We start from the raw sequence: 229,453 nt of genomic DNA on the forward strand, positions 1-229,453 counted from the left end.
GCAACAATCCTGAATAAACCCTTAAAGGAGAGGGATAAATCAGAATTTAATGATCATCTCCTGCCAATTACCCTCATTTTCATCCTGTTGCGCATCATAAATCCGCAGTTTCGCCTGATGCACCTGATGGGCCCGCAAAAAGCCCTCCGCCTGCTCGAGGGAGCCGAACGTCAGCCTGCCCTCCTCGCTGTCGGTGAGGCACTGCATCTCGCCGTCGACCTCGACACAGAGCTGGTAACCGCTGCCATCCAGGCAGGCGATCAGCAGGCCGGCATCCGGATAGTGACTCAACCAATTGCGAAACCGGCCATGCTCCATAACGTCTCCTTGAGCACTCCAGACTGTCGGCTCAACCGGGCAGATAGCCCAGCGACAGCAGCTGCTGACGACAGCTGGGCACATCAGTAAACACCAGCCCCCCGATCCCCAGCGCCTGCGCGGCAGCCACGTTGGCGGGGCTGTCATCGATGAACAAGCACTCGTCGGCCTTCAGGTCGAACGACACCAGCAGATAGCGATAAATATCCGGCTCCGGCTTCATCATACGTACCCGCGCCGACACCACCTTGCCGCTGAAGAAGCGCCAGAATGCGTGCTGCTCCAGCCAGTCGATGCTGGCATGACCCATGTTGGAGAGCGCATAGAGACGGTGGCCCGCCCCGTGCAGCGTCTCTATCAGGGTCAGCATAGCGGGATCCGGCAGGAGCGATGCGGGCACCGCCTGCAAAATGGCGAGATTCTGGGCCGCTGGCAAGCCGGTGCGCCCCTGCGCCTGGCGAGCCATGGTGTGCAGCGACAGGGTGCCGCGGTCCACCTCCAGCCAGTCCGGGTGGTTGAACAGCCGCTCCGCCAGCGCCTCGGCGTCGTCAGGCCCTCGCACCGAGCGCACTATGGCTACCGGATCCCAGCTCACCACCACCCGTCCCAGATCGAAAATAATCGCCATTGTGACCTCCTCCTGATGCCTCTGCCTCCGAGCCAACCGCCGCAACATGGCGCTTGAACAGCCCGTCGGCACACGCAAATACCCTGCCCCGTTCACCTCCCCCGGGCAAGTTTTACTTGCATCCCAGGCCCAAATCCCTTAATGGTTATGACGATATTTTAAGGACCAGACCCATGCACGCACCATTCCTCTTTGCTTTCTCGTTTATCCGGCCCACATGAGGGAAGGCCCTGTCGTCGCATGAACAGAAAGCAAAGACGAATCGAGCCTCCCCTAGCGGAGGCTTTTTTTTGCAGCTACCACACTCGATTATTTGGATAGGGAACCACCATGGCTACGCTCGACGAGATCAGACAAGACATCACCCGCTTGGATCAGGAGCTGCTTGCCCTGCTGGCCAAGCGCAAGACCCTCAGCATAGAGGTCGCCCGTGCCAAGCAGGCCAATCCCCGTCCCATCCGCGACACCCAGCGCGAGCAGGATCTGCTGGTCGCCCTGATCCAGAAAGGGCGTGTGCTGGGGCTGGATGCCCAGTACATCACCCGCATCTACCACACCATCATCGAAGACTCGGTGCTCTCCCAGCAGGCCTATCTGCAGAGCCTGCTCAACCCGGAGCAGCAGGAGCCGATGACCAGCGTCGCCTACCTGGGACCGCGCGGTTCCTACTCCAGCCTCGCCGCCCGCAAGTACCTGGCCCGCTACAAGGATCAGGTGATCGAGGTGAACTGCCAGAATTTCCGCGAGGTGCTGGATGCGGTGGAGTCGGGCCGTGCCGCCTTCGGGGTGCTGCCCATCGAAAACACCAGCTCGGGCTCCATCAACGAGGTGTACGACGTGATGCAGCACACCAGCCTCTCCATCGTCGGTGAGCTGACCTACCCCATCGAGCACTGCATCCTGACCGCCGTGCCGACCGAACTGGGCCGCATCAAGACCTTCTATGCCCACCCGCAGGTATTCCAGCAGTGCTCCCATTACCTCAGCAAGCTGGAAGGGGCACGCCACGAGATCTGCGACTCCTCCTCCAGCGCCATGATGAAGGTGAAAGAGCTGGCAAGTCCGGAGGCGGCGGCGATCGGCAGCGCGGCCGGCGGTGAGCTGTACGGACTGGACGTGCTGGCCGAGCAGCTCGCCAACCAGAAGGAGAACTACAGCCGCTTCATCGTAGTGGCGCGCAAGCCCATCGACGTGGCACCGCAAATTCCGGCCAAGACCACCCTCATCATGTCCACCTCCCAGAAGCCCGGCTCCCTGGTGGAGGCGCTGCTGGTGCTGCGCAACAACGAGATCAACATGACCAAGCTCGAATCCCGGCCGGTGCAGGGCAACCCCTGGGAAGAGATGTTCTATCTGGATGTGTCCGCCAACCTGCAGACCCCGGCCATGCAGGCCGCGCTGATGGAGCTGACCAAGATCACCCGCTACATCAAGGTGCTGGGCTGTTACCCGAGCGAAGACGTCAAGCCGACCACAGTGCCGCCGGTACTGATGGGCAACTGACCGTTGCCAACAAAAAAGGCGAACATCATGTTCGCCTTTTGTTTTTCTGCCTCGCCGTCAGAACTGACCGGCCATCAACTGGTTGATGTTGTAGAGGGCGCGGGTATCGAGCTCCATCTCGGTGGCATAGGTATTGCCACGGGGATAGGAGGCCACCACCCGGGCGCCACGCACCATGCCGGCCACGGACACGTCCAGCGAGTTGGAGGTCTGGGTCAAGTCCTTGTAGCTGCTCTGGCCCCGCACCTGCTGGCCATTGAGCTGCTCCGCCAGTTCGCGGTAGGCATCCATCTTGGAGGCGCGAATGGCCTGCAACATCTTCTCGGACTGGGAGGGCCCCGGCTGTATGTCGATCACCGCGTAACCCACTGCCTTGAGCACCGGAAAGTCATCGGGCTTGTTGTTGCCGCCGCCGTAGTTCACCACCCGATTGCCACCGCTGCACGCGGTCAGCAGCAGGACCAGCAGGCATCCGAACAGGATCTTCATTGCGCTCACTCCTTGTCAGGGGGTCAGATTGACCAGATGGCCGCCGGGACGAGCCTGGCTGTCGCGCATCAGGTAACCGCGATTGATGGATGCCCGGCCAAACGAATTGTTGGCGCCGAACAGGTATTGTTGCGGGATCAGGCTCTGGGCCGTGGTCTCCACCATCTTGGTCCGCAGATCTATGATGCGGGCATTGACCAGGATCCCCTTGCCATTGCGGCTGAAGGTGCCGGTCAGGATGCGGGAGATGGGCAGCCGGGGGGAGAGATCCCGGTAGTTGCGGCTCATCACGAAATCACCCTGCGGGGTCACCTTGATGCTGCCGGTCATCTTGAAATCCACCACAACTTCCCCGCGCCGGTTCAGCTCGTAGATAAAGCTCTCCTCGATCTGCTGCCCCATCCAGTTGGTGTCCTGCAGGGTATCGAGATCGACAAAGGAGGAGACGGCGATGGGCTCGGTCAGGGTGGTGAGCGACTTGCGCTCCATCAGCTGATCGGTCATGCGCGCCACCAGCCAGTTGAGCTCCATGCCAGCAGCGGCCTGGCGAGGATCACCCTGTTCCCGGTTGATGGGGTCGGAACCACAGCTGGTCAGAGCCAGCGCGAGGGCCAACGCCGTGAAGAGTTTGTTCATGGATACCTTTCCTGTATCTGCACCTGATTCGTTATCGGTTCGGCTGGCCAAAGCTTGAGTCGGGAATGAGGCATGGATCTTGCTAATTATTTGCGGTGTGCTGTGCAACGCACGGTTCTGTGGTCTGTATCGGCCGGTGCCATCACTTCAACAGGGGTGAGAGGGCCGACCCGCATATTCAAGGTGTTTGTCATGAAATTACCGCTGCTGTTAACCCTGCTGCTGGCCAGCCTGTCGGTCCGGGCAGAGCTTATCGAAGCCCAGGGCAGTGCCGCCATCCTGGGGGGCGACGAGGTCTATGCCCGCGAGCAGGCGACCCGCGACGCCCTGCGCCAGGCCCTGCTGGCGAGCGGCGCCGCCGTCTCCAGCATCCAGCGTCTGGAAAACGGCAGCCTGCGCTCCGAGCAGATCCAGATCCGCTCCGGCGGCGACATCCGCCAGTACCGGCTCAAGCGGGAAGAGGTGCGCAACGGCCGCATGTACATCACGGTACAGGCCGATATCCAGGCCGAACGCCAGATCTGCCAGACCCAGCATTACGCCAAGGATTTGACGCTGGTAAGGCTGCGACTGCGCTACCCGGATCAGGCGAGCTACGGCGCCCTCGACGACATGCCCGCCAACCTGTCCCGTCGCATGTTCGAGACCCTGGCCAACGCGCCGCAAGGGGTGGCCGTGCGCCAGTGGCTGGACGAAAACCTGCGCATAGACCCGCTCCACCTGCAACAGGGGGATCGCAGCGCCCTCGAGGAGATCAAGGCCCTCAGCCTGCGCACCGACAGCCAGTATCTGGTGCTCGGCAGCATAGATGACCTCTCCATCGAGCCCCAGGGCAACCAGCTGACCAGCTGGTACGAAGACCCCATCCGCAACTTTCGCATGCAGCTCTACCTGTTCGACGGCATCAACGGCAGCCTGCTCAGCCGCAAGGAGTATCAGGGCCGCGCCAACTGGACCTTCGGCAAGCGGGATCAGATAGGCAGCAGCAGCGGCCAGTTCTGGCAGTCCAGCTATGGCCAGGAGGTGAACTATCAGTTGCAGGAGGCGGTGCAGGATCTGGTAGCCCAGCTCAACTGCGCCCCGGTCACCGCCCGGGTGATAGGCCAGAACGAACGCGGCCCCCACATCAACCTGGGCCGGCGCAACGGCGTCAGGCTGGGGGATCAGTTCCGCATCCAGCACAGCGCCGACTTCATCGACCCCTATGGCAAGTCACGCATGATGCGCAACCCGGCCGACGGCCTGTTCGAAGTGGTACAGGTATTCGAGGACGGCGCCATCATCAGCAGTCAGAACAAATATTCGCCGTTTAACATCCAGATCGGGGATTTGGCAGTATTGGAATAAGAATCAAGGGTTTAAAAGGGAGCGGCTTCTTGTATAATGCCCGCCACAAGGCTCCCGTAGCTCAGTAGGATAGAGCGGTCCCCTCCTAAGGGACAGGCCACTGGTTCGACTCCAGTCGGGAGCACCATATAAAACAAGGGGTTGGCATCGTCATGGTGCCAACCCCTTGGTCGTTTTTGGCTTGGGGTACCACAGCGCGCATTCCATAGCTAGAAACCTAAAAAGGTAAATGAGTCTTATTTTAATTAAATTCGGATATATATTATCTCCATGAACCTACCCAAGGGACTGCTCTATGCAGTCCCTTTTTCATTGGAGATCTCCCATGGCTCACCTGATCGACACCATGGCCTACACTGGCCAAACCCCTTGGCATGGCCTTGGCAATGTCTTGCCCCCGCAACAATCCCTCGATATCTGGCTACAGGCAGCCGGGATGGATTGGACCATCGAGCAGAGCGACGTGATGTTTAACGTCGCCTCTGACGCGCTGCATATCCGCCCCTACAGCGACAGCAAGGTGCTTATCGCTCCGATACCCTCGCCCCTCTGTCAGTGGTCTCAAGCCGCTACAACGTTGTACAGCCTCACGAGGTGCTGCACTTCTATCAAGATCTGGTGGAAGCCGGTGGCTTTGAGCTGGAGACCGCAGGCTCGCTTAAAGGCGGCCGCAAGCTGTGGGCACTGGCCAAGACCGGTCAGGATCTCAAGCTATCAGGCGGTGACTTGGTTAAATCCTATCTGCTGCTGGCAACCAGCTGCGATGGCACGCTCTGCACCACGGCGCAGTTCACCTCGCTGCGAGTGGTCTGCAACAACACCCTGCAGATGGCACTGCGCGGTGCTACCGGTGCCATCAAGGTACCCCACTCCACTCAGTTCGATGCGGCTGCCGTCAAAGAGCCGCTCGGGCTGGGGCTTTCTCATTGGGATGAGTTCAAAGTCCAGACCAAGGCGCTGGCACAACGACCCGTCGCCCCCGAAGAGGCGCTACGCTTTTTCAGCGACTTGCTGGTGCAACCGCTGGATGGGGAGAACATCATCCTCACCAAGCCGGATTTGCAGATCAGAATGTTCATATTCTTGGCAAAGATCTCAGTGGTGTCCCAGAAGACCAATTAACTACCATTGAGCGATTTAAAAAAGAGTTCGATGAGTGCATCGACTTTGACGAAAAGCTCATTGCTATTACTGTTGCTGGCTGCCGCGCTGGGATTAATTTTGGTCAAGATATGAAACAGCGGCTCATTGCCACCTGGGACAGCACAGTAACCAGTGTCACAGCTGTGGTACAAGCTAACATTGGCAGAGCCTGTGGGTACCATGACAATCGAGAAGCACATCACTTCACAAGCCTTAATGCGGCACAAGCCTATGGGGCAATCCTGGATTACCTTGATAAGAATACCAGTGAACACGCCGCCTCTGATTTTGATGGTCTCAAAGAATTTTTTGAAGATGTATGTCAAGAGTTTAATGTTAATGGTTTGGATGTAGGATTAACCGTCAAAAACAAGCGGCGTCGCCCCATAGGTGATGTTGAAACCTACATGACAGACAGTTATGTTGCCGTGCCAGCCAAGCTGTTTGATTCTGATTACGACTTCACACAACACACCGAGGATAAATTAATCCTGCAGGCCATAGCACTGCTACGTGAAGAGCTACTCAGAGATTCTGGTCCATCGGTAAAGTCTTCTCGTGCAATACGTGGAGCCAAGAAGAACTGGGTGAAAGCACAATGGGTCAATGGCGATACTTATGATAATAAAGAAAAAGCCCTAAAAGAGGGTACGATGAAAGAAAGGACTATAAAGTTCACAAAGCAACTAGATGATAAATCACCACTAGAGTTCAATACCATTGTAATGCCTGGTTCTGGTGAATACACGGAGCAAAATCTCGTCACAGCAACCATATTCAGTATTTATAACATGTCTCGACGCAACAATGTCAGAAAATGGGTCATGACTGAAGATGATGTTCATGAAATGTGTGATCATTTTGATATAGAGCACGATGACACCATGTTCGTACTCTATAAGCGTGGGGAATATAATGCCGAGGCAAGCCGTATGAAAGCCGCCGCCAATGAACTGCCAGAAAATGAAACTATCATCCATGATGAGTCGCAATTTTCTGAGCAACAGCGCAACGCTTCAGTGAGTTAAATAATCACATGAACAATCAGGTAACACGGCATAGAGAAAAAGTTGCATCAGCACTATCTGGTAATACCTTCTCACATCAGATAAATGCGGCGCAGCGTGCTTTTCGTCATTTCGATAATGGATCAAGAGCAGTGGTCATCGCGGCAGAGATGCAATCAGGAAAGTCTGGTATTGCCTTAGCACTCAGTTGTCTGCAGCGGAATTCACTATCTGACAGTGATTTATGTGAGCGTCGCAAGTTAAAAGATACCTTGTACTTGGTCACGATGGCTGACCTTGCTCTGTTAGAGCAAGCCAAATCTGACTTCGCTGCATGCCCCAACATGGTCGTGAGTAATTTCACGAATTTCAGGCTTACCCTGGCATCCGAGTTTAAGCATCAACAACCACGATTGATCATCATTGATGAATGCCATTACGGCACTCATCAAGATGGCGTTCGCTACAGCGATGTATTCAATTACCTTGATAGTGAAAATAGCGATTGTAAGATTGCATTTATCTCTGCAACACCTTTTAGCGCTCTCTATGCCGCTGGCGCTGACTCAATTCTAAAACATCAGTACCACACTCAACTGGTATTTCACAAAACAAGCTCTGACTACCACGGTATTCGGAGTATGCACAAGCATCATCAGATCGTGAAGCTCGATCCGACACAGCGCGATTTTTGCCAAGACTCGCTATTACGAAGACGATTCGTCAGACAATTTCTTGAACATCAAGGCCCTGGTTGGAGCGTCGTTAGGGTACAAAGTGGTGCTGCAGCTTCAGTGAAAGCCATACTGATAAAGCAAGGCATTGCAGAGGACCAGATTTTTATTATTGGCCAAAAACTAGCTGGCGTCGAAGAACATGAAATTAGCTCGATTCAAGACTTCAAATACGCTTATGATGCGGCCAGCCTCTTTGATAGTAAACTCATTGCCATTACTGTGGCTGGCTTTCGAGCAGGAATAAACTTCGGTTCCAAAATGAAAGAGGAGCTAATTAACAGCTGGGATAGCACCATCTCAAATATAGCGGAAATCGTCCAAGCCAATATTGGTCGAGCATGTGCCTACCATAACAACATCAAGGCAATCCATTATACTAACCTTGATGCGATCGGTGCATACAGTGAATTACTGGATCATCTTTAGTCTCAATCTGAGCACTGTGACTTTTCAACCTTACACGCTCAGTTTGAACATATCTGCGAGCTTTATGATGTCGCAGGTTTTGACCGTGGTCTCACCATTAGCAGTAGTGTCGAACATTCCGTAAAAACCACTATCCAGCCAGACCAGTTTATCTATTTAACTGAGCGTTATCGCATAGTCCCAGCAAAACTGCATGAAATTGAGCCAGACTTTAGCGACTACAAACTCGATAACGATGAATTAGAAGCTATCAGACTTATTCGAGATGAGTATCTTAAAGACGGCGGACCGTTTATAAAAAGTGGCCGGGCTTTGCGAGGGGAACATCAAAACTGGATCAAGGCACAGTGGGTCAATGGCGCCACCTACAATGACTTTACCGATAGTTGTGCCAAAGCACGAACTTTATCATTTATTAGAACCCTTGCTCAGGGTGAGCCATTAGTATTTAACCAGGTTGTCAATCCTGGTGGTGGTGAGAGCACAGATAGCAAGCGATTGATGGCGACAATTTTCAGTGTATATAACTTATCACGGCAACAGAGTGCCTATAAGCGCACCATGGATGAAGATGACCTTATTGAGTTATCTGCGGTCCTAGAGATTGACTATAATGATACCATCATCGTTTTTTTTAAGCGCGGAGTAATTCAAGATGTAAGTGATGGAAACAAAGATAGGCATGTCACTGAGTCACAAATAGCTAATCAATCAATCTTTAGATAAGATTAGGCAGAGACCCTTCTCTGCCTTCTTAGAGGTTATATCTTACAGCATTTTTTATATTTTTTACCTGAACCACATGGACATTTATCATTTACACCAATCTTTCTCCCATCCTCAAAATCAACGAACCCACTACCAGTCAAAAATCTTTTATTAAAAATATCAAGAATATTACTAAACCCATCAGCCAATATTTTAGGGAGATCATTTTCTATAAGCATCTGGCTATATGTAGTTGCTTGTTTATCTCCCATATCTGCTGCTTTCTTTATCACCTCACTGCCTTTTATCTTATCTAGCCCTACATTATTTCCTTCGAATAAATCCCTACCATAGGCATACATCGTCTGAGTACATCCGAGTTCAATTGCTTTCTCTGCATACTCAGTTGCCAATAACATATCTTTATCACAGGCCTTGCCTTCACTATAATAAAAATATAGTTGTCTCAATGCCAACAAGTCACCATCTAGACTTGCTGGCCTTAGTAAATTGAAGGATTCAACATAAGCCCCAGAATTATATAAAAGAGCCCCAAGTAACGCTTGAGAAGGTTGATGATTTTTCCTTGCGGCAGACCTTAATGCGGTGAATGCTCTCTGCTTATAGGGGTCATCATCCGGCCTGTCGGCAACTAATAACGCAAATTCATAGTTGTATTCAGGCCTTGCTCTAGAATGAACCAGCTCTTCTCTTTCTTTTTTGTTACACCATAAATTGACTGACACTTTATCTAATTCAGCATCCAGTTCGATCGCAGCTAAATACAATTGCAAGGCAATTTCATCATGACTCGAAAGATGGATATTTTGACGTTCAGTTACAAATGTAGTGGGTAGCTTTTGAAAGTATGCATCATGAAGAGCACTGATTGCCTTACCGCCCAAAAACTTATCTTTTGCATTGTCGGAAAAGAACGCCTTGTATATCATTTCTTTTTCTTCAACAATTTTTAACTCACCATCAATAATTACCACGTTAGTGGTAGATGATAAGAGCGGCTCAGATAAGTCCGTTAACAATGAACTAAACAATGATCTTGCTTGAACAAATGACGATATTAGTTCATTACGCTGACTATCATGCGGCAACTCTTTATTGGCATGTACTGCATTATTTGCAAGTTGCCTTACCTTATGTAGATTATCTTTGACAGTCCGACTAAATATACGCTCACTGTACAGAAAGTCGATAAAGTCACGCAGTGTTAAATCGTCTGTTCCATAGAGATTGTTCTTCCTCGCCAGTTCTGTGCACCACAGTTCTAATATTTGTCTAAAACGCGTCAGAGATACGTCTGGCAGTACCTGTTGATACTCAATAGCCTCCTTATACAGGGTTGCAATTTTAGTACCAAAGACAGAGACAAAGTCCGTATCAAAAACAGTATTGCGCTCTTTGTTCATAAAATCCCTTTGCCTCCGTTCATTGTTATTTATTGTTGTTAGATACAATCAGCTCTGGCGTTAAACACTCCTGCAGACTCACACCACCGTGATTGTAGTAATCCCCCGCCTGGAACAAACTGATCCCGGGGGCCATCACTACTCGCACTGCAGGGTTCCAATGCCAGGGGCATTGCAGGTAATCACTTTGGCCATTACCTTTCAAAATGGCGCAGCGTGGCGTGCGCAGTTCCGTCATGTGTTTGGTCAGCTCTGCTTTAGGTAGCTTCCCTGGACTCCATAACCAGCCATGGTCGGTCACCACATGTACCCTGGTCCAACCGGCATCCAACAGACTCACAATCCGCTCAACCACTCCCTTTAAGGCATGATCGATGAATTTCGGCAGGCTCTGCTGACGCTCGTGTCCAAGATTATCCAGGTCACCACACTGTACCCAAGCCTTACCTTGTTCTGGCTCTCCACAGTCGTGCCCTTCCAGATATTGCCAACCCGCTTGGGCTAGCCCTTTCTTGAAATGATGGCTCGAGAAATCAGCCCCACTGTCGGCAAATTGCGGGACAAATTTGTCGCTTTCCAGACCCCCGCTTAACAAGGGGCTAAGGGGCGTCACTGCCGCTTTCGCTGTCGCCGTCAGACTAGGGAGGGCACTCCAGCGGGTTTTCAAGGTGGTATGAAGGTTAGCCTGCGCCAAGAGATCCATAAGACGATGGCCCATATCAAGACGCAGCCCATCGACAAAAAAGAGTACGGTACTGGCCCCCTGGTATGCTCCGATCGGTTCTTGCGCTCCCTGACCACCCGGATAACCCTGGCTCTTCACCAAGTGCTGGAAGTGCAGGGTCACCGCTTCCAACCAAGGGGTATAGAGTTTGCCAAGCAGCGCGGCGGCCACCTGCTCCATGGCGCTATCGCTCGCCAAGGCCATCACCTGCAGGGCAAGATCATCGGTCTGCCATACCTTCTCCTGGTAATAGCTGGCCATGGTCTCAATATCCGGCCCACCCAATGGTTGACGAGTCAGTTCACTTAACTGGCTTAATGGATCAAGCAACATTGCCCAAGGCGAGAGTCCGATCCCTGCCCACAACCACTCACGCCGGGCTGCATGCTCAGCGTTAAGCGACGCCAGGTGGTTACGAATGGTTGCTACCTCCTCGTTAACCAAGGTGGTGAGCATCTGCGCCAGCCGTTGCTCTTCATGCTGATTGCAAAAGGGATAACGGGCTGACTCAAAAAGCAATTCGCTGGGCGGCACCTGATGCAGTGACTTAATCAATGAAGAGTGGTGTGCGGCGGTCTCGTTAAAACGCTCCCACACCGCATGCCAAGGTCCCTGTGCATCACACAGCAGCGGTAACAACGAGGAGATCTCAATGTTGGCAGGATCAACGCCAAATGCATCTTGGCTCTGACCACAGAAGTGCTGCCAGCGGTTGCTCTGCTGCCACTCCTTTTGGATGGCCTCAGGCTCATTGAGCCAAGCCAGCACATTGCGGATTGGGTCGCCCCCCGCCAACGCATAGAGATCGCTGGTTTCTAACCGTTTGCCCTGCAAACTGGCGGCCTGGGCTTCCAGCAGATCAGGCAACACCTCAAGCAACGCTTGCTGGGTTTTACCATCTTTGGCGACATCGAGCTGCAACCCCACCTTGGGATTACTTAAAAAAGAGCCCACGCTCCAATCACGACCGGCGGTGTTATAGGCCCACCAGCAGCCGCGATATTGCAACTCGGCAAGAGGTTGCAAGGCAAGAGAGCATTGGTCGATGGCACGCAAATCTTTGCGACTGACGCCGGGCAGATAGAGGATCGGGATGGTATCAGTAGGCAGGGATTGCTCTGATGCAGTACCTGCAATCATGCATTTTAGCCAAATGGCAGGACCGGTGCGCTCGGCGGGTCGATAATCCCCCAGCTCGAGCAGCTCGGGTAAATAGCGCTTGATAATCGGCATGGCAGCTTGCCACTGCCGGGTTTCATCGGTCCAGAGCACCACTGCGGGCGGTACCTGCACCTGAGAGTTGTAACGCGCGCTGTCGCGCAATTGAGTAACCAGATAGTCGATAACTTGCATGGAATTCTCGATTCTGTTTCGCGCCTTAAGGCTTAAGCCAACCCCTGGCGGATCAGCTCGCCATGAACAAACGGAGAGTGGTGTTGTAAAAAAGCGAGCGAACAGTCATTTTTCAAGTAGTTGTCATAATGCCGGGCGCGCATCTGATTATGCTCCGGGCTATCGAGCTTGAGACGGGTAATGGTCTCGGCGGCGGCATCGGCATGCGGTGTTCCGGCAGGATAACGCGCATGATTGACCGCAATCTCGCCATTGGCAAAGTTGATGATAAAGGTCTCAGGGGCCAAACCGATGGGGTCTAGCACATCATCAAACTTATTCTTATTGCGGTTCGGACCAAGGGCGCTTAGACGGTAGTTATCCCACTCATAGGCATCCCCGGCATTCTGTGATTTGGCCACAAAGTGGTCGGTCGAGGCCGCGCCAATAACCCACTCAAAATAGATCGCCAAATAGGCGCAAACACCGCTGTAGGTATCCCACAACTGCTTGTTAGAGCGTGTCCAATAGTTGGGCAAATCCGATACCACTGGCGGTGGGGCATTGAGCGCTATGCCATGAGTGGCTAACCAATCGAGCCCCGGCTGGCGAACTCTGGCATCAAAATCGGCAGGCTCAGGTTGCAATGACACCGGGATCATAACGGCCAACCCTTCTTATCGCAGATGGCGCGCCAGCGAAACAGAAACTCATCGGTCGGCTTTAACGCGAGCAGCAATTTCTGATACATGGCAGCGAGCGCCTGGGGATCCGGAGCCGCTTGCCCCAAGAGCGTCGAAGCCTGCTTGATCAACTGTTCGTACTCTTTCGGTCTCCCACTGGGTAGGTCAAAGGCATCGCTAGTTAACCAACTGGTGACATCCCCCTGCTTTTCAAAATCGCGCCGGGTAAGCCTCACCTCGCCTTGGGCCAGATCCAGATCAAACCAGGCATCTTGGCTGGCATCAAACAGCGGCTCAACCGATGCCATTACCAAGGGAGAATGGGTCGCGGTAATCAGTTGCACCTTGGCCTGTTTATCAAGCAGTCCCATGACGCTGAGCAAGGTGGGCACTATACTGCACTGCCAACTGGGATGCAGGTGAGATTCAATCTCGTCGATCAAGAAGGTGATCTGGGGTGTCACCGGTTCACCCAGTTGCTTGGCCGCCTGCTGGTGCTCTTGCCAGGCCCACACCAACAGATAGGCCAGGGCTAAGATACGCCGCATCCCTGATGAGGCGTGCACCACAGGCACATCTTTATGGTACGGCATGCGGATGGTCGGGATATCCCGCGCATCATCCAGGCTGATCCGGGTCAGCTCTCCCAGGGTCAGGATCTCATCAGGAGAAGGGGAGAGCGCCTTAAGTACCGCTTTCAGGTGCTTAAATGCCGCCCCTTTCTCTTTTTGCCAGCTGGCCAGATCGCGAATAAGGCCATTACACAGCCAACTGCCATCGCTACTGGCTAGGCCATCCCATACCTCGCTAGGGCTAAGAACATAAGCGGGCAGACGTTCTTGAATATCGAGCTCTCCCTGGGTGCGCCAGTAGTTACGGTATGGATCCCACAGCGCGAAACTACCGTCAGCCATGGCATAGAGCACCAGGCCAGGGTTAGCAGGCCGCCCAGGGCGGCCGGTCCAGCTCTGTTCACGGCGGGCAAAGGTACTCTGGTACTCTTCGCGCTTGCTCTTGGCAGTAAATGAAAAGCTGATGCTCGCCTCCCCTTCCACACCAGGCTGTGCTTTACGCCCTGTGGTGAGCTTAGGGTTGATCTCAGCTGGCCAGCGGCGAGTTAATGCCCACCAGGCGATATCCAGCAAGAAGCTCTTACCCAAGCCATTATCGCCGGTCAGCAGATTGAGCCGCTGGCCAAAGGCCAACGACAAGGTAGGGGCAGGGCCAACATTGACCGTCTTGAGCGTATCGATCATAGGGCTTCCATCATTCCGGTTGGTTTGCTCTGGTGGCGCGTTTGTCTGCTAGCGACAAGTGGTGATCGTTAATACGCGCCCCCTCTTTTTCACCGTATTGCAAGCCCAGAGTGTACCAAGGGGCGGAGGCGACGTCGTTACCGCGATCCTTGTTCCAGTTGATATTGGGCTTAAAGCGCAAGATCCCGGCGCCTTTTTTGCCGACATCGGCCGCTTTGAGGAAGGGGCGGATATTCAGGCGCACACCATCATTGAGATCCGGCTCCCAACCGATGGGTTGTTCGGCCAGGGGCTTCCAGCGCACAAAGATATCGAGCCCCTTTTCACCTGCCAAGATGGCCTCGAGGCGCTGTTGCAGGTTTTTGGCTGCGGTGAGGCGCTCTTCGGCGCCATCGCGCGCTTCTTTTACCCCCTGCTCCTGAATGCGGATCCAGTCACCCAGGTAGGTGTAGATCAGTCGCTCTAAGCCGGAGCGGTCGAGCTTGTGGTAGTTGACCAGGGCGGAGAAGCCACCTTTTAGGCCATCCCAGATATGCCAGATAAAGGGTCTATGTTGGAACAGCTTGCAGTGCTGCTCGAAGAACTTGTCGCGAAGCCAAAGCTCCAGGCTCTTGCTGCCCACGGCGGCCAGCAACTTATCCAGGGCACCACTTTTCCAGTCATCCTCGTAGGCCGCCACCAGCAATTTTTCCAACCGGGTATGGGCTGGGGCTTCACCGCGCACAGCAGGCAAACAGACGATGCCATCTTCATCGGCAAACATGTTGAGCCTGGCAACCTCATCGACCAGTTGGCGCTGCTCATCGGCCAGCTCCATCTCTTTATCCAGCTCGGCTGGCCACTTATAACCTAGCAGGCGCGCTACCGCTACTTGCAGTACAGTCTCATCAAAGCGCACAGCCCCCCCTTTGGTCCATTTGCTCTCTTCGTCCCAAATAACGGAGGAACAAGGGTGACCGTGGAAGATCCATTGGGTTGGGTCATTTGTGTAGGGTTTTGGTAGGCCGTTGGGATATTTGAAAGACGCAACGCCCTTCCAATATGAGTGGTCAAATGGAACTTTCACTAATGTCTTATTGGTAACTGCAATCTTCTGATCTATCTCCCGTACTGCATTTCTATACTCAGCTGTTTCACAATACGACCAAATATCTGGCAAAATGTTCGGGTCATCAAATGAAACAACAGCCGCATTTTTTTCAAACAAAGAGCCATGATACAAGCATGCGCGAAGATTTTGCACTTGAGAAATAAGGACGCCAGGTTTGCCGTGAGCCATATTTCCAGCCAAAATGGCCATCCCATCTTTTGCTCTTTTATGTAACTCGCCTATTCCTTTTTGCCACCAAATTGCGCTTTCCATCCCCCCCCAAAAAGCATCACTTTTACTAGAAGACTGCATGAACTCCCAATCACCAATAATTGATGGATGCTCCCAATAAAACCTGATAAACATCAACGAATCTTTTGTTCCAAGACCATGCACACCAGCGGAAACATCCTCTAGATAATTGGCATGTATTTCATTGCTAAGCATTATTCGATAATCAGGGTTGCTGAGTTGAGATGATTGCACGACATCGCTTAGCCGTTTCACTATAAGCTCACGTGACTTATTTCTTGCATGTTTTTCATTAGAAATGTCGACACCAAACATTGAATGGTTGTTTTTATTCGGCGCGGTTGACATGACAAGTAAAATTGCTTGCACCACCTCACCAGAAATAGTTTCAAAAGCTCTTGGCCCAAGACGGGCAAGCAGATTCCAGGTCTGCTCGGTCAATAACTTCTCGCGGAATTTCTTATAGCTGGTCAAAAATAACCAGTTTTGCGGCAAGACGATAGTTGAGCTGCCGCCCTGGGGATTAAAATCGAGACAGCGCTCCAAAAATACGGTGGCCAGATCGGCTTTGGCTTCCGGGTAGTACTCGTCACAAAAATCTTGCAGCACGGCGCACTGCTTACCACGCCCCAAGTAGGGCACGTTGGTGGCCACTAGATGATAACTCCCCGCCAGCAACTTAGCTGCCAGGGCCAAGCCTTGGGCAGCGACGCTGGCATCTTTACTTTCATCATCACTTTGGGCTTGGGCATCGAGCAGTTGCTGCCAGGGGGTCGGAGCACCTTCACCCTTACCCTCATAGTGGGCACGCTTGATATCGATCAGGCTACCCAGCACAGGAGCATCGCTAAACTGGCGCATTAGCCAAGCGAGGGCAGGTTCGAGCTCTGGATTTTGTTTGGCAAGCTGTTGCCACTCATTGCTGGCGGCCAGCACATCTTGCCCGGAGCAAGCCAACTGCAAGGCAGGTAGTGGCCGATAACCACCGGCATTGGGGAATCGCCAAGCTTCGAGCGCCAGGGCAAAGGCGGCAATCTCGATGCAGCGGCCATCCAGCTCGAGACCATGCAGGTTTTGCGTGATCACCCGCTCGATGGCGGTATTGGCATCACACCCTTCCAGGTGCATGCGCATCGGCACCAGCATCAAAAAGAGCGCCACCAGGAAGTGGCCGGAGCCGCAGCAAGGGTCGAGGGTTTTTAGTTCGCTGATATTTTGAGGCCAGGTGTCGTACCAACCACCGGCCGGTTGCCAGCGCTCCCCTTGGGCATCCGTCACTTTAACAAAGCGCAGGTAAGAGAGGGGCAGGCCCGGGATCGCGGCGCGCTCGCGGAGCTCCTGCTCATCGCTGGCATGACGCAGGTGATCATCGGTGAGACGACGTTTGGCCCACCAGGCCCCCAGGGCGTTATCCAAGAGGAATGAGACCATATAAGGCTCGGTAAAGAGCTGGGTAACCGGGCTAAGTTCATCGGCCCCGATGGGCGCGCCGGATTTGTTGACTTCCTCTTTACGCTTGCTCTGCCAGAACTGATAGCACCAGCCCAGGCTGTCTTGCGCCTCGAACACCGCCGGTGACAGGGCTATGATCAATCCTTCGAGGGTGCGCTGATGGTTGATGGGCAGGCGCACCGCCAGCACGGGGGAATCAACCCTAAACACCTGGGGCAACATTTTGGCTGCCAGTCGCCCTGCCAGCTCCCAGGCGCTGGCGCAATCGGTCTCTTCTTCTAACAGCTCTGCGCACTCATCCAGGGTTACCGGGGTATAAGCGTCATACATCAACAGGTCGTTTTGCTCGAGAAAACGGGCAAACAACATGCGGTGCAACTGCTCGTAGGCCATCTCGGCCAGCAGGTGAGCGGTCTCTTGCTTGCCATTATCGTGAAGCGGGTCGCCCAGCTGGCGGGCATGGGCCCGCAGGCGGTTACGCAGCTTGCGCTGCCCGTCGTTAAGAAAGGCGGGCACAGTGGCATCACCCACCCCCAAGCGCTCAATCTCTTCCCGGCAGGCGGTTTCAACTACCTCACGGGCAGCAAGGACGGTGCTTTCCAGCTGACTTCTTAGGGGCTTATCCAGGGCTTGTCTCATGGTGTTGTCTTATACCTTTTGTCGCGGTATGGCTCGATAAGGGTGACTCGGCAGCCCTATGGGCCTTAAATTGAATGCGGATATTCGGTTAAAAAGCGCAGCGGCCAACGTGCCGCTGCGCTCTATATATTGGTTATCTTGGGTTTGCGTTGCTCACTAGCTGACGCGCACCGGGTTACCTTGGGCCAGTTCGCTGCGCACCTGCTCCTCCACCTGGGCCAGCCAGGCTTTCAGATCTTGTTCTGATTCAATCAGCGGCTTGGGCAGCGAGATATTACGCACCTTGGGTTTGAGCAGGGTGACTGCATCATTGAGAACTTTGGCAAAGTAAGAGGGCAAGGCGGCAATGCGATCGTTCCAACTCTGCCAGGAGCAGTTATCCAGGCTCTGTTGCACCTCTTGCAAGCTGCCCAGTTTCAGCTTGGGTAATTGGGCGATGCCGTGCTTGGCGAGTAGTTGGCTCTGCTGATCGCTGGTGAGCTTTGCCCAACTGGGGTCACTGTCGAGTTCGCGGTAGCAAGCCTGGTACTCCTGCTCATAGCGGTCACAGTGCGCCATGATGGCATTACGCAACGCGTCTATGGCTTTGTTGAGTAGCGGCTGCACCGGTGAGGGGCTTTGCAGCAGGGTACGACCGGCACGCAGCGCCTCACACTCTTGATTCAGCTCGCCAGAGACCGCCAGTTCACGGCAGTAGGGCAGCAGACCTTGCAGGTTGTCCCACTGCTCTTTGCGCTCGGCCACCAGCTCAAGCTGCGCTTTCCAGCTCTCGAATTCGGCTTGCAGTGCCTCTTTGCCTTCGAAAGCTGCGAGCAGTTGATCATTGCCCGAGAGCACCAATAGCTCATCGAGTTGCTGGGTTGAGGGGGGTAGTGGCAAGGGAGCCTCTCCCCCCAGACGGCGAGCCAGCGCCTTGGCCTGTTGTAATGCATCGGCAAGCTTGCTGCTCTCCTCTCCGGCATTACAACTCACCCCCAAGCTGTTGATCAAACTGCGCACCTTGATCAGTTGCACCTTGCCGATGGTGGCCGTTTCGGGGCGAAACTGGGTCGGGCCGACCTGGGCGCGCTCCAGGCTGCGCGCATCGGTGGCATTGAGTTTGGCATCGCTGGCTTTGAGTACGCCAGCTGCCAACATGGCAAAGAGTGCGCCATCAATGGCGTCACGGGACCAGCCGTAAGGGGCTTTACCAAAGTGTTCGCGCACTTCACTGCCGGTTTTCATCACTCCGATAAACTTTCTGATCTCACGACAAACCGGGTGGTTTTGCGCCTCACCCTGGTGGCCAATCACTTCTAGCGCATCGGCATCCCCCTGGCTGGCACGGGTGTAGACCTTGGCCCACTCCTTGTGATCGGCCATATCGAAGTTGCGATAGAGGCGCACGCAGGCCGTTTCTGCCCCAGCTTGCAGTTGCGCCACCAACGTATCGCCCCCCACTTCACTGCCACCGGAGAGGCGCAGCCACATCAATCCCTCCATTTCAGCAGTCAGGCGTTTGACCTCGGCTTCGGCATTACGCTGACTCGACATCATGGCGGCACGCGCCTCTTTGCCCGCTTCGGTCATCACCGCATTTTGTTTGACGTCCAGTGTCATGGTCGCCGCTTGTTTATCAACGATGGCAGCGTTTAGGGCACTCTTGCGATCAGAGGGGATGTAAAGGTAAAGGGTGCCATTATCTGCGCTATCGGCACGCGCCAGCTCTTGGAGCTGCCGCTCTGGTAATGCCGGTGCCCAGACATAGAGCTTCTCTTGTGCATCTTTAGGCAACTCATCATCGAACGCGACATTCAGGGTACGCCCCTCTGCCACTTGGCCTTGGGTAAGGCGCACTTGGCTTACCAACTTGCGCACTATGGTGTGCACCAGTTGATTACGCAGGCCATCGAGTCGCGCTGGATCGGCACGAAGCTCCGCTTGCTGCTGGCGATACATGTCATACCAAGCCTGGCTCTCGGCCGTTTGCAGGCGATACTCAACGCCACTTGCAGACTGCACCGCCATGATCAGCGAAGCCTTTTCCAACGCCTGCAGCGCCGCATTGACCCGTGGCCGCAGGTCATGTTTCTCGTTCTCCAAATCTTCGATCAGTAAGTCAGCCAGGGTTTCTGCACTGGCGTGAATGCCGTAGTCAATTTCGCTCGGCAATTTGCTGATCATCAAGATGAGGGAGAGGATCCGCCCCTGCAGGATCTCTTCGGGCGAGCCATCTTTGAGCTTGCCAATCTCGGCATAGATCTCTTGCCCCACCACCCCGCTATTGACCAGATCGTTGACGATTTGGTCGTAAATAAAATCGGCCGGGATCAGACAGCCAAGCGGCTTTTCTGCCCCATAACGGGTTGCCTCATGGGTGATTCGCAGTTGGTTACGCAGCTGTGAGCCGGTGCCGGTTTTATCCAGCGCTGGCAGCAACTTTTCCCAGAAACGGCGACGCACCGGCAACAACGGATAGTCGGCTACCATCCACTGTTCGTCATCCCGTTGATGTTCAAACTTAGAGCCCCGCAGATGGCGGCTGATCTCGCCCAGGTTTTTCTGGATCAGATCCTCGACTGCCCCCTTGGCACTCTCTTTTTTCTGCAGGATCACTTTGCGGATCACTGCATCCACATCGGTATCTGCCAATTGCACTGTGACCACGAAGCGGCCCATCAGGCGTTGCAAGTTGGGAGTGTCACTTAGCGCACTTTGCCCGGTGGCGACAAATAGCAGGCGTGATTTAAAGCGGCTCGCCTTGCAGCAGGTTTCAATCACCTCTTGCACATCAAAGGCGCGGTCTTCATCTCCCCCCACATACTGCTGCACCTCATCAAGCACGATCAGTGTGAGCGGCAGCTGACCATTGCGCTCCAGGGCATCTATGACCGCATCGACCATCTCGTCATTGGTGATGTCTTTGACCTCTGGGAACTGTGCACGCAGTACCTTGGACATGTCTGGGGCGTTGGTGGCCAAATCAGTGAAATGGGGCAACAGTGCCTGAGCCATCACAGGAGAGACGTAGAGATTACGCAGCTCTCTTTGCCAAGGGTCTTGATCTGCTGCTGCTTTGCCATGCAGCCTGACGTAATGTTGCACAGCATCGAGTACCCCTTGAGATTTCAACCACATCACAAAACGGGCCAGGTGGTATTGCTCTGGCAACCCTACCGACTTGAAGATGATAGAGAGAAACGCCAGGCGCACATTGCCACGCTTGCCCGCGCCCAAGGTACCCGAAGCGGCATGTAAGCCCTGATACTGGTGGGAAAACTGAGTAAGCTTGGCAAACTGCTCGCGAATGCCTGCCGGCAGATCGGCCAGGCTCAAGGGGTCGGCACCATCAGAGAAGCGTTGATTGGTCCAGAAGGTGCGTAGCATCTTGGCCAAGTGAGATTTACCCGATCCGTAGAAACCGCTGATCCAGACCCCTGACTGCTCAACCTTGGCGTCTAGCTTGCTCAGATAGGCCGCCAGAATTTTCTGCATGCCCGCCTCATAGGCGCCATCACAGACAAAGGTTTTAAGCTCATAACGCAGGGTTGCGAAGGACTCGGCACTCTGATCATCGTTGACCACAGCCACACCGTTGTTGGCCAACTCAGATTGCAGCGGATCGTTACTGTAAATCTCTCTATTTAGCATCCCGTAATTCCTTGTTGTTATTCGTTATGGTGACAGATGGCGGTGGCGTGATATCCCCACCCATCCTTGGCATCTAACAGACTGAAGTTGTTGTCGTGGTACTCGCCGGGGAAGAAGACCACCAGCTTACCTTTTACCGCTGGAGAGAGCGCCTTCACCAACCCAGAAACAGAGGCAAAACCAAACAGCGTGCCAGTACCCAGCAGGGCCACTACATCGTTGCTTCCCAGGGTTTTATCGACTTCCTCTTTCAGGCGCTCGGCCAGCTCCTCGGCAAAAAATTCATAACTGCCCACTAGCAGCTCAGGCTCGTCAAAATAGGCGTCTGCATAGTCGTGTTCCCCCATCCACTTGGGGAATGCATCTGTGATATCCAGTAACTGCCAGCGGTGACCATGTTGCTCAACGGCCAGTTGAAATTCAGTGACCCGAGCCCGCAGCTTTAGCTCATCCTCTTTGTGGTACACCACAAAGACAGCCCGCTCTTCGGCAGATAGCACCGAGCGCCAAGGCACCGATATATAAGTGGTAAAACGCTTAATCAGTTTTGAGAGGCGATCACCCATGCTCTCGTTCTCCTCAAGATGCTGGCGCTATTGACCAGAGGGGGAAGCGGATTTCGACAATGCCACTGGCCTGCTTGTAGCTAATTACGCCATGCAGCGATGCCATATAGGCCAACTCATATCCCTCTGCCGGACCCAGACTTAGCAATTGAAACCAGGGAGTCTGAAACAACCCTTGCCCGGCACGTCCTTCGCAGTGACCGAGAAAGAGTGCAAATGCCGCGTTGACATAGGTCACTACCGGACTGGTTCTGACCTTTTTGTATTTGCCTTGTAGGAACCCGGCGTGCGTCCAACTGCCGTTGATATTCTGGGCAAACGAGCGTAAGGAGGCCGGGCTGAAACGATTAGGATCCGGGGCGGCTAAAACGTGTTCCACCTGTTCACGTTCCAGCACGTCTCCCAACGGGGTCGCACTAATCAACGCCTGGGTCTGCCTTAACAACGGGTCCCTGGCCAGCGCAAGTTGCAGGGTCAACAGAGGTTGAGCCTCTTCACTTCGCCCCCATAGCTGACGAAACACGTGAAACAACGGGATTTCAGGAGAGATACCATAAAGATCGACCAGGTGGCGGAACGTCAACTTGCGGGCATTGTCGCTGCTTTTATGCAGCACATTGTAAAGCTCGATATCTTGCTGATAGTCATGCCGGGTTGCCTGCTCAGGGCGACCATCCAGCAGCGTTTTTAGCTCGTGATACATCAAGCTTCTAGCCGAGTGGGCCCCATTTTTACCAAATTTAAAGCCCAGCTTAACCAGGTGTTCTTCGCTACTCATAAATGCTCTATTGACCCTAACGGCGCTCAGTTCATGCTATCAAAGGAGCGTCATTCTACCCCTCAGAGGGCGATAGCTCTATGAAGCTAGGTCACCAAAACCCAAGATTTATTTCGATTGCACAAGATAAGTACCCGTTTGGCCGCCGTTTGAAGAGGCATGACCCTCTCCAGCAATAAAGCCCCGCATGTATCCAGCCCCTGAAGGAGTGCTCTTTCTACGCAGCTTTATCACAACCGATGACTGAGCCAATAGTGAAGAGGCAATGCCAACGTAGCTGGGATGATTAGACCACTACACTTGAGGTGTCTAGGAAAGTAGGGGCGCTTCATACCACCGGACTGACTGGCTCAAAATTGACCCATGATGGGTGCACCGTGTAGTGGTCAACTAAATCCGGACACACAGTTAAGCCGATTCTCGGCCTCTGCTGGCGGTATCCCATCATTGTGTTGATGTGGACGCCGCCAGTTATAGTAATCCATCAGGTAGGAACTGATATCCCGCTTCGCTTCCCGCAGGCTCATGTACCCCGTGGTCGGAAGCCATTCCGTCTTAAGGCTCCTGAACAGCCGCTCCATCGGCGCGTTATCCCAGCAGTTGCCACGCCGACTCATGCTCTGGGTCATGCGATAGCGCCACAGCCGTTGCCGAAATACCCGACTGCCGTATTGGCTCCCCTGGTCGGAGTGAAACCGCACACCGGACGGACAACCTCGTTGCTGATACGCCATCTCGAGCACTTTCACGGCCAAGTCAGCATCAGGTCTGTCAGACATTGACCAGCCCACGACCCGCCGGGTATGGAGGTCGAGCACCACCGCCAAGTATTGCCAGCGACCGCCGGCCCACACGTAAGTGATATCGCCACACCACACCTGATTGGGCTGCGGGACAGCAAATTCACGCGCCAGCAAATTCGGGATGTGCGGTCGTTCAGCCCAGCTTCCTTCATCAGACGACGCACCTTGAACCGGCCAATCTGATGCCCCAACTCCCGCATCATCGACATCAAGGCCCGGCTGCCAGCTGAGCCTCTGCTCTCGTTGAACAGGCGCCGCAACTCACTTCTTTGTTGCACCCGCTCACGGTCAATTGTGCGCCTGCGAGCCAGATAGTCGTAAAAGCAGGATGTTGGAACATCGAAAGCGCAGCAGACCAGCGTGGTGGGGGCTTGCTCCCTTAATCGGTCTATCAGCGCGTACGTTCGAGCTCGTCCGCCATCAAGAGAGCCGTAGCTTTTTTAAAATGGCCTTTTCACGTTCAAGCCGGTTGATGCGGGCTTCCAGCTCCTGGATTTTCTGCTGCTCTGGGGTCAGAGCCTTGCTGATAGGGGTTGTGCCAGTTCGTTCGGATTGAAGTTGCTGAATCCATCGGCGAAGCACGGTTTCGCCGACATCCAGTGAACGGCTGGCTTCGGGGACGGAATAGCCTTGGTCGAGCACCAGGGATGCGGCTTCCAGCTTGAACTCGGCAGTGAATGAGCGACGTAATCTTGTCATTGAACACCTCTGGTCATGGTGGCGACTGTACCACCTAAAATGGTGTCCGGGATGATTAGACCACTACACCGGCTCAGTTTGTGTCTGGTGATTTGCCAAGTGAATAAGAAGGAAGCGGCCATCGGGCCGCTTCCTTCTATATTCTTTTTTAGCTTTTCCTCGCCGTTGATGACATCTTGCCAAACCAGTGCTCCGACAGTTTCTGCGCTTGTTTGACTTCCGGCTTGGTCATCGCGACTTCCAGCTCGTCACGAGCCTGCACGGCTTCAGGCATCCCTTCTGTCGCAGCCAGTGAGAGCCAGGCATAGGCATGTACCCGGTTGCGCGGAGCCCCCAAGCCTTCCTCTCGCAGTGTTCCCATCTGGTATTGCGCCATGCGGTCGCCTTGTTGGGCCGCCAGGCGATATTGCTTAAGAGCTAGCGCGTAATCCTCTTTACCCCCTTGCCCCAGACGCAGCATTTCACCGTAGGTGTACTGCGCGGCAATGTGTCCTTGTTGGGCTGCCCTGGCATAACTGGCTCTGGCCTGCTCAAGAGCCCCTTGCTTATGCTGTAGCTCCGCCAGCTCAAACCACGCTTGGGTTACGCCGCCGTCAGAGGCCAGCGTCAGCCAGTGGAGCTGCTGCTCTCGGTCAACCTGCTGCAAGCTCAGTTGGTACTCGGCTTCGTGGGAACCGTGTCCGGCTGCCAGTTCTAGCCAATAGCGACCCAAGGCTGGGTCTGTGGGAACCTGTTTCCCTGCCAGATAAGCCATACCTAGCCAGAGTTCAGCCTCAGCAGAACCGGCACTAGCTGCTCGTTGATAAGCTGCGAAAGCGTTGGCAGGTGCCGACTGTTTGGCTTGCCGCAACAAGGCGTCCGGTTGCTGCTGGACGGCAGCCTTGTCATTCCAGCGTTGGGCGAGATCTGGTCGTTTAGCAACCCCTTTACCTTGCGCGTATCGCTCACCCAGCAAGAACTGGGCATCACGGTTACCAAGCTCCGCAGCCTTCTCGAACCACTTGATGGTGTCCGCATCTGCACCCGGTTGTTGGCTGTACCACTTGGCCAGGATCAACTGCGCCTCGGTATGATCCCGTTTGGCCGCCAGCTCAAACCAATCGAGGCATTCACTGACCAGTTTGCCTCGATGCTGCTCCTGACACATCAGCCCCAGCCGATAGCTGGCATTGGTATTGCCAAGGCGTGCCGAACGCTGCCACCACTGGGTGGCCAGCGCCGGATTTTTGGGCTCACCGAGCCCTGCCTGGTACCAGTCTCCTACTTGCCACGTAGCGTAAGCACGGATCTGCTGATCGGCGGCCAAGGGCCCTGACTGCTCAGCAGCCTGTTGCATCCAGTGCATGGCGTTGGGGTAATCGGGCTGACTAGCCAGACGTTTGGCCAGCTCGTACTGGGCTCGTCCATCCCCCTGCTTTGCGGCTTGGGATAACTCGGCGTCAGTGAGTGACGTAGTGGAAGTACAGGCGGCAAGCATGCTGGCTGTCAGTGCTAGCCATAAGGCTCGGTGTGTCATGGAGAAAATTCTTCTTAAAGTGAAAAAGTTACAGAAGAGGCACTGCTGTCTTGCTGGCTAATCCATTATGCTACGCAGCCACCTGATGGGCACAAAGCTGATGCGGCGCCTTCCCTGGCCATTAGCCTTGCCTGTCAGGTGGCCTGTTGCAGGTGATCCTGATAGACCTTCTGCCACTTGGCATACTCAGCCTGATCGCCTCTGGCCTGCCAGAAAACACAAATGCTCTGTGCCAATTCTGCGGCCATGGCATGATCGTTATCACGACGGCAAATCAGATACTGGGCCAACCAGTTTTGGTGCTGCTTCATTGATCCCCCTTAAACCGCTATCCAAATCAATTGACCGGATTGGTATCCGTCTTGGGCTGTGCGGCGCGATAAGCGTCCATGATCGGGGCCCAGGCCATGCCGCTGGGAGTGGGGTATTGGCGATATGCGTCACCATATGCCTTATCAAAATCATCAAACCACTCTTTGTAGACTTGAGTGACCGGTTTCATTTTGTCATATTGAGTCTCAACTTCTTGCGCCAATCCCCTGGTCAGCAAGATGTCCGGTTTGACCTTGGGGTTTCTTAAAAACACCTCGACATAGCCGCCGCTGGCCAGACCCAGCGCTATGTTGTTGCGCTGTTCTTCTCGCCATTTATCACCGACCTGTACTCGATAGCTGCGGGCCATCTGGGCAGCCATATCCTTGGGCAAGTCCAGAGTGATGCCATAGCGTTTCTTGTCATGGAAAGAAATCCACTCGATCACCACCTTGTCTGGCACGGGTTGCTCAACGCCACTGCGCCCTTTACCAACATCCCAACGATAATCCTGTTCTTTTAATGATTGAGCACTGAGCGCGGTCACTGAGCCGCTGGCCGAGCCATGCACCGGCTTGCCCTCGCGATAGAAATTGGCCTTGGTGTGCCAGATTTCGTCAGCATTGGAGCCGACAGTGTAGCGCCAATCCATGCTTGTGGGGCCGTTGTCCTGGCAGGCAATCAGCCCCAGCGCCACTAGCGGCAATATCAACCAGCGCATTATTTCCCCCCCTCCAGGTTGTTGATTATACGGCGAGCTTCTCGACCTCCAATCTGGTTTGGATAGTTCACCAAGCCGCTGTCTGCGCTATGGTGCAGGTACTCAAAACGCAGATAACGGTAGATGTCAGTTGGCAGCGCCTGGGCCAGATCCTCGACCACCCCTTTGCGTTTGCCCGCCGCCAGCCACAGGGCGTCCAGCTTGGTTAAATCGACCCTGGGGTGCGGCACGGCGGCGCTCTCCAGCATGAGGGAGGGGTCATCAGCCACCCACTTTCTAAAGGGAACTCCTGCCTCGCGGGCGGCTTCCACCATAATGTGCAGCGGAATGCGGGAATACTCCCCCTCGACCACCCGGTTGAGCAACACTGTGACACTGACTTCCAACGGTTTTTTCCGGCCAAACTCGGGGCGGTTTAACGTGTGAACTCGCAAATTGAGTTTCCCTTTGATTGGGTCGCTAGCTGGAGAAGGTAACACAGTCACCCCATTTCCCCAGCCCTGGCTCAGTTTGGCTTGGGCATAGTCCATCGCTTGCTGATAAGCGGAGCTCTGCTCTGGGCGAGTCCCTGCGGGTTCCATACTTTGAAACAGCTTAATCACCTTTTGCTCCGTCAGCGCCGGATCGCTATTGGGGTTGAGCAAGCTCCAGCGGCTATAGTAACCACCACCAATGTCAGAGTGGGCACCCGGCAGGGTTAGCTCAGTAAAGTGTGGAGGTATCTTGTTGCTGGCTGCATCGTCTCTGATGAGGGTCAGGGCGAAGTTCACGCGCCACTCATCATTGGCTATCAGGTGCACCACCCGCTCTGCGCAGTCGGGGGATAGCGTCACCTGGCGCTTTTCCAATTGCGAGGTGACGACGGTATCGAATAGACCGACAAATTGAATGCGTACATCGTCGCGGCTAGCCCAATCAAAGCCCGCTTTGAGAGTGATGCTGGGTTCATTGGCTATTGCCTCGACCAATAAGTGGTCGGCGTGTTGGTCAAGCTGGTTGACAAACTGGCGGGCCGCCGACGCCCCCCGGCTAAAGCCAAACACATCGAATTCGATTTTGTGAATGCAACCGATACCGGGCAATACATCCCCCAACTGCGTTTTGATCTCTTGCACTATGCTGCTGCGACAAGCCAGTTCCACCTTTGCCAAGCTGGAGGTTGCTCCATTATCGAAGCCCAGCCCTTGGCTGGTATCCCCCTCACCGGCTGCGGTGCCGATGCCGCTGATATAAACCGGAACAATGAGTCCACCCCGACTCTTGTGCTCGTATAGTTCATACCCCTTGCCAATATTGGTGACGTCGTTCTTCTCGCTGTTGTCGTCCAGCGGCAGAGCCCCGGCCTGACACTGCTGGCGCAACTTCTCTCGCTCAACGGGGTCATCGCACTGACTGAGAAAAGCCTCGATCATCTCCTGCCCATCCAGGTGTTTGAAGGTGTTGTTGGCCGTGCCGTCAAAGAACACCCCGATACGCAGGATATTCAGCTGATAGCCCTTCACCTCAATCACATAGGAGTGTTTAGTGATAAAGCGCGGCGGTTGGGCTTGCCCGGCTTTATGTCCTTCCGGTAGCGGCTGTTCGGGGTCAGTGAGGCAAAGGTCGCCGGAAGTCACCTTGACGTGTTCGCGCTTCACATCGCAGTGTCCGAAGAGCTTGTCGGTATAAGGGGGGACCTGGCTGGTCTCACCCTTCTTGAGGGCTTCACGGGACTGGGCGGCTTTGAGCCAGGGCTGGGTTTCCAGCTTGACCGTCACCGGCCCCACCGCAAAGCCTTGCACCAGGGTCGGACCATCTTTCAGTGTCACGGTTTTGCTGGTACCCGTGGCATCGGTCAAGGTGGCCTTTTGCCCCTTGAACGAGCGGTTCTGTTCATCACGGACGTCTATCTCAATCCAGCAGTTGTTCTTCTCACAGGGGATGCAGTGGGCACTGATAGCCATTACACGGCTCCTATCAAATCAGGGTGTTTGTCCAGCCAGTTATTCACCTGAGCCATTTCGTCGTCGGTCAGCATCAATGGCGCTCTGATGGCATCCAGCGCCATGCTCGCCTGTAGCGTGAGAGCTCCAGCTACAACGCCATCAAGGACGTCGCCTGCCAGCCCTGCTTGATTGGCCTGCTTGAGGACTGTGGTAATGACGGCTTCCGGATTGGGATGACGCGCCATCATATCCGCCATCCGTTGCCAGAAGTGGCGAGAAAGGATGTAGGCGTGACGGCTTTCGTCATACAGCGGTGTCAGGTGGTGAGGCTGAATGCGAAACCAGGGGGCTTGGCGAGGGGTAAATTCGGTATCAGGCGTGCGTTGCCATGCACTGTCGTTGGCCCACAGGCTTGAGCAGGGCCCTAGGACATCATCAATCTCCTGCAGGCTCATGGTGGCCAGCATCTTGGGAAAGACCCGATTATCGGCATAGCGCAACCACATCACTTCACCTTCGAAGGCCACCTCAATCAGGCTTTGCCAGTGCTGGTGGATTGCATCGACAGAGGCATCGCTTGTGACATATACGCCCCCCAATTGAGGGTGAGCAGCGATAAACTCGGGGGTAGGGTTGGGCAGCAGCCAGGGGCCTTGTTCGGCTTGGTCCGCAAACGCCGTACCGGCAAACAAGGGAATGGCATTGGCACCGCCCTGGTTGCAGTAGTTCGCCACGGCGGTGGTATCGAGCGCGGCATCGACGATAGCAAATAGTTGGCCGGGGTGTTGGCTATGCCACTCTTGAAAAGTCATGCCTTACCTCCCTGGGCAAAGGGGCAAGGTTTCACCAGCGGGGCCATGGACTCCATGCTTTTTTGAATGGCGCTTGCCGGGATAGTGGCTGGTGGTGCGGGTGGCACCTTGACCGCCCCCGGCAAGCCGGGCATTTGCCCCGCCCACCCAGAACCTGAGCCAGGGCTACCCCCTGAGTTCATCTTGATGGTGGGACCGACCAAGGTGACGCCGCTGGGGTCTACCTTCACAAAGCTGCCGCCGACCTTAAGCGTCAGCTCGGAGCCTGCTTCCAGCACAATCTTGTTACCCGCCTTGATGTGGACCTCTTGGCCAGCCTCAACCAGCAGCGACTGGGCCAGCTTCTGGTGGAGCGAGGCATCGACCGTAAGGGAGTAGTCCGCCTTGATGTGGTCTCGCTTCTCCCCCTCTACCGTCAGGTAGTCGTTGGCCTTGATGCGGGTTATCCGCTCGTTGTCGATATCCCGATACTCATCGTGTTTGATATGCCAGGCGGCATCGTTCTCTATCAGCACGTTCAGGTCTTTCTGACCGTGGATGTAAATCTCTTCCTGGCCCGCTTGGTCTTCGAAACGCAGCTCGTTGAAGCCTTCCCCCTGATGGGTCTCGGTCCGCAGAACGGTGCGGGTCTTGTTGGCGGGTAGCTCGTAAGGTGGCCGGTTAGTGGCATGGAAGGTACGACCAGTGACGATAGGCTGGTCGGGGTCTCCTTCCAGGAAACTCACAATGACCTCGTGCCCGATACGAGGGATAGCCATCATGCCGTATTGACCGCCGGCCCAGCCCTGGGATACCCGCACCCAGCAGGAGCTCTGGTCGTTGCTCGAGCCATAGCGGTCCCACGGGAATTGCAGCTTGACCCGGCCATGTTCGTCGCAGTAAATCTCCTCGCCTTCCGGCCCCACCACGCTGGCGATTTGCGGGCCATCCACCATGGGTTTGCGCTCGAGCCCCGGGCGCCAGGTCTGCTGGGCCTTCACTACCGAGAATGCATTGGTGATGGTGGTGGGGTCATCGCCCCCTTCCTCTTCCAGTGCCTGCGGCTGGGTGCCGGTGTGGGTGATGCTGACGATTTGCCAAGCGATGTTGAGAGCGGCGTTGCGGTGCTCAGAGAGCGTGAAGGTTTGGCCGGGCAGCAGGGCCGCGCAATTGGATTGTCCCGAGCTCATCATGGCGTCATTGCGCAGGGCATCGAGGCGGTGTTGGGTGAATGCCTTGCCGCTCGGGTCCTGCTTGAAGCGGCCCGGATAGTCGAAGTGCTGGTAGGTATCGCGCTGATGCTCGAGCTCGGTCCCCATTTTCTTCTGGGAGAGGCCGTAAGCCGGGGTCTTGAAGCTGTAGTCCTTGAGCTCGACCTCTGCGGGACGGACCGATTCGCGGTAGTGGAACTGACGGACATAAGCACCTTGTTCCAGCGAGCGATTGCCGAGGTTGAAGAACAGCTCTGGACCTGCGCTTAACGCTGCTGCATCGTCAGCAAAGACGATGCGATGCTTGCCTGCTTCGAATTCGTGGAAGTAGAACAGCCCCTCTTCAGCTGCGAGGCGGTTAACGAAATCGAGGTCGGTCTCGCGGTACTGCACACAATACTCTCGCTGGGCGTGCTCATTTTTGAGCGCAAAGGCGTAATCGGTGATGCCATGCTCTTGCAGCAGGATGGAGAGGATTTCGTCTGGTTTCTGTGCCTGAAAGATGCGGGAGTTTTGGCGCAATCCCAATCGCCACAGCGCCGGTTTGACCTCCAGGCTGTAACGGGTACGACGAAAGCCACTGTCCCCTTGAGCAAACTCGCTCACTACGCCGCATACCCGGCGTTGCAGCTCACCGTTGTACCACACCAGCAGCTCGCAGGGCTGGTCCAGCACTGCACCGAAGTCGATGTCCGGTTGATGGCTGGCAACCTCCAGCTTGAGGCTAAACGGGCTGTTTAGGCCCTCATCGAGTTTGAAGCTCGCGACCACAAAGGAGTTGTCAGCCAGTACGCCAACCTTGACGGTGAATTGTAATCCTGTGCTCTGTGCCATGACCTTGTTCCTTATCCTGCTTGCCCGCTGCCCGAACCAATCACCACGCCACCGCAATCAACTGCGGAACCTGTGACGGCGATGGGCTTGCCGTTCACCAATACCGACCCCACACCACCGGCAATGCTGCGTGGATGGGGAGGATTATTGGGCTTGTCGTGCGGTGCGAGCGGGTCACCTTGACGGGCCACTGGCTTGCCATCAAGGAACACATCAGGGCTGGCGCCTATCACCGGGGTCGGTGGGAAGCCATCGTGGTCGGTGCCAATGTCACCGAGCAATGCAATGGAGGGACACATAACGTAAAACCTCTTGTGTACTTTGCCATCCCCCCGCACTCGCTACCACGGTAATCCCCATTACATCAGCAGCCAGACAGGGGGATGGCAAAACATAAAAGCTCCGGCAGCCACAGACTGACCGGAGAAACACGGGATAAAGGCCGGAGCACACCGGCCACAAGATACGAAACTTAATACAAGGAATAGCGAAATCAGAAAGTAAGGCTTATGCCTCGATAGGAGCGCGCCAGTCGTCAGAACCAGAGGTACCGGCAACGGTGTGCTCCCAGTCAATCTTGCGGTAAGCAAGGGAGACCTGGATAAGCTGGGTGAAATCAGATTTCGCTGGGTCTTGGCAGTGCGGCATCTGGCAGTCGATATCGACGATGGTCGCATCTGTCAGCACAGTACTGAAGAAGTGCTCCTGCTTGCCTTCCACGGAAGTGCGGTACCACTTCAGGGTCACTTTCGGCAGCATTTCACCGGAAGCCAGGGAGTTGTACATCAGCGGCACGGCTTTGTTCAGGGCCACGGTGAACTTGAACGGCTTGTGGACACGCTGACCAGCAGGCTGGCCGGATTGCGGGTCAGTCGGTACGGTGACCTGGTGATTGAACTCTTGCACCAGCATCTCGTCTTCATGACCCTGCACGAAGATGTTACCAACGGAGTCGGAAGTGAAGGCACTCGCGGTGATGTTGCCCTGGGTTTTACCTTCTATGCTGATATAACATGGAGTTGGCATGGGTATGCTCCTAAATAGGTTGGTTAAATGAGCTAGCACTCGATCAAACTCTTAGCAGTGACCGTGCCATTTTTTTACCCGTTAATTATCAATACCTTAAGGGAAATCACCACGACACAGCCCCAGCCAACAGCAAGATGTTGCGCCAGATAGTCCATCAAGCCAGCAAAAGTTACACTTTCAGCATTAAATTCCACATGTTGAGAAACTTGTTGCACAAGACAGAACTATTGACCACCCTCATCCACATTCCCCACTAACGCTGCATCGATATTGAGCCACACCAGCCTCTGCTTGAGCGCCCAGGATATCGCCTGGCCCTTACCCCCAGCCTCTCGAGGATACGCTTTAGGTGAAAGGAAATTGCGCACTCAATTGTTACTCCCCCCGAAACACTGATACCCCTCCCCACGGCGCTTGGATTCCCTTTTGGCAAGGTAGGCTGCATGGAGCAGCACTTTTTTTATAGCCACGGGATCATCTGAGAAAACTTCGTGCTGTCCCTCCTCTGAAAGTTGAACCAACCCTCGCCTCCTGCAAAAATCAATTGATAAATCCGCTTCAAAGACGGCTCGATGCCAAGCCACTCTAAGCTTGTTTGCCAGATTCATATTCTCAGACTTAAATCTCCCCAGAGAGCAATAGGCATCCCCATTTAAGAAAAACATCAAGTGATAGTGAGGAACGACAGCCTCTGCTGTTTGCTCCCTCGCCCAAACATATCTGATTGCTGTTTTGCGAACCCTTTTCCCATTTGTAGCTTGGCGCATCTGATCCAGCACAAACAGTTTTTCAAGTTCTGCAAAGAATGCTTTCAGCACAGCGCCATGATAACGTGAACTGCCTTCTGATAGGATCCTGGTAAAAACATTATCAGGGAAGCGAAGGTCAACTCTAAAAGCAAAGACCCTAGAGTATTGAGTAAAAGCATCGTTCATCACAGCAACAATTTTACTGAGGTTATCCTTATCGAAAGTATACCCACTATTCTGGTAGTGGCGTTCAGCCGCCACTCGATATTCATTAAGAGTGTCAAACATATTAAACTCCATAGATAAAAGCATGGCTACATGCTGCGAATGTATGCCTGTATGAAAATTAAGGTAGCAGTTTGCAAGTGTGCACTAGCACACTTTCATTGAAGGTTTGAAACAGTGCTATCAACTTAGCGATATGATGGGTTATGGATTTCGGTATGCTGATGGTTATGAGATCCACATGTTTGTCCTGTCGATCTGCATACTGTGTATGCAGTTTTATTCGGTGTTTATTTTTACTCCTTATTTATATATTACTATTGCCGACACCAAAGCATTGAATGTCAAACCAACCAAATAACTCTGATCCCTGATAGGACAAGACTTCTAGCCTGAGCAACGAGCTAATTTATTTCAATTACCAGTCAGAAGTTAGTCCTAACGAAGATTTCTTTTCTCTTCAATCCATAACTCTATTTCAGAGCCAACCCAAGCAACAGATATTGGACCGATCTTAACTGATGCTGGAAATGTCCCGTCATTCATCTGACGGTAAACTGATGCCTTAGAGAGTGATGTCATTGCAATGACATCTTTTAATTTAAGTAGTTTCATGATGAGCTCCTTTGTCGTCCATAGAAGGAGTTCCTCATGTAAAAATGTAACGGAACAGCAAACACAAAACCCATACCTCTTGATCACCTTCCTTTACCCAAGTACGGATCCCATTATTTTTAATAGGCACAGGTCCACACCTCATTGGCAGATCAGAGACAACAACTCTGGAATCAGTCTTAGATAGCATCCACCAGCTGAAAACTGATCTTTAGGTTCCTCACAAAGGACCAAGCGCCGATTATTGGCACAGACTCTCGATTACCTGTGGCAGTTGTACTTTCGCAAACTTAGCCCGCCTATGATTAGGTAGCCAGATTCAAATAATAGATGACTACAGCAATTACCAAAGAGCGCCCATCAACCAGGCGTTGATAGATATTACATGCCATATCTTCCCCATACAGTGGGCCTCCTACCTTCAACGGAACCCAAGAAAGTAGACTAGTGAGGGACAGATTCACAGCAATACAGCACTAATTCATGAAATAATATAGGACATAAAAACATTGCAAATCACTCTAAAACAAGTTAAAAAATAGCCATAAAACATCAAAAAATCACACCAAAATTACTTAGTAACAATCAATTTTTCGGAGCTGATAATATTATACCAAGAGCCTGCGATGAAAATGGTCTGGAAATACCACCCCCTATCTCTTTATCTAAAAGGGAACGGGATTTCTCCCTCAGATTATTAAATGAAGACACATCCTTATCTGTAAGTAATGATGAAATAATCACTTACCTATCCAATAACAGCAGCATCCTTACAAAAAGAGTTAACTGTAAACTTGGCTCTCCCCTTAGCAGTTTTGATGGAAAAGTTGCCCCTCGAGAATTAATAATAGAAGGCATTAAATCTGAGTGTATAAGTGAAACAATTTTCAGCTGGATAGATATAAAAAATGATCGTTTATGCGATTTTGTATGGTCATACATACGCTCTTTAACCAAATACCCCGTTGTGTCACCTTCGACTATAGATGTAGGAGTCAGAATAGATGGTGCATTTGAAGCAACTGACCGTATATATGTATATAACATTTGGAATAATGACCCTTGCCCAACTGATAATGTCAGCAAAAAAAATGCATCATCTCTTTTTTTGATATCCTCGACGCTACTAATATTCAAAAAACGAGCGACCTTGAAATTTTGAAAGAAAAATGGCGCATCGTTAGTCAAAAGATGGACGTAAAAGCATGGATGGAAAAATGTGACCATGGTTGGGCATGGAGTTATTTATTTGAAAACATAAAAACAGGAAATAATAAACATCCGATATGGTTCATCAACAAAGATAATTCATCAGCAATCAAAGACTGCATTATTACACTCTTTGACCTACTAAATGAAATACCTCCGGCTAGAGAACTGATGCTTAGGAAAATGAAATCGGCTTGTTCACAAAAACATTTTCGAGACAAGAACAATGGGAAAAAATCGGTTAGTGTTGTCTTGCCAGAAAAAACGATTAGCATGCTAGACGACATTTGCATGAAAACTGACAGAAGAAAAAATGAAGTGATAATTAGACTGATGCAAGAAGAATATGAAAAAATAAAAAAGGCGGACACTAGTCCGCCTTTTCATTTTACTTTTTGATGAATTCAATAACATTTCCATGGCTATTATTTTTTTGCGGCTCATGTGCCACCTCTAGTTCAATTAACTCACCCCAGCGTTGCCATAGCATTTTTTTCTTATCATCATGTCGCGAACGATGATAGGTTCTGACCAATTTATTTAGTGGGAGATGATTCAGACATAATTCGATCACTCTCTCTTCTGCATCTAATCTCTCAGCCCAATTTGTTGCAGCACTACGCCGTAAATCATGTATGGTAAATAGTTCCATGTCAGATAAAGAGCGAGAAATAAATCGCCTTAAAGCTCTGGTTATAGAGTCAACTAAAATTGGTTCAATTACGTCATTTTTAGGTCTATCTGATTCAAAAATAAAGTCCCCGTTTACATATAGCGCCTGTTCATCAATCAACGCTTTCGCCTGTCGAGATAAGAATACCGAATGTGGCTTCCCATTCTTGGTATCAGGGATCGTCCAAACATCATCTCTAATATGTGAAAAACGCATATTAGCGACTTCGCCTCTACGACATCCGGTCAATATCAATAGCTTGATCGCATTCGCTGCGGGTAGAGAAATAGTGGCATGGCGAGAAACGCCACGTCCTCCAGCCGCAAAGCTACCACCACTTCCAAGATCCTCATCAATCGCCTTCCATAGCCTGCGCAATTCGGGGACTGTCAGCCATCTCTCTCTTGGCGAACCGGCACTGGCACCAAAATCCTTGGGTCGCAACAGTCTCGCAGGGTTGGCCTCGATCAGGCAGTGAACCACCGCATAATCCAACATCTGGTTCAGCGTTCCCAACCCTTTACGGGTTTCGTCTTTTGTTGCACGCCGAGTGATCTCTAACGCTTGCGCCAAGTGGGCACGAGTCAGATCGATTAAACGAATATTGCCCAGAGTTTTCTTGAGATGACGATTCCAACGATCCTGATGACATTGGAGGGTTTTGGGTTTGACAACCTCAGCAACACGCTGCGCATCAAGCCATCGTCCAAGCAACTCATCCATCGTCAGGGCGGTTTCATTTTTAGCCTTTTCACTAGCAACATGCTTGCGTGGATCTATCCCTTTCTTTACCAAAGCCGCCAGCTCTGCATGCTCAAGCCTGGCTCGCGCCAACGACAACGCAGGGTAATTACCCAGAACAACTGTCGCCTGAGTACCAGCAATCCGATAACGATAGACAAACCGCTTGCTCTTCCCTGCCCTAACCTCAATGGCTAATCCACCGCCATGGGGAGATTTCACCGCATAGCGGGTAATCGAAGCCTCCCCTTGCAAAATCAATGAGGGGATCTCTCGATCCTGAGTTACCGGTTTTCTTGCCATAGCATTCTCTCCCCCCTGTTTGGGGTACCACTTGGGGTACCACAGAAAACATGATATAGGGTGAGACCCTATGAAACTAGCCGAAACCAAAAACAAGAAAAAATAAACATTAAAAACAATATATTATAATCAATTACTCAACTTTATTAAACCTTCTGAAACACTACCTACCTTGGCTCCTAAGGGACAGGCCACTAGTTCAACTCCAGTCGGGAGCACCATATAAAACAAGGGGTTGGCATCGTCATGGTGCCAACCCCTTGGTCGTTTTGGCAAGACACCCGAGGGAAGATGCCAAGGACACTCGCCAGCACTGTGGCTGACAACAGATAGCCGACGATCCATACCACCGAGGTATGGCCATAAGGGAGGGCCGGTCTGCTAGACTGGCCCTCTTTTTATTCATCTTGCAAAGGAGTGTTGGATGTCTGCTTCTTCCTGGTGGGACAGGTCCACCGGTTTTGCACTGCTGACCATCTTGCTGTGGGCCTCGCTGGCGGCGCTCACCTCCCGGATCACCAGCGTGTCACCTCTGGTGCTGGTGGGGCTGGTGCTCTTCTTCTGTGGCGCCGGCGCCCTGCCGTTCTGGCGCCAGTGGCGGGCTCGCCCCATCACCTGGCTGGTCACGGTGGCGGCGCTGCTGTTCTACCATCTGCTGCTGTTCATGAGCTTTCGCCACGCCCCCGTGCTGGAGGCGAACCTTATCAATTACCTCTGGCCCCTGTGCATCATACTGTTCACCCCCCTGCTGCTGCCGGGCCATCCGCTCCATGCCCGCCACCTGCTGGCCGGCGCGCTCGGGCTGGCGGGTTCTGTGCTGGTGATGGTCAACGGCGAGTTGCGGTTGCAACAGGCCTATCTGCCCGGCTACCTGCTGGCGCTCGGCGCCGCCATCATCTGGGGCGCCTACTCTGTGCTCTCCCGCCGGCTGCCGCCGGCCCCGGCAGTGGTGACGGCGGCGGCCTGCCTGCCCGCCGGATTGCTGGCACTGCTGCTGGCACTCTGGCTGGAAGGGCCGCTGCCCCTCGAACAGATCCCCGCCGGCGACTGGTGGCTGATCCTGGGGCTGGCGCTCGGGCCCATGGGGGCGGCCTTCGTCACCTGGTATCTGGCGCTGCGAGACGGAGATCCCCGTCGCATCGGGGCGCTTGCCTACCTGACCCCGCTGCTGAGCACCCTGTTGCTGGTGCTGCTCAATGGCGAACAGCTGACGCCCCGTCACCTGCTGGCCGGGGCCTTCATCATGGGTGGCGCCCTGCTCGGCATGCTGGGCAAGTCGCCTGCCGCCCGCAAGCAGAAGGAGCCCGCCGCGCCTTCGTTGTCATGACCTCGCCACCATGCAGCGGCTGTCATAAAAACGCCATCTCTCCTGCTTAAGCTCACGCCGACTTCCATTCCCGTGGCTCAAGCAGGAATCCTGACGTGAAAATAGCCCATTACGCCTCCCTCTCCTCCCTGGTACTGCTGCTGGTCGCCGCCGTGCAAGCCGGCGCCCTGTTTCATGGCTGGCAGCAGTTGAACCGGGCCGAACAGGCCCAGCATCAACACGAACGGCTGCAGCAGCGGCTGACCGGCACACTGCAAGGCACCCTGCGCGACTACCTCGCCAGCGGCGATCCCCTGCGCCTGACTGAGGCCCAGGCGCTACGCAAGCAGGCGCTCGCCCAGCTGGCGCAGCAGGATGCTGCGCTCACCGCCCCGCTGCGCGCCCTGCTCGAACGGATGGGCACGCGCATCGACGGCGACTATCTGGCGGCGGGCAAGCTCTCCGGCAACAGCCAGTGGCTGCTGCAAAACGCCGAAAACGAGCTGACCGCCCAGGCCAGGGCGCTGCTGCGTTATGGCCAGCAGGGGGCTACGGGCGCAGATCCGGCCAGCGCGGATCGATACCGCCAAGGTGCCACCGACATACTGGCGGCCCTGCCCGGACTCGGCCACCTGCGCCAGAACTACATGGAACAGGCCAGCCCCAAGCTGCTGGAGGGACTGACGTTCGAGCTGGCTGCCATGCAAAAGCAGGCGCAGCAACTGGCCGCCCTGCCGCTGCTCGGCCTGTTTGCTGCGCCGCCTGCCGACGAGTTCACCCTGGGTGAGCCAGAGCGCAAGGAGCTGGGCGATCTGCCCAAAGCCGAACTGCTCTCCCTGCTCACGCGCTACCCGCAAGAGCTGGAAAACAGCCGCAAGGCGCTGCAACAGCAGCAGACTGCCCGCCAGGCGGTGCAGCAGGACATCAGCCAGATGCTGCAGGCCACCGGCCAGATGGGGGCCGAGCTTGCCGCCGGGCGGCAGGCGGTCAACCAGCGGCTGGCTGCCATACTCGGCAGCCTGGCGCTCTGTCTGGTGCTGGTCGCGCTGCTGTTTGCCCTGGTGCAGCGCCGCTGGCTGGTCACGCCGCTGCTGCGCCTGCGCGCCGCCTTCCTGCAACTCGACGAAACGGGTCAGGCCGAGACCCTGCCCCAGGGGCGCGAGCGCAACGAGCTCGGCGACATAGTCGCCAGTTACAACCGCCTCATCATGCGCCTGCAACAGGATCAACAGCAGAAGGAGGGGCAGCTGTCGGCGGTCTCACTGAGCCTGCAGGGCATGGTCAATCAGGTCGAAGAGATCCACCATAGCACGCGTACCACGGAGCAGGCGGTGGACGAGGGTGATCTGATGATGAACGAGCTGAACCAGCTGGCCGGCGAGGTGCATCAGGTGGCCGCCGAGATAGCACAGCACGCCCAGCACAACGAGCACTCCATGAGCCAGAGCGAGCAGCTGGTGGGGGGCATGTTGCAGGCCACCGCCCAGACCGGGCTTGCCATCGACGAGAGCAGTGGCGCCCTGACCCAGCTCAAGCGTTCGGTGGACGATGTCACCGCCATCGTCGACGTGATAGGTCACATAGCCCAGCAGACCAACCTGCTGGCGCTCAATGCGGCCATAGAAGCGGCCCGGGCGGGGGAGCAGGGGCGCGGGTTTGCGGTGGTGGCCGACGAGGTGCGCCACCTCTCCGCCGACACCCAGCGATCCCTTGGCCAGATCACCGAGATCCTGATGCGGCTCACCCAGGCGGGAGATCTGCTCGGCACCGTGCTGGCGCGGATCACCTCGGAGGCAGCCGCCCAGCGCCAGCAGGCGGAGCAGTTGCGCCAGACCACCCAGGCGGTGCGGGAGATGGCGCGCAGCACAGCCGTCATAGCGCTGCAGGGGGCCGACAACGCCAAGAGCCAGGAACACAAGCTGGCCAGTTTCGCCGATCTCATCGCGCGCATCAGCCAGCACGCCCGCCAGGGCAGCCGCCTCTCGGTGCAGGTGTCGGAGCACATCCATCACCAGGCCAGCCAGATCCCGCGCATCCTCGGCCATCAGGCCTGAATCTTCCGTCCAGCTCCCCTTCCGAGTCCCCTGCCCCCGCCCCCAACGCGGGGGCATATCTTTTTTTGTGCCACAAAATTATCTGTTGCATACAGGTTAACGAAAAAAGTTGCACCCCTTGTGAGAGATCCGCCCGCGTCGCTGGTCAATTTCACCTGAAAACGCTATCAGCGCCGATATGAGCGGGCTGGGAGTGTCCACAACAAGATCCATGATTATTTGCACTCGGTCATATTTTTGAAACTTGGTGGGAACTTTTCATTGATATTTCGCACCGCGAACGTACTCTTGGAATTGTCCGATAGCCAAGAATCGGAACACAAAAAATAAAATGATGTGATGAACAGAACTGCCCACCGCAGATGTGCCAAGACGTCGCGGCCGCAGACGAACTACCAGGAATTTTTTGCCCTACGGGGTTTTGATTGCAATGCCAATACCGAGCGGCGGGCCATCGCCTGACTGCCGGACAAAAAAGCTAAGTCCATAAAATCAGGAGCAATACAAAATGGAAAAAGTGATCTTCAAGCGTGCCGCATTGAGCGCAGCTGTTGTTGCCGCCTTGGTCGCCCCCGGTATGGCATTCGCTGCCGACGAAGCCGGTCCTGCCTATGCTGCCGCCGCCAGCAAATTCTATGAAGAAGGCAAACTCAACGGTGGCCTCTTCTACTTCCAGCGTGATCGTCAGCGTATCGATGGCGACCCGACTGCCGCCAAGAAAGAAGGCAAATACCAGTCCAACCTGAGCCACGCCACCACCCAGGCCTCCCTTAACTTCAACTCGGGTTATGCCTGGGACATCGTCGGTATCGACGTGGGTGGCTTCGGTGCCTATGACCTAGCCGTGACCGAGAACCATGCGGTCAACCAGGAGAACGAATTCTCCTTCGCCGGCAACAAGTGGGGCGAAAACTACAAGGATGGCTCCCCCGAAGGTGGCTTCAGCCTGGCCAACGCCTCGCTGAAACTGAAAGCACTGGACGGTGCCATCACCGCCAAGGGCGGTCTGACCCAGCTCTACGTACCGGGCGTGATCGGTGTGAACTGGTCCTATCAGCCGGGTACCTACCGTGGTGGCCAGATCGAGGGTAACTTCGGTGGCCTCTACCTGACCTACGCCATCGCCGACGAGTACAAGTCCCCCTGGTACAAGGAGACCCAGAAGTTCTCCCGCGCCAAGGCATGGATGGATCCGTTCGCCGATGAAAACGTCATCGATTACATCCAGGGTGTAGCCGCACGTTATACCTTCGAAAATGGCACCGCCATCACCGGCTCCTACGGTAACTCCGAAAAATACATGGACAGCTACCACTTCAAGCTGGCCCATAAATTCGACGTGCTGAACGGCCTCTCCACCAGCTATCAGTTCTACGGTTCCGAAACCGACACCTATCAGAAGGGTGGTGCCGACATCGAGACTTATGACGGCATGGCATGGCAACAAGCGCTGACCGCCGCCTGGGGCACAGGCCCGTACGGCTTCCGTCTGGAAGGTCTGTGGACCAAGGCCGAGGGTAACGAAGGCAACTACCTGCCCCGTCTGACCCGTGGCTACGGCAACTCCCAGGGCGCGAACGAAATCTGGTGGGATTCCCGCTCCGACTGGAACGCGAACAACGAGAAAGCACTGTTCTTCGGCGTGACCCGCTCCCTGGATGATCTGGTGGGTGCACCAGGCTGGTCCGTCGGTGTCTCCGGCGCCTACGGCTGGGATATCCAGAAAGGCGACGGCACCAAGGCCACCAACGGTGAAGATACCGAATGGGCAGCCAACTTCGACGTCATGTACACGGTGCAGGATGGCAAGCTGAAAGGCACCCTGTTCAAACTGCACTACACAGATTACAACAACGACATCAGCCAGGGCGGCGGTTGGACCGAATACCCGAACATCTTCGCCTCCGAGCATGACGTCAAGTTCCACATCATAATGCCGTTCACCATACTGTAAGCAGGTGGTAGAACCTCAGCAAACCGGGCCACGTGGCCCGGTTTTCTTTTTTGTCGCGCTCGGGCTACCATGCCCGCTTCGGCCAGGCTCTGGTCGCCAACAAGGATGACCTTTATGCCCCACCCCTTCGTGCTCATCACCGGCTGCTCCAGCGGCATCGGCCTCGCCGCCGCCAAGGCGCTCGGGGTTCACGGCTTCAGCGTGATCGCCTCCGCCCGCAAAGCCGACGATGTGGCACAGTTGCAACAGCAGGGTCTGCTGGCGGTTCAACTGGATCTCGCGGACACCGCCAGCATAGAGCAGGGGGCGGCAGAGGCGCTGGCGCTGGCGGGGGGCCGTCTCTATGGCCTGTTCAACAACGGCGCCTATGGTCAGCCCGGCGCGCTGGAGGACTTGCCCACGGAGGCACTGCGTGCCCAGTTCGACACCAACCTGTTTGGCTGGCACCACCTGATCCGCCAGATACTGCCAGCCATGCTGGCGGCAGGAGAGGGACGGATAGTGCAGAACAGCTCTGTGCTGGGGCTGGTGGCCATGAAGTATCGCGGCGCCTACAACGCCAGCAAGTTTGCGCTGGAAGGCTATACAGACACACTGCGCCTGGAACTCGAAGGCAGCGGCGTGCACATCAGCCTGATCGAGCCGGGCCCCATCGATACCCGCTTTCGCGCCAATGCCCGCGCCGCCTTCGTGCGCCATATAGATCCGGCCCAGAGCCGCCATCAGGGCGCCTATCGCCAGACCCTGACCCGGCTGGAAAAAGAGGGGGCCACCAGCGGTTTCACGCTGCCAAGCGAAGCCTGCATACCGCCGCTGCTGCATGCGTTGCAGAGCAAGCGGCCAAAGCATCGCTACCCGGTCACCTTTCCGACCCGGCTGTTTGCGGTATTGCGCCGCCTGCTGCCAAGCCGCTGGCTCGACAGGATCCTGGCCAAGTCGGCCTGATCCCGTTGGAGGCTATGGGCATCCAGCAACCCGGGTCGGGTTGGCCGCGTAACGGCGTAACCCGACGCATCAACCCTGTTTACCCTCGCCTCAATAGTGCTGACCGTCGCTGTAGTAGTGGCTTTTGACGATGGGCAGCACTTGCACCACCACATAGGTCTGCTCCCCCAGCGCCGCCTTCAGATGGCGGGTAATGAGCGCCGCGGCGGCGTCTTGCAGCTCCTGCGGTCGTTCGAACCAGACCAGCTCCACGAACGGAAAACCGGCTTCGATCACCCCGCCGCGTACCCAGTGGCTGTCTATGCACTCCATGGTGACGAACTCCGGTTTGCCGCCGGTCAGGGCGCACAGATCCGCCAGCAGGGGTGTACTTATCTGCTGCAGGGTATCGACGGAGACGGCCCGAAAACGAAGATGGGGCATGGGAAACCTCTTGGCTGTGACGAATGAGGACTTATCATAGGGCTTATTGTTATGAAGAGAAGCCATCCCGCCAACATAAGGTGCCTCATGAGATTTCATCGCACGCTGATTTCCTTCCTGCTCTGCCTGCTGCTGCCGCTGACCGCCTTTGCCGACCCCGCCTTCTATCGGGTGAACAAGGGTGACCAGCAACACTGGCTGCTGGGCTCCATTCATGCGGGCAAACCCTCACTCTATCCGCTGCCCGATCCCGTCGAGCGCGCCTGGCAACAGAGCCGCGCCCTGGTGATGGAGGCCGACCTGACCCACATCAGCCAGACGCAGTGGCAGGAGATGGGCGCCATCACCCGGCTGGTGGATGGCAAGACCCTCAAGGATCACGTGCCGCTCGATCTGTATCGGCGCACCATCATAGCCGCCGGCCAGAATGGCCTGACCGAAAACATGCTCTCCCCGCTGCGCCCCTGGTTTGCGGCCATCACCCTGACCCAGGCGGCGCTGGAACGTACCGGTTTCAGCAGCGCGCTCGGGGTGGATCAACACTTCGCCAAGCGCGCCACCGAGAGCGGCAAGCCCATCATCGGCTTCGAGACCCTGCTCGAACAGCTCGGCTACCTCGCCAGCGTCGGTGACAACCAGACCCTGATGCTGGAGAGCACCCTGGATGAGCTGCCCCAGCTTGAGACCGGCTTTCGCGACGTGATGAAGGCGTGGCAGGAGGGGGATCAGGCCGCCCTGGTCAAGCTGCTCAAAGCCGAGATGGCACCGCCCAAGCTGCAAGCCTGGCTGGAGCAGACCCTGCTGGCGGAGCGCAACCGCAACTGGCTGAAAAAGTGGCCGACCCTGCCGAACGAGAGCTTTATCGTGGTAGGCGCTCTGCACCTTTATGGCGACCAGGGGTTGATCGCCCTGCTGGAGCAACAGGGGTGGCGCATCACACCGCTCACCGAGTCTGGCCCAGGCACAACCGCCAAGTGATACCTCATCCGTGCGCCTGATCTGCCCGGCGGCTTGGCCGAGTGCGAGGCCGCTCACAGATCCGGCTACCGGTTAAATAACCACCACGGGACTTGATCGAGATCATCTCGTCACTCCCAAAGAGGTATCTATCATGCCTGTCATCAATGGGATGACAGGAGTGCATGAGATGGAATTTTGGATGAACCTGATGTTCGGCAACAGCGTGGGGCTCATGTCCATGTTGGTGATTATCGGTACCTTCCTGCTGATCAGTTCCTACGCGGCCTATTTCATCTACAAGGTGATGAACGCCAAGCCGCCGAAAGAGGAGCAGTAACACATCTCGTCAGGCGATCCCCCGATCGCCTGTTGTCGCCTGCCCGGCCCGACTGACAGGGCCGTCTGACTGGCTACCCCCCATTTTCTGACCCCGACTCCCCCGCTATAATGCCCGCTCATTCCAATGCGGGGAGCCTGCCGTGTCTCATGACGACGAACTCTCACTGTTTCTGCAGGAAGTGGCCGACGTGCGGCCCATTCGCAGCGACAACACCCTCTCCCTCACGGGCACATCCGCCCCGACCGAGGCGCAACTGGCCCGTCGCCAGGCCGCGACCGCCGAGCAACTGACCCTGGATCACCTCAGCATGGAGGTGGTCGAGCTGCTCGATCCCCACGCCATCGTCGGCTTCAAGCGCGACGGTGTGCAGGAGGGGGTCTACAAGAAGCTGCGGCTCGGCAAATACGAGCTGCAGGCGAGCCTGGACTTGCACCAGAAGACGCTCAACGAAGCGCGTCAGAGCCTGGTGCAGTTCATTGCGGATTGCGAGGTGCGGGACATCCGCTGCCTGCTGATCCTGCACGGCAAGGGCGAGCGCAGCACACCGCGCGCCCAGCTGAAAAGCCATGTCAGCACCTGGTTGCCGCAACTGCCGGCCGTGATGGCCATGCACAGCGCAGAGCGCCGCCACGGCGGCAGTGGCGCCCTCTATGTGTTGCTGCGAAAAAGCGAGCGCAAGAAGGTGGAGAACCGCGAGCGACACCAGAAGCAGCTCGGCTAGCCAGCCCCCGTCATCGGGTCAGTCATCCCAGGCCAGGGTGGTAAAACGCACGAGGGCAGTGTTAGCATCGATCGGCCCCGATCATGCCAGGTACGGGGCATACCATCAGGGACGATAACAAGGACAATCCCATGTCATATCAAAAACTTGAACAACATCAGCAACAGCTGCACCGGCTCTCCCACCTCAGCGCCATCTGTGGCTGGGATCGGGCAGCCATGATGCCGGAGGGTGGCAACGAGGCACGCGCAGAGGCCATGGCCGAACTCGGCGTGCTGATCCATCAAAAGCGTACCGCCCCCGAACTCGGCGACTGGATCGCCAAGGCCGAGAGCGAACCACTGGATGAGATCCAGCACGCGAACCTCGCCGAGATAAAGCGCCACTGGCAGGATGCGAGCCTGCTGCCAAGCGATCTGGTCGAAGCGCTGTCGCTGGCCGGCAGCAAGTGCGAGCACGCCTGGCGCGGCCAGCGCAAAAACAACGACTGGGCAGGCTTCGCCCCGAATCTCAAGGACGTGGTGACGCTGTCGCGGGAAGTGGCGCGCCTTCGCGCCGAGGCGCTCGGTGTGCGCCCCTACGACGCCATGCTGGCGCTGTACGAACCCGGCATGACGAGTGCGCGGCTCGATCAGATCTTCGGCGATCTCACCGGCTGGCTGCCGTCCCTCATCCAGCAGGTGAGTGAACAGCAGAAGCATGACGCCATCTTGATCCCGCAGGGGCCCTTCCCCATCGCGAGCCAGCAGGCGCTCGGCCAGGAGGTGATGGGCGTGCTCGGCTTTGATTTCGCCCACGGCCGGCTCGATGTGAGCAGCCACCCGTTCTGCGGCGGTGTGCCGACCGACGTGCGCATCACCACGCGCTACAACGAGCGGGAGTTCGTCTCCAGCCTGATGGGAATCGTGCACGAGACGGGTCACGCGCGCTACGAGCAGGGCTTACCACGCCAGCTGCTGAGCCAGCCGGTGGGCGAGGCGCGCTCCATGGGCATTCACGAGAGCCAGAGCCTGTTCTGCGAGATGCAGCTCGGCCACGATCCCGCCTTCCTGGCGCTGCTGGTGCCGCGCATCCGCGCGCACTTTGGCGAGCAGGCGGCGTTTGCGCCGGCGAACCTGGCGAAGCTCTACAACCGGGTCGAGCCCGGCTTCATCCGCGTCGAGGCGGACGAGGTGACGTACCCGGCGCACGTGATCCTGCGCTACGAGCTGGAGCGCGACCTTATCGAAGGGCACATCGAGGTGGCCGATCTGCCCGAACTGTGGGATGCGAAGATGCAGCAGTGGCTCGGCCTCTCCACCAAGGGCAACTACCAGAACGGCTGCATGCAGGACATTCACTGGACGGATGGCTCGTTCGGCTACTTCCCGAGCTATACGCTCGGCGCCATGTATGCGGCGCAGTTGCGCTTCGCGCTGGAGCGGGAACTGGGCAACATGAGCAGCGTGATCGAGGCGGGCCGCCTGCCGGAGATACTCGCGTGGCTTGGTCGCCACATCTGGTCACAGGGCAGCCAGCACAGCACGGACGAGCTCATTCGCCGCGCGACCGGCGAGGCGCTGAACCCGCGCTGGCTGCGCCAGCATCTGGAGCAGCGCTACCTGAAATAATGGCTGCTGCGCCAGCGAGTGAAGAGGGGAACGGGGCAGCTTGACTGCCCCGTTTTTCATTGGCAAACAACCGGATTCAGAGGGGATCCGGGGCACTCAAACACTCGCGCAATTGCAGGATATTGCCTTCCGGATCAAACGCATTGCGCAGCACGAAGCCAGGCCCCGGCCACTGCTGCGGCAACAGGCCGCCACCGAGATCGGCCGCCCTGGCCTCGGCCCAGGCGAGGCTTGGCACGGTAAAGAACAGTTTTATCGCCCCCTGTTCGCGCAGCTGCGGTGGCACCTGGATATCAATATCGCAGGCAATCGACTCGGGGATGCCATGGATCAGCAGCTGGATGTCGTCGTTCTCCATCACGACAAAAGCGTCATCCTGGCTGCGAATGTCCATCTGCAGCAGGGTGCGGTAGAAGTGGGTCAGCAGGCCGAGATCCCTGGCGTAAATCAGGGCGCCGGCGCGGGCGGGTCCTGGCATGGTGCTATCCTCCTTGGATGTTGTCACCCCAGATTCTCACACTTGCCCGCCCGGTTCGACCGGTTTCAACCTCGCCACAGCGGCTCTCCCGGCGACGTTTTTATTTCAATTGCTGTCCGTTTCTGGCTAGTCACCACCTCCCCTCCCCCTTACTCTCTCATCCATGCACCCAGAACGGAGCGCCAGGACCATGAACTCGCCATCAGCCAGTGACCACCATCAGGATGAGGGGATCCCGAGCCTCAGCCGCGAGCAATGCCACGCCGCCCGGCTCGCCCGCGATGCGCGTTTCGATGGCCGCTTCTTTACCGGCGTGCTCTCCACCGGCATCTACTGCCGCCCCGTCTGCCCCGCGCGGCCACCGCACGAGCACAACGTGTGCTACTTCCAAAGCGCTGCCGCGGCCGAGCAACATGGCCTGCGCCCGTGTCTGCGCTGTCGCCCCGAGCTGGCCCCCGCCGCACGCGGCGATCTGCCGCCCGAACTCGCCCGTTTGCTGGCGCGGATCGATCGCGGCGAGCTGGCGGACGGCTCGCTCGCCGCACTGGCGGCAGAGGCCGGAATAAGCGAGCGCACGCTGCGCCGCCAATTCGAGCAGCACCTCGGTGCGTCACCGAAACAGGTGGAGCAGACGCGCCGGCTGCTGCTCGCGAAACGGCTGCTGACCGAAACCGCACTGCCCATCACGGACATAGCGTTTGCGGCGGGCTTTGCGAGCATTCGCCGCTTCAACGATGCCTGGAGCCAGGCGTATGGCCTGGCGCCCCGGGCGCTGCGCCAGCGTGAAGGAAGGGCCGACGTCACCGAGAGCGGCGCGGCGCTCACGCTGCAGCTGTCCTATCGCCCGCCTTATGACCTGGCGGCCATGCTGGCGTTTTACCAGCTGCGGGCCATCCCCGGGCTGGAACGGGTCGATGGCGATGCGTATGAGCGGCGCCATAGCGTCGGCGATCACGCGGGCTGGATCCGCATCGAGCAGGGCAAGGGCCATAGCATCAGGCTCACAGTGCATGATCTGCCGCCCGCGGCGCTGCCTGATCTCTTGTATCGCGTGCGCCGCATGTGGGATCTCGACGCCGACATGCAGCGCATCGGTGAGCGGCTCGGGCAGGATCCGCTGCTGGCGCGCCTGCAGACGCGCTGGCCCGGGGTGCGCTTGCCCGCCGGCTGGGATGAGTACGAGGTGATGCTGCGCGCCATCGTCGGCCAGCAGGTGTCGGTCAAGGGCGCCATCACCATCATGGGACGACTGGTGGCACGTACCGAGGCGCAGTTCGGGGTGGTGCAGCTGCCCACCCCGGCGCAGCTATGCACACTGGATCTCGACGGCATCGGCATGCCCGGCAGCCGCATTCGCACGCTGCAGGGGCTCGCCGCCGCGCTCGCGAGCGGTGCGCTTTCCCTGACCACGGCCAGCGACGAGCAACTGCTGGCCTTGCCGGGCATAGGTCCCTGGACGGTCGCCTACTGGCGGCTGCGCTGCGGGCAGGATCCCGACGCCTTCCCCGCCTCCGATCTCGTGCTGCAAAAGGCGCTGGGGGGCGGCGACAAGCTGCCGGTGAAAGAGGTGCTGGCGCAAAGCGCAGCGTGGCAACCGTGGCGCGGCTATGCCGCGAGCTGGCTGTGGCACGCCATGAGCGAACAACCGGCCCTGCTGATCAAGCAGCCATTGACCACCACAGCGAGTGCCATCGCAAACCCGCTGTCACCCACAACGGGGAGCAAGGCGCCCCAAAGCCATGACGAGGAGATAACCCATGATCCGCTATGACATGCTGCCAACGAGCTGCGGCGAACTGCTGGTCGCCATCAACGCGCACGGCCTGGTACACGTGGACTTTGTGGCAGGCCTGCGGGCGCTGCCCGACATGAGCGGCTGGCAGCAAGACGGTGAGGCGCTCGCCCCCTATCTTGCCGAGTTTGATGCCTATTTCGCCGGGCGCCTGCAGCGCTTCACGCTGCCGCTCGCCGCCCGTGGCACGGCTTTTCAGCAAGCGGTATGGCAGGCGCTGTGCGATATCCCCTATGGCGAGACCCGCAGCTACGGCGAGATTGCCCGCGTCATCGGTAAACCGAGTGCGAGCCGTGCGGTCGGCGCCGCGAACGGCCGCAATCCGCTGTCGATCATAGTGCCGTGCCATCGCGTGATAGGCCAAAACGGCAGCCTGACCGGCTATGCGGGGGGATTGTCCATCAAGCAGGAGCTGCTGCGCCTCGAGGGGATCGCGCTCTGAGCCTTGGGTCCCTGCCGCCACGCCAGGGGGCAGCCCAACCCTTGCCGTTTGCCCTGCCAGGAAGGCCCTGGTCACACTCGGCGCCAGACGTAACCCAATGCCAGCTCATCTCGCCCTCATCAGCCAAGCTATTGAAGAACAACCATGTTTTTCGATAGACCCGGCAAGGCTGGCCGTTCCAGTGCAGAGCGCGCCTGACATGGGGTGAAAACTTGCCCATAACGGCAGCAAACCAGAGCGCCGACGGGAGTTTGGGCGAATACTTCGAAGACCGGGATGACGCTGCGCGTGGGCAGCTTGCTGACTATCGAGATCACGGCGTGTTTCCTGGCGATCCGATCGCAGCCATCGGCTGCAATCCGTTTGAAGCGAGGAGAAAACATGTCCACTCCAGTCACAGTCACTCAATTCCAAGTGAGGTCCCACGGCGCCCCCGACGAGGTGCGCACTCCCGACAAGACCCGGGTCGAGGTCGTTAAACTCAATGGCTACACCATAGGGCGGTTCAACTTTGCCCCCGGCTGGCGCTGGTCTGACTGCATCAAACCTGTCGTCAAGACGGAGCAATGCCAGCTCTCGCACGTGGGTTACGCCGTCTCGGGGGCGCTCACTGTCCGCCTGACGGACGGCACCCTCAAGACCATCAACGCCGGCGAGTCCTACACAATACCGCCGGGGCACGATGCCTGGGTCGAGGGCGAGCAACCCTTCGTTGGCATCGAGGTGCTCAGCGCCGATCAATTCGCCAAGCCATAGTGTGTCGTTGGCAACTTACCATGGTTGCAACCGAATCTACCGGTGGGCACTCGCCCACCGGCACAGCAAGGCAGGCTTGATTAGCCAAGCCTCATCAGGCGTTCGTAAAGAGACATTGCAGACACCCAGCCGCTCCCTTCGTATTGACCCCCCCCTTCTCCCATGCGGGAAGAAGAGACAAGCACAAGGCCCGGGCATGCAGCCACGACCGTCAGCACCGGATGCTCGAACTGCCACTCCTTTTTCTTAAGGCTGGTTTTTCAGGGCCGGATTGAAGATGCGCTTGATGGAGGCGGGATTGGCCGCCAGCTTGGCCGTGGGGCGGCGGGGACGCCTGACCAGTTCGCCGCCGCAGTTCGGGCAAATCAGTTGCAGATAGTGCTCGCTGCAATCGGCGCAGAAGGTGCACTCGAAGGAGCAGATATAAGCAAGACCCGTGTCGGCGGGCAGATCCTGGTCACAGCATTCACAGTTGGGTCTGAGTTCGAGCATGGTGGTTGGCCTCGGTGGCAACAAAAGAAGGTGAATGGCTCAATCGACGATAAAGAGCCGGGCGCCCTGCTCGGTGAAGGATCTATGGGGCTCGGCGTTGTCGGCCACCTGATAGCTCATGCCCGCCGTCAGGGTGAAGATGCGGCCATCCTGCAACTCGGTGTGCAGCTCCCCCTCGATGCACAACAGGACATGCCCCTTGCTGCACCAGTGATCCGCCAGATAGCCAGAGGAGTACTCCACCATCCGCACCCGCAGCTCGCCAAAGGTTTGGGTATGCCAGCGGGCGACGCCGGTTTCCCCCTTGTGCTCGGTCGGCGCTATATCGGCCCAGCGGGTCGTGCAAAACGGCAATACATTGATTTTCATGACAGTTCCTTTGTCTACTCACGGAGATCCCGAGGGCATTCGCTTATCCCGGCGGGATATACGTGCTCGGGCAAGCTCCCTCTCTATCCTCCCTATACTGCCATCGAATCCGCGGCCGCCCTATGCCCGGAAAGAGGCCGCAGAGGTCATTACCCCTTGAGGCTCCCCATCACCTGCATTTCGCAGCGGTTGCAATCAAAGCGCAGCCGGAAGGTGTCCTTGCCCATCTTGAGCTCCAGCGGCTCGGCCTTGAGGCCGGGCACCTCTTTCGGGCAGAGGTTCTGGCTGTAGCGGATGCAGTGTTTGGTGATCATCAGCACCACTTCCCCCTCCTCCTTGTTCGCCTCATAGGCGGGGGCGATGCGCTCCACCCCGTGCTCGCGGAAGAACTGCTCGGCGGCCGAGTTCAGCACGTTGCCAAGGTAGGAGAGGCGGTGCTGCGGATAGCTGACATCGCGCAGGGCTATGCGTCGCTCGGGGCGCTGGTAGCTGGCCACGCGCACGGCCTCCAGCGCGGCTATGCCATCCCGGCGCAGCCCGTTGAGCTGTGATGCCGCAATAAATAGCGGCCTCGTTACTGCCAACTCAATCTTGCGGGCCACAAACAGGGTATTGCCGAGTTTGCCGAGCTGGTCGCGCGCCTGTTGCAGCGCCCGCTCCGGATTGTCGGCAGGCTGCTTGTCGCAAGGGAGCGTCACCGCGGCGCTGATGCCCTGCTCATCGGTGAGCATGAGGCGCAATCCCTCATCGCACTCACAGAGCTGCATATCGACCCGGATGCGGCGATCCGCGCTGGCCTTTTCCAGCATCTTGCTGAATGCCTGATCGTGGTTGCGGTAGATTTCTGTGCCCACCATCAAGCCCGGCATGCGCTCCGACAGGAGTAACTGCTTGCCTTCCACCTTGTTGAGGCGCATCCCCACCAGCTCCTTGTTCGGCTTGAAAAAGCCGAGGCCGTCGCCGTTGTTGAGGGTGACCGGCTTGCCGTCGATCTCGATACCATCGCGGGTCACCCTGGTGACGCAACCCAGAGGCTCGCCCACGTATTTCGGGCTTAGGGTGGAGTCGATCCCCTGTTGGCGGCCATTGAGGAAGTAATCGGTTGAGCCACGGTTGAAGCTCTTTTTCGGATCCGGCTCGAAGCTGTAGCTGCAACGCCCCGCCGAGGCGGCCACCAGATCGGAGCGGCGATCCAGAATGGCGTCGAGCTTCTGGCGATACCAGGCGGTGACGTTCTTGACGTAATCCAGCCCCTTGAGGCGCCCCTCTATCTTGAACGAGCGAATACCCGCCGCGATCAGCGCCTCCAGGTTGTCGGTCTGATCCATGTCTTTCAAGGAGAGCAGGTGACTGCCCTCCACCAGCACTTCGCCGTCCGGCTTTTGCAGCGAGCAGGGCAAGCGGCAGAGCTGGGCACACTCGCCGCGATTGGCGCTGCGGCCGGTGCGGGCATGGCTGATGTTGCACTGGCCGCTGTAGGAGACGCAGAGCGCGCCGTGGATAAAGAACTCCAGCTGCACCTTGGTCGCCGCGCTTATTTCGCGGATCTGTGCCAAGGAGAGCTCGCGCGCCAGCACCACCTGGGAGAAGCCCACATCCTGCAGAAACTTCACCTTCTCTGGCGTACGGTTGTCGGTCTGGGTGCTGGCGTGCAGCGCTATGGGGGGCAAGTCCAGTGCCAGCAGCCCCATGTCCTGCACTATGAGCGCATCGGCCCCCGCTTCGTAAATCTGGTGGGTCAGGCGCCGGGCCTGTTCCAGCTCGCTGTCGTGCAGCAAGGTGTTGAAGGCAACGAAGACCTGGGCGCCGAAGCGGTGGGCGTGGCGCGCCAGTGCTTCGATATCGTCGAGGGAGTTGCCCGCCGCACTGCGGGCACCAAAGGCGGGGCCACCCATGTAGACGGCATCGGCGCCATGGTTGATGGCTTCGATGCCGTAGGCGAGGTTCTTGGCTGGCGCCAGCAGTTCGAGGCGGTTCAGCGCGTGGCTATGGATCTGTGGGTGCATGGTCTCTGAGTCTATCGGCAGACAGAAAATGCCCGTCACTCTAGGTCAGTCGCCCTTTGCTTGCCTTGATCCCGCTTAAGATCACCGCAAGATACAGGATTAAAAGTCCGGAGATCGCAGTCCCGCCCGTGGAGCCGGGTATACGTTCAGCGGCCCTGCCCTCATGGCGCAGGGCCGCTGACAAACGAACCTCAGAGCACTACCTTGAGCGCCAGCCCCAGCAGCACCAGACCACTCACCTTGTCGATCACGAAGGATTTGGCTTTGAGCCACGCAAGAACTGGGCCGCGAGAGAGCACCAGCGCCACCAGCACATACCAGAGCGCATCTATGCCACCTGCGGTGAGCATCATGATACCCCCTTCGTTCCAGCCGGTGTCGGCCCGTACGAACTGGCTGAACAGGGCGATAAAGAAGATGGCAAGCTGGGGGTTGAGAAAGGCGACCATAAAGCCTTCAAAGGCCCCCTGACGACCACGCAACTGGTGGACCACCTCCTCGGCCGACTCGCTGGCGGGCCTGGCAAGCAGCGCCTTGATGCCGAGCCAGGCGAGAAACGCGGCGCCGCCGTAACGGATCAGATCAAACAGCAGCGGGGTCTTGGTGATCAGCACGGAGAGCCCCAGCGCGGTAATCAGTGCATAGATGCCAACGCCAAGGCCGTGACCCAGCGCGGTTGCCACCCCGTGACCCTGCCCCCCCTGCACCGTATTGCGGATGATCAGCGCCAGACTCGGCCCCGGGCTGATGGCCCCCATCACGCAGATTGCGGCCAGTGCCAGCCAACTCGTCAATTCCATATATTTCCCTACCTGTAAGCCGAATATCAGCAGCGGATCTCAGGGTAAGGGGCGGCCAGTTATGCCAGAAGTGAAAGTTATGAATAGATCCCATAGCCAACGGCTATAGGCTGGCACAACCGACTGCGGCTAGCGGACGCCAGCCAACAGCTTGCGGCTCTCGGCAACCGTGCGTTGCAGGTGTTCGCGCAAGAAGGGGTAGGCCAGCTCGCGAAACCACTTGTGAGCCGGATCCTGATGATGGCGCTGGTGCCACAGCAGATGATACTGCTGGGTGCGGGTGGCAAACGGCAGATCACAAAAGGCGAGATCCTGCTCGCGGGAGAGCTGCCAGGCGATATGGGCCGGGGTGGTCATCAAACAGTCGGTGCGCAGCAACACCTCCACTGCGGCCTGAAAGAAGGGCACCCTGGCAAACCAGCGCCGGTTAAGCCCCTGCGGCGCCAACACCTGCTCCACCGGGCTGTCCTTGTCACCGCCGCCGCTCACCTGCAGATGGGGCCAGGCGAGGTAGTCATCCAGACTGAGTGGCTTGCCCGCCAAGGGGTGATGGCGGCCCATCAGCACCACCAGCCTGTCCTCCCCCTGATGCAGGCCACGGATCTGCTCCGGCACCAGCTCCGTGATGGTGGAGACCAGATCCAGCTCGGATTGCCACAGCTGGGGCAGCTGGCGCTTGTCCCACAGGCTGTACTCCAGCGCAACAAGCGGCGCCTCTTTGGCCAGCGCGGCGCAGATATCGGGCAGGATGTGCTGGGCCACATAGTCGGACGAGGCAAGCCGAAACACCCGCTCGCAGCGACCGGGGTCGAAACCCGGTGCCTCGTAGAGCCGATCCAGCGCACCGAGGGAATCCGCCAAGGCCGCCGCCAGCGTCTCGGCCCGTGGCGTCAGCAGCCAGCGCTGCCCCTCCCGCACCAGCAAGTCGTCGCCAAACTCGCTGCGCAGCTGGCTTAGCTGCTTGCTGATGGAGGGCTGGCTCAGGTGCAGCAGCTCGGCCGCCCGGCTGATGTTGCGGGTCTCCAGCAGCACCTTGAGGGTGGGCAGCAGGTTGAGGTTGGCTTTGTGCAAGGGGCAGCCCCGTTGGATGGTGGAAAGCCCTATCTTAGGGCAGGCGAGTCCTCGATTTTAAGCAAAATTTCCCGCTATTTTCGGCGGTTTTACGCCTCTTCCCTGCCAGATAACCATGACCACAAGATGACAGTGGTTGCTCCGTGCGGCATAATTGCGCGATTTTCCGCCTGCGGGCGATCCACTTTGAGAAGCGGTAACAAGATGAAATACGCCAATATCACCGGTTGGGGCAAATGTCTGCCCCCCTCAGTGCTGACCAACGATGACCTCAGCACCATCATGGATACGTCGGATGAATGGATCTATCCGCGTACCGGTATCAAGGCCCGCCGGATCTCCCACGTCAGCACCTCGGATCTCGCCACCCTGGCCGGTCGCCGCGCCCTGGCCTGTGCGGGCCTGGAAGCGAGCGATCTCGATGGCATCATACTGGCGACCGCGACTCCGGATAACCTGCTGCCCAATGCCGCCTCTGCGGTGCAGAAGAAGCTCGGTGCCGTCAACGCCGCCGTGTTCGACCTCAACGCCGCCTGTACCGGGTTTGTCTACTCCCTCTCCGTCGCCACCTCCCTGGTACAGACCGGCATGATGAAGAAGGTGCTGGTGATAGGTGCCGAGCGCCTGACCTATCTGCTGGACTGGGCGCGCCGCGATACCGCAGTGCTGTTTGGCGATGGCGCCGGGGCCGTGGTAATAGAGGCGAGCGAGCAGGAGTGCGGGCTGATTGCCAACAAGCTCGGCTGTGACAGCGAAGCGCGGGAGATACTGCACGTCCCGAACTTTGGTACCGATCGAGTGCGTTTTGCCGATGTGGATGGGCTCTTTACCTTCAACTTCGAAGGCCCGGAGATCTTCAAGCGCGCCGTGCGCGGCATGGGTGAAGCCACCGGCACAGTGCTGAGCCAGGCCGGCATCACCCCGGAGCAGGTCGATCTCATAGTGCCGCACCAGGCCAACATCCGTATCATCGAAACCCTGGCCAAGCGCATGAACGCCCCCATGGAGAAGGTGATGGTCAACATCGAGAACTACGGCAACACCTCCGCCGCTACCGTGCCCATCGCCCTGTGCGAAGCGCTGGAGCAGGGCCGCGTCAAGCCGAACTCCTATCTGCTGACCGCCGCCTTCGGTGCCGGTCTGACCTGGGGCGCCGCCATCATCAAGTGGGGCGATCGCGTCACCCCCATCAACTCGTGCGATGCCGAGCTGCCCCCGTGCGACAAGAGCGCGCTTGAGCTGATTGCCCATGCGGTCGAAGGGTGCCAGAAGGCCCACGCCAACGAGGCCTAATCCTCAGCAGGAGCCTGGGTCATCAGGCTCCTTTTTATCTGCTTTTTATCTGCGCTTGCCTCCGCGCTATCCCCACGCTTCGTTATCCGCCACTTCACCGCGCTCTCGTCTAGCCAGAGCCCCGTCTGCTGCCTCCATATTCCAGTTTTATCAGTAGATCCCCCCGAACAGGACCGATTTGTAACCAAGTTATTTTTTTGCGCTAACCTTACTGAGCCATTTGTAACTAACGGGTTCGGGCGTGGATCATCCTCTCTGTCACCAGTGGGATAGCAGCTTGTTCCCGCCCCGACTCACGTGCAGGGATGAGTTTGCGTATGACAGATCACAAGACGGCAGAGACCATTGCATTCTGGGACCCCGTGAGTTGGGCATGCTGCCTGGGCACAGGCCTGCTCAGCACCCTGCTGCTGACACTCGCAGGCAGCCCGCTGCCTTATCTGCTGGCCAACGGCGTGCTGGCACTGGGCGCAGCCCTCTGGTGCTCCCATCACTATCACGGCAAGCCGGTGGCCAGCCATCACGACGAGGAGGCTGCCCATACCTGGTCTGCCGCCCAGCTCAGCCACTCCATCATCGGGCTCGAACAAGTGTGCGAGAAAGCCGTCCCCATCTGGTCGCAGCAGATTGAGAACTCCCGTCAGCAGACCGAAGGGGCCATGATCGATCTGACCCAGCGCTTCGCCGGGCTCACCACCAAGCTGGAAGAGGCGGTAGCCGCCTCTCACGATGCCGCTGGCGATCTGGGAGGGACAAAATCCGCGGGCATGGCCGCCGTACTGGCCGAGAGCCAGGCCCAGCTCAACCAGGTGCTCGCCATCATGCACTCCGCGCAAGCCAATCGCGATGCCATGCTGGCGGAGATCAAGACGCTTACCGCCTACACCATAGAGCTCAATACCATGGCGCTCGATGTGGCCAAGATTGCCTCCCAGACCAACTTGCTGGCGCTCAATGCCGCCATAGAAGCGGCTCGGGCCGGTGAGGCAGGTCGCGGCTTCGCCGTGGTGGCCGATGAGGTGCGCACCCTGTCGCGCCTCTCCAGCGAAACGGCCCAGAAGATGACGGACAAGGTCGACACCATCAACACCGGCATTGGCCGCGCCTTCCAGATAGCAGAAAGTGCAGCCGCACGGGATCAAGCCGCCGTCAGTGACTCGGAGCACGCCATCGAGCAGGTGCTGGAGCGCTTTCGCATGGCCACCACCAGCCTGGCGGAGTCGGCCGCCCTGCTGCAGAGCGAAAGCTCGGGGATCCACCGCGAGATCTCCGATGTCATCGTTTCGTTACAGTTCCAGGATAGGGTCAGTCAAATCCTCAACCACGTACGCCAGAACATGGACAGCCTCAATGACCACCTGATTTCCTCACGCAACAGAACACACCAGTCCGGCCCCATCCAGATAGATGCGGAGAGCTGGCTGGCAGACATGGAACTCTCCTATGCCACTGATGAACAACGCAACATTCATCATGGCCGCCGCCAGCAACCCATGATGAATTCCTCCAGCAGTGCAGACGTTACTTTTTTCTAGGAGACAGATATGGCCAAAACAGTCCTGATCGTGGATGACTCGGCAACCATTCGCCAAGTCGTCGGCATGACGCTCAAGGGAGCCGGTTACGAGGTGATGGAAGCCTGCGATGGCAAGGATGCCCTCAGGAAACTCGACGGCAAGAAGATCAATCTCATCATCAGCGACGTCAACATGCCGAACATGGATGGCATCAGCTTCGTCAAGGAGGCCAAGAAACTGGCCAGCTACAAGTTCACCCCCGTCATCATGCTGACCACGGAATCCCAGGACAGCAAGAAACAGGAGGGACAGGCGGCAGGGGCCAAAGCCTGGGTGGTCAAGCCATTTCAGCCCGATCAGATGCTGGCGGCCGTCGCCAAGCTCATCATGCCCTGAGTCAGGAGCCCCCCATGCCGCTGCACATAGAGACGGGTGAACACAAGACGCTGGTCAAGGTATCGGGGGAGATGACCATCTACACAGCCGCCGAACTCAAGCTGGCACTCACCCCCCTGCTCTACCGCCAGCAGGCGCTGGAGCTGGATCTGTCCCAGGTGTCCGAGATGGACAGCGCCGGCTTGCAGCTGTTGCTGGCAGCCAAGAAAACGGCGCAACAGAGCGGCTATCCGCTGCACCTGATCATGCACAGCCATGCGGTGCTGGACGCGCTGGAGCTGTGCCAGCTGACGGCCTTCTTTGGCGATCCCACCCTCATGCCCCACGCTGATCACGCCTAGGCAGTCCCAGTGACAAGGAGTCATTCGTGAGCATCAATCTTGATCAGGCCCTGCAAACCTACATAGCCGAGGCACGCGAACTGCTGGAAGAGATGGAGTCCGCTCTGCTGACGCTGGAAAACGACCCGGACAACAGCGAGCTGATAGGCGCTATCTTCCGGGCGGCACACACCATCAAGGGCTCCGCCGGCCTGTTTGGCTTGCAGCCCATCGTCAGCTTCACCCACATAGTCGAAGACTTGCTCGATCAGGTGCGCAATCAGCAACTGGCGATCACCACGACGCTTATCAAGGATCTGCTGGAGAGCCGGGATCACATCGAACGGCTGGTCCGTCTGGTCGCAGAGCAGGGCGCATCACTGGGGGATGACGAACAGGCACTGGACTCCCTGTTGCGGCTCAATCTGGCGCGCCATCAGACGGCACGCCAGACCGGGTTGCCGGAATGTACCCCATCCGCAGGCCCGGAGCCGGTCAGCAAGGAAGAGGGTCATGTCAGCGCCACCTCGCTGTGGCACATATCCCTGCGCTTTGGCCAGGATGTGCTGCGCAATGGCATGGATCCCGCCTCGTTTCTGCGCTACCTCGGCACCATGGGCACCCTCTGCGCCATCGAAACCCTTCACGACGCCCTGCCTGACTGGGAACATTTCGATCCCGAGAGCTGCTACCTCGGTTATGAGCTCGATGTCGACACCCAGGCAGACAAAGGTGCCCTGAGCGATGTGTTCGAATTCGTTCGCGATGACTGCCGCATCACCATACTGCCCCCTCACAGCAAGCTGGCCGAGTACATAGCGCTCATCCATGACCTGCCAGAAGACAACGACATGCTGGGGCAACTGCTGGTCAAAACCGGGGCGCTGACCGCCAGCGAGCTGACGCTCGGCCTGCAAACCCAACATGACAGTCCGCAGACTGACAGCAGCAAGCTGGGGGAGATCCTGATTGCCCAGGGCGCAGTCAACGAGGTGGTCGTGGATGCGGCGCTCAAGAAACAACACCAGAACAAGGAGAATAAAACCAAGGAGGGGCGCTACGTCCGGGTGCATGCCGACAAGCTGGATGATCTGATCAATCTGGTCGGCGAGCTGGTGGTCGCCAGCTCGGGCGCCAGCCTGCTGGCCCAGCGCTCACGAGACAGCCAGCTGCAGGAGGCAAACTCCACCATCGCCATGCTGGTCGAGGAGATCCGGGATGGCGCCCTGCGCCTGCGCATGGTGCCCATCGGGGACACCTTCAACCGCTTCCAGCGCGTCGTGCGCGACGTCAGCCACGAGCTGAACAAGGACATTGCACTGGTCATCACAGGCGGTGACACCGAACTCGACAAATCCGTGGTGGAAAAAATAGGCGATCCCCTGATGCATCTGGTTCGCAATTCCATGGATCACGGCATCGAATCGGCGGGGCAGCGCCTCGCCGCCGGCAAGCCGGCGAGGGGTACCTTGACCCTCAATGCCTATCATGACTCCGGCAGTATCGTCATCGAGATCAAGGACGATGGCGCCGGCCTCAACAAGGCAAAAATTCTGCAAAAGGCGCAAGAGCGGGGTCTGGTCGCCGCCAATGCGGTATTGACGGATCAGGAGATCTACCAGCTCATCTTCGAGCCCGGCTTCTCCACCGCAGAGACCATCACCAACCTCTCGGGCAGAGGAGTCGGCATGGACGTGGTCAAACGCAATATCCAGGCCCTGCGCGGCAGCGTCGAGCTGGACAGCAAGCCCGGACAAGGCACCCGGGTGCAGATCCGGCTGCCATTGACCCTGGCCATCATCGACGGCTTTCTGGTCCGGGTCAGCACCACCCATTACGTCATCCCCCTCGACATGGTGATCGAGTGCGTGGAGCTGACCCAGAGTGCCCTGGCCGATACCCAGGGGCGCAACTACCTCAACCTGCGCGGCGAGGTGCTGCCGTTCGTCCGGCTCCAGCACTACTTCGATGTCGAAGGGGCGAGAGGACGCAGGGAAAACATAGTGGTCGTCAGTCACGGCGGCAAGAAGTCCGGGCTGGTGGTCGATGAACTGCTGGGGGAATTTCAGACCGTCATCAAGCCGCTCGGCAAGCTGTTTCAACGCCTGCAAGGGATCAGCGGCTCCACCATTCTGGGCGGCGGCGAGGTTGCCCTCATCCTGGATATTCCCTCCCTCATTCAACATGCCATCGATCAGGAACTGAGCCAGCTGAGCCAGTACGCCCTTCCTCGCCAGCAAACTCAACCAAGAGTCAATTAACGCCAGGAGCCCGTCATGTTCAGAAACTCCACCATTAAAATGCGACTCACCATACTGCTCTGCCTGCTATGCGTGCTGCTGCTGGGCGTCGGCGGGCTGGGACTTTACAACATGCAGAGCAGCAACCAGGGCCTGCAACGGGTTTATAACGACCGCGTGGTGCCGCTCAAACAGCTGAAAACCATCTCAGACAACTACGCCGTCGCCGTCATCGACAACGTCAACAAGGCCAATTCGGGTCTCATCAGCGCCGAAGAGGCGCTGCAACAGATCCAGCGGGCCCAGCAGCAAATCAAGCAGGAGTGGCAGCATTATCAGTCCACCAAGCTGACCGCAGCCGAGCAGAAACTGTCGGCCGAGGCGGGTTCCCTGTTCAGCGCGGCGGATCGCGACATCACCCGGCTGGAGCAGTTTCTCGCGGCCCAGCGCGGCGTCATCGCCGGCAGCCTCAATGATTTTGACGGCAAGCTTTACGGTTCCATCGATCCCATAGGCAACAAGATAACCGAGCTGGTCAGTCTGCAACTCGATGTGGCCAAAGCCGAATATGAACAGGCTCAATCCTGGTACGACGCCATGCTGCTCACCATGATGGTGGTCGTCACGGCGGGCATAGTGGCCGCGGCCTGGTTTGGCATAGTGCTCATCCGCAGCATCATAGCCCCCATCAATCAGGCGCTGCAGGTGGCCAACCATCTGGCGGAGGGCAACCTCGACGTCACCATCACCATAGGGGCCAACGATGAGGCGGGCCAACTCTTGATGGCCATGCAGAACATGGTCAACAAGCTGACGGCCCTCATCAACGACATCGAAACCCTGGTCACGGCCGCCGTCGAGCAGGGGGATTTCAGCTACAAGATAGCGCTGGACGATCGGCAGGGTTATATCAAGCGCCTGTCAGAGCTGCTGAACCGCTTGTCCAACGTCACAGATACCAGCCTCAAGGATGTCATGCGCATCGCCACCGCCCTGTCACGGGGGGATCTCACCCAGAAGATAGACCAGCCCTACCCGGGGATTTTTGGTCAGACCAAGGATGGTCTCAACAGCACAATAGACGCCCTGACGGCCATCATTGAAGAGGTGCGCAACGCCGCCGACAACCTCACCAATGCCTCCAGCCAGGTCAGCACCACGGCCCAGTCCCTGAGTCAGGCCACCAGCGAGCAGGCCGCAAGCGTGGAAGAGACCAGCGCCTCCATAGAGCAGATGAGTGCCAGCATCAACCAGAACACGGACAATGCCAAGGTGACCGACAACATGGCGAGCAGCGCCGTCCTCGAAGCGACCGAAGGGGGCCGCTCGGTACAGCAAACCGTGGCGGCGATGCAACAGATAGCCCGCAAAGTCAGCATCATCGATGACATCGCCTACCAGACCAACCTGCTGGCGCTCAATGCCGCCATAGAGGCGGCCCGCGCCGGTGAACACGGCAAGGGCTTTGCGGTGGTGGCCGCCGAGGTGCGCAAACTGGCCGAACGCAGCCAGATTGCGGCCCAGGAGATAGGGGAACTCTCCTCCAGCAGCGTCGATACCGCAGAGAAAGCGGGCAGCCTGCTCGACAAGATAGTGCCTTCCATTCGCAAGACATCCGATCTGGTCCAGGAGATCAACGCGGCGTCCGGCGAGCAGGCCAGTGCGGCGAACCAGATCAGCATGGCCATGAACCAGCTCAATCAGGTGACCCAGCAGAACGCGGCCAGCAGCGAGGAGCTGGCCGCCACCGCCGAGGAGATGAGTTCCCAGGCCAACGAGCTGCAGCAGACCATGGACTTCTTCTCGCTGGAGAACCTGGTCAGGCCCTCAAAATTCAGCGAGGGCACGCACAGGGGCGCCCCCCCCAGAGGCAAGTTTGTCATGCCTGCCCAACACCCGCTGCATGGCCACACGGCACCGCAACCCCAGGTTGACGAAGCCGATTTTGTCCGCTTTTAACCGGAGAGACTCATGAGCATGTCAACCGAAGTGGTCCCACAGCCAGTCACGCTGGCTCATGACAATCAGGGCGATGCCCAGTACCTGACCTTCCTGATCAAAGGTGAGATGTTTGCCATCAACATTCTCGGGGTCAAGGAGATCATCGAATACGGCAACATCACCCCCATCCCCATGATGCCGAGCTTCATCCGCGGCGTGATCAACCTCAGGGGTGCCGTGGTCTCGGTGGTGGATCTCAACGCCCGCTTTGGCAATGCCCCCTCCAGCATCACCCGTCGCAGTTGCATCGTCATCATCGAAGGAATGCACCCGGATGATCCCGAGCACGGCAATCAGGACATAGGGGTCGTGGTGGATTCGGTCTCGGAAGTGCTGACCATTCCCTGCAACGAGATAGAGCCGCCGCCCAGTTTTGGCGCCCGCATCCGGGCCGACTTCATCAGCGGCATGGGCAAGGTGAACGGCAAGTTCGTCATCCTCATCAATACCGAGAAGGTGCTCTCCATCGACGAGATGACACAGCTCAGTGAACTGACCCAGCAGCAGGAACGGCTGCTGGAACAGAGACAGCCAACGCCATAACCCCGGCGTCAACAACAAGAGTGTCACTCACACCACACAGCAATGACATGTCGCACAAGGATAAGGCCCATGACTCAATCATTCTTTGGCAATCTCTTCGGCAACGGTAGCGCTCATACCTTGCAACAAGCACAACTGACCCAGTTGATCGGCGCCACTCGCACCATTTCGCAGGGGATCGCACAGGGTGAACAGCCGACCCTGCTGGAACTGGCCACACTGGACGGCCCGCTGCGGGAACTCTGTCAGGAGTTCAACCAGGTCATCACGCTGCTGGGCCAGCGGCTCAGCAGCGGGCTGGCGGCCATCAGCGCAAACCAGGCCCTGTATGACGAGAACCTGCGGGTGCGCAAGGCTCTGGATGGCGCCTCGACCAATGTGATGATCGCCGATACCAACCTCGACATCGTCTACATGAATGAAGCCGTGCTCGCCATGCTGGGGCAGGCGGAATCCGACATCCGCAAGGATCTGCCCAACTTCGACACCAGACATCTGATGGGCAAGAACATAGATACCTTTCACAAGGATCCGTCCCACCAGCGCAGCATGCTGGCCAAGCTGGACAAGACCTACCGCGCGCAGATCTCGGTCGGTGGCCGCATCTTCTCCCTGATCGCCAACCCTGTCTTCAACGACAGCGGGGAGCGGCTCGGTTCAGTGGTGGAGTGGGCCGATCGCACCAAGGAGATCGCCATCGAAAATGAGGTGAAAGCGGCCAACGCCGCGGCCAAGCTCGCCGCCGCCGAGAGCCTGCGAGTCAAGAGGGCGCTGGATGGAGCCACTACCAACGTGATGATTGCCGACACAGATTTGAACATCATCTATATGAACGAGTCGGTCAAAGAGATGCTGAGCCTGGCCGAGTCCGACATCAGGAAAGAACTCTTCAGCTTCAATTCGTCCAACCTGATGGGGGCCAACATCGACAGCTTCCACAAGAATCCCGGCCATCAGCGCAGCATGCTGGCCAAGCTGAACAACACCTACAAGACCCAGATCCTGCTCGGTGGACGCACCTTCTCGCTCATTGCCAACCCTGTGTTCAGCGACGATGGCGAGCGGCTGGGATCTGTGGTCGAGTGGTCTGATCGCACCAAGGAGGTCGCGATCGAGCGGGAGATGTCGGAAATAGTGCAGGCGGTGATCAACGGGGAGCTGCACAGACGCATGGATCTGGTGGGCAAGAGTGGCTTCTTCCAGACTCTGGGAGAAGGCATCAACCGCATCGCAGAGGTGATAGACACCAGTCTCAACGACGTGATCCGGGTGGTGCAATGCCTGGCGCGAGGAGACCTGACCCAGACGATCGTGGCCGACTACCCCGGGGTATTTGGCACCACCAAGGACTCCCTCAATCAAACCATCATCTCACTGACCAACATAGTGACCGAGGTAAGGAGCGCGTCCGACAACCTCTCCAGCGCTTCGGAACAAGTCAGCGCCACCGCCCAATCCATCAGCCAGTCGAGCAGTGAACAGGCATCCAGCATGGAAGAGACCAGCGCCTCCATCGAACAGATGAGTGCCAGCATCAACCAGAACACAGACAACGCCCAGGTCACGGACGGCATGGCCAGCAAGGCCGCCAAGGAGGCGGTGGAAGGGGGTGAGGCAGTCAAGCTCACGGTCGATGCCATGAAGCAGATTGCCAAACGGATCGGCATCATAGATGACATCGCCTACCAGACCAATCTGCTGGCCCTCAACGCCGCCATCGAAGCCGCCCGCGCGGGGGATCACGGCAAGGGCTTTGCAGTGGTCGCCGCCGAGGTTCGCAAACTGGCGGAGCGCAGCCAGGTAGCGGCCCAGGAGATAGGCGAGCTGGCCTCCAGCAGCGTCGACATGGCGGAAAAAGCGGGTCGCCTGCTCGATCAGATGGTGCCCTCCATCAACAAGACCTCGGATCTGGTGCAGGAGATCAGCGCCGCCTCCGCCGAGCAATCCACCGGCGTCAGCCAGATCAACATCGCCATGAATCAGCTGAGCCAGGTGACCCAGCAGAATGCCTCCTGCAGCGAGGAGCTGGCGGCCACGGCAGAGGAGATGAGCAGCCAGGCCGAGCAACTGCAACTGGCCATGGAGTTCTTTACCCTGGAGCAGCACAAGGGCGGTACGGGTCAGAAAGCCACAGCTCCCCGAGCCGCGCCCCGAGGGCGTTTCATCACCGACGGCAATGGACAAGATGGCTTCAATGGCTCCCCTCGCCCCCACAACGACGCTGATTTTGTCCGGTTCTAAGCAAGGTACCGGGTGAGCCATGCTCACCCGGTACGCTCCTATCACCACAGGGAGTCCGTCCGTGTATCAGACCCAGTTGCATGATGATGAATTTACGCAGTTTCAACGCTGGATCCACCAAACGGCGGGCATAGATCTGTCACCGGCGAAGAAGGCGCTGGTTGCCAGCCGGCTGTCAAAACGGCTCTGTCACTACGAACTGGAAAGCTATGGCGACTATTTCAGCCTGATCATGAACAACCGGGGGCCAGAGCTGCAGATCGCGCTGGATCTGCTCACCACCAACGAGACCTACTTTTTCCGGGAGCCGAAGCACTTCGAATTTCTCAGCGAGAAAGTGCTGGCACGGCTGCCAAAAGAGCGGGCGGTGCGCATCTGGAGCGCGGCCAGTTCGTCCGGCGAAGAACCTTACAGCCTGGCCATGACGCTGGCCGACACGCTGAGCCAGGGCAATTGGGAGGTGATTGCCTCGGATATCTCGACCCGGGTGCTGGAGCAGGCCAGATCGGGGCAATATCCCATCGAGCGGGCCCATAATATTCCGCTCTCCTTCCTGATGAAGTACTGCCTGAAGGGCGTCGGCTTTCAGGAAGGGACCTTCATCATCGATCGTAAACTCAGGGACAAGGTGCAATTTCATCACATCAACCTGAATCAGGAGCTGCCCGACATCGGCATGTTCGACATCATTCTGATCCGCAATGTGATGATCTATTTCAATCGGGAAACCAAGGGGCAGGTGCTGCAGCGCCTGGTGCCACGCTTGAAGAAGGGAGGCTACCTCATCGTCAGCCATGCGGAGAGCCTGAACGGCCTGCCCCACGGTTTGCAACTGGTGTCGCCCTCCATCTATCTGAAACCCTGAGGGTTTCAAGATGAAAGAGATAGTGCTGCAACCAGGAGAGTTCTTTTTTGGTCAGGACGACACCATCATCCGCACCCATCTGGGCTCCTGCGTAGCCATTACCATGTGGCACCCTGAGCAGAGACGGGGTGGCATGTGCCACTACATGCTGCCCAGCCGTGGCCACAACGATGACGGGCTGGATGGCCGCTATGCGGATGAGGCAATCCAGTTGTTTATCAATGAAATAAGCAAGTACCCCGCCCCCATTCACGAATACGAGGTCAAGTTGTTCGGCGGCGGCAACATGTTTATCGAACAGCAGACACTCAACACCATGAATGTGGCCATTAAAAACATCAAGGCGGCCTGGCAACTGACGCAGCACCTGGGGCTGTCGATCAAGGCTCATCATCTCGGACATGCAGGACACAGAAGCCTGATTTTTGAACTGGCCAACGGCAATGTCTGGGTACGCCATCACCGGCTGCCGCATCGTTAAGGGAACTGGGCTATGAAAAAGATCAAGGTCATGCTGGTGGATGACTCCGCCGTGGTCAGGCAGGTATTGCAGGCCATTCTGGAACAGGAGCCTGATATCAAGGTGATTGCCACCGCGTCTGACCCGCTGTTTGCACTGGAGAAGCTGAAAAAAGAGTGGCCCGACGTGATAGTGCTGGATGTAGAGATGCCGCGCATGGATGGCATCACCTTCCTCACCAAGATCATGGCCGAACACCCCACCCCAGTGGTGATCTGCTCTTCCCTCACCGAGAAGGGGGCGGAAACCACGCTGCAGGCCATGGCCGCCGGCGCAGTGGACATCATCACCAAGCCCACGGTCGGCCTCAAAAGCTTTCTGCAGGAGTCGGCGCAAGCGCTGGCCATGGCGGTGCGCGCCGCTGCCCAGGCAAATGTCAAACAACTGGGCAAGGCGCCTGTGGCCACAGTCGCCGCCAAACTCAACGCCGACGCCATCATGCCCGCAGCCAGCCAGCATGCCATGGCCCAGACCACGGAGCGGATCGTGGCGATCGGCACCTCCACCGGCGGCACCCAGGCGCTGGAAGCCGTGCTGACGACCCTGCCTCGCGTCTGTCCCGGCATCGTCATAGTGCAACACATGCCGGAGAAGTTCACCGCCTCCTTCGCCGAGCGGCTCAACAATATATGCCAGATCGAAGTCAGGGAGGCGAAGAGCAATGACAGGGTCATTCCCGGCCTGGCGCTCATAGCGCCGGGGGGCAAGCACATGCTGCTCAAGCGCAGCGGCGCCTACTATCACGTCGATGTGATGGACGGCCCCCTCATCAACCGTCATCGCCCCTCGGTGGACGTGCTGTTTCGCTCAGTGGCCAAGTTTGCCGGCGGCAATGCCACCGGCATCATAATGACGGGGATGGGAGATGATGGTGCGCGCGGGCTAAGAGAGATGCTGGAGGCAGGCGCCAACACCTTCGCCCAGGATGAGGCCTCCTGCGTGGTGTTCGGCATGCCCAAGGAGGCCATCAAGCTCGGGGCCGCCCGCCACATACTGCCACTGCAGGATATTCACCACGCCATAGTGGGTCGCTAGCAGGCAGCAGCCATATAAGGCGACACGGCCCGGCATCACCGGGCTTTGCTGTTTTAATACGGCATGTCATCGAGCAGCGCGAACAGCCGATCGATCTCGGCCTGCGTGTTGTAGTGCATGCAGCCCACCCGCAACACTCCCTCACTCACCCCCAACTGTTCCACCAGCGCCAGCGCATAAAAGTGGCCGGCCCAGCTGCATACCTGATGCTGGCCGAGATACTCGGCCATCTCGGTCGGCGTATGGCGGCTCGAGGTAATGGCGAAGGTCGGGGTGCGCCCCAGGCTGTCGTTGATGCCGTGCAGGGTGAACCAGGGCCGTTCGGCCAGCCTGGCCAGCAGATGGGCGCCGAGCTGCTGCTCATGGGCCCGACTGCGGGCAAATGCCAGATCGAGACGCGCCTCCAGATCATGTTCGGCGGCGTCCAGCCCGGACAGCGAAGCCAGATATTCGACCGTCGCCTCCACCCCGGCCAGGGCTTCCCAGTTCTGGGTGCCAGTCTCCCACTTGTAGGGCGCCACATTCTTGGCCGGTTCGACTTTGTAGGGTGTGAAGCGCTCCAGATGACGGTGCTTGCCATACAGGATGCCGAGGTGCGGGCCGAAGAACTTGTAGGCGGAGCAGCCGAGGAAATCACAATCCCAGGCCTGCACGTCGATGCGCTCGTGGGGCGCAAAGTGGACCGCATCCACATACAGCAGAGCCCCGACTCCGTGCACGGCATCGGCGATGCGGGGAATATCGATCAGGGTGCCCGTGGTATTGGATGCCGCTGTGACCGCCACCAGCCGGGTCTTGGGGCCCAGCAGCGTCAGCAGATGCGCATAGTCGAGCCCGCCGCTCGCCACATCCACCCGCACCTGATGCACCACAACGCCGCGATCGGCCGCCGCCTGCTGCCAGCTCGACACGTTGGAGTAGTGATCCAGCGCGCTGACGATGATCTCGTCCCCCGCCTGCCACTCCCGAGACAGGGCACGGCTGACCGCAAACGTCAGAGTGGTGAAGTTGGCACCAAAGACGATCTCTTCAGCCCGATCCGCCCCCAGCAGGGTCGCCACGGCCTGCCTTGCTCGCTGTGCCTGCTGCTCCGTGGCGCGGGCCGAGAAGAAGGGACCACCCAGGTTGGCGTTGAAGTGGCCGAGATAGTCGGTCATGGCCGTGAGCACGGGGCGAGGCACCTGAGCGCCGCCCGGGCCGTCGAAGAAGATGGGGGTCTTGCCATCAACCAGTTGATTGAGGGCGGGAAACTGGCCGCGCAACACGGCGATATCGAGAGCCTGCATAGAAGAGTCCACAATCCATGTTAACAGTTGAATAACATGGTGAGAGTAAAATGGTGCAGCAGCAATGTCCATCCGTGAACCGGTCAACCATCACAGTTGCAAGATGAGGCCATACTTTCAGTAGAAAATGCTGAGGAGTCGCACATGGCCCACCCGCCCCATCAGTGCCTGCCGGCACGGGTCTCTCGTCGTATTCATGCCGGGAATCGGCATAGAAGTCGTTGATAAGGATGAAAAATGAGCGAAAGATATCAAAAAATGACCGACTCGCACTTTTTTGTCGCCAGATATCACCAGAAGGGGTTCACAAAGCTGCCGGATCTGATAGTATGCGCCTCGCACTTGGGGAGGGGTTCCCGAGCGGCCAAAGGGATCAGACTGTAAATCTGACGGCTCTGCCTTCGAAGGTTCGAATCCTTCTCCCTCCACCATTCAAGTGCAAAAGTAGTGACAATCAGGAAATACCCCGTGGAGGGGTTCCCGAGCGGCCAAAGGGATCAGACTGTAAATCTGACGGCTCTGCCTTCGAAGGTTCGAATCCTTCTCCCTCCACCATTTTCCCGATTGCAATGGCTGAATAACCTATGCTTTGCCCCTGTGGAGGGGTTCCCGAGCGGCCAAAGGGATCAGACTGTAAATCTGACGGCTCTGCCTTCGAAGGTTCGAATCCTTCTCCCTCCACCATCATTTAAAAGACCCGGCCCAGTGCCGGGTTTTTGCTTTGTAAAAATGACTCCATCTGGCACTGTCAGATCTGACAATTGCATCAGCTACTCTTTTTGGAAACAGTAGTGCTCACACAGTTCGGAGTCATGGATCGCCATGTTTGAGATTTGGGATGAGACGGGACAGGCAAACGGCTTGACGCTACCACAGTTGCGGCAGCGGCTGGCCAGCTATCGAGGCGAGGTCATGGTGCGCTACACCAATCGCATCGGCCTGCCGACGACTCTGTTCCTGACCGTCGATCAGGGCCTGGCTTACCAGCGCTTCAAGGCGGATAAACCCCTGCTCGACTGGGCCTGGCTGGCGCAAGCCGTGCAGCCAGAACCTCACCGGCAACCCAGGTTGTCACCATTTGATGCTCTCTTCCGCTAAACACCAGCCAAAACAAGAATCAAATGAACCTGACTCATGGGAGGTTAAAGGTCATATTATGTCATTCAATATCAAGTTTTCATTTCTAAACATCATGAACTGCAGTGGATACCTTGATATGGAGTAAATATAAAAATAAACAGTCGAACATTATCGTTGCATTGCCTTTATTCACGACCGTCGTCATGGTGTCAGTCTTTATCAACCGGGTATCAAACCGGATCTCTTTTGGCATCACGAAAATAATGGCGCCAAAGCCGGTCAATATATTTACCCCGGCCGAGACTTGTGGCTGACTCTCCTGCACCGTATTGGCATCCAGATCGAACCCATCCTCCTGTTTTGGCAATACAGGAATAAACCGGACCCTGAAATAGCGCTCCTTGTCCCGCTCTCCCATAAACAGCAGCCGGGTCGCCTGCACCCCGTTGGCCGGAATAATCATGCGGGACGGGCTGGCAATCAGCGCCCGGCGTCCCTCGGTCAGCTCGGCCGACTCCTGCGGCTGGCCCGCCGCGTCGTAGGTGATCTCGTGAATGGCAACCTTGACGAAGGCGGTGGCGTCCCCCTGATTACGAATGCGCTTCAAATAAGTGCTCTGCTGACCAGACATATAGTCATAAAGCGTGCCTATGCTGATTTCAGCCGATGCCAACGCGTTGCCGCTGAATATCAGCGACAAGATAAAATATATTTTCTTCATGACGATTCCAGACTGGTTTTTACATGCAGTGGTTTGTCTTATCAGAATTATTGATTAGCAAAATACAAACTGACTGCATATCACTGGAGCCAGTCTATTTAGAACCAGGGGGGAAGTTAATCAGAATAGTCCTATATTGACTTGGCAAATTCAGCCGCATTATCAGAGGATTCCTACAGAGCATCCCCCCACCCCTCCTGTATTATGCGCAGCCATATCCGTCTATCAGGTGAGTGCCATGTTTGCGTTCAAAGAAGAGTATCCGATGAGTGACATGGCAACCGTGGCGGTGGCCGAGGTGGCCGTGCCCTTTTACCAGCCGATCATAGGCCGCGACCGTCAGGTCAAAGGCTATGAGGTACTGGCCCGGCGCTGGGAACCGGCGCAGCAGAGTTATCAGGGCATCGACTTTCTCTCCCTCAGCCAGGATGAATCCCTGCATCTGGACATCGTCATGCTCAGGGCCATCATGCGCGATCTGCCGACCCTGGCGAAGGCTGGCCCCTATCTGCTCTCCATCAATCTCAACCCGACGCTGTGCAGCCCGACCTATCAGAACCTCTTGCTGCTGGTACTGATCCAGGCGCACAAGGTGGGCATGGAGATCTGGTTCGAGGTGCTGGAGCACGCCCCGCTGCACAGCAAGCACAGGGCGCTGATCGAGGTGCTGCGCGCTCATGGCGCCCACATCGCCTGCGATGACTTCGGCACCCAGGAGTGCAACTTCCAGCGGGTGATGGCGCTGCCCTACGAGATCATCAAGCTGGATCGCTCCCTGCTGCTACAGGCGGCGCGCACGCCCCATGCCTTCAAGATGCTGACCGGTCTAGTGGAATACCTGCAGCGGCTCGGCATGAAGGTGGTGTGTGAAGGGGTCGAGACCCTGCAACATATCGAGATAGCCAACCGGCTCGGCTGCGACTACCAGCAGGGCTACGCCTACGCCATGCCCTCCCCCCTCTCCCGCTGGGCCTGATCAGACCGGACATTCATCGCGGCTCGCGCCGGCAACCATTGCCTGCCAAATTGCATGATGGCGTGGGGGCGAGTACAATCTCGCACCCCGTATATCAGGTGCATCCCCTGTGATCCTGCATAATGATGTACGCCATCGGGTAGTTGTGACGCGAGCGCCGTCTCGCACCACGGCTCAACCAATCCGACGCCATCAGGTGGCGCCGTCCTGATTTGCAATCAGATACTAAGAGTCCAACATGTTCAGACCAGAATTGCTCTCCCCCGCCGGGACCCTCAAGAATATGCGTTACGCCTATGCCTATGGCGCCGACGCCGTCTATGCGGGCCAGCCGCGCTACAGCCTGCGGGTACGCAACAACGAATTCGATCACGAGAACCTGCAGCTCGGCATCAACGAGGCCCACGCGCTGGGCAAGCAGTTCTACGTGGTGGCCAACATCCAGCCCCACAACTCCAAGCTCAAGACCTTCATCCGCGACATGCGCCCCGTGGTGGACATGAAGCCGGACGCGCTGATCATGTCAGACCCCGGCCTCATCATGATGATGCGCGAAGCCTTCCCGGACATGCCGATCCATCTGTCGGTGCAGGCCAACGCGGTCAACTGGGCCACGGTGAAATTCTGGCATCAGATGGGCCTGACCCGCGCCATTCTGTCCCGCGAGCTGTCCCTGGACGAGATCGAAGAGATCCGCATGCAGGTGCCGGAGATGGAGCTGGAAGTCTTCGTCCACGGGGCGCTGTGCATGGCCTACTCAGGTCGCTGCCTGCTCTCCGGTTACATCAACAAGCGCGACCCCAACCAGGGCACCTGCACCAACTCCTGCCGCTGGGAGTACAAGGTGCACGAGGGCAAGGAAGATGACGTGGGCCAGATAGTCCACCGTCAGGAGCCCATCGCCGTGCGCCCGGACAACACCCTGGGGCTCGGCAAGCCGAGCGATGCCCTGGTGCTGCTGGAAGAGTCCAACCGCCCCGGTGAATACATGACGGCGTTCGAGGACGAGCACGGCACCTACATCATGAACTCCAAGGACCTGCGCGCCGTCGAGCACGTGGAGCGCCTGACCAAGATGGGTGTGCACTCCCTGAAAATCGAAGGCCGTACCAAGTCCTTTTACTACTGCGCCCGCACCGCCCAGGTCTATCGCAAGGCCATCGACGACGCGGTCGCCGGCCGTCCGTTCGATCCGACCCTGATGGGCACCCTCGAGAACCTGGCCCACCGCGGCTACACCGAGGGCTTCCTGCGCCGTCACAACCACAGCGAGTATCAGAACTACGACTACGGCTACTCCGTCTCCGACACCCAGCAGTTCGTCGGCGAGATCACCGGTCGCCAGGGCGACATGGTGGAAGTGGAAGTGAAGAACAAGTTCCTGGTGGGCAACAGCCTGGAGCTGATGACGCCGCAGGGCAACGTCAGCTTCAATCTGGAGCAGATGCAGAACCGCAAGGGTGAGCTCATCGACACGGCGCCGGGCAACGGCCATGTGGTCTATGTGCCTGTCCCAAAAGAGATCGACATCAACTACGGCATACTGCTGCGCAACCTCGGCGATCGCCAGGACACCCGTCAGCCGCACTCGGTGGCCTGATATGTCCCTGCTCATCACCGACAAGTGCATCAACTGCGACATGTGCGATCCCGAGTGTCCGAACCAGGCAATCAGCTTAGGGGAGGAGATCTACGAGATAGATCCCAGTCGCTGCACCGAGTGCGTCGGTCACTATGAGAAGCCGACCTGCATCAGCGTCTGCCCCATCGATTGCATCATCTGGGATCCCGCCCACGTGGAGACCGAAGAGCAGTTGCTGGAGAAGTTTGTCAGGATGCATCGGCAGTAGCATCAGCGTCTGCGGCTCATAGACTGCATCATCCGGGATCCCGCTCACGTGGAGACCGAAGAGCAGTTGCTGGAGAAGTTTGTACGGATGCACCGGCAGTAACCCGGCAGATCGCAATAACGTCATAGAAAAAAGCCCCGCATGCGGGGCTTTTTTTCGTTTGGTGCTGGCCGAGCCTAGACGTATTCCATAAAGACTCGGGAGGTGAGCTTGGTGATGAGCTCGTAGGGGATGGTGCCAATCTCGTCGGCGACCCGCTCCACCGGCAGTCCCTCGCCCCAGAGCACGGCTTCGTCACCGGCCTTGTCGGTGGCGCCCGGCCCCAGATCCACTGTGGTCATATCCATGGAGACACGGCCCACCAGGGGCACTATGCGGCCATTGACCAGCACGGACGTGCCGTTGGGCGCCATGCGCGGATAGCCATCACCGTAGCCGATGGCGATGACGCCGAGCCGGGTATCGCGATCCGACACCCAGTTGGCACCATAGCCCACAGGTTCGCCCGCCTTGTGATCCCGCACCGCGATGAGCTGGGTCTTCAAGGTCATCACGGGTTGCAGATCGTAATCCGCCGCCACCGTATTGGGGAAGGGGGATACGCCATACAGAATGACGCCGGGGCGCACCCAGTCGCAGTGGGAATCGGGCCAGGCCAGGATCCCCGCCGAGTTCGCCATGGCCCGCTCGCCCGCCAGCGGGGCGGTCAATTTGCTGAACAGGTCGATCTGCTCGCGGGTGGTAGCTTGTTCGAGCTCATCGGAGCGGCTGAAGTGGGTCATGATGTTGAATGGCTGCACCACGTTCTTGCACTTGGCGAGGCGCGCGATGAAGGCGGGCATCTCGTCGCTGCGCACCCCGAGCCGGTGCATGCCGGTGTCGAGCTTGAGCCAGGCCACCACGGGAGCCGGCAGTTCGGCCTGCTCCAGCGCTTCGAGCTGCTCCCAGGTGTGCACCGCAGTTTGCAAATTATTGGCCGCCAGCACCGGCAGATCAGCGCTCGAGAAGAAACCCTCCAGCAGCACGATCGGTTTGACCACGGCGCAGGAGCGCAACATCAGCGCCTCTTCGATGCGGGCCACTGCATAAGCGTCCGCATCCACCAGGGTACGGGCGACCGGCAGCAGGCCATGACCATAGGCGTTTGCCTTGACCACGGCGATGATCTTGCAATCGGGGGCGTGCCGTTTAACCACGGCGAGGTTGTGGCGCAGGGCCGCTGTATTGATTTGGGCAATTGCCGCTTTCATCTGTTTTCCCTTACGAGGGCATGATGGCGCGTGAATGCGCCAGGCACCGTGTGGTGTCAGCCCTTAATTGTCATCGTCTAAGGCCGGACCGGCATAATTGTCGAACCGGGAAAACTGTGTCTTGGATCTGGGGGGACCCAGGCACCGATATGGGTGCGCAGACCGACCCCTACTTAGTAATCGTCATCAAACGCCGGGCCGGCGTAGTTGTCGAACCGGGAGAACTGGCCCTGGAAGGTGAGGCGCACGCGACCTATGGGGCCGTTACGCTGCTTGCCTATGATGATCTCGGCAATCCCCTTGTCAGGACTGTCATCGTGATACACCTCATCACGGTAGATAAACATGATCAAATCCGCGTCCTGCTCGATGGAGCCGGATTCCCGCAGATCCGAGTTGACCGGGCGCTTGTCCGCACGCTGTTCCAGGCTTCGGTTGAGCTGGGAGAGGGCGACCACGGGGCACTGCAACTCTTTTGCCAGCGCCTTGAGGGAGCGGGAGATTTCACCTATCTCTAGGGTCCGGTTGTCGGAGAGCGCGGGCACCCGCATCAGCTGCAGGTAGTCGATCATGATCATGGAGAGGCCGCCGTGCTCACGGGCGATGCGGCGCGCGCGGGAGCGCACGTCGGTCGGGGTGAGGCCGGAGGCGTCATCTATGTACATCTTGCCCTTCTCGAGCAGCAGCCCCATGGTGGAGGAGAGGCGCGCCCAATCTTCGTCGTCGAGCTGACCGGTCCGCACCTTGGTCTGGTCGATACGCCCGACCGAGGCGAGCATACGCATGATGATCTGCTCGGAGGGCATCTCCAGCGAGAAGATGAGTACCGGTTTCTCGGCGGTGAGCGCCGCGTGCTCGCACAGGTTCATGGCAAAGGTGGTCTTGCCCATGGAGGGACGGGCCGCCACGATAATCAGATCCGAGCGCTGCAGACCGGCGGTCATCTTGTCGAGATCCCCGTAACCGCTGGAGACCCCGGTCACCCCGTTGTGGGGGGTCTTGAACAGCTCTTCAATCTTGTCGACCGTCTGCTCGAGGATCAGCTTGAGCGGCTGCGGTCCCTCGTTGGCGCTGGTGCGCTGCTCGGCGATCTGGAACACCTTGCTCTCGGCCAGATCGAGCAGATCGCCCGAGGTGCGTCCCTGCGGCTCGTAGCCTGCTTCGACTATCTCGTTGGCGACCGAGATCATCTCCCGCACCACCGCCCGCTCACGCACGATTTCGGCGTAGGCATTGATGTTGGCGGCACTCGGGGTGTTCTTGGCGATCTCCACCAGATAGGCGAAGCCACCGGATTCTTCCAGCTGCTCCGAGCGTTCCAGCTCCTCTTGCAGGGTGATGAGATCGATGGGGTTGCCCACATTGGAGAGGCGGGTCATGGCCTGGAAGATCAGCCGGTGCGGACGGCTGTAGAAATCCTTGTCGATCACCCGTTCGGCGACCCGATCCCAGGCGTCGTTATCCAGCATCAGGCCGCCCAGTACGGACTGTTCGGCCTCAAAAGAGTGGGGAGGGACTTTCAGCTGTTGTGTCTTGGCGTCTTTTTTCGCCGTCACTTGCTCTGCCATACACATAAAAACCGCAGCGGGAAGGGGACGGGAATTTTACAAAAGAAACCCCGCCATCGCGAGTGCTAATGCACGCTATTCACTTCTGGCTGGTGCAACCCTCCTCCTGATGGTGGCTGGCACCACTTGCCGATGAACTGTGCCGGAGGATCACCCCGGCCTCATACCATGAGGAAGGGCCAGATCAGGGTCTGGTCATGGGGCTTGGCTCTCGCCTTGTTGCGCAGCTTGCGCTCCTTGCGGCTCGGTCGTCGACTTTTCATTGCGCTGCTCCTCTGATGCCCCCGATCGGGACAATCTGTTCATGAATAATTCATGCCAACCATGTTAATCATAGTCGCAAGCTGCAATACAACTAGGGACAGGCAGCCTGCCATGCGCCTCGCTGAGCTTGCCAAAGCAGAGCATGCCCCACCCACTGATGAGAGTGAAAAGAGTCAAAATGAAAAAGATGCTGACCCTGTTTGCCGTGATCCTGGCCATTGGCCTGGGGGCACCCATTGCCGAGGCCAAGAAGTTTGGCGGCGGTAAATCCTTTGGCAAGAGCTACAAGACGGCTCCGGCCCAACCGGCGGCCAAGCCCGTCGACACCAAGAACCCGGCGGTCGGGGCTCAGGCCGCACCGAAGAAGGGTGGCATGATGGGCGGTCTGCTCGGCGGCCTGCTGGCCGGTGGCCTGTTCGCCTACCTGCTGGGTAGCGGTGCCTTCGAAGGCCTGCAAGGCATGGACATGCTGCTGATCGCCGCTCTGGCGCTGGGCGCCGTCTTCCTGTTCCGCGCCATGCGCAGGAGCAAGGCGGCCTCGCCCCAGCCACAGGCAGCCTACGCCGGCTATCAGCCGCCATCGGCCGCCCCCCAGCAGTTCGAGCAGAGCAACAGTGCGCCGCAAGCGACCGGCTTTGCCGACAGCGACGTGCCCTTCCGTCTGCCGCCAGGTTTTGACATGAACGGTTTCCTGTCAGGTGCCCGTGATCACTACCGCACCCTGCAAGAATCCTGGAATAAAAACGATCTGGAAAAGGTACGCGAGTACGTGAGCCCTGAGCTGTTCGAGCAGCTCAAAGCCGAACGTGCCGAGCTGACCGGTGAGCAGCATACCGAAGTGATGTATGTGGATACCCAGCTGGTGCGTGCCGACTACGGCAGCGACTGGGCCCAGGTCAGCGTGCGCTTCAGCGGCCGCTACATGGATCGCCAGGAGCAGGTCGAGGAGGACATCAAGGAGGTGTGGCACCTCGAACGCAACCTGGCCAAGGACAATGCGCCCTGGCACATAGTCGGCATCGAGCAGCTGTAAGCACTCCCTTGTCTGCGATGACAACAGAGGCGGCCCTGGGCCGCCTCTGTTATTTTTGAGTCCCCCTTTCCCCTCTCCGCCTCCCTCCCCCGGGACCCCCCTGCCATTGACACCCCGTGGTGACTATGAGAATGGTGGCTGATTGTGTAGTATGACCGACCTTTTTTGTTCAATTTCCGTTCACTGAGGCGTGGTCCATGGCTCTCTCTTTTCTGCGTCGCAGCAACATGCCTCGTCTGCTGGCCAGCCTGCTGTGCTGCGCCTCCTTGATCCTTATCTCCCTCGCCACCCTCTACTGGCAGACCTGGTCTCTGACTCGCCAGCAGGCCCAGAATGCCGCCGAACGGGCCATGGTGCAGATCGACAGCGCCCTGCGCCACTCGACCCAGGCGGCAAAGGCCGCCCTGCCGCTGGCGAGCCGGCCCTGTGCCGAGGTTGCCCGCGAGCTGCGGGTACTGGTCGCCACCTCACCCTATGTGCGCTCGGTCAATCTCTCTCGCCACGGCCGCCTCTACTGCTCCTCCATCTTCGACGAGATAGACCTGATCGATGAGCTGCAAGACGGTCAGCACGAGCGGTTCAAGCTCAACGCCGTCACCCGGCTCGGGAGCAAGCCCTCGCTGTTGTTCTATCACCTGAGTGAAGGAGATCATTCGGTGATGGTCGCCATCAACCCCTATCACCTGAGCAAACCCTTGCAGTGGCGGCTCGCCGGCGCCCATAGCTGGGTGCAGATTGGCAAGCAGTGGCTCGACCTCAAGGGCAAGGTACACGATGGCCAGCCCCCAACATTTCGGGGATTCAACTACCAGCTCAGTTCGACAGCTTTCGGCTACAGCCTCAATCAGGGATTTCCGCTGGAAGCCGTGCTGCTGCTCACGCTGAAAAAGCAGAGCACCGTCATCATCTTGATCCTGACGCTGGGAGGCCTGGCCGGCCTTGCCACCTATCGCTGGTGGAGCCATATCTCCACCCCGACCCAGGAGCTCAAGCGCGCCATCATCAAGCAGGAGTTCATTCCCTACCTGCAGCCCATCGTTTACAGCAAGAGTGGTCAGCTCCATGGCTGCGAGGTGCTGATGCGCTGGCAGCACCATCGTCAGGGGTTGATCCGGCCGGATCTCTTCATCCCGCTGGCGGAGGAGAGCGGCCTCATCATACTGATGACCCAGACCCTGATGCAGCAGGTTCGTCTGGAGTTTGCCCCCCATGTGGCGCAACTGCCGCCCCGCTTTCATTTCGGTTTCAACATCTGTGCCCAGCACTGCCAGGAGATGAGCCTGATCGACGACTGCCGCCGATTCCTGGCTGCCTTCGCCAGCAATCCGATCACGCTAGTGCTGGAGCTGACCGAGCGGGAACTGATCACTCCCTGCCAACTGACTGACCAACTGTTCGGCGAACTGCGCCAGATGGGGGTCAAGATAGGGCTGGACGACTTTGGCACCGGCCACTCCAGCCTCACCTATCTGCAACAGTTTCACGTGGACTACCTCAAGATCGACCAGAGCTTCGTCGCCATGATAGGCACCAATGCCCTCTCTCGTCATATTCTTGACAGCACCATCAGTCTGGCTACCCGGCTGGGACTGGAAACCGTCGCCGAAGGGGTCGAAACCCAGGAGCAGGCTGACTTCCTGACCGAGCGCAACGTCAACTACCTGCAAGGCTACCTCTATGGCCGTCCGCTCACCCCGGCGCAGTTTCTGCGACTGCTGCCCGCCGTCACCACAGAACCGGCGGCCCGGCCCGGTAGTGCCTGATCCCTGATACAACCAGTCGCAGATGCAGCGATGTGAAACTTGTCATTAGTCTGTAGACATGGCGTTGCGCAATGTCGCAAACGTTTGTTCGCTTTATTAATGTGCAGTAGCTCAAAGGAATCAGCTCTCTTTATTTCCAATTATTGCTTTTTGCCTAGAATCGCCACACTCCTGTCATGCAGGAACGATATACAGGACAATAACAACAAGAGGATTATTACCGATGAAGAAGACGCTACTGGCCGTCACCGTCTCTATTACCCTGTTCGGGCTGACCGCCTGCAATTCAGAAAACAGCAGCAAGGAACATATTCCGCTGGATCTGACCATTGCCCACATCAATGATACCCACGCCCACCTGGACCCGACCGAAAATGCGCTGGCCATCCAACCCACCGGCCAGGAGCTGTTCAAATTCAACGCCAAGCTGGGCGGCTATCCCCGCCTGAAGTTCAAGCTGGACGAGCTGCGCAGCCAGGCTGCCAATGAAGGCCGCAACTTCATGGTGCTCAACGGTGGCGATGCCTTCCAGGGCACCCTCTACTTCACCCAGTTCAAGGGGGAAGAGGAGTCTCGCCTGCTCTCCGACATGGGCATAGATGCCATGGTACTGGGCAATCACGAATTCGATCTGGGCAACCAGGCTATTAAAGATTTCGTCTCACGGGTGAATTTCCCTGTATTGGCTTCCAATATGGTGAAATCCAGTAGCGCCACCCTGAAAGACAGTGAAAATATTCATGAATATGTCATTAAGGAAGTAAATGGCGAGAGCGTAGGTATTTTCGGGCTGGTGCTGGAAAATATGCATGACATCTCTTCACCGGATACCGATACCCAATTCCTGCCAATGATTGAGACCGCCCAGAAAATGGTCGACACCCTCAAGTCAAAAGGCGCCAACAAGATCATCATGGTCACCCATATCGGGCTGCAAAATGACCAGGCCGTCGCCAAGGCGGTCAACGGTATCGACCTGATCGTCGGCGGTCACTCCCAGACCTTCCTCGGCGACATCAACGAGATCAACAGCGTCGGCTACACGGCTCACAACCAGAACCCGGCCGACGACAACACCTATGCCCAGCTGATCAACAATCCGGACGGCGGCAAGACCTGTATCGTGCAGGCCGGCGAATGGGCCAAGGGCTATGGCCTGGTCAACGTCTCCCTGAGCAAGGAAGGCCAGATAACCAAGTGCGAGGGTCGCAACACCCTGATGACGGGCGACGACTTCACCAAGGAAGTGGCCAAGAAGAAGGTGCCTCTGACCGGCAGCGAGCAGACCAACGTGGTCGACTTCATCACCAAGTCACCCGTCATCGAAATCGTGCCGGAGAACACCGCCATGCGCGATGTGATCGACACCGAGTACAAACCGGCCGTGGCCGAGCTCGAGGCCAAGATCATCGCCGAGGTGCCGACCAAGCTGCCCCACGTGCGCGTGCCGCTCACCCCGGATGGCGCGGGTCTGATCGATCCCCTGGTGGCAGAATCCCTGTACTGGAAGCTCAACAAGCTCAACACCAAGGTCGACTTCACCATCCAGAACGCCGGTGGTGTGCGCGCCGATGTGAACGCGGGCCCGCTCTCGGTCGGTTACGTGATGGGCACCCTGCTGCCGTTTGGCAACAAGATCGCCGCCTTCAACCTCAAGGGCAAGGACGTGCGCGCCACCCTGGAGTACGCCGTTGACTATTCCATCGGCCTGGAGACCGGGATCGGCGCCTCCAGCGGTGCCTTCCCCTACGTCGGCCACCTGAGCTACAGCTATGACGGCAAACTGGCCAAGGGCTCCCGCATCACCAAGCTGGAGCTGCTGGATGCCAATGGCCAGTGGTTGCCGCTGGACGACGAGAAGGTGTACCGGGTCGGTGCCAACACCTATATCGCCTCCGGCAAGGATGGCTACAACGGCCTGCTCAAGCGCGAAGAGCTGCCCAACAAGGGTGACTACGTCGACTCGGGCGTCGGTGAGAATGAGATGTTCATGGAGTACGCAGAGTCCCAGGGCACCCTCAATCCGCTGCCCTATGCGACCGTGACCTACAACAAGCCCTGATCCGGCTCACAACCTGCTACAACGGCGCCTGAGGGCGCCGTTTTTATGGCATACTCCCCGCCAATCGATGCCGAGGAGACCCTTTGATGGCGAAGTACGACAAGATATCCCCCGAGACCCAGCAGGATGCGCTGAAGATCGCCCGCGCCAACCAGAAGCCGGGACAGACCAAGGAGCAGACCCAGCTGATCGCCCAGGGGATCCAGAAAGGCATAGACGAGTACAAGAAACAGATGAAGGCGCGGGCCCGGGAGGCAAGTCGCCAGAAGAAGTTGCAGAGCAAGGCGAAACAGCAACCGCACGCCGAACAGGTAGAGGAGAGCGAGATCGAGCTTGTCGAGGTCTCCCGCCAACATCCCCTGCCCTGGATCCTGTTGCTGCTGAGCTGGCTGGGCTTTGCCGCCGCTTGGTTCTGGTTGCGCTGATCCCCTGATGGCAAGGCGTTGCCCGGGATCGCCTTCAACGTTTAAACCCGTGCCACGGCTCCTCGCCGGCCTGGGCTGATCCCATACCGCCGGCCCTGTGCGATGACTGAACCCGACCCCACTTACCCACCGTCTGGAGAACACCCGCCATGAACCCGGCTCCGCTCTATCTGCTGGCACCTCTGGTGCTGTTTATCGTGACTCTGGTGCTCTATCGCATCTCGCCGCTGCGGGCCGTCGCCGCCGGCAGCGCCCGCTGGTTTATCCTGCCTGCCTTCACCCTGTTTATCCTGCTCGTCATCATCAATGGGGCGGCAGCTCCAAGCCTGCGCAACCCGGCCTTTCACTGGCTGATGCCAGGGCTCGGCTTCGCGCTCAGCCTGTTTCCGGCCCTGCCCAAGGCGCTAGTGCCGCGTTTGGCCATTAAGGAGGGCGCCTTCGCCGCCCTCGGCCTGATGCTGATGAGCCTGGCCATGGTCTACTGACCGGCTGGCCGCTGGTGCGAACATGACTCAAGGGGCACTCTGTGACGGGTGCCCCTTGTACAAACAATGGCCTGCAGGCATCTTGGTGGGAGGATAGCCAGCAAGGAGGCCAAATGGACAATCCGCCCGATTTCATGGCGCAGTGGGATTACAAGGATCCCGCCGCCAGCGCCCTGCGTTTTCATGCTCTGTTGCCCGAGGTGCGTGCCGCCGCCGACCTGCAACTCGAACTGGAGCTGCTCACCCAGATAGCCCGCACCCATTCCCTGCAACGCCAGTTTGCCGAGGCGCACCAGCTGCTCGACGAGATAGAACCCCGCCTCACCGATGCCACCCCGCGAGCCCGCCTTCGCGCCCTGCTGGAGCGCGGCCGTACCTTCAACTCCGCCGGCGACAAGGCCAGTGCCAGAACCCTGTTCGAGCAGGCCTGGCAGTGGGGGCTCAAGAGCAAGGAGCTGTATCTCGCCATCGACGCCGCCCACATGGTGGCCATAGCCGCACCACTGGAGGAGCAGAGCCGCTGGCATCAGCTGGCAATGGAGCTGGCGGAACGCAGTCAGGATGAAAAGGTGCGCGGCTGGCTTCCCAGCCTCTACAACAATCAGGGCTGGACCCTGTTCGAACTGGGCCGCCTGGAAGAGGCCCGCCAGTGTCAGCAAAAATGCCTGGCCTGGCACGAACAGCACAACAACCCGGCCAAGGCCTTCATCGCCCGCTGGAGCCTGGCGCGGCTGACCCGGGCACAAGGCTTGCACGAACAGGCGCTGGCCGAACTGACGCAGTTGCAGGCGGAGATGGTGGAGGCCGGCGAGCCGGAGGATGGCTATCTGTTCGAGGAGTTGGGGGAAAATGCACTGGTACTGGCTGATCCGGCCGCGGCCGAATACTTCGCCCGCGCCTGGTTTCTGCTGTCACAGGATCGCTGGCTCAAGGCCAACGAGGCGGAGCGACTGGCCAGACTCAAGCAGCTGGCCAAGCTCTAGCAAACAGCCTCTAACAAAGCAGCAGGGCGGCCAGTTGGCCGCCCTGCGCACAAGCTCATCTGCCCAAGATGACGGATGCCATCCCGACACCTGCCTCAGACCAGGCTCGCCTCTTCCCAGCTCTGTTTCTTGCGATAGATGGTGGAAGGGCTGATCTCCAGCAGAGCCGCCGCCTTGGGGATATTGCCGTCACAGCTGGCGATGGCCTGCTCTATGGCGAGGCATTGACCACATGCCCCGCCATTCAAACCAGGCTAGCCTCTTCCCAGCTCTGTTTCTTGCGATAGATGGTGGAGGGGCTGATCTCCAGCAACGCCGCCGCCTTGGGAATATTGCCGTCACAGCTGGCGATGGCCTGCTCTATGGTCTCCTTCTCCACCAGCCAGAGCGGGCGGATCGGCGTATTGAGCAAAGGCTCGGCGCTGCCGCTGGCCGAACTGACCGGCGCCATGGCCGCCGTCATGCCCCTGCGGCCGCTGAGCGGCGGTGGCAATATGTCCGGGCTCACCAGCTCGCGATCATTGAGCACCACTATGTTGCGCACCACGTTTTGCAGCTCGCGCACGTTGCCGGGCCAGGGGTAATCGAGCAGCACCCGCACCGCCTCGGCATCGAAATCCTTGAAGCGCTTGTTCTCTTCCCTGGCGTAGTTTTGCAGCAGGTTGCGGGCCAGCAGCAGTATATCCTCGCCCCGCTCACGCAGCGGTGGCAGGCTGAGGGGGATCACGTGCAGACGGTAGTAGAGATCTTCCCGAAAACGTCCCGCCTTCACCTCCACCAAGGGATCCCGGTTGGTAGCGCAGACGAAGCGCACGTCCACCGTCTCCAGCTTGCCGCTGCCGACCCGCTGCAGGGTGCCGGTCTGGATGAAGCGCAGCAGCTTGCTCTGCAGGTCGAGATCCATCTCGCAGATCTCGTCCAGAAACAGGGTGCCACCGTCCGCCAGACTGGCCGCCCCCTTGCGATCCCCCTGGGCGCCGGTAAAGGAGCCCTTCACGTGACCGAAGATCTCGCTCTCCATCAGATCGTGGGGAATGGCGGCGCAGTTGAGCGCGATGAAGGGCTGTTCACTGCGGGGGCTGCACTGGTGAATGGCCTCGGCGCACACCTCCTTGCCGGTGCCGCTCTCCCCCGTGATGAACACGGTCGCCTTGCTCGGCGCCGCGCTCTCTATGATGCGATAGACGGCCTGCATCGGCATGGAGGCACCGATGAAACCGGCAAACGAGCTGCGCTCGAAGTTCTCCCGGTACTGGGCCACCAGCGAACTCAGCTGCTGATGCTTGAGGGCATTGCGGGCGGTGGCGCACAGCCGTTTGCCGTCAAACGGCTTGGTCAGGAAGTCGAAGGCGCCGAGGCGCATCGCCTCCACCGCCACATCCACCGAGCCGTGGGCGGTGATCACCACTACCGAGCAGGGCAGTTGCTGCTCGGTGATCTGCTGCAGAATGTCCATGCCGGACATGTCGGGCAGTTCGAGGTCGAGCAGCACCACGGGCGGCGGGCTGGTCAGCAGCTGAGCCAACGCCTGCTGACCACAATCGGCCAGCACTACCTCATAGCCATCCTGGGCCAGATACTGTTCATAGACCACCGCCAGACTGCGGGTATCTTCCACCAACAGGACTCGAGGTTTGCTTTCAGCCACGGGAGCCATCCTTGCAATTGATTTTGTTGTCTATTTCGGGTCTTGTACGCCATGTTAGCACAGTTGGCGACTCTCTCTTTTATCCCGCCATTCGCGGGGAGATACAAGTAAAAACGGCTCCCTAAGGAGCCGTTTTTTCAACGATGAGCGCTTACTTCTTGGCGTTGTCGCCATCGGCAGCCGGCTTCTCGATCGCCAGCAGCTCAACATCAAACACCAGCACGGCATTGGCCGGGATGGAGCCTGCACCGTGCTCGCCATAGGCCAGCTTGGACGGCAGGAAGAACTTGAACTTGGAACCCACCGGCATCAGCTGCACGCCTTCGGTCCAGCCCGGGATCACCTGGTTGAGCGGGAAGGTGGCCGGCTCGCCGCGATCGACGGAGCTGTCGAACTTGGTGCCATCGGTCAGGGTGCCGGTGTAGTGAACCTTGACGATGTCGGTGGCCTTCGGCTTGGCGCCGGTACCCATCTTCTCGACCTGGTATTGCAGGCCAGATTCGGTGCTCTTCACGCCTTCTTTCTTGGCGTTGGCAGCCAGGTACTCTTCACCCTTCTTCTGGTTATCCACGGCATCCTTGTCAGCCTTGGCCTTGGTCAACTCGTTGATCTTGGCATCGTACTGCTGCAGAACCTTCTGGATTTCCTCGTCAGTCATCTTGGCTTCTTTGCCCAGACCGTCGGTCACACCCTTGAGGATGACGCCGTTGTCCAGTTTGATGCCGAGTTCCTGCTGACGTTCCAGGGTATTGGCGATATAACGACCCATGGAGAGGCCAATTGCATAGCCGGATTGCTCTTCAAAGCTCTTGGCATCAGCCTTGGGGGCCTCTGCCGGCTTGCTGGCTTCTGCCTTGACCTCTGCGGTATTCGCAGCAGTCTTCTCGTCTTTTTGGCAAGCAGTCAGACTCACGGCAACTGCCGCAGCCAACAGGGACACCTTCAGAAAATTGTTCATCAGTTTCTCCAAAACTCTAAATACCGCTCTCGGTTCCTTCGTGAAATGAGAGGTTTATCGTGATAAGCGCCTTATACTAACGCCGTGATCGCAGGTAACGAAAGCATGAGACAGGAAAAATGATAAAAAGTGCCATTTATCTCATCGGTATTTGCCTGATACTGACAGGTTGCGAACAGAGCTCACTGCCGGACCGGCAAGTCACCCTCGCCAACCAGGGACTGCTGAGCGCCGATCTCGCCAGTGACGGCAAGCAGGCCATCGTCTCCAGCCTGAGCCAGGGCACAGTGGTGTGGGACCTGGAACAGGGCAAGGAGCGCTGGCGCTGGCGCCAGTCCGACAATCAGGACAACTTCGTCATCATCACCCGCTTCTCGGCAGACAACAGCCATGCCGTGACCGCCACCCTGGATACCTTCGCCATCTGGCGCCTGCAAGATGGTCAATCCCAAGGCTACTACTCGCTTCCTGAATCCAGGCTGAGGGACATAGCCCTGTCGGCCGATGGCCGTCAGGTGCTGATCGGCCGCGAAGATGGCAAGGCGGAGCTGGTCGATACCCGCACCGGCCGCAGGCTGCAGTTCCTCGGTCACACCGAGCAGGTCAATACGGTGGATCTCTCCCCCAACGGCCGCTACGCCCTCACCGGCGGCAATGACTACAGTGCCTACCTTTGGGACACCCGCTCCGGCCAGGTGGTGTGGCGATTCAACCACGCCGGCCGGGTGGTGATGGCGAGGCTGGATCCCCAGGGCCGTTTCGCCTTCACCGCCGACAGCCGCCAGGCCAGCATCTGGGATCTGAAAACCGGCAAGGAGGTGAGCCGGCTGCAATTTGATCACCGCTTCGAGGTCTACACCACGGCGCGCTTTGCCAACGACGGCAACTGGCTCATCACGGGCGCCCCCTCCCGTCAGCTCTCCCTGTGGCGGGTGGGCGATGGCAGCCTGCTGCAAAGCTGGCGCGTCTCGCCCCATCCCAGGGTGAAACCACCGAGCGCAGTGGTCTACGGCGTGGCTTTGCGCGACAATAGCCACCTTGTCAGCGCCAGCTCCAGTGGCCTGGCCGAAATCTGGACTATCAAGTAAGGACCCAAAGGCCCATGAGTCAGCAACTTAACGATCGCCTCGAAACCCTGGAAAGCCGCCTCGCCTTCGCCGAATACACGGTGGAGCAGCTCAACGACGAGGTCACCACCCAGGGCCGCGAGCTGGATCGGCTCAAGCATCAGATCCAGCTGCTGGTGGACAAGCTGCAGAGCGTGCAGCCGAGCCAGATCGCCAGCATGGCCGAAGAGACGCCGCCCCCGCACTACTGAGCCGCAACGCCCTCCGCCACCCGGCCATAAAAAAACCCGCGTTAACGCGGGTTTTTTTATCGGGCTATGCCCAGGGCACAGATCAGTGCTGGTGACCCTTGCCACCGCAGCCGCCGCCACCGCAGCAACCGCCATGACCCTGCTCGTCGCCGTGGTCATGACCGTGATCGTGGCCATGGCCACCGCCGCAGCAACCGCCGTGCTCATGGTCGTGACCGTGGTCGTGGTCGTGGTCATGACCATGATCGTGACCGCAACCACCGGCACCGTGAACGTGGCCGTGAGCCAGTTCTTCGGCCGTGGCGGCACGCACGTCCTTGATCTCGACCTTGAAGCCCAGGGTCACGCCAGCCAGCGGATGGTTGCCATCCACCTTGACGAACTCTTCGGACACTTCGATGACGGTCACCGGGCGGTGGCCATCGTCAGTCTCGGCCACAAAAGTATCCCCTTCAGACACTTCCATGCCGTCAAACAGCTCGCCAGGTACTTCTTGCACCAGGCTTTCGTCGTATTCGCCATAGGCCTGGGTCGGTGCCAGCGTGACGTCGAACGCCTCGCCCACGCTACGGCCTTCCAGCTCGGCTTCGAGGCCGGAGACCAGATAACGGGTACCGTGCAGATACACCAGAGGCTCTTTACCGACAGTGGTGTCGATGACTTCACCGTGTTCGTCGGTGACTGTGTATTCCAGCGTAACCACGCTCAGGGGAGCTACTTTCATGTCAGGGATCCTGCGGATAGAAAAAAACGGGCCCAGAATACCTCAAAAAGGCGGCCAAGCATATGGCAGGCCCGGCTCAGTCGTGATGAAAAAGTCATCAATGTGAAGCGGCATGGGCCTGACCCGCACCTCGCCCCCGGGTATTGCGGCTGAACCCTCATTCGGGACGAAACACACCTATGACCTGTTTGGTCTCCCGGATCACCTTGTCCACCTTGGCCTGGCTCATTCGGGACGAAACACCCCAATTACCTGTTCCGTCTCCCGGGTCACCTTGTCCACCTCGGCCTGGGTCTGCACCTGAGTATCACCACAGTCGACACAGGTCACCTTCTCGACTCCATGCTCCATATACAGCATCATGGTGTCCATTTTGCCGCACGCCGGACAAACCGCACCGGCAATGAAGCGCTTTTTACGTCTGGTTTCCATTCTTGTTACCTCCAGGCAGCATCATATCAGGGTTTTTACATGCATCACGCCATCGAATGCCAGCATTTTTCCTCTCCGTACCTGCAAGTCGGCGGCCGCAAACGCACGCTGGTGGGCCAGTTGCTGCGGATAACCCGGGGCGCGGCACTGCTGCGACTCGGCCAGCATGAATTGCTGCTGACGGCGGGCAACAGCTTCTGGCTCTGCGCCGATGCCCTCGCCGCCTTCAGCCCGCTGGCGGGCTGCCACCATGATCTGCTGACCTGTTCCCTGCGGGTTGCCCAGCCAGCCCAGGCGGGCTGGTTGCAACCCACCCCGCTGCTGGATGCCCTGTTCGACAGCCTGGCCCAGTGGCAGCGCCCCCGCAACTGGCAAGGGGCCTATGGTCATCGCCTGCAGGTGATGCTCGACGAGTTGCAGGCCAGCCCCCTGTCACAACACGCGGATCAGCCGCTGCAAGGCGCCTGGCGCGCACTGATCAGCCAGCAAGCGGGCAGTGACGCCGCCTGGCAGGCCTGTCTCTCCCAGCGCGGGATCACGGACCCGGGCCTCGCGGCCGATACCCTGAGCGCCCAGTGGCAGCTGCTGCAGGCGGTACGCCTGCTCAAGAGCGGCAGCAAGCGGGCACAGGTGGTGAGCAAGCTCGGCTACCGCGATGAAGAGGCCCTCGCCCAGGCCTGCCAACGCTGGCTTGGCGCCAGCCTGGATGCACAGCAAGCCGCCTGACCCGGCGGGCCGAAAACCGGGCCGGCCAGGCGAAAAATGGGGGAAATGAGTCCAGTTTTGCGGCAAACGGCCGCTAATAACGGGAGCGTCATTTCTCCTATAATCCTTTATGCTAGGGGCCTGAATTGACTGATACCGTTTTGACTCACAGGACATCTGCCATGAAAAGCAAAGCCAACCAATCCCAGGGCATGTTGCTGTTTCATCTCTCGGCCAAACAATCCTTCGCCATCGGCACCCTCAAGGTGAAGGAGATAGTGCCTTACACCCAGCTCACGGCCATGCCGCACTCGCACCCGACCGTGCTCGGCGCCGCCAGCATGCGGGGCACCACAATTCCGGTGATCGACATGGCCATGGCGGTGGGCTATCGCCCGATCAGCAAGGAGGAGATGCCGAACTGCTTCATCATCATCACCGACTGCCGCCGTACCCTGGTGGGCTTTCTGGTGCGCGGCATCGACAAGATCACCGAGTGCAACTGGCGCGACATCGAATCCCCGCCCGCCGCGCTCGGCCATAACGTGTTCGTGACCGGGGTGACCCGGGTCAACGACCAGCTGATCCAGCTGCTGGACGTGGAGCTGATCCTGTCGCGGGTCTACCCGGACGATCCCAGCCACCTCTACCCTGTGCTGACCGACGTGCAGCGTGAGCGGATCAAGCCGATGCGGATCCTGCTGGTGGACGACTCCTCCGTCGCCCGCCGCCAGCTGATGGCGGCGCTGGACTACATCAACATCCCCTATGAGGTGTGCACCAACGGCAAGGATGCGCTGGCCCTGATGCAGGCTCGCGCCAGCCAGAAGACCCCCATAGATATCCTGGTGAGCGATATCGAGATGCCGGGGCTCGACGGCTACGAGCTGGCCTTCGAGGTACAGAGCGACGCGACGCTGGCGGGGGCCTACATCATATTGCACACCTCGCTCTCCAGCGAGATCAGCGTGGAACGTGCCCACCAGGTGGGCGCCCACGAGGCGCTGACCAAGTTTGAGGCCAACGAACTGATCCAGGCCATGCTGCGCGGTGCCGAGCACCACGACAGCCTGCTGGCCTGACAAGCCGGCGAGAAGCCCCCCTTCTCGCCGCACTTTTGACTGCCCTGATGCCTGTTTCGGACCCCATCATGCTCATAGAGAGTCACTTCCACGCCCCCTGGTGGGCGCGCAATCCCCATCTGCAAACCATATTGCCAAAGTGGCTGCGACGGGCGCCGGCCCGCTTCGTGGCCGAGCGTTTGGAACTGGCGGACGGGGATTTCGTCGATCTTGCCTGGAGCGGCGACATCAGCCAGAACGCGCGGCCACTGATGGTGCTGTTTCACGGGCTGGAGGGGAGCATCCACTCCCACTATGCCAAGGGGTTGTTCGCCCATCTGCAACGACAGGGGGACGAAGCCGTGCTGATGCATTTTCGTGGCTGCAGCGGCGAGCCGAACCGTCTGCTGCAGGCTTATCACTCCGGCGCCATCGAGGATGCACAGGCGCTGATCGCCGAGCTGGGCCGGCGCTTTCCCGGCAAGCCACTGATCGCCATCGGTTATTCGCTGGGGGGCAACATGCTGGTCAATCTGCTGGCGCTGGCCTGCCCCCGTGAGCTGCAGGCGGCCGTGGTGATCTCGGCACCGCTGCGGCTGGACAGCTGCGCCGATCGGGTCAATCAGGGCTTCTCCCGGGTCTATCAGAGCTATCTGCTGCGCACCATGCGCGACAACCTGCAAAACAAGATCCGGCACCAGGCCGAGGCTGGCAAACGCTGGCAGCCACAGCAGGTGCAACAGATTGCCACCCTGCGCGACTTCGACGAGCAGGTCACGGCGCCGCTGCACGGCTTTGCCAGCGCCGACCACTACTACCAGCGCTGCTCCGGCCTGGGGCTGCTGGCCCGCATCCCCATTCCCACCCTGGTGATCCATGCCGCCGACGATCCCTTCATGACAGAAGCCGTGATCCCGCGGCCGGAGCAGCTCTCACCCATGGTGCGTTACGAGTTGAGCCGACGGGGCGGCCATGTGGGCTTCCTGCACGGCACGCCCTGGCGCCCCCGCTTCTGGCTGGAGGAGCGCATCAGCCAATGGGTGAAGGAGCAGACTCAGGGGGCGAGCAGGTAGCCGTTGCGCCCCGTCTCCTTGACCCGATAGAGCGCCTCGTCGGCCCGCACCAGCATGTCGGCAACCGACTCCTGCCCCCGCCACAAGGCTATGCCCTGACTCACAGTCACGCAGGGAGAGACCTCCGACAGGGCATGGGGAATGGCGCGCACGGCCAGGGCGGCAGCGATGCGCCTGGCAATCTGCCCGGCGATCCCGTCGTCGGCGCCGGGCAGCAGGATCACGAACTCCTCCCCGCCATAGCGAGCCACCACATCGGCCGGCTGCCGCACCGCCTCCCGCAGGCAATCGGCAACCGCAATCAGGCAGTTGTCCCCCTGCAGATGACCGTAGTGGTCGTTGAAACGTTTGAAGAAATCCACATCCAGCAGCAGGATGGCAAACTCGCCATGCCGCTGCTGCGCCTCGGCCAGGATCTGCTCGCTGACCTTGGCAAAGTGACGCCGGTTGGCCAAGCCGGTCAGGGGATCCTGCTTGGCCATGCCATCGAGCTGACGAGCCAGCGCCAAGTTCTCATGCTCGCGAGACACCGCCAGCACGAACCAGCCGTTCAGCATGCGGCGCCCCGTCTCCAGCATGATGATGAGGCAGCCTACCGCCAGCCAGTGCACCGCAGGGAAAGGAACCTTGACGAACAAGGCCTCCAGCAACAAGAAAAGCAGGGGCGGCACACTGAAACAGTAAAACAGCCTCACCTCGCAATAGAGGGCCACCAGCGCCGTCATCAGCAACAGGCTGATGAGATCGAAGGCCAGACTGAAGCCTCCCCTCAGCTCGATCAGGGCGATGGCGTAGCCGAGCAGCGCCCAGGCTATTCCCCACAGCAGGGCGCCAGCCCGTAGACAGGGCGGCCAGACGGTCAGGGGTTGATGGGACAGCCAGCGCCAGAACAGCGGAAACAGCAGGCAGACCAGGGTCATCAGGATAACCTGCACCTCATAACTCCAGGGCAGCACGCGGGCGATCACCAGATGGGCATCGCGATAGACATAGAAGCGGGCAAGCAGGAACAGGATCGCCAGCTGGTTGACGGCCCAGAACCAGTGCAACCCCTTGCTCAGGGCCAGACGGCGTGACTCGCACAGGTGCTGATCGAAGTGGGTGGAGAGGCTGCGTTGTTCATCAGACAGCATGTGCACACCCGCTGACAGCCCCATAAATCCCTTGCGCTTGCTGGCAACAGATAGACAATATCCACTCTCTGGTAACTGAAGATGAACCCATGATTATCCCCTGGCAAGACTTGGACTCCGATACCCTCAACAGCCTGCTCGAGCACTTCGTACTGCGGGAAGGCACCGAGTACGGTGAGCATGATGTCAGTCTGGCTGACAAGGTCGACGATGTCAGACAACAGTTGCAACAAGGCCTGGCCGTGATCGTCTACAGCGAGCTGCACGAGAGCGTGAACATAGTGTCAAAGGCCACCCTCAGCAGCGCTCCGGTGGACGATATACCGGAATAGCCCTGCCATTTCCATCCCAATCTGGGTCTTGCCAGCGCGACCCGCAGGATGGCGCCACGGACCCGACAGTTCCCGCCCCGGATCCGCGCATTTCCCGGATATAAAAATGGCCCGCCGAGTCATCGGAGGGCCATTTGGGGCAAATTATGTGCCTGAGCGGCGGAATTTATTCAGCGATCCCGGTTCTATTTTGAATGAATAGAGAGCCGGCCTTGATCACACCAAATAAAAATAGATGTCGTTCACTCTGATATAAACGGGTGTTCATGCTTCCCGGCTGGACGGAAAAGTCCATAGCGGAAATATAATTAAGAAAAAGAGAATCTCATCACAATATTGCCGAAATATGACAAGACAATTTCCCCATATCAATACAGGGTTCATGTCCATCTATGGCTGGCCCGGCACCACCAGCCCCCATATTTGCAATCGATGGCAAGCAGAGTCCTGATGATAGGCAAATCACAGGCGTGCGATGCAATGGCGGGCGCTCATGTCGGTGCGCCCATCCCTTATTTCGTTACCGACTCGCCGCGACCAATGCCGTAGTAATGAAAACCATGCTCCTTCATGCGACCCGGATCAAACAGGTTGCGACCATCCACGATCAGCGGCCATGTCAGCGCCTGCTTGATGGCGACGAAGTTGGGGGCCTTGAAGTGGTTCCACTCGGTGCAGATCACCAGGGCATCCGCACCGAACAGGGCGGCCTCCTTGGTGCCCATCAGCCGCAGCTTGTCACAGTTGCCATAGAGGTGCTGGGCCTCCTGCATGGCCTCGGGATCATAGGCCTGCACGGTCGCCCCGGCTTGCCAGAGCGCCTCCATCAGGGCCCGGCTCGGCGCCTCGCGCATGTCATCGGTATTGGGCTTGAACGCCAGCCCCCACAGGGCGATTGTCTTGCCGGACAGGGTCTCCCCTTCGGATCGGAAGAACTCTGACAGCAGCTGAAAAAGCCGCGACTTTTGCTGCTCATTGACCCGTTCCACCGCCCGGATCAGCGGCGTGTCGTACTCCAGCTCCTGGGCCGTTGCCAGCAAGGCTTTGACATCCTTGGGAAAACAGGAGCCACCATAGCCACAGCCAGGGTAGATGAACTGATAGCCGATACGCTGATCCGAGCCTATGCCCTGGCGCACCATCTCGATGTCGGCGCCGACCCGCTCGGCCAGTCCGGCCATCTCGTTGATGAAGCTTATCTTGGTAGCCAGCATGCAGTTGGCGGCGTACTTGGTCAGCTCGGCGCTGCGCACATCCATGAACAGGATGCGATCATGGTTGCGGTTGAACGGCTCGTAAAGCTCGCGCATCAGCTGGCGAGAGGCCTCGTTGGCGGTGCCCACCACGATGCGATCCGGCCGCAGGCAATCCTGGATGGCGGAGCCCTCCTTCAGAAACTCGGGGTTGGAGACCACATCGAAGGCGAAGGAAACATCCCGCTGCTGCAAGATGGCATTCACCCTGGCCGTCACCTTGTCGGCTGTGCCCACCGGCACGGTCGACTTGTTGACTATAACGACGGGGGTATCGCGATGCAGGGCTATGGTTTCGGCCACCGCCAGCACATGGCGCAGATCGGCGGAACCATCGTCCCCCGGCGGCGTGCCGACCGCCAGAAATTGCACCTCGCCGTGTTTGACGGCCTGCACGGCATCCGTGGTAAACACCAGGGCACCGCTCTTGATATTGCGCTGAAGCAGGGCTTCCAGTCCAGGTTCATAGATGGGAACCTGGCCGGCCATCAATTCAGCCACCTTCTGTTCATCGACATCGACACAGATAACTTGGTGGCCGACATCGGCCAGTACCGTGGCCTGGACCAAGCCCACGTAGCCACTTCCAAATACAGTAATATTCATATTGATACAACCAAAATGTCAGAGATGATGTAATTTGGAAAAACAAGAATCTGGGGGGTTATAAATATTTACCACATTACCTAAGATGACAGCATGAGTTAATTGTTACCAGCTGTTTCTGGCCCATTGCAGGCCCGCTTTTATATACGATATGTTGAGCATCATTTTGAGGGCTGCCCCGCCTGCTGGGCACTGATTAATATTCATTGTTGGATCGCTTATGCAAGATTTTCTGCCATTTTCGAGGCCCGCCATCGGCGATGCCGAGATAAGTGCTGTCTGTGAGGTGCTGAAATCGGGCTGGATCACTACCGGCCCGAAGAATCACGAGCTGGAGCAGCAATTCTGTGACACATTCGGCTGCCAGCATGCGGTCGCGCTCTGCTCTGCCACCGCCGGCATGCACGTCACCCTGATGGCGCTGGGGATAGGCCCGGGGGATGAGGTGATCACCCCCTCCCAGACCTGGGTCTCCACCATCAACATCATCACCCTGCTCGGCGCCGAGCCCGTCTTCGTCGACGTGGACAGGGACACGCTGATGACCAGCGCCGAACTGATAGCGCCGCTCATCACGTCCAAGACCAAAGCCATCATACCGGTCCACTACGCCGGTGCCCCCGTCGATCTGGACCCTATCCTCGACCTGGCACGCCAGCACGGCATCCACGTCATCGAAGATGCGGCCCACGCGGTTGGCACCCGCTACCGGGATCGCTGGATTGGCGCCACCGGCACCGCCATCTTCTCCTTCCATGCCATCAAGAACCTGACCTGCGCCGAAGGGGGCATGCTGGTGACCGATGACAAGGAATTGGCGGACAAGGCCCGCATGCTGAAGTTTCACGGGCTGGGGGTGGATGCCTTCGATCGCATGAGCCTGGGCCGCAAGCCGCAGGCGGAAGTGATCACCCCGGGCTTCAAGTACAACCTGGCCGACATCAACGCCGCCATCGCCCTGGTGCAGCTGGCGCGCCTGCCCGAGCTCAATGCCAGACGGGCCGAGCTGGTGGCCCGCTATCAGGAAAAACTGGCCGGCCTGCCGCTGATGCCGCTCGCCGTACCCGCCTATTCCCATCTGCACGCCTGGCACCTGTTCATGGTACGGGTCGACCCCGAGCGCTGTGGTCTGGACCGGGATCGGCTGATGCAGGCGCTGCAGGAGCGCGGCATAGGCACAGGGCTGCACTTTAGGGCCGCCCATACCCAGAAATACTACCGCGAGCGCTACCCGACGCTCCGCCTGCCTCATACCGAGTGGAACTCATCGCGCCTGTGCACCCTGCCACTCTTCCCGGACATGACGCTGGCCGACGTTGACCGTGTGGTCGCGGCACTCATCGACATATTGGAGTAACGACACGTGAACAACACAGACATCAAGCTGGTTTCGGTGATAATCCCCGTCTACAACGAGGAGGCCAGCCTGCCCGTGCTGCTGAGCCGGGTCACGGCAGCCTGCGAGCTCCTGCCCCAGGATTACGAGGTGATCCTGATCGATGACGGCAGCCACGACGGCTCCACCGAGATCATCAGCGAGGCCGCCGCCAAAGACGGCAGCAAGCTGGTCGGGGTGCTGCTCAATCGCAACTATGGCCAGCATGCCGCCATCATGGCCGGCTTCGAGACCGCCAAGGGGGATCTGGTGATCACCCTGGATGCGGATCTGCAGAACCCGCCGGAGGAGATCCCCCGTCTGGTGGAGGCCGCCATGCAGGGTTATGACGTGGTGGGCACTGTGCGTCGCAACCGCCAGGACTCCTGGTTCCGCAAGACCGCCTCCCGCCTCATCAACAAATCGGTGCAAAGAGCCACCGGCGTGCACATGAGCGACTACGGCTGCATGCTGCGGGCCTACCGCCGCCACATCATAGACGCCATGCTCTGCTGCCAGGAGCGCAGCACCTTCATCCCCATCCTGGCCAACAGCTTCGCCCGCCGCACCATAGAACTGGAAGTCGGCCATGCCGAGCGGGCCCACGGCGAATCCAAATACGGCCTGATGCACCTCATCAACCTGATGTATGACCTGGTCACCTGCATGACCACCACCCCCCTGCGGCTGCTCAGCATAGTCGGCAGCGTGGTGGCGGGCATAGGTTTCACCTTCTCCATCCTGCTGATCCTGATGCGCTTCGTGATGGGCGCAGACTGGGCCGCCGATGGCGTCTTCACGCTCTTTGCCATTCTCTTCACCTTCGTCGGCGTACAGCTGCTGGGCATGGGGCTGCTGGGGGAATACATAGGCCGCATGTACACAGACGTGCGCGCCCGTCCCCGCTACTTCATCCATCAGGTCGTGCGTACCGCCTCCACTCCTTCGCAACAGGAAGCTGAATAATGAAAGTTGTCGTCTTTGCTTATCACGATATCGGTTGTACCGGTATCGAGGCCCTGCTCGAGGCAGGCTACGAGATCCAGGCCGTCTTCACCCACGCCGACGATCCCGGCGAGAACCGCTTCTTCGGCTCGGTCGCCCAGCTCTGCGCCGAGCACGATCTGCCGGTCTACTCCCCCGAGGATGTCAACCATCCGCTCTGGGTCGAGCGCATCAAGGAGCTGGCGCCCCAGGCCCTCTTCTCCTTCTACTATCGCAACATGCTCAAGCAGGCGATCCTGGACATTCCGACCGTCGGTGCCTTCAATCTGCACGGTTCCCTGCTGCCCGCCTACCGCGGCCGCGCGCCCATCAACTGGTGTCTGGTCAACGGCGAGACCGAAACCGGCATCACGCTGCACCAGATGACGGCACGACCCGATGCCGGCGCCATCGTCGCCCAGCAGGCCGTCGAGATAAAAGACGCCGACACTGCGCTGACCCTGCACGGCAAGGTACGCCTCGCCGCCAGGACCTTGCTGGAGGCCGAGCTGCCGAAACTGCGCGCCGGCGACATCTCGCTCACCCCGCAGGATGAGAGCAAGGCCAGCTACTATGGCCGCCGCACCCCGGCCGATGGCGAGCTGCACTGGGATAACCCGGCCCGGACGCTCTACAACCTGGTGCGCGCAGTGACCCAGCCCTATCCGGGCGCCTTCAGCTTCGCCGGCGATCGCAAGCTGACGGTGTGGAAGGCAAATCATCTCGAGCAGACCAGCGACAAGCTGCCCGGCACCATCCTCAGCCAGGATCCGCTGCGCATCGCCTGCGGTGAAGGGGTGCTGGAAATCGTGGCCGGCCAGGCGGAAGGCGGCCTCTATGTGCGTGGCGCCCAGCTGGCCCGTGAGCTGGGTCTGGTGGCCGGCATGCGGCTCGGCCCCAAGGCCAGCAATGCCCTGCGCAAGGAGCGCCTGACCCGGGTGCTGATCCTCGGGGTCAACGGCTTCATCGGCAACCACCTGACCGAGCGCCTGCTCAAGGATGGCCGTTACGAGGTCTATGGGCTGGATATAGGCGCCAGCGCACTGGAGCGCTTCATCGGCCACCCCAACTTCCATTTCGTGGAAGGGGACATCAGCATCCACACCGAGTGGATCGAGTATCACATCAAGAAGTGCGACGTGATCCTGCCGCTGGTGGCCATCGCCACCCCCATCGAATACACCCGCAACCCGCTGCGCGTGTTCGAGCTCGATTTTGAAGAGAACCTCAAGATCGTTCGCTACTGCGTGAAGTACAACAAGCGCATCATATTCCCCTCCACCTCCGAGGTGTACGGGATGTGCGACGATCACAGCTTCGATGAAGACGAATCCCGCCTCATCGTCGGCCCCATCAACAAGCAGCGCTGGATCTACTCCGTCTCCAAGCAGCTACTGGATCGGGTGATCTGGGCCTATGGCAAGAAAGAGGGGCTCAGCTTCACGCTGTTCCGTCCCTTCAACTGGATGGGCCCGCGCCTCGACAGCCTGGACTCCGCCCGCATCGGCAGCTCCCGCGCTATCACCCAGCTGATCCTGAACCTGGTGGACGGCACCCCGATCCAGCTGGTGGATGGCGGCGCCCAGAAGCGCTGCTTCACCGACATAGAGGACGGCATCGAGGCCCTGTTCCGCATCATAGAGAACAAGGGCAACCGCTGTGATGGCCAGATCATCAACATCGGCAGCCCGGACAACGAGGCCAGCATCCAGCAGATGGCCGAGGTGCTGCTCACCAAGTTCGAGGCTCACCCGCTGCGCCACCACTTCCCGCCGTTTGCCGGCTTCAAGATGGTGGAGAGCAAGTCCTTCTACGGCGATGGCTATCAGGATGTCTCCCACCGTCGTCCGAGCATCAAGAATGCCCGCCGCCTGATCGACTGGGAACCGACCATCGAAATGGAAGAGACCATAGGCAAGACCCTGGACTTCTTCCTGCAAGGGGCGGTCACCACGGGAGTCGAGCATGATTGATGTGGGTCTGCGGATCGACGTTGATACCTTCAGGGGGACCCGTGACGGGGTTCCCCGCTTGCTGCAACTGCTCGACAAGCATCAGGTCAAGGCCAGCTTCTTCTTCTCGGTCGGCCCCGACAACATGGGCCGCCACCTGTGGCGCCTGCTCAAACCCCGCTTTTTGCTGAAGATGCTGCGCTCCAACGCAGCATCCCTCTATGGGCTGGACATACTGCTGGCCGGCACCGCCTGGCCCGGCAAGTCCATCGGCAAGCAGCTGGGCTCCCTGATGCGCGACACCGACAGCGCCCGCCACGAGGTGGGGCTGCACGCCTGGGATCACCACGGCTGGCAGGCCAATACGGGCCGCTGGGATGAAGCGACGCTCATTCACCAGACAAGGCTGGGGGTGGATGCGCTCAACCAGATCCTGGGACGGGAGGTGGACTGCTCCGCCGCCGCCGGCTGGCGGGCAGACCCGCTCACCACCCAGGCCAAGGAACATTTCGGCTTTCGCTACAACAGCGACTGTCGCGGCAGCGGCCTGTTTCGGCCCCTGCTGCAGGACGGGCGGCTCGGTACGCCGCAGATCCCGGTCAATCTGCCCACCTTCGATGAAGTGGTCGGCCCTGAGGTGACGGCGGCGCAGTTCAACGCTTTCATCCTGGGCAGGCTCTGCACGCCGCCGCAGGTGGCGCCTCACGTCTACACCATTCACGCCGAAGTGGAAGGGATCGTGATGGCGGATCAGTTCGATGCCCTGCTGAGCGAAGCCAGGGCGCGCGGCATCCGCTTTGTTCCGCTGGGGGATCTGTTACCATCCGACCCCGCTCAGCTGGGCGCCGGGCGGCTGGTACGCGGCACCCTGCCAGGGCGAGAGGGCTGGCTTGGCTGCAAGGCCGACGCATAGACCAGACACAACAAGTCAGGCCACCAGACAGTGGCAGGATGAACCATGACGCAGCACATCGGGCCCCTGAGGGCGGCATGATGAACCATTGCGCTCACCACACAATGCTACAGAGGATGTCATGACGTTGACCAAGTGGGCCCTGCCCCTGTTCTTTCTCTTCTTTTACCTGCTGCCGCTCGACCAGCGGCCGCTATGGAGCCCCGACGAGAACCGCTACGCCGAGATAAGCCGGGAGATGGTGAGCACAGGAGACTGGGTCGTGCCCCACTTCCTGGGCTTGCGCTACTTCGAGAAGCCCATCGCCGGCTACTGGTTCAACAGCATCAGCCAGCAGCTGTTCGGTGACACCAACTTCGCCGTGCGTTTCGCCTCGGCCGCCGCCACCGGCCTGAGCGCCGTGCTGATCTTCTGGTTCGCGCTGCAGCTGTGGCAGTGCCGGCGCAAGGCCTTCCTCGCCAGCCTCATCTATCTGTCGCTGTTGATCGTCTACGGCATAGGCACCTACAGCGTGCTCGATGCCATGGTCACCCTCTGGCTCAACGCGGCCATGGTCAGCTTCTACATCATCCGCAAGGAGGGATCGCTGCGCAGCCGGATCGGTGGCTACCTGCTGTTCGGCCTCGCCTGCGGCATGGGCTTTCTCACCAAGGGCTTCATCGCCCTGGCGGTGCCCGTCATCGTCATAGTGCCCTATGTCCTCTATCAGCGCCGTCTGCTCGAGCTGGTGCGCTTCGGGCCGCTGGCCATCCTAAGCGCGGTCCTGCTGACCGCCCCCTGGGCCATCGCAGTGCACCTGCGCGAGCCCGACTACTGGCACTACTTCTTCTGGATTGAACACATACAGCGCTTCGCGGCGGACAACGCCCAGCACAAGGCGCCGTTCTGGTACTACCTGCCCATGGGGCTGCTCGGCACCCTGCCCTGGCTCGGCCTGTTGCCAGGTGCTCTGCGCAAGGGCTGGCAGGATCGCAAGATAAGCCCGGAGACCCTCTATCTGCTGGCCTGGGTCATCTTGCCGTTCCTCTTCTTCAGCATCGCCAAGGGCAAGCTGCTCACCTACATTCTGCCCTGCTTCGCCCCGCTGGCCATGCTGATGGCCGCCAGCGCCGTCGACCTGCTCAAGGAAGGTAAAGAGCGAGCTTTCAGGGTCAATGCCTGGCTGAACGGCCTGTTCGGCCTCATCTGCCTGGCGGTGCTCGCCGTGCTGGCCTTCTCCCCCAGCCACGCCGTCTACGGCGAAGAGGATCACGGGGCGCTGGCGGTGGCCATGGTCATCTTCGCCGGCTGGGCTCTGCTTGGTTTCATCCAGTTGAAGGATGTCAGCCACCGCTGGACCCTGAGCGCGCTCTGCCCCATGGTGCTGGCCATAGGCCTGCCCTGGGCGCTGCCGCAATCCCTGATCGACTCCAAACTGCCGGAACGCTTCATCGAGGCCAACCAGGCCGTGCTGATGCAGTCCAGCACCCTGCTGGCCAACGATGTGGGGCTGGCGTCCTCCCTCGCCTGGGAAACCCGGCGCAGCGAGATCACCCTGTTCGACAGCAAGGGCGAGGTGCATTACGGTCTCGGCTATCCGGATGCCAAGGGGCGCTACGTGGCGCGCGCCGACTTCCCTGCCTTGCTGGCAGAGGCGCGTAAAAAAGGTCAGGTGGCCCTGTTGATGAAGACGGATCGGGACGGCAACACGGGCCCCGTGCCCCCCGCTGACGAGACGATCGTAAGTCATCGGCTGACCCTGCTGATCTATCACGGGGTCCAGTGATGGACATACTGCTGCTGCTGCTGGTGTGCCTGCTGACCTGCGGCGGTCAGATGCTGCAAAAGCAGGCGGTCATCAGCTGGCAGCGTCAGCCCTGCAGCCACTGGCAGAAGCTGTTGTCACCCTGGCTCATCGCCAGCGTGGCGGCCCTCGGCAGCGGCATGCTGCTCTGGATCTACCTGTTGCAGCGGCTGCCGCTGAGCATGGCCTACCCCATGCTCAGCATCAATCTGGTGCTGGTGCTGATAGGCTCGCGGCTGTTCTTTCACGAGCAGATCACCTATCACAACTGGCTGGGGGCTGGCGCCATCATCATTGGCGCCCTCTTGCTGGGAGGCTTGCTATGAGTGGGGTTGGCAAAGCACCTGAGGTGACGGGGAAGCCCGCACTCAAGGGCTATCTCTATGTGCTCGGCAGCATACTGCTGGTGACCCTGGCCCAGCTCGGCATGAAGTGGGGGGTGATCCAGTTGCCCGCCTGGCAGGCGGATCTCGCCGTCATGCTGGCCCACCCGCTGCCGCTGCTGGTCATCCTCGCCGGGGTGGGCTGCTACGCCCTGTCGCTGCTCTGCTGGCTGGCGGTGCTGCACTCCACCCCGCTCAATATCGCCTATCCCCTGCTCAGCACCAGCTATGCGCTGGTCTACCTGCTGGCGGTCAGCATACCGAGCTTTGCCGAATCGCTGGAGCCGGGCAAGGCGGTGGGGGTGATCTTCATCCTGCTGGGGGCCGTGCTGGTGGGGATAAAGCCGGCGAGCAAGCAAGGCGCCAGCTAGCTATTGCTACACGAAACGGCGGCGCGTCTGCGCCATCTCAATCAGGGCTGCATCGTCAGCCCTTTTTTTTGTGGCGCGACTCCCCCTGCGCTCCCCCTTCATCACTGAGTACCCGGTAACAAGTGTCACGCCAAGCTGCCTGTTGCAAGACAGTACCGACAAGCGGCGCACTTGACCGCACTCGTAACATGCCTTTATAACGGAACTCCCAAGGAAGAGAGAATTCTATGTCGGCCAAGCATCCCATCATTGCGGTTACCGGTTCGTCCGGTGCCGGCACCTCCACCTCCACCAACGCCTTTCGCTCCATGTTTCATCAGCTGGGGTACAAAGCGGCGGTGGTGGAAGGGGACAGTTTTCATCGCTACACCCGACCGGAAATGGACGTGGCGATCCGAAAGGCGCGCGAACAGGGGCGCCACATCAGCTATTTCGGCCCCGAGGCCAACGACTTCGGCCTGCTGGAGAGCTTCTTTCAGGAGTACGGCCAGAACGGCAGCGGCCAGTATCGGCGCTACCTGCACAGCTTTGACGAGGCGGTGCCCTTCAACCAGATGCCGGGTACCTTCACCCCCTGGCAAAACCTGTCAGCCGACACAGACCTGCTGTTCTATGAGGGGCTGCACGGCGGCGTGGTCACCGAGGATCACAACGTGGCCCGCCACGTGGACTTTCTCATAGGCGTGGTACCCATCGTCAACCTGGAGTGGATCCAGAAGCTCATTCGCGACACCTCGGAGCGGGGTCACTCGCGCGAGGCGGTGACCGATTCGATCGTCCGCTCCATGGACGACTACATCAACTTCATCACACCGCAGTTTTCCCGCACCCACATCAACTTCCAGCGGGTGCCGACCGTGGATACTTCGAACCCCTTCAGTGCCAAGGTGATCCCGAGTCTGGACGAGAGTATGCTGGTGATACGGTTTCGTGGCATCAAGCAGGTGGACTTCCCCTACCTGCTGTCGATGATAGATGGCGCCTTCATGTCACGGATGAACACCATAGTGGTCCCGGGTGGCAAGATGGGCTTCGCGATGGAGCTGATCCTGCGCCCGCTGATCCAGCAACTGCTCGAAACCGGCAAGATCACCTGAGCCAAGGAGTTTATGATGCGGTTAGCGTTTCTCTCTGTGGTATTGGCCGCCCTGCTGGGCGGTTGCAGCAGCGGCCCCGCCGCCCCGACCGTCGAGTCGGGCACCATGGTGGTGCGACCGGCGGCCAGCTGGCCGTTCGGGGCGACGCCGCGCTATGCGCTGGCCGAGCAGTTCCAGTATGCGGGTGACAGTGCCGAGGGCTGGCTGGAGCCGGTGCAGCAGGCGGTCAACCAGGAGCTGGGCAGCAAGGGCTGGCAGAGCGTGCCGCTCGCCGAGGCCGATGTCTGGGTTGCCATCGGCGTCGCGGGCAGCAAGGATCTGAGCGATGGCGAGATCTTCGCCCGCCTCGGCATGACGCCCGGGCTGCAGGCCAAGGCAGGCGATCGCAAGGGTACCCTGGCCATAGTGCTGCTCGACCGGCGCACCCAGCAGGCGGTGTGGAGCAGCGCCATCTCCCTCGCCAGCGACGTGGCCATCCCGGAGGCGTCACGCCGCCAGCTGAGCCAGCAACTGGCCAGCCAGATGCTGAACGCCCTGCCGACCCGCTGATACGACGCCCTTCCCCATAAAACAAAACGGCCTGCGCGAGCAGGCCGTTGCGATCACACCATGACGATCACTTGCGCTGACAGGTCAGCAGGGTCACCCCTTTTTGCGTGAGGAGAGCCTGCTTCTCCTGATTCCAGAAGGTGGTGACACCGTCGGAATACTTGGCACCGGATTCCGCTTCCACCCGGCCCAGCTTGTGATACACGCCGGCATAGGGGAACTGCACCATGTCGGCCTGGGCATCATAGGTCACGGCCAACAACTCTTCCCCGCACTGGTACTGGCTGTACTGGTACTGGGTCGGTTGCGGCATGCTGCAGGCCGCCAGCCCCAGCAGGGGAAGTAACACGATCATGTTTTTCATTGCACTTTCCTTATGTCATGGTGTTATTCAATCGGAAGAGTCACGGCTATCAGGCTTCAAGAATTTGATAACTATGGGTAATTTCTACCGCTTTTTCCAACATCAGGGAAACGGAACAGTACTTTTCCATCGACAGGTCCACGGCGCGGGCCACCTGTTTCTCCGCCAGCCCCTTGCCGGTCACGACGAAGTTGAGGTGGATCTTCTCGAATACCCGCGGCACCGACTCCACTCGCTGCCCTTCCAGCTCCACATGGCAAGCGGTCACGGATTGACGCGCCTTCTCCAGGATGGAGACCACGTCGATCGAGCTGCAACCGCCTACCGCCAGCAGGATCATCTCCATCGGGCTGGCACCTTCGCCGGGGTTGGCGCCGTCCAGGGTCACCTGATGACCGGACTCACTCTCGCCGACAAACTTCATGCCTTCCACCCAGCTGACCTTGGCTTTCATCTCACATTTCCTCTTAATGACGACAGATCTGACTGACATAGCATACCCCAGACGGAGCTATAGCGGCACATGTCAGCCATTTTCGCGAACTTGCAGGCGAACTAGATCAAAATCAACATCTGATGCCGCCATCTTCCCTAAAATGGGCGGGATAGCGCAGCAGGCAACAAGGGGAGCTGGCAAAAGCCCTCAAAGCCTTGTCAGCACAGACAAAGGCTCTTATCCTACTGCGACTAATACAAGGAATGGCAAGGTTGGCAGCTTGCCCGGACGCACGAGTCCATAAAAAGACACTACAGAGGAATTCTCATGGTCATTGGCAAACCGCAAAGCGATCCCACCCTGGAATGGTTCTTGTCGCACTGCCACATTCATAAGTATCCCGCCAAGAGCACCCTGATCCATGCGGGTGAGAAAGCGGAAACCCTCTACTACATCGTCAAGGGCACTGTGGCCGTCTTGATCAAGGACGATGAAGGCAAGGAGATGATCCTCTCCTATCTGAACCAGGGCGACTTCCTGGGCGAGATGGGCATGTTCGAGGAGAGCGAGAATCCGGAGCGTTCCGCCTGGGTGCGCGCCAAGGGCTCCTGTGAAGTAGCCGAGATCTCTTACAAGAAGTTCCGTCAGCTGATCCAGGTCAATCCGGAAATCCTGATGCGTCTCTCCGGTCAGATGGCGACTCGACTGCAGCACACCAGTCAGAAAGTCGGCAACCTGGCCTTCCTGGACGTCACCGGCCGGATCGCCCAGACCCTGCTCAATCTGGCCAAACAGCCGGATGCCATGACCCACCCGGATGGCATGCAGATCAAGATCACCCGTCAGGAGATAGGCCAGATCGTTGGCTGCTCCCGCGAAACCGTAGGCCGGATCCTCAAGATGCTCGAAGAGCAGGAGCTGATCTCCGCCCACGGCAAGACCATAGTGGTGTTTGGCACCCGCTGACAGGGTTCCCTGACGGCTCAGCACAGGGCCGTTGGATAAAAAAGGCTGCCACGGCAGCCTTTTCTGATCGTCTCCCCTATAATCCTGCACGCCCTTCCCCGGCCTCAACCAAGCGAGTGTGTATGCATCTTCAATGTCCCCTTTGCCGCAGTCCCCTGCATCTTCACGAAGCATCCCGCGGGGTCTATTGCGACAACAAGCACCATTTCGATCCGGCTCCGGAAGGCTATCTGGATCTCATTCCCGGCAAGAAGAACCCCAAGGACAGTGACAGCCGCGCCCTGATGCGCGCCAAGCGCAACTTCCTGGAACAGGGTCACCAGGCGCCGCTGGTGGATGCCATGGCGGCCCTGCTCGCCCCGCTCGGCCCCCGCGAGCTGATCCACCTGGGTTGCGGCGAAGGCTACTACTGCCGCGCCCTGGCCGAGCGCCTGCCGGGCTGGCAATTTGCCGGCGTCGACATCGCCAAGAACACCATCTTCGCCGCCAACAAGGCGCAGCCGGAAGCTCAGTTCGTTATCGCCGATCCGGCCCGCGCCCCTATCCTGCCGGGTACGGCCCAAGTGCTGTTGGTCAACGACCTCAAGGTCAAGACAGAGCAGCTGGTCAGCTGGCTGGCACCGGGCGGTTACCTGCTCTACCTGCAACCGGGCCCGCGCCACCAGTGGCAGCTGAGGGTCAGCCTCAACCCGGTGAGCATGGAACACCCCCTCAGCTGGCCCACCCTCGGCGGTCTCACCCCCCTGGGTCAGGAGCGTTGCCAGTTCGCCATGACCATGGATCAGTCCCTGCGCAGCTTCATCCTGGAAACCAGCCGCCTCGGCTGGCGCGCCAGCGGTGAACAGCGCCACGCCTTTACCCAGCAGGGACCGGACGAGCTGGAACAGGATCTGCTGCTGAGCCTGTGGCAAAAGCCGCTCTGATGGCACGTCCTCCCATGAAAAAAGGCCCTGACGGGCCTTTTTTATTGAACGAATACAGACGTCACAGCTTGATCCAGGCATCCCCCCATGCCGTGCCCTTGCCGGGCTCATAGGCCCAGGCTGCACCCGCGCACCAGCCGGTGTAGGGGTGCGGCTTGCACTGGTAGTTGCCCCCCAGATTGCTCACCTTGTCCCCCGCCTTGTAGGCAGTACCTGCTTTGTAGGGCGGGTTGCCATCGGGCGGCGTGGTACCGCCGCTGCCCTTGATCAGGATCTCGTGGGTCGCACTGCGGCTGAGCCCCTTCTCGTCGGTCACCTTGAGCACGAAGCCGTAGCGGGTGTCGCTGGTCGGGGTAGCCGGCAGGGTGGCACTCAGGGTGGACTGGCTCAGATCCGAGGCGCTGGCCCCGGCAGGCAGGGTCCAGGCGTAGCTGAGGGGCTTGCCTTCCGGATCGCTCGAGCCCTGGCCGGAGAGCAGCACGGTGGCACCGCCCAGCGCCTCGCTCGGGCCGCTGATATTGGCCACCGGCGGCAGGTTGGTGCCACCGCCGTTGTCCTCGATCACCACCTCGGGGAAGAAGTGCTGCACGCACTGGCTGTAGTCCCGCGCCTTGAAGGCGCTGAAGCGGGTCTGGTAGCCCACCAGCTTGCAGGCGTAGCTCTTGCCGCCGTTGGGGTTGCCCGGCACATAGCTCCAGTCGTTCTCCCAATAGATGGGCAGGGCGCCGGCGCCCGCCTCGTCAAAGTACTTCATGTTCTTGCAACCGAGCACCTCGTCTGCCGGCACGGGTACCCCCAGATACTGGGCCTGGGCCTGGTAGTAATTGATGCGGTTCTGGGACTGGGCGTGCTCGGCCGCGCCGCCGCACTCCACCCCGCCGTTGATGATCTGGGTGGTGACCCCGAAGCCCGGCACTAGGCCGTTCTGCCTGTCGTGGGCATTGGGCTGCCAGGTGCCGTCGATCACGTGCAGCATGGAGGGCTTGGGCGGCTGTGGATAGACGAAGAAGAAGACGGCGCTGGCGAGGTTGAGCCAGGTGTCCGCCACTTTCTCCGGGTTGTCCAGCAGGGTGCGCACTGTGCCGAACATGGCCTCTGAGAAGGGACCGTAGTTGTAGTTGTACGACAGCTGCTTGGCGCCACGGCCGAAGTAGCTCTTGAACTCGCCGTTCTCGAACTTGCCGCACGGCCACTGCTGGCCCTGCCACACATCCGGCCGGCACTCGGCGTTGTAACCGCCGCGCATCTGCTCGGTCCAGCCCATCTCCCGCACCCACACCAGCCCCTGGCGCCACTCGGGCTCGGGTCGCCAGCTCTCGTGACCGCCGGTTTCCTGAGCGAAGTGGGCGAACATGGTGGCCAGCGACTTGCGGCAGATAGCCTCGGCGTTGCGTCCATCGCTGTAGTCGCCGCAGAAGGCCGGGAACTTGGCCACCGCCTGCAGGAAGCCGCGATAGGTGTATTCCGGGGCCCGCAGCGGGAACAGGAAGTTGAACTGCGACTCGCTGATCAACCCCTCGACCCGCTTGACGTTGGCGGGATTGAGCGGCAGCCCTGGGGTCACCGCCTCGACCACGTCGTTGTCGCGGGTCGCGATGGAGGCCTTGACTGCCGCCATGGCAGGGAAGTCGGTGAGCGCCTGCACCCTGGCGTCCAGCTCGCTCTGGCTCAGGTAGACGGGCGAGCCTTCGGTGGCACCGCTGCCCCCCTCCACCGGAGGCGTGATGCCAGCGCCGCCATCGGGCGGGGTAGCTTCGCCGTCACCCATCAGGGCCCACGGAGAGTCCCACTCGTTGGCGACCTGCAGCCCAGGGCTCTGGCCCGGATTGGCGTACCACTTGGCTTCATAGATCTTGCCGTTGAAACTGACCTGGCTGCCGCCACCGTATCCCTGATTGATGTCATACAGGGCGGCGGCCCACAGCTGACCGCTCAGACAGAGTCCTGCCAGCAGGCTGGCCACAGAGGACTTTCTTATCATCATCGTTACCTCTTGCTAGATAAAAGGCGGGGCTTGGCCCCCGCCAGTGGCACCTCGCGTTGCGCGAGGAAAAAACGTCTCAGCGCGCCGCCAGCGGCATGCCGTTGACCGTGTAGCCGAGCCCGGCCGGTGCCGGCGCGAGCTGGGCCTCGTTCTGCTGCTGGTTGCGGCACAGCAGGCTGGCACTGCGCGGCTCGCTGGCGGTGGGCACGTTGACGTGGAACTTGTTCATCACGCCGGCGCTCAGGCGGTGATTGGCGAGCCGGAAGCGCAGCAGGCCATCGCGGGTCTCCACCTGCAGCTGGCAATCACTGTTACCGAGCCGCTCGCCGTCATCGCCATAGGCAAAGCCGTAGGCGCCGTGCAGCGCCGGATAGAGGTAGCTCGGCAGTTGGCCCTGCGGATCGTAATAACCGACCAGGGTCGTCACCGGTACCCCGAAGGCCACGGGTTTGCGATCCACCGCCAAGTCCGCCGGCGGCCCCTCGTTCCAGCGGCTGCCGTCCGAGCGGTAGCTCTTCTTGAAGCCGCGCGAGACGGTGATCTGCTGGCCATTGACGAAGAGGGTGCTGTTGTAGCCGGCGTCGTGATCTATGCTGACGACGCGGCCGCGATTGACCGCCGAGGCCGGCGGCAACTGGATGTTGCGGGTCCAGTTGCCATCCCACATGGCCACCTTGACCAGATCGTACTCGGCCAGCAGGGCCGCCAGCCTCACCTCGCCCAGATCGCTCACAGGTGCAGTTATCTGCTCGGAGAGATCGACCCTGTGCCGGTAAGGCTCCATCCTGGCCTGGCTCTCGTTCCACTTGCTGAAACCCGTGGGCGAGCCGGCATCGAACACCGCCTTGCTCTCGAGGAAGCGCTGGATGATGGCCGCCGAGTTGGGGGTGTAGAGGGTGAAGCGGTTGAAGCCGGAGAGCGGCGCCCCGCCGGCCATGGCATCGAGGCCAAACGTGCGGTCATGGAAGGGAGCCTGGCACTGACCGTCGAGGCAGGTGCTCTGGCCGCTGCGGGTCGCGAAGAAGTTGGGGATGAAGCGATTCTTGTCGCCATCCCAGCCCCAGGTGGCATTGATCTGGTCGGCGCTGCGATGCACAGAGCCGGCAAAGCCGCCCACGTAGTGGCCGAGGCCGTAGTTGTGACCCACCTCGTGGCTGAACTCGTTGCCAAGGGATGCGTCCAGGGTGACTATGCCGCCCCCGCCGGAGCCGCCGTGTACCTGTACCCCGTTGGCGTACTTGCCACGGCTGTTGTGGGCGGCCAGCTGGGCCACCACATAGGGATGGCTGCTCTCCCCCTCACCGGCCGTGCTGTTGATGCCGTAGTTGGCATTGTCGATGCCAAGGGAGATGAGCTCCTTGCCGATGCGCTGACGCATGGTGCCCTCGTGCCATCCCCCCTCGCTCGGATCGAAGTCGGTGAGCAGGGTGCCATCCGGCAGCATCACCTCCGGCAGTGACAGGGGCGCGTACTGGCTGACGATGAGCCGGCTGGCGGGAATGGTCTGGAAATACTCCCGCTGGGCCTCTTTGTCCTTGGCAAAGGCAAACTGGTCGCGCGGACTGGTCAGCATGCCGATGTCTATGGTGTGGATCAGCAGCTCACCCGGCGCCCCCACCTTGAGGTCCGTCAGCTCGCCGTGAAACTGGTTATGACTGAACCACAAGCTGAGTCCAGGTACTATCCATTTGGAGGGCAATACCCCGCTCCAGGCATCGCTGGCGTAGGTGATACCGTTGTTTTCCAGCTCGCCATCGCGGATCCACTGGCCACGCACGAACTTGAACTGCTGGCTCTGGCCGCGGGAGAGGGTCACCTGGCGGCCACTGAAAAAGACGGTCGAGTCGTAGCCGGCATTGGAGGCGAGGCGCACCATCTTGCCTTCCAGCGTCCCATCCGTCGGCAGATACATGTTGCGCACCCAGCGCCCGTCTGCGGTCTGGATGGACACAAGCGCATGGACTCGCAACTTGCTCAGCAGGAAGGCGCCACCCGGATCGCCCAGCTGTGCCAGTTCGCTGCTGCTGTTGATGACGCCCGTGGTGCCCGGGCCCGGAGTGAAATCGACCCCTTCCTCGGGAGAACCCTCCAGGTAGTAGGCGGTTTTGGGTAGTCGAGAGGGGGGGTTGAGACCCATAGAACCAAGCAACTTACCCGTCCCATCATAGGCCATCACCACCATGGGAGCTGTGCTGTCGGCTTGCATCGGTCTGACCAGCAACAGGCTCTTGCGCAGGGCGGTGAGATGGGGCTGATTGTCCCCCTCACGCGGATGGGCGGGCAAGATCTGGCTCTGGGCAAACTGCACCCTGGCGGCCAGCGAACCTTGCAGATCGTTCTGTGGCTGGGTGCCGTCGAAGATCAGGGCAGGGACAGCCTGAGTAGCGGCCAGCAGAGAACCGCTTGCCAGCACTGCGGTGATCAGGCTGGCAATACGGGTAGTGTGTATGGTCATCATGACGCTCGCTGTTGTTGTGGGAAAAAGAAGGGGCATGCAAGCATGCCCCGGTTGGTTCACAGAAAGGCTAGTTGACAAAGAAGTTAATTACAGCTGGCGGCGCCTGCATCCTGCCAGACGTCGTGCTTGCCGGGCTCATTGCCCTTGGTCCAGTACTGGGCCTTCCACTTGCGACCGTTGTGGGTGGTCAGGTCACCGGCGTTGTAGGCCACACCGGCATCCCAGCCCAGCTGCACCTGGCTTGTCAGCTTCCACTGATCGGCGGTGCGGCTCGGTTCATTGCCCTGGGTCCAGTACTTGGCCTGCCACACCAGCTGGTTGTGGCTCACCTTCTCGCCACCGTTGTAGGTGGTCGCGGCCTTCCAGGCCGGCCAGTTGGCGGCATCAGGATCCGTGGCACCACAGTCGCCACCACCGCTGACCGGGGTCACGGTAAGGCGGGTCTTGCCTTGGGCATCCAGCGCGCCATCGGTCACTGTGACCGTGAGGTCATAGCCGGTCTCCACGGTCACGGCAGGGCCAGTCACCACCAGGGTCTTGCTGTTCTGACCGCTGGCGGTCAGGCCTGCCGGCACGCTCCACTGATAGCTGAGGGTGTCACCGTTGGGGTCGGTGGCGCTGGCGGTGATGCTCACCTGCTTGCCGGCCTGGACCGAGACCTTGTCCTGCACCGTCACCACAGGCGGCAGGTTGGGTTGCGGCGCCTTGTTGGTCACCACCACCTGATCCTTGGCACTGAGGTTGTGATCGTCGGTCACCGTCAGTTCGAACACCAGATTCACGTCCTGGCTCACCGCATCGACGCTCACCTTGGCCTTGGCCTGGTTGGCATCGCTCAGGGTTGCCTTGGGACCGGAGATCTGGGTCCAGCTGTAGTTCAGTACGGCCCCTTCCGGATCGCGGGAAGAAGAACCATCCAGCACCAGCTCGGCCGGCCCGGTCACCGCGAGATCATTGCCTGCGTTGGCCACAGGCGGCTTGTTGACCGGCGGTGTTGTGCCTTCGCCGTTGCCCAGCCCCTCGTGTATCGCATTGAGGATGTCGCCGTTGTCGGCGTCGATTTCCCAGGCGAACATGCCGCCGAGCTGGTTGGCCAGCACATACTGCCCCTTGGCCTTGACCGAGCGATCGTCATCGAAGGTGATGAGCTCGCCGGTGGAGGCCTTGAACACATAGGGCGCCTCGGCCACCTCGTCGTAGCTGTACTGCCAGTCACCGGCCATCTTGCCCTTGGCGATGCCGCGGTAGTCGATGACCCCCTTCTCCCAGATCCCTTCCGCTTCGCTGCCCGCGATGGGGCCTGTGGCTGTGCCGGTGAAGGGGTTGTTGCCCTGATAACCGCTGACGCCGGTCCAGCCACGGCCATACATGGCCGCGCCCACCACGACTTTGCCCGGATCCACGCCCTGGCCCAGCAGCGCCTTGACCCCCTTGTCGGTGGTGTACTTGGTGTTGGGATCCCAGCTCGCCTCATAGAGCGCGGTCTGGTGGCCCAGCCCGGTATTGGTCCAGGCGCCGTTGAAGTCGTAGCTCATCAGGAAGATGTGATTCATGTATTGCTGGGCGGCGCGATAGTCCACCTTGGCAATCTTGTCACCGCCGGCGCTGATGGCGGAGGTGAGCTCGTAGGTGCGACCCGTCTCTGCGCTCAGCTCGTCGAGCATGGCGCGCAGCTCCTTCATCAGGAGCACATAGGTCTCGCCATCGGAGGCGCTGCCCAGGTTGGGGTTGGCCCCCAGACCGCCCGGGAACTCCCAGTCGATGTCCACCCCGTCGAAGAATTTCCAGGTCTGCAGGTACTCCTTCACCGAGGCGACGAAGGTGTCGCGTTTGGTCTTGTCACCGAAGAAGAAGAAGGGGTCGGAGAGGGTCCAACCGCCGATGGAGGGGAGAATTTTCAGGTCCGGATAGGCCTTCTTGAGCGCCATCAGGTTGCCGAAGTTGCCCTTGTAGGGCTCGTCATAGGCGGTGAGATTGCCCTGCCCCATCTGGATGGCGGCCCAGGGATCGTGGATGGAGACCTTGAAGTCCTCGCGCCCGGCGCAGGAGCGTTGCAGCGCCTCGAAACTGCCAGCGATCTCTTTCAGGCTGTCATTGATGCCATTGCCCCCGCAGATGGGAGTAAAGCCGTAGAGGATGTGGGTCAGGTTCTGGGCCGGGACCTTGTCCACGGTGAACTTGCGACCATAGACGCCCCATTCCACATAGTAGGCCCCCACCACCTTGCCGGACTTGTTGGCGTAAGGCTTGTTGTTCTCCTGCAGCGGCGCCTTTAGCGGCAACAGGTGGCTGCCGTCGGTATCGGCCACCAGGATCTCTTTCTTGTCGGAGAGGGTGCAACCATCGGCGTTGCACAGCGCCACCTGCATCTGGTAGCGGCCACCCTTGGTCACCTTGAAGTTGGCGGTGCCGGCGGCAGAGGCGGCGCCTGACCACACCTCCTTGCCATCGAGCAGCACCTTGGCGGTCTGGCCGACATCACCGGACCAGAGGTTCCAGCTCACGCTGACCGGCGCGCCATCGGCGTGTACCTTGACCAGCTTGTTGTAGGAGGTGGCGGCTTGATCCACTTCGACGATGGCGAACTTGGTTTCGCCCCAGCCTATGGTGGGTTTGCCGGGGGCGGCAGCGAAGGCGGAGGAGGCACACAGACCCCCGACCAACAACGCCAGTACTGAGGGTTTTGGACTTAACATAGTTGAATATCCTTATTTCGTTCTTGGAATAAATAACGAAAAAGGCAACGCCAACCTGACAGGTAACGCAGACAACATCGCGCCATGGCTTGGCCCATGGACGAAACAACCTGTGGTGGCCCCGCTATCTTAGGTACTGCTGACCCTTAGACCGGAAGCTTTGCGTCCCGGACTTTCGTCCGGTTTGCCTTTTGCACAACTTGATTTGCGACAAAAAATAATCGCGACCTGACTATAAGGGAGTCAAAGGAGGGAGAGCAAACCCCAGATAGGTTATTAATAAACCACTTTTTATCTAAAAAGAGCCTCAAACGAGAAGAAAAGGCACCTTATCGTGTCAGAAAGTGCCGATCTTGCCGCCTGAGAGGCCGAGATTAAAAATCAGATGAATTACTTGTTTCGTGATCATCATCAAGTTTGGCCGGCTGCAATATGCTGTTCATCAGCGCTCGCAACTTGAGCGGCTTGACCGGTTTGCTGATGTAGCCGTAGCCGTGCTCGCGGATCTGCGCCTGCAACTCGCTCTTGCGATCCGCACTGATGATGATGCCGCCTATGTCGTTGCCGTGGGCGAGGCGCAGCATGTGCAGCGCCTGCAAGCCTGTCTTGCCGTCATCCAGGTGGTAATCGGACAGCACCAGCTGCGGCAGGAAGCCACCGGCGATGAGATCTTCCGCCTGAGCCTGACTCTGGGCACAGACCACCTCGCAACCCCAGCGCCCCAGCAGGGAGTGCATGGCGATCAGAATGTCGCTCTCGTTGTCGATGCAGAGCACCCGCGCGCCCTCCAGCTGGCTGTCTCGCAGGGCGGGGGCCGCCACCTGCGTGGTTGCGACAGGACGGGTCGCCAGATTGAGGGTGATGGCAAACACGGACCCCGCCCCCGGCCAGCTGCGCAGGGTCAGGTTATGGCCCAGCACCAGGGCGATGCCGCGGGCGATGGCGAGCCCCAGCCCCAACCCCTGCTCCTTGGCGGTGCGGGAGTGATCGAGGCGGGAGAATTCGTCGAAGATGGCCTCCTGCTTGTCGGCCGGTATGCCGGGGCCGTTGTCCCACACCTCGATGCGCACCTTGTCCCCCAGCCGACGGCAACCGAGCAGCACACGGCCGCCCGGGTTGTAGCGAAACGCATTGGTGAGGAAGTTTTGCAGCACCCGCCGCAACAGGCGCACGTCGCTGTACACGGCCAGCTTGCTCTCCACCACAGAGAACTGTATGCCCCCCGCCTGGGCCAGCACCCCGAACTCCGCCTTGAGGTTGTCGAACACGTCGTGCAGGGCGAAATCGAGCTTTTTAGCCTTGAACTTGCCCGCCTCGAGGCGCGAGATGTCGAGCAGATCCGTGATGAGATCCTCGGTCGCCCCCAGCGCATCGTCGATGTGGCGGGCGATGCGGGCCGTCTCATCCCGGGGCGGCAGCATCTCCAGCAGGGAAGAGGTGAACAGCTTGGCGGCGTTGAGCGGCTGGGTCAGATCGTGGCTCACCGCCGCCAGGAAACGGCTCTTGGAGTGGTTGGCCCGCTCCACCTGCTGGTTCACCAGCAGCAGCTGACGGTTCAGCTCGGAGAGCTCGTGGGTGCGTTCGGCCACCCGTGCCTCCAGGTGCTCGTTGGCCTCGCGCAGCACCCGCTCGGCGTCGCGAAACGGGGTGATATCGGTAAAGGTCATGACGAAACCACCGGCCGGCATGGGGTTGCCCTGCATCTCTATCACCCGCCCATCGGGGCGCTCCCGCGCCGAGATGTGGGGGCTGCCGCGCAGCATGAAGGCGACCCGCCGCGCCACATGGGCCTCGATATCACCCGGGCCGCACAACCCCTGCTCGGCGTTGTAGCGGATGATCTCCTCGATGGATCGCCCCATCTGGATGAGGCCGGGCGGGTAGTGGAACAGCTCTATGTAGCGCCGGTTCCAGGCCACCAGCTTGAGTTCCCTGTCCACCACGGAAATCCCCTGCCCCATGTGCTCTATGGCCCCCTGCAGCAGGCCGCGGTTGAAGCGAAACACGTCCGAGGCCTCGTCCACTATGGTGGCTATCTCTTCGAGCTGCATGTTGCGCCCCTGCAGGGCCGAGGCCAGCACCAGCCGGGCGGACGAGGTGCCGAACACCCCGGCCAGCAGCCGCTCTGTGTGGGCGATGAGCTCGGCCGAGGCCTGCATCTGGGGCGCCAGGGTGCCGCCCCGCTCGCCGGCGAAGCGGCCGAAGGCGCGCTTGACCCGGCTCGAGCCGACGAAACGGGCCGCCAGCATCTCCAGCTCCTTGACCGAGACCCGCGCCTGATAGAGGGCCGTGGTGTCGCGGCTCGGCTTGCCGACGAAGTTGGCCGCCTGCAGCCGCTCGCTCACCGCCGCCCGCGACAGCAGGGAGCCCGCCACATAGCCGAGCAGGTTGAGCAAGAGGCTCAGGAAGATGCACCAGGCCCCCAGGCTCAGATCGCGCACCGCGGGCCAGTCCGGCGGCGCCAGCAGGGCTTCCAGCGGCGAGCCGGCCAACAGGCCGCTCTCCGCCAGCAGGGTCGCAAACCAGAGGCTGACCCCGAGGGCGAGGCCGAGATAGACCCCCTTGCGATTGCCGTGCCGCCAGTAGAGGCCGAGCAGCAGGGCCGGCGCGAACTGGGCCACGGCGCCGAACGACAGATAGCCGATGCGCGACAGGCTGGTGAGATCGCCGAGCCAGAGGTAGAGCCCCCAGGCTGCCAGCAGGATCAGCAGGATGGCGCCGCGGCGCACCTGCAGCAGCAGGCGCACCAGCCGCTCGTCCCGCCCCTGCTGCCAGAAGCGGCGCAGCAGCACAGGCAGCACCAGATCGTTGCTGACCATGATGGCCAGGGCAATGGTGCAGACGATCACCATGCCGGTGGCCGCCGAGGTGCCGCCGAGAAACGCCAGCATCGCCATGCCGTCGAAACCGAGCGACATGGGCAGGCTGATCACATAGGTATCCGAGGCCATGCCGGCCCCCACCCACTGCTTGCCCGCCAGCGCCAGCGGCCAGATGAAGAGTCCCATCACGAACAGGTAGAGCGGGAACAGCCAGCGCGCCCAGTGCAGATCCTGGCCCTGATTGTTCTCCACCACAGTCACGTGGAACTGGCGCGGCAGGCAGATGACGGCGCACATGGCGACCAGGGTGTAGATGGCGAGCTCCAGCAGACCGCCCGGCGTCACCGCCACCACGGCATCGAGAAAGTCGCTGGCCACCAGGGTGCGGGCCTGGCTCGGCTGGCTCAGGATCAGCCAGAGCGCGAAGCCCCCCACAGTCACGAAGGCAAGCAGCTTGACCACGGATTCGAAGGCGATGGCCACCACCATGCCTCTGTGGTGCTCAGTGGCATCCAGGTTGCGGGTACCGAACAGTATGCTGAACAGCGCCAGCAGCAGGGCCACGCCGAGGGCCAGCCCGGCGGTATTGCCGGTGGGGCCGGCAGACACAGAGTTGGCCATCAGCAGATCCAGCCCGGTCACTATGGCCTTCAGTTGCAACACCAGATACGGGAGTATGCCCATGATGGCGATCAGGGCGATCACCATGGCAAGACGCTGGGACTTGCCGTAGCGGGCGGCGATGAAGTCGGCGATGGAGGTGATGTGCTCGCGCTTGGCCACCAGGATGAGGCGGGCCAGCAGTCGCCAGCCAAACAGGAACACCAGCATGGGGCCCAGGTAGATGGGCACAGGTGACCAGGGGGATTCGCTGGCCTGACCGACTGTGCCGAAGAAGGTCCAGGAGGTGCAGTAGACCGCCAGCGACAGGCTGTAGAGCAGGGGTTGCCCCTTGAGGCGGCGGCGCTTGTTCTTGTCCGCCACGTAAGCGATCAGAAACAGCAGCCCCAGATAGGCGAGCGACAACCCGATCAGCAGCCATCCCTGGTGCATCTGTAACCTCTTGTCCATGTTGAATATTTAAGCGCGGCAGCTGCCAGTCTAGAGAGGTGCCCGGAAAATGTCATCTCCTTCTTGTGCATCACGCCTTATCGTTTTTCAATAAAAAACCCCTTGACTGAATATCGAAAAACGATAAACATTGGCGCCGAGTTATCGATAAACAGTAAGCAAATGCCGCACTGTGCGGCCCATGGCATCTATCACGAGGTAGTTAGGATGAAATACAACAAGCTCGAACGCATGAGCAGCCTGATCGAATGGATCCTGCTGTTCGCCCTGCTGGCCACCCCGATCATGACTGTGCTGGGCACCTGGTCCCATCTGCTCGGCGGCAGCGACTACCTGCAGGACGAGCTGATCAGTGCGCTGGCTCAGGAGGGTGACAAGGTGCTCAACGGCGTGCCGCTGACCATGGGGGAGGCTACCGCCGTCCAACAGGCAGCCCCCACCCCCTCGCTCAGCGACTATCCGCTTGACCTGGGCACGCGCCTGCTGGCTACCCTGGTCATGCTGCTGCCGGATCTGGTGTTCATGCTGATCCTGTGGCAACTGCACCAGCTGTTTCGCGGCTATCGGCACGCCATGCTGTTCACCTTCAGCCAGATCCGCCGCTACCGGCTGATCGGCCTGCTGCTGTGCGCCAGCTTCGTCACCAAGATCATCACGACCCCGCTGCTGGACACAGTGCTCACCCTGCCAGGCCCCGAGCTGCACGGCACTATCAACATAGGCTCATCTGACTTCCAGTTGCTGCTGGCCGGCTTGATTGTCTCGGCACTGGCCCTGGTGATGCGCGAGGCCAAACAGCTGGCCGATGAACAACAACTGACGGTGTGAGGATCCCATGCCCATCATAATCCGGCTCGATGCCCTGCTGGCCGAGCGCAAGATGACAGCCCGTGAACTGGCCCAGCGGGTCGACATCACAGAGGCCAATCTCTCCATTCTCAAGAACGGCCACGCCAAGGCGGTCCGCTTCTCCACCCTGGAAGCCATCTGCCGCGAGCTGGGCTGCCAGCCGGGCGACCTGCTGGGCTATGTGCAGGAGCGCTAACCCGCAGGAATACCGCCATGACCCTTGATACCGTCATCCAGAGTCTGTTGCTGCTCCCCTTGTGGGGAGCGGCCGCCGGGGGCGCGCCTGGCCCAAGCTACCAGCTCGTGGCCGGCGCCAGGCCCGACACCCTGCTGGTTCGCTTCACCCCGGAAGGGACGCAGCCGTTCACCCTGCTGCCCGCCCGTACCCTGAGTGGCACAGCACAGCAGGCGCTGCCTACCCTCACCTGTCTGGAGAGCGGCGCCAGAGTCACGCCGGATCAGCCCATCAAGTGCCGCGAGCTGAGCTGGCAGATAACGCTCAAGCCCGTGCCGGCAACCGGGGCTGATGCCTCGGCACAGCAGAACCTCTACTTTCCGCAAGGCGGCTGGCTGGTCACCGAATGGGGCGATTTTCCACGCCAACAGGGCGCAGAACCGGGCCGGGTCTGTCTGCCGGATGGCCGGTGCAGTCCCCTGCCCGGCATGAAGGAGCCGCCGCTGATCCTGCCCTTCGCCCTGCCAGCGACAGCCCGGTTGCGACAGGGATCCCGTCTGCAAATTCATCATGATCGGATGGCCGACGCACTGGACATCCCACAGCTGCAAAAGCAGCTGGAGGCCATTGTCGATTACCTCGCCTTCCAGCTCGATGCCCCGCCCGTGCGCCACCCCTGGCAGCTGGTGTGGCTGGCGCGCGACATCAGTACCCACTCGCTGGGGGGCGCCGCCGGGGCCGGGGCTGCTGTCGCCAACTATCCGGTCAGCGACAACCAGCCCACCGCCGATGCCCCACTGCGTCTGCTGCGTACCAGTGCCCACGAGGCGGTGCACATGCTCGACACCCGGGCCAGACCGACCTGGGTCGCCGAGAGCCTGGCGGAGTACCTTGCCATCAAGTCGCTGCGCCGCTTCCGCCTGCACAGCACCACGGCCGCCGACGAGCTGGTGCAGCATGGCGCCCGCTTGCCCCATGCCGATGCGGGCCTCTATCGGGCCAATGATGCGGTCAAGGCGGGGGATCTCTCCTACTATCCCCTCTTCTACCTCAAGGGGAGCGCCTTCTGGGAGGCGCTGGAGCTGGCCCTGCAACCTCATCACCGCACCCTGTCGGCACTCTTGCCACGCCTCTCCTGGCAAGAGGACGGCCGCTTCGATGCCTCCTCCAGCACCCTGCTGGCGGGTACCCTGGGCAACGAGGTCTGGCAATCCCTGATCCGCCGCTATCTGAGCGAACAGGAGTGACGCAAGTACCATGAAAAAAGGGGAGCACATGCTCCCCTTTTCTCTGGCTGGCGCCTTCATCTTCCACCGGGATCAGGCTGACGCCGCCTCGCCAGTACGCAGCCGCAGGAAGAAGACGGGCGCCACCACCAGCACCATGATGAAGAAGATGCCGCCACCCAGCGGCTCGAACAGCAGGCCGCACAGGGTCATCAGGGCAGCCACCGTCATGCCGAGACCGAGCGCCGCGTAGAGCGCCTGGGTGGGGATCAGCTGTTCGGCCGGCAGCTGGCGGGTCATGAAGCGCACGGCGCCGAGGTGGCTGACGCAGAAGGTGACCGCGTGGAGCAGCTGGCCCGCCACCAGCACCAGGATCTCGGTGGAGGCACCGAGCAGGATCCAGCGCACCACGCACCCGATCGCCCCCACCAGAAACAGGGTCTGGGCGCCGAACCGGTTGAGGAAGCGCTTGTCGGCGGCGAACATGCCGATCTCTGCCACCACCCCCAGCGCCCACAGATAGCCTATGGTGGTGCCGTTGTAGCCCGCCGCCTTCCAGTGCATGGCGCTGAAACCGTAGTAGGCGGCATGGCTGCCCTGCAGCAGGGCCGAGATCAGCAGGAAGCGACGCACCGAGGGGGACTTGAGGGTATCGAGCAGGGAGGCTTTCGCCCGCTCCCCCTGGATGTCCCGCGGCGCCGGATGCAGCGGCAGCCAGCTGAGCAGCAACATCAGCACCAGCCCTGCCACCATAGTATGCAGCACCCAGTCGCTGCCAAAATTGCCCACCAGGGCCCCGACCAGGGTCGAGGCGACTATGAAGGCAAAGGAGCCGCACAGCCGCACCTTGCCGTAGTCGAGGTGTGCCTGCACCACCATGCGGGTGGCCAGCGCCTCCCCCACCGGCATCAGGGTCGGGTAGATGAAGTTCGCCACCAGGGTCAGCCCCACCAGCCACCAGAGGCTGTGACTCAGATAAAAGCCGAGGAAGGCCAGCAGGCTCAGCAGACAGAGCAGCCGGGTAACGGGCAGCAGGTGCCCGGCTCCCTTGATCTGCCCCATCACCAAGAGGTTGCCAGCAAAGCGGATCGCCATCCCGGCCCCCAGCAGCAGACCTATCATCTCGGCGCTCACGCCTATGCCCTCCAGCCAGAGCGACCAGAACGGCAGGTAGGCGCCATAGACGAAGTAGAAGGCGCCAAAGAACAGGGCTAACCAGGAGAAGGCGGGCATAGATCCTCGACAACGAGCAGAAGGGGCACAAATGATAACCGATTTTAGGACGGGGATCCTGCGAGCCAGGCGCAAGCCGAAATGAAAAACATCAATAAAATTGAACTATTGGCGCAAGGCCGGTGTCTATTGAGTAACACCTCCTCCTGGTTAGTGTTGCAATCCTTCCACCCGCTTCCGGCGGGTTTCTTTTTGGCTGCCATTTAGCTGGCATGGGCCGGTTTCACCCCACGAAAAAGGGGCCTGACGGCCCCCTGCTCAATGTACTGCCGTGCTGTGGGATCAGAATATGTACTTGACCCGTGCGCTCAGGTTGCGGCCCGGCTCTGTCTGGTTGCTGGTGTTGGCACTGGCGCTCTGACCTGTGATGCTCTCGTAGCTGACGTACTCCTTGTCAAACAGGTTGAAGACACCCACGTTGAGCTGCAGATCCTGCATCGGCTTGAACTGGGCATAGATGTCCACCACGCCCCAGCCCGCGCTCTTGATGTTGTCGTTGCCCTTGGCATCCTTGCCCACCTTGTCCATGTCGTCGGCAAAGCGCAGCGCCGTGTTGATGTTCCAGTTGGGCTGTTCCAGCCGTACACCCAGGCTGCCGTTGAGCGGGCTCAGGCTGTTTATGTAGTTGCCGTCGCCATCCTTGCCCTCGATGTAGGCCAGGTTGCCCCAGACGTTGACCAGATCATTGAGCCAGTAATCCGCCTTGGCCTCGGCCCCCTTGGTGGTCGCCTTGTCCAGATTCTGGTACTGATACAGCGCGGTGCGGCCCTCGGTACCGATCTCGGTCAACTCGATGAAGTCATCGAACTTGTTGTAGAAGGTCGCCACTTCATAGCTGAAACCGCCGGCGCTGCCGCGCACCCCCAGATCGATGCCGTCGCTGCTCTCAGGCTTGAGGCTCGGGTTCGGCTCGATGCGATAACCGTACGCCTGATGGTTCAGGGTGGAGAAGGCGTTGTCATACATGGGCGCCTTGAAGCCGTGGCTGTACTGGGCGAACAGGTTGGCCGCCTCGTGCGCCTTGAACACCAGCCCCAGCTTGGGCGAGAACTCCCCTTCGGAGAACTGCTTGAGCTTCTCACCCGTGTAGGCGGGATCCTCATCCGGCGTCATCTGGTAATAGTCGTAACGGGCACCGGGGGTCAGCACCCAGCGCTCGCCAAACTTGATTTCGTCGAAGGCCCACAGGGCGCCGTGCTCGCTGGTGGTGGAGGGGAAGCTCAACTCGTTGTAGCCAACGAAATCCCCCGGCACGGTCGGCGCCTTGAAGCGGGTCCGCTCGTTGTCGGTATGCTCATACTCCAGGCCCCAGGCCAGACGCTGACTGGCCAGCGCCTTGCTGAATTTCACCTGGGCGCCCAGGCTCTTCTGCTCGAAGCCGTTGCTGTCCAGCGAGTTCTTGGTCACATAGGGGTTGGTCGGCTTGACCGGGTACTTGGACGAGGCGTACTGATCCAGGGTCTGCTTGGTGCGGGCGTAGTAGATCTTGCTGTCGATGCGATCGACCCAGGGCGCGTTCAGGGCGATGCCGTGATCCAGCACCAGCGAGAGGTTGTCCGTGTCCTTGTCGGTGATCGGCTGATTGAAGACGGAGGCGGCCTTGGTGAGATCGACGGCATCCGGATCCTGCCCTTCGCTGAAGTAGTCGACGGTCAGCTTGAGGAACTGATCCTCGCTCAGGTTCCACTTGCTCTTGAACAGCACGGCCTGGCTGGCGATGTCGAATTCGTTCTTGTCGCCGTCGTAGTTCTGGGTCACACCACCGTCACGCCAGGTGTAGCGCAGCAGGTTCTCGAACTCGCCGCTGCGCAGGGCGCCGGTGAAGCCGGCCATCTTCTGGTGACTGCTGGAGGCATAGCCGGTGGTGGCGTCCAGATAGCTGTCGCGGCCCTTCAGGAAGTCGCCGGCATCCTTGGTGGTGATGGCGATGACGCCCCCCAGCGCATCTGAGCCATAAGCCGCAGAGGCGGGACCCTTGGCCACCTCGATCTGCTTGATCATGTCGGTGTCGAAATAGCTCTGGCCCACGCCGCCGTTCTTGTAGGCGTCGTTCTGGCGCACGCCGTCACGCACTATCTTGACCCGGTTCTCACCCATGCCGCGGATGATGAAGGTCTGGGCATCGCCGGCGCCGCCGAGGGCGGTGACGCCCGGCTCGTAACGGAACAGGTCGGCGACGTTGCTCACCACCTGCTCTTCAATCTGTTCGGCCGTGATCACCGAGATGGGGCCGGAGACATCCTCCAGTTTTTGCTCCATCCGTGAGCCGCTGACGACCATGACTTCATCTGCTTTCTTGTCCGCCGCGAAGACCGGGGAAGCGAGACCGGCTGCCACGGCAAGGGCAACCAGCGATAGGGTGTTGTTATGGGCCACTGCAAATCCTTATTGAGAACTGTTATCAAACAGCTGGCATATTACTCAGCCCGCAACAAAGATCAATAATAAACGGAATCATTCTCATTTTCTTTTGTCGTGATTAGGTTCTACACTATTCCCCTCTGTTTTCCGGCCCGCCATGCTGCCATTGTATGGCTCTGGCTCTGCTTCGTTGTGAGATACCATGACTCGATTATTGCCCCTGTTCACCCTTCCCCTGCTGCTGGCCGCCTGCACGACAGTGCCCGATGACGATGCCGGCACCCTCTACCACTATCGCCTCAGCGCGAGCCAGCCCGATGCCGGCCAAGGTGAACTGACGCTGACCCAGGCGGTGGCCAGGGTGGCGGACGCCGACATAGTGCTGGTGGGCGAGCTGCATACCCATCCGGCCGTGCACCTGCTGCAGGCCCGCCTGCTGGCGGGGCTGGCCAATACCTCCCGGGCCGATGGCCGCGGGCTGGCACTCTCCATGGAGCAGTTCAGCCGCGCCGATCAGCCGGTGCTGGACGCCTATCTCGCCGGACGCATCGGCGAGGCCGCCCTCATTCGCGATGGCAACGCCTGGCCCAACTACCAGAGCGACTATCGTCCGCTGGTGGAGTTCGCCAAGGAGCAGCATCTGCCGGTCATCGCCGCCAACGCCCCCAAACCCCTGGTGAGCTGTGTCGGCCAGGAAGGGCCCGCCTGGCTGGACAAGCTGCCCGCCAGTCGCCGCAGCCAGCTCGCCCGCGAACTCACGCTCACCGACGATCCTTACCGCCAGAAATTCATGGCCTCGCTCCATCACGGCGATGCCGACGGCAATGCCCGCCGCTTCGCCGCCCAGACCAGCTGGGACGACACCATGGCCGAGAGCATGGTGGACTACCTGCGCAGCCACCCGGGCCAGCGCATCATGCACATCGCCGGCAACTTCCACGTCGAGGGGGGGTTGGGGCTCGCCAGCCGCATCGCCAGCCGCAACCCGGCGCTCAAGGTGGCGCTGGTCGTGCCAGAGACAGAACCGCAGAGCGATGCGCAGGCACCCGCCGGGCGGACCGCCGACATCCGGGTGCGGATCAGCCCCCTGCCAGAACGCTGGCTAAATGCCGATGAAATGAAGCAAGATATGGGCGCACTGCATCAATCCCGAAGCCGTGACTGCAGCCAGTGGCTGCAACCCTGAAAATTGCCTAAGGATTTCATATGGATGTGTTACTGGTCATCGACATGCAACAGGGGTTGTTTACCGACCCCCGCCATCAGGACGCGCAGGTCATCGCCAACATCAACCGCTTGGCAGACAACGTGCGGGCCAATCAGGGGCGTGTCATCTATGTGCAACACGACGCACCGGGTTCTGAACTGGAACCCGGCAGTGCAGGCTGGCAGCTTCACGCCGATCTCACCCCGGGCCGCGGCGACAGCCGGGTACGCAAGACCGCCTGTGACAGCTTCCTCGATACCGAGCTCGGCTTCCTGCTGGCGGAGCAGGCGGTGGACAGGCTGCTGATCAGCGGCTGTGCCACCGATTTTTGCGTCGACACCACGCTGCGCAGCGCCGCAGCCCAGGGGTTCGACGTGTTTGCGGTGACGGATGCCCACACCACGGCGGATCGCCCTCACCTGAGCGCTGAGAAGATCATCGAGCACCACCACTGGATGTGGCAGCATCTGAGCCTGCCAAAGGGCAGAACCGTGACCCTGCTCACCACTGATCAGCTGCTTGAGGCCATCCAGCCCGAGCTGGCGTGTTAATCTGCCTCTCTTGAAGTGATCACCCGATTGGAGTCTTGTGTGCGTCTACTGTCTGCCGTTGCATTCATGCTGTTGTTACCGGCAATCACTGCCTGCTCCGGTTTGCCGGGGCAGCAGCCGGCTGGCCCGGCCCCCCTGTTTCGAACCCATATCAACGAAGAGGGGAGCAAGCGCTTCACCTTCGAAGCCGCGCAGCTCGACACCCTGCCCACCCGGCTGCAGGAGAACGACGGCAGTCGCCTCAGCCGCAGCAAGAGTCTGCTGGAACGGCGTGATGCGCTGCAGGATGCACAGTTGACCCAGACCCTGGCCGAGCGGAAGTATTGCCGCGATGGCTATATCGTCCTCAGCCAGACCTCCTGGAAGATCCGGGGCGAATGCAACGAGACGGCCAATCAGGCCGATCGGGATGCCTTCCCCAACAAGGCCTCCTGGCAGGACTAGCGCTCAGGGGTGACACGCAATAAAAAAACGGGCAGCCAGGCTGCCCGTTTTTTATGCGATGTGGTCGCCGTCAGACTGGCGCATCGGCCGGACTGGTCAGCTCGGCACCGTTGTCGACCCGTTTGTGCCCTTCCACCAGGTGGACGAAGTCCACCAGCTCGTCACCTGAGACCCGAAACGCCTGACCGAAGCCCTTGACGAACAGCCCCTGCTCGGGCTTGAGCCGGAACAGCACGAAATCCTTGAGGTTGGAGAGCCCCTTGACGATGTCGCCGAAGCGCCCTTCCAGCGCGGCGATCGCCTGGCCCCAGCGCACGTCGTCGCGGGCCACCACTTCGGCCAGCGCGTCGAAGGTGAGTCGCTTGCGGGCAAACAGCTCGCGGGCACCGGTTTCATCCTCGATCAGCATCAGCGACACCTTGTGCACCTGTTGCAGGTTGCGGGCGTGGCGGGCGATCTCGGAGATGAGCACATAGTAGCCATCCTCCTGCAGCACGAAGGGGGCATAGCTGGCATTGGGGTTGCCTTCACTGTCCACCGTCGCCAGCTGCAGGGTGCGGCAACCGTCGCGAAACTCGCGGATCTCCGGTTGCAGGCGATTCTGCAGACGCTCCTGACGTTCACTCATGCTTTCACTTCCTCTTGATACTGGTGGCGCAAGGCCATGAAGCGTTCCACCTGGGCGGGCAGCAGCTGGCGCTGCTCGTCACGTCCCAGATAGACCTTGAAAATACAGCGACCGCTGTGGCCGAAGAACTGGAAGGAGTGCCCCTCCTTGCCCATGAACAGCTTGCTGACCAGCGCCATGCCGACCACGTTGTCGAGCTTGAGGTGACCGTGCATCTCGCCGTCGCGCCCCATCAGGTTGTAGTAGCCGCGGGCGCTCTTGCCCTTGGGAAACGGCGCCTTCACCTCGAAGATGGAGCCATCGGATTCGACGATGGTGGTCACCTGACCCCAATCTGCCAGATCCGCCAACAGGGCTTCGGCCCGCTCGCCGGGCACCAGGGTCACCAGCTCGGCAGGCAGGTGGCGTACCACCTCCCACTCGCTGACCGCCAGCTGGCTGGCAATGGTGGAAGGATGGGCGCTGGGGTCTTGTTCCAGCAGCGCATGAATGCGTTGTGCAATGCTCATAGGTTCTCCCTTGGGATGCGTGCTGCATCCCTCTCCTGTCATGGCGAATACTCTAATAAAGCACCAGATCCAATGCAATTGATAATCGCTTTCATTCTCAGTGCATTTTTTTCACCGGCTTGATATTCTCGGCGGCAACCCAACTTCATTCACCCTTCGGAGGTTAGCATGGGCCGTCGTTTTGCCCTCGCACTCAGCCTGCTCGGCTGTTCAGTCCTTTCCCTGTCTGCTGCCGCGCAGGAACGTATCGTCAGCATAGGTCCGGCCACCACAGAGCTCATTCTGGCACTGGGCGGTGAACAGAGCCTGATCGCCACCGACATCAGCAGCACAGAACCGAAAAATCTGCCCAGGGTCGGTTATCACCGCGCCCTCGCCGCCGAGGGGATCCTCAGTCTGGCGCCGACCCGGCTGATCGGCAGCGACGAGATGGGGCCGCCGCCGGCGCTGGAGCAGCTGCGCCGCGCGGGAGTCGAGGTGGACGTGCTGCCGACCGCACCGACCCTCGCCAACCTCAACCAGCGCATCGACACCCTGGCCGGCCTGCTCAATGACCCGGCCGCCGGCACGCGATTGAAAGCCGAGATCCAGGCTCAGACAGCGCAACTGGCGGCGCAGGCGAAGCAGAACAAGCCGCTCAAGGTGGTCTTCCTGCTGCTGCACAAGGGGCAACCCACCAGCATAGCCGGCGGCAATACCACCGCCAGCGCCCTGCTCACCCTGGCGGGCGGCGTCAATCCGGTGGCCCAGCTGAGCGACTACAAGCCCGTCTCCACCGAATCCCTGATCGAGCTGCAACCGGATCTGGTGCTGGTGAGCGGCCGCGACTGGCAGCAGTATCAGGATCCGGAAGCCGTGCTGAGCCAGGTACCCGCGCTCACCGCTACCCCGGCGGGTAAAAACCGGGCCATCCACGCCATCGACGGCCACGCCCTGCAAGGGGGCCTCAGCCTCACCTCGTTGCAGCAGGCGAACCAGATCGCCAAGTGGATCAAGCTGGGTTCATGATGCGCCTGCCTCTGCCCTGGCTTTTCGCGCTCACCGGCGGCGCGCTGGCGCTGCTGCTGGTCGGGTCGCTGGCGACCGGCCCCATGGCCCTCTCTTTCAGCGAGAGCCTGCGTGCCCTGTTCGCCGGGCAGGAGAGCGGGATTGCGGCCCACAAACTCTTGATCGTGCAGGAGATCCGCCTGCCACGTACCCTACTCTGCATCGCAGTGGGGGGCATACTCGGCCTCTGTGGTGCCGTCATGCAGGGGCTGTTTCGCAATCCGCTGGCCGACCCCGGCATCATAGGGGTCTCCGGCGGGGCTGCGCTCGGCGCGGCGCTGGCCATAGTGCTGCTGGCCCCCCTCGGCCAGCAGTGGCAGAGCCTGCTCGGCATAGGCCTGCTGCCCCTGCTCGCCTTCCTCGGCGGCGCGCTCACCACCACGCTGGTATATTTGCTGGGCACCCGGGAAGGGGGCACCTCCGTCACCGTCATGCTGCTGGCGGGGGTGGCCATCACGGCACTGTCCGGCGCCGTGATAGGGCTGCTCACCTACCTGGCCGACGACCAGATGCTGCGCAACCTGAGCCTGTGGCAGATGGGCACCCTGGCGGCGGGCAAGCCGGTGGACGTGGCCTTGGCGCTGGCCACCCTGATCGTCCTGCTGCTGCTGCTCATGCGCGATGCCAATCCCCTCAACGCCCTGTTGCTGGGGGAAGGGGAGGCCCGTCATCTGGGGGTCAATGTGCAATCCCTCAAGCGGCGCCTGATCCTGCTCACCGCCGCCGGAGTCGGCGTGGCCGTCGCCGTGGCGGGCATGATCGGCTTCGTCGGTCTGGTGGTGCCCCATCTGGTGCGGCTGCTGGCCGGCCCCAACCATGTCAGGCTGCTGCCGCTCTCTGCCCTGCTGGGCGCCGCCCTGCTGCTGGGCGCCGACATGCTGGCCCGCACCCTGCTGGCGCCGGCCGAGCTGCCGGTCGGCATCATCACAGCCCTGCTGGGCGCCCCCTTCTTCATCTGGCTGCTGGTCAAGGGCCGCCGGACGCTTTAACCGGAGGTCTATCTTGCCTGCATCAACCCCCCTGCTGCGCTGTCACCAGCTCAGCCTCACCCGAGCTGGCCGCCCCATCCTGGACAGGCTCGACCTCAGCCTGCAGGCCGGCACGCTCACCGCTCTGCTCGGCCCAAACGGCGCAGGCAAGAGCTCGCTGCTCAAGTGCCTGACCGGCGAGCTGGAACATCAGGGGGAGATAAGCCTGTTTGGCCGGGAGCGGCAAGCCTGGCCCTCCATAGAACTGGCCCACAGCGTCGGCGTGCTGCCGCAGAGCTCGTCCCTCAACTTTCCCTTTCTGTGCGAAGAGGTGGTCGCCATGGGGCGCCAGCCCCACAGCGAGCCCACCAGCCGGCGCGACCAGATAGTGCGGGCCGCCATGACCCATGCCGGGGTCGAGCACCTGGCTAGCCGCCTCTATCCCGGCCTCTCCGGCGGGGAGCGGCAGCGGGTACAGTTCGCCCGGGTACTGGCCCAGATCTGGCAGGCACAGGACGATCCCCAGCAGCCACGCCTGCTGCTGCTGGACGAGCCCACCTCGGCGCTCGACCTCAAGTACCAGCACCAGCTGCTCACCATGGCCCGCGCCCTGGCCGCTCGCAACACAGCCGTGCTGGTGGTGCTGCACGATCTCAACCTGGCGGCCCGTTACGCCGACCGGCTGGTGATGCTGGAGCAGGGCAGACTGATGGCCGACGGCACCCCAGCCGAGGTGCTGACCCCGGATCTCATCGACCAACTCTATGATTATCCCGCTCAGGTGATCCATCACCCTGAGACTGGCCTGCCCATGGTGGTGTGACGCCAGGCTCATCACCTTCCCGGTAGCACGACTACCCGATTCGGGTACTCCACCCCCAGAAGTCGGTCTGCCCATGGTGGTATGAGAGGGTTCAGGATCCCGGATAGCAAAAGAGCGCCATCAGGCGCTCTGTTTTGTTTGCATGAAGCATCTCGACTCAGGCTAGCTGATAGCAGCCCGGCTTGTGTCGTTGAACGTCAACACCCGACATGCATATCGGATGAGTGCAATATCGGGATCTCACGCTATCTGATAGCGGCCCGGCTTGTATCGTTGAACGTCAATACCCGGTATGCATATTGGATGAGTGCAATCTCAGGATCTCACGCTATCTGATAGCGGCCCGGCTTGTGATTGAGTGTCAACACCAGGTTACAGATGATGGCCGCCACCACGGAGAGCGCCAGGATCCAGGGTTGCACCACGAAGCAGGAGGCGATGACTATGGTGCAATCAAGCCCCATTTGCAGCTTGCCGGCGCGGATGCCGAAGCGGTCCTGGATAAACAGCGCCAGGATGTTGAAGCCACCCAGACTGGATTTGTGGCGGAACATGATGAGCAGCCCCATGCCGATCAGGGTGCCGCCGATCAGGGCCGCATAGACGGGTTCTATCTTGCCTATCTGCAGCACGGCGTTGAGGTGATCCGTCATGAAGGAGACAGCGGCCACGGAGACGAAGGTGTTGAGAGTGAAGCGCGGCCCCATCCTGAGCCAGGCCAGGGCGTAAAACGGCAAGTTCATGCCGAAGAACAGCAGGCCGAAGCTCAGCCCCGTCACCTGTTGCAGCAGCAGTGCCAGCCCGGCGGTGCCGCCGGTGAGCAGGCCGACCTGATGAAACAGGAAGATGCCGAGTGATACGAAGCCTGCCGCAGTCAGCAGGGCGAGTACATCTTCATAGAGGGGATGCGCAGAACGGGCTGAGCGCGCAGAGCCTGGGGTGTTGTCCATAACCTGTATCCAATAGCGAAGTGAAAAGAGTGTCTTGTGTCCGTCGTGGCGGGCGCGAGCCCTGTCCGCAGGGCTTCGTTATGGGTTCCAGTCTATTTTTTGCGACCAGGATCACAATAGCCACGGGGAACGCCCCGTTTTGGTGCCTGTCATTCTCCATTGACAGTCAGTGCACCAAGATGCAGCATGCCGCGCCTGACGAGCCAGCCCTCGTTCACCATGGCGCCGCCTCCATGTGGCGCCGGGGCCCGCGCTCTGGTACAAAGCGCCCAGCCCTTTTTCAGCCCCCACTCAGGACCACAGGCCCCCATGATCAGCACAGGACAACACGTATGAAATATCTGGTGACAGGCGCCGCCGGCTTTATCGGCTTTCACGTCGCCAGACGGCTGTGCGAGGCGGGCCATCAGGTGGTGGGGCTGGACAACCTCAACGACTACTACGAGGTGAGCCTGAAGCGGGCCAGACTGTCACGGCTGGTTTCCTTCCCCCATTTTCGCTTCGAACAGCGGGAGCTGGCGGATCGGGACGGCATGGCGACCCTGTTTGCCGAGAGCGGGTTCGAGCGGGTGATCCACCTGGGGGCCCAGGCGGGGGTACGCCATTCACTGGAGAACCCGTTTGCCTATGCCGACAGCAACCTCACCGGCATGCTGACCGTGCTGGAAGGCTGCCGCCAGCACGGCATAAACCATCTGATCTACGCCTCCTCCAGCTCCGTCTATGGCCTGAGCGATCAGATGCCCTTCTCCACCGAACAGCCGGCGGATCACCCCGTCTCCCTCTATGCCGCCACCAAGAAGAGCGGCGAGCTGATGGCCCACGCCTACTCGGCGCTCTACGGCCTGCCCACCACAGGGCTGCGCTTTTTCACCGTCTACGGCCCCTGGGGTCGCCCCGACATGGCCATCGCCAAGTTCACCCGCGCCATCCTGGCCGACGAGCCCATAGATGTGTACAACCAGGGCCTGCTCAGCCGCGACTTTACCTACATAGACGACATAGTGGACGGCATACTCGCCGTCGCCGAGCTGCCGCCGCGCGCCAATCCGCACTGGCACGCTAGCCAGGGCAGCCAGGCCGAAAGTGCCGCCCCCTACCGCCTCCTCAACATAGGCAACGGCCAGCCAGTGCGGCTGCTCGACTTCATCGAGGCGCTGGAACAGGCGCTGGACAAGCCCGCCATCAAACGGATGCTACCGATGCAGGCGGGCGACATGCACGCCACCTGGGCCGACAGCGAGCCCCTGCACACCCTCACGGGCACCCGCCCCGCCACCCCGCTCAGGCAGGGTGTCGCCGAGTTCGTGCGCTGGTATCTGGCCTACCACCAGATCGCCGATTGATCCCGCTCAGGGCCTGCCAGGCCGCATCGCCCGTGATCCGCCACTTCATCGATACCATGAGCGAGCAGATGAACCTGGCGTCCGATGAGTGATGAATGAATCAGATCGCCCTGTCTCGCCCGACGCATCAGGATGTGCGCGGTGACCACCACATATGGACACAGACACGCGCAGGCACGGCGCGGTATACTGCCGGGCGTGGCGTCATACGGGAACAGCTTCCGGGCCATGCCAGATCACCATGATGAGAAGGAGTCACCTCATGATCCGAACCCTGCTGTTGCTGGGCGCCGCCCTCGCCGCCTGTGCATTGCAACAGAGCCATACCCTGCTGCCCCTGCTCAGCCTGCTGGCCCTGCTCTCGGTCTGGGTGGCGAGTGAAATCGGTCTGATGTACCGCCAGCTGCCCGCCGCCAGCGAAGATGAGCAGACGCATCATCTCGACGTCTAGCTGCGACGCCACTGACAACCTCTGCTCCCAACCCTTTGCTCGGCCAGTGCCGCCCGGAATAGCCATGACCCAGATCCGCCCCCTGTTATCCCTCCTGATACTGCTCACAGGCCTGCATGTCGTCCCAGCCCAGGCCCAATCCCCCTGCCCGGCAGGCACGGACTGCGCAACCCACGCCGCTGCCAATGACAGCAATATGGAGGATGAGAACGGGACCGATGGAACCGACGGAACCAATGGAACTGATGGAGCCGATGGAGCCGATGGAGCCGATGGAGCCGATGGAGCCGATGGAGCCGATGGAGCCGATGGAGCCGATGGAGCCGATGCTAGCCACTAGAGGCGTGTCTGCAACTCTCTTTTTCTACCCATAACGCCTGGATGGCACGGCCACAGCTCCTGCCGTGCCTGCATTTCACACTGGTTCCATACCGTTTTGATCTCTGGAAGAGTGGATCCATAACAACAGGATCCACTGGATTAATGGCGGAACGGGCCATGTTCCCCTATATCTTCTGTATCCAACAGGAGAGAATCCATGTCGAGCTTCAGCGAAAACAGGCTGTTTTTGCTGCTTTTTTTATCGCTGTTGCTGGCCGGTACCGTGCAGGCAGCGGCGCAAAGCAGGGATTTCAGACAGGCACCCAAGGCGCTCAGCGCACTGAAAAAAGGCCAGGTGGCACAGAGTCAGGGCAACCTGACCCAGGCCATCCACTTCTACTGCGCCGCCGCCACGACGGGCAATCCGGAAGGTTACTTCCGCATCGGCCGTCTGCTCGCCACAGGCCCGGGCTCGGTGCGCAACCCCAGGATGGCCAACGCCTACCTCGCCATGGCGATGCGTCTTGGCAACCAGCAGGCCACTCGCTACTACAACGCCCGCATCGGCAATGCCGTCATGGGGGATCAGTGTGGCGCCGGGGTCGGCGGGGGTGGCGGCTACTTCGCCGAGATCCCCAGTACCCCCTTCAACCTGGATGCCTATCTGGCCCGCCAGTCCCCGGCCAAGCAGAAGCTGGTCATCATGCTGCGCAGTGCCGCCAAGCGTCACCGCATCGATGAGCGGCTGGTGCTGGCCATCGCCATCGCCGAATCCAATCTCAACAGCAGCGCCGTCTCCCCCAAGAACGCCCAGGGGCTGATGCAGCTCATCCCCGAGACCCAGCAGCGCTTCGGCGTCACCCGCCCCTTCGACCCCGAGCAGAACATCAAGGGTGGGGTGGCCTACCTCAAATGGCTGCACACCCACTTCGACGGTAACTGGACCCTGATGTCGGCGGCCTACAACGCCGGCGAGAAATCGGTGGAGCAATACGGGGGCATACCCCCTTATCAGGAGACCCAGCAATATGTACGGCGGGTCCTCTACTTCGCGGGTCACAAGCAACCCTGAGATATGCCGCCAGCGGCGGCATTTATTGACAACATTCACATCCGCGTTTGCGCAACCGTTTGCCTTTCGGTAGGATCCTGCGCTTCCTCGCAAGACCAACAGGTAACCCATGAACTTCATCAAACGCTGCTCGCGTCTGCTCACACTGTTTGCCCTCTTCTCCTCTGCCGTCACGGCGGCCAGCCCGACCCCCGCCCCCATCCTGATCCAGGGAGCCATGGACGTCGAAGTGGAGACCCTGGTGGCCGCCCTGAAAGACAAGAAGGAGCTGACCGTGGGGGCCTGGACATACTGGCAGGGCACTATCTCTGGCTATCCTGTGGTCATCTCCCGCACCGAGGTGGGGCTGGCCAATGCCGCTGCCGCCACCACCCTCGGCATAGAGCACTTTCATCCGCGCCTCATCATCAACCAGGGCACGGCGGGCGGCCATGATCCGGCGCTGCACCGGGGAGATATCGTCATAGGCACCAGGAGCTTCAACATGGGCGCCTATCGCAGCGACCTTGCCCCGGCCGGGCAGGGGGTCGACCCGAGCAAATGGCACAACTTCGATGTGACCATGCGCCTGCGGGACAAGGGCAAGCTGGTGGAGCACAGCTCGTTTGCCGGTGACCCCGAGCTGGTCGGCCGCGCCCTCGGCATAGCCGAGCGCTATCAGCACGGTCGCGTAGTCCCTGGCATCATAGGTACCGCCGACGAGTGGAACCGGCAGGTGGCCCGCATCAACTGGCTGCACCAGACCTACAACACCGCAGCAGAAGAGATGGAGACCTCCTCCGCCGCCCTGGTGGCCGAGGCCTACAAGGTGCCCTTTGTCGGGATCCGGGTGCTCTCCAATACGGATCTCCATGACGAGGAGTTCGATCCCCAAACGGCCATCCACTGCCAGCAGTTCGTCATCGATTACGCAAAGGCGCTCATCAACGGCTTCAACAAAGCCTGATACGCCAAAGAGGCCGCCACAATGGCGGCCTCTTTGCCTTGCCTACCCAGATCCACCGCCAAACCCAAACCAGCCGCAATATCCCGCACTTCCATCAAGGTCCTGACCGGGCCAGCCAGCAACACGGCAACACGGACCCGCATATGACTAGCTAACACACGCCTTGCGCCCATGGTAGCGGTAGTAACCCACCAGATTGCTGACCAGAAACAGCCCCTCCATCAGTACCGCCGCCGGTGAGCCCACCAGCAGGTTGTTGGCTAGCCAGCAGAGGGTGCCGAGCAGCATCCAGCGCCGCAGCAGGCGATCATCCTGGCAGAAGGCGGCCCGGGTTTGCAGCAGGCTGCCCAGCAGGCCGAGCAGCGCCAGCGGCCCCTGATAGGTCGCCAGCACGGCGGCGCAGGCCAACCCCATAAATAACCACATCAGGACGCGGCTCGTTGCCAGCATGCTGACCAGAAAACGCACGCTGGCCAGCAGCAAGAGGCTGGCGGCCGCCCCCTGCCCCAACAGCGCGAAATGGCCGGCATTGAGGGCGCAGGAGAGGGCCAGACAAGCCAGGATCCCCCTGCGATCCCGCAGCTGAAACGACAATAGATCCAGCAGCAAAGCCAGGCTCACCACCAGTTGCGACCACAAAAACAGCGACATCATCCATCCCTCCAACCACCTTCGAATGGTGCAGCATGAGGGGATGACAAGGGGGCGGCATTAACCGGTGTTAATGCGCCGGCGGATCCGCGACAGAGTGACCGGGCTGATGCCGATGTAGTTGGCGAGCTGCACCTGAGTGAGCCGCGCCGGCCAGTGGGGGAAGGTGTGGCAGAGCTCCCGGTAGCGTTCCTCGGGGGAGTGCAGCAGCAAAAAGGCCTCCTTGCGCTCCTTGTAGCCCAGCTGCTGGCGCAGCAGGGCCAGGCAGAGGGGCTGAAACGCCGGCTCATCCAAGAGGGCGAGCGGCACCCGCACCACCTGCAGCGCCGTGAGTGCCTCCAGCTGGTAGCGGGCAGGTACGCCACTCAGCCAGCTGTCATAGAGCAGGCAGAGTTCCTCTTCGAAATAGAACTCCTTGCAACGCTCCTGCCCGTCCCGGGTGTAGTGACAGGCGCGGGCTATGCCCTGTTCGACATAAAACGCCGCCTCCTGCCGTGCCCCTTGCGCCAGCAAAACTTGACCGGCGCTCAGGGTCAGTCGTGGCAAGCGCTGGCAAAGGGCGTCACTCATCGCCACGTCCAATCCCATTGCGGTGAGAAAGGCCGCCAGTGAGGGGGCCTGGGGGGATGCGGTCATGACAACTCCGGGACAAAAAGAAGCCCACATGATGCCAAGATTGCGCGGCTGATGCAGCAAGACGTGACAGCCTCGGCAAAGGGGGGGCGCCAACCGGGCGCCACCTTTGCCCACCCCTGTCCATTGGTTTACAATCGACGGGTTTTTTGGAACCGGGTTGGCGGCGTGCCGACCTGGCCCCACCACGACATCAGTCCGTTAGTGCCAAGACATTAACCTGCTGAAAAGGAAGAGAATTAGCCAATGGCTCAATTTATTTACACCATGAACCGGGTCGGCAAGGTAGTGCCGCCCAAGCGTCATATCCTCAAGAACATCTCCTTGAGCTTCTTCCCGGGCGCCAAGATAGGCGTACTGGGTCTGAACGGTGCCGGTAAGTCCACCCTGCTGCGCATCATGGCCGGCATAGATACCGAGATCGAAGGGGAAGCCCGTCCGCAGCCCGGCATCAAGATCGGCTACCTGCCCCAGGAGCCGAAGCTGGATCCGGAGCAGACAGTCCGCGAAGCGGTGGAAGAGGCGATCGGCGAGGTCAAACGCGCCATGGCCCGTCTCGACGAGGTCTATGCGGCCTACGCCGATCCGGATGCGGATTTTGACAAGCTGGCCCGCGAACAGGGCGAGCTGGAAGCCATCATCCAGGCCCAGGGTGGCCACAACATGGAGAACCAGCTGGAGCGCGCGGCCGATGCCCTGCGTCTGCCGGCCTGGGACGCCAAGATCCAGCACCTCTCCGGTGGTGAACGCCGTCGCGTGGCCCTCTGCCGCCTGCTGCTGGAAAAGCCGGACATGCTGCTGCTGGATGAACCGACCAACCACCTGGATGCGGAATCCGTGGCCTGGCTGGAGCGCTTCCTGCACGACTACGAAGGCACAGTCGTGGCCATCACCCACGACCGCTACTTCCTCGACAACGTGGCTGGCTGGATCCTGGAGCTGGACCGCGGCGAAGGTATCCCGTGGGAAGGCAACTACTCCTCCTGGCTGGAGCAGAAAGATGCCCGTCTGGCTCAGGAAGCCAGCTCCGAAGCCGCTCGTCGCAAGTCCATCGAGAAAGAGCTGGAGTGGGTTCGTCAGAACCCGAAAGGCCGTCAGGCCAAGTCCAAGGCCCGTATGGCTCGCTTCGAAGAACTCAACACCAACGACTACCAGAAGCGCAACGAGACCAACGAGCTGTTCATTCCGCCCGGACCCCGCCTCGGCGACAAGGTGCTGGAAGTGGCCAACCTGCGCAAATCCTACGGTGATCGCGTGCTGATCGACGATCTGTCGTTTGCCATTCCGAAGGGGGCCATCGTCGGCATCATAGGGCCTAACGGGGCCGGTAAATCCACCCTGTTCCGCATGATGTCGGGTCAGGAGCAGCCGGATTCCGGCACCATCACCCTGGGCGATACCGTGGTGCTGGCCTCGGTGGATCAGTTCCGCGACAGCATGAATGACAAGAAGACGGTGTTCGAAGAGGTCGCCGACGGCCAGGACATACTGCGCATCGGTACCTACGAGTTCCCGAGCCGTGCCTATATCGGCCGTTTCAACTTCAAGGGCGCCGATCAGCAAAAACGCGTCGGCGAGCTGTCCGGTGGTGAACGTGGCCGTCTGCATCTGGCCAAGCTGCTGCAGACCGGCGGCAACGTGCTGCTGCTGGATGAACCGACCAACGATCTGGACATCGAAACCCTGCGCGCCCTCGAGAACGCCCTGCTGGAGTTCCCGGGTTGTGCCATGGTCATCTCCCACGATCGCTGGTTCCTCGACCGTATCGCCACTCACATCCTGGATTATCAGGACGAGGGCAATATTGCCTTCTTCGAAGGCAACTTCACCGAATACGAAGAGTGGAAGAAGAAGACCTACGGCGCCGAGGCAGTCCAGCCTCACCGCGCCAAGTACAAGCGCATCACCAAATAAGGGTGACGGCGTCACAAGGGGAGCTCAGGCTCCCCTTTCTATTGCCTTTTGGCATACAATCCAAGACGGATGCCTTTGCATGGATGTAGCAAGATGACGACCCAGACCCCCACAGAGAAGAAACTCACCATCCAGATCCGGGTCGAGCCCGGCTGCCTGGGACCGGATGGCAAGGAGCATATCGAGACCTTCTGTGTCGCCGCCGCCAAGATTTTCTCTGTCATCGATCCTGACCTGGTGAGCTGGGTGCTGATCCCGCGCTACGACAAGCAGTTGCCGGAGCAGGAGTTCTTCATCGAGGGACGCAAGCTGACCGAGGAGCAGGCCAGCCTGTTTCTGCGCCGTGTCGGTCGGGAGCTGGGAGAGGTGCAGGATAGACTCGACTCTGTGCTGGCCCAGCTGGTGGAGCGTTACTTCAAGACACTTTAAGTCCCCTCTTCCCGAAAAAAGGTTCTCTAGCGAGAACCTTTTTTCATGCTTAAATAGCAAACGTTTGAATTTTTGCTCTATTCATTGATCCGCTTCGCAGATCCGGGGTTTGTAAACGGCGCCGCCTGTGTGAAAATGTGCGCGCTGTCACGGTATCAGGACGAGTCTGGTCACTTAACCACCAGAAACAGGGCAACCACTCCCGCATGGATGGGATGGCCCTTTCCCCTGCTGCTTATTTCACGTCACCTATTGGAATCCAACATGAATCAACCACACCAGGCCCCCACACAGGCCGCCGGGCAAGGATTGCTTGAGCGTCTGTTTGCCCTGCAAGGCCATGGCACCACGGCCCGCACCGAGGTCATCGCCGGCATCACCACCTTCCTGACCATGGTCTACATAGTGTTCGTCAACCCGCAGATCCTCTCCAATGCGGGCATGGACACCCAGGCGGTGTTCGTCACCACCTGCCTCATCGCCGGCATCGGCAGCATACTGATGGGCCTGCTGGCCAATCTGCCCATCGCCCTGGCCCCCGCCATGGGGCTGAACGCCTTCTTCGCCTTCGTGGTGGTGGCCGGCATGGGGTACTCCTGGCAGGTCGGCATGGGCACCATCTTCTGGGGCGCCCTGGGTCTGTTGATCCTGACCCTGCTGCGGGTGCGCTACTGGCTGATCGCCAACATACCGCTCACCCTGCGGGTCGGCATCACGGCCGGCATCGGCCTGTTGATCGCCCTGCTCGGCCTGCACAACGCCGGCATAGTAGTGGCCAGCCCCGCTACTATGGTGACGGTGGGCAACCTCACCTCCCTGCCCTGCCTGCTGGGTCTGCTCGGTTTCTTCCTGATCTGCATCTTCTCCGCCCGCGGCGTTCACTCCGCCGTGCTGATCGCCATAGTGGTGACCACCACCCTGGGCTGGCTGTTTGGCGATGTCACCTTCAAGGGCTTCGTCTCCATGCCGCCGAGCATAACGCCGGTATTCGGCCAGCTGGATCTGATGGGGTCGCTGGACATCAGCCTCGCGGGGATCATCTTCTCCTTCATGCTGGTCAACCTGTTTGACTCGTCAGGCACCCTGATCGGCGTCACCAACCGCGCCAAGCTGGCCGATGACAAGGGCCACTTCCCGCGCATGAAGCAGGCACTGCTGGTGGACAGCGTGAGCTCGGTGTGCGGCGCCTTCATGGGCACCTCCTCGGTCACCGCCTTTATCGAGAGCAGCTCAGGCGTTGCCGTCGGCGGCCGTACCGGTCTGACCGCCATAGTGGTCGGCGTGCTGTTCCTGCTGGCGATCTTCTTCTCCCCGGTTGCCGCCATGGTGCCTGCCTATGCTGCCGCCGGCGCCCTCATCTATGTGGGCGTGCTGATGTGCTCCGAGCTGACCCGGGTGAAGTGGGAAGACCTGACCGAAGCGGTACCGGCCTTTATGACAGCCGTCATGATGCCGTTCAGCTTCTCCATCACAGAGGGGATCGCCGTGGGCTTCATCTCCTACTGCGTGATGAAGGCGGGCACAGGCCGCTGGCGCGAGATCAACCCCTGCGTGCTGGTGGTGGCCCTGCTGTTCGTGCTCAAGTTCGTCTGGGTCGACAGCCACTAAGCCTGACTTTCTCACACAAAAATGCCCGTCATCGACGGGCATTTTTTATGGCTGACAGATAACGGCACTCAGCGAATACCGCGCGCCTCGCGGATCCACTCCCAGGCCTGCTGTATCTCCTGGGTCTTCTCCTTCGCCATCTCCATCATCTCGGGCGGCAGCCCCTTGGCGGCCAGCTTGTCCGGATGATGCTTGCTCATCTCCTTGCGGTAGGCGCGCTTGATATCCTGATCGCTGTCGTTCTCGCTCACTCCAAGCAGCTGGTAGGCATCCTTGAGGCGATCCTTGGAGGGCGCCTCCTGCCGGTACTGCTGCCCGCCGTGCCCACCGTCCTGATACTGGCCGCCGTGAGCCCGGTTGAAGAAGTTCATCTGCGCCTCGGCCATGGCCAGGATCCGGGCCAGCTCGATGCGGCTGAAACCCAGCTCATCGGCGATGGTGTGCAGTATGGCGCGCTCGTTGGCCTCGACCTTGCCATCGGCAAAGGCGGCCTGCAGCTGCACCTCCAGGAAGAAGCGCAAAATGTCGCGCTGCCCCAGGCTGGCACGGCGGAATTCGGCCAGGGTTTCCTGCAGCGGGAACCCGGCCTCCTTGCCCAGCCGGAACGACTCCTGGGCGCGGGCCCGCTGCTCGCCCACCAGCCGCATCCGATCCATCAGGTTGGACGCGACCCGGATCTCCTGCTCTGTGACCTGGCCGCTCGCCTTGGCGATATGGCCCATGACGGCGAAGGTGGCGTGGAAGAAAACCGCCTGCTGTTGCTGACTGGGGCCACGCTGGAACGCCCCCCGAATACCCATGCCCCGATCGAAACGATGGCCGATCCAGAGGCCAAGCAGGGCACCAAAGATGTTGCCGAGCAGAAAACCGAAGAAGGCGCCAAGCACCTTACCCCAAATACGCATGGTTCAAGACCTCGTGATGTTAATGAGAGTGCCCCAGCAGCTGGTCATCCAGCTCGCGCAGCCGCGAGACAGTGCCTATGTCCCGCCATTCGCCGGCCAGCATGGTGCCACCAACCCGGCCTTGCGCCATCCAGTCGCGCAGCAGGGGGGCCAGCTTGCGCGCACCCGGCGACAAGTCGGCAAAAGCGGCGGGGTCATAGAGCCCGATACCGCTGAAGGTGAAGGCCGGCGCATCCTGTACCCGACCCGCGTTAAGAGAGAAATCCCCGCCTGGATGCTGGGGTGGATTGGGCACCAGCCAGAGGTGGGCCAGATCCTCCCCCAGTGGCTGGGTCACCAGGGTGCGATAGTCCAGGTCGAGCCAGGTATCGCCGTTGATCACCAGAAAAGGCGCAGGGCCGAGCAGGGGCAACGCCTGCACTATGCCACCGGCGGTTTCCAGCGCACTCGCCTCTGCCGACCAGTGAATCTGGACCCCGAACGCACTGCCGTCACCGAGCGCCTCCACCAGCTTGTGGCCGAGCCAGGCATGGTTGATGACAAGTGTGGTCACCCCGGCCGCCGCGAGCTTCTCGATATGGTGCACTATGAGCGGCTTGCCCCCCACCGCCAGCAGCGGCTTGGGCAGGCTGTCGGTGAGCGGGCGCATGCGCTCGCCACGGCCGGCGGCCAGGATCATCGCCTTCATGGTGTCACCTGCGCTGTGCGGTTGATCCCGGGCAGCACCACCTGCTCCAGCCACAGGCCGAAACGGGCCAGCACGGGATAGGTGGCGCCATGCTGGTGGCACGCGTCCACCACATAGCCCAGGGTGCGGGGAATGTCCTTGAGGTAACCGGATTTGCCGTCGCGATGGTAGAGGCGGGTGAAGATGCCCGCCGCCTTCAGGTGACGCTGCATGCCGGTCAGGTCGGCATGGCGACGGAAACTGGCATAGTCGAGTTCGCCAAGCAGTCCCGCCTGCTGCAGGGTATCGAAGCCCTGCTGCATGCCCTGTTCGATCACCGCATCCGGCCAGCGCACGTAACAATCCTTGAGCAGCGAAACCAGGTCATAGCTAAGAGGCCCGATGACCATGTCCTGAAAATCGATGATGGCCAGGGTGCTGGTCTCGGGCCTGTCGCCACCACACACCATCAGGTTGCGGCTGTGAAAATCCCGGTGCATCACCCCCTGCGGCTGGGCCAGGTTGTTGGCGGTGAGGCAGGCGAAGGTGTCATCCAGCAGCCGTTGCTCGGCCTCGCTGAGCTGCAATTGCAGGTGATGACCCAGCAACCACTCGGGAAATATGCTGTTTTCACGGGCCATGAAGGCTGCGTCGAAGGGTTCCAGCACCAGATCCACAGCCCCCAGCCGGGGCAGCAGCACTATGGCCTTGCCATACCAGGCCTGCACGTTGTGCACATCCAGACAGCCGATAAGCTGGGTATCCCCCAGATCCGTCACCGCCAGCAGGCCCTGCTCGTAGTCCACCGCCCTGACCTCGGGCGCCAGCAGCCCCACGGCGTGCAGGGCAGCCGCATTGCGAACGAATTCATGATTTTTTTCAGTTTTCGGATTGGCATCTACCCACACCAGGCCAGCGCCACGGTGGTAGCGGCGAAAACTGGCGTCACCGGAAATCAGGGTCAACTGAAGGTTGGCATCACCGGAGATCCGGCGCGCCCATTGCAATAGCAGGGAATCGCGATCGTACATAAGTCGGGGACCAAATTGGAAAGCAGCACTTGGCTGTTAGCCCTGGCCGCAATAATGCTTTATCATTGCCGGCTAACATAAAGCAATGACATGCAATGTCAACTCGATGAATCCTGTCGTAAAATGCATGTCTTGAATCAGCCGTAGCTACCACGGATTGCGCGAGTCTTTCACATGACAAAATGGACACTGGGGTACGCTTATCCCATCGCCCTGACCATCAGCCTTGTTCCAGCCCTGACCCCTGCCATGGTGCAGGCGGCACCGCTGACGCCGCCGCCCGCCACCGGGATCCTGGACGGGCTCTGCTATGACTATGTTCCCAAGATAGAGCGGCTGGCCCCGGACAAGGATGCCAACGCCCAACCCGTCGAAGTGGATGCGGATCGGCTCGAGGCCAAGCAGGGCGGCACCGCCGTCTATCAGGGCGACGTCAAGGTTCGCCAGGGTGTGCGCAAATTTGACTCAGATTATGCCGAGCTCGATCAGAAGAGCCGGGATGTCATCGCCATCGGCAACATCTATTACAACGATGGCCAGATCACTGTCACCAGTGACAAGACCCTTAAATCCAACCTGGATACCAAGAATTCCGAGCTGGAAGAGGGCAAGTATCAGGTGCATGGTTCGCCGGTGCGCGGCTCCGCCGACCGGGTCACCATGACCAACAACAACCAGAACATCACCCTGGAAGGGGCCCAGTACACCACCTGCCCGCCGGGCCAGGAAGTGTGGACCCTCAAAGCGGGCAGCATAGACATAGATCAGACAGAGGTGTTCGGGGAAGCTTGGAACGCCAGCCTCTGGCTCTATGACTATCCGGTCTTCTACTTCCCCTATATCAACTTCCCCATCAAGGATGAGCGCAAGACGGGCCTGCTCTACCCGGGGTATACCCAGAGCTCCAAGAACGGCATGGACATCACCCAGCCGTTTTACTGGAACATAGCGCCCAACTACGACGCCACCATCACCTCCCGCTTCATGGACAGACGGGGCCTGATGGAGCAGGTCGAGTTTCGCTACATGCCGGATCCGACCCACGTAGGCAGCCTCTATTTCGAGAACCTGGCAAACGACAAGCAGTACGACGAGACTCCCAGCCTCAACGATTATCTCTCAGATGGTCATCGCTACCTGTTGAACGCACACCACACTTCCATGTTCATGGACAATGCGATGCGGGTGTCGGTGGACTACACCAAGGTGCGGGATCGGGATTACAACTACTTCAACGACTTCTCCCCCAAGGTGGGCACCCAGGTCGACAACCAGTTGCAGCAATCCCTGATGGCCGGCTACTTCCAGCCCAACTGGAACATCAACACCGAGGTGCGGACCTACCAGATACTGCTGGCAAGCGCCCAGCAGCCCCACGAGCTGATGCCGCGCATCGATCACAACTACTACCAGCAGGGCAGCTGGTATGATCTGGCCTGGAATACCGAAATCACCAAGTTCGGTTACAACAATGCCCAGGCCATAGAGCAGAACCAGGGCAGCGCCTACACGGGTACCCGGGTCTACACGGCCCCGACCCTGACCATGCCGCTGATCGACGAGGCGGGCTACTACCTCGACAGCCAGTACAAGCTGATGTACACCCGTTACGATCAGGAAGTGCCGGACAACATGAGCTCCACCTTCGTCAGCCGCTTCACCCCTGCGGGTGCAAGCGGCGTCACCCTGGACGAAGGCATCATCACCCGGACCCTGCCCTCCTTCCGCCTCAAGGGCGGCATGACCTTCGAGCGCAACCAGAACTGGTTTGACGGCGACGCCAACCAGACCCTGGAGCCCGAGTTCCAGTACCTCTATGTGCCCTACAAGGATCAGGACAACATAGGCGTCTATGACTCCACCACCATGCGCCAGGACTACTACAGCCTGTTCAGCGATCGCCGCTACGCCGGTCTGGATCGTATCAGCGACTCCAACCGTCTGTCGGTCGGCGTCACCAGCCGGATATATGATGGTGCCGGCGATGAACGAATTCGGCTGGCTGTTGCCCAAGCTTTCGATTTTGTTGCGCCCAGGGTCAAGCTCTACCCCAGCGATGCTCTGACCACCAATACCCGCTCCCCGCTCTCCTTCGAGGGGGATGCCAAGATCAATGAACAGTGGTTTGCCCATGCCGGCGCGCAATATGATGTGGACCAGAGCCGCTTCAGCTCTGCCAACAGCGCCGTCGAGTATCGCCGCGAGAAGCTGATCAGCCAGCTGAACCATCGTTTCGTGCGCGATGCCAACCTTGTGCCAAACACCAATAACGAGGTCACCGACCTCAACCAGATCGGCCTGCTGTTGACCACCCCGCTCAACGATCAGTGGCACCTGTACGGGGGTTACTATCAGGAGCTCAATCAGAGCGTGAAGTCTGACCGTAAGGTAGGTCTGAAGTACGACTCCTGCTGCTGGAGCATCAACTTCAACCTGGAGTGGGTCAATACGCCCAACAACGTGAACAATACGTCCACAGCCGAGCGCAGTTTCGGTATTCAGTTTGAAATGAAAGGATTGGGTAGCGTGGGTACCGGCACCAAGGGCACCTCCCTGGACACCGAAGCACTGCCTTACATTCGTCCGTTTAACCTGCGAGACCAGTAACCGGTCTGGCAAACGCCTTGAGAGATGGATATGAAGAAGACGTTGATTTCCCTGCTGACTGCAGGCCTGTTCGGAGCCATGAGTCAGGGTGCCTTCGCCGCCCCCGAGCTGATGGACAAGGTGCTTGCCGTGGTCAACAAGGACGTGGTGCTGGCCAGCCAGCAGGACGCCCTGGTACAGAAAGTCAAAAGCTCGGCCCAGGAGAGCGGTCAATCCCTGCCTGACGATGCCACCCTGCGCAAGCAGGCGCTGGATCGCCTGATCCAGGAGAGCCTGCAGCTGCAATTGGCGGATCGTCAGGGCCTCAAGATCAGCGACACCCAGCTGGAGCAAGCCATCCAGAGCATAGCCGCCGACAACAAGATGACGGTGGAGCAGCTGCGTGCCCAGCTGGCCCGCGAAGGGCTGACCTATGCCCAGTACCGGGAAGAGGTGCGCCGCGAGATACTGATGAACGAGGTGCGCCGCAACCAGGTGCGCCGCCGCATCAACATCTCCGAGCAGGAGGTCAAGCAGGTGGTGGACATACTCGCCAAGCAGGGCCAGCAGCAACAGCAGTACCATGTCGGCCATATCCAGATTGCCCTGCCGGACAACCCGAGCGCCGAGCAGCTCAACACCGCCAAGAGCAAGATTGAGCGCATCCTGGCCGCCCTCAAGCAAGGAGCCGACTTCCGCAAGCTGGCCATTGCCGAGAGCAACGGTCCCAAGGCGCTGGAAGGGGGCGACTGGGGCTGGATGAGCCCGCAAGAGATGCCGACCCTGATGGCCGAAGCGGTACAGGGCGCCAAGAAAGGTGACATAGTGGGTCCGCTGCGCTCGGGCGCCGGTCTGCACATCATCAAGGTGTTCGATGCCAAGGGTCAGCAGCAGGTCGTGCAGACCGAAGTGCGCGCCCGCCACATCCTGATCAAGCCCTCCATCATCCTGAGTGAAGAGAAAGCCAAGGGCATGCTGGACGGCATACTGCACGACATCAAGAGCGGCAAGGCCAGCTTCGCCAGCCTGGCGGAGAAGTATTCCGAAGATCCGGGCTCTGCAGTGCAGGGCGGCGAGCTGGGCTGGTCTGATCCCAACGTCTACGTGCCGGAATTCCGCGACATGGTCAACCGCCTCAAGCCGGGTGAGCTGAGCGCCCCCTTCCGCACGACCCACGGCTGGCACATTGTCCAGCTGGAAGAGCGTCGCAGCCAGGATGCCACCAACAAGGCCCAGGAACAGCGCGCCTATCAGCTGATCTTCAACCGTCGCTTCACCGAAGAGTCCCAGGCCTGGCTGGACGAGCTGCGTGACGAGGCCTACATCCAGATCGAAGGCGCCGGCAGCTGATGAGCTGTCGTCGTCTCGCCGTCACGCCGGGTGAACCGGCCGGGATTGGCCCGGATCTGGTGCTGCAGATAGCCCAGCAGGATTGGCCCCACCAGCTGGTGGTGATCGCTAATCCCGCCCTTATGCTCGAACGGGCCGCCCTGCTGGGGCTGCCCATCGAGCTGGAACCCTATGACGCCAAGGCTCCTGTCCAGCCGCAGCGGGCGGGCACCCTGACCCTCTGTCCGGTCACCCTGGGCGCCCCCGTGGTGCCGGGTGAACTCGATGAAGGCAATGGCGCCTATGTGCTGGCGACCCTGCAGCGCGCCTGCGACGGCAACCTCAGCGGCGAGTTCGCCGCCGTGGTGACCGGCCCGGTGCACAAGGGGATCATCAACCAGGCGGGTGTCTCGTTCAGCGGTCATACCGAGTTCTTCGCCCAGCAGTCGGGCACCGCCGATGTGGTGATGCTGCTGGCGACGGAAGGCTTGCGGGTGGCGCTGGCGACCACTCACATCCCGCTGGCCTACGTGGCGATGGCGATCACCGAAGATAGGCTCGGCAAGGTGATCCGCATCCTGGATGCGGATCTCAAAACCAAGTTTGGCATCGCCAAGCCCCGAATTTACGTCTGCGGCCTCAATCCCCATGCCGGGGAAGGGGGCCATCTCGGCCGTGAAGAGATTGACGTGATCGAACCCGCCCTGGCCGGCTTGCGCCAGGAGGGGATAGATCTGGTCGGCCCGCTGCCGGCCGATACCCTGTTCCAGGACAAATACCTCAAGGATGCGGATGCGGTACTCGCCATGTACCACGACCAAGGACTGCCCGTGCTCAAATACAAGGGCTTCGGCAGTTCGGTCAATATCACCCTTGGACTTCCTTTCATCCGCACTTCGGTGGATCACGGCACTGCGCTGGATCTGGCAGGCAAGGGCCTGGCGGATCCGGGCAGTCTGATCACCGCGATTAACCACGCCATCAAGATGGTAGAGAAAAAAAGATATGAGCAGTAAGGTGCAGAGCAACAAGGTGCACATGGGCCACACAGCCCGTAAGCGTTTCGGTCAGAACTTCTTACACGACCGCTATGTGATCGATCAGATAGTGGCCGCCATCAATCCGCAGCCGGGTCAGAACCTGGTGGAGATAGGTCCCGGTCTGGCCGCGCTGACTGAACCGGTCGCCTCCCAGATGGACAAGATGACGGTGGTCGAGCTTGACCGGGATCTGGCCGCGCGCCTGCGTGAGCATCCGACCCTCAAGGACAAGCTGACCGTGATCGAGGCCGACGCCATGCGCTTCGACTTCGGCACCCTGATGGGGGAAGGCAAGGGGCCGCTGCGCATCTTCGGCAACCTGCCCTACAACATCTCAACCCCGCTCATCTTCCACCTGTGCGATTTCGCCGACCGGGTCGAAGACATGCACTTCATGCTGCAAAAGGAAGTGGTCCTGCGGATGTCCGCCGGTCCGGGCAGCAAGGCCTATGGCCGTCTGAGCGTCATGGTGCAGTACTACTGCCAGGTGATCCCGGTACTGGAAGTGGGCCCTGGCGCCTTCAAGCCAGCACCGAAAGTGGATTCTGCCGTGGTCCGTCTGGTGCCGCACAAGAACCCGACAATCGTCGCCAAAGACATCCGCTGCCTGAGCCGCGTCTGTACCGAAGGCTTTGGCCAGCGCCGCAAGACCATCCGCAACAGCTTCGCCAACTTCATCACGGACGCCCAGCTGACCAAGCTTGGCATCGATGGCAACCTGCGCCCGGAGAATCTCTCCCTGGAGCAGTTCGTCATGATCGCCAACTGGCTGGCGGATCAGCAACAGGCCTGATCCCGTGGCACACCCGCACATAGTGATCCGCCCATACCCCAGTTATGTGGCGGATACCCAAGACCCTTACCAGTTCCACTATCTGATCGAAATTGAGAATCTGGGGCCCGGCCCGGCGCAGCTGCTGCACCGGCGCTGGCTCATCACGGATGCCAATGGCAAGATGCTGGAAGTCGAGGGCCCCGGCATCGTCGGGGAGCAGCCCCTGATTGCGGAAGGGGAGACCTTTCGCTATCAGAGCGGCGTGCCACTCGCCACCCCGCTGGGGGTGATGGAAGGGAGCTACACCCTGCAAGATGCGTCGGGACAGCAGTTCGAGGCGCCCATAGCGCCTTTTACGCTGGCCGTCCCCCACATTATTAATTGAGGTTTCATGGCGAACTGTTTTGTTGGCGATATCCAGGGCTGTTATGACGACTTGCGCCGTCTGCTGGATCTGGCCGAGTTCGATCCCGGCAACGATGTGCTCTGGCTCTGTGGTGACCTAGTCGCCCGCGGTCCGGACTCCCTCAACACACTGCGCTTCGTCAAGTCACTGGGAAGCCGCGCCGTCACAGTGCTCGGCAACCACGACCTGCACCTGCTGGCGGTAGCCGATGGTGTCGCGCCGCTCAAGAAGAAGGACAAGCTTCAGGCCCTGATGGAGGCCCCGGATCGGGACGAACTGCTGGAGTGGCTGCGTCATCGCCCCCTGCTGGCGGAGCATCCTGACCTGCCCATCATGATGGTGCATGCCGGCATCTCCCCCGCCTGGGACGCCCGCACGGCGCGCAACTGTGCCCGCGAGGTGGAGAGTCTGCTGCGCGGTGATCAGTACAGCTGGCTGCTGCACAACATGTATGGCGATCTGCCCGATGGCTGGAGTGAGGATCTGGCCGGTATCGAGCGTTACCGCTACATCATCAACACCTTCACCCGCATGCGCTTCTGCTATTTCGACGGCCGGCTCGAGTTCAAGTGCAAGAAGGGTCCCACGGAATCCACACCCGGCCTGCGCCCCTGGTTCGAGCAGCGTGAACACCACGTGGATGACCCCATACTGGTGTTCGGCCACTGGGCGGCCCTGATGGGCAACACCGGCAAGCAGGATATCAAGGCGCTGGATACCGGCTGCGTCTGGGGCAACAGTCTCACCCTGTGGCGTTATGAAGACGATGCCCTGATAGCGACACCCTGCCCCACTCACGCCAAATAAGCTTGCTCAGTGAATACTTTTAGTAATAAGCCCGACGCGATGTCGGGCTTTCTACTTCAGATATAAAGAGCTATTCATCTCCCACCAATTTAAATGTATTTAAAACATATAAATCACGATATATAAATTAATATATGACGTATATCTGTTGAAAATCACACAATTAAAAACATTATTTTTCTTGTTTAAAAATTAAATATAATTTCAACGCTCTGCCCCAGAGCACACCACTAATCAGCCCACTTAAAAAGCCAAATAAAAGATTGAAAGATAATGACCCCCTCAATTCTGGATCTACATTAAGAAAAGCATTCAACGTGTACTTTGTAATAAAAGCAATCATCACATATATAATAACCCATGAAGTACCAGGCCAGATAATCAGATCACTTCCCTCTTTACTTTTTAACTGTGGACCACGACTCAAGATACACCAACCACATCCACAACCGAGCACTAACCCCACCACCATGGCTACTAACCCCCAGAACGAGAAGGCTAGGTCATAGCTCACACTGATTCCTCCCCATAAGAGAAAAAACAATGGCATAACGAACAAATTTTGAATCTCCATCTCTCTATCATTTAATGCACTGATCCCATTTACTATCAAGACGGCAAATAAGATCCAGACCCATATTGGAGTGCCAACAATGATATTTACAAAAAACATGTCCCCTCCTTTGTAATCAATGGAGAAATCTAACAGTACTTGCCACAAACCATTTAATTAGCTATTCATAAAATAAATTTAAAACCACGCTTAACTCGCAGTGGAAGATATTACAACTTGCGTCCCAGCCGTTTCTCTATCTGACGCCGTTCCCACTCGGGCCCGAACAACTTGAAGGGCTGGAACAAATTGATGGCATGGGAGATCAACCCCAATCCCCAACCCAGCGCCGGCCACCAGGCCCAGATATAATCCGGATTGCTGAGGTAGTTGATGACAAACAGCCCGCAAATTACCAGCACATAGCTGGCAATGTGGTAGTAGAAGCCCTTGAGCCCCTCCACATAACGCATGGCCGCCCGCTCCTCTGCCGACACCTGTACCGCATCCTGACCCATGGTTTCATTCCCTCTCATCTCGCGCTCCTGTTGTTGCGTCCCGTCTAACTGAGCCACATCAAGTTCAAAGACGGAGGCCAGGGCCTTGAGAGACTCCAGTCCGGGCTGCTGACCCTGTTCGATCCGCTGTATGGTGCGAACGCTCAGGCCAGTCAGGGTCGCCAATTGATCCTGGGACCAACCCCGCTGCAATCTCAACTTCCTGACGATCATCATGAGCTCCTTGTGGTGATTGACAGGGCCAGCATAGGGCCTGAGTGGAGGGCGGTGACACGACAGATGCCCGACATCAACCTGACTATCCTTTAAAATCAATACGTTGAAAACATGTTATGAGCACTGTTGTCAGTCGGCGGGCCAAGCACCTGGCTCGACCCGCCACAGTGACAAGCCCTGCCTGACAGCTTACAGGCTATTCATCAGCTCGGCCGCAATCTCGAAAGAGCGCAGACGGGCCTGGTGATCAACGATGGGGCCGTTGAACATCAGCTCATCGGCCCGGGTCTCGGCCAGCAGCGCCTTGAGGCCGTGACGCACCCGCTCCGGATCGCCGACCAGGGAGCGGGCCAGGGTCTGCTCCATCGCCATCAGTTCGCGGGGTGACCACTCTTCTCCCAGCTTGATCACGGGCGCGGGCAGCTTGCCCGCGTCACCGCGGTAGAGACGCAGGAACTGCTGCTGCACAGTGGTGAACTGGAAGCGGGCTTCCCGCTCGCTGTCGGCGGCGATCATGTTGATGCAGACCACGGCATAAGGCTTGGGCCAGCGCGCCGAAGGGCGGTACTGGGTACGGTAGATCTCCAGCGCCTGCAACAACAGGGCGGGGGCGAAGTGGGAGGCAAAGCCGAATGGCAGCCCCATGGCCGCCGCCAGCTGGGCGCTGTAGAGGCTGGAGCCCAGTAACCAGATGGGCAGGTGCAGTCCCTGACCCGGCACCGCCTGTACCGCTCCCGCCTCGTCCCCAAAGTAGCTCATCAGTTCGCGCACATCCGCCGGGAACTCGTCCACCTCGCCGCTGCGCTGACGCCGCAGCGCCTGCATGGTGCGCTGATCTGTGCCGGGCGCCCGGCCCAGCCCCAGATCGATGCGATCAGGGTAGAGCGAGGCCAGGGTGCCGAACTGCTCGGCGATCACCAGCGGCGAATGGTTCGGCAGCATGATGCCGCCGGCGCCGATCCGCAGTGTGTTGGTGGCACCCGCCAGGTGGCCGATCAGCACAGAGGTGGCGGCGCTGGCGATGCCCGGCATGTTGTGGTGTTCGGCCAGCCAATAACGCAGGTAGCCCCAGCGCTCGGCATGTTGTGCCAACTCGCGCGAACGACGGAACGACTCGGCCGGCTGGGATCCTTCGGGGACGGGCACCAGATCGAGCACGGAATAGGGGATGGCAGACATGGGTCACTCCATTGATTCACAGACCAGTAACAAGGAGGGCAATGTAGCACGAGATACCTGAATGAATCACGCATCGGGCCGGCGAATTGCCCCCGCTCAATCTCTGGCAGGCCGACAACCGAAAGCGTCACACAGGCCGCACACCTGATTTACCCTGCCCTGGCATCAGGTGGGGTGGTGCTATGCCAGCCCTGACGGGGCGTCAACTGACAAGTTGCACAGTTACCCTCTCCGGCCGCAGGCGCTAGCATGCTGTGGCTCGTCATCTGGTTGTGAGCTACACCCACCCTCTTCTTGCAGGAGAATACAGGCATGAATGCAATCACAGACACCAAGACCGGCCTCTTCCTCGCCTCTTTCGAGATTGGCAAAGCCATGCCGGGAGCACAACTGCTGCACCTGAACCTGGCCGTCTATACCCCGGGGGAGACGGTGAACGGCGTCGCTCACCTGACCCAGGCAACCAATCCACCGCTGGACATGGCCTCCGAACTGAAGGGCCAGTACACCTATATGTGTGTCATGCCCAAGCTGTGCCATATCCTGGTAACCGCCCAGGGTTATCCCATCATCAAGTGGCCGCAGGGTGGCGGGATCGGCCCCGTGATCCAGCCCAACTTCGAGCTGCGCATGGTGCTCAGCGAAGACTGGAAGTCAGGCACGGCCAACTACAAGTACCAGGACAGCCATCAGGTTTGGCACGAGGTGAAAGACGCCCCCGTCAACCTGGTCCCCGCCGCCGTACTGGCGTGACCCCCAAGACGGCCCCGCCAGGGGCCGTCACATCCGACGCCATATCCTGATACCGCTCAATCATTTATTGTGTTTTCTGTCATCCTGTTGGCACACTGGTAGTTGATCGTCTCTGCAATCGCCCGTGTGACAAGGATGCGTCCATGACAAGTGCCAGGCCAGGTCGTAAACCCTTCTATGTGCATATCGCCACCCTCTTCATCCTGCTGTTTACCCTGCTGGGCAGCGCCCTCATAGCGTTGCAGTTCCAGCAAGGGGCACGCCAGGGGCTGGAGCATGAGCGACAGAACTTCCTGCAATACCGGGAGCAGTTGTCCCTCGCACTCCAGCTGAACGAGCGACCGGCCCGCATGTCGCTGAGCCTGCTGCGCAGCGGCCAGCTGGCGGCCATGACCAGCCTGGATGCTCGCCTGGGCTACCTGCCGCAACTGGCGGAGGTGCTGGCCAACAGCCCCAGCTATGGGGCCGTCTACGCCGGCTATGAGGATGGCGACTTCTTCCTGGTGCGCAAGCTGACCGGACGGGCCAGAGCCCAGCTGGACAAGGTGCCCGCCGCCAGCACCCTGCTGGTGCAGAGCCTGCATCAGGGCAAGGGGGAGTTTCTCTACTTCGATCAGCGGCTGACCCTGCTCGAGCGCCGGGCCATGCCCCTGTACCAGTTTGATCCCCGCAGCCGCGACTGGTACAAGCAGGCACGCTGGCGCACGGGGATCGCCACGACCAGTCCCTATCTCTTCTTTACCACCAAGGAGCCTGGCATGACGCTGGCGGTGGAGAGCGATGACAGACGGGCGGTGATCGGGCTGGATACCAGCGTCGAGGGGCTGTCGGCCCTGATCGGCAAGCTGCACTTGCCAACGCAGAGCCAGGTGATCCTGTTCGACGAATACGCCACCCTGCTGGCCGCCGATCCCAGGCATCTGCCCAGCTTCGAGCAGCTGAGCCAGCTGCCCACGCTGTCGGCGCTGTCCCATCCCGTGCTGACCCGGCTGCAACAGCAGATCAGCAGCCAACCCGCCCTGCTGAGCAGTCCGGTGGAACTGAACCTGACCGCCGCCGATGACAGCGACTGGCTAGTCAACCTCTCCCCCCTCGGCGAGGGTTCCCCCTTCCATATCGCTCTGCTGGTGTCGGCCGATCTGCTCTACCAGCAGGCCCGCGACGAGGCACTGGTCAATCTCGGCTGGGCGCTGGCGGGCTTGCTGTTGCTGCTGCCGGTGATCTGGCTGGTCTCCCGCCGTACCGCCACCCCGCTGCTGGCCCTGACCCAGGAGGCGGAGCGGATCCAGCACTTCGACTTCGGCGAGAGCCGGGTGCCTGAGTCGGCGATCCGCGAGATCGACGATCTGGCCCGTACCATGTCCGGCATGCGGCTGACCCTGGGCAACTTCATGAACATGGGCCGGGCGCTGGCGGCCGAACACCGCTTCGACTCCCTGCTCAGCCGCATACTTCAGGAGACCATAGCCGCGGTGCAGGCCCAAGGGGGCTGCCTCTACCTGGCCCAGGAGCAGAGCATGGTGGCGGTCCAGGCGAGCTGGCGACAGCAAGCCCTGCCCGCCGGGCAAGTCCCCTGGCAGGAGGCGCTGCTCGGCAAGCTGGCCCAGACAGAGCGGCTCACCCTAGCCGTCGACGAGCGCGGCTGGCGGCAGTATCTGGCGAGCTGGGGCCCCTTCCCCGGCCCCTGCCAGCTGGTGGCCGAGCCCCTGCGCAACCATAGACAGGAGCTGATCGGCTGCCTGCTGCTGATCCTGCCCGACTGCTCCGCCCGCGAGCTGGCCTCGCGCATCAGCCTGATCGAGGCGCTGGCGGGCACCTCGGCCTCCGCCATCGAGAACCAGCGCCTGCTGGAGGAGCAGAAACAGCTGCTGGAGTCCTTCATCGAGCTGATGGCCGGCGCGATCGATGCCAAGAGCCCCTACACAGGGGGTCACTGCCAGCGCGTGCCCGAGCTGACCCGGATGCTGACCGAGGCGGCCTGTGCCCAGCAGCAGGGCCCGTTCGCCGACTTTCGGCTCAATGAGGAGGAGTGGGAGGCCATCCATATCGCGAGCTGGCTGCACGACTGCGGCAAGGTCACCACGCCGGAGTTCGTGGTCGACAAAGCCACCAAGCTGGAGACCCTCTACGACCGGATCCACGAGATCCGCACCCGCTTCGAGGTGCTCAAGCGCGACGGTTACATAGAGGCGCTGGCGGCCCGCCTGCCGGCGTCAGAACGGGAAGCGGCCAGAGCGGAGGTGGCGCCGCTCTGGAGTACCCTGGACCAGGAGTTTGCCTTCGTCGCCGAGTGCAACCTGGGGGGCGAGTGGATGGCGCCGGAGAAGCTGACACGGCTGGATGCCATCGCCAGCCGCACCTGGCTGCGCACCCTGGATGACAGACTCGGCATCAGCCGGGAGGAACTCAAGCTGCGCCAGAGCGAGTCCGCCGCGCCGCTGCCCTGCGTCGAGCCTCTGCTGGCCGACAAGGCGGCCCACCTCATTCCCCGCCCTGTTCACGACCGCCTGGATGAGCACAACTCCTGGGGTTTCAAGGTCAAGGTGCCCACCCATCTCTACAACCGGGGGGAGCGCTACAACCTGGCCATAGGCCGCGGCACCCTCACCGAGGAGGAGCGCTACAAGATCAACGAACACATCATCCAGACCATCCGCATGCTGGAGCGGCTCCCCTTCCCGCGCCACCTGCGCAGCGTGCCCGAGATCGCCGGCGGTCACCATGAACGCATGGACGGCAAGGGTTATCCCCGTCAGTTGCTGGGGCAGCAGATGAGCATTCCGGCCCGCATCATGGCCATCGCAGACATCTTCGAGGCGCTGACCGCCAGCGATCGCCCCTACAAGTCAGGCAAGACGGTGGCCCAGTCGCTGGCCATCATGCAGAGCATGGTGCGCGAGCAGCACATAGACCCGGCGCTGTTTGCCCTGTTCGTCGGCAGCGGCATCTGGCGCGACTATGCCGAGCGTTTCCTCGCCCCCGAGCAGCTGGATCAGGTGGATGAAACCGCCCTGCTGGCCGCGCTGACGTAGGGCGGGATCATATTTTCTTACATTTGTGCGCTGGTCTGAGCGCACCGGCTTGGTTATAACTGTGCCCCTATAGCGAAGGGGGAGCAAAAGACTCCCCCTCACTCTTTGTCACACCACACTGTTCAGGTTATCCATGTCAAAACATCTCATCATGCTGGGCGCACTGGCGCTGTCCGGCTGCTCCCTGTTGTCGCCTCCCCCGCCCACCGTCACCCCGGTGCACCTGGCCGATGCCAGCCAGCACGGCTTCTATATCGAGTGCAGCAGCATGGCGGCCTGTTTCAATCAGGCCAACCAGACCTGCCCCCAGGGTTACAAGGAGACGGATCGCCGTCAGCAGACGCTCTACTCCACCCAGTACACGACGGGCAGCTATGACGAGGAGAGGAAGCTCTACAAGGCGGGCAAGCCTTATCGCGTGGCCAGTACAGTCCATTCGCTGACCATTCAGTGCCCCACGGACTTGAGCATCACGCCGCGCTAGCAAGCAGCCGGCAACGAAAAAGGGCCCGCGGGCCCTTTTTCGTTGCACCAGAACAGCCTCAGCGCGTCGCCTCGACATGCTGACGGGCCAGCTCATCGCTCATTGCCTCCCGCATCTTGAACTTCTGCAGCTTGCCGGTCACCGTCATGGGGTACTCCTCCACGAAGCGGATATGCCTGGGTACCTTGAAGTAGGCGATGCGGGCCGACAGGAAGTGCTTGAGCTCCTCCTCGCTGACCTCCTGCCCGGGCCTGAGCTTGACCCAGGCGCACACCTCCTCGCCATAGCGCTCGCTGTCGACCCCGAACACGGCCGCATCCTGCACCGCCGGATGGTCGTAGAGCCGCTCCTCTATCTCGCGCGGATAGATGTTCTCGCCACCACGGATGATCAGCTCCTTGCTGCGCCCGACGATCTGCACATAGCCCTCTTCGTCCATGATGCCGATGTCCCCCGAATGCAGCCAACCCTCCTCGTCTATGGTCTCCGCCGTCTTGGCAGGATCCTGCCAGTAACCCTGCATCACCCCCTTGCTGCGACAGCAGATCTCCCCCCGCTCGCCGATGGCCACCGTCTCGCCGCTCGGGTCAACCAGCTTGATCTCGGTGTGATCGAGGGCGCGGCCAACCGTGGTGACCCGCTTGTCCAGCGGCGCATCGATGGCGGTCATGTGGTTGATCGGGCTGCACTCTGTCTGGCCGTAGGCTATGGTCACCTCGGTCATGTGCATCAGGGTCTGCACCTTGCGCATCAAGGGCTCGGGGCAGATGGCCCCGGCCATGATGCCGGTGCGCAGGGAGGAGAGATCAAACTCCGCAAAGCCGGGCAGCTCCAGCTCGGCGATGAACATGGTCGGCACGCCGTGCAGGGCGGTGCAACGCTCCTCGCTCACCATCTGCAGGGCCGCCACAGGGTCGAACGCCTCCGATGGAAACAGGGCGCAGGCCCCCACGCTGATGCAGACCAGGTTGCCGAGCACCATGCCGAAACAGTGATAGAGCGGCACAGGTATGCAGAGCCTGTCCTGCTCGCTGAACGCCATGCCCCGCGCCACCTGGCGGCCGTTGTTGAGTATGTTGCCGTGGCTCAAGGTCGCGCCCTTGGGGTTGCCCGTGGTGCCCGAGGTGAACTGGATGTTGATGGCATCGTCCGGCTTGAGGCCGGCCGCCACCCGGGCAAGCCGGGCCGGATCCTGCTCGTCCCCCAGCGCCAGCACGGCACCGAAGTTGAGCATGCCGGCGCTGTCCTCCTCCCCGAGCCGGATCACCATCGCCAGGCTCGGCAAGCGGGCGCTGACCAGCTGCCCTGGCGGCGCACTGGCCAGTTCCGGAGCCAGCTCATTGAGCATGGCGAGGTAGTCGCTGCCCTTGAAGGCACTGGCACAGATGAGGGCACGGCAGCCCACGTTGTTGATGGCAAACTCCAGCTCGTAGCTGCGGTAGGCGGGATTGATGCAGACCATGATGGCGCCGATGCGGGCGGTGGCGAACTGCACCAGACACCACTCTATGTTGTTTGGTGACCAGATGCCGACCCTGTCCCCCGGCTGGATGCCGAGCGCCAGCAAGCCCAACGCCAGCCTGTCTATCTGGGTCAGGTATTCGCGGTAGTTCCAGCGGATCTGCTGGTGGCGCACCACAACGGCGGGCCGTTCGGGAAAGCGTTCGGCTATCTCTTGCAGGTATTCGCCTATGGTCTGATGAAGCAGGGGCTGATCGCAAGGACCGGCCCTGTAGCTGAGCAGTGAGGTCATGGGGTGACTCCTGGCCACGTTCGATTTGAATTGCCTACTGCTCGGCTGGCACGCTTTTTTCAGCTTGTTACATTAATGTAAAACCCCACTATTAAAAAGACTCACTTTGGTCTAATGCCGACCACAAAAAACGGCCAACCCAGGTTGACCGTTTTGCATCCAGAACAACTGCCCTAGAACAACAGATGCGCCACACCGGCGATGACCGGCAGCGTGACCAGGGTGCGCAGCAGGAAGATGACAAACAGCTCCCACAGCTTGACCGGGATCTTGCTGCCCAGCAGCAGGGCACCCACTTCCGACATATAGATGAGCTGGGTGACCGACATGGCGGCGATCACGAAGCGGGTGATGTCGCTCTCTATGGTAGAGGCCAGCACGGCCGGGATGAACATGTCGGCGAAGCCCACCATGATGGTCTTGGAGGCGGCTTCCGCATCCGGCAGTTGCAGCAGCTCCAGCAAGGGCACAAAGGGCGCCCCCAACCAGTTGAAGATGGAGGTGTGCTCGGCCAGCATCAGGGCACAAGTCCCTATGGCCATCACCACAGGCAACACGCCGAACACCATGTCGAGTGCGTTCTTCACACCTTCTCGCGCCACCGCGCCCATGTCCGTCATGCTTTCGGCCTTGGTCAGCGCCCGCTCATAGCCATAGCTCAGCACGCTGTGCTCATGAGGCACTGACTCCTGCTGACGGCACAGGGGGGTGCCATCGGCATAGACGTCCTTCTTCCAGGAGAGCGGCGGCAGGCGTGGCACGACTATGGCAGCCACCACACCGGCCAGGCAGACGGTCAGGTAGAAGGGCACGAACATGTGTTCCAGTCGGACCTGGGAGATCACCACCAGACAGAAGGTAATGGAAACCGCCGAGAAGGTGGTGCCTATGACGGCAGCCTCACGCTGGGTGTAGAACTTGCCTTCGTACTGCTTGCTGGTCAGCAGAATGCCGACACTGCCATCCCCCAGCCAGGAAGCGAAGCAATCCACGGCGGAACGGCCCGGCAGGCGGAACACTGGGCGCATGATGCGGGTCATCATGGTGCCGACGAACTCCAGCAGACCGAAGTCCAGCAGCAAGGGCAACAGCAGACCGGCGAAAATGAACACCGAGAACAGCACAGGCAGCAGATCGTGCAGCACCAGGCCACCGGTGGCACCGGAGCGCAGCGCCTCGGGCCCGGTCTCGAAGAAGGTCAACAGCACGAACACGCCGCCCAGCACCCGCACGCAGGCCCAGAAGGGGGAGACATTGAACAGGCTGTTGAGGAAGGGGCGCCTGACCAGGATGGCCGGCTTGAACAACCAGGCAACCAGCGTCATCAACATGGTGGTGGTGATGATGGCACTGACCATGGCCACCAGATAATCGGCAAACACCGTCTGTACCAGCTTCGCCAGCACGGCGACGGGTATGGTGACGTTTCCGTCATAGATGACGGGGGTCATGAACAGCAGGATCCCGATGAGTGACGGGACCAGGAACATCAGCACATTGCGGCGGGTATTGAGCGCAGGTGCTTGCAGAGTCTTTTCCAGCATGGTTTACAGCCTTAATGTTACTTTTCCTTAGCCAGGCAAACCTGCATATTCATGCTCTCACCCAGCAAAACGGGCGCAAGAATACCCCAATAAAATGCACAAACAAGCTTTTAACGGATCATTCCAAGCATAAATATTTTCACAGGCAAACCTTCCATAAGAATGACCTCAAACAGATATGCATATCAATTCATTGTTAATGGTTAGCACATTGTTTCAATTAGGTTGCATTCAGGTGCGCAGTATAATCAGTTGCGGTTGGCAGGCAATAAGTGACATAAGAAATATATCTATATGATGATCGGGCCAGCCGGATGGGCCCCATAAAAAAACCGGAGTCTGTTGCCAGACTCCGGTTTTTCTCATCGATGGGCCAGGATGCCACACCGATCAGGCAGGACAGGGTGATCAGTCACGAACATAGATGACTTCAACGCCATCATCTTCGTCATCATCCCAGTCGTCGTCATCGTCGAGGGTCGCATCGAAGGCCAGGGAAGCCGCTGCGGCCTCAGCTTCGGCCTGGGCCAGCTGGTTCTTGTGGTAATCGTCCCACTTGAACTCCACCTTCTCGATGGCGTCCTTGGCATCTTCGACCAGCGTGCGCGGCATGGTATCCAGCAGATCCAGGATGTCGTAGCACACCTTCTTGGTGCCTTCCTTGCTGATGGCCGTGATCTGGTAGACAGGGCCTTCGTATGCCAGCGCAGCCTTGACGCGCTCCATCACCTCGACCGCTTCCTCTTCCAGGATCAGATCCATCTTGTTGAACACCAGCCAGCGCGGCTTGCCCGCCAGCTCGGGGCTGTATTTTTCCAGCTCCTTGACGATAGTCACGGCATTCACGGCCGGATCGGAGCCATCTACCGGGCAGATATCCACCAGGTGAAGCAGCACGCGGCAACGCTCCAGGTGCTTGAGGAAGCGGATCCCCAGACCTGCGCCTTCGGCGGCACCCTCGATCAGACCCGGAATGTCAGCAATCACGAAGGAGCGGGAGTTCTCGCCACGCACCACGCCCAGGTTGGGTACCAGGGTGGTGAAGGGGTAGTCAGCCACTTTCGGACGGGCCGCAGAGACGGCGCGGATAAAGGTGGACTTGCCCGCGTTGGGCAGACCCAGCATGCCGACGTCGGCCAGCAGCAGCAGTTCCAGCTTCAGGGTACGTACTTCACCCGGCGTACCGCTGCTCTTCTGGCGCGGCGCCCGGTTGACGGAGCTCTTGAAGCGGGTGTTGCCCAGACCGTGGAAACCACCCTTGGCAACCATCAACTTCTGACCATGAGTGGTCAGGTCGCCCAGTCGCTCACCGGTATCTTCATCACTGGCGCGGGTTCCGACCGGAACGCGCAGTACCTTGTCTTTGCCACGATGACCGGTACAGTTGGCACTGCGGCCGTTCTCACCGCGCTCGGCCGCATGGAAGCGTTCGAAACGGTAATCGATCAGGGTGTTCAGGTTTTCATCGGCAATCAGATAGACATCGCCGCCATCGCCACCGTCTCCGCCATCCGGACCACCGTTGGGAATATACAACTCCCGGCGAAAACTGACACAACCGTTACCACCGTCACCGGCATCGACTCGAATCTGGACTTCATCAACAAACTTCATAGGTAACCGTCACCTTAATTCGAAAAACCGATACGCAATTATAGTGGTACAGGCCCCTGCGGGCGATACGCATCTTAGCGATGAATGCCTCGCGCAACACCAGGCACATCTGCGTTCCGTTTTTTCGTAAACTGCGTCAGAAAAACAAAAGCCCCGCCTGTTGGCGGGGCTTCGGATCCTTGCGGTCCGTAATTACTCAGCAACTATGCTAACGTACTTACGATTCAGTGGACCTTTAACTTCGAACAGGATCTTGCCAGTCGCTTTCGCGTACAGGGTGTGATCGGTGCCCAGACCAACGTTGGTGCCAGCGTGGAACTTGGTACCACGTTGACGAACGATGATGCTGCCTGCCAGAACTGTTTCGCCGCCGAAACGCTTAACGCCAAGGCGTTTAGCTTCAGAATCGCGACCGTTGCGGGATGAACCGCCAGCTTTTTTGTGTGCCATCTATCGGACTCCTCTAATTAAGCGCTGATGCCAGTGATTTTGACTTCAGTGAACCACTGACGGTGGCCCGCTTGCTTACGATGGTGCTTACGACGACGGAACTTGACGATAGTCACTTTCTCGCCACGGCCGTGAGCCACAACTTCAGCTACAACCTTGCCACCTTCAACGAAAGGAGCACCTACTTTAAAAGTGTCGCCTGCAGCAACCATCAGAACTTCGTTGAAGTCGATGGTAGCGCCAGTCTCAACGTTCAGCTTTTCCAGACGAACGATTTGACCTTCGGCCACACGGTGTTGTTTTCCGCCGCTTTGGAATACCGCGTACATTTGATTAACTCCGTAAAGGCGTGTCTTTTGCTCAAGGCCAGACACGCGCAAAAACCTATAACAATGGGCCGGCATTCTACGCAAATCGATTTGCTCAGGCAAGGCCAATTTAGCAAAAAGTTTATTTTGTGCGCATATCTGCCGCCGTGAATAAACGCTTAACTGTAACCCATTGTGAAATCGTGTAGAATCCCCGCCATTACTAAAACCGCAGTTATTGCTGCCGTCACGTTACGAGACTTATGGACCAACAGACTATCCGTGCGCTCTGTGCCGCCGACATGACGGCGGTGAATGAACTGATCCTGGCGAGACTTCAGTCCGATGTCAGCCTGATCAACCAGCTGGGTTTCTATATTGTCAGTGCAGGCGGGAAACGGATGCGCCCCATGCTGACAGTGATGGCCGCCCGCGCACTGGGATACGAAGGGCAGGATCATCTCAAGCTCGCCGCCATCATAGAATTCATTCACACCTCTACCCTGCTGCACGACGACGTGGTCGACGAATCCGACCTGCGCCGCGGCCGGGAGACAGCCAACGCCCTGTTTGGCAATGCCGCCAGCGTGCTGGTGGGTGACTACCTCTACAGCCGCTCCTTCCAGATGATGAGCGAACTCTCCAACCTCAAGGTGATGGAGATACTGTCGGATGCCACCAACACCATAGCCGAGGGCGAAGTGTTGCAGCTGATGAACTGCAACGATCCGGATACCACGGAACAGAGCTACATGACGGTCATCTACTGCAAGACCGCCAAGCTGTTCGAGGCCGCCACCCGCCTCGCTGCCGTGCTGACCCATCAGCCCGAGCCCGTCGAGCAGGCCATGACCGACTATGGAAAGTATCTGGGTACCGCCTTCCAGATCATCGACGACGTGATGGACTACTGCTCCCAGAGCGACGAGATGGGCAAGAACGTCGGTGACGATCTGGCCGAAGGCAAGCCAACCCTGCCGCTGCTGCGAGCCATGGAAGTGGGCTCGCCCGAGGAGCGTCAGCTGGTACGCGATGCCATCGAGCACCGCAACGGCATGGAGCATCTCGACCGGATCCTGGCCATTCTGGATCGCACAGGTGCGCTGGAGTACTCCCGCATGCGTGCCCGGCAAGAGGCCGACAAGGCCATCGCAGCGCTCGCCGTCCTGCCGGACTCCCAGCACAAGCAGGCGCTGGAAACCCTGGCCCAGATGGCGGTACAGCGCAGCGCCTGAGTCAACGACTCCTGCTGGATGAAAAAAGAGGCCCTGGGGCCTCTTTTTTATTGTCTGCGCTTTGCTGGTAGCCTGAGCCAGCCAGATGGCTCAATGACTCAGCATCCAGAGAATCACGGTGCCCGCCACCACCAGCGAACCACCGATGCGACGCAGCTGCTCGGGGGGCTGATCACTGAGCAGCCGCAGCATCTGCTGCCAGGCCTTCGGCATCAACAGGGGGCCAAGCCCTTCAAACAGCAATAGCAGCCCCAATCCCATCAAGATGGATGTCAACATTCCCGCTCCTTGCACAAAAAAGCCGCCCGTATCGGCGGGGTCTGGCGCCATAAAGCAAAAGGGCCTGAATCATCAGGCCCTTTGGTCTTATTGCTTGTCCCTTACTGCTTGGTGCCGTGAGGAGACTTGAGGTAGCGGAAGAACTCGCTGTCTGGTTTGAGCACCATCAGGTCGTTGCCACCGGCAAAACTCTTGCGATAGGCCTCCATGCTACGCACGAAGCTGAAAAACTCGGGGTCTTTCTTGTAGCTGTCGGCATAGATCTTGGCGGCTTCGGCATCCCCTTCACCACGCAACTGACGCGCATTACTCTCGGCGTCGGCGATCATGACGGTCACCTTGCGGTCGATGTCGGCGCGCAGGATTTCGGCCTGCTCGCGGCCCTGGGAGCGATGCTCACGGGCTACTGCAGTCCGCTCGGCACGCATCCGCTGATAGATGGAGCTGGAGACTTCCACCGGCAGGTTGATCTGCTTGATCCGCACATCGACCACCTTGATGCCGAGCTCGGAGGAGCGCGCCATCTTCATCAGGGCATCTTCCATCACGGTACTGCGCTCACCAGAGACTATGTCCTTGATGGTGCGGTTACCGATCTCGGAACGCAGACCGTTGTTGATCTTGCGCTTGAGCAGGTCTTCGGCCTGGATCTTGTTGCCACCACCGGTTGCCAGGTAGTACTTGGAGAAGTCCTCGATCTTCCACTTCACGTAGGAGTCGATGATGAGGTCTTTCTTCTCCGAGGTGACGAAGCGATCCGCCTGGCCTTCCAGGGTCTGGATGCGGGCATCCATCTTGCGAACCTGATCGATGAGCGGCACCTTGAAGTGCAAACCAGGCTCATAGAGCCGCGGCTCGCCGGATTCAACCCGCTTCACCTTGCCAAACTGCACCACTATGCCCTTCTGGCCTTCATCAATGATGAAGATGGAAGAGAAGCAGACCATGGCGGCCACAGCGATGACACCAATAGCTATTTTTTTCATCTATTAGTTTCTCCCTGAGCTGAAACGGTCACCGCTGCGCAGCGGGGTCGGTGTGGAATTGGCCCCTTCGTTGGACGGCGTGGTCGATTCAACTACCGGCGTACCAGCCGGACGAGCCGGTTGTACCGCATTCGCCTTGCCAGACAATTTGTCGAGCGGCAGATAGATCATGCTGTTGTTACCCGCCGGCATGTCCACCAGCACCTTGTTGGCCTGTTGATAAAGCTCTTCCATGGTTTCCAGGTAGATACGCTCGCGAGTCAACTCGGGCGCGGCCTGATACTGAGGCAGCAACTCGTTGAAGCGAGCCACTTCACCCTTGGCCTTCAGCACTATCTGGGACTTGTAACCTTCGGCTTCCTGTTCCAGACGCTTGACCGAACCGCGGGCCTTTGGCTCCACTTCACGGGCATAGGCTTCCGCTTCACGAATGAAGCGCTGCTCATCTTCCTGGGCGGAGATGGCGTCATCGAAGGCGTCTTTCACCTCTTCCGGCGGACGCGCCGGCAGGAAGTTGACGTCGACGATCTGCAGACCCATGTGATATGGCTCCACGATACTGTCGATCACCTGCCAGGTTTCCTGACGGACCTTTTCCCGACCCGTGGTCAGCACATCGTCCATCCGGGTGTGACCCACCACATAGCGCAGGGCGCTGTCAGTGGCCTGACCCAGACTCTCGTCAGCATTGGTGACGCTGAACAGGTACTGCTCGGGATCGACCACGCGATACTGCACGTCCATCTCGACCCGCACCACGTTCTCGTCCTGGGTCAACATGAAGCCGGAGGCCGGCAGGGAGCGTACAGACTCGACGTCCACCGGGATCACCCGGTCGATGAAGGTCGGTTTCCAGCGCAGGCCCGGATCCACGTTATGGGAATACTCCCCAAAACGCAGCACCACGCCCCGCTCGGCTTCGCGAATGGTGTAGAAGCCGCTGACGACCCACACCACCACGGCCACGACCAGTGCGATAGAGAGACCAAAACGGCCCATCTCGCCACCTGACTTGCCACCACCCAGCAAACCACCAAAACGGCGGCTTACCTTGCGCAACATCTCGTCCAGATCAGGGGGTCCCTGATTCTTGCCGTTGTTCCCCCAAGGGTCACGGTCTTTGCCGTTGTTTCCAGGCTCATTCCAAGCCATCAGCATCTCCATTAATACAAGCGGATGGATATCAACTCTATCTGGCCATCAATCGTTGATGAAGCCTGTAAGCATTCATCTTCATCGACGAATCAATGCCTGATAAAGCGTTGTAAATTCTCGCCTTCCTGTTTCACGAGGCGGTTCCAGTCGGCAAGCTGCAAGCGTACCTCCAGGACAAAATCCCCCTCCTCGCTGAAACCTTCCTGTTCAATGCCCTTCAGACGATAGAGCGCACTGCGCAATCTGGCGGCCGAAGGGGGCAACTGCAGGGTGTGATGCACCATGGAGCCGGCCAGCAACTCGGTCAGGGCCGTAAACAGGTATTCACAGCCTTCACCCGTCTGGGCAGACAACCAGAGCCGCACCGGGCGTCCCTCATCATCCCGCTCCAGACCCGCCGGACGATCGGCCAGCTTGTCGATCTTGTTGCAGATCATCAACTGGGGTCGGTCGTCGGCCTCAATCTCGGCCAATACCTGCTGCACCGAATCGATATTTTCCTGCATCTGCTCATCGGCACAGTCCACCAGGTGCAGCAGCAAGTCCGCTTCACGGGTCTCTTGCAGCGTCGCCTTGAAGGCCGCGACCAGATCATGGGGCAAGTGTCGAATAAATCCAACTGTATCCGCCAAGATCACATCACCCACATCCCGGATCACCAATTTACGCAGGGTGGGATCCAGTGTTGCGAACAATTGGTCGGCAGCATACACGCTGGCAGCTGTAAGTTGGTTGAACAAAGTGGACTTTCCGGCGTTGGTGTAACCCACCAGTGAAACGGTCGGCACCTCATTGCGGTTGCGGGCGCGACGGCCCTGCTCCCGCTGTTTGGCCACTTTGTCGAGCCGACGCAAAATCGCCTTGATGCGTTCACGCAACAGGCGGCGGTCGGTTTCAAGCTGGGTTTCGCCCGGGCCGCGCAGACCGATCCCGCCCTTCTGACGCTCAAGGTGGGTCCAGCCTCGCACCAGGCGAGTAGAAAGATGGCGTAACTGGGCCAGTTCGACCTGCAACTTGCCTTCGTGGGTACGGGCGCGCTGGGCGAAGATATCCAGGATCAGGCCGGTTCTGTCCACGACCCGACACTGGAACAGGCGTTCCAGGTTGCGCTCCTGGGCAGGGGTCAGGGCATGGTTGAAGATCACCACATCTGCGCCCAGCATCTGCACCTGGGACGCGATCTCTTCAGCCTTGCCGCTGCCGACAAAAAATTTGGCGCTGGGTGCACTGCGGTTGGTGGTGACCACCCCCAACGCATTGACCCCGGCCGAGCTCACCAACATTTTGAGCTCTTCCAGATCCTCCCGCTCACCCTCATCGCTGAAGTTGACATGTACCAGAACGGCCTGTTCGCCGGCTTCATAACGGTCAAACAAGCGCTTGCTCCTTGACAGGAATCATGATGAATCTGGGTTGGCGAGTCGTCTCGCCTCGGGATATCACGCCTCGGCTTCACCCTGTTCTTCGCCAGCTGCGCCAGGGACGTGCTGGTGATGGTTGACGGCACGGGCCGGCACCACGGTGGAAATGGCGTGCTTGTAGACCATCTGGCTCACGGTGTTCTTCAGCAAAATGACAAACTGGTCAAACGATTCGATCTGACCCTGCAGTTTGATGCCGTTCACCAAATAGATAGAAACAGGAATCCGCTCACGGCGCAGCGCATTCAAAAACGGGTCTTGGAGAGATTGCCCCTTAGCCATCTTCTTTTCCTTATAGTTTGTTGTTTTTAAACACCGGATATCAATATAACAACCTGATTATACAGGAGTGTCAAGCCACTCCGGCACGGGCAACGACCCTTGCCAGATTGCCAGACTCACCAGATTCCAACCAGGTGACTTCAGGCCAACCGCGCAACCAGGTCATTTGACGCTTGGCCAACTGGCGGGTGGCAACAATTCCGCGATAGCGCATCTCATCATACTCCACTTCCCCAGCCAGGTAGTCCCACATTTGGCGGTAGCCAACGCAGCGAATAGCGGGCAGGTCGGGGGTGAGATCGCCCCGCTCATAGAGCGCCCTGACCTCTTGTTCGAACCCGCCTTGCAACATCTTGTCAAAGCGCTGTTCGATGCGCTGGTGCAACAGGGCGCGATCGCTCGGGGCGATGGCAAATTGATGCACGCGATAGGGTAATCCTTCCCCCTGTACCTGGGTCAGCTCGGTGAGCGTCTTGCCACTGATGCGATAGACCTCGAGTGCCCGACTCAGACGCTGCGGGTCATTGGGATGGATGCGCGCCCCGGCGACCGGGTCTATGCGCACCAGCTCCTCGTGCAGCGCCTGCCAGCCGAGGCGAGCCGCCTCTTCCTCAATCCCGGCACGAATGACAGGGTCGGCGGATGGCAGCGGCGAGAGTCCCTCCAGCAGCGCCTTGAAATAGAGCATTGTGCCCCCCACCAGCAGCGGAATGCGGCCACGGGCGACTATGTCGTCCATCTCCCGCAAGGCATCGCGGCAAAAATCCGCCGCCGAATAGCTCAAGGCAGGATCGAGCATGTCGATCAGCTTGTGGGGTGCCAGGGCCAGCTCGTCGGCCGTCGGCTTGGCGGTGCCTATGTCCATGCCGCGATAGATGAGCGCAGAGTCCACGCTGATGATGTCGCAGGGCAGGGCCTGACACAGATTGATGGCGAGATCCGTCTTGCCGGAGGCCGTCGGCCCCATCAGAAAAATTGCAGTCGGCAAGTCAGCCACGTGAAAAACTCCCCTTGCATGGTCGCCACCGGAGCGGGCGCACCTGCAAAAACTTATCTATTGGTCGAAGAGGCGGTCATCCCGCCCCTCAGTTGCCATCGGCAAACTCGGCCAGCACGCTCGCCAACGACACGGGGCGCACCATGCGCGTGTCTGCCAGTTGGTCACCGTAATCGGTCACAAGTTCCGTCAGCAAACGACTGGCAGTTGAAAAATCATATACTTTTTCGCGGCTTATCCCCTGCTCCACCAGCCATTGGCATAATACTTCAGCCAGCTGGCTCGCATCACTGTCAGATCCGCTCTCGATAATTTGCAACAATTCGGGTAATAACCGCACCAGATCGGTCTGGCGCAGCAAGGCTGGCACCCGAGTCAGGATCATGGTGTCGCGCCCCCCGTTTTTCAACTCCAGCCCCATGCGTTTGAGCAAACGTTCCTGCTCTTCAACCAGCGCTATCAGGTTCTTTGGCAACTTGAAGGAGACCGGCAGCAGCAAGGGTTGCGCCGCCAGTCCCTGCCCCCAGGCCTCCAGCAGCCAGTTGCGCAGCAGCAGGCGCTCGGCCCGCACCAGCGAGAGCAGTGCCAGCTGGCCGTCTCGCGCCAGCAGCAGATAGGCCTGCTCCACCAGGGTGAGCGCCCGCCAGGCACTTGGCGCGGCCTGAACGGCTGCGTTGGCCGCCACCGCCGAGGTGACGGGTACGACAGACGCGGGACCCGCCCCGGGCAAGGTGGTGAGCAGCGCGCCCATGCCACGCATCGCCTCCCGGCTGGGGGGCTCGGGCGGCTGATAATTGCCGGCCCGTCCTGCACCGCCCCCTTCTCGCACTTCACCCGGCGAGGCCGGCGCCCGATAGTTGTGCTCGGCGCCATACCACTCGGGACGGGGCGCCTGGCCCGGGTATTCAATCTGCCCGCTGACCGGCAGCTCGACCAGGGTCTCGGCCAGCGGCTCGCCCTGTTCGGCTCTGGCGGCCGCCTCCCGGTGCAGGGCGGTGAACAGCGCCTGAAAGATGAAGTCGTGGATGAGGCGCGCCTGATGGAAGCGCACCTCGTGCTTGGCCGGATGGACGTTCACATCCACCTGATGGGGATCCAGCTCGATATAGAGCACATAGGCGGCAAAGCGGTCGGCGGGCAGCAGCTCGTCATAGGCCTGGCGGATGGCGTGATTGATGAGCTTGTCGCGCATCATGCGGCCGTTCACATAGGTGTATTGCAGATCGTTTTGCGGTCTGGCCCCCTGCGGGGTCGCCAGCCAGCCCCACAGGCGCACGTCGCTGTGCTCGCTTTCCACCGCCAGCGCGTGGTGCATGAAGGGGGTGCCACAGACGGCGGCCAGGCGGCGCTCCTGCTCGGGCACCGTATTGGCGGCCTTGTACTGGCGCATCACCTTGCCGTTGTGGCGCAGGATCAGGATGACATCGAAACGGGAGAGCGCAATGCGGCGCACCAGCTCGTCGATATGGGCAAACTCGGTCTTTTCGCTGCGCATGAACTTGCGCCGCGCGGGGGTATTGAAGAAGAGATCCACCACCTCCACCGTAGTGCCCACCGGATGGGCCGCCGGCTTGACGGTGACCTGCATCTCGCGCCCTTCCGCCTGGGCTTGCCAGGCCTCGGACTGATCCTGGGTGCGGGAGGTGAAGGTGAGACGGGAGACAGAGCTGATGGAGGCGAGCGCCTCGCCGCGAAAGCCCAGGCTGCAGATCCCTTCCAGATCATCCAGAGTCGCCACCTTGGAGGTGGCATGGCGCGACAACGCCAGCACCAGCTCGTCTTTGGCGACGCCGCAGCCGTTGTCACGGATGCGGATCAGTTTGGCGCCGCCCTTGTCGATGTCGATCTCGACCCGGTCGGCCCCCGCGTCCAGGCTGTTTTCCACCAGCTCCTTGACGACCGAAGAGGGCCGCTCCACCACCTCGCCTGCGGCAATCTGGTTGGCCAGAATGGGCGGTAAAATACGGATCGGCATGGCTTGCTCCTGACCTTTGGTCTTGCGGGATCCAGACCCAGTCACCACTGAGCAGGGCCGCTCCCTCCCCTCTCCTGCGGCAATCTGGTTGGCCAGGAAAGGCGATAAAACAGGGAGCTGCATGGCTGCCCACTGTCTCTATTCTTGGGGGATATAGAGCACCTGCCCTATCTGGATATCCCGTGATTTGAGTTTGTTGATCTCCACCAGGCGCGCCTGGCTCACCCCGAACTTCTCGGCGAGGCGAGAGAGACTCTGGCCGCGGGTGACCACGTGGCGGATCATCCTGGCCTTGTCGTTGCTCTGCACGCTGCTGACAGGCACGCTCGGCTCCTTGGCAGCCACCACATAGGGCTTGATCACACCGGCGCCGGACGAGCTGCTGACGCTGCTGACCGGGGCGCCGCCATCGCTGCTGCGGTTTGGCTCGGTGGCCGGCATCCGGTTGGTCACCACGGGCTGCGACTGCACCTGCGCCGGTTTGCTCACGGCGGCAGGCTTGCTCACCGCCACGGGTCTGCTGACCGCGGCTGGCTTGCTGGCCTGCCCCTTGCCGGTCAGCATGGCGCCCTTGGTCGGGTGGGCACGGTAGTAGTTGCGGATGCCTTCGAAGATGGCGCGAGCCAGCTGATCCTGATAGGCCGGGGTCGCCAGCAGCTTCTCTTCGGCGTGGTTGGAGATGAAGCCCGTCTCCACCAGCACAGAGGGAATATCAGGTGCTTTCAGCACCGCCAGACTGGCGTGCTCCGGCGCCTTCTTGTGCAACCTGGCCACCTTGCCCATGGAGCGCAGGATCTGGCGGCTGACGTCGTAGCCCTCGGCGCGGGACTTGTCCATGGAGAGATCGAGGAAGGTCTGCGCCAGATAGGGGTTGGGATCGGATTCGGCCAATACCTTGCCCACCCCGCCCAGCAGTTCGCCCTGTTTCTCCTGCTTCTCCAGCCAGCTGCCCATCTCGCGATTGGCACGGTTGGTCGACAGCACCCAGACAGAGGCACCGCGCGGGGTGGAATTGTGGAAGCTGTCCGCATGCACCGACACCAGCAGGTCGGCCTTGGCCTTGCGGGCTATCTCGGAGCGCTTGTTCAGATCGACGAAGTAATCGCCACGACGGGTCAGCACGGCGCGCATGCCCGGTTCCCTGTCGATGAGTGCCGCCAGCTTCTGGGAAACAGCCAGGGTGACCCGCTTCTCATAGGTGCGGCGCGGACCTATGGAGCCCGGATCTTCCCCGCCATGGCCCGGATCTATGGCGATCACCACCCCCCGGCCCTTGCCGCCCACAGGCGCAGCCTGCACGGCGGCGGAGGCTTTCTCTTCATAGGGCAGGTCGATCACCAGCCGGTGACCATAGGGACCAGCCGGCGCCAGCGGGAACACCACCGGCTTGATAGTGGAGCTCAAGTCCAGCACCAGTCGCAGGCCGCCCTTCTCCAGCGGAGAACTCTCGCGGATCTTGCGCACCAGCTCGCTGTTGTTCTCGATGCGAGCCAGATTGGTGACGTTATTCGCCCCTTTCAGGTCGATCACCAGCCGGTCGGGGCCTGTCAGGGTGAAGTAGTTGTAATTGGGGGCGCTGCTCATGTCGAGCACCACCCGGGTGTTATCCGGCGATGGCCACACCCGCACACTCTTGAGCTGATTCGCCCAGGAGGGTAAGGCCATCAGAGAGAGGGCAATAACAAGGATCAAGCGCACGTAGATGACAACCGTTCCAGAATGGCTTCGCCAATCGCAGTGCGAGCCTCTATCAGAGCCTCACGCTGCTCGTTTACATAAGTCAGGGTAATGTCCAGATCGGGCGCTGGCAGCCAGCCTTCACCCTTTTCTGGCCACTCCACTAGGCAGAGGGTATTGGCGGCAAAGTAGTCCCGAATGCCCATGAACTCCAGCTCTTCCGGATCGGCCAGGCGGTAGAGATCGAAGTGGTAAACCTGCCACTCGGCCAGTTCATAGGGCTCGACCAGGGTGTAGGTCGGGCTCTTGACCTTGCCCTGATGGCCCAGCCCCTGCACCCAGCCACGGGTCAGGGTGGTTTTTCCGGCCCCGAGGGAGCCGTGCAAGAACACCGTGGTCGCCTGCTGGCAGGCGTGTGCCAGACGGCCACCCAGTGCCACTGTTGCTGCCTCGTCCGGCAGTGTCATCATCAACTGTTTTGCCATGTTCTTCTTTAACTTGTTATGGTGTCGGGATTAACCAGTCGACGGATAAAAGGCAGCAGGTCCGATGCCAGCATGCCCCGCTCTCCGTCTGCGGCGGCCAGATCGGCCGCTTCCCCGTGGATCACTGCGCCCAGCCGGGTTGCCTCGACGGCAGACCAGCCCTGGGCCAAAAGGGCGGCGATTATACCAGATAACAGATCGCCCATGCCGCCACTGGCCATGCCGGGATTGCCCTCGTCACAGAGCGCAATTCCCTTGCCGTCACAGATGAGCGTTCCCGCCCCCTTGAGCAGCACGACACCGCCAAAAACTTGCTGCAAGCGCCGCACGGCGGCAAAACGATCTGCTGCAATCTCGGCAATGGAGCAGCCCAGCAGGCGGGCCGCCTCACCCGGGTGAGGCGTAAGCACCCAATTATCCTGATGACGGGGACATAGCGCCAGCCAATTCAATCCATCGGCGTCCAATACCAGCTGTGTCCCCTCATTGACCAAGGACTCAAAATGGCGGCGACCCCATTCGTCCTGACCGAGTCCCGGCCCCACCAGTCGCACCGAGGCCCAGTGCTCATCCGCATCGGCCTGCGTATTCATCAACTCGGCTTGATAAAGGCTGACGGAACCATGACTCGGGTGCTGACATACCCGTACCAGACCGGCCCCTGCCCGCAGGCAGGCAAGACCCGCCAGCACTATGGCGCCCTGCATGCCCACATTGCCCCCCACCAGCAGCACCTTGCCGTGGGAACCCTTGTGGGCCGAGCGCTGGCGCGGTGTCAGCCACTGCTTGAGGCCGGGGTAATCGATCCGTTCGGCAGCCGCTTGCAGGCCAGCCTCCGGCGTGACGCCGAGGGGATCGCAATCGAGCCGGCCGACACCATCCACCCCCTCGCCGGTGAGCATGCCCTGCTTGATGCCGATGAAGGTGAGGGTGCGGCTGGCACGGACCAGGGCCCCCATGGCACGGCCCGTGTCGGCATCGAGGCCGGAGGGCAGATCTACCGCCAACACCGGTGCTCCCAAGCTATTGATTGTTGCGACGATCTTTGTCAGAAGCGGCGAGAGGGGGGTATGGACACCTGTGCCGAGCAGTGCATCTATCACCAGATCCGGCGGCGGCAGTGAATCAAGCTCGCTCGCGCCGGCCATCAGCACAGTCCCGCCCTGCGCCAGCCACTCATCGGCGGCCCGTCTGGCATCCCCCTTCAGCCCGGCGGGATCCCTCGCGGCGATCACCTGGGGCTCGAGACCGATCTGCCTGGCGAGGCGGGCCAGCACATAGCCGTCACCGCCGTTGTTGCCCGGCCCGACGAAGATCCACCAGTTGCGGCTCTGCGGCCAATGGTGGGTGGCATAGGTGCGCAGCGCCGCACCGGCCCGCTCCATCAGGGCGTAGAGCTCCTGCCCTTCGCGCTCGGCCCAGCGCTGCTCCAGCGCGCGGATCTGTTCAGTCCGCCACAGTGATTGTGGTAAACTGCGCACCTCTTTCCCGCTGATAGCATCCCCGATGACCTGTACCATGATGGCTCCTGACTTTCATCCATTGGCCCTGGCTGACACGCGCCGGGCACCCGATGCGACATGACCACAGCTGATTTTCACTGCCGGTTGACCCAGGACATCCAGCCTTTGGGACCGGATGCCGCATGAGCACGCCTGAGTTTCACCGCAGGTTGACCCAGGACATCCCGCCTTTGGGGCCGGATGCAGCATGAGCACGCCTGATTTGCAGCAGTTGGCCCACGATATCAAGCTATGGGCGAGCGAGCTAGGATTTGACCAGATCGGCATCACGGACACGGATCTCAGCCTCGAAGAGCCCAGGTTGCAGGCCTGGCTGGATGCCGGCCATCACGGCAGCATGGACTACATGGCCCGCCACGGCATGATGCGCGCCAGACCCCACGAGCTGCTGCCGGGCACCCAACGGGTGCTGTCGGTGCGGATGAACTACCTCCCCTTCGAGGCCGGTTTCGCCGCCACCCTGCGCGACCCGACCCTCGGCTACATCAGCCGCTATGCCCTCGGTCGCGACTACCACAAGGTGCTGCGCAACCGCCTCAAGCAGTTGGGCGATCGCATAGAACAACGCTGCCGGGAACTCTGTCAGGCCACGGGAGAGTGGCGCCCCTTCGTCGACTCGGCCCCCATACTGGAGCGGCCGCTGGCCGCCAAGGCGGGGCTGGGCTGGATCGGCAAGCATTCGCTGCTGCTCAACGAGTCGGCGGGTTCCTTCTTCTTTCTGGGAGAGTTGCTGATCAGTCTGCCACTGCCGCTGGATGCCCCGGTGGAAAAAGAGCAGTGCGGCAAGTGCGTGGCCTGCATCAATATCTGCCCGACCGGCGCCATAGTCGCGCCCTATGTGGTGGATGGGCGCCGTTGCATCTCCTACCTCACCATAGAGAACGACGGCCCCATCCCGGAAGAGTTCAGACCGCTGATGGGCAATCGCATCTATGGTTGTGACGACTGCCAGCTCATCTGCCCCTGGAATCGCTATGCGGATGTGAGCCCCGAGCCCGACTTCAGCCCGCGCCCCAACCTGCACCGCCCGCCGCTGCTCGAATTGTGGCGCTGGAGCGAAAGCGAGTTTCTCAAGCACACTGAGGGGAGCCCGATCCGGCGTATCGGCTATCAACGCTGGCGCCGCAACCTGGCGGTGGCACTCGGCAACGGCCCGGCCACCCCGGATGTCATAGCCGCGTTGCAGCTGGCACAGGACGAGGCAGAGCCCATGGTGGCCGAGCACATAGCGTGGGCGCTGGCGACCCTGGCCCGGCGCCAGCAGGATGACAGCAAAAAAACCCGCTTGTTGATCCGTTGCATAGAAAAAGGTCTGCCGGATCACGCATAAGTGATCTGCCCCTTGCCGGATACACGTCATTTTTTCATGCTCTGCCGACGGTTAACCGTCGGCACTATAAAAGGAACAATCTGATGCAGATGTTGGGAGTGGATATCGGTGGCTCAGGGATCAAGGGATGCCTGGTCGATACCGAAACGGGCGAGCTGATTGGCGAGCGCCATCGTCTGGTGACGCCGCAACCGGCCACCCCGGCCGCCGTTGCACATACCCTCAAGGCACTGGTGGAACACTTTCAATGGAAGGGTCCGGTGGGCTGCGGTTTTCCCGCCACCATCCACAACGGCATCGCCAAGAGCGCGGCCAACATCGACAAGAGCTGGATTGAGACCGATGCCGCCCACCTGTTTGCCGATGTGACCGGCCTGCCCTGCCATGTGATCAACGATGCCGATGCGGCTGGCCTGGCCGAGATGCGCTTCGGGACCGGCAAGGATCGCAGCAAGGGTGTCATCATCCTCATCACGGTCGGCACCGGCATAGGCACAGCCGTGTTCGTCAATGGCCAGCTGCTGCCCAACACCGAGCTGGGCCATCTGATGCTGGAAGGCATGGTTGCCGAGCACTACTGCTCGGATGCGGTGCGCAAGCGCGAGGATCTCTCCTGGAGCCGCTGGGGAAAACGCTTCAACAAATACCTAGCCAGACTGGAGTTTCTGTTCTCTCCCGACCTCTTCATTCTGGGGGGCGGCAGCTCCTCCAAGCTCGACAAGTTCATCGACAAGATTGAGACCCGGGCCCCCCTGGTGGCGGCCGCCAACCTCAATCAGGCCGGCATCATAGGCGCCGCCCTCCATGCCGCCGAGCTCAGCCGGGAACAAGCCCCCCGCTGAGCCGGACGCCAGGCAGAGAATGAGAGAGGCCCGGCATCTGCCGGGCCTCTCTCATTCTCTGCCTGTGCTAGATATCGTCGAGTCTATGCACCCCGTGCACCAGCCGGGTCAGGCGGGTCTGCTCCAGCGATGACAGCGCACTCAGCAGTGCGGCCGTCTCTTCCGTCGGGCATTCGCTGGCCAGGTGGCCCAGCTCGCCGATGAGTTTCTCCTCCTGACGGCACACCTGCTGCACTATGTCCTGAGTCTGGGCCGTGGCAGGCAGTGACAGCCGCTGGATGTCAGGCAGCAGATCCTCGCTGAACCCTCGCTCAAGCCAGGTCTCCCTGATCCCGCCCCCCAGCTGGCCCAGGTAGTCGTGCAGATGGACCCTGGCCGCTTCCTCCCGCTCTTGCAGATAGGCCAGCAGCATGCGGCTGCGCTCGCCATCCACCTCGGCCATCAGCCGCCCGTAACAGAGCCCGAGCTGGTGATGAACCAGTTCCAGATACAGCAGCAAGTCCTTGATCTGTTGAAATCGCATTGCTCCGCCCTCCCGCATACCATGCTCTTTCAGTATAAAAAACAGGCAATTGCAATCCAAGTCCAAGCGTGGCGCTTGTTGCGCTGCATCAAGACGCAGGCCAAGAAAGCAGCGATCAGAACAAAGTGGAATGATTTGTGCCGATCCGGGTGCGATAGCAGCATGACCAGGCAAATCCGACTCGCGACTAATAAAGAAGGAGATAAGACCACATTTACCATGTGATATTCGGCGATATAGCTACACTGCCAAATACAATATTGATGTGAGCCAGATCACCGTCCACGTTAGTCGGCAGACGGGAATCCTTAGCACTTTTTTAGACGTCTAGAAGTATAAACACGCGTTGACACAGCCATCCAGACATCTTAGCATCATCCTCCATGATGACAGAGCAACCCAGTGGAACCTCTGCCCAATTCACCCGCCTGTAGCGCCCTGTGCTTTAAGGCTGTTAGCACGGAAGAATCCATGATTAAGTTGAACGGTCTCAACAAAGTCTACGGTAAAGGCAGTGATGCCGTGCACGCCCTGCGTGACGTGAGCCTGCATGTGCCACAAGGCAAGATTTTCGGGGTGATCGGCGCCTCGGGGGCCGGCAAGAGTACCCTCATTCGTTGCGTCAACCTGCTGGAGCGCCCGACAGAGGGCCAGGTCATCGTCGATGGCCAGGATCTGGTCGCCCTGCCGGAGCGGGAGCTGACCCAGGCCCGCCGCCAGATCGGCATGATTTTTCAGCACTTCAACCTGCTCTCCTCCCGTACCGTGTTCGCCAATATCGCGTTCCCGCTGGAGCTGGCAGGCTGGAGCAAGGCCCAGATCCAGGCCCGGGTCGACGAATTGCTGGCCCTGGTCGGGCTGGAAGCGCGCGCCCACGCCTATCCGTCCGAGCTGTCAGGCGGTCAGAAGCAGCGCGTCGCCATCGCCCGCGCCCTGGCACCGGCCCCCAAGGTACTGCTGTGTGACGAGGCCACCTCAGCCCTGGATCCGCAGACTACCCGTTCGATCCTGAGCCTGCTCAAGGAGATCAACGTCAAACTGGGGCTCACCATCTTGCTCATCACCCACGAGATGGACGTGGTGAAGGGGATCTGTGATGACGTCGCCATCATCAGCGACGGCAGCCTGATCGAGCAGGGCGAGGTCGCCTGGTTCTTCAGCAACGCCAAGACCCAGCTGGCACGGGACTTCATCCACTCCACCATACATCTGGAGGTGCCGCAGGAGTATCAGGACAGGATGAGTGCCGAGCGGGTGGCCAACAGCTATCCGCTGGTGAAGCTCGGCTTTACCGGCAGCACGGTCGATACGCCCCTGATTTCCGAGGCGAGCCGTCGCTTCAACATCGACATCAGCATTCTGAGCGCCGATATCGAGTACGCCGGGGGCGTCAAGTTCGGCTTCCTGCTGGCGGAGCTGTTCGGGGATGAGGCCCAGTGCGAGGCGACCCAGCAGTTCCTGATAGACAACCATATTCAGCTGGAGGTCATGGGTTATGTCCGCAGCAATGACTGATCTGCTCATCACTGCCCTCAAGGGCTGCCAGACGCAGTCCCTGATCACAATCGCATTCAGCTGGAGGTAATGGGTCATGTCCGAAGCAATGATTAATCTGCTGGTCACAGCGCTCGGCGATACCCTGCTGATGGTGTTTGCCTCCGCCCTGTTTGGCTGCCTGCTCGGCCTGCCGCTGGGAGTGGCACTGCACGTGACCAAGGCGGGCCAGATCCTGGCCAACCCGGCCCTGAACAAGTTGCTCGGCATCCTGGTCAACATTGGCCGCTCAGTGCCCTTCATCATTTTGCTGGTCGCCATCATTCCGCTGACCCGGCTGATCGTCGGCACCAGCATAGGCACCATAGCCGCCATAGTGCCGCTGACCATAGGTGCCGTGCCCTTCATCGCCCGTCTGGTGGAAGGAGCCCTGATGGAGGTGCCGGACGGCTTGCTGGAAGCGGCCAAGGCCATGGGTGCCAAACCCCTGCAAATCATTACCAAGGTGCTGCTGCCCGAGGCCCTGCCCGGCATAGTCAACAGCGTCACCATTACCCTGGTCACGCTGGTGAACTACTCCGCCATGGCCGGTGCCATCGGAGGCGGTGGTCTGGGTGATGTGGGTATTCGCTACGGCTACCAGCGCTTTAACCCCACCGTCATGCTGGCAACCGTCGTCATTCTGGTTTTACTGGTTCAACTCATCCAGAGCGCAGGTGAGCGCCTGGTCAACACATGTGATCATCGTTAATCGTCGATTTCTGACAGGAGGTTTTTATGAAATTTGGCATTAAATCCGTTGCGGCTGCCCTGCTGGCGGGCCTGGTTCTGGCCGGTTGTGGTCAGAAAGAAGAGAACAAAACCCTGAAAGTGGGTGCCATCGCCGGGGCGGAATCCCAGCTGGTGGAAGCCGCGGCCAAGGTCGCCAAGGACAAGTACGGTCTGACCGTCGAAGTCGTTACCTTCTCCGACTTCGCCACCCCGAACGTAGCCCTGAACGATGGCAGCATCGATCTGAACGCCTTCCAGCACAAACCGTATCTGGATAGCCAGGTCAAGGATCGCGGCTTCGATCTGGTGCCGGTCGGCAACACCTTCGTCTACCCCATCGCCGGCTACTCCAAGAAGATCAAGGCCCTGGCCGATCTGAAAGAGGGCGCGCAGATCGCGGTGCCGAACGATCCGACCAACCTGGGCCGCTCCCTGATCCTGTTGCAAAAGCAGGGCCTGCTGACCCTGAAAGAGGGTACCGGCCTGGAAGCGACCGTGCTCGACATCACCAGCAACCCGAAGAAACTGAAGATTGTTGAACTGGAAGCGGCCCAGCTGCCCCGTTCCCTGGAAGACGTGGATCTGGCCATCATCAACACAGTCTACGCCTCCCAGATCGACCTGCTGCCAAGCCGTGACGGCCTGTTCGTGGAAGACAAGGACTCCCCCTACGTCAACCTGATCGTCTCCCGTGGCAACAACAAGGATGACGCCAAGGTGAAGGAGTTCGTCCAGGCCTTCCAGAGCGACGAAGTGTACAAAACTGCTGACGAACTGTTCAAAGGCGGCATAGTCAAAGGTTGGTAATCACTCACTCTGCAAAAAAGGCCACGCCAAGCGTGGCCTTTTTTATTGCCGCGGTTATCATAACCGGGAGCACGGCAACACGAACGTAACAGAACATGAAAAAATGGTATCTGGCCTACTGCAAGCCAAAGGAAGAGGCCCGCGCCCGCGCCCATCTCGAAGCCCAGGGGATTGAATCCTATTACCCCATGGTCGAAATCGAGAAACTGCGGCGGGGCAAGCGTGTCCCGGTGCGGGAACCCATGTTTCCCAACTATCTGTTCATCTATGTGGATCTGGAAGAGGTCACCCCCGTCACCCTGAAGTCGACCCGTGGCATCAGCCGCATCATCCACTTCGGCAAGGAGTGGACCTCCATCAGCAGCCAGCTGGTCTATCAGTTGATGAGCCGCGACGACAGCGACGAGGCGAGAGCCAGCTACGCCAACCTGCCGACCCAGGGCGACAAGGTGTTGATCGAATCTGGCCCTTTGGCCGGATTCGAAGCCATCTATCTGGAACCGGATGGGGAGAAACGTGCCATCCTGCTGGTCAGTCTGCTCAATCAGGAGACCTCCAGCAGCTTCGACAACCAGTCTTTCCGCCGACTGGACTAAGCCTCATCAGGCGTCTATGGCGAGCAAGGCCTCACACCTGCTGGTCAGCCTGCTCAACCAGGAGACATCCAGCAATTTCTACAATCAGGCCTTCCGTCGCCTGGATTGAAAAAACGGGGCAGGCCCATCGGCCTGCCCCGTTTTTTTGCCGTCTTGCTCCGCCTCAGGCATCCAGCTCGAAGCGACTGATGACGGACGTCAGCCGCCCCGTATCCTGCGCCAGTCTGGCCACTATCTCCTCCCCCTGCCGGCTGCGCTGACTCGACTGCCGGCTGAGCCCGGCGATCTCCTCCACAGTGCCCGCCACCTCCTGGGCAACCCGGGACTGCTGCTCGGTGGCGGTGGCGATCGCCCCCAGCTGACCGGACAGATCCTGCACCAGCTGCAGCATGGCACTGAGGGTCTCCGTCACAGACGCGACCGCATCCCGGCCCTGTTCCACCAGCTGGGTCCCGCTGCCGACCGTGCTCACCGTCTGGCGAGTCTGTTGCTGAATGCTGGCGATGGTCTGGCTGATCTCGGCCGTCGACTGGCTGGTACGGCTGGCGAGCAGGCGCACCTCATCGGCCACCACGGCAAAACCGCGCCCCTGCTCCCCCGCTCGCGCCGCCTCGATGGCGGCGTTGAGCGCCAGCAGATTGGTCTGCTCGGCTATGGTGGCGATCACCTCGGTGACGCGCCCCACCTGCTCGCTCTGGGTGCTGAGCAGCCCCATGGCCTGATTGGCCTGGGCAATCATGGTCGCTATCTCCTGCATGGTGGCGGTCATGCGGCCGAGGGCATTGCCCCCCTGCCGCGTCTGCACCTCGGCCTGCTGGGCGGCTCGGGCCGCATCGGCTATGTTGCCCGCCACATCCCGGGTGCTGACCGACATCTGTTCGATCGCCGCCGCCACAGTGTCGACCCGCTGATTCTGGCTCGCCAGATCGGTGACTATGGCCCGGGTGGTGTCGCCGACCTCGACACATGCCCCCTCCACCTGCCCCACGGCCCCCTGGATCTCGCCGACCAACTGGCGCAGCTGCAGGGACATCTGGTTGATGGAGCCCGTCAGCCCGCCCAGTTCATCCTGGCTCTGCACCGGCAAAGGGCGGGACGGCAGACGGCCGTTGGCCACCAGATCGGCCCGCACCACCAGGCTGGCGATGTCCCGGGTCAAGCGGCGGCTGAACAGCAGGGCCACCAGGGTGCCCAGCACTATGACGGTCAGGGTGGCCAGCAGCAGGGTACGGTTGATGGTTTGTCCGGCGCTGGCCATCTTGTGGCCCATGCTGTCCACCTCGGCGCGGGTCTGGGTAACCTGGGCCGCCAGCTGGCCGGCCAGCTGGGTCAGCGCAGGCTCGATATCGGTCGCCATCAGGTAATTGGCCTGATCCCAGTCCGGCGCCTGACGCTTGCTGATCACCTGACCGACCAGCTCGGCGAAGGGGGCGGACATCTCTTCAAACAGCGACCAGAGGCCCTTCTCGGCCTCGGTAAAGTTGGCCTGCTGCTGTTTCACCTCGGCGACACGCTGCTGGTGGAACTGGTAGTAGTCCTGATATTTGGTGCGATATTCGGGATCACCCGAGATGAGGAAGTCGCGCAGGGCGGAGAGCGCATTGGAGAGGCCGTTGTAGGCATCCCCCACCTGCTTGAGCAGCAGCCGGCGATCCCCCGGCAGCTGATCCTGCGGGGTGGCCACCTCTTCATTGGCAAAGGATTGCAGCTGATCGAGGGCCGATTCCGCCAGCGGGCCCGCCTCCAGCAGCATGAGTGTGTGGGCGGGCAGGTTCTCCTCGGTATGGGCGATGGCCCACACCTTCTCCTGATTGCCCTTGAACGCCTTGAGGGACTGGGCGAGGGCCGGCGTGAACGGCTGCCGTTCGATGGCCTGCCAGGCCCCTTCCCACTCCTGCTTGAGGCGGGCGGCCTGGGCCGGATCCTTGCCGAGGATGAGGTAACCGCGCAAGGAGGAGACGGTCGCCACCAGCGCCTTCTGGCTCGCCTCATCCCGCTGCAGGGCGGGCAGCGCCTGCTCCAGCAGATTGGTTTCGGCTTGCCCGATCCGGCCGAGCTGGTGATAGACCAGGGCGGAGGAGAGGAGCACCAACAGGTTGATAAAACAGAAACTGAGCAATAACTTGCTTGAAATTTTCATGAACGTCCTTGTTCAACTGCGGGCATGCTGCCCGGCACTCAGTCCCCGATCAGACCCGGTAACCGTTCGCGCCAGGTGTCATGCCACCCCATCAATTCATCGCGCGGCATGGGCCGGGCGGAGAAGAAGCCCTGACACACGTCGCACCCCAATCTGGCCAGCAGTCGCCAGGTCAGTTCATCCTCCACCCCTTCGGCGACCGACTTGAGCCCCAGTTTGCGGGCCAGTTCGATACTTGACTCTATTATGGCCAAACGTGAGGGGTCCTCATAGCAGCGATCGACGAAGGACCTGTCCAGCTTGAGCTCGGTGAAGGGCAGCAGGGCCAGCTGCTGCATGGAGGAGTAGCCGGTCCCGAAGTCGTCGATGGAGAGCCCGAAACCGTGCATGCGCAGCCGGGTCAGCACCTCCAGCGACTTGCCCAGATCCTTCACGAACGAGCTCTCCGTCACCTCCAGGGTGATGAGCTCGGGGTTGATGCTCCAGCGCTGGCACTGGTTGATCAGGGTGTTGCAGAGATCCCCCTCGATGAGGGAGGTGGTGGAGAGGTTCATCGACAGGTTGAGGGAGAGCCCGGTCTGCTCCCACAGGTGGCCATCGCGCAGGGACTTGCTGATGATAACCTCGGTCAGCTGGTCGATGAGACCATTGTGCTCCGCCAGCGGAATGAAGCGAGCCGGCGAGATGAGGCCATAGTCCGGGTGCTGCCAGCGGGCCAGCGCCTCCATGCCGACCCACTGGCCCGAGCCAAAGCTCACCTTGGGCTGATACCAGGGCAGCAGCTGATCCTGCTCCAGCGCCTGACTCAGCTCATCCAGAGTCAGGCTGTGGCCATCCTCCTCCTGGGCCCGCTCCTGTTGCGGCCGCCAGGCGCCGATCAGCTGGCTGATCTGCTGCTGGCTGGAGGGCTTCTCGATGCGCCCCAGCACCTGTAGACCATAGGCGGCGCTCATCCGCAGCACGGCTTCGACCACGTCATCTTCCAGCGCGCTGGAGAGGATGATGCCGCCACGAAAGCCGCCGAGGGAGAGGCGGCGCAGCAACGCCATGCCATCCATGCCGGGCATGCGCAGATCGCAAAACAGGATGTCGACCTGATGACGCTGACACATGGCCAGCGCCTCCAGCCCGTCCTGAGCCTCCAGCAGGGAGGGATAACCGAGCCCACGGATCTGGTGCATCAGTGCCTTGCGCTGGAACGCGTGGTCTTCCACCACCATGATCACCAACTCATGCTGTGTCTTGTTCATCGAGCCATAGTCCAATTTCGCGTGTAATAGAGTTCATCAGCGCCTGTACTGTCTGGCTCAACTCGGTGAGTTCTTCCAGCTGCTTCAGACGGGCCGCCGCTTCGAGTCGAGCCGCTTCCTCTGCCAATGCCAACTGCCCCACCATGCGGGCAGCGCCCTTGATGCGGTGCGCCGTCTCCACCAGGGCATGGGTATCCTGGCGGGCCACCGCCTGCATCATGTCATCGCCATCCTGGCGGTTGGAATCCAGGTACTCCCGCGCCATGCTGCGGGCCACCTCCTCATCCCCGAACAGCGAGATCCAGCACTCCCCCTGCTCTTTGGCCGGTTCAGTCGGCTGTGCCGCCGCCTCGTCCACCGGCACGACCACCGGCAGCCAGCGGGCCAGCATCTGGCGCAGGGTATCCAGGGTGTAGGGCTTGAACAGCATGTCGTTCATGCCGGCCTGCTGCATCTGCAGGCCGGCCCCTTCCGACGTATCGGCCGTGACCCCTATGATGGGAGCCAGCTCCCCCTGCGCCCGCAGGGTCCGGGCCAAGCTGTAGCCATCCATCACCGGCATGTGACAGTCGGTCAGCAGCAGGGAAAAGTCCTGCCCCTGCCAGGTGCGCAGCGCCTTCTCGCCATCGTCCACCACCTCGGCATCCACCCCGAGAATGGCAAGCTGGCGCGCCAGCAGGGCGCGATTGATGGGATGATCGTCGGCCACCAGCACGCGCCCCTGCAACTGAGCGGCATGGGCCTGCACCGGATGGATCGCTTTTTCCCCCAGCAACTGGTGGCAGGTCTCCAGCAACAGATCGGGGTAAAGCGGGGATTGACCCAGCCGCCACCAGGCATCCGAACCCATGCGGCCACGCAACGCTTCCAGCGGGGAGAGCACTATGCCCTTGAGGGCGGATTGCTGCAAACGCGTCACCCACTCGCTGCCCAGCGCCTGCTCGAGCCAGCTCTCTTCCGCCAATAACAAACCACTCACCGGCTGCTGCCACTGCTGCGGGTCCAGACGATCCAAGCTGGCCCCCAGCCGCTGCATGGCAGACTGCAGGGCCGCATCCTCGCCAAACAGCCACCAGTGCTGGCCTGCCAGCGGCGGCGCATCCCATTGGCACTCCGTCAGCGGGAAACCGAACGTCAGCCGGGTACCCTGACCCGGTTTGCTCTCAAGAACCAGGCTGCCCCCCATTTTCTGGGCCAGCTGATGACAGATGGCCAGCCCCAGCCCGGTGCCACCGAAGCGTCGGGTTATGTCGGATTCCACCTGCTCGAACGGGGTAAACAGGCGATCCTGCTTCTCTTCGGCAATGCCGATGCCGGTATCGCTGACGGCGATGAACAGTTGCTCGGCGCGATAGCTGACCTGGATACGGATCTCGCCCCGCTCGGTGAACTTGACCGCATTGTTGAGCAGATTGGAGAGCACCTGCCCCACTCGCACGACGTCGATGCGGGCCTGATCCGGCACCTCGGGCGCCCACTCCAGCGTCACCTTCAACCCCTTGCCATGGGCCAGGGTGGCATGACCGCGGATCACGTCGCAGATCACGGAGGCGAGGCGACCATCCTGATAATGCAGCTGCAACTGACCCGCCTCTATCTTGGAGAAGTCGAGCACGTCGTTGACCAGATAAAGCAGGTTGTTGGTGGAGGTGATGACGTTGCGCAGCATGTAGCGCTGATCTTCGTTCAGCTCGCTCATCTGCAGCAATTCCAGCATGCCGTGCATGCCGGAGATGGGGGTCCTGAGCTCGTGGCTCATGGTGGCGAGGAAGCGGCTGCGCACCTGCATCGCCTGCTCAGCGTAGGCGCGCGCCTCTCGCAGCTCGTTCTCCTGACGCTTGAGTGCCGTTATGTCCTGGATCACCCCGTTGAGGATCAGATCCCCCTCCTCTTGCGGCACGAAACTGCCGCGTACCTGCAAATAGCGATCCCCTTCGGGGCGCGCCACCCTGACCTCCAGATCGAGCGGCGCCAGCGTCTCGGCATGATTGGCCACCTTGCTGACAAAGTCCTGCAGCGCCTCTTCGGTAAAGCCGAACACCTCGCCACCCGACTCGGCCGACATAATATCTTGCTGACTGGCGCCCAGGATCTCGCTCGCCCCCTGGGAGGCATAGAGGAAGCGGCCCTTGCCAGGCCCCTGCCACAGGTATTGATAGACTATGCCCGGCATGCTGTCGGTGATCTGGGTGAGCCGGGTCTCCGCTTTGCGGGCCCGCTCCTCGGCCTCCTTGATGCGGGTCACGTCGGTGAGCACGGTCAGTACGCCCAGCATGTCGCCGTTCGGGGAACGATAGGGGCGCTTGGCATAGATGACGTGGAACATGGCACCATCCTGGCGGCGGCTGTAGCCCGCCCCTTCCAGCTGCTCACCGCGCTGCCACACCGCCAGCTCCTCCCTGAACACCCGCTCCCGCTCCTGGGGCGGCATGCCGTCGAGATCGTCGCAATCATCGCCGACCTTGGCCCCGATGAAGGCATCCCGGTAGGCCTGATTGCAGAGGGTGATACGCTGCTCGCGATCCCGCAGCGCCACCATGTTGGGCAGGGAGTTGAGCAGGGTCTGCACGAAGGTCAGCTGCTCGTTCAACTTGTGCTCGGCCAGCTGGCGCTGGACGATCTGGCGGCGCAACGTGCGGTTCCAGCCAATGAACAGCAAGACGCTGAGCAGGAAGGCGCCGATCCCGAAGGAGGACCAGAGCAGCACGGTCGCCGGATTGATGCCGGTCTGTATGCTCAAGGAGAGCCATTTGTGCTCCAGTTTGGCCAGCTCTTCCGGCCGGATGGAGATCAGCACCTTGGTCAGGATCTGCTGCAGCATGGGATCTTGCTGGTGCACCGCCATGGCGACCGGCACCCGCAGCTCGTTGCCGGAGAAGACCACCTGATAGCGATTGTTGAACCCCTTCTGCAGCGCCTGCTCCAGGGTCGTCATGCTCATCAGCACATAGTCGACCTCATGCTGATCGAGCAGGGGCAGCAGCCTGGTGTCACTGCTGACCGTCACCGGATAGGCCCCCACCTCCTGAAGTATCAGCTCCTCGACCGAACCACCGACTATGCCCACCTTGTGGCCCTTGAGTGCGTTGAGGTTTTCCAGCTCCTTGCCCCCCTGCCTGGCGGCGATCACCCTGTGGATGAAGGCGTAATCCGGGGTAAACAGGCTGTACTGGCGCCGCTCGGCTGTGGGGGTAATGGCCGGAATGAGATCCAGCTTGCGCGCCTTGAACAGCGCCTGAGTCTCGGCCCAGCTGCTGGTCGGCACCAGGGTGAATTTGAGGCCGGAGCGCATGCTGAGCAGCTTGAGCAGATCGGCGAGGAATCCCTTGAGCTGACCATTGCCGTCAATTTCACTCACCGCCGGCCAGTCGGGGGCGACGCCGAATCTCAGGGTCGGGTGCTGCGCCAGCCACTCCAGCTCGCTCTGGTTGAACACTATCTGACGGGGGCCGTTGGCCAGTTCATAGTCGACTATGCCGCCAGTCTCCAGAATGCGGCGTCGCTCATCGAGAGGGATATCGTTGAGAGCCAGCTCCAGCAGGCCCAGCAGACCCTGATTGTTGGGGCCTACCGCCATGGCCAGCGAGGTATCGGTCACCCATTCAGGGGTGATCACCTTGAGCCCGGCCTGCTGTTGCAGGCGCTGCAAGCGCACCAGGGCTGGCAGATCCGCCAGATAGGCATCCGCCAGCCCTTTCTTCACCATGAAGACAGCCTCGTCGCTGCTGTCGGCCTCCACCAGGTGCGCCATGCCAAGCTGCTCCAGTTCCTCACAGGAGCTGAAACCGTGTTCACACACCCAGCGCAGTTGACGGGCCGCCGGCAGGCTCAGCTGGTCATCCCCCTTCGCCAGCAGGATGCCACGGGGCAGCCCCATGAGGTCCGAGGTAAAACGCATCTGTTGCTGCCGGGAGTGGCTGGGGGTCACGCCGATCAGCATGTCGACCTCGCCATCGAGCAAGGCCTGCTGGGCTCCGGCATAGTAGGGATAGGTCTTGTAGCGCAGGGTCAGTCCCAGCCGGCTCGCGACCAGGGAGGCAAAATCATCGAGCGGGCCGCTGAAACCACCCCGGCTATTGGCATAGACATAGGGGGGCCAGGCCACCGAGGGCATGCCGACCACCAGGTCGCTGCGCGAGGCGAGCCACAGCCGCTCGGACAGCCCCAGTCGATCCTTGTCCAGACCGGTTTCTGCCGCGGCGGCAAGGCTCCAGCAGGCAAGCCAGCACAACAGGAAGGCGCGATAGCAAAGACGCAACATGGACAACTCCTGAACAAATCGGAGAGCGATGATAGAGATTTTGGCAAAATGTGCGAATGAAAATTCGTAACCAAACTCAAGCGGATACGAAAAATGGCAGGCCTAAGCCTGCCATTTTCCTGCAAGAAGGGGGCCAGGCCCCACATCATCAGGTTATTCGATTCCCAAGCCGGAAGCCGGTTTGATATTCCTGCTCACGGACGTGGGCGATCTGCACATTTTGCCCTTCCAGACCTATGTCTTTCAGCAAGGCGGGCGAGAGGTGCAGGTAACTGGTGCGGCGTTCCAGCCGGGTGATCCGTTTCTGAACCAGGGATTCGACGGTGCGCAGCAGGGTCAGTTCGATAGACATAATATTCTCCAGTTGAACGTGCGGTTCTCCCGGAGAGGGGGCATCACCCTGCGGGACAACCGCGGGTGATGAAAAAGCAGGTGTTACCTGTTTCCTCCACGCGGCAGAAAAAGAGCACGAGTCTTCGCGCTGCTGATGCAGCGGTCGAACGCAACGTTTAGCATTGAATGTTGCATATCCGTCTCCTTACCGAGTGAAAGTTGAACAAGTTGCCACAGTCTAAAAAAAGACCGAATTTTATACAAGAACCTCACCCCCCATATGGGGAGTGAGCCATCTATCAATATCCAGACGAGACACAGGTCTCTCGCCCGTCAGCCGCACACATCCGCTCCCGGACGGCACGCACAGGATTTGCCTGGCGCGAGTCAGATCCCGGACAAGAGGCGGAACTCTTCCAGCGCATAGGTATCCGTCATGCCGCTCACATAGTCGAGCAGCAGCCGCACCCGGTAGTACCACTCCTGTTCGGCCCCCTTGTCGAAACGGGGATCCCGGTTGGCCACCGCCAGCCGGTATGCCTTGAGATGACGGGCCGACAGGCGGTGAAACAGGCGGCGGGCGAAGAACAGCTCGCTGCCCCCCTGCCCGGCCAGCAGTCGCTCGAACTGGCTGGCAGGCAGCGCCAGCAGGCAGGCATAGGTGGAGAGCACGCCACGCAGGGCGGCATAGCCTTCCAGCTCCAGCGCCTCCACCTCGGGTCGCATGAACACCTGCTCGCGGGCCACCTGCTTGAGGGTGTCGAGCACCTGCGCCGCCGGCGCCTGACCGTGCAGTAACGCCTGGGGATAGGCGCCACTCAGTATGATGTCGTGCTCGCTCACATAGGTGTGGGCGGCCAGCGCGATCAGATCCCGGGTCAGCTGCTGGCGAAAATGGGGGAAGAAGCCTCTGTCAGAGGCGGTGGCATCCGCCAGCAAGCCCGCCATGTAGGCACCCTCATCGGCCAGACGCAGCGCCTGTTGCAGCTCGCTCAGGCTGAGAATGCGCCTGTCCACCGCATCTTCGAGATCGGCGATGCAGTAGGAGATGTCGTCGGCCGCCTCCATGATGTAGACCAGCGGGTGGCGGCAACCGGGCGCCAGTCCCAGGCTCTGGCTCAGGGAACGGTAGAGGGGTTGTTCACTGAAGAAGATGCCGCGCTTGCTGGCCCAGCCATGATGCTGACCGTCGTGCAGGGGCTGCTGCGGATACTTGCACAGGGCGGCCAGCTGCCCCAGAGTCAGATTCAGCTCGTGCAGGCTGTGCACCAGCCGCAGGCTCTGGGCGTTGCCGTCGAACACCAGCAGATCCTGGCGCAGTTCGGCCCACTGCGGGCTGGGCGCCTGGCCAAGAGCAGCGGCAAACAGATCATCCAGCGCCTGTGCCAGCCACTGGCTCATCACCTGCTCGCCAAAGTGGCCGAACGGTGGGTTGCCGACATCGTGCAGCAGGCAGGACATCTCCACCAGATTGATGAAGGCCCCCTCGCACACCGAACCCGCCGGCAGCGCCGCCAGAACGCGGCGGCTGATCTGGCGGCCGGTCTCCTGCACCTCCAGCGAATGGGTGAGACGGCTGCGTACCGAGGCCTTCACATCCAGCGGAAAGACCTGGGTCTTCTGCTGCAGCCGGCGCACCGGCGCGGCCTGCACTATGCGGGCGCGATCCAGCTCGGTCGCCTCCAGCAGCGCTTCGTCGCCCCAGCGATGGATGCGCTCGGGGGTAATCAAACGGCTATACATGTTGCGGCTCCTTGCCTGCGACTCGCGTCTATGAGAGCAGCCAGCGTTTCAACCTGGCGATATCACCCGGACACTCGCGGCGCAGCGACTCTATCCAGTCCTCCACGTTCTCCCACCAGGCGGGGTGATCCGGGCTCTGGATCAGCTGGGCCAGCTGCTGCAGGCGGCGCAGACCGATGGAGCCGGCCGCCCCCTTGATCTTGTGCGCCTCCTCCACCACGCCAGCCTGATCGCGGGCGATCATGTTGGAGTCGAGCACCGCCATGTAGTCCGGCATCATCTTCTCGAACAGATCGACACTGGAGAGCAGCACCGGCTTGCCCACCGTATCGGCGTAGTCGGTGAGGAAGGGCAAGTCCAGCAACTCATCCTGGCTGCCCGCATCGGCCTGCTCATCCGCCTCATCGTCGGCGAGATCCGCAAACAGGTGGCCAATCACCTCCCGCACCGCCCTGGAGCCCAGCGGCTTGTTGATCACATCCTGCATGCCGTGATCCCGATAGTACTGGCGATCGCCGGTGGCGTTGGCGGTGAGCGCCACCATGGGTGGCAAACTGTCGCCGTAGCGCTCAAGCAGCTGGGCCGCCACGTCGAAGCCGGTCATGTCCGGCAGCTGGATATCCAGCAGGATCAGGTCAAAGTCATCGGGATTGGCCATGGCCAGCGCCTGGGCACCGTCCCGCGCCACCTGCACCTGATGACCGAGCTTGTTGAGCAGAGCGCAAGCTACCGTCACGTTCAACTCCACATCCTCCACCAGCAGGATATCCAGGGAGGGCATCTCGGGCTCGGCGTCAGCGGCCTGAGGCTCGACACAGTCCACCTCCAGCTCGGCGGTGAAGCAGGAGCCCTCACCCGGGTCGCTGTCCACGTAGAGCTGGCCGCCCATGGCCTGTACCAGCTGACGGGAGACCGCCAGCCCGATGCCGGTGCCGGTGGCGTGCTTCTTGCCCTGTACCTGATAGTACATGGCGAAGATCTTCTCCTGCTGGGCGCGAGGAATGCCGACGCCGGTATCCTCCACCTCGAAGTGCAGGGCCAGCTTGCCCGGCTCATCGGCCGCGTGGGAGAGGCAACGTACCGTCACCCCGCCCTCATCGGTAAACTTGACCGCATTGCCCACCAGGTTCCACAACACCTGACGCAACCGGGTGCCATCGGCCATCACGAATTGCGGCATGTCGCCATCCCGGTCGAAATGCAGATAGAGCCCCTTCTGCTCCGCCTGGATGCGTGACAGCGTCTCCAGCTCGTCGAGGAAGGCGGGCAGGTCGATGGGGGTCGGCGCTATTTCCAGCCGGCGCCGGTCGAGTTTGTCCAGATCTATGATGTCGTTGAAGATATTACCAAGGGTCACAGCGCTCAGGTGGATGGTCTTGAGCTGCTGATGCTGCTTGGGATCGAGCGGCGTATCCATCAGCATGCGGCTCAGCCCCACTATGCCGTTGAGCGGGGTGCGCAGCTCATGGCTGATGGTGGAGATGAAGGTGGTCTTGTCGCGGCTCGCCTTCTCCAGCTTGTCCTGATACTGCTTGCGCTCGGTGATGTCGCGGCCAAAGCCGAGCAGGCCGAGGCGCTTGCCGAAGCGATCGAAGAAGGGCACCTTGCGCAGCTCGAAGTAGGCCTTGCGACCGTCGGGGTACTCCAGCCACTGCTCATAGGTGAGCGGCTCGTTGCTGGCAAAGACCTGCTTGTCGGTCTCCACCACCTTGTTCGCTATTTCCTGCTTGTAGACGTCGAACGGGGTCAGCCCGATGAGTTCGGCCTCCACCTTGCCGGTGAGTTCCTCCATGGCGCGGTTGCAGCCGGAGAACTGCTCGTCTTCGTTGCGGTAGTAAACCAGATCGGGGGAGCAGTCGATGAAGGAGCGCAGCAAGGCGGTGCGCTCACCCAGATGCAACTGGGCCTTCTCGCGCTGGAACACCTCGTTCTCCAGATCCTCGATCGCCTGCTGGCGCAGGGTCTCGGCCCGGTTGGTCTCGGCGATCTGGGCGTTGAGACGGCTGATGTTTTCCTGCAACTGGCTGTTGAGCTCCAGATCCCGCTCACGCATGTCTTGCAGCTTGCGCACCATGCGGGTCAGCCGCTGGCGGGAATCCTCCAGCTGATCCACTACGATGGAGAGAAAATAGACGGCCCAGGGGGTGACCAGCAGGCCGAAGAAGACAGAGCGCACCAGATCGACAACGTCCACTGTGCCGCGCAAAAACAGGGTGACCCCCATCTGGATGGAGACAGCCAGCACTATGATGGCGGTGGCCAGGAACATGCTGAAGCGCACCAGTCCCAGCTTGGTCATCAGGTCGACGTAATATTGCGCCCAGGATTTGATTTGTTTCATCTTGTTGTTTTCTCCCCCATATTCGCCGAACAGAATACCAGCACGGCGCGCCGAACTCTTGTGCCGTCGCACGATAAATTATCGATTAACCTCCTCCTTGCACTGGGGTAGCATGCCGGAGTCAATTCGGTCAGCCCGAGTTAAGCCTGGCTGGCTATAATGTCCGGCTGTTCAATTCAACCATCTGATATTTCAGGAGTCTCATCGATGCGCAATCTCACCCTGCTGAGTCTTGGTCTGCTGGCAGCCAATGCCGCCCACGCCGATCTGGGCGAGATCCCCAAGCAGTCCGGCTGGTCCGGCTTTCTGCTGGGCGGGGTCAACGCCGTCAGCTACAAGTCCAACTTCTATGCCGGCGATGACAACCACAGTCGCATCGATGACCTCGGCGCCCCCGACAGCGAGAGCGGCCTGACGCCGCTGCTCAACGCCGACATCCGCTACACCTTCGCCGATACCCGTACCCAGATCTTCCTCGGCAACCTGATCCAGGATGCGGTGCGCTTCGACTTCACCCAGCAGCTCGGCCTGCGTCAGGAGATGGGTGACAAGGGCATAGTCGCCACCTCGCTGGTGTTCAACGTCATGCCGGTCGAACTGTGGAGCGATCCCTTCGCCACCGGGGTGGATCGCAGCTCGACCGATGTGAAGTCAAAAGGGGTGCGTTTTGCCTGGGACAAGATCTGGGGCAGCAACTTCTACGGCACCCTGACCACCCGGGAAGTGGACATGGATGAGGAGCACAGCGGTCAGCAGTATGACCAGAGCCACGGCACCCACTACGCCGATATGCTGGATCGCAACGGCAAGATGCACGACATGGAGCTCTCCTACCAGTGGCACTTTGGCGGCAACCAGTTGCTGGAGCCCGCCATCGTCTACAAGGAAGCCCGCCTCGACGGCAGTGCCGAGAGCTTCAAGAACACGGGTCTGAAACTGACCTACGCCCAACGCGGTCCCCAGTGGTCCATCGTCAGCAACCTCTATGCCGGCAAGCGCAAGTATGACGAGGCAAATCCCCTCTTCGGCCAAAGTGCCGATGCGGACGAGTTTGCCATCAACGGCACCTTCTTCTGGCACAAGCTGTTCGGCGTCGATGCTCTCGCAGCCACCTTCACTGCGGCCTACTCCAGGGCCAACTCCGACATCAGCTTCTACGACAGCCAGTCCAGCCGCGTCAGTACCGGCCTGCTCTACAACTTCTAAGCCCTCCCCCGGCAACAAACAACAAGGCCACCCCATGGGTGGCCTTGTCATTTGTTCAGCATTGGCTGACGTCAGATACCGAGCGAGTCGAGCAGGTCGTCATGCTCGTTGGCGACCGGTGCGGCCACCGGGGCCGGCTTGGCGGCCGCCAGCTTGGTCTGGGCGATCAGGGCATCCGGATCCAGCTCCTCCTCATCCATGCCATCGTTGTGAATGCGGATAAACTCTGTCCTGTCCATCGCCAGCTCCAGATAGAAGATGTTGTTGCGGGCGGTGAAGAAGGTGACCCGGCGCGCTTCCGGGTTGTCGAGGTTGGTATCGACGCTCAGCATCACCTGCTTGTTCAGCGCCAGCATCTTCGGCTGGTTCTGGGTGATGTGAGTCTGCAGATCCCGGCCCACCTTGACGGTGAAGCTGCCGACTATCTGGTTCATCAGCTCGCCCATGACGTTGCTCACTTCGTCCGAGGTGTGGGAGATGGCGAGATCTTCCTTGGAGAGGCCCATGCTGAGCATGTAGCTCTCATAGAGCTCCATGGCCGCAGAGGCGGAGAAGTTGATCACCACCAGGCCGGAGAAGCCGCCATCAAACAGCACGAAACAGCCGATATCCGGCTTGAGGCAGGTCTTGCTGATCCGCTGCACCATGCCGGAAAAACGCACCTGACTCTGGGTCGCCGCACTCAATACATCCGTAACCGAATGACACAGACTCAGCAGCACATCTTCTGTGGTCAATACGGCATCGTTGTCGGCTCTTGTCACTATCATGGGACCTTCCTGAACATCGAAAATGGGCTTATCTATACCATAACTCTAACAGATAGCGCGGCTTGGGCTTCGAAATAGCGAGCCGCCTCTCACTTGACTCAATTATCAGCGGCAAGCGGAATGAAACCGGCCAGATGGCTGAGCTTGAGGCGCCAGCCGGCGGCCTCCTGCTGCAAGCTGGCCTCGTCATGAGGCAAGGAGGGATGCGCTCCCCAGATGGGACCTGGCCATGCCCGATCCGTGGTAAAGCGGGCGACATGATGCAGATGCAGTTGCGGCACCAGATTGCCGAGCGCCGCCACGTTGATCTTGTCCGGCCGCAGCGCCTGCTCCATCAGGGTGGCCAAGGCGCAGGACTCCTGCATCAGCTGCTGCTGCTGCGCGGGCGCCAGATGGTGAATCTCCCGCAAGTTGGCGACCCGTGGCACCAGGATGAGCCAGGGATACTGGCTGTCTTTGGCAAGCAGGACACGACAAAGCGGCAGATCCCCGAGCAACTGGGTATCCGCCTGCAGGCGAGTGTGCAATTCAAACATGAAGACCTCGTTGGATAAGGTGGGCGCAATGCACGAAGAGAGCCCCCACGTTACTGCAACGGGCCGCAAACTTAAAGTCGCGGCACGGCCCAGCCGATGAAGCGCTTGCGAAGCTCGGGATCCGCTTTGAGGAACATCTGCTGCAACTGCCCTTCCAGCTCGCGGGTAGCCAAGGCGGGAGCCGTGGCGCCTGCGGTTGCAGTGGTGGCCACGGCGGCTGTCGTCAGCGCCGCCTTGCCGGCGCCGCGATTGTACTCATCGAGCCGGGCACGCCAGTCCATGCCGAGCAGCATGCCGCTGGTCACCAGCGCATCCTGCTGGATGGAGAGCGCCCGGCCATCCGCCTGCAACACCACCACGGGGGCCCTGGCATAAAGCTGCATCCCCTTTTCAGTGGCCGGTACGCTGGCCACCAGTTGCAGGCGCTGTTGACTGGCCTGATAGCGCAGCACCTGCGGCTCGGATCTCACCTGCCGATCGTTTTCGCTGCTATTGCGGCTCGGGATCACCCCCTCATAGCGTACCAGCAGTTGCTGCTCTCCGTCCGCCAGGGTGGCGTGCTGCTCATCCTGCAACTTGCCACTGCTCACCGCCAGGATCTGGAAATCCGTTGGCACCGCCACCTCGACCTCGGCCTGCGCCGTACTCATACCCATCGCCGCGCACAGCAGCGTCAATCCAACCCAACCCTGATAACCCTTCATGCTCGCTCATCTTCCTGATCGCTGTGATGGGCGCAGGGTAACAGCCGAAGATGACAGAAAAATAACGGCGCAGAGCCCTCACAACAGGTAGTGGGGCCGCTCGGCAAACCACTGGGCCAGCACCTGCTTGAACAGCCGGATCTTGCGCGGTACCCGCCGCTGCTGGGCGTGCAGCACGTGCAGCGGGTGCAGACCTGTCTGCCACTGATCCAGCACGGCCACCAGCTCGCCGCTCGCCAGCCAGGGCTCCACCAGCATCAGCGGACACTTGGCGTATCCCATGCCCGCGCGGGCCAGTTGCAGTACGGTACTGTAGTGATTGGCCCGCACCTTGCCCTGCACCAGAATGTGAGCCTCCTCCTCTCCCTTGCGAAAGTGCCACTGCTCCCAGGCCGGGTTGTGGCCCTGCAACAGGCAGGGGCGACCGCTCAGTTCATAGGGCGTGGCGGGGAGGCCTTCCCGCGCCAGCAGGGCGGGACTGGCCACCACCACGTCCTTGAGCTGACCGAGCGGCAGCGCCACCAGGTTGTCGGGTATGCTGCTCATGGCGCGCAGGGCTATGTCGTGCTCCCCCTGACTCATGTCGACCATGGCGTTGGTGAAGTTGAGCTCGACCTGCACCCCCGGGCAGAGCTCGGCAAAGCGGCCGAGCAGCTCGCTCACCATGCGATCCCCCGTGCTGACCGGGCAGGTGAAGCGCAGCCGGCCACTGTCCTCCTCGGTCAGCGCCTGTATGTCCTGCTCCGCCTGGCGGGCCAGTGCGAAGATCTGCCCCGCCTGCAAGTAGAGGGTCTTGCCCGCCTCGGTCAGGCTGAGGCGGCGGGTGGTGCGCTGCAACAGCTGGGCATTGAGGGCGGCTTCCAGGGCGCTGACATGGCGGCTCAGCATCCCCTTGCTCACCCCCAGGGCATCGGCGGCGGCGGAAAAACTGCCCCGCTGCACCACCTCGTAAAAACTGGTCAGATGGGAGATATCCATCATTAGCTCCAATATGGAAACAATGCGTTTATTTTACGCGCTTTTTCTCCCTTTTTATCGCGCTAGAATCAACACATCCCAACCAGGAGTGAAACAGATGAAGATTGTGATTGTGGGTGCCTCCGGCACCGTCGGCTCGGCCGTCAGTGAGTTGCTTGCCAAAGACCACCAGGTGATCCGGGTCGGTCACAGTCGTGGCGATGCCACTGTCGACATGCGTGACCCCGCCTCCATCAAGGCGCTGTTTGCCAAGCTGGGGACGTTCGATGCACTGGTGGTGGCCAGCGGCAGCGTGGCCTTCAACGGCCTGACCGAGATGACGGACGAGCAGTGGCAAGTGGGGATCGAGAGCAAGCTGATGGGCCAGATCAATCTGACCCGTGCCGCCATCCCCCACCTGAATGACAAGGGTTCCATCACCCTGATCAGCGGCATTCTGAGCGAGGAGCCCATCAACTGGGGGGCCAGTGCGACCACCATCAACGGCGCCATAGAGCACTTCGTCAAGGCGGCAGCCTGCGAACTGCCCAAGGGGCTGCGCATCAACGTGGTGAGCCCGACCGTGCTGACCGAGTCGATGGACAAATACGCCGCCTTCTTCCCGGGCTTCGTGCCGGTGCCGGCCGCCCGGGTGGCCCAGGCCTACCAGAAATCCGTGCTCGGCGTGCAGACCGGCCAGGTGTTCAAAGTCAATGGCTGACGCCTTGCCAAACAGTTGAAAAACCAATAAAAACGGGCCCCGCACTGGGGCCCGTCTGTTTGTCGGCTGTTCCTTTCACCACCAGCAAACGTTTGTTTCCCGGCGACAAAAAAAGCGGCGATCCTCAGTCGATCAGACCGTACTGCTCCCGCAGCACCTCGATGATCTCCTGCTTGGGATTGGCACTGCGCACCAGCGGCTGACCGATGATCTTCTCGGCGATCCCTACATAGGTGTTGGAGATATCCATCATCACCTCGGTCGGCAACTTGTTGTCACGGGCCAGGGCGAAGCGTTCCGGCATGCGGTGCTTGTTGAGCAGGATATCCGGATCCGGGAAGTGGTTCAGCAGCCACTGACGGAAACCCTCTTTGGACTTCTCGACGATCTGGCCGTCGCGCAGGGCGGCACCATCCCAGATGCGGGAGCTGTCGGGGGTACCCACTTCATCCATATAGATGAGCTTCTCGTTGCCGGCCGCGTCCTGGACATAGCCAAACTCGAACTTGGTATCGACGAAGATCTGATCCAGCTCGGCCAGGGCGTCACTGATGACGTTGAAGCCTTCCTTGAGCAGCACTTCGTAGCGGTCGATATCGGCCAGCTTGCTGAAGTTGAAGCCCTGGTAGTGGCGCTCTATATCGGCGCGGGAGACGTTGACGTCATCGGCCTCAGGCACGCCATCCAGCCCTGTCAGCACACCCTTGGTGGAGGGAGTGATGAGGATTTCCGGCAGCTTCTGATCCTTCTTCAGGCCTTCCGGCAAGGTGATGCCGCAGAACTCGCGCTCGCCATCCTTGTAGGCACGCCACATGGAGCCTGTGATGTACTGGCGGGCGATCGCCTCGATCATCACGGGGCGGGCTTTTTGCACGATCCAGACGAAGGGGTGCGGGATGTCCAGGATGTGGCTGTCGGCCAGTCCCTTCTCCTTGAACAGCTTGAACCAGTGGCTGGAGATGGCGTTGAGTGCCGCCCCCTTGCCAGGTACGCCGTTCAGCCCGTCCACACCTTGCCAGATGCAGTCGAAGGCAGAGATGCGATCGCTGATCACCATGAGGGCAAGCGGCGCATCGGCTGGCACATCATAGCCTTTCTCCTTGATGAGCCGGGCACTGTCTGCGGGGGTCAACCAGTAGACGCTGCGCACTTTGCCGGAATGGACAGGTTTATCGGTACGGATCGGCAAATCGTCATTCACCGCCAATACTTGATCTGCAAGACTCATGGCTAATAACACTTCCTGTTTGTGGGAGGAATAAAACAGGAGCACAGGGCCCCTGTTTCTGGGGGTTAACATATCAAGCGCATCAGACCCTGTATTTACAGGGGGATTAACCTAACAAAACAGGGGCACTAGGCCCCTGTTTTTATTCTGTTTTTGCTGCCTGGTCAGCCAGGCCCTTGGCGAATGCCTCGGACAGGCTGATGTACATCTGGGAGATGACGCCGGACGACACTGGCTTCTTGTCCTTGTCGAACAGTGTGATGGAGGTCTTGCCCCCAGCCATCTCGCCAAGCTGGAAGCGATACTTGTCCTCTTCCAGTTTGAACGGCTCGCTGCCCTTGGCCTTCCAGAAGTCGCTGCCCGGCTCGTCGTACTCGACGTCGATCCAGCCCAGAGACTGCTGGGTATCCTTGATGGTGAAGCCATAGCCAGGCAGTACCTGGTTGAGGCGACGCCACACCTGATCAAAGGAACCGTCGGCAATCCAGGCACTCAGCTCGTTGTTGTCCAGCCCCAGCTCCAGCCCCATGCCATCGTTGGCCTTGTGCTGTTCGCGGGACTTAAGCTGCTTGTCGTAATAGAGGGAGAACTGGTTCAGGGCGCGGGTGGCGTAGCGCTGGGCATCGGCCGGCGTCAGCACAGTGCTGGTCTCGCCGTCTATGGTCTCTTCGTGATCCAGTACCCGCACCGACATGTTGACCGCGTGACGCTGGACATCGTTGCGCAGGGTGAACTGGTAACGCTGACGGATATTGAAGTCGTCATCCTCTTCGCTCCAGCCATCGAGGGCCTTGGTGTTGTCAAACCAGCCGGTCTGCAACACGCCGGCCTGCTGGTCCAGCTTCTCCGTGGTCACCTTGTACTGGGCCAGGAAGTTCATCAGGAAGGCCCAGGTATCGCGCTCCACGCTCTGGGAGGTGCTCAGGGCATAGAAGGCCACTGTGGGCTCGCTGGCATTGGGCACCACCTGGCTGCCCGGCACCACGGTCAGCAGCTGGGCGGGCGGGCGCACGTCAATCTTGGCGCCGAGGGCACCTTCGCGGCTGCTCTCGGGCAGCGCCGGGATGTCGAAGCTGCTGTTAAAGGCGGGGGTACTCAACCCGGCCGGCACCAGGAACGCGCGGCCTTCAAGGCGGGCATCCTCGTACTCGAAACCACGGTTGGCCATCTTGCGCTCTTGGGGTGAGCTACAGGCTGCCAGCACGGCAACGGTCGCCACACTCAGCACCAGGCGCACTGCATTTCCCTTTCCATTTGCTTTAAACACTCGCCATCAACTCCGCAGTGGTCAGTGCTCGCGTCATCGCTTGTTCGCCCTCGGGGGTGAGGTCGGTGAGCGGCAGACGCAAGGTCGCCGTCGCCATCAATCCCAGTCGGGCACAGGCCCACTTCACCGGGATGGGACTCGGTTCGCAGAACAGAGTCTGATGCAACGGCATCAATCGATTGTTGATGTCATGGGCCAGACCGGCATCACCGGCCAGCGCTGCACGACACATGTCGGCCATCTGGGCCGCTGCAATATTGGTGGTGACCGAAATGACTCCGTCGCCACCTTGCAGCATAAAATCACATCCACTGGCATCATCGCCACTATAAAGCGCGAATTCCGCTCCGCACAGCTCACGCAGCAGCGGAGTACGGCTCAGATCCCCGGTGGCCTCTTTCAGACCTATGATGCCGGGCACCTTGGCCAGTCGGGCTACCGTCTCCGGTTTGAGATCGCAACAGGTGCGACCGGGCACATTATAAAGAATTTGGGGCAGACCACTAGCCTCGGCGATCGCACAATAGTGACGATAGAGGCCTTCTTGGGTGGGTTTGTTGTAATAAGGGGTAACCGAGAGACCCGCCACCACGCCCGTTTCGGCGAATCGTTTGGCCAGGGCGATGGCATGGGCGGTATTGTTGGAGCCGCAACCGGCGATGACGGGAATGCGTCCGGCGGCCAGTTCCACGGTTTTTTCCACGACGGCAATGTGCTCCTGCTCGCTCAGGGTCACCGATTCCCCCGTGGTGCCAACCGCAACTATGGCGGTGGTGCCTGCGCTGACATGATAATCGACCAAGGCGGCCAGACTGGTCCAATCGACTTCGCCTGAAGCCAGCATGGGGGTAACGAGGGCAACGATACTACCGCGTAACATGGATATTTCTCCCGATTTTCAGGGGCGTTATGGTAAAGCTGCCCCCTTGGAAAAACAAGGGAGGCAGGGGGCAAGCCGTGATACCATTCTGCACCAAAAGCGGTGCGCGAGCGCGACGGCCTGCGCCAATCCCGGGTCTTCTCGACTCGAGACAAGGCTCGCGACCACGGCATTCTTACAAGGTTGCCATGTAACAGCGCAGGGAATGGCCCAAGGCCGGCCACCCGGTCAGGGCGGCACCCACTGCGCTCACATTCGCAACAAGCTAATGGACGAGAGAAGATTTATGACTCACTACCTGGTCGTAACGGCCATAGGCACGGACAGGCCTGGCATAGTCAATGAGGTCACCCGCCACGTCAGTGGCTGTGGTTGCAACATTGTCGACAGCCGTCTTGGTATCTTCGGTAATGAATTCACCTTCATCATGCTGCTGTCCGGGGACTGGAACAGCCTGATGCAACTCGAGATAAGTCTGCCCCTGCGCAGTCAGGAGTGGGATCTCATCACCATGATGAAACGTACCGAGCGCCACCACTCACTGCAGTACGACATCAGCGCCAACGCCGAGATCCTGATCCGTGACCAGCCCGGCATCGTAAGCCAGTGCACCCAGTTCTTCAGCGACCACGGCTGGGACATCCAGGCCATGCAGACCATTACCCTGGAGCAGCAACCGTTCAACCTGCTCAAGGCGAGCTTTCAGCTCAATCTGGCCAAGCAGGGAGAGACCGCCGGCTCGGAAACGGCCTTCGCCGGATTCTGTCGCGAACTGGGCGCAGAATCGTTCGAATTCATCGTCAACAACAAACACGCCTGACGGCGTTCGGAGACCCCATGCAACCACTACAGGCTGGTACCCAGGCCCCCGACTTTTCCCTGCCCGATCAGGACGGCAACCCGGTTCGTCTTGCCGATCTGCGTGGCAAGAAGGTGCTCATCTATTTCTATCCCAAGGCGATGACACCGGGCTGCACCACGCAGGCCTGCGGTCTGCGTGACATCAATAGCGAGCTGGCGGCCCTCAACGTGGTGGTGCTCGGCATCAGCCCGGATCCGGCCAAGCGTCTGAAGAAATTCGAGGAGCGCGACAGCCTCAATTTCCGCCTGCTGGCCGATGAAGATCACGCGGTGGCCGATGCCTTTGGCGTCTGGGGCCCGAAGAAGTTCATGGGCAAGGAGTATGACGGCATTCACCGGCTGAGCTTCCTCATCGATGAAGAGGGCAAGGTCGCCCACCGCTTCGACAAGTTCAAGACCAGCGACCACCATCAGGTGGTGCTCGACCTCATCAAGGGTTGAACCCGCCCGGCCTGAAAAACACCCAATACAAAAAGGGCCTGCAACTGCAGGCCCTTCGTTGGTCCGCTCGCCAGTCTCGCTGCGTGATGACGGCATCAGCCAGCGCATCCCGGCGGCGAGCCATCTCGGCCGCCCTTTCCTTGCCCCGTCGGCCAGAACCTGTGGTCACGGCGACTGAGTCCTGGTTGTGATGGTCATGCATGCACCTGTATCGGGGCCTTGGTGAGTCAGTTGGTGCAATCCAAATGACACCCATATTGTTGCCAGCTCAGGCCGAAACACAAGTGCGCAGCCGCTACCATTAATTAACCCGTCGCAGAGCCATTTTGATTTCCCGACCCGGCTTTCTCGCCAACCTCCCCTGCCAGATCAAAAAATTCATCTGAGATATGGGTTAACGTGACCCCAGTTTCATTTTCCAGTGAGAAAAGCCCATGAACATGAGCCACACCGAACGCCTGATCCTGAGCAACCAGTACGAGATCCTGGCCAAACTCAATCCGGAGAAAGCGGCGTCTTACCAGCGGGCCAGCACCATCATAGCGCGCGGCTACTGCCTGCAGATCCTCGAACTGGAGAAGAGTTTCGGTCATCTGGATCTGGCCACCTGCCAGGAGGTGATCGACACTCTGGAGCTGCACCATGCGCTGGCCATCTCCTGGGGCAACCTGGATGGCGCCGATCAGGGTGAAATCAATGCCAGCCGGCTGGAGTTCAACGGCTACAGCCGCAGCCAGGAGCGGGAGCTGGCCGACTACGTCTGCTTCCTGCTGGAAGTGGACAAACGCTTCCCCGAACTCAAGTGCCCGTGTGACGAGCTCTCCAGCGATATCGCCATGCGTGACAAGTACCAGCGCATGCTGACCGTATGGCGCCAGTGCCCCCGTCAATACAAGCTCTCCATCCAGGAGATCCGCAAGGTATTGGCGGCCTGATCGCGATAGATGGAAAAGGCGCCTCTGGGCGCCTTTGTCTGATTGGAAAACCTTGTTCGCCTATTCGTAGAGAAAGGATTTGTCCAGCTGCTTGAAGGCGGCATTGAGGGTATCGGCCAGCTCTTCGTAACGGGGCTGGGCCACCAGTTGGCGATGTCCGCCCTGCTCGTTCATCTTGCCGTTGATCTCGCGATACCAGCTGGCAAGGGAAGGAGGCAGCCGGGTATCGGCGCGCTGACCGAGCCAGTAGTAACCTTGCAGCGGCAAACTGAGCAGAAACAGCACAGAGGCCATGACCGAAGGCCAGTAGTGCAGCTCACCAAGCTGGAACTGCAGCATGACGCTGAGCACCGCCAGCGCCGGGATGATCTTGAGGGCGAATTCGGTGGCCTTGATCACCCGGTTCTCGGGAAACATGGAATTAAGCTCGGGACGGCGGGGCCAAAGGGTCATATAATGACGGCCTTGCTGTAATTTAGTTCCAAAAATGTTCATGCTCATGCTACCTCCGAGCTTTTTTTGAACGTATTAACGGCAAAACCTCGACTATATTTGATGTGCAATAACAAAGGTTGAGGATGACTTTGTTATTTTTCAACAATCGGGTTATCCTTTGTACGCCCAATTTTTGCGCCAATGGCCTGCCGTTGCGCTGTCAGGGACGTCTGGATTTCGGGTCTTGTATCACTATACAAGGGGCAAGCAACAGATTGCCAACCCTCATAAGGATAAGTTGAAAGTTTTTGGACGCAACGCGTCCAACGCATCCTCCTACACAACCCAATCTGCGATAGGATTTATTCATGAGTAAGCTGGTTCTTGTACTTAACTGTGGCAGCTCGTCCCTGAAGTTTGCTGTCATTGACGCAACCACCGGTGATGATCTGTTGTCCGGCCTGGCCGAGTGTTTCAACCTCGACGACGCCCGCATCAAGTGGAAACTGAATGGCGAGAAAGGCAGTGCCGATCTGGGCGCAGGTGCCGCTCACCAGGAAGCGCTGGACTACATCGTCAACAAGATCCTGCCGCTCAATCCGGAACTGTCCAAGAATCTGATCGCCATCGGTCACCGTGTTGTTCACGGTGGTGAGCGTTTCACCTCCTCCGTCGTGATCTGTGATGACGTGATCGCCGGCATCGAAGCCGCCGTACCTTACGCACCGCTGCACAACCCGGCTCACCTGATCGGTATCCGTGAAGCCCGCCGTATCTTCCCGGCCCTGGCCGACAAGAACGTGGCCGTGTTCGACACCGCCTTCCACCAGACCATGCCGGAAGAAGCCTTCCTGTACGCCCTGCCGTACAAGCTCTACAAAGAGAACGGCATCCGTCGCTACGGCGCCCACGGCACCAGCCACTACTACATCAGCCTGGAAGCAGCCAAGCAGCTGGACAAGCCGGTGGAAGAGCTGAACATCATCAACTGCCACCTGGGCAACGGCGGTTCCGTCTGTGCCATCAAGAACGGCAAATCCGTTGATACCTCCATGGGTCTGACCCCGCTGGAAGGCCTGGTCATGGGTACCCGCTCCGGCGATCTGGACCCGGCCATCATCTTCTTCCTGCACGACAAACTGGGCATGAGCGTGGCGGATATCAACACCATGCTGACCAAAGAGTCCGGTCTGCAGGGTCTGACCGAAGTCACTTCCGACTGCCGTTTCGTTGAAGACAACTACGACAGCAAAGAAGAAGCCAAGCGTGCCATGGACGTTTACTGCTATCGCCTGGCCAAGTATATCGGCGCCTACGCCGCCGCCATGGACGGTCGTCTGGATGCCGTGGTCTTCACCGGTGGTATCGGTGAAAACTCCGCCCCGATCCGTGAAATCACCCTGAACAAGCTGGGTCTGCTGGGCTTTGACGTCGATCACGACGCCAACCTGAAGGCTCGTTTTGGCAAGGGTGGCGAGATCACCAAGGCTGGTTCCACCAAGGCCCTGGTTATCCCGACCAACGAGGAGTGGGTCATTGCCCACGATGCGCTGGAACTGGTCGGCGCATAATTTCGCTGTAGAGCAAGGCCGCCCCAGGGCGGCCTTTTCCTGATCCCAAAAAATGAGCAAGGGGTATTAAGTGGCACGCACTATTATGCTTATCCCGGTCGGCACTGGTGTCGGCGTAACTTCCGTGAGTCTTGGCGTTGTCCGCGCCATGGAACGTCACGGTGTCAATGTCAGCTTCTTCAAACCGGTCGCCCAGCCGCGTCCGGGTGAAACCGGTACCGAGCGCTCCACCGCCGTGATCCGCGCCGCTGCCAACATCAACCCGCCCGAGCCGTTCGCCCTCTCCTACGCCGAGAACATGATCACCTCCAGCAACACAGATATCCTGCTGGAAGAGATAGTGGCCCGCTTCGAAGAACACGTGAAGGCGAGTGGTGCCGAGGTGCTGGTCATCGAAGGCATGGTTCCGACCGACAAGCAGCCGTTTGCCAACAAGCTGAACTACGACGTCGCCAAGGCGCTGGATGCCGACATGGTGTTCGTGACCCACCCGGGCAACGACTCCAGCCAGAAGCTGAAAGAGCGCATCGAGCTGGCCTGCTCCAACTTCGGTGGCGTCAGCAACCCCCGTATCGTGGGTTGTGTCATCAACAAGGTTGGCGCTCCGGTTGACGAGCACGGCGTGACCCGCCCCGACCTGACCGAGATGTTCGAGGCGCACCACCACACCTCTGAAGCGGCTCACAATCTGGAAGTGCTGCAGGTATTCGGCAAGAGCCCGCTGCGCATCCTGGGTTGCATCCCCTGGAATACCCAGCTGATCGCCCCGCGCGCCAAGGATCTCGCCAAGCACCTGGCCGCCAAGATCCTGCACAAGGGTGAGCTGGACAGCCGTCGCCTGCAGACCGTGACCTTCTGTGCCCGTTCCATCCACAACATGGTTGAGCACTTCCGTCCGGGCAGCCTGCTGGTGACCTCCGGTGACCGTTCCGACGTCATCGTCTCCGCCTGCCTCTCCGCCATGAACGGCGTCAAGCTGGGTGCCCTGCTGCTGACCGGCAACTATCATCCGGAACCACAAGTGCTGGCCCTGTGCCAACAGGCCATGGCCACCGGCCTGCCGATCATGATCACAGGCACCAACACCTGGCAGACCGCCGTCAGCCTGCAGAACTTCAACGTCGACATTCCGGAAGATGACCGCGAGCGTATCGAACTGGTGCAGGACTATGTGGCTGGCCACATCGACAAGCACTGGATCGAGTCTCTCTCCGCCAAGTCCACCCGTTCCCGTCGTCTGAGCCCGCCGGCATTCCGTTATCAGCTGACCGAGCTGGCCCGTCAGGCCAACAAACGCGTCGTGCTGCCGGAAGGCGAAGAGCCGCGTACCATCAAGGCTGCCGCCATCTGTGCCGAGCGTGGCATCGCCCGTCCGGTGCTGCTGGGCAACCCGGAAGAGATCCGTCGCGTCGCCGAACAGCAGGGCGTGGTGCTGACCGACCGTGTCGAGATCATAGATCCGCTGGAAGTGCGTGAGCGCTATGTGCCGCGTCTGGTCGAGCTGCGCAAGAACAAGGGCATGACCGAAGTGGTTGCCCGCGAACAGCTGGAAGACAACGTGGTGCTGGGCACCATGATGCTGGAGCGTGGCGAAGTGGACGGTCTGGTATCTGGCGCGGTACACACCACCGCCAACACCATACGTCCGCCGATGCAGATCATCAAGACAGCCCCGGGCTCCTCGTTGATTTCGTCGATCTTCTTTATGCTGCTGCCTGATCAGGTGCTGGTGTACGGCGACTGCGCGATCAACCCGGATCCCACTGCCGAACAGCTGGCCGAGATCGCCATCCAGTCCGCCGACTCCGCTGCCGCTTTCGGCATAGAGCCGCGCGTCGCCATGATCTCCTACTCCACCGGTACCTCTGGCGCCGGTGCCGATGTAGAGAAAGTACGTGAAGCGACCGAGCTGGCCAAGGCCAAGCGCCCCGACCTCATCATCGACGGCCCGCTGCAGTACGATGCGGCCATCATGGAGAACGTGGCCAAGTCCAAGGCACCGAACTCACCGGTTGCCGGCAAGGCCACAGTGTTCGTGTTCCCGGACCTGAACACCGGCAATACCACCTACAAGGCGGTACAGCGCTCCGCTGACCTGGTCTCCATCGGCCCCATGCTGCAAGGCATGCGCAAGCCGGTCAACGACCTGTCCCGTGGCGCCCTGGTTGACGACATCGTCTACACCATAGCCCTGACCGGTATCCAGGCAGCTCAGGCCGAGTAATCGACCTTCAGCCGACCTTGTGAAAAACCCGCCGAGAGGCGGGTTTTTTTATGGCGGACGGGCGACATGTTGATCCGCAAGATCAAATCAGGATCCTGACCGGATCCCAATCCTCATCGTCAGCGCCTGCCTGGCAAGGGAGAGAGGATAAGCAAACACTCACACCCGCCAGAGTGGATTGCACAATTGCACCCCAGCAGAGATCAGATCAAAATACCCCTTTAAGATCAGCTAACTAACGCTAGACACACCGCTAATCTACAGAGTTTTCCACAGCTTTTGTGGATAGTTTACTGATCATTTGAAAGAAAATGACAGACTCGCACTTCCCCCTTGCTCACCTTGCGCCCATGAAAAAGGGCTCCGCAGAGCCCTTTTGGAATAACAGTCTTCTCGGCGAAACAATCAGGGGCGCAGTGCCTTGTCAGCCCGGGAGATGCCACAAACCCCCGAGCGCACCACCTCGATGATCTCGTTGGTCTGGGCCGCGGTCTTGATGAAGGCGTCCAGCTTCTCGCTGGTGCCCACCAGCTGTACAGTGTACTGCTCCGGGGTCACGTCGACGATCTGGCCACGGAAGATGTCCGCCAGCCGTTTCAGCTCGTCGCGAGCGCCACCGGCGGCACGCGCCTTGATCAGCGCTATCTCCCGCTCGATATGCTCACCCTCGCTGAGATCGCACACCTTGAGCACGTCCACCAGCTTGTGCAACTGCTTCTGGATCTGCTCCAGCACCCGCTCGTCGCCCATGGTGACGATTGTCATGCGGGACAGAGTGGGATCCTCTGTAGGCGCCACCGTCAAGGTCTCGATGTTGTAGCCGCGCTGGGAGAAGAGACCTACCACGCGACTCAGGGCGCCGGACTCGTTTTCCAGCAGTACTGAAATGATATGCCTCATCAGGTTCTCTCCGTCTTGCTCAGCCACATCTCGTCATTGATGGAACCAAACTTGAGGTCCCTGAGTACGACCGAAATAATGTGCCCCATTGTCAGGTCCTCTCCGTCTTGCTCAGCCACATCTCGTCCATGGCGCCAAACTTGATCTGCATCGGATAGACGTGCTCGTCTGGATCGACCGAGATGTCCATAAACACCAGTCGATCCTTCATGGCGAAGGCCCTCTCCATGGCACTCTGGAGCTCCGCCGGATCGCTCACCGCTATGCCGACGTGGCCATAGGCCTCCGCCAGCTTGACGAAGTCCGGCAGGGATTCCATGTAGGAGTGGCTGTGACGGCCGCCGTAGAACATCTTCTGCCACTGCTTGACCATGCCGAGGGCGCGGTTGTTGATGGAGATGATCTTGATGGGCACACCGTACTGCAAACAGGTGGAGAGTTCCTGGATGTTCATCTGCACCGAGCCGTCACCGGTGACGCAGCAGACCACGGCATCCGGGTTGGCAAACTGGGCGCCCATGGCGGCCGGAATGCCAAAGCCCATGGTGCCGAGGCCACCGGAGTTGATCCACTGGCGCGGCTTGGCGAACGGATAGTAGAGCGCGGCAAACATCTGATGCTGGCCCACGTCGGAGGCGACGAAGGCCTCCCCCTTGGTCACCTTGTAAAGCGCCTCTATGACCTGCTGCGGCTTGATCAGGGTGGGATGGGTTTCATAGGCCAGACAATTGCGGGAGCGCCACTGGGCGATCTGGCTCCACCAGTCCGCCAGCGCCTGCTTGTCGTTGTCGAAGCCACACTCGCGGATCACTTCCAGCATCTGCTCCAGCACGGTTTCCACCGAGCCGACGATGGGCACATGAGCCTGCACCGTCTTGGAGATGGAGGTAGGATCGATATCGATGTGAACTATGGTGGCGTTGGGACAGAACTTGGCCACGTTGTTGGTCACGCGGTCATCGAAGCGGGCACCCACGGCGAAAATGAGATCCGCGTTGTGCATTGTCTTGTTCGCTTCGAAGGTGCCGTGCATCCCCAGCATGCCGATGAATTGCGGATGAGTGCCGGAGAAGGCCCCCAGCCCCATCAGGGTGGTGGTCACCGGCAGGTTCAAGAGCTCCGCCAGCTTGGTCACCAGATGATCGGCATTGGCATTGATGGCGCCGCCGCCCACGTACATGACGGGGCGCTGTGCCTCCACCAGCAACTTGGCGGCCCGCTTGATCTGGCCCTTGTGTCCGGCCTTGGTCGGATTGTAGGAGCGCAGCGAGACGGTCTCGGGATACTGGTAGGGAAATTTCTCTTTCGGGTTCTGCACGTCTTTGGGCAGATCCACCACCACGGGCCCCGGGCGGCCACTGGCGGCTATGTAGTAGGCCTTCTTGATGGCCTCGGGGATCTCGCTCGCCTTCTTGCACAGGAAGCTGTGCTTCACCACAGGACGGGAGATGCCGATCATGTCGGTCTCCTGGAACGCATCTTCCCCGATCATGCTGGTCGGCACCTGGCCGGACAGGATCACCAGGGGGATGGAGTCCATGTAGGCGGTCGCGATCCCCGTGATGCAATTGGTGGCGCCGGGACCCGAGGTCACCAGCACTGTGCCCACCTTGCCGGTGGAGCGGGCGTAACCGTCCGCCATGTGCACCGCGGCTTGCTCGTGCCGCACCAGGACATGCTCCATCTTGCCGTTTTCAAAGAGAGCGTCATAGATGTCGAGCACTGAGCCACCAGGGTAGCCGAAAACGTGCTCAACTCCCTGATCTTCCAGCGCTCTAACCACCATCTGGGCGCCTGATAACATCTCCATGATAAAGCCCTCCAGGCTTTGCTCCGTTAAGCGAAAGCTATCGACAGTCCGCTGCTTCCCGGCAGCGCCGGTCCGTGTCTTGTTGTTGTCTGAATACGGGCCAGGCGAGTTCGGTGCCGTCGATAGTAGAAAAATAGGTTTTTTCCATCATTCACCCGCAAAGCGGGTGAAAAACCAACTTAACCCGCTTGTGAACGCTTGTCCACGGCTTTGTCTGACCATAACAGTCATAAATTTCAAACAGCTATTAACATTCAGTGACTTGGTGAAACGGGTGGGAACAATGCTGGGAAGATGGGGGACTGGCTAGCGGATCATGCTGTCACAACGAGGCAATCTGGAAAAAAATAGCCCACCCCTTGGGATGGGCCGTCGAGCAGAGCACAGACTTACTGTTCGTCTTCCGGCTCTGCCAGCCAGATCTGCTGATCCGGATCCGTCTCTTCGCAGACAGAGATGCTGACCCCCATGTCCAGCAATTCATGCAGGGTCAGGTTGTCTGCCAGGGTCATGGTGTCGCCGTTTTCATTGGTAAAGCGCATGGTGTCCGTCCTCTCCTTGGTGGGATCGCTTTCAGTCTAGTCAAAGGCGCTCACTTGCGATAACCAACTGCTGCTCAACGGGCATCCGCCTTCCAGCTCGCTCAAGCGATCACACACCTCTTCCGGAAACAGGGTGCGAGCCCACAGCCGGCGCGAGAGTTCGGCCACGCTCTCCTTTGCCCCGTCCGCCAGCCAGCCCGCCAGTTCGCCCGCCACATCGGGATAGAGGATCTGGCCCGGGGCCGAGGCATCCAGCCAAGCCCGCACAGCATTGGCATCGAGCGCATCCATCAGCCGGGCCAGCCCCATCAACTCCAGCGTCTTGGCGTTGGTCAGCTGCTCGAACTGTCCTCCCAGCGGCTTGACCAGCAGCTTCTTGCCGAGCGTCAGCGCCTCCGAGGCCAGTTCGAAACCGCCGTTGGTGATGACGCCGCGACAGCCGGCCAGCACCTGCTTGAAGCTTTCCCGCGCCTGCGGCTCGAACGCTATGTTGCGCCACTGGCTGGCACTGCGAATGGCCGGGTGAAAGCAGACGAAGCGCTGCTGGTTGAAGCGCGACAACAGGGCCGCGATGGCTTCGGTCTGCTCAAACGGCAGATAGACCAGGATCTGCTGATTGTCGTGGGCCTGGGCGATGGGATCTATGATGGGCGGCAGCAGCGGCTGGCCGAAGTGAAACCAGTGCAGTCCGAGGGACTGGCGGACCGGGGCGAAGTGGCGCATCAGCTGGCGATTGAAGCCGCTCTCGCCCCAGCGCGGGATCGGCCAGTCGAAGCTGGCCTGATGGCTGATGGTGAGGCTGGGCTTGCCCCAGCGACGGGCGGCATGGGCACTGAGTGGCTCAAAATCGCTGATCACCAAGTCGTAATCGCGGCAATCCAGGGCCCGCATGTCCCGCAAGAAACGCAGGGGCGAGAGGCCTTTGAGGGTACGCCAGCCCGAGATGGCACCCTCGTGGCTGACGAAGGTGATACCGGCAAAGGTACGATAATCGCCAAACTCGGCCATCTCGAAATAGCCGTCGGCGGGGCGACCGCTGAACAGGTAGTCGACCTCAAGCCCACGGGCGCGCAGCGCCCGCGCCAGGGTGCGACTGCGGCTGATGTGACCGTTGCCTGTGCCCTGTACCCCGAATAGTATCCTCATCCCTGACTCCAGCTGAGCGCCAGCAGGGCGCAGCCACCACCGAGCAAGGCACCGGCCACCAGATCGCTCAGGTAGTGCACCCCGAGCAGCAGGCGTGACGCCCCTACCAGTGCGGCCCAGGCAAACAGCAGGGGCGCCCAGAGCGGGAAGCTGGCAGCCATCACTGTCGCCATCAGGAAGGCGGCTGCGGTATGGCCGGAGGGCAAGCTATAACGATCGGAAGGGGTGATGAAGACCGGCAGGCCTGCCGGACGCTGGCGTTTCAGCGCGTTCTTGAGCAGCAGATAGAGCGGCAGTTCGATGGCAAAGGCAAGCAGGGCCACCCCCACCAGCTCACGCTCCGCCTCCCCCTGCCACCAGAGCAGGGCGGCCAGCACGGCGTAGAGCGGGCCGTCACCGGTGCGGGAGATGAGTCGGCTGATCCTGGCCTGCGGTCGGTTGTAGGCGTGGAGCAGGCAGATGCGGCACACCTGCAGGTCCCATTGCTGGATCTTGTTCATAACCCCTCCTTCCCTGAAGTCTCAGTGCAGACTAGGGCGGTGAGGTGACACTTGGTTGACGGTCAGATAACAGATTGATGAAAAAAAGGGCCGAATGGCCCTTTTTTTACGACAAGCGCGGCAAATGATCAGTTCAGGGTGCCGCGCAGGCCACTCTCCATCAGCCGGCAGTTGTGATCCGCCAGACGGGCCATGAAGTGCTCATCCACTGTCAGGCCAAACACCTGCTCGTAGAGATCCTTCATCACGAACGGTTGCCACATCATGCTGAGGAAGGAGATCTTCAGCATCTCGGGATCCAGGTTGTCACCCAGTTCACCGTTGTTCTTCATGGACTCCAGCAAGGCATCGAACTGGGGCAGTTGACGCTCCAGCAGACGATTCAGCACAAAATCCCGACCCGGGCTCTTCTCGGTCGATAATGCGCTGGAGATGGCGGAGGTCAGTTCGCTGTTGGGGGCCATCACCTGATAGTAGGTGTTGAGCAGATCATTCAGACTGCGATTGCCGGTCTCATCATGCCAGGCCTGGTCCAGCGGCTCGGCGACATCGCCCAGCACCGCCTTGTAGAGGCCCTCTTTACTGCCGAAGTAGTAATGGATCATCGCCAGATTGGAGCCAGCCAGCTCGGCGATCTCGCGGGTAGTGACCTTGCTGTAGGGCGTATTGAGAAAACGCTCACGAGCAGCGGAAAGCAACTTGTCACGAATGTCAGAACGCCCGACCGGACGACCAGGTCTACGTTTTTCCATTGAATACCTCAGATAATTCAGCAAAAACTGATAAGTCGATCTGATTGCGCAGGTGATCGAGTACAGCAGGAATGACCAGATAATCGGGCAAGGGCCGAATATGGGACAAGTAAATTTGCACTCCTTTACAATCCGATTAAATAAACCAGCGGATTGAACCTGTGAGTTCGGGTTGACACAGCATAAAAATCTCGATATTGGTAAAAGCGTTATCGACTGGAAGGATTGAGTCATCATGCCTATTGCCGCTCCGCTACTACTACTCTCCCTAATCGCGACCAGTCGCGCGGGATCCTTGTAGCCGGGCTCAGGCATAGCCGGAATTTACAAAAACCCGTGCACCCTGCACGGGTTTTTTTATGCCACCGCAGGATGCACGTCACCGAACTTAGGAAGAGGGAAGTCACATGTCAGATAGGGTCATCATATTCGACACCACCTTGCGTGATGGTGAGCAGGCCCTGGCGGCCAGTTTGACAGTCAAGGAGAAGCTGCAGATAGCCCAGGCGCTGGAGCGGCTCGGTGTCGACATCATGGAGGTGGGATTCCCTGTCTCCTCCCCCGGTGATTTTCAATCGGTGCAGACCATAGCGCGCCACATCAAGAACAGCCGGGTCTGCGCCCTGGCCCGCGCCCTGCCCAAAGACATAGACGCCGCCGGCGAAGCCCTGCGGGTCGCTGAAGCCTTTCGCATCCACACCTTCATCTCCACCTCCTCCATCCATGTGGAGAGCAAGCTCAAGAAGAGCTTCGAGGATGTGCTGGAGATGGGCATCAGCGCCATCAAGCATGCCCGCCGCTACACAGACGATGTGGAGTTCTCCTGCGAAGATGCGGGGCGCACCCCGATTGATAATCTCTGCCGCATGGTCGAGGCCGCCATCAAGGCGGGTGCCCGCACCATCAATATTCCGGACACCGTGGGCTACACGGTACCGACCGAGTTCTCCGGCATCATCCAGACCCTGTTCAACCGGGTACCGAACATAGATCAGGCCATCATCTCGGTGCATTGTCACGACGATCTGGGCCTCTCGGTGGCCAACTCCATCGGCGCCGTGCAGATGGGGGCCCGCCAGATCGAGTGCACCATCAACGGCATAGGTGAACGGGCAGGCAACTGCTCGCTGGAAGAGGTGGCCATGATACTGAAAACCCGCGCAGATCTGCTCGGGGTGCACACCAACATCCGCCACAGTGAAATTCATCGTACCAGCGCCCTGGTCAGCCAGCTCTGCAACATGCCAGTGCAGCCCAACAAGGCCATCGTCGGCGCCAACGCCTTCTCCCACAGCTCCGGCATTCATCAGGACGGCGTGCTCAAGGCGAAAAACACCTATGAAATCATCACCCCCGAGAGCATCGGCCTGACCCAGAACAACCTCAACATGACCTCCCGCTCCGGCCGCCACGTCATCAAGCACAGAATGGAATCCATGGGCTACGCCGAGAGCAGTTACGATCTCGACGACCTCTACGGCAAGTTCCTGACCCTGGCCGACAAGAAGGGGCAGGTGTTCGACTATGACCTCGAAGCGCTGGCCTTCTTCAGCCAGATCCACGAAGAGCCCGAGCACTTCAAGCTGGAGTATCTCGGGGTCCAGAGCGGCAGCTCTGTGATGGCCACCGCCTCGGTGAAATTGAAAGTGGGCCAGGAGACCATCAGCGAAGCGGCCACCGGCAATGGCCCTGTGGACGCCGTCTACCAGTGCATCAATCGCATCACAGGCTACGAGATCCGCATCGACAAATATGAACTCAAGGGCAAGGGCGAAGGCAAGAACGCCCTCGGCCAGGTCGATATAGTCGCCGAATACAAGGGCCGCAAATTCCACGGCATGGGCCTGGCCACCGACATCATAGAGTCCTCGGCCCAGGCGTTGATCCACGTGATCAACAGTATCTGGCGCGCCGATCAGGTAGCCGAACAGATGGAACGCAACGTCACAAAAACAGACAAGATCAATACGGAGAGTGTGTGAGTATGAGCAGTTATCGGATCGCAGTGTTGCCGGGTGACGGCATAGGCCCGGAAGTGATGGCCGAAGCCGTCAAGGTACTGGAAAAGGTGCAGGCCAGATTCGGCTTCGCCCTCGACTATGATCGCCACGACGTCGGTGGCATCGCCATCGACAACCACGGCACCCCGCTGCCACAGAGCACCGTCAAGGGCTGTGAAGCGGCCGATGCCGTGCTGTTCGGCTCGGTCGGCGGCCCCAAGTGGGAGCACCTGCCACCGAACGATCAGCCGGAGCGCGGCGCCCTGCTGCCCCTGCGTGCCCACTTCAAGCTGTTCTGCAACCTGCGTCCGGCCCGCATCTACACAGGTCTGGAGCAATTCTCCCCGCTGCGCGCCGACATCTCGGATCGCGGCTTCGACATCGCCTGCGTGCGCGAGCTGACCGGCGGCATCTACTTCGGCCAGCCCAAGGGGCGTGAAGGTGAAGGGGCGAACGAGAAAGCGTTCGATACCGAGGTGTACCATCGCTTCGAGATAGAGCGCATCGCCAAGATTGCATTCGAATCGGCCCGGGTACGCAAGGCCAAGGTCACCTCCATCGACAAGGCCAACGTGCTCGCCTCCTCCATCCTGTGGCGCGAGGTGGTGACGCAAGTCGCCAAGTCCTACCCGGACGTGGCGCTGAACCACATGTACATAGACAACGCCACCATGCAGCTCATCAAGGATCCGTCCCAGTTCGACGTGCTGCTCTGCTCCAACCTGTTCGGCGACATCCTCTCCGACGAGTGCGCCATGATCACCGGCTCCATGGGGCTGCTCCCCTCCGCCAGCCTGAACGAAGCGGGCTTCGGCCTGTTCGAGCCGGCCGGTGGCTCGGCGCCGGATATCGCAGGCAAGGGCATTGCCAACCCCATAGCCCAGATCCTCTCCGCCGCCCTGATGCTGCGCTACAGCCTGGGCCAGGAAGCCGCCGCCCAGGCCATAGAGCAGGCCGTGGCCCAGACCCTGGCAGAGGGTTACTTCACCGCCGACCTGCATCAGGCCAGCGCCCACCATCCGGTGCAGAGCACGTCCGAGATGGGCAGCCAGATCGCCGCCCGGATCTGAGCCGCACAACAGATAACAAGGAAGAGAGAAGCAATGGCCAAGACCCTCTATCAGAAAGTATTCGACGCCCATGTGGTGCGTGAAGTGTCAGGCGAAACGCCGCTCATCTACATCGATCGTCACCTGGTGCACGAAGTGACCAGCCCGCAGGCATTCGACGGCCTGCGCGCCATGAAGCGCCCGCTGCGTCGCCCGGATCTGACCTGGGCCACCATGGATCACAACGTCTCCACCACCACCAAGGACATAGCCGCCTCCGGCGAGATGGCCCGCATCCAGATGGAGACGCTCGCCGACAACTGCAAAGAATTCGGCGTCCGGCTCTACGATCTGAACCACAAATACCAAGGCATAGTCCACGTGATGGGCCCCGAGCTCGGCATCACCCTGCCCGGCACCACCATAGTCTGCGGTGACTCCCACACAGCCACCCACGGCGCCTTCGGGTCGCTGGCCTTCGGCATCGGCACCTCCGAAGTGGAGCACGTGATGGCGACCCAGACCCTGAAACAGGGCCGCGCCAAGACCATGCGCATTTCGGTCAACGGCAAGCTGGCCGCAGGCATCAGCGCCAAGGACGTGGTGCTGGCCATCATAGGCCGGGTTGGCCATGCCGGTGGTACCGGTTACGTAGTGGAGTTCGCTGGCGAGGCCATTGCGGGCCTCTCCATGGAAGGGCGCATGACGGTGTGCAACATGGCCATAGAGCTGGGTGCCAAGGCTGGCATGATAGCCCCCGACCAGCTCACCATCGACTACATCCGTGGCAAGGAGTTCGCCCCCAAGGGCGAGTCACTGGAACAGGCCATCGCCTACTGGCAGAGCCTCAAGAGCGACGAAGGCGCCCGCTTCGACGCCGAAGTGGTGCTCGACGCCGCCGACATAGCGCCGCAGGTGACCTGGGGCACCAACCCGGGGCAGGTGATCGCCGTCAATGAACCCATACCTGCACCGGAATCCTTCGCCGATCCGATGGAGCAGCAGTCCGCCCGCAAGGCGCTGGCCTACATGGACTTGCAGCCGGGCCAGAAGCTCACCGATGTCGCCATCGACAAGGTGTTCATCGGTTCCTGCACCAACAGCCGCATCGAGGATCTGCGCGCCGCCGCCGCCATCGCCCGTGGCCGCAAGGTGGCCGCCGGGGTACAGGCCCTGGTAGTGCCAGGTTCCGAACAGGTCAAGGCCCAGGCCGAGGCCGAGGGACTGGACAAGATCTTCCTCGACGCAGGCTTTGAGTGGCGCCTGCCGGGTTGCTCCATGTGTCTGGCCATGAACAATGACCGGCTGCAACCGGGGGAGCGCTGCGCCTCCACCAGCAACCGCAACTTCGAAGGGCGCCAGGGCCGTGCCGGCCGCACCCATCTGGTGAGCCCGGCCATGGCCGCCGCCGCCGCCGTCACCGGCCGCTTCGCCGACATTCGCGCACTGTAAGAGGAGATAGCGATGACAGGATTCAAACAGCATAAAGGGATCGTCGTCCCCCTCGACAGCGTCAACGTCGACACCGACGCCATCATTCCCAAGCAGTTCCTGCAGAAGGTGAACCGCATCGGTTTTGGCAAGCACCTGTTCCACGATTGGCGCTTCCTGGACGATGCCGGCCAGCAGCCCAACCCCGAGTTTGTGCTGAACCAGCCGCGCTATGCCGGTGCCAGTATCCTGCTGGCCCGGGAAAACTTTGGCTGCGGCTCGAGCCGCGAGCACGCCCCCTGGGCGCTGGCGGATTATGGCTTCAAGACCCTGATAGCGCCGAGCTTTGCCGACATCTTCTACGGCAACGCCATCAACAACGGTCTGGTGCCGGTGCGCCTGAAAGAGGAAGAGGTGGAGGCGCTGTTCCAGCTGGTTGCCGCCCACCCAGGCCTGCAGATCGAGGTGGATCTGGAGGCCAACCTGGTGCGTGCCGGTGAGCTCAGCTTCGGCTTCGAGATCGACGAGTTTCGCCGCTACTGCCTGCTCAACGGGCTGGATGCCATCGGCCTGACCCTGCAGCACGAAGCGGCCATCAGCGCCTTCGAAGCCAAGCAACCGAGCTGGATTTGACACGCCAGCGGCAATAAAACGAGTAGAATCAACAGGGAGCCTTGGCTCCCTGTTTTATTGTCCGGCCACGCCACCCACCATGCATGGCTGGCCATCACGGCGCCACGGAGAGAAAACCTTGATGAAGAGAACGAGCGGCATCCTCCTGCTCTGCTGCCTGTGGTTCACGCTTCCGGCCAGCGCCGGGCAGACCTATTTCAACAGCCACGGCGGTCAGCTCAACGTCGGCTGGCAGGACAAGGATGGCAAGGCGCAGCAGCTCACCTACCGGCTGGAGCCGGGCAAGTTGCCGCCGCTCATCGCCTATAGACCAGCGCGAATGCAGGAGGAGGTGTTGCAGAGCCTGTTGCAACAGGCCGCTACCGAATTCCCCGCCGTGCAGATCGCCCTCTCCCGTCCCGACATGGAGCTCAAGATCAAGGGGCGCCAGCCCGACCAGGTCAACAAGGCACTGGCCTGGCTCACCCAGCAACGTGACAAGCTGGAATCCGAGTGGCTCAAGCAGCACTACTTCCAGCCCTTCACCCCGCCCGATGGCGTGCCTGCCATCAAGCAGGATCATGTGCGCATTGCGCTGGAGAGCCGGACCGAGCTGGCCCCGCTGGCCGATCAGCTCAAACAGGCGGGCACCACAGAGACGGAGGCCCGCCAGAAGACGGTGGCCCATATGCTCGGCTTCATCCAGGCCATCCCCTATCAGCTGCTCGACAGCCAGTCGGGGCGCTCGGGCAAGGGCTTCCTCAGCCCGCGTCAGGTGCTGGAGCAGAACCGGGGGGATTGCGACAGCAAGGTGACCCTGATGGCGGCCATGCTGGCCCAGCTCTTTCCCGAGCTGAAACAGGCCATGGTGTTCGTGCCGGGGCATGCCCTGCTGGGGGTGGCCCTGCCGGCCAAGCCGGGTGAGGCGACCCTGAGCTGGGAGGGCGAAACCTACCTGCTGATGGAGCCGACCGGCCCGGGTCAGTTTGCCATGGGCCGGATCGCATCGACTAGCCAGACGCTGGTTGATAGCAAGCAGTTGAGCGTGCAGCCGGTGCAGGCCAGGGAGTGACACTCGGGCTAAATGACAACACCCAAAATGACACAAGCCAGCGAACTGCTGGCCTGTGGTAGACGGTGGGTTCTGTTGTTGATTCAGGCCTGGGATTGAAACTCGATGGCCAGCAGCAGGCCCTCTTCCTCTTCCAGCACCCGAATGATGCGGGCCTGGGCCTCGAACGGCGGCAGCAGGTTGTTGTTGGTGGCCAGGCTCACCCGGATGGGCTGGCTCACATCGAGCCGATGCTCGGCGACGGCGATCCCCATGCCATTGGCGCTGAGATCCCGACAGATCCCCTCCAGCACCTGCTGTTGCTGGACGACGGTGACGGGGGCGTTGATTATCATGCGCTGGAAGGCGCGTCTTTCCTTGGTACTGGTGATCACGCGAACATCCTCTGTTGTGCTGACGCCATCTCGGTGGCCCGCAGGAACAATTGTGCTGGCCTCCCCCCAAGAACGTTAATACAATGCGGTTCGTTTCTCAAACGGGGTGCGGTTTACCGCTGAGATTATACCCGTGTACCTGATCCAGATAATGCTGGCGGAGGAATTTGAGGCATGGCGCTCATTTTTTGCGCCCTCATCCGCTGGCACCTCATCATTAACAGGGAGTGCCACTTGATGAAAACCCTGCTGCTGGTTGCCACCAGCCTGCTCAGTACCCAGGCCTTCGCGGCCGACACCCTCACCGTCTATACCTACAGCTCCTTCACCGCCGAATGGGGACCCGGTCCCAAGATCAAGCAGGCGTTCGAGAAAGAGTGCGGTTGCAACCTCAACCTTGTGGCGCTGGAAGATGGCGTCGCCATCCTCAACCGGCTGCGGCTGGAAGGCAAGCACAGCAAGGCCGATCTGGTGCTGGGGCTGGATGATGCCCTCATCAGCGAAGCCAAGCAGAGCGGCCTGTTCGCCCCGCACACCACCAGACTGGATGGCATCAAGGTGCCGGGCGGCTGGCAGGATGACACCTTCGTCCCCTATGACTACGGCTACTTCGCCTTCGTCTACAACAAGGACAAACTCAAAGCGCCCCCCAAGAGCCTGAAAGAGCTGGTAGAACGCCCGGATCTCAAGGTGATCTATCAGGATCCGCGCACCTCCACACCGGGTCAGGGGCTGATGCTGTGGATGAAGTCGGTCTACGGGAATGAGGCGCCGGCAGCCTGGGCTGAGCTTGCCAAGAAGACGGTCACTGTCACCAAGGGCTGGTCCGAAGCCTATGGCATGTTCCTCGATGGGGAAGCGGACATGGTGCTCTCCTACACCAGCTCCCCCGCCTATCACCTGATCGCCGAGAACAAGCCCCAGTATCAGGCCGCCGCCTTCGAGGAGGGTCACTACCGTCAGGTGGAAGTGGCTGCCAAGCTGAAAAGCGCCAAACAGGGCAAGCTGGCCGACCAGTTTCTGCAGTTCATGATAAGCCCCGCCTTCCAGCAGGAGATCCCTGCCGGCAACTGGATGTATCCGGTGACAGATGCACCGCTGCCCAAGGGCTTCGAGCAGATGATCACAGTCAGCAAGCCGCTGAGTTTCACCAGCGATGAGGTGGCCGCCAATCGCAAGAACTGGATCCGCGAGTGGCTGCAAGCCGTCACCCAGTGAGCAGTCTCTTCGTAAAACCACAGGTTCGCCCCCTCTGGTGGCTGCCGGGTAGTGCAGCCACCCTGTTGATCCTGCTGTTATCCTTAGGGCCGCTCGTCGCCCTGCTGTGGCAGGCCGGTTCGCTGGCCCCCCGCACCCTGCTGGCGGACCCTTACCTGCGCCATGTGTTGGGCTTCAGCCTGGGGCAGGCGCTGCTCTCCACCCTGCTGAGCCTGGGGCTCGCCATTCCGGTGGCAAGAGCCTTGGCGCGGCGCCGCTTCATCGGTCGACGCCTGCTGCTCAAGCTGTTTGGCCTCTCGCTGGTGCTGCCGGTCATCATCGCCATCTTCGGCATAGTGGCGGTGCACGGCAAACAGGGCTGGCTCTCGCAGCTGCTGCGCGGCTTGGGGCTGGATCCCGGCAACTACCTGTACGGCCTGTTTGGCATACTGCTGGCCCACGTCTTCTTCAACATGCCGCTGGCGGCGCGCCTCATGCTGCAGAGCATAGAGAGCATACCGGAATCGAGCTGGCGTCTCGCCAGTCAGCTGGGCATGCGCTCTTCCCATATTTTCCGGCTGCTGGAGTGGCCGCTCCTTCGCGGCATACTGCCGGGACTTGCCAGCCTCATCTTCATGCTCTGCTTCACCAGCTTCACCACTGTGCTGGCGCTCGGCGGTGGCCCCAGGTCCACCACGCTGGAGGTGGCCGTCTACCAGGCGCTGCGCTTTGATTTTGACCTCGCCACCGCCGGCGGCCTAGCGCTGGTACAGCTGATCCTGACCGCTACCCTGCTCCTGCTGCAACACAAGCTGCAGACCACACCGGCCAGCCGGATCAGCAGCCATCGCCCCTGTCTACGACCGGATCGCCATCAGCCGGGGGCAGGCCTGGTAGATGCAGTGGCGCTCTGCACCGGGCTCGCCGTCTTCCTGCCCCCCCAGCTGGCGATCCTGGTGGCCGGTTTCAATCCCGGCCTGCTGACGGCGCTGGCCTCGGCGCAGCTGTGGCAGGCCAGCGGCCAGTCGCTGCTGATCGCGCTGGCGGCGGGTACCCTTGCCACCCTGCTCGGCAGCGGCCTGCTGCTCACCAGCCGTCATCTCAAGGTTCGTACCCGTCAGCGGCGGGCGGCGGCCATGTGGGAGGCCAGCGGCTCCATGATCCTGATGATACCGGCGGTCGTGCTGAGCACAGGCCTCTTCATCATGTTCATGCCCTTTACCGATGTGTTCGCACTGGGGCCCTGGCTGGTGGTGCTGGTCAACGCCCTGATGGCGTTGCCCTATGTGCTGCGCACCCTCTCAGCTCCCATGCAGCTGGTGGTGCGCCAGTACGATAGACTGGCCGACAGCCTGGGGGTGCGCGGGCTGCATCGCCTGCGGCTGGTGGAGTGGCCCCTGCTGCGCCGCCCGCTGGCTCTGGCGATGGCGCTCTCCATGATCCTCTCGCTCGGGGATCTCGGTGCCATCGCCATGTTCGGCAGTCAGGAGCTCACCACCCTGCCCTGGCTGCTCTATCAGCAGCTCGGCAGTTACCGGCTGACCGAGGCGGCCGCCACCGCCCTGCTGCTGCTCATTCTCTGTTTTTCCCTGTTCTGGCTGGTAGAACGCGGGCTTGGAGGAAAAAATGCTGAACATTGATGGGCTGGTCACCAGCTACCCCGATTGGCGAGTCAGCTTCAGCGCGACCCTGCCCAAGGGAGAGATCACTGCGCTGATAGGGCCAAGCGGGGCGGGCAAGTCCACCCTGCTCGGCATGATCGCCGGTTTCGTGCCGGTAGAGTCCGGCACCCTCAGCTTCGATGGGGAAGATCTGCTGCCGCTGGGGCCTGCCGAGCGGCCGGTGACCACCCTGTTTCAGGATCACAACCTGTTCCTGCACCTGTCGGTGTTCGACAACATCGCCATCGGCCTGCATCCGGGCCTGCGTCTGAGCCCGGCTCAGCGGGCACAGGTGAAACAGGCCGCAGAGCGGGTCGGCCTTGGCGACATGCTGGCGCGGCTGCCGGAGCAGCTCTCCGGCGGCCAGCAACAACGGGTCGGGCTGGCGCGAGCCCTGGTGCGTGGCAAGCCCTTGCTGCTGCTGGATGAGCCTTTCTCGGCGCTCGATCCCGCCCTGCGCCGGGAGATGCTGGCGGAAGTGGCCCGCCTCGCCTGCGAGCAGGGCATCACAGTGCTGATGGTCTCTCACAACCCGGAGGATGCCCAGCTCATCGCCGACCAGGTGCTCTTCATCGACGAGGGGCGCATCGCCCTGCAGGGCAAACCCGACATACTGCAAAACAGCGATCACCCCGGCCTGCTGCGCTACCTTGGGCACACGCAAGGGTCATGACCGGCGACGGGATCAAAAAAGGGGAAGCCGCTTGGCTTCCCCTTTTTCATATGAAGACAGTCAGTTAAATCAGAGATTTTCCTCGGCGAAGGAGGCGAGCTTGCTGCGCACCACCCCGTTCAGGAAGATGTTGGCACTGCCGTCGAAATCCTTGAAACGCTCGACTATGTAGGTCAGACCCGAGGTCACTGGGCTCAGGTAGTTGGAGTCGATCTGGGCCAGGTTGCCGGAGCAGACTATCTTGGTGCCCTCGCCGCAACGGGTGATGATGGTCTTGATCTGGGACGCGGTCAGGTTCTGGCACTCGTCCAGCAGCACAAAGGTGTTCTGGATGCTGCGCCCACGCATGAAGTTGACCGATTTGAACTGGATATTGGCCTTCTCCATGATATAGCTCAGCGAGCCGCTCATGTTCTCGTCCTGCTTGTGCAGCACCTCCAGGGTATCTGTCACCGCCGCCAGCCAGGGCATCATCTTCTCTTCTTCGGTGCCGGGCAGGAAGCCAATGCTCTCGGCGATTTCCGGGGTGTTGCGGGTGACGATGACTTTCTCGTAAATCCCCTTCTCAATCACCAATTCCAGTGCCGCCGCCATGGCCAGCAAGGTCTTGCCGCAACCGGCCGGGCCAGTCAGGATCACCAGATCGATGTGCGGATCGAGCAGGGCATCCAGCGCCATACCCTGATAGACGTTCTTGGGATGGACGCCCCAGGCCTTGCGCGACATCAACCGCTCGCGGCCCAGATCCTTGATGCGGATCTTGTGGCCATCGTTGCTCAATACCCTGGCGGCGAAGAAGTTCTCCTCGTCGAGCAGGTACTGGTTGACGTGAACCCCCTCCAGCAAGTTCGAGTCGATCACATGGACGGTATCGCGGCCATGGGTCTCGCTGTCACACTCGCCGACCCGCTCCCAGAAGCTGCCGGGCACCACCTGGAAGCCTTTGGCCAGCAGACGGATATCGTCGATCAGCTGGTCGCTACGGTAGTCTTCAACGTGCGCCAACCCGGCCCCCTTGGCCTTGAGGCGCATGTTGATGTCCTTGGTGACCAGCACCACCTGGCGTTTCATCTCATGCTTTTGCAGATAGAGGGCCGCGTTGATGATGCGGTTGTCGGCCTCCTTGTCGGTGAACACCTCGGCATCCTGGGGCAGATGGTGGTCACTGAAGATACAGATATTGCCGCTCGCCTCACCCGCCAGCGGTACGCCCTGGGTGATCTGCTCCGGCGTTGCATCGCGGAACACGTCTTCCAGCGCACGAATGGCCACCCGCGCGTCGCGGCTGACATCCTTGTGGCGATCCTTGATGTTGTCGAGCTCTTCCAGCACCGTCATGGGGATGAGCACGTCGTGCTCTTTGAAGGAGTAGATGGCGAGGGGTTCGTGAAGCAGAACGTTGGTATCCAGGATAAACAGCTTTCGGTCCGTATTGTCCATAAGCATCCTCCTTGGCACTGAAGGTGCCACGTGTGTGAATCTCAGATGTCATTGAAACCACACGAGCGTGACAGTTTTATTATCCCCAACGCTACGCCCGATTTTACCATCACGCAACAAATCGCTTGAGCGGCAGAATCGTTCGAACAGAAAAGCATCAATAAAAAAGACCGGCTCTGTGGCCGGTCTTGTTCAAGTGCTCGGTGGCTTGTCAGCCACACTTGGAGTCACCGCAGTTGAGACAGGTCATGCAGCCATCCTTTTGCACCAGCGCCTTGGTATTGCACTTGTAGCAGAGTGCCGCACTGGCCGGGAAACCACTGCCTGACTGCTGGGCGTCAGCCTCCTGTTCGACCTGCATCTGTGCCTGCTTCTCGGCCAGAAACGCCTGCTGATGCTCATCCAGCCCCGGCAGCGTGATCATGCCGATCTCGGTGAGATGGGTCTCGATCACGTTGCCAATTTCGGCGATAAGGGAGGGAACATACTTGCCCTTGTTCCAATAGCCGCCCTTGGGATCGAACACGGATCTCAGCTCCTCCACCAAGAAGGTGACATCCCCCCCCTTGCGAAACACGGCTGAGATGATGCGGGTCAGCGCCACTATCCACTGGTAGTGTTCCAGACTCTTGGAGTTGATGAAAATCTCGAACGGGCGGCGGGTCTCGTGAACCGTGCCCTCATTGAGAATGATGTCGTTGATGGTGATGAACAGCGAGTGCTCGGAGACATGCTCCGGCGTCTTCAGCTTGTAGGTGGTGCCCATCAGCCGCTCCGGGCGCAGCACCGTCTCGTGCATGTGCACCACGTCATCCTGCGGGGCCAGATCTTCCTGCGGCTCATCCCGGGTTTTCACCTTGTAGGCGACGATTTTCTTGTCGATCTTCTTGACCATAATCTGTTCTCAGAATTTACCGTAATAGCCTTCTTTCAAGGCGTCATAAAGGTTGGCGGCGGTATGCAGCTCGCCATCGTATTCGATCTCTTCGTTACCCTTGACGGAGATGACGGAGCCATCCTCCAGGGTGAACTCGTACTGAGTGTTCTCCAGATCCTTCTCCTTCACCAGCACGCCCTGGAAGGCCCCAGGGTTGAAGCGGAAGGTGGTGCAGCCCTTGAGCCCCGAGTCCGAGGCATACATGTAGATGTCCTTGAACTGCTCGAACGGAAAATCGGTCGGCACGTTGGCCGTCTTGGAGATGGACGAATCTATCCAACGCTGGGCCGCGGCCTGAATGTCCACGTGCTGGGCCGGACTGATGTCGTCGGCCGTGATGAAGTAGTCAGGCAGGCGGCTTGCTTCGTCCTCCGAGTAAGGCATGGCGCCGGCGTTCACCAGCTCGCGGTAGGCGAGCAGCTCGAACGAGTAGACATCCACGCTCTCCTTGCTCTTCTTGCCTGGCTTGATGACGTTGCGGCTGTAGTGATGGGCAAAGCTCGGCTCGATACCGTTGCTGGCGTTGTTGGCCAGCGACAGGGAGATGGTGCCGGTCGGCGCTATGCTGCTGTGGTGGGTGAAGCGACCACCCACCTCGGCCAGTTCGGCCACCAGGGCGGGATCCACCTCGGCCACCTGCTGCATGTAGCGGCTGTAGCGCGCATGCAGCACCTTGCCCTTCACCTTGTCACCCAGCTTGATGCCATCGGCCGCCATCTCGGGCCGCAGTCGCAGCATCTTGCCGGTCACCTCGAACTCCTGCTCCATGATGGGAGCCGAGCCCTTCTCCCTGGCCAGACGCAGGGACTCCTGCCAGCCGGTCATGGCCAGCTCCTGAGATACCTGCTCGGTGAAGGCGACGGAAGCCGCAGAGCCATATTTTATCTGCAGCATGGTGAGGGTCGAGCCGAGGCCGAGGAAGCCCATGCCGTGACGGCGCTTGGCTGTGATCTCCTCGCGCTGCTTGGGCAAAGGCAGCTTGTTGATCTCCACCACGTTGTCCAGCATGCGGGTGAAGATGGCCACCACCTTGCGAAACGCCTGCCAGTCGAAGGCAGCCCGCTCGGTAAAGGGGTCGCGCACAAACTGGGTCAGATTGACTGAGCCCAGCAGACAGGCGCCATAAGGGGGCAAGGGCTGTTCACCGCAGGGGTTGGTGGCGCGGATCTCTTCGCAGAACCAGTTGTTGTTCATCTGGTTGACCTTGTCGATCAGGATGAAACCGGGCTCCGCATAGTCGTAGGTGGAAGTCATGATGACGTTCCACAGCTTGCGGGCAGGCAGGGTCTTGTAGACCTTGCAGGCGACCTGCCCCAGCGCGTTGATGACCACCCCTTCCTTGTTGGGCCAGTCGGCCCAGAACACCACTTCGGGATCGTCCAGCGCAATACCGTCCTGCTCCACCTCTTTGGCCGTGTAGGGGAAGATAAGCTGCCAGAGAGCATCCGCCTTCACCGCCTTGACGAAATCCTCGGTGATCAGCAGAGAGAGGTTGAACTGACGCAAGCGGCCATCTTCGCGCTTGGCCTGGATGAATTCGATCACATCGGGATGACGGATATCCATGGTGCCCATCTGGGCGCCACGGCGACCACCGGCTGACGAGACGGTGAAACACATCTTGTCATAGATATCCATGAAGGAGAGCGGGCCCGAGGTATAGGCACCAGCACCCGAGACGAAGGCGCCACGCGGGCGCAGGGTCGAGAAATCATAACCGATGCCGCAGCCCGCCTTTAGAGTCAGGCCGGCCTCGTGCACCTTGCCGAGAATGTCATCCATCGAATCTTCGATGGTGCCGGAGACGGTGCAGTTGATGGTCGAGGTCGCCGGCTTGTGCTCGAAGGCACCCGCATTGGAGGTGATACGCCCCGCCGGGATGGCGCCGTTGCGCAGCGCCCACAGGAAGGGCTCATACCAGGCATCAGGCTCCAACTCCTGCTCGGCCAGGGCGCGGGCAACCCGCTGGTAGGTCTCGTCGATGGAGCCATCTATAGGAGCCCCATCCTTGCTCTTGAGACGATACTTGCTGTCCCAGATCTCGAGGGACGTTTCCTGCAGGGGGATGAGGCGGGAGCCGAGTTCACTCTCCTGCACCGGGTTGGATTTAGCCATTTTCAATCAACCTTATGTGAATGCATCAACGTCATGACAGCGACAAAAACACAACCAATAGTGACACCTATAAAAAATAACACAATATATAGTACACCTACTGCCATGAGGGCGCCGATTCTATCCTAAAAAAATGCCCCGGCCAGCAGGTTTCTGGGCCGAGGCATTTAACTGATTCATTTCCTGAAAGATTTAGCGATCAGGAGGCACTCAGGGTTTCTTGACGTACACGGTAGGCGTCTCGCCAGCCATATTCAGATAAAACTCGTAGACCCCATCCGCATCCGGCGAGAACTTCATATCCTCATACTTGGAGCAGGGGTTGACCGGCACGGCTTCTCCACCCAACACGGCGACACCGTCACTCGGGCTCTTGTAACCGAAGTTGGTGCCACAGCTCCAGCCGGAGTCGGCAAACTTGAACTTGTAGGGGGCCCACTCTTTCTTGAGCGTGCCTTTGGCCATGTAGAGCTTGTCAGCGACCTTGACCACCTTGCTCGCATCGGTTGCCATCCAGTCGTTCATCTCCCCACGCAGGTAGATGGACTTGCCACCGAAATCGCTGTTGTCTGCCGCCTGTTCTGCACCACCATGGGATGCGCAACCGCCTAATACCAGGGTTCCCGCCGCCAGCATCATCGTTACTGTTCTTTTGAACATGTGTCCATTCCTCAAATTATTGTGATTCCTTGGCCCATCGAACGTGAGCAGACGAATTAAAGCAGAGCGGGCATCACAAGAAAGGTAGAGGCATCACATTCTGTGCTTTTTATATTCAGACAAGCGACATGGACGGGGATATATCACGCTGGATGGCGCAGCCATCCGGAACAAAGCGGGGAAAAATAAACGAGTGAGGGGTCAGAAGGAAAGCATCGCCTGGCCATTGCAACCCGGCGCTTGAATATCAGGCAATAAAAAAGCCCGCTCATCTGAGCGGGCTTTCAATGTTGGGTGCCTGGCAGTGTCCTACTCTCGCATGGCGAATGCCACACTACCATCGGCGCTACCGCGTTTCACTTCTGAGTTCGGCATGGG

At 60.1% G+C, this 229,453-nt stretch carries 203 protein-coding genes, 4 tRNA genes, 1 rRNA gene, 4 pseudogenes, 2 riboswitches and 1 other annotated feature; of the genes and pseudogenes, 107 read left to right on the forward strand and 105 right to left on the reverse strand.

The features are described 5' to 3' along the window. Nucleotides 1-39: 39 nt before the first annotated feature. Nucleotides 40-318: a DUF6482 family protein gene (locus tag AACW87_RS14855; RefSeq protein ID WP_043134374.1), complete on the reverse strand. Its 279-nt coding sequence runs from the start codon at nt 316-318 to the stop codon at nt 40-42. A 31-nt stretch (nt 319-349) separates the two neighbouring features. Further along, nucleotides 350-946, reverse strand: a complete 597-nt coding sequence (locus AACW87_RS14860; protein WP_241325373.1) for an HAD family hydrolase — start codon at nt 944-946, stop codon at nt 350-352. A 169-nt stretch (nt 947-1,115) separates the two neighbouring features. Next, nucleotides 1,116-1,238, forward strand: a sequence feature (Phe leader region). 38 nt (nt 1,239-1,276) lie between these two features. On the opposite strand from AACW87_RS14860, the gene pheA reads away from it, so the two are divergent. Next, a complete protein-coding gene (pheA, locus tag AACW87_RS14865) occupies nt 1,277-2,449 on the forward strand; it encodes a prephenate dehydratase (protein WP_043139906.1) in 1,173 nt (390 codons plus the stop codon). A 57-nt stretch (nt 2,450-2,506) separates the two neighbouring features. Here pheA and AACW87_RS14870 read toward each other — a convergent pair whose 3' ends face one another. Next, nucleotides 2,507-2,938, reverse strand: a complete 432-nt coding sequence (locus tag AACW87_RS14870) for an LPP20 family lipoprotein (RefSeq protein ID WP_043139908.1) — start codon at nt 2,936-2,938, stop codon at nt 2,507-2,509. 15 nt (nt 2,939-2,953) lie between these two features. Continuing rightward, the gene (locus AACW87_RS14875) at nt 2,954-3,574 is read right to left on the reverse strand and encodes a FlgO family outer membrane protein (protein WP_043139910.1); all 621 of its coding nucleotides are present in this window, start codon (nt 3,572-3,574) and stop codon (nt 2,954-2,956) included. A 192-nt stretch (nt 3,575-3,766) separates the two neighbouring features. On the opposite strand from AACW87_RS14875, the gene AACW87_RS14880 reads away from it, so the two are divergent. From AACW87_RS14880 to AACW87_RS14905, 6 genes and pseudogenes are all read left to right on the forward strand, one after another. After that, a complete protein-coding gene (locus tag AACW87_RS14880) occupies nt 3,767-4,921 on the forward strand; it encodes a flagellar assembly protein FlgT (protein ID WP_098984889.1) in 1,155 nt (384 codons plus the stop codon). Between the two features lie 50 nt (nt 4,922-4,971). Then, nucleotides 4,972-5,048 (forward strand) — tRNA-Arg (locus AACW87_RS14885). Nucleotides 5,049-5,246: 198 nt separating this feature from the next. Continuing rightward, a pseudogene (locus tag AACW87_RS14890) lies at nt 5,247-5,977 on the forward strand (DUF932 domain-containing protein); the annotation flags it as partial. A gap of 176 nt (nt 5,978-6,153) precedes the next feature. Then, complete coding sequence (locus AACW87_RS14895; protein WP_241325375.1) at nt 6,154-7,092, forward strand: hypothetical protein; 939 nt, start codon at nt 6,154-6,156, stop codon at nt 7,090-7,092. Between the two features lie 8 nt (nt 7,093-7,100). After that, nucleotides 7,101-8,234, forward strand: a complete 1,134-nt coding sequence (locus AACW87_RS14900; RefSeq protein ID WP_241325376.1) for a DEAD/DEAH box helicase family protein — start codon at nt 7,101-7,103, stop codon at nt 8,232-8,234. Between the two features lie 312 nt (nt 8,235-8,546). Next, nucleotides 8,547-8,960 carry a hypothetical protein gene (locus AACW87_RS14905; RefSeq protein ID WP_241325378.1) on the forward strand — a complete coding sequence of 138 codons (414 nt, stop codon included), beginning with the start codon at nt 8,547-8,549 and terminating at the stop codon, nt 8,958-8,960. A 35-nt stretch (nt 8,961-8,995) separates the two neighbouring features. Here AACW87_RS14905 and AACW87_RS14910 read toward each other — a convergent pair whose 3' ends face one another. From AACW87_RS14910 to AACW87_RS15000, 19 genes and pseudogenes are all read right to left on the reverse strand, one after another. Continuing rightward, nucleotides 8,996-10,366, reverse strand: coding sequence for an SEC-C metal-binding domain-containing protein (locus AACW87_RS14910; RefSeq protein ID WP_241325380.1), 1,371 nt, complete (start codon nt 10,364-10,366; stop codon nt 8,996-8,998). Between the two features lie 25 nt (nt 10,367-10,391). Next, the gene (pglZ, locus tag AACW87_RS14915; protein WP_241325382.1) at nt 10,392-12,443 is read right to left on the reverse strand and encodes a BREX-1 system phosphatase PglZ type B; all 2,052 of its coding nucleotides are present in this window, start codon (nt 12,441-12,443) and stop codon (nt 10,392-10,394) included. A gap of 32 nt (nt 12,444-12,475) precedes the next feature. Continuing rightward, entirely contained in the window at nt 12,476-13,084 is a 609-nt protein-coding gene (locus AACW87_RS14920) for a hypothetical protein (protein ID WP_241325384.1), read from the reverse strand. Then, nucleotides 13,081-14,361: an AAA family ATPase gene (locus AACW87_RS14925; protein WP_241325386.1), complete on the reverse strand. Its 1,281-nt coding sequence runs from the start codon at nt 14,359-14,361 to the stop codon at nt 13,081-13,083. Before AACW87_RS14925 ends, AACW87_RS14920 begins: the two co-directional genes overlap by 4 nt. Before the next feature lie 10 nt (nt 14,362-14,371). Next, complete coding sequence (locus AACW87_RS14930) at nt 14,372-17,794, reverse strand: Eco57I restriction-modification methylase domain-containing protein (protein WP_241325387.1); 3,423 nt, start codon at nt 17,792-17,794, stop codon at nt 14,372-14,374. 156 nt (nt 17,795-17,950) lie between these two features. Beyond that, nucleotides 17,951-21,424: a BREX system P-loop protein BrxC gene (gene brxC / locus AACW87_RS14935; RefSeq protein ID WP_241325388.1), complete on the reverse strand. Its 3,474-nt coding sequence runs from the start codon at nt 21,422-21,424 to the stop codon at nt 17,951-17,953. A gap of 17 nt (nt 21,425-21,441) precedes the next feature. After that, on the reverse strand, nt 21,442-21,990 hold the full coding sequence (locus tag AACW87_RS14940; RefSeq protein WP_241325389.1) for a BREX protein BrxB domain-containing protein: 549 nt from the start codon (nt 21,988-21,990) through the stop codon (nt 21,442-21,444). 13 nt (nt 21,991-22,003) lie between these two features. Further along, the gene (locus AACW87_RS14945) at nt 22,004-22,768 is read right to left on the reverse strand and encodes a hypothetical protein (protein WP_241325390.1); all 765 of its coding nucleotides are present in this window, start codon (nt 22,766-22,768) and stop codon (nt 22,004-22,006) included. A 386-nt stretch (nt 22,769-23,154) separates the two neighbouring features. Continuing rightward, nucleotides 23,155-24,270, reverse strand: a pseudogene (locus AACW87_RS14950) (IS3 family transposase). A gap of 148 nt (nt 24,271-24,418) precedes the next feature. Then, entirely contained in the window at nt 24,419-25,786 is a 1,368-nt protein-coding gene (locus AACW87_RS14955) for a tetratricopeptide repeat protein (protein ID WP_241325392.1), read from the reverse strand. A 134-nt stretch (nt 25,787-25,920) separates the two neighbouring features. After that, a complete protein-coding gene (locus tag AACW87_RS14960; RefSeq protein ID WP_241325393.1) occupies nt 25,921-26,097 on the reverse strand; it encodes a hypothetical protein in 177 nt (58 codons plus the stop codon). Nucleotides 26,098-26,123: 26 nt separating this feature from the next. Then, the gene (locus tag AACW87_RS14965; RefSeq protein WP_241325395.1) at nt 26,124-26,819 is read right to left on the reverse strand and encodes a DUF2931 family protein; all 696 of its coding nucleotides are present in this window, start codon (nt 26,817-26,819) and stop codon (nt 26,124-26,126) included. Then, entirely contained in the window at nt 26,819-28,762 is a 1,944-nt protein-coding gene (locus AACW87_RS14970; RefSeq protein WP_241325397.1) for a T6SS phospholipase effector Tle1-like catalytic domain-containing protein, read from the reverse strand. Before AACW87_RS14970 ends, AACW87_RS14965 begins: the two co-directional genes overlap by 1 nt. Beyond that, on the reverse strand, nt 28,762-29,556 hold the full coding sequence (locus AACW87_RS14975) for a DUF4123 domain-containing protein (RefSeq protein WP_241325398.1): 795 nt from the start codon (nt 29,554-29,556) through the stop codon (nt 28,762-28,764). The genes AACW87_RS14970 and AACW87_RS14975 overlap by 1 nt, the downstream gene beginning before the upstream one ends. Beyond that, nucleotides 29,553-31,580, reverse strand: a complete 2,028-nt coding sequence (locus AACW87_RS14980) for a type VI secretion system Vgr family protein (RefSeq protein WP_241325399.1) — start codon at nt 31,578-31,580, stop codon at nt 29,553-29,555. The genes AACW87_RS14975 and AACW87_RS14980 overlap by 4 nt, the downstream gene beginning before the upstream one ends. A gap of 11 nt (nt 31,581-31,591) precedes the next feature. After that, nucleotides 31,592-31,879: a type VI secretion system PAAR protein gene (locus AACW87_RS14985; protein ID WP_241325400.1), complete on the reverse strand. Its 288-nt coding sequence runs from the start codon at nt 31,877-31,879 to the stop codon at nt 31,592-31,594. Nucleotides 31,880-32,087: 208 nt separating this feature from the next. Beyond that, nucleotides 32,088-32,606 carry a type VI secretion system effector Hcp1 gene (hcp1, locus tag AACW87_RS14990; RefSeq protein ID WP_042867111.1) on the reverse strand — a complete coding sequence of 173 codons (519 nt, stop codon included), beginning with the start codon at nt 32,604-32,606 and terminating at the stop codon, nt 32,088-32,090. A gap of 371 nt (nt 32,607-32,977) precedes the next feature. Then, nucleotides 32,978-33,646: a YagK/YfjJ domain-containing protein gene (locus tag AACW87_RS14995; protein ID WP_241325401.1), complete on the reverse strand. Its 669-nt coding sequence runs from the start codon at nt 33,644-33,646 to the stop codon at nt 32,978-32,980. 375 nt (nt 33,647-34,021) lie between these two features. Continuing rightward, entirely contained in the window at nt 34,022-34,198 is a 177-nt protein-coding gene (locus AACW87_RS15000; protein ID WP_241325402.1) for an AlpA family phage regulatory protein, read from the reverse strand. Between the two features lie 1,158 nt (nt 34,199-35,356). Here AACW87_RS15000 and AACW87_RS15005 point away from each other — a divergent pair. Continuing rightward, a complete protein-coding gene (locus AACW87_RS15005; protein ID WP_241325403.1) occupies nt 35,357-35,806 on the forward strand; it encodes a hypothetical protein in 450 nt (149 codons plus the stop codon). Here the strand turns inward: AACW87_RS15005 and AACW87_RS15010 are convergent. Continuing rightward, nucleotides 35,796-37,124, reverse strand: coding sequence for a tyrosine-type recombinase/integrase (locus tag AACW87_RS15010; RefSeq protein ID WP_241325404.1), 1,329 nt, complete (start codon nt 37,122-37,124; stop codon nt 35,796-35,798). The genes AACW87_RS15005 and AACW87_RS15010 overlap by 11 nt on opposite strands. 424 nt (nt 37,125-37,548) lie before the next feature. Between AACW87_RS15010 and AACW87_RS15015 the strand changes: the two genes are divergently transcribed. From AACW87_RS15015 to AACW87_RS15030, 4 genes are all read left to right on the forward strand, one after another. Next, nucleotides 37,549-38,451, forward strand: coding sequence for a DMT family transporter (locus tag AACW87_RS15015; protein ID WP_241325405.1), 903 nt, complete (start codon nt 37,549-37,551; stop codon nt 38,449-38,451). A gap of 95 nt (nt 38,452-38,546) precedes the next feature. Next, on the forward strand, nt 38,547-40,484 hold the full coding sequence (locus AACW87_RS15020; RefSeq protein WP_241325407.1) for a methyl-accepting chemotaxis protein: 1,938 nt from the start codon (nt 38,547-38,549) through the stop codon (nt 40,482-40,484). A gap of 508 nt (nt 40,485-40,992) precedes the next feature. Next, complete coding sequence (locus AACW87_RS15025; RefSeq protein ID WP_043554719.1) at nt 40,993-42,438, forward strand: OprD family outer membrane porin; 1,446 nt, start codon at nt 40,993-40,995, stop codon at nt 42,436-42,438. Between the two features lie 114 nt (nt 42,439-42,552). Beyond that, the gene (locus AACW87_RS15030; protein WP_241325408.1) at nt 42,553-43,383 is read left to right on the forward strand and encodes an SDR family oxidoreductase; all 831 of its coding nucleotides are present in this window, start codon (nt 42,553-42,555) and stop codon (nt 43,381-43,383) included. 90 nt (nt 43,384-43,473) lie between these two features. Here the strand turns inward: AACW87_RS15030 and AACW87_RS15035 are convergent, their stop codons facing one another. Beyond that, a complete protein-coding gene (locus tag AACW87_RS15035; RefSeq protein WP_043135038.1) occupies nt 43,474-43,806 on the reverse strand; it encodes a DUF1904 family protein in 333 nt (110 codons plus the stop codon). Nucleotides 43,807-43,893: 87 nt separating this feature from the next. Here AACW87_RS15035 and AACW87_RS15040 point away from each other — a divergent pair, with 87 nt between their 5' ends. From AACW87_RS15040 to AACW87_RS15055, 4 genes are all read left to right on the forward strand, one after another. After that, nucleotides 43,894-44,784: a TraB/GumN family protein gene (locus tag AACW87_RS15040; RefSeq protein ID WP_241325410.1), complete on the forward strand. Its 891-nt coding sequence runs from the start codon at nt 43,894-43,896 to the stop codon at nt 44,782-44,784. A 133-nt stretch (nt 44,785-44,917) separates the two neighbouring features. After that, a complete protein-coding gene (locus AACW87_RS15045; RefSeq protein ID WP_098984905.1) occupies nt 44,918-45,103 on the forward strand; it encodes a DUF3149 domain-containing protein in 186 nt (61 codons plus the stop codon). A 142-nt stretch (nt 45,104-45,245) separates the two neighbouring features. After that, a complete protein-coding gene (smrA, locus tag AACW87_RS15050) occupies nt 45,246-45,827 on the forward strand; it encodes a DNA endonuclease SmrA (protein WP_241325411.1) in 582 nt (193 codons plus the stop codon). Between the two features lie 131 nt (nt 45,828-45,958). Further along, a complete protein-coding gene (locus tag AACW87_RS15055) occupies nt 45,959-47,437 on the forward strand; it encodes a carboxypeptidase M32 (RefSeq protein WP_241325413.1) in 1,479 nt (492 codons plus the stop codon). 76 nt (nt 47,438-47,513) lie between these two features. On the opposite strand, the gene AACW87_RS15060 is transcribed toward AACW87_RS15055, so the two are convergent. Further along, entirely contained in the window at nt 47,514-47,915 is a 402-nt protein-coding gene (locus AACW87_RS15060; protein ID WP_241325415.1) for a VOC family protein, read from the reverse strand. Nucleotides 47,916-48,105: 190 nt separating this feature from the next. Between AACW87_RS15060 and AACW87_RS15065 the strand changes: the two genes are divergently transcribed. Next, a complete protein-coding gene (locus AACW87_RS15065) occupies nt 48,106-49,686 on the forward strand; it encodes an AlkA N-terminal domain-containing protein (RefSeq protein ID WP_241325416.1) in 1,581 nt (526 codons plus the stop codon). After that, nucleotides 49,673-50,149, forward strand: a complete 477-nt coding sequence (locus tag AACW87_RS15070) for a methylated-DNA--[protein]-cysteine S-methyltransferase (RefSeq protein WP_241325418.1) — start codon at nt 49,673-49,675, stop codon at nt 50,147-50,149. Before AACW87_RS15065 ends, AACW87_RS15070 begins: the two co-directional genes overlap by 14 nt. 128 nt (nt 50,150-50,277) lie before the next feature. Here AACW87_RS15070 and AACW87_RS15075 read toward each other — a convergent pair whose 3' ends face one another. Then, the gene (locus AACW87_RS15075) at nt 50,278-50,532 is read right to left on the reverse strand and encodes a hypothetical protein (protein WP_146047111.1); all 255 of its coding nucleotides are present in this window, start codon (nt 50,530-50,532) and stop codon (nt 50,278-50,280) included. Between AACW87_RS15075 and AACW87_RS15080 the strand changes: the two genes are divergently transcribed. Continuing rightward, nucleotides 50,531-50,905 (forward strand): cupin domain-containing protein, encoded by a 375-nt coding sequence (locus tag AACW87_RS15080; protein ID WP_043554711.1) that lies wholly within the window; start codon nt 50,531-50,533, stop codon nt 50,903-50,905. The genes AACW87_RS15075 and AACW87_RS15080 overlap by 2 nt on opposite strands. 246 nt (nt 50,906-51,151) lie before the next feature. Here AACW87_RS15080 and AACW87_RS15085 read toward each other — a convergent pair whose 3' ends face one another. The 5 genes from AACW87_RS15085 to AACW87_RS15105 all read right to left on the reverse strand — a co-directional run bounded on the left by AACW87_RS15085 (nt 51,152) and on the right by AACW87_RS15105 (nt 55,643). Then, entirely contained in the window at nt 51,152-51,397 is a 246-nt protein-coding gene (locus tag AACW87_RS15085; RefSeq protein WP_103471466.1) for a DUF1272 domain-containing protein, read from the reverse strand. 39 nt (nt 51,398-51,436) lie between these two features. Beyond that, nucleotides 51,437-51,766: a DHCW motif cupin fold protein gene (locus AACW87_RS15090; RefSeq protein WP_241325419.1), complete on the reverse strand. Its 330-nt coding sequence runs from the start codon at nt 51,764-51,766 to the stop codon at nt 51,437-51,439. Between the two features lie 149 nt (nt 51,767-51,915). After that, nucleotides 51,916-53,772 carry a peptidase U32 family protein gene (locus tag AACW87_RS15095; protein WP_241325420.1) on the reverse strand — a complete coding sequence of 619 codons (1,857 nt, stop codon included), beginning with the start codon at nt 53,770-53,772 and terminating at the stop codon, nt 51,916-51,918. Between the two features lie 191 nt (nt 53,773-53,963). Beyond that, nucleotides 53,964-54,572: a LysE family translocator gene (locus AACW87_RS15100; protein ID WP_241325421.1), complete on the reverse strand. Its 609-nt coding sequence runs from the start codon at nt 54,570-54,572 to the stop codon at nt 53,964-53,966. A gap of 129 nt (nt 54,573-54,701) precedes the next feature. Further along, the gene (locus AACW87_RS15105) at nt 54,702-55,643 is read right to left on the reverse strand and encodes a LysR family transcriptional regulator (protein WP_241325422.1); all 942 of its coding nucleotides are present in this window, start codon (nt 55,641-55,643) and stop codon (nt 54,702-54,704) included. A 204-nt stretch (nt 55,644-55,847) separates the two neighbouring features. Between AACW87_RS15105 and AACW87_RS15110 the strand changes: the two genes are divergently transcribed. From AACW87_RS15110 to AACW87_RS15160, 11 genes are all read left to right on the forward strand, one after another. Beyond that, nucleotides 55,848-56,936, forward strand: coding sequence for a ketoacyl-ACP synthase III (locus AACW87_RS15110; RefSeq protein WP_043135054.1), 1,089 nt, complete (start codon nt 55,848-55,850; stop codon nt 56,934-56,936). 317 nt (nt 56,937-57,253) lie between these two features. Continuing rightward, nucleotides 57,254-58,471: a methyl-accepting chemotaxis protein gene (locus tag AACW87_RS15115; RefSeq protein ID WP_241325424.1), complete on the forward strand. Its 1,218-nt coding sequence runs from the start codon at nt 57,254-57,256 to the stop codon at nt 58,469-58,471. A 9-nt stretch (nt 58,472-58,480) separates the two neighbouring features. Continuing rightward, nucleotides 58,481-58,849 carry a response regulator gene (locus AACW87_RS15120; protein ID WP_042867032.1) on the forward strand — a complete coding sequence of 123 codons (369 nt, stop codon included), beginning with the start codon at nt 58,481-58,483 and terminating at the stop codon, nt 58,847-58,849. Nucleotides 58,850-58,863: 14 nt separating this feature from the next. Next, nucleotides 58,864-59,190 carry an STAS domain-containing protein gene (locus AACW87_RS15125; RefSeq protein ID WP_098984917.1) on the forward strand — a complete coding sequence of 109 codons (327 nt, stop codon included), beginning with the start codon at nt 58,864-58,866 and terminating at the stop codon, nt 59,188-59,190. Between the two features lie 26 nt (nt 59,191-59,216). Beyond that, a complete protein-coding gene (locus AACW87_RS15130) occupies nt 59,217-61,430 on the forward strand; it encodes a chemotaxis protein CheA (RefSeq protein WP_241325425.1) in 2,214 nt (737 codons plus the stop codon). A 15-nt stretch (nt 61,431-61,445) separates the two neighbouring features. After that, the gene (locus AACW87_RS15135; RefSeq protein WP_241325427.1) at nt 61,446-63,368 is read left to right on the forward strand and encodes a methyl-accepting chemotaxis protein; all 1,923 of its coding nucleotides are present in this window, start codon (nt 61,446-61,448) and stop codon (nt 63,366-63,368) included. 12 nt (nt 63,369-63,380) lie between these two features. Further along, nucleotides 63,381-63,953 carry a chemotaxis protein CheW gene (locus AACW87_RS15140; RefSeq protein ID WP_241279943.1) on the forward strand — a complete coding sequence of 191 codons (573 nt, stop codon included), beginning with the start codon at nt 63,381-63,383 and terminating at the stop codon, nt 63,951-63,953. 69 nt (nt 63,954-64,022) lie between these two features. Continuing rightward, complete coding sequence (locus tag AACW87_RS15145; RefSeq protein ID WP_241325429.1) at nt 64,023-66,194, forward strand: methyl-accepting chemotaxis protein; 2,172 nt, start codon at nt 64,023-64,025, stop codon at nt 66,192-66,194. A 61-nt stretch (nt 66,195-66,255) separates the two neighbouring features. Next, complete coding sequence (locus AACW87_RS15150; RefSeq protein WP_098984921.1) at nt 66,256-67,059, forward strand: CheR family methyltransferase; 804 nt, start codon at nt 66,256-66,258, stop codon at nt 67,057-67,059. A gap of 10 nt (nt 67,060-67,069) precedes the next feature. After that, nucleotides 67,070-67,540: a chemoreceptor glutamine deamidase CheD gene (cheD, locus tag AACW87_RS15155; RefSeq protein WP_241325431.1), complete on the forward strand. Its 471-nt coding sequence runs from the start codon at nt 67,070-67,072 to the stop codon at nt 67,538-67,540. Nucleotides 67,541-67,552: 12 nt separating this feature from the next. Further along, a complete protein-coding gene (locus tag AACW87_RS15160; RefSeq protein WP_098984922.1) occupies nt 67,553-68,614 on the forward strand; it encodes a protein-glutamate methylesterase/protein-glutamine glutaminase in 1,062 nt (353 codons plus the stop codon). Nucleotides 68,615-68,667: 53 nt separating this feature from the next. Here AACW87_RS15160 and AACW87_RS15165 read toward each other — a convergent pair whose 3' ends face one another. Then, the gene (locus tag AACW87_RS15165) at nt 68,668-69,900 is read right to left on the reverse strand and encodes a cysteine desulfurase-like protein (RefSeq protein ID WP_241325432.1); all 1,233 of its coding nucleotides are present in this window, start codon (nt 69,898-69,900) and stop codon (nt 68,668-68,670) included. A 346-nt stretch (nt 69,901-70,246) separates the two neighbouring features. Between AACW87_RS15165 and AACW87_RS15170 the strand changes: the two genes are divergently transcribed. From AACW87_RS15170 to AACW87_RS15185, 4 genes are all read left to right on the forward strand, one after another. After that, nucleotides 70,247-70,331 (forward strand) — tRNA-Tyr (locus AACW87_RS15170). A gap of 39 nt (nt 70,332-70,370) precedes the next feature. After that, nucleotides 70,371-70,455: transfer RNA gene (locus AACW87_RS15175), tRNA-Tyr, on the forward strand. 44 nt (nt 70,456-70,499) lie between these two features. Further along, a tRNA-Tyr gene (locus AACW87_RS15180) sits at nt 70,500-70,584 on the forward strand. Nucleotides 70,585-70,722: 138 nt separating this feature from the next. Further along, nucleotides 70,723-70,998: a hypothetical protein gene (locus AACW87_RS15185; protein WP_241325434.1), complete on the forward strand. Its 276-nt coding sequence runs from the start codon at nt 70,723-70,725 to the stop codon at nt 70,996-70,998. Between the two features lie 142 nt (nt 70,999-71,140). Here the strand turns inward: AACW87_RS15185 and AACW87_RS15190 are convergent. Next, nucleotides 71,141-71,701 (reverse strand): annotated as a pseudogene (locus AACW87_RS15190) (hypothetical protein); the annotation flags it as partial. Nucleotides 71,702-71,939: 238 nt separating this feature from the next. Between AACW87_RS15190 and AACW87_RS15195 the strand changes: the two are divergent. The 3 genes from AACW87_RS15195 to AACW87_RS15205 all read left to right on the forward strand — a co-directional run bounded on the left by AACW87_RS15195 (nt 71,940) and on the right by AACW87_RS15205 (nt 74,527). Further along, nucleotides 71,940-72,677 carry an EAL domain-containing protein gene (locus AACW87_RS15195; protein ID WP_043554692.1) on the forward strand — a complete coding sequence of 246 codons (738 nt, stop codon included), beginning with the start codon at nt 71,940-71,942 and terminating at the stop codon, nt 72,675-72,677. 238 nt (nt 72,678-72,915) lie between these two features. Continuing rightward, nucleotides 72,916-74,277, forward strand: a complete 1,362-nt coding sequence (gene trhP / locus AACW87_RS15200) for a prephenate-dependent tRNA uridine(34) hydroxylase TrhP (RefSeq protein ID WP_241325436.1) — start codon at nt 72,916-72,918, stop codon at nt 74,275-74,277. 1 nt (nt 74,278) lies between these two features. After that, nucleotides 74,279-74,527: a YfhL family 4Fe-4S dicluster ferredoxin gene (locus AACW87_RS15205; RefSeq protein ID WP_021140912.1), complete on the forward strand. Its 249-nt coding sequence runs from the start codon at nt 74,279-74,281 to the stop codon at nt 74,525-74,527. Nucleotides 74,528-74,703: 176 nt separating this feature from the next. Here AACW87_RS15205 and alr read toward each other — a convergent pair whose 3' ends face one another. Together alr and dnaB are read right to left on the reverse strand one after the other, a co-directional pair. Next, nucleotides 74,704-75,777, reverse strand: coding sequence for an alanine racemase (alr, locus tag AACW87_RS15215; RefSeq protein WP_241325437.1), 1,074 nt, complete (start codon nt 75,775-75,777; stop codon nt 74,704-74,706). 173 nt (nt 75,778-75,950) lie between these two features. Further along, entirely contained in the window at nt 75,951-77,345 is a 1,395-nt protein-coding gene (dnaB, locus tag AACW87_RS15220; RefSeq protein ID WP_042034999.1) for a replicative DNA helicase, read from the reverse strand. 442 nt (nt 77,346-77,787) lie between these two features. Between dnaB and AACW87_RS15225 the strand changes: the two genes are divergently transcribed. The 6 genes from AACW87_RS15225 to AACW87_RS15250 all read left to right on the forward strand — a co-directional run bounded on the left by AACW87_RS15225 (nt 77,788) and on the right by AACW87_RS15250 (nt 84,360). Then, nucleotides 77,788-78,642, forward strand: a complete 855-nt coding sequence (locus AACW87_RS15225; RefSeq protein WP_042867014.1) for a Tim44 domain-containing protein — start codon at nt 77,788-77,790, stop codon at nt 78,640-78,642. Nucleotides 78,643-78,839: 197 nt separating this feature from the next. After that, nucleotides 78,840-80,405, forward strand: a complete 1,566-nt coding sequence (locus AACW87_RS15230) for an EAL domain-containing protein (RefSeq protein ID WP_241325439.1) — start codon at nt 78,840-78,842, stop codon at nt 80,403-80,405. A gap of 223 nt (nt 80,406-80,628) precedes the next feature. Further along, nucleotides 80,629-82,467, forward strand: coding sequence for a bifunctional metallophosphatase/5'-nucleotidase (locus AACW87_RS15235; RefSeq protein ID WP_098984927.1), 1,839 nt, complete (start codon nt 80,629-80,631; stop codon nt 82,465-82,467). A gap of 86 nt (nt 82,468-82,553) precedes the next feature. After that, the gene (locus tag AACW87_RS15240; RefSeq protein ID WP_043554687.1) at nt 82,554-82,892 is read left to right on the forward strand and encodes a DUF2956 domain-containing protein; all 339 of its coding nucleotides are present in this window, start codon (nt 82,554-82,556) and stop codon (nt 82,890-82,892) included. Nucleotides 82,893-83,041: 149 nt separating this feature from the next. Next, the gene (locus AACW87_RS15245; RefSeq protein WP_241325440.1) at nt 83,042-83,377 is read left to right on the forward strand and encodes a hypothetical protein; all 336 of its coding nucleotides are present in this window, start codon (nt 83,042-83,044) and stop codon (nt 83,375-83,377) included. A gap of 113 nt (nt 83,378-83,490) precedes the next feature. After that, nucleotides 83,491-84,360, forward strand: coding sequence for a tetratricopeptide repeat protein (locus AACW87_RS15250; RefSeq protein WP_042870125.1), 870 nt, complete (start codon nt 83,491-83,493; stop codon nt 84,358-84,360). Nucleotides 84,361-84,455: 95 nt separating this feature from the next. Here AACW87_RS15250 and AACW87_RS15255 read toward each other — a convergent pair. From AACW87_RS15255 to fkpA, 3 genes and pseudogenes are all read right to left on the reverse strand, one after another. Further along, nucleotides 84,456-84,575 (reverse strand): annotated as a pseudogene (locus tag AACW87_RS15255) (helix-turn-helix domain-containing protein); the annotation flags it as partial. Nucleotides 84,576-84,604: 29 nt separating this feature from the next. After that, nucleotides 84,605-86,008 carry a sigma-54-dependent transcriptional regulator gene (locus tag AACW87_RS15260; protein WP_042870123.1) on the reverse strand — a complete coding sequence of 468 codons (1,404 nt, stop codon included), beginning with the start codon at nt 86,006-86,008 and terminating at the stop codon, nt 84,605-84,607. A gap of 151 nt (nt 86,009-86,159) precedes the next feature. After that, the gene (gene fkpA, locus AACW87_RS15265) at nt 86,160-86,966 is read right to left on the reverse strand and encodes an FKBP-type peptidyl-prolyl cis-trans isomerase (RefSeq protein ID WP_043554684.1); all 807 of its coding nucleotides are present in this window, start codon (nt 86,964-86,966) and stop codon (nt 86,160-86,162) included. A gap of 119 nt (nt 86,967-87,085) precedes the next feature. On the opposite strand from fkpA, the gene AACW87_RS15270 reads away from it, so the two are divergent. After that, nucleotides 87,086-88,054, forward strand: a complete 969-nt coding sequence (locus tag AACW87_RS15270; RefSeq protein WP_241325443.1) for a WD40 repeat domain-containing protein — start codon at nt 87,086-87,088, stop codon at nt 88,052-88,054. Nucleotides 88,055-88,068: 14 nt separating this feature from the next. Further along, nucleotides 88,069-88,284, forward strand: a complete 216-nt coding sequence (locus tag AACW87_RS15275; protein ID WP_011704936.1) for a SlyX family protein — start codon at nt 88,069-88,071, stop codon at nt 88,282-88,284. 82 nt (nt 88,285-88,366) lie between these two features. Here the strand turns inward: AACW87_RS15275 and AACW87_RS15280 are convergent, their stop codons facing one another. Next, nucleotides 88,367-89,008 (reverse strand): FKBP-type peptidyl-prolyl cis-trans isomerase, encoded by a 642-nt coding sequence (locus AACW87_RS15280; protein ID WP_241325444.1) that lies wholly within the window; start codon nt 89,006-89,008, stop codon nt 88,367-88,369. A 225-nt stretch (nt 89,009-89,233) separates the two neighbouring features. After that, nucleotides 89,234-89,440: a YheV family putative zinc ribbon protein gene (locus tag AACW87_RS15285; RefSeq protein ID WP_042035019.1), complete on the reverse strand. Its 207-nt coding sequence runs from the start codon at nt 89,438-89,440 to the stop codon at nt 89,234-89,236. A gap of 39 nt (nt 89,441-89,479) precedes the next feature. Here AACW87_RS15285 and AACW87_RS15290 point away from each other — a divergent pair, with 39 nt between their 5' ends. The 3 genes from AACW87_RS15290 (at nt 89,480) to AACW87_RS15300 (ending at nt 92,279) form a co-directional block, all read left to right on the forward strand. After that, nucleotides 89,480-90,166, forward strand: a complete 687-nt coding sequence (locus AACW87_RS15290) for a hypothetical protein (protein ID WP_241325445.1) — start codon at nt 89,480-89,482, stop codon at nt 90,164-90,166. Between the two features lie 161 nt (nt 90,167-90,327). Further along, on the forward strand, nt 90,328-91,227 hold the full coding sequence (locus AACW87_RS15295) for a chemotaxis protein (protein ID WP_042870112.1): 900 nt from the start codon (nt 90,328-90,330) through the stop codon (nt 91,225-91,227). 68 nt (nt 91,228-91,295) lie between these two features. Then, a complete protein-coding gene (locus AACW87_RS15300; protein ID WP_241325446.1) occupies nt 91,296-92,279 on the forward strand; it encodes a hydrolase in 984 nt (327 codons plus the stop codon). Here AACW87_RS15300 and AACW87_RS15305 read toward each other — a convergent pair. Continuing rightward, nucleotides 92,261-93,412: a sensor domain-containing diguanylate cyclase gene (locus tag AACW87_RS15305; protein ID WP_241325447.1), complete on the reverse strand. Its 1,152-nt coding sequence runs from the start codon at nt 93,410-93,412 to the stop codon at nt 92,261-92,263. The two genes, AACW87_RS15300 and AACW87_RS15305, sit on opposite strands and share 19 nt — an antisense overlap. 89 nt (nt 93,413-93,501) lie before the next feature. Between AACW87_RS15305 and AACW87_RS15310 the strand changes: the two genes are divergently transcribed. Further along, nucleotides 93,502-93,744 carry a YheU family protein gene (locus tag AACW87_RS15310; RefSeq protein WP_042870108.1) on the forward strand — a complete coding sequence of 81 codons (243 nt, stop codon included), beginning with the start codon at nt 93,502-93,504 and terminating at the stop codon, nt 93,742-93,744. A 512-nt stretch (nt 93,745-94,256) separates the two neighbouring features. On the opposite strand, the gene AACW87_RS15315 is transcribed toward AACW87_RS15310, so the two are convergent. After that, nucleotides 94,257-95,603 carry a UDP-glucose dehydrogenase family protein gene (locus tag AACW87_RS15315; RefSeq protein WP_241325448.1) on the reverse strand — a complete coding sequence of 449 codons (1,347 nt, stop codon included), beginning with the start codon at nt 95,601-95,603 and terminating at the stop codon, nt 94,257-94,259. A gap of 220 nt (nt 95,604-95,823) precedes the next feature. On the opposite strand from AACW87_RS15315, the gene arnB reads away from it, so the two are divergent. The 9 genes from arnB to AACW87_RS15360 all read left to right on the forward strand — a co-directional run bounded on the left by arnB (nt 95,824) and on the right by AACW87_RS15360 (nt 105,010). Beyond that, nucleotides 95,824-96,960, forward strand: a complete 1,137-nt coding sequence (gene arnB, locus AACW87_RS15320) for a UDP-4-amino-4-deoxy-L-arabinose aminotransferase (protein ID WP_241325449.1) — start codon at nt 95,824-95,826, stop codon at nt 96,958-96,960. 6 nt (nt 96,961-96,966) lie between these two features. Then, on the forward strand, nt 96,967-97,944 hold the full coding sequence (gene arnC / locus AACW87_RS15325; RefSeq protein WP_043135086.1) for an undecaprenyl-phosphate 4-deoxy-4-formamido-L-arabinose transferase: 978 nt from the start codon (nt 96,967-96,969) through the stop codon (nt 97,942-97,944). Next, a complete protein-coding gene (gene arnA, locus AACW87_RS15330) occupies nt 97,944-99,935 on the forward strand; it encodes a bifunctional UDP-4-amino-4-deoxy-L-arabinose formyltransferase/UDP-glucuronic acid oxidase ArnA (RefSeq protein ID WP_241325450.1) in 1,992 nt (663 codons plus the stop codon). The genes arnC and arnA overlap by 1 nt, the downstream gene beginning before the upstream one ends. Continuing rightward, nucleotides 99,928-100,827, forward strand: coding sequence for a 4-deoxy-4-formamido-L-arabinose-phosphoundecaprenol deformylase (arnD, locus tag AACW87_RS15335; protein WP_241325452.1), 900 nt, complete (start codon nt 99,928-99,930; stop codon nt 100,825-100,827). Before arnA ends, arnD begins: the two co-directional genes overlap by 8 nt. A 121-nt stretch (nt 100,828-100,948) precedes the next feature. After that, a complete protein-coding gene (arnT, locus tag AACW87_RS15340; protein ID WP_241325454.1) occupies nt 100,949-102,592 on the forward strand; it encodes a lipid IV(A) 4-amino-4-deoxy-L-arabinosyltransferase in 1,644 nt (547 codons plus the stop codon). Beyond that, complete coding sequence (locus AACW87_RS15345) at nt 102,592-102,936, forward strand: EamA family transporter (protein WP_043135091.1); 345 nt, start codon at nt 102,592-102,594, stop codon at nt 102,934-102,936. The genes arnT and AACW87_RS15345 overlap by 1 nt, the downstream gene beginning before the upstream one ends. Further along, nucleotides 102,933-103,364, forward strand: a complete 432-nt coding sequence (gene arnF / locus AACW87_RS15350; protein WP_241325456.1) for a 4-amino-4-deoxy-L-arabinose-phosphoundecaprenol flippase subunit ArnF — start codon at nt 102,933-102,935, stop codon at nt 103,362-103,364. Before AACW87_RS15345 ends, arnF begins: the two co-directional genes overlap by 4 nt. Nucleotides 103,365-103,591: 227 nt before the next feature. Further along, a complete protein-coding gene (locus tag AACW87_RS15355) occupies nt 103,592-104,461 on the forward strand; it encodes a phosphoribulokinase (protein ID WP_042870090.1) in 870 nt (289 codons plus the stop codon). A gap of 15 nt (nt 104,462-104,476) precedes the next feature. Further along, a complete protein-coding gene (locus AACW87_RS15360) occupies nt 104,477-105,010 on the forward strand; it encodes a DUF4136 domain-containing protein (protein WP_043135095.1) in 534 nt (177 codons plus the stop codon). Nucleotides 105,011-105,077: 67 nt separating this feature from the next. On the opposite strand, the gene AACW87_RS15365 is transcribed toward AACW87_RS15360, so the two are convergent. Further along, on the reverse strand, nt 105,078-105,374 hold the full coding sequence (locus AACW87_RS15365; protein WP_042870087.1) for an MliC family protein: 297 nt from the start codon (nt 105,372-105,374) through the stop codon (nt 105,078-105,080). A 49-nt stretch (nt 105,375-105,423) separates the two neighbouring features. Then, a complete protein-coding gene (locus tag AACW87_RS15370) occupies nt 105,424-105,828 on the reverse strand; it encodes an OsmC family protein (RefSeq protein WP_005311765.1) in 405 nt (134 codons plus the stop codon). A gap of 309 nt (nt 105,829-106,137) precedes the next feature. Between AACW87_RS15370 and crp the strand changes: the two genes are divergently transcribed. Together crp and AACW87_RS15380 are read left to right on the forward strand one after the other, a co-directional pair. After that, complete coding sequence (crp, locus tag AACW87_RS15375; protein ID WP_042870085.1) at nt 106,138-106,776, forward strand: cAMP-activated global transcriptional regulator CRP; 639 nt, start codon at nt 106,138-106,140, stop codon at nt 106,774-106,776. Between the two features lie 122 nt (nt 106,777-106,898). Beyond that, the gene (locus AACW87_RS15380; protein ID WP_043554673.1) at nt 106,899-107,699 is read left to right on the forward strand and encodes a putative RNA methyltransferase; all 801 of its coding nucleotides are present in this window, start codon (nt 106,899-106,901) and stop codon (nt 107,697-107,699) included. A gap of 61 nt (nt 107,700-107,760) precedes the next feature. Here the strand turns inward: AACW87_RS15380 and AACW87_RS15385 are convergent, their stop codons facing one another. From AACW87_RS15385 to AACW87_RS15400, 4 genes are all read right to left on the reverse strand, one after another. After that, nucleotides 107,761-109,683, reverse strand: coding sequence for a glycoside hydrolase family 19 protein (locus tag AACW87_RS15385; protein ID WP_277606796.1), 1,923 nt, complete (start codon nt 109,681-109,683; stop codon nt 107,761-107,763). 76 nt (nt 109,684-109,759) lie between these two features. Next, nucleotides 109,760-112,138, reverse strand: a complete 2,379-nt coding sequence (locus AACW87_RS15390) for a M66 family metalloprotease (protein ID WP_241325458.1) — start codon at nt 112,136-112,138, stop codon at nt 109,760-109,762. A gap of 86 nt (nt 112,139-112,224) precedes the next feature. Beyond that, on the reverse strand, nt 112,225-114,837 hold the full coding sequence (locus AACW87_RS15395; protein ID WP_241325459.1) for a glycosyl hydrolase family 18 protein: 2,613 nt from the start codon (nt 114,835-114,837) through the stop codon (nt 112,225-112,227). A gap of 111 nt (nt 114,838-114,948) precedes the next feature. After that, a riboswitch (cyclic di-GMP riboswitch) is annotated at nt 114,949-115,036 on the reverse strand. A gap of 175 nt (nt 115,037-115,211) precedes the next feature. Beyond that, complete coding sequence (locus tag AACW87_RS15400; protein ID WP_241325461.1) at nt 115,212-118,712, reverse strand: hybrid sensor histidine kinase/response regulator; 3,501 nt, start codon at nt 118,710-118,712, stop codon at nt 115,212-115,214. Between the two features lie 225 nt (nt 118,713-118,937). Here AACW87_RS15400 and AACW87_RS15405 point away from each other — a divergent pair, with 225 nt between their 5' ends. Genes AACW87_RS15405 through AACW87_RS15415 form a run of 3 tightly spaced genes read left to right on the forward strand, consistent with a single transcriptional unit; the run spans nt 118,938 to nt 121,001 of the window. Next, nucleotides 118,938-119,558, forward strand: a complete 621-nt coding sequence (locus tag AACW87_RS15405) for a DUF2975 domain-containing protein (protein WP_103471508.1) — start codon at nt 118,938-118,940, stop codon at nt 119,556-119,558. A gap of 7 nt (nt 119,559-119,565) precedes the next feature. Continuing rightward, nucleotides 119,566-119,775 (forward strand): helix-turn-helix domain-containing protein, encoded by a 210-nt coding sequence (locus AACW87_RS15410; RefSeq protein ID WP_241325463.1) that lies wholly within the window; start codon nt 119,566-119,568, stop codon nt 119,773-119,775. A gap of 17 nt (nt 119,776-119,792) precedes the next feature. Beyond that, a complete protein-coding gene (locus AACW87_RS15415) occupies nt 119,793-121,001 on the forward strand; it encodes a hypothetical protein (RefSeq protein WP_241325464.1) in 1,209 nt (402 codons plus the stop codon). A 72-nt stretch (nt 121,002-121,073) separates the two neighbouring features. Here AACW87_RS15415 and AACW87_RS15420 read toward each other — a convergent pair whose 3' ends face one another. Then, on the reverse strand, nt 121,074-122,213 hold the full coding sequence (locus AACW87_RS15420; RefSeq protein ID WP_241325465.1) for a 3-phenylpropionate MFS transporter: 1,140 nt from the start codon (nt 122,211-122,213) through the stop codon (nt 121,074-121,076). Nucleotides 122,214-122,495: 282 nt separating this feature from the next. Next, nucleotides 122,496-124,589: a TonB-dependent hemoglobin/transferrin/lactoferrin family receptor gene (locus tag AACW87_RS15425; RefSeq protein WP_241325466.1), complete on the reverse strand. Its 2,094-nt coding sequence runs from the start codon at nt 124,587-124,589 to the stop codon at nt 122,496-122,498. Nucleotides 124,590-124,776: 187 nt separating this feature from the next. Here AACW87_RS15425 and AACW87_RS15430 point away from each other — a divergent pair, with 187 nt between their 5' ends. From AACW87_RS15430 to AACW87_RS15440, 3 genes are read left to right on the forward strand one after another with little or no spacing between them, the layout of a single operon-like run. After that, nucleotides 124,777-125,760 carry a ChaN family lipoprotein gene (locus tag AACW87_RS15430; RefSeq protein WP_241325467.1) on the forward strand — a complete coding sequence of 328 codons (984 nt, stop codon included), beginning with the start codon at nt 124,777-124,779 and terminating at the stop codon, nt 125,758-125,760. 20 nt (nt 125,761-125,780) lie between these two features. Then, nucleotides 125,781-126,332: a cysteine hydrolase family protein gene (locus AACW87_RS15435; RefSeq protein ID WP_043554665.1), complete on the forward strand. Its 552-nt coding sequence runs from the start codon at nt 125,781-125,783 to the stop codon at nt 126,330-126,332. A gap of 39 nt (nt 126,333-126,371) precedes the next feature. After that, nucleotides 126,372-126,776, forward strand: a complete 405-nt coding sequence (locus AACW87_RS15440) for a hypothetical protein (RefSeq protein WP_241325468.1) — start codon at nt 126,372-126,374, stop codon at nt 126,774-126,776. 70 nt (nt 126,777-126,846) lie between these two features. On the opposite strand, the gene hutZ is transcribed toward AACW87_RS15440, so the two are convergent. Then, a complete protein-coding gene (hutZ, locus tag AACW87_RS15445) occupies nt 126,847-127,404 on the reverse strand; it encodes a heme utilization protein HutZ (RefSeq protein ID WP_241325469.1) in 558 nt (185 codons plus the stop codon). Then, a complete protein-coding gene (hutX, locus tag AACW87_RS15450; RefSeq protein ID WP_043135106.1) occupies nt 127,401-127,913 on the reverse strand; it encodes a heme utilization cystosolic carrier protein HutX in 513 nt (170 codons plus the stop codon). Before hutX ends, hutZ begins: the two co-directional genes overlap by 4 nt. 168 nt (nt 127,914-128,081) lie before the next feature. Here hutX and AACW87_RS15455 point away from each other — a divergent pair, with 168 nt between their 5' ends. From AACW87_RS15455 to AACW87_RS15465, 3 genes are read left to right on the forward strand one after another with little or no spacing between them, the layout of a single operon-like run. After that, a complete protein-coding gene (locus AACW87_RS15455) occupies nt 128,082-128,921 on the forward strand; it encodes a heme/hemin ABC transporter substrate-binding protein (RefSeq protein WP_241325470.1) in 840 nt (279 codons plus the stop codon). Beyond that, nucleotides 128,918-129,949, forward strand: coding sequence for a FecCD family ABC transporter permease (locus AACW87_RS15460; protein WP_241325471.1), 1,032 nt, complete (start codon nt 128,918-128,920; stop codon nt 129,947-129,949). Before AACW87_RS15455 ends, AACW87_RS15460 begins: the two co-directional genes overlap by 4 nt. Nucleotides 129,950-129,962: 13 nt before the next feature. Further along, nucleotides 129,963-130,751 carry a heme ABC transporter ATP-binding protein gene (locus tag AACW87_RS15465; protein WP_241325472.1) on the forward strand — a complete coding sequence of 263 codons (789 nt, stop codon included), beginning with the start codon at nt 129,963-129,965 and terminating at the stop codon, nt 130,749-130,751. 323 nt (nt 130,752-131,074) lie between these two features. On the opposite strand, the gene AACW87_RS15470 is transcribed toward AACW87_RS15465, so the two are convergent. Further along, nucleotides 131,075-131,701 (reverse strand): YitT family protein, encoded by a 627-nt coding sequence (locus AACW87_RS15470; RefSeq protein ID WP_005311722.1) that lies wholly within the window; start codon nt 131,699-131,701, stop codon nt 131,075-131,077. Between the two features lie 332 nt (nt 131,702-132,033). On the opposite strand from AACW87_RS15470, the gene AACW87_RS15475 reads away from it, so the two are divergent. Continuing rightward, nucleotides 132,034-133,047 (forward strand): NAD-dependent epimerase, encoded by a 1,014-nt coding sequence (locus tag AACW87_RS15475; RefSeq protein ID WP_241325473.1) that lies wholly within the window; start codon nt 132,034-132,036, stop codon nt 133,045-133,047. A gap of 262 nt (nt 133,048-133,309) precedes the next feature. After that, the gene (locus AACW87_RS15480; protein WP_043554658.1) at nt 133,310-133,498 is read left to right on the forward strand and encodes a hypothetical protein; all 189 of its coding nucleotides are present in this window, start codon (nt 133,310-133,312) and stop codon (nt 133,496-133,498) included. Nucleotides 133,499-133,583: 85 nt separating this feature from the next. On the opposite strand, the gene AACW87_RS15485 is transcribed toward AACW87_RS15480, so the two are convergent. Then, complete coding sequence (locus tag AACW87_RS15485) at nt 133,584-133,835, reverse strand: hypothetical protein (protein WP_241325474.1); 252 nt, start codon at nt 133,833-133,835, stop codon at nt 133,584-133,586. Nucleotides 133,836-134,036: 201 nt separating this feature from the next. Here AACW87_RS15485 and AACW87_RS15490 point away from each other — a divergent pair, with 201 nt between their 5' ends. Next, the gene (locus AACW87_RS15490) at nt 134,037-134,891 is read left to right on the forward strand and encodes a lytic transglycosylase domain-containing protein (RefSeq protein WP_241325475.1); all 855 of its coding nucleotides are present in this window, start codon (nt 134,037-134,039) and stop codon (nt 134,889-134,891) included. Between the two features lie 109 nt (nt 134,892-135,000). Next, nucleotides 135,001-135,837 (forward strand): phosphorylase family protein, encoded by an 837-nt coding sequence (locus AACW87_RS15495; RefSeq protein ID WP_241325477.1) that lies wholly within the window; start codon nt 135,001-135,003, stop codon nt 135,835-135,837. Between the two features lie 147 nt (nt 135,838-135,984). On the opposite strand, the gene AACW87_RS15500 is transcribed toward AACW87_RS15495, so the two are convergent. Both AACW87_RS15500 and AACW87_RS15505 read right to left on the reverse strand, forming a co-directional pair. After that, entirely contained in the window at nt 135,985-136,491 is a 507-nt protein-coding gene (locus AACW87_RS15500) for a YgjV family protein (protein WP_241325478.1), read from the reverse strand. Between the two features lie 57 nt (nt 136,492-136,548). Beyond that, a complete protein-coding gene (locus tag AACW87_RS15505; protein ID WP_241325480.1) occupies nt 136,549-137,124 on the reverse strand; it encodes a Crp/Fnr family transcriptional regulator in 576 nt (191 codons plus the stop codon). A 243-nt stretch (nt 137,125-137,367) separates the two neighbouring features. Here AACW87_RS15505 and ettA point away from each other — a divergent pair, with 243 nt between their 5' ends. The 3 genes from ettA to AACW87_RS15520 all read left to right on the forward strand — a co-directional run bounded on the left by ettA (nt 137,368) and on the right by AACW87_RS15520 (nt 141,072). Further along, nucleotides 137,368-139,035 (forward strand): energy-dependent translational throttle protein EttA, encoded by a 1,668-nt coding sequence (ettA, locus tag AACW87_RS15510; RefSeq protein WP_241325481.1) that lies wholly within the window; start codon nt 137,368-137,370, stop codon nt 139,033-139,035. Nucleotides 139,036-139,128: 93 nt separating this feature from the next. Next, nucleotides 139,129-139,464 (forward strand): hypothetical protein, encoded by a 336-nt coding sequence (locus AACW87_RS15515; protein WP_043135129.1) that lies wholly within the window; start codon nt 139,129-139,131, stop codon nt 139,462-139,464. A 264-nt stretch (nt 139,465-139,728) separates the two neighbouring features. Further along, nucleotides 139,729-141,072: an NCS2 family permease gene (locus AACW87_RS15520; RefSeq protein WP_241325482.1), complete on the forward strand. Its 1,344-nt coding sequence runs from the start codon at nt 139,729-139,731 to the stop codon at nt 141,070-141,072. Between the two features lie 68 nt (nt 141,073-141,140). Here AACW87_RS15520 and djlA read toward each other — a convergent pair whose 3' ends face one another. The 3 genes from djlA to AACW87_RS15535 are packed head-to-tail and all read right to left on the reverse strand — an operon-like array spanning nt 141,141 to nt 143,675. Beyond that, nucleotides 141,141-141,977, reverse strand: a complete 837-nt coding sequence (djlA, locus tag AACW87_RS15525; RefSeq protein ID WP_241325483.1) for a co-chaperone DjlA — start codon at nt 141,975-141,977, stop codon at nt 141,141-141,143. 19 nt (nt 141,978-141,996) lie between these two features. Continuing rightward, entirely contained in the window at nt 141,997-142,665 is a 669-nt protein-coding gene (murU, locus tag AACW87_RS15530) for an N-acetylmuramate alpha-1-phosphate uridylyltransferase MurU (RefSeq protein WP_241325484.1), read from the reverse strand. Continuing rightward, nucleotides 142,662-143,675 (reverse strand): aminoglycoside phosphotransferase family protein, encoded by a 1,014-nt coding sequence (locus AACW87_RS15535; RefSeq protein ID WP_241325485.1) that lies wholly within the window; start codon nt 143,673-143,675, stop codon nt 142,662-142,664. The genes murU and AACW87_RS15535 overlap by 4 nt, the downstream gene beginning before the upstream one ends. 174 nt (nt 143,676-143,849) lie before the next feature. Here AACW87_RS15535 and lptD point away from each other — a divergent pair, with 174 nt between their 5' ends. The 6 genes from lptD to AACW87_RS15565 are packed head-to-tail and all read left to right on the forward strand — an operon-like array spanning nt 143,850 to nt 150,618. After that, the gene (gene lptD, locus AACW87_RS15540) at nt 143,850-146,282 is read left to right on the forward strand and encodes an LPS assembly protein LptD (RefSeq protein ID WP_241325486.1); all 2,433 of its coding nucleotides are present in this window, start codon (nt 143,850-143,852) and stop codon (nt 146,280-146,282) included. A gap of 30 nt (nt 146,283-146,312) precedes the next feature. After that, entirely contained in the window at nt 146,313-147,611 is a 1,299-nt protein-coding gene (gene surA, locus AACW87_RS15545; RefSeq protein WP_103471526.1) for a peptidylprolyl isomerase SurA, read from the forward strand. After that, the gene (gene pdxA, locus AACW87_RS15550) at nt 147,611-148,606 is read left to right on the forward strand and encodes a 4-hydroxythreonine-4-phosphate dehydrogenase PdxA (RefSeq protein ID WP_241325487.1); all 996 of its coding nucleotides are present in this window, start codon (nt 147,611-147,613) and stop codon (nt 148,604-148,606) included. The genes surA and pdxA overlap by 1 nt, the downstream gene beginning before the upstream one ends. Next, nucleotides 148,596-149,423: a 16S rRNA (adenine(1518)-N(6)/adenine(1519)-N(6))-dimethyltransferase RsmA gene (rsmA, locus tag AACW87_RS15555; RefSeq protein WP_181003594.1), complete on the forward strand. Its 828-nt coding sequence runs from the start codon at nt 148,596-148,598 to the stop codon at nt 149,421-149,423. The genes pdxA and rsmA overlap by 11 nt, the downstream gene beginning before the upstream one ends. A gap of 4 nt (nt 149,424-149,427) precedes the next feature. Then, nucleotides 149,428-149,790: a Co2+/Mg2+ efflux protein ApaG gene (gene apaG / locus AACW87_RS15560; protein WP_241325489.1), complete on the forward strand. Its 363-nt coding sequence runs from the start codon at nt 149,428-149,430 to the stop codon at nt 149,788-149,790. Between the two features lie 6 nt (nt 149,791-149,796). Next, nucleotides 149,797-150,618: a symmetrical bis(5'-nucleosyl)-tetraphosphatase gene (locus AACW87_RS15565; RefSeq protein ID WP_043135143.1), complete on the forward strand. Its 822-nt coding sequence runs from the start codon at nt 149,797-149,799 to the stop codon at nt 150,616-150,618. A gap of 172 nt (nt 150,619-150,790) precedes the next feature. Here AACW87_RS15565 and AACW87_RS15570 read toward each other — a convergent pair whose 3' ends face one another. From AACW87_RS15570 to AACW87_RS15580, 3 genes are all read right to left on the reverse strand, one after another. Beyond that, on the reverse strand, nt 150,791-151,291 hold the full coding sequence (locus AACW87_RS15570; protein ID WP_241325490.1) for a DUF6622 family protein: 501 nt from the start codon (nt 151,289-151,291) through the stop codon (nt 150,791-150,793). A gap of 110 nt (nt 151,292-151,401) precedes the next feature. Next, entirely contained in the window at nt 151,402-151,902 is a 501-nt protein-coding gene (locus AACW87_RS15575; RefSeq protein WP_043135144.1) for a 2TM domain-containing protein, read from the reverse strand. A 192-nt stretch (nt 151,903-152,094) separates the two neighbouring features. After that, nucleotides 152,095-153,084 carry a luciferase-like monooxygenase gene (locus tag AACW87_RS15580; protein ID WP_241325491.1) on the reverse strand — a complete coding sequence of 330 codons (990 nt, stop codon included), beginning with the start codon at nt 153,082-153,084 and terminating at the stop codon, nt 152,095-152,097. A gap of 312 nt (nt 153,085-153,396) precedes the next feature. Here AACW87_RS15580 and AACW87_RS15585 point away from each other — a divergent pair, with 312 nt between their 5' ends. The 3 genes from AACW87_RS15585 to AACW87_RS15595 all read left to right on the forward strand — a co-directional run bounded on the left by AACW87_RS15585 (nt 153,397) and on the right by AACW87_RS15595 (nt 157,353). Further along, nucleotides 153,397-153,837 carry a DUF1842 domain-containing protein gene (locus AACW87_RS15585; RefSeq protein WP_043135146.1) on the forward strand — a complete coding sequence of 147 codons (441 nt, stop codon included), beginning with the start codon at nt 153,397-153,399 and terminating at the stop codon, nt 153,835-153,837. Nucleotides 153,838-153,896: 59 nt separating this feature from the next. Further along, the gene (locus tag AACW87_RS15590; RefSeq protein ID WP_241325519.1) at nt 153,897-156,869 is read left to right on the forward strand and encodes an HD domain-containing phosphohydrolase; all 2,973 of its coding nucleotides are present in this window, start codon (nt 153,897-153,899) and stop codon (nt 156,867-156,869) included. Nucleotides 156,870-157,002: 133 nt separating this feature from the next. Continuing rightward, on the forward strand, nt 157,003-157,353 hold the full coding sequence (locus AACW87_RS15595; protein ID WP_241325492.1) for a hypothetical protein: 351 nt from the start codon (nt 157,003-157,005) through the stop codon (nt 157,351-157,353). Nucleotides 157,354-157,411: 58 nt separating this feature from the next. Here the strand turns inward: AACW87_RS15595 and AACW87_RS15600 are convergent, their stop codons facing one another. The 5 genes from AACW87_RS15600 to rplU form a co-directional block, all read right to left on the reverse strand. Next, a complete protein-coding gene (locus tag AACW87_RS15600) occupies nt 157,412-159,106 on the reverse strand; it encodes an AMP-binding protein (RefSeq protein WP_241325493.1) in 1,695 nt (564 codons plus the stop codon). 173 nt (nt 159,107-159,279) lie between these two features. Further along, entirely contained in the window at nt 159,280-160,650 is a 1,371-nt protein-coding gene (locus AACW87_RS15605; protein ID WP_241325494.1) for a YjiH family protein, read from the reverse strand. 408 nt (nt 160,651-161,058) lie between these two features. Then, a complete protein-coding gene (cgtA, locus tag AACW87_RS15610; RefSeq protein WP_098980649.1) occupies nt 161,059-162,264 on the reverse strand; it encodes an Obg family GTPase CgtA in 1,206 nt (401 codons plus the stop codon). Between the two features lie 192 nt (nt 162,265-162,456). Next, nucleotides 162,457-162,714 carry a 50S ribosomal protein L27 gene (rpmA, locus tag AACW87_RS15615; RefSeq protein ID WP_005311678.1) on the reverse strand — a complete coding sequence of 86 codons (258 nt, stop codon included), beginning with the start codon at nt 162,712-162,714 and terminating at the stop codon, nt 162,457-162,459. Between the two features lie 17 nt (nt 162,715-162,731). After that, nucleotides 162,732-163,043, reverse strand: coding sequence for a 50S ribosomal protein L21 (rplU, locus tag AACW87_RS15620; protein WP_005304210.1), 312 nt, complete (start codon nt 163,041-163,043; stop codon nt 162,732-162,734). Between the two features lie 242 nt (nt 163,044-163,285). On the opposite strand from rplU, the gene ispB reads away from it, so the two are divergent. Beyond that, nucleotides 163,286-164,257 (forward strand): octaprenyl diphosphate synthase, encoded by a 972-nt coding sequence (ispB, locus tag AACW87_RS15625; RefSeq protein WP_103471532.1) that lies wholly within the window; start codon nt 163,286-163,288, stop codon nt 164,255-164,257. Between the two features lie 90 nt (nt 164,258-164,347). Here ispB and AACW87_RS15630 read toward each other — a convergent pair whose 3' ends face one another. The 10 genes from AACW87_RS15630 to AACW87_RS15675 form a co-directional block, all read right to left on the reverse strand. Beyond that, on the reverse strand, nt 164,348-164,536 hold the full coding sequence (locus tag AACW87_RS15630) for a DUF2065 domain-containing protein (RefSeq protein WP_065403357.1): 189 nt from the start codon (nt 164,534-164,536) through the stop codon (nt 164,348-164,350). 101 nt (nt 164,537-164,637) lie between these two features. After that, nucleotides 164,638-165,522 (reverse strand): protease modulator HflC, encoded by an 885-nt coding sequence (gene hflC / locus AACW87_RS15635; RefSeq protein WP_005311670.1) that lies wholly within the window; start codon nt 165,520-165,522, stop codon nt 164,638-164,640. 3 nt (nt 165,523-165,525) lie between these two features. Continuing rightward, nucleotides 165,526-166,674 (reverse strand): FtsH protease activity modulator HflK, encoded by a 1,149-nt coding sequence (gene hflK / locus AACW87_RS15640; protein ID WP_043135178.1) that lies wholly within the window; start codon nt 166,672-166,674, stop codon nt 165,526-165,528. A 92-nt stretch (nt 166,675-166,766) separates the two neighbouring features. Continuing rightward, nucleotides 166,767-168,053 (reverse strand): ribosome rescue GTPase HflX, encoded by a 1,287-nt coding sequence (hflX, locus tag AACW87_RS15645; RefSeq protein ID WP_043135158.1) that lies wholly within the window; start codon nt 168,051-168,053, stop codon nt 166,767-166,769. Nucleotides 168,054-168,116: 63 nt separating this feature from the next. Next, nucleotides 168,117-168,380, reverse strand: coding sequence for an RNA chaperone Hfq (gene hfq, locus AACW87_RS15650; RefSeq protein ID WP_005311664.1), 264 nt, complete (start codon nt 168,378-168,380; stop codon nt 168,117-168,119). Between the two features lie 70 nt (nt 168,381-168,450). Next, entirely contained in the window at nt 168,451-169,368 is a 918-nt protein-coding gene (gene miaA / locus AACW87_RS15655) for a tRNA (adenosine(37)-N6)-dimethylallyltransferase MiaA (protein WP_241325520.1), read from the reverse strand. A gap of 97 nt (nt 169,369-169,465) precedes the next feature. Then, a complete protein-coding gene (mutL, locus tag AACW87_RS15660) occupies nt 169,466-171,352 on the reverse strand; it encodes a DNA mismatch repair endonuclease MutL (protein ID WP_241325495.1) in 1,887 nt (628 codons plus the stop codon). Between the two features lie 138 nt (nt 171,353-171,490). Next, nucleotides 171,491-173,050, reverse strand: a complete 1,560-nt coding sequence (locus tag AACW87_RS15665; RefSeq protein WP_043141827.1) for an N-acetylmuramoyl-L-alanine amidase — start codon at nt 173,048-173,050, stop codon at nt 171,491-171,493. Continuing rightward, nucleotides 173,041-173,514, reverse strand: a complete 474-nt coding sequence (gene tsaE, locus AACW87_RS15670; RefSeq protein ID WP_042865703.1) for a tRNA (adenosine(37)-N6)-threonylcarbamoyltransferase complex ATPase subunit type 1 TsaE — start codon at nt 173,512-173,514, stop codon at nt 173,041-173,043. Before tsaE ends, AACW87_RS15665 begins: the two co-directional genes overlap by 10 nt. Before the next feature lie 8 nt (nt 173,515-173,522). Continuing rightward, nucleotides 173,523-175,034: an NAD(P)H-hydrate dehydratase gene (locus tag AACW87_RS15675; protein ID WP_241325496.1), complete on the reverse strand. Its 1,512-nt coding sequence runs from the start codon at nt 175,032-175,034 to the stop codon at nt 173,523-173,525. A gap of 190 nt (nt 175,035-175,224) precedes the next feature. On the opposite strand from AACW87_RS15675, the gene queG reads away from it, so the two are divergent. Together queG and ppgK are read left to right on the forward strand one after the other, a co-directional pair. Beyond that, nucleotides 175,225-176,367 (forward strand): tRNA epoxyqueuosine(34) reductase QueG, encoded by a 1,143-nt coding sequence (gene queG, locus AACW87_RS15680; protein ID WP_043141823.1) that lies wholly within the window; start codon nt 175,225-175,227, stop codon nt 176,365-176,367. 83 nt (nt 176,368-176,450) lie between these two features. Beyond that, nucleotides 176,451-177,209: a polyphosphate--glucose phosphotransferase gene (gene ppgK, locus AACW87_RS15685; protein WP_043141820.1), complete on the forward strand. Its 759-nt coding sequence runs from the start codon at nt 176,451-176,453 to the stop codon at nt 177,207-177,209. A gap of 67 nt (nt 177,210-177,276) precedes the next feature. On the opposite strand, the gene AACW87_RS15690 is transcribed toward ppgK, so the two are convergent. Then, entirely contained in the window at nt 177,277-177,732 is a 456-nt protein-coding gene (locus AACW87_RS15690; protein ID WP_241325497.1) for a hypothetical protein, read from the reverse strand. A gap of 471 nt (nt 177,733-178,203) precedes the next feature. On the opposite strand from AACW87_RS15690, the gene metN reads away from it, so the two are divergent. The 4 genes from metN to rfaH all read left to right on the forward strand — a co-directional run bounded on the left by metN (nt 178,204) and on the right by rfaH (nt 181,400). Next, nucleotides 178,204-179,247 carry a methionine ABC transporter ATP-binding protein MetN gene (gene metN / locus AACW87_RS15695; RefSeq protein ID WP_043141816.1) on the forward strand — a complete coding sequence of 348 codons (1,044 nt, stop codon included), beginning with the start codon at nt 178,204-178,206 and terminating at the stop codon, nt 179,245-179,247. Nucleotides 179,248-179,323: 76 nt separating this feature from the next. Then, nucleotides 179,324-179,977 (forward strand): methionine ABC transporter permease, encoded by a 654-nt coding sequence (locus tag AACW87_RS15700; RefSeq protein ID WP_241325498.1) that lies wholly within the window; start codon nt 179,324-179,326, stop codon nt 179,975-179,977. A 26-nt stretch (nt 179,978-180,003) separates the two neighbouring features. Next, nucleotides 180,004-180,804 carry a methionine ABC transporter substrate-binding lipoprotein MetQ gene (gene metQ, locus AACW87_RS15705; protein ID WP_241325499.1) on the forward strand — a complete coding sequence of 267 codons (801 nt, stop codon included), beginning with the start codon at nt 180,004-180,006 and terminating at the stop codon, nt 180,802-180,804. Between the two features lie 95 nt (nt 180,805-180,899). Continuing rightward, nucleotides 180,900-181,400 carry a transcription/translation regulatory transformer protein RfaH gene (gene rfaH, locus AACW87_RS15710; protein WP_043141811.1) on the forward strand — a complete coding sequence of 167 codons (501 nt, stop codon included), beginning with the start codon at nt 180,900-180,902 and terminating at the stop codon, nt 181,398-181,400. Nucleotides 181,401-181,563: 163 nt separating this feature from the next. On the opposite strand, the gene AACW87_RS15720 is transcribed toward rfaH, so the two are convergent. From AACW87_RS15720 to arcB, 6 genes are all read right to left on the reverse strand, one after another. Continuing rightward, complete coding sequence (locus AACW87_RS15720) at nt 181,564-183,540, reverse strand: methyl-accepting chemotaxis protein (RefSeq protein ID WP_241325500.1); 1,977 nt, start codon at nt 183,538-183,540, stop codon at nt 181,564-181,566. Nucleotides 183,541-183,578: 38 nt separating this feature from the next. Then, a complete protein-coding gene (locus tag AACW87_RS15725) occupies nt 183,579-184,790 on the reverse strand; it encodes an EAL domain-containing response regulator (protein ID WP_043141807.1) in 1,212 nt (403 codons plus the stop codon). Then, nucleotides 184,771-189,051, reverse strand: coding sequence for an ATP-binding protein (locus tag AACW87_RS15730; protein ID WP_241325501.1), 4,281 nt, complete (start codon nt 189,049-189,051; stop codon nt 184,771-184,773). The genes AACW87_RS15725 and AACW87_RS15730 overlap by 20 nt, the downstream gene beginning before the upstream one ends. Nucleotides 189,052-189,199: 148 nt before the next feature. After that, nucleotides 189,200-189,403: a hypothetical protein gene (locus AACW87_RS15735; protein ID WP_042039391.1), complete on the reverse strand. Its 204-nt coding sequence runs from the start codon at nt 189,401-189,403 to the stop codon at nt 189,200-189,202. Between the two features lie 368 nt (nt 189,404-189,771). Further along, complete coding sequence (dgt, locus tag AACW87_RS15740; protein WP_241325502.1) at nt 189,772-191,127, reverse strand: dGTPase; 1,356 nt, start codon at nt 191,125-191,127, stop codon at nt 189,772-189,774. A 28-nt stretch (nt 191,128-191,155) separates the two neighbouring features. Next, nucleotides 191,156-193,468 carry an aerobic respiration two-component sensor histidine kinase ArcB gene (gene arcB / locus AACW87_RS15745; protein WP_043554868.1) on the reverse strand — a complete coding sequence of 771 codons (2,313 nt, stop codon included), beginning with the start codon at nt 193,466-193,468 and terminating at the stop codon, nt 191,156-191,158. Between the two features lie 207 nt (nt 193,469-193,675). Between arcB and AACW87_RS15750 the strand changes: the two genes are divergently transcribed. Next, nucleotides 193,676-194,674 carry a DUF2860 family protein gene (locus AACW87_RS15750; protein ID WP_241325503.1) on the forward strand — a complete coding sequence of 333 codons (999 nt, stop codon included), beginning with the start codon at nt 193,676-193,678 and terminating at the stop codon, nt 194,672-194,674. A 71-nt stretch (nt 194,675-194,745) separates the two neighbouring features. Here the strand turns inward: AACW87_RS15750 and AACW87_RS15755 are convergent, their stop codons facing one another. The 4 genes from AACW87_RS15755 to AACW87_RS15770 all read right to left on the reverse strand — a co-directional run bounded on the left by AACW87_RS15755 (nt 194,746) and on the right by AACW87_RS15770 (nt 197,662). Further along, nucleotides 194,746-195,444, reverse strand: a complete 699-nt coding sequence (locus AACW87_RS15755) for a DUF3334 family protein (protein WP_042865686.1) — start codon at nt 195,442-195,444, stop codon at nt 194,746-194,748. A 98-nt stretch (nt 195,445-195,542) separates the two neighbouring features. After that, the gene (locus tag AACW87_RS15760) at nt 195,543-195,980 is read right to left on the reverse strand and encodes an HIT domain-containing protein (RefSeq protein ID WP_098980661.1); all 438 of its coding nucleotides are present in this window, start codon (nt 195,978-195,980) and stop codon (nt 195,543-195,545) included. 71 nt (nt 195,981-196,051) lie between these two features. Beyond that, nucleotides 196,052-196,684, reverse strand: coding sequence for a DUF2057 domain-containing protein (locus AACW87_RS15765; RefSeq protein WP_241325504.1), 633 nt, complete (start codon nt 196,682-196,684; stop codon nt 196,052-196,054). Nucleotides 196,685-196,762: 78 nt separating this feature from the next. Then, on the reverse strand, nt 196,763-197,662 hold the full coding sequence (locus AACW87_RS15770) for a LysR family transcriptional regulator (protein ID WP_098980662.1): 900 nt from the start codon (nt 197,660-197,662) through the stop codon (nt 196,763-196,765). A gap of 97 nt (nt 197,663-197,759) precedes the next feature. Here AACW87_RS15770 and AACW87_RS15775 point away from each other — a divergent pair, with 97 nt between their 5' ends. Then, nucleotides 197,760-198,362, forward strand: a complete 603-nt coding sequence (locus AACW87_RS15775) for a short chain dehydrogenase (RefSeq protein ID WP_043141788.1) — start codon at nt 197,760-197,762, stop codon at nt 198,360-198,362. A gap of 124 nt (nt 198,363-198,486) precedes the next feature. Here the strand turns inward: AACW87_RS15775 and AACW87_RS15780 are convergent, their stop codons facing one another. The 3 genes from AACW87_RS15780 to dapA form a co-directional block, all read right to left on the reverse strand. Continuing rightward, nucleotides 198,487-199,590, reverse strand: coding sequence for a phosphoribosylaminoimidazolesuccinocarboxamide synthase (locus AACW87_RS15780; RefSeq protein ID WP_043554624.1), 1,104 nt, complete (start codon nt 199,588-199,590; stop codon nt 198,487-198,489). Between the two features lie 142 nt (nt 199,591-199,732). Next, entirely contained in the window at nt 199,733-200,857 is a 1,125-nt protein-coding gene (gene bamC / locus AACW87_RS15785; RefSeq protein WP_103473022.1) for an outer membrane protein assembly factor BamC, read from the reverse strand. After that, complete coding sequence (gene dapA / locus AACW87_RS15790; RefSeq protein WP_241280048.1) at nt 200,850-201,737, reverse strand: 4-hydroxy-tetrahydrodipicolinate synthase; 888 nt, start codon at nt 201,735-201,737, stop codon at nt 200,850-200,852. Before dapA ends, bamC begins: the two co-directional genes overlap by 8 nt. Before the next feature lie 286 nt (nt 201,738-202,023). Here dapA and AACW87_RS15795 point away from each other — a divergent pair, with 286 nt between their 5' ends. The 3 genes from AACW87_RS15795 to AACW87_RS15805 all read left to right on the forward strand — a co-directional run bounded on the left by AACW87_RS15795 (nt 202,024) and on the right by AACW87_RS15805 (nt 203,974). Further along, a complete protein-coding gene (locus tag AACW87_RS15795; RefSeq protein WP_042865677.1) occupies nt 202,024-202,557 on the forward strand; it encodes a glycine cleavage system protein R in 534 nt (177 codons plus the stop codon). 17 nt (nt 202,558-202,574) lie between these two features. After that, nucleotides 202,575-203,039 (forward strand): thioredoxin-dependent thiol peroxidase, encoded by a 465-nt coding sequence (gene bcp / locus AACW87_RS15800; RefSeq protein ID WP_241325505.1) that lies wholly within the window; start codon nt 202,575-202,577, stop codon nt 203,037-203,039. Between the two features lie 434 nt (nt 203,040-203,473). After that, nucleotides 203,474-203,974 (forward strand): YfbU family protein, encoded by a 501-nt coding sequence (locus tag AACW87_RS15805; RefSeq protein WP_043556017.1) that lies wholly within the window; start codon nt 203,474-203,476, stop codon nt 203,972-203,974. Nucleotides 203,975-204,034: 60 nt separating this feature from the next. On the opposite strand, the gene yfbV is transcribed toward AACW87_RS15805, so the two are convergent. Then, on the reverse strand, nt 204,035-204,475 hold the full coding sequence (gene yfbV, locus AACW87_RS15810) for a terminus macrodomain insulation protein YfbV (protein WP_042865674.1): 441 nt from the start codon (nt 204,473-204,475) through the stop codon (nt 204,035-204,037). Nucleotides 204,476-204,777: 302 nt separating this feature from the next. On the opposite strand from yfbV, the gene AACW87_RS15815 reads away from it, so the two are divergent. Together AACW87_RS15815 and pta are read left to right on the forward strand one after the other, a co-directional pair. After that, complete coding sequence (locus tag AACW87_RS15815; protein WP_043556015.1) at nt 204,778-205,980, forward strand: acetate kinase; 1,203 nt, start codon at nt 204,778-204,780, stop codon at nt 205,978-205,980. A 70-nt stretch (nt 205,981-206,050) separates the two neighbouring features. Continuing rightward, the gene (gene pta, locus AACW87_RS15820; protein ID WP_043141774.1) at nt 206,051-208,204 is read left to right on the forward strand and encodes a phosphate acetyltransferase; all 2,154 of its coding nucleotides are present in this window, start codon (nt 206,051-206,053) and stop codon (nt 208,202-208,204) included. A gap of 405 nt (nt 208,205-208,609) precedes the next feature. Here the strand turns inward: pta and ilvN are convergent, their stop codons facing one another. The 6 genes from ilvN to AACW87_RS15850 form a co-directional block, all read right to left on the reverse strand. Then, nucleotides 208,610-209,104 carry an acetolactate synthase small subunit gene (ilvN, locus tag AACW87_RS15825; RefSeq protein ID WP_040097800.1) on the reverse strand — a complete coding sequence of 165 codons (495 nt, stop codon included), beginning with the start codon at nt 209,102-209,104 and terminating at the stop codon, nt 208,610-208,612. A 91-nt stretch (nt 209,105-209,195) separates the two neighbouring features. Beyond that, the gene (locus AACW87_RS15830; RefSeq protein ID WP_241325506.1) at nt 209,196-210,914 is read right to left on the reverse strand and encodes an acetolactate synthase 3 large subunit; all 1,719 of its coding nucleotides are present in this window, start codon (nt 210,912-210,914) and stop codon (nt 209,196-209,198) included. 389 nt (nt 210,915-211,303) lie between these two features. Next, nucleotides 211,304-211,456, reverse strand: coding sequence for a hypothetical protein (locus AACW87_RS15835; protein WP_010673158.1), 153 nt, complete (start codon nt 211,454-211,456; stop codon nt 211,304-211,306). 36 nt (nt 211,457-211,492) lie between these two features. Continuing rightward, nucleotides 211,493-212,602 carry an MJ1255/VC2487 family glycosyltransferase gene (locus AACW87_RS15840; protein ID WP_043141766.1) on the reverse strand — a complete coding sequence of 370 codons (1,110 nt, stop codon included), beginning with the start codon at nt 212,600-212,602 and terminating at the stop codon, nt 211,493-211,495. Then, the gene (locus AACW87_RS15845; RefSeq protein WP_241325507.1) at nt 212,599-213,102 is read right to left on the reverse strand and encodes a phosphatase PAP2 family protein; all 504 of its coding nucleotides are present in this window, start codon (nt 213,100-213,102) and stop codon (nt 212,599-212,601) included. The genes AACW87_RS15840 and AACW87_RS15845 overlap by 4 nt, the downstream gene beginning before the upstream one ends. 128 nt (nt 213,103-213,230) lie before the next feature. Continuing rightward, a complete protein-coding gene (locus tag AACW87_RS15850) occupies nt 213,231-213,854 on the reverse strand; it encodes a TetR/AcrR family transcriptional regulator (protein WP_042865668.1) in 624 nt (207 codons plus the stop codon). 407 nt (nt 213,855-214,261) lie between these two features. On the opposite strand from AACW87_RS15850, the gene leuA reads away from it, so the two are divergent. From leuA to AACW87_RS15875, 5 genes are all read left to right on the forward strand, one after another. Then, nucleotides 214,262-215,836 (forward strand): 2-isopropylmalate synthase, encoded by a 1,575-nt coding sequence (gene leuA, locus AACW87_RS15855; protein ID WP_241325508.1) that lies wholly within the window; start codon nt 214,262-214,264, stop codon nt 215,834-215,836. A 2-nt stretch (nt 215,837-215,838) separates the two neighbouring features. Next, nucleotides 215,839-216,924 carry a 3-isopropylmalate dehydrogenase gene (leuB, locus tag AACW87_RS15860; RefSeq protein ID WP_241325521.1) on the forward strand — a complete coding sequence of 362 codons (1,086 nt, stop codon included), beginning with the start codon at nt 215,839-215,841 and terminating at the stop codon, nt 216,922-216,924. 33 nt (nt 216,925-216,957) lie between these two features. Then, complete coding sequence (gene leuC, locus AACW87_RS15865; RefSeq protein ID WP_241325509.1) at nt 216,958-218,355, forward strand: 3-isopropylmalate dehydratase large subunit; 1,398 nt, start codon at nt 216,958-216,960, stop codon at nt 218,353-218,355. A gap of 12 nt (nt 218,356-218,367) precedes the next feature. Further along, nucleotides 218,368-218,967, forward strand: coding sequence for a 3-isopropylmalate dehydratase small subunit (gene leuD / locus AACW87_RS15870; protein ID WP_241325510.1), 600 nt, complete (start codon nt 218,368-218,370; stop codon nt 218,965-218,967). 121 nt (nt 218,968-219,088) lie between these two features. Continuing rightward, nucleotides 219,089-220,018, forward strand: coding sequence for a transglutaminase-like domain-containing protein (locus AACW87_RS15875; RefSeq protein WP_241325522.1), 930 nt, complete (start codon nt 219,089-219,091; stop codon nt 220,016-220,018). A gap of 83 nt (nt 220,019-220,101) precedes the next feature. Here AACW87_RS15875 and AACW87_RS15880 read toward each other — a convergent pair whose 3' ends face one another. Then, entirely contained in the window at nt 220,102-220,392 is a 291-nt protein-coding gene (locus tag AACW87_RS15880; protein ID WP_043141746.1) for a PilZ domain-containing protein, read from the reverse strand. Between the two features lie 92 nt (nt 220,393-220,484). Next, nucleotides 220,485-220,575, forward strand: a riboswitch (TPP riboswitch). Nucleotides 220,576-220,629: 54 nt separating this feature from the next. Here AACW87_RS15880 and thiB point away from each other — a divergent pair. From thiB to thiQ, 3 genes are read left to right on the forward strand one after another with little or no spacing between them, the layout of a single operon-like run. Beyond that, complete coding sequence (gene thiB / locus AACW87_RS15885) at nt 220,630-221,610, forward strand: thiamine ABC transporter substrate binding subunit (RefSeq protein WP_241325511.1); 981 nt, start codon at nt 220,630-220,632, stop codon at nt 221,608-221,610. Next, nucleotides 221,607-223,229 carry a thiamine/thiamine pyrophosphate ABC transporter permease gene (gene thiP / locus AACW87_RS15890; RefSeq protein ID WP_241325512.1) on the forward strand — a complete coding sequence of 541 codons (1,623 nt, stop codon included), beginning with the start codon at nt 221,607-221,609 and terminating at the stop codon, nt 223,227-223,229. Before thiB ends, thiP begins: the two co-directional genes overlap by 4 nt. Next, entirely contained in the window at nt 223,216-223,923 is a 708-nt protein-coding gene (gene thiQ, locus AACW87_RS15895; protein WP_241325513.1) for a thiamine ABC transporter ATP-binding protein, read from the forward strand. The genes thiP and thiQ overlap by 14 nt, the downstream gene beginning before the upstream one ends. A gap of 69 nt (nt 223,924-223,992) precedes the next feature. Here thiQ and AACW87_RS15900 read toward each other — a convergent pair whose 3' ends face one another. The 5 genes from AACW87_RS15900 to rrf all read right to left on the reverse strand — a co-directional run. Next, the gene (locus AACW87_RS15900; RefSeq protein WP_043556002.1) at nt 223,993-225,363 is read right to left on the reverse strand and encodes a PhoH family protein; all 1,371 of its coding nucleotides are present in this window, start codon (nt 225,361-225,363) and stop codon (nt 223,993-223,995) included. Nucleotides 225,364-225,574: 211 nt separating this feature from the next. Continuing rightward, entirely contained in the window at nt 225,575-226,258 is a 684-nt protein-coding gene (locus AACW87_RS15905; RefSeq protein ID WP_241325514.1) for a TSCPD domain-containing protein, read from the reverse strand. Nucleotides 226,259-226,267: 9 nt separating this feature from the next. Then, on the reverse strand, nt 226,268-228,415 hold the full coding sequence (locus tag AACW87_RS15910; protein WP_241325515.1) for an adenosylcobalamin-dependent ribonucleoside-diphosphate reductase: 2,148 nt from the start codon (nt 228,413-228,415) through the stop codon (nt 226,268-226,270). A 210-nt stretch (nt 228,416-228,625) separates the two neighbouring features. Continuing rightward, nucleotides 228,626-229,075: a pullulanase gene (locus AACW87_RS15915; RefSeq protein WP_043141731.1), complete on the reverse strand. Its 450-nt coding sequence runs from the start codon at nt 229,073-229,075 to the stop codon at nt 228,626-228,628. 296 nt (nt 229,076-229,371) lie between these two features. After that, a 5S ribosomal RNA gene (gene rrf / locus AACW87_RS22640) occupies nt 229,372-229,453 on the reverse strand; the annotation flags it as partial.

This window comes from Aeromonas sp. MR7 (genome assembly GCF_963899385.1).
In the GTDB taxonomy this organism is placed as follows: Bacteria; Pseudomonadota; Gammaproteobacteria; order Enterobacterales; family Aeromonadaceae; genus Aeromonas; species Aeromonas bestiarum.

Excerpts from the sequence above, each read along its gene's own strand:
- AACW87_RS14855 (WP_043134374.1), bottom strand. The coding sequence starts at position 318 with ATGGAGCATGGCCGGTTTCGCAATTGGTTGAGTCACTATCCGGATGCC.
- AACW87_RS14860 (WP_241325373.1), bottom strand. The coding sequence starts at position 946 with ATGGCGATTATTTTCGATCTGGGACGGGTGGTGGTGAGCTGGGATCCG.
- pheA (WP_043139906.1), top strand. The coding sequence starts at position 1,277 with ATGGCTACGCTCGACGAGATCAGACAAGACATCACCCGCTTGGATCAG.
- AACW87_RS14870 (WP_043139908.1), bottom strand. The coding sequence starts at position 2,938 with ATGAAGATCCTGTTCGGATGCCTGCTGGTCCTGCTGCTGACCGCGTGC.
- AACW87_RS14875 (WP_043139910.1), bottom strand. The coding sequence starts at position 3,574 with ATGAACAAACTCTTCACGGCGTTGGCCCTCGCGCTGGCTCTGACCAGC.
- AACW87_RS14880 (WP_098984889.1), top strand. The coding sequence starts at position 3,767 with ATGAAATTACCGCTGCTGTTAACCCTGCTGCTGGCCAGCCTGTCGGTC.
- AACW87_RS14895 (WP_241325375.1), top strand. The coding sequence starts at position 6,154 with ATGAAACAGCGGCTCATTGCCACCTGGGACAGCACAGTAACCAGTGTC.
- AACW87_RS14900 (WP_241325376.1), top strand. The coding sequence starts at position 7,101 with ATGAACAATCAGGTAACACGGCATAGAGAAAAAGTTGCATCAGCACTA.
- AACW87_RS14910 (WP_241325380.1), bottom strand. The coding sequence starts at position 10,366 with ATGAACAAAGAGCGCAATACTGTTTTTGATACGGACTTTGTCTCTGTC.
- pglZ (WP_241325382.1), bottom strand. The coding sequence starts at position 12,443 with ATGCAAGTTATCGACTATCTGGTTACTCAATTGCGCGACAGCGCGCGT.
- AACW87_RS14920 (WP_241325384.1), bottom strand. The coding sequence starts at position 13,084 with ATGATCCCGGTGTCATTGCAACCTGAGCCTGCCGATTTTGATGCCAGA.
- AACW87_RS14925 (WP_241325386.1), bottom strand. The coding sequence starts at position 14,361 with ATGATCGATACGCTCAAGACGGTCAATGTTGGCCCTGCCCCTACCTTG.
- AACW87_RS14930 (WP_241325387.1), bottom strand. The coding sequence starts at position 17,794 with ATGAGACAAGCCCTGGATAAGCCCCTAAGAAGTCAGCTGGAAAGCACC.
- brxC (WP_241325388.1), bottom strand. The coding sequence starts at position 21,424 with ATGCTAAATAGAGAGATTTACAGTAACGATCCGCTGCAATCTGAGTTG.
- AACW87_RS14940 (WP_241325389.1), bottom strand. The coding sequence starts at position 21,990 with ATGGGTGATCGCCTCTCAAAACTGATTAAGCGTTTTACCACTTATATA.
- AACW87_RS14945 (WP_241325390.1), bottom strand. The coding sequence starts at position 22,768 with ATGAGTAGCGAAGAACACCTGGTTAAGCTGGGCTTTAAATTTGGTAAA.
- AACW87_RS14955 (WP_241325392.1), bottom strand. The coding sequence starts at position 25,786 with ATGACACACCGAGCCTTATGGCTAGCACTGACAGCCAGCATGCTTGCC.
- AACW87_RS14960 (WP_241325393.1), bottom strand. The coding sequence starts at position 26,097 with ATGAAGCAGCACCAAAACTGGTTGGCCCAGTATCTGATTTGCCGTCGT.
- AACW87_RS14965 (WP_241325395.1), bottom strand. The coding sequence starts at position 26,819 with ATGCGCTGGTTGATATTGCCGCTAGTGGCGCTGGGGCTGATTGCCTGC.
- AACW87_RS14970 (WP_241325397.1), bottom strand. The coding sequence starts at position 28,762 with ATGGCTATCAGTGCCCACTGCATCCCCTGTGAGAAGAACAACTGCTGG.
- AACW87_RS14975 (WP_241325398.1), bottom strand. The coding sequence starts at position 29,556 with ATGACTTTTCAAGAGTGGCATAGCCAACACCCCGGCCAACTATTTGCT.
- AACW87_RS14980 (WP_241325399.1), bottom strand. The coding sequence starts at position 31,580 with ATGGCACAGAGCACAGGATTACAATTCACCGTCAAGGTTGGCGTACTG.
- AACW87_RS14985 (WP_241325400.1), bottom strand. The coding sequence starts at position 31,879 with ATGTGTCCCTCCATTGCATTGCTCGGTGACATTGGCACCGACCACGAT.
- hcp1 (WP_042867111.1), bottom strand. The coding sequence starts at position 32,606 with ATGCCAACTCCATGTTATATCAGCATAGAAGGTAAAACCCAGGGCAAC.
- AACW87_RS14995 (WP_241325401.1), bottom strand. The coding sequence starts at position 33,646 with ATGTTTGACACTCTTAATGAATATCGAGTGGCGGCTGAACGCCACTAC.
- AACW87_RS15000 (WP_241325402.1), bottom strand. The coding sequence starts at position 34,198 with ATGAAACTACTTAAATTAAAAGATGTCATTGCAATGACATCACTCTCT.
- AACW87_RS15010 (WP_241325404.1), bottom strand. The coding sequence starts at position 37,124 with ATGGCAAGAAAACCGGTAACTCAGGATCGAGAGATCCCCTCATTGATT.
- AACW87_RS15015 (WP_241325405.1), top strand. The coding sequence starts at position 37,549 with ATGTCTGCTTCTTCCTGGTGGGACAGGTCCACCGGTTTTGCACTGCTG.
- AACW87_RS15025 (WP_043554719.1), top strand. The coding sequence starts at position 40,993 with ATGGAAAAAGTGATCTTCAAGCGTGCCGCATTGAGCGCAGCTGTTGTT.
- AACW87_RS15030 (WP_241325408.1), top strand. The coding sequence starts at position 42,553 with ATGCCCCACCCCTTCGTGCTCATCACCGGCTGCTCCAGCGGCATCGGC.
- AACW87_RS15035 (WP_043135038.1), bottom strand. The coding sequence starts at position 43,806 with ATGCCCCATCTTCGTTTTCGGGCCGTCTCCGTCGATACCCTGCAGCAG.
- AACW87_RS15040 (WP_241325410.1), top strand. The coding sequence starts at position 43,894 with ATGAGATTTCATCGCACGCTGATTTCCTTCCTGCTCTGCCTGCTGCTG.
- AACW87_RS15045 (WP_098984905.1), top strand. The coding sequence starts at position 44,918 with ATGCCTGTCATCAATGGGATGACAGGAGTGCATGAGATGGAATTTTGG.
- AACW87_RS15055 (WP_241325413.1), top strand. The coding sequence starts at position 45,959 with ATGTCATATCAAAAACTTGAACAACATCAGCAACAGCTGCACCGGCTC.
- AACW87_RS15060 (WP_241325415.1), bottom strand. The coding sequence starts at position 47,915 with ATGCCAGGACCCGCCCGCGCCGGCGCCCTGATTTACGCCAGGGATCTC.
- AACW87_RS15065 (WP_241325416.1), top strand. The coding sequence starts at position 48,106 with ATGAACTCGCCATCAGCCAGTGACCACCATCAGGATGAGGGGATCCCG.
- AACW87_RS15070 (WP_241325418.1), top strand. The coding sequence starts at position 49,673 with ATGATCCGCTATGACATGCTGCCAACGAGCTGCGGCGAACTGCTGGTC.
- AACW87_RS15080 (WP_043554711.1), top strand. The coding sequence starts at position 50,531 with ATGTCCACTCCAGTCACAGTCACTCAATTCCAAGTGAGGTCCCACGGC.
- AACW87_RS15075 (WP_146047111.1), bottom strand. The coding sequence starts at position 50,532 with ATGTTTTCTCCTCGCTTCAAACGGATTGCAGCCGATGGCTGCGATCGG.
- AACW87_RS15085 (WP_103471466.1), bottom strand. The coding sequence starts at position 51,397 with ATGCTCGAACTCAGACCCAACTGTGAATGCTGTGACCAGGATCTGCCC.
- AACW87_RS15090 (WP_241325419.1), bottom strand. The coding sequence starts at position 51,766 with ATGAAAATCAATGTATTGCCGTTTTGCACGACCCGCTGGGCCGATATA.
- AACW87_RS15095 (WP_241325420.1), bottom strand. The coding sequence starts at position 53,772 with ATGCACCCACAGATCCATAGCCACGCGCTGAACCGCCTCGAACTGCTG.
- AACW87_RS15100 (WP_241325421.1), bottom strand. The coding sequence starts at position 54,572 with ATGGAATTGACGAGTTGGCTGGCACTGGCCGCAATCTGCGTGATGGGG.
- AACW87_RS15110 (WP_043135054.1), top strand. The coding sequence starts at position 55,848 with ATGAAATACGCCAATATCACCGGTTGGGGCAAATGTCTGCCCCCCTCA.
- AACW87_RS15115 (WP_241325424.1), top strand. The coding sequence starts at position 57,254 with ATGACAGATCACAAGACGGCAGAGACCATTGCATTCTGGGACCCCGTG.
- AACW87_RS15120 (WP_042867032.1), top strand. The coding sequence starts at position 58,481 with ATGGCCAAAACAGTCCTGATCGTGGATGACTCGGCAACCATTCGCCAA.
- AACW87_RS15125 (WP_098984917.1), top strand. The coding sequence starts at position 58,864 with ATGCCGCTGCACATAGAGACGGGTGAACACAAGACGCTGGTCAAGGTA.
- AACW87_RS15135 (WP_241325427.1), top strand. The coding sequence starts at position 61,446 with ATGTTCAGAAACTCCACCATTAAAATGCGACTCACCATACTGCTCTGC.
- AACW87_RS15140 (WP_241279943.1), top strand. The coding sequence starts at position 63,381 with ATGAGCATGTCAACCGAAGTGGTCCCACAGCCAGTCACGCTGGCTCAT.
- AACW87_RS15145 (WP_241325429.1), top strand. The coding sequence starts at position 64,023 with ATGACTCAATCATTCTTTGGCAATCTCTTCGGCAACGGTAGCGCTCAT.
- cheD (WP_241325431.1), top strand. The coding sequence starts at position 67,070 with ATGAAAGAGATAGTGCTGCAACCAGGAGAGTTCTTTTTTGGTCAGGAC.
- AACW87_RS15160 (WP_098984922.1), top strand. The coding sequence starts at position 67,553 with ATGAAAAAGATCAAGGTCATGCTGGTGGATGACTCCGCCGTGGTCAGG.
- AACW87_RS15165 (WP_241325432.1), bottom strand. The coding sequence starts at position 69,900 with ATGCAGGCTCTCGATATCGCCGTGTTGCGCGGCCAGTTTCCCGCCCTC.
- AACW87_RS15185 (WP_241325434.1), top strand. The coding sequence starts at position 70,723 with ATGTTTGAGATTTGGGATGAGACGGGACAGGCAAACGGCTTGACGCTA.
- AACW87_RS15195 (WP_043554692.1), top strand. The coding sequence starts at position 71,940 with ATGTTTGCGTTCAAAGAAGAGTATCCGATGAGTGACATGGCAACCGTG.
- trhP (WP_241325436.1), top strand. The coding sequence starts at position 72,916 with ATGTTCAGACCAGAATTGCTCTCCCCCGCCGGGACCCTCAAGAATATG.
- AACW87_RS15205 (WP_021140912.1), top strand. The coding sequence starts at position 74,279 with ATGTCCCTGCTCATCACCGACAAGTGCATCAACTGCGACATGTGCGAT.
- alr (WP_241325437.1), bottom strand. The coding sequence starts at position 75,777 with ATGAAAGCGGCAATTGCCCAAATCAATACAGCGGCCCTGCGCCACAAC.
- dnaB (WP_042034999.1), bottom strand. The coding sequence starts at position 77,345 with ATGGCAGAGCAAGTGACGGCGAAAAAAGACGCCAAGACACAACAGCTG.
- AACW87_RS15225 (WP_042867014.1), top strand. The coding sequence starts at position 77,788 with ATGAAAAAGATGCTGACCCTGTTTGCCGTGATCCTGGCCATTGGCCTG.
- AACW87_RS15230 (WP_241325439.1), top strand. The coding sequence starts at position 78,840 with ATGGCTCTCTCTTTTCTGCGTCGCAGCAACATGCCTCGTCTGCTGGCC.
- AACW87_RS15235 (WP_098984927.1), top strand. The coding sequence starts at position 80,629 with ATGAAGAAGACGCTACTGGCCGTCACCGTCTCTATTACCCTGTTCGGG.
- AACW87_RS15240 (WP_043554687.1), top strand. The coding sequence starts at position 82,554 with ATGGCGAAGTACGACAAGATATCCCCCGAGACCCAGCAGGATGCGCTG.
- AACW87_RS15245 (WP_241325440.1), top strand. The coding sequence starts at position 83,042 with ATGAACCCGGCTCCGCTCTATCTGCTGGCACCTCTGGTGCTGTTTATC.
- AACW87_RS15250 (WP_042870125.1), top strand. The coding sequence starts at position 83,491 with ATGGACAATCCGCCCGATTTCATGGCGCAGTGGGATTACAAGGATCCC.
- fkpA (WP_043554684.1), bottom strand. The coding sequence starts at position 86,966 with ATGAACAATTTTCTGAAGGTGTCCCTGTTGGCTGCGGCAGTTGCCGTG.
- AACW87_RS15270 (WP_241325443.1), top strand. The coding sequence starts at position 87,086 with ATGATAAAAAGTGCCATTTATCTCATCGGTATTTGCCTGATACTGACA.
- AACW87_RS15275 (WP_011704936.1), top strand. The coding sequence starts at position 88,069 with ATGAGTCAGCAACTTAACGATCGCCTCGAAACCCTGGAAAGCCGCCTC.
- AACW87_RS15280 (WP_241325444.1), bottom strand. The coding sequence starts at position 89,008 with ATGAAAGTAGCTCCCCTGAGCGTGGTTACGCTGGAATACACAGTCACC.
- AACW87_RS15285 (WP_042035019.1), bottom strand. The coding sequence starts at position 89,440 with ATGGAAACCAGACGTAAAAAGCGCTTCATTGCCGGTGCGGTTTGTCCG.
- AACW87_RS15290 (WP_241325445.1), top strand. The coding sequence starts at position 89,480 with ATGCATCACGCCATCGAATGCCAGCATTTTTCCTCTCCGTACCTGCAA.
- AACW87_RS15295 (WP_042870112.1), top strand. The coding sequence starts at position 90,328 with ATGAAAAGCAAAGCCAACCAATCCCAGGGCATGTTGCTGTTTCATCTC.
- AACW87_RS15300 (WP_241325446.1), top strand. The coding sequence starts at position 91,296 with ATGCTCATAGAGAGTCACTTCCACGCCCCCTGGTGGGCGCGCAATCCC.
- AACW87_RS15305 (WP_241325447.1), bottom strand. The coding sequence starts at position 93,412 with ATGCTGTCTGATGAACAACGCAGCCTCTCCACCCACTTCGATCAGCAC.
- AACW87_RS15310 (WP_042870108.1), top strand. The coding sequence starts at position 93,502 with ATGATTATCCCCTGGCAAGACTTGGACTCCGATACCCTCAACAGCCTG.
- AACW87_RS15315 (WP_241325448.1), bottom strand. The coding sequence starts at position 95,603 with ATGAATATTACTGTATTTGGAAGTGGCTACGTGGGCTTGGTCCAGGCC.
- arnB (WP_241325449.1), top strand. The coding sequence starts at position 95,824 with ATGCAAGATTTTCTGCCATTTTCGAGGCCCGCCATCGGCGATGCCGAG.
- arnA (WP_241325450.1), top strand. The coding sequence starts at position 97,944 with ATGAAAGTTGTCGTCTTTGCTTATCACGATATCGGTTGTACCGGTATC.
- arnD (WP_241325452.1), top strand. The coding sequence starts at position 99,928 with ATGATTGATGTGGGTCTGCGGATCGACGTTGATACCTTCAGGGGGACC.
- arnT (WP_241325454.1), top strand. The coding sequence starts at position 100,949 with ATGACGTTGACCAAGTGGGCCCTGCCCCTGTTCTTTCTCTTCTTTTAC.
- AACW87_RS15345 (WP_043135091.1), top strand. The coding sequence starts at position 102,592 with ATGGACATACTGCTGCTGCTGCTGGTGTGCCTGCTGACCTGCGGCGGT.
- arnF (WP_241325456.1), top strand. The coding sequence starts at position 102,933 with ATGAGTGGGGTTGGCAAAGCACCTGAGGTGACGGGGAAGCCCGCACTC.
- AACW87_RS15355 (WP_042870090.1), top strand. The coding sequence starts at position 103,592 with ATGTCGGCCAAGCATCCCATCATTGCGGTTACCGGTTCGTCCGGTGCC.
- AACW87_RS15360 (WP_043135095.1), top strand. The coding sequence starts at position 104,477 with ATGCGGTTAGCGTTTCTCTCTGTGGTATTGGCCGCCCTGCTGGGCGGT.
- AACW87_RS15365 (WP_042870087.1), bottom strand. The coding sequence starts at position 105,374 with ATGAAAAACATGATCGTGTTACTTCCCCTGCTGGGGCTGGCGGCCTGC.
- AACW87_RS15370 (WP_005311765.1), bottom strand. The coding sequence starts at position 105,828 with ATGAAAGCCAAGGTCAGCTGGGTGGAAGGCATGAAGTTTGTCGGCGAG.
- crp (WP_042870085.1), top strand. The coding sequence starts at position 106,138 with ATGGTCATTGGCAAACCGCAAAGCGATCCCACCCTGGAATGGTTCTTG.
- AACW87_RS15380 (WP_043554673.1), top strand. The coding sequence starts at position 106,899 with ATGCATCTTCAATGTCCCCTTTGCCGCAGTCCCCTGCATCTTCACGAA.
- AACW87_RS15385 (WP_277606796.1), bottom strand. The coding sequence starts at position 109,683 with ATGATGATAAGAAAGTCCTCTGTGGCCAGCCTGCTGGCAGGACTCTGT.
- AACW87_RS15390 (WP_241325458.1), bottom strand. The coding sequence starts at position 112,138 with ATGACCATACACACTACCCGTATTGCCAGCCTGATCACCGCAGTGCTG.
- AACW87_RS15395 (WP_241325459.1), bottom strand. The coding sequence starts at position 114,837 with ATGTTAAGTCCAAAACCCTCAGTACTGGCGTTGTTGGTCGGGGGTCTG.
- AACW87_RS15400 (WP_241325461.1), bottom strand. The coding sequence starts at position 118,712 with ATGCACCAGGGATGGCTGCTGATCGGGTTGTCGCTCGCCTATCTGGGG.
- AACW87_RS15405 (WP_103471508.1), top strand. The coding sequence starts at position 118,938 with ATGAAATACAACAAGCTCGAACGCATGAGCAGCCTGATCGAATGGATC.
- AACW87_RS15410 (WP_241325463.1), top strand. The coding sequence starts at position 119,566 with ATGCCCATCATAATCCGGCTCGATGCCCTGCTGGCCGAGCGCAAGATG.
- AACW87_RS15415 (WP_241325464.1), top strand. The coding sequence starts at position 119,793 with ATGACCCTTGATACCGTCATCCAGAGTCTGTTGCTGCTCCCCTTGTGG.
- AACW87_RS15420 (WP_241325465.1), bottom strand. The coding sequence starts at position 122,213 with ATGCCCGCCTTCTCCTGGTTAGCCCTGTTCTTTGGCGCCTTCTACTTC.
- AACW87_RS15430 (WP_241325467.1), top strand. The coding sequence starts at position 124,777 with ATGACTCGATTATTGCCCCTGTTCACCCTTCCCCTGCTGCTGGCCGCC.
- AACW87_RS15435 (WP_043554665.1), top strand. The coding sequence starts at position 125,781 with ATGGATGTGTTACTGGTCATCGACATGCAACAGGGGTTGTTTACCGAC.
- hutZ (WP_241325469.1), bottom strand. The coding sequence starts at position 127,404 with ATGAGTGAACGTCAGGAGCGTCTGCAGAATCGCCTGCAACCGGAGATC.
- hutX (WP_043135106.1), bottom strand. The coding sequence starts at position 127,913 with ATGAGCATTGCACAACGCATTCATGCGCTGCTGGAACAAGACCCCAGC.
- AACW87_RS15455 (WP_241325470.1), top strand. The coding sequence starts at position 128,082 with ATGGGCCGTCGTTTTGCCCTCGCACTCAGCCTGCTCGGCTGTTCAGTC.
- AACW87_RS15460 (WP_241325471.1), top strand. The coding sequence starts at position 128,918 with ATGATGCGCCTGCCTCTGCCCTGGCTTTTCGCGCTCACCGGCGGCGCG.
- AACW87_RS15470 (WP_005311722.1), bottom strand. The coding sequence starts at position 131,701 with ATGGACAACACCCCAGGCTCTGCGCGCTCAGCCCGTTCTGCGCATCCC.
- AACW87_RS15475 (WP_241325473.1), top strand. The coding sequence starts at position 132,034 with ATGAAATATCTGGTGACAGGCGCCGCCGGCTTTATCGGCTTTCACGTC.
- AACW87_RS15480 (WP_043554658.1), top strand. The coding sequence starts at position 133,310 with ATGATCCGAACCCTGCTGTTGCTGGGCGCCGCCCTCGCCGCCTGTGCA.
- AACW87_RS15490 (WP_241325475.1), top strand. The coding sequence starts at position 134,037 with ATGTCGAGCTTCAGCGAAAACAGGCTGTTTTTGCTGCTTTTTTTATCG.
- AACW87_RS15495 (WP_241325477.1), top strand. The coding sequence starts at position 135,001 with ATGAACTTCATCAAACGCTGCTCGCGTCTGCTCACACTGTTTGCCCTC.
- AACW87_RS15500 (WP_241325478.1), bottom strand. The coding sequence starts at position 136,491 with ATGATGTCGCTGTTTTTGTGGTCGCAACTGGTGGTGAGCCTGGCTTTG.
- AACW87_RS15505 (WP_241325480.1), bottom strand. The coding sequence starts at position 137,124 with ATGACCGCATCCCCCCAGGCCCCCTCACTGGCGGCCTTTCTCACCGCA.
- ettA (WP_241325481.1), top strand. The coding sequence starts at position 137,368 with ATGGCTCAATTTATTTACACCATGAACCGGGTCGGCAAGGTAGTGCCG.
- AACW87_RS15515 (WP_043135129.1), top strand. The coding sequence starts at position 139,129 with ATGACGACCCAGACCCCCACAGAGAAGAAACTCACCATCCAGATCCGG.
- AACW87_RS15520 (WP_241325482.1), top strand. The coding sequence starts at position 139,729 with ATGAATCAACCACACCAGGCCCCCACACAGGCCGCCGGGCAAGGATTG.
- djlA (WP_241325483.1), bottom strand. The coding sequence starts at position 141,977 with ATGCGTATTTGGGGTAAGGTGCTTGGCGCCTTCTTCGGTTTTCTGCTC.
- murU (WP_241325484.1), bottom strand. The coding sequence starts at position 142,665 with ATGAAGGCGATGATCCTGGCCGCCGGCCGTGGCGAGCGCATGCGCCCG.
- AACW87_RS15535 (WP_241325485.1), bottom strand. The coding sequence starts at position 143,675 with ATGTACGATCGCGATTCCCTGCTATTGCAATGGGCGCGCCGGATCTCC.
- lptD (WP_241325486.1), top strand. The coding sequence starts at position 143,850 with ATGACAAAATGGACACTGGGGTACGCTTATCCCATCGCCCTGACCATC.
- surA (WP_103471526.1), top strand. The coding sequence starts at position 146,313 with ATGAAGAAGACGTTGATTTCCCTGCTGACTGCAGGCCTGTTCGGAGCC.
- pdxA (WP_241325487.1), top strand. The coding sequence starts at position 147,611 with ATGAGCTGTCGTCGTCTCGCCGTCACGCCGGGTGAACCGGCCGGGATT.
- rsmA (WP_181003594.1), top strand. The coding sequence starts at position 148,596 with ATGAGCAGTAAGGTGCAGAGCAACAAGGTGCACATGGGCCACACAGCC.
- AACW87_RS15565 (WP_043135143.1), top strand. The coding sequence starts at position 149,797 with ATGGCGAACTGTTTTGTTGGCGATATCCAGGGCTGTTATGACGACTTG.
- AACW87_RS15570 (WP_241325490.1), bottom strand. The coding sequence starts at position 151,291 with ATGTTTTTTGTAAATATCATTGTTGGCACTCCAATATGGGTCTGGATC.
- AACW87_RS15575 (WP_043135144.1), bottom strand. The coding sequence starts at position 151,902 with ATGATCGTCAGGAAGTTGAGATTGCAGCGGGGTTGGTCCCAGGATCAA.
- AACW87_RS15580 (WP_241325491.1), bottom strand. The coding sequence starts at position 153,084 with ATGTCTGCCATCCCCTATTCCGTGCTCGATCTGGTGCCCGTCCCCGAA.
- AACW87_RS15585 (WP_043135146.1), top strand. The coding sequence starts at position 153,397 with ATGAATGCAATCACAGACACCAAGACCGGCCTCTTCCTCGCCTCTTTC.
- AACW87_RS15595 (WP_241325492.1), top strand. The coding sequence starts at position 157,003 with ATGTCAAAACATCTCATCATGCTGGGCGCACTGGCGCTGTCCGGCTGC.
- AACW87_RS15600 (WP_241325493.1), bottom strand. The coding sequence starts at position 159,106 with ATGACCTCACTGCTCAGCTACAGGGCCGGTCCTTGCGATCAGCCCCTG.
- AACW87_RS15605 (WP_241325494.1), bottom strand. The coding sequence starts at position 160,650 with ATGCTGGAAAAGACTCTGCAAGCACCTGCGCTCAATACCCGCCGCAAT.
- cgtA (WP_098980649.1), bottom strand. The coding sequence starts at position 162,264 with ATGAAGTTTGTTGATGAAGTCCAGATTCGAGTCGATGCCGGTGACGGT.
- rpmA (WP_005311678.1), bottom strand. The coding sequence starts at position 162,714 with ATGGCACACAAAAAAGCTGGCGGTTCATCCCGCAACGGTCGCGATTCT.
- rplU (WP_005304210.1), bottom strand. The coding sequence starts at position 163,043 with ATGTACGCGGTATTCCAAAGCGGCGGAAAACAACACCGTGTGGCCGAA.
- ispB (WP_103471532.1), top strand. The coding sequence starts at position 163,286 with ATGGACCAACAGACTATCCGTGCGCTCTGTGCCGCCGACATGACGGCG.
- AACW87_RS15630 (WP_065403357.1), bottom strand. The coding sequence starts at position 164,536 with ATGTTGACATCCATCTTGATGGGATTGGGGCTGCTATTGCTGTTTGAA.
- hflC (WP_005311670.1), bottom strand. The coding sequence starts at position 165,522 with ATGAAAAAAATAGCTATTGGTGTCATCGCTGTGGCCGCCATGGTCTGC.
- hflK (WP_043135178.1), bottom strand. The coding sequence starts at position 166,674 with ATGGCTTGGAATGAGCCTGGAAACAACGGCAAAGACCGTGACCCTTGG.
- hfq (WP_005311664.1), bottom strand. The coding sequence starts at position 168,380 with ATGGCTAAGGGGCAATCTCTCCAAGACCCGTTTTTGAATGCGCTGCGC.
- mutL (WP_241325495.1), bottom strand. The coding sequence starts at position 171,352 with ATGCCGATCCGTATTTTACCGCCCATTCTGGCCAACCAGATTGCCGCA.
- tsaE (WP_042865703.1), bottom strand. The coding sequence starts at position 173,514 with ATGGCAAAACAGTTGATGATGACACTGCCGGACGAGGCAGCAACAGTG.
- AACW87_RS15675 (WP_241325496.1), bottom strand. The coding sequence starts at position 175,034 with ATGGTACAGGTCATCGGGGATGCTATCAGCGGGAAAGAGGTGCGCAGT.
- queG (WP_043141823.1), top strand. The coding sequence starts at position 175,225 with ATGAGCACGCCTGATTTGCAGCAGTTGGCCCACGATATCAAGCTATGG.
- ppgK (WP_043141820.1), top strand. The coding sequence starts at position 176,451 with ATGCAGATGTTGGGAGTGGATATCGGTGGCTCAGGGATCAAGGGATGC.
- AACW87_RS15690 (WP_241325497.1), bottom strand. The coding sequence starts at position 177,732 with ATGCGATTTCAACAGATCAAGGACTTGCTGCTGTATCTGGAACTGGTT.
- metN (WP_043141816.1), top strand. The coding sequence starts at position 178,204 with ATGATTAAGTTGAACGGTCTCAACAAAGTCTACGGTAAAGGCAGTGAT.
- AACW87_RS15700 (WP_241325498.1), top strand. The coding sequence starts at position 179,324 with ATGTCCGAAGCAATGATTAATCTGCTGGTCACAGCGCTCGGCGATACC.
- metQ (WP_241325499.1), top strand. The coding sequence starts at position 180,004 with ATGAAATTTGGCATTAAATCCGTTGCGGCTGCCCTGCTGGCGGGCCTG.
- rfaH (WP_043141811.1), top strand. The coding sequence starts at position 180,900 with ATGAAAAAATGGTATCTGGCCTACTGCAAGCCAAAGGAAGAGGCCCGC.
- AACW87_RS15720 (WP_241325500.1), bottom strand. The coding sequence starts at position 183,540 with ATGAAAATTTCAAGCAAGTTATTGCTCAGTTTCTGTTTTATCAACCTG.
- AACW87_RS15725 (WP_043141807.1), bottom strand. The coding sequence starts at position 184,790 with ATGAACAAGACACAGCATGAGTTGGTGATCATGGTGGTGGAAGACCAC.
- AACW87_RS15730 (WP_241325501.1), bottom strand. The coding sequence starts at position 189,051 with ATGTTGCGTCTTTGCTATCGCGCCTTCCTGTTGTGCTGGCTTGCCTGC.
- AACW87_RS15735 (WP_042039391.1), bottom strand. The coding sequence starts at position 189,403 with ATGTCTATCGAACTGACCCTGCTGCGCACCGTCGAATCCCTGGTTCAG.
- dgt (WP_241325502.1), bottom strand. The coding sequence starts at position 191,127 with ATGTATAGCCGTTTGATTACCCCCGAGCGCATCCATCGCTGGGGCGAC.
- arcB (WP_043554868.1), bottom strand. The coding sequence starts at position 193,468 with ATGAAACAAATCAAATCCTGGGCGCAATATTACGTCGACCTGATGACC.
- AACW87_RS15750 (WP_241325503.1), top strand. The coding sequence starts at position 193,676 with ATGCGCAATCTCACCCTGCTGAGTCTTGGTCTGCTGGCAGCCAATGCC.
- AACW87_RS15755 (WP_042865686.1), bottom strand. The coding sequence starts at position 195,444 with ATGATAGTGACAAGAGCCGACAACGATGCCGTATTGACCACAGAAGAT.
- AACW87_RS15760 (WP_098980661.1), bottom strand. The coding sequence starts at position 195,980 with ATGTTTGAATTGCACACTCGCCTGCAGGCGGATACCCAGTTGCTCGGG.
- AACW87_RS15765 (WP_241325504.1), bottom strand. The coding sequence starts at position 196,684 with ATGAAGGGTTATCAGGGTTGGGTTGGATTGACGCTGCTGTGCGCGGCG.
- AACW87_RS15770 (WP_098980662.1), bottom strand. The coding sequence starts at position 197,662 with ATGGATATCTCCCATCTGACCAGTTTTTACGAGGTGGTGCAGCGGGGC.
- AACW87_RS15775 (WP_043141788.1), top strand. The coding sequence starts at position 197,760 with ATGAAGATTGTGATTGTGGGTGCCTCCGGCACCGTCGGCTCGGCCGTC.
- AACW87_RS15780 (WP_043554624.1), bottom strand. The coding sequence starts at position 199,590 with ATGAGTCTTGCAGATCAAGTATTGGCGGTGAATGACGATTTGCCGATC.
- dapA (WP_241280048.1), bottom strand. The coding sequence starts at position 201,737 with ATGTTACGCGGTAGTATCGTTGCCCTCGTTACCCCCATGCTGGCTTCA.
- AACW87_RS15795 (WP_042865677.1), top strand. The coding sequence starts at position 202,024 with ATGACTCACTACCTGGTCGTAACGGCCATAGGCACGGACAGGCCTGGC.
- bcp (WP_241325505.1), top strand. The coding sequence starts at position 202,575 with ATGCAACCACTACAGGCTGGTACCCAGGCCCCCGACTTTTCCCTGCCC.
- AACW87_RS15805 (WP_043556017.1), top strand. The coding sequence starts at position 203,474 with ATGAACATGAGCCACACCGAACGCCTGATCCTGAGCAACCAGTACGAG.
- yfbV (WP_042865674.1), bottom strand. The coding sequence starts at position 204,475 with ATGAGCATGAACATTTTTGGAACTAAATTACAGCAAGGCCGTCATTAT.
- AACW87_RS15815 (WP_043556015.1), top strand. The coding sequence starts at position 204,778 with ATGAGTAAGCTGGTTCTTGTACTTAACTGTGGCAGCTCGTCCCTGAAG.
- ilvN (WP_040097800.1), bottom strand. The coding sequence starts at position 209,104 with ATGAGGCATATCATTTCAGTACTGCTGGAAAACGAGTCCGGCGCCCTG.
- AACW87_RS15830 (WP_241325506.1), bottom strand. The coding sequence starts at position 210,914 with ATGGAGATGTTATCAGGCGCCCAGATGGTGGTTAGAGCGCTGGAAGAT.
- AACW87_RS15835 (WP_010673158.1), bottom strand. The coding sequence starts at position 211,456 with ATGCGCTTTACCAATGAAAACGGCGACACCATGACCCTGGCAGACAAC.
- AACW87_RS15840 (WP_043141766.1), bottom strand. The coding sequence starts at position 212,602 with ATGAGGATACTATTCGGGGTACAGGGCACAGGCAACGGTCACATCAGC.
- AACW87_RS15845 (WP_241325507.1), bottom strand. The coding sequence starts at position 213,102 with ATGAACAAGATCCAGCAATGGGACCTGCAGGTGTGCCGCATCTGCCTG.
- AACW87_RS15850 (WP_042865668.1), bottom strand. The coding sequence starts at position 213,854 with ATGGAAAAACGTAGACCTGGTCGTCCGGTCGGGCGTTCTGACATTCGT.
- leuA (WP_241325508.1), top strand. The coding sequence starts at position 214,262 with ATGTCAGATAGGGTCATCATATTCGACACCACCTTGCGTGATGGTGAG.
- leuB (WP_241325521.1), top strand. The coding sequence starts at position 215,839 with ATGAGCAGTTATCGGATCGCAGTGTTGCCGGGTGACGGCATAGGCCCG.
- leuC (WP_241325509.1), top strand. The coding sequence starts at position 216,958 with ATGGCCAAGACCCTCTATCAGAAAGTATTCGACGCCCATGTGGTGCGT.
- leuD (WP_241325510.1), top strand. The coding sequence starts at position 218,368 with ATGACAGGATTCAAACAGCATAAAGGGATCGTCGTCCCCCTCGACAGC.
- AACW87_RS15875 (WP_241325522.1), top strand. The coding sequence starts at position 219,089 with ATGAAGAGAACGAGCGGCATCCTCCTGCTCTGCTGCCTGTGGTTCACG.
- thiB (WP_241325511.1), top strand. The coding sequence starts at position 220,630 with ATGAAAACCCTGCTGCTGGTTGCCACCAGCCTGCTCAGTACCCAGGCC.
- thiQ (WP_241325513.1), top strand. The coding sequence starts at position 223,216 with ATGCTGAACATTGATGGGCTGGTCACCAGCTACCCCGATTGGCGAGTC.
- AACW87_RS15900 (WP_043556002.1), bottom strand. The coding sequence starts at position 225,363 with ATGGACAATACGGACCGAAAGCTGTTTATCCTGGATACCAACGTTCTG.
- AACW87_RS15905 (WP_241325514.1), bottom strand. The coding sequence starts at position 226,258 with ATGGTCAAGAAGATCGACAAGAAAATCGTCGCCTACAAGGTGAAAACC.
- AACW87_RS15910 (WP_241325515.1), bottom strand. The coding sequence starts at position 228,415 with ATGGCTAAATCCAACCCGGTGCAGGAGAGTGAACTCGGCTCCCGCCTC.
- AACW87_RS15915 (WP_043141731.1), bottom strand. The coding sequence starts at position 229,075 with ATGTTCAAAAGAACAGTAACGATGATGCTGGCGGCGGGAACCCTGGTA.